Source organism: Polaromonas sp. C04 (assembly GCF_002002705.1).
Lineage (GTDB): Bacteria > Pseudomonadota > Gammaproteobacteria > Burkholderiales > Burkholderiaceae_C > Rhodoferax_A.
Window position 1 is genome coordinate 56,355 of the sequence record NZ_MUNS01000022.1, and the last position, 208,859, is coordinate 265,213.

Consider the following 208,859-nt stretch of genomic DNA (forward strand, 5'->3'; position numbering starts at 1 on the left):
ACCCACCAGCCCCACCTTACGCGCGCCCATGTTGTAAAACAGGTTGGCCACCGTGGTTTGCCCGCCCGACACCAGAATGCTGTTCGGACTGATTTCCTTGTAGATGTGGCTTTTGCCGGTACCGCGCGGTCCGAGCTCACAGAAGTTGTAGTTGTTTTCCACCAGGGGCACCATACGCGCCAGCAAGTGCCACTTCACCCGCTCCTTGAAATGGCTGGGCTCCATACCGGTCGAGCGAATCAGGGCATCAATCCACTCTTCATCCGTAAACGCCTTGCGCGCCTCGAATAGCGCAGCCATGTCCATATTGGGCATCTGAATCGGTTTGAGCTCGGTGACCGCAAAAGGCGAGCCCTTCTGGTCTTCCTCAAAGTGGTATTTCAGGGTGACGATGCACCAAATTCCGCCCACCAACAGCTTTTCGAACTGACGCACATAGGTGTCTGATATCTCGGCGTTTTTGACGCCCAGGTTGGACAACAAGGCCTCGTACACATCGCGCCTTTCATTGAGCTTGACGGTCACCTTGTCGATGACCTTGTAGGTGCCGCTTTCGCGCACCTTGGATTTCACCTTTTCCGCCTCGTCCGGGCGCACGTAGTTTTCCGTCAGGATGCGTTTGACGTTGACCAGACCGCTCTGGATGACCGCCTCATCATCGCTCGCACAGTACATGCCCAGCAGGTACTCCAGCACGTACACCGGCACGTTCGCGCCTTCCTTAATCAGCTTGGTCAGGTCCTTGCGCACCACCTTGCCGGCAAAGTGGGTGTTAAGCAGAGTGTCGAGGCTGGTATCAGGCAGCGTTTCAGCGGTGGGCGGGGATTGCATTGTTTCCATATTCAAAAGTCATTGCCAAAGGCTAGGTCCACCTTGACGGGCAGCCGAAGCACTTCCACCTTGCTCATGGCATCACGCATGACCAGGTCATAGCGTTTATGGGGGTCATGCGCACCTGCCAGAACTGTCAGGAAAACCGAACGCTTACGCTCATCGAGCAATTGCGAGGTGCTGTCAAAGGTGAGGGACTGCACGTCGCTGATGGGTTTGTCTTGGTCCGAGGCATCACGCAACGAGACCACCACCGAGCGGGCCAGCACCCGTTCCGACACGGCGTCTGTCTGGATGAATTCGAAACGCTGGGTGTTGGTGACTACTTTGTTCACGGCGCCCAACAGGCTGACACTGACGTATTTTGTTTTGGCGTGGTCGGCCTCACTCTCACGCACCGTGATGACGGGAACCACCACTTCCTGCGGCATGGCGCTGCCATGAACAAAGCGTGCACCGCCGGCAAAGTGGAACCGGCTGGCGCCTTTGGGCACCCAGAAATCCAGACTGCCATCCGAGGTAGTGCCGGCCGTCACCGCGGTGTTGCCCGACCAAGCTTTGGGTGTCGTGCCCAAGTCACGTCCTATCAGGTAGCGCTTCTTGGCCTTCAAGGTGCCGGCCGGTTTGTCGTCCAGCGTGGACTTGTCCGATGCCTCCAGCGCCGACTCCTGATACATGAAGCCATGGTCCGCAGTGACCAGCACCGTCGAGCCATTGAGTGAGTTGATGATGAAGCCCAGCACGTTGGAGAGCTCCAGCACAGTTTGCGCCGCAGCCTCAAAAGTTTTGGTCTCTGACGCCTGCTTGTCGCCCGTCATGTCGATGCGGTCGTGGTAGATGTAAATCAAGCGCTGGTCGCGTACCAACTCCCTGCCCTTGTCCTTGCCCAGCGCCATCAGGTCTTCAGCCTTGACGGCAATGCCGCCAAAGTTTTTCAGGTGTTCATTCCGCTGCTCCAGTGTGGCCACGGTATGGCCATCGGCCAGAACATCCAGGTTAGCGCTCTCCTTGTAGGCCAGCGTCTGGTGCGGCAGCAGTGCAGCCATGCCCAGTGCGGTGTAGCTGGGCAACACGCCCAACATGCCGTCCAGCGACGCCTTGAAACGGCTCTTGCTGTTGGTGTGCTGCACCAGTTCCTGGGCGACCTCGAAGCGGAACGCGTCAGAAATTAGCACGAACACTCGTTTCACGCCGCCGTCAAACAGGGGCAGCACCCGGCGCTCGTAAAACGCCTGCTGCGGCGTCACCTCGGGCAACTTCCAATGGGTGAGCAAGCCCTGTGGCCCCTCGATGACCTTGGACCACGCCGTGCTCAGGTGCGGGATGAACCAGCCCGAATACACGCCTTCAATCGTCTCGCGCAACTCGTGCAGCACGGCCCAGCCAGTGGGCTCAACTGCATCGGCTGCGGTGTGAAGGTGCCGGTACAGCTGGTCAAAGCGGAACAGTTCATCGCGGTATTGGGCAAAGGCAGTGCCCGCATCGGCAAAGCTGAAGCCTGCCGCGTGGGTCGCCTTCAAGCTGAAAAAGTCGGCGGCCGCGGTCAAGGCGTCATAACACGCAGCCAGGGCACGGGTGCGTTCATTGGCACTGGCCAGCAGCGGGTTGGCCCAATGCCCGTCGCGGCGGCGCGCCATCAGGGTACGCACCACGTCCATGTTGGCACCGGCTCCGGCGACGATGCGTTTTTTGAGGTCTTGCACCACCCTCAACTCGACGTCTTCAAACGTCATGCACTCCACCAGTTGCTCGGCCGACTGGCCCGACAACAAACTCACCAGGTCCAACTCATTGGCCACCGCCTGCGCCAGGGCGTTGTAATTGCCAAACTGCGCAATGTCCGAGCGCCAACGACCGACAAACACGGAAGCATTCGCAGCCAAGGTGCGGTCGGGCAACACAAAATGCGTCAACTGGCGCGGTGCATCACCCTGCAAGCCGCGGCAAAAGTCCGTCACCAGAATGCGCAACAGCAAGTCGCGCAGGCTGGGGGCGGCGTCGGAATAGCCGAGTTGCGTTTGCACCAACTCCCAGAACGCCGGGGTTAAATCATTGGCAGCGATGTCTTGCCAGGCTTTAGGTTGGGCTGACAGGTCTGCCACGCCATCCACTACCATGGCGCCATACAGGCGCTGCAAGATGGCGAAACACTCAGGTTGGTCGGCTCGGGTCAGCACCGCCAGTATCTTGCGGTCCAGGTCCTGTGCGTTGTCGCCCGGCAGTACTAGGCGTTTGAGGCGGTCTACCCGGTCCTTGGCGCGTAGGAACTTGGCGCGCTCTTTCAGGTGTTGCCGGAGCCCTTGGGTGGTCAGGCCCAGGTCTTCCAGCAGGATGGAGGTGGAATCTGCGCGGAACGACTTGCTGCGCATGCGCACATCCAGCAGCCAGTCCTTGGTGGGTTCTGGCTCGGGCTTAGCGCTGTAAATCAGCCAGCGCTGGTCGGGTGAGCGTTCGATGTCGAGTTTCACGCGCAGCGCCGGGGTATCGTCCAGCCGTACCAATTGCACACCGTCGAGTTGCAAGCCATCCACGACAGAGGTGAATTCGGCCTCCACGTCGTGCCAAAACACAACTGAGTGGGCATTAAAGAGGGTGCCCAAACTCTCAAGTAGACGCTGTTGGCTCATTAATTTCGTTTCCCAATTTCATTGAAGTAAGACCTCATTTTCGCGATACGAGCCGCCCCGCTTGGCGCCTCTTCGCGGGAAGAAAAGCTGGAGTGCTTTCCAATTATGCTTCTGCCCAATTCCCTCAGCCAAGGGAAAATAAACGACATCCAATGACTTGTTTTGTGCCTATGGAGATTCAAATCAATGCACCGGTAACCCTTACTCAATCCCTCCGGATGCCCCCTGCTCAACCTCTAAAACACCTTTAGCGCACAGGTAAGTAATTTCCATTACTCATGTCTCTATGTTGCACAGCCCAATTGCCCAACTCAGCATCTGAATTGGTTCGTTCACACAGATTGACTTTTTTTCTACTTGAAGATGCACTTTCCCATTTGAGTGCAGGTTTAAGCGGCCCCTTGATTCCGCCCTCGGCTGAAAAGAAGAAGGTGCATCAGTGCAAAGAGTCGATGAAACAGGTAGTCGTTTTGCTCTGGCTCGGAGATAGTGACCTTGTCAGTTTCGAAGTGGCGGATATGGAACGAATTGCCGATTTGGGTAAGCTCCCTCGCCTCGGCCTCAAGTAACGCACGAAACGTCGGTTCTGGAGAACATCGCTCCAACAGGCGGGCGACGGACATGCGTTTGTTCCCCAGAACCTCGATAGACTTCAGACGCTCCCATGCGTCCCAAAGCTTTTCTGTCCCTTCGGCTCGCGACTTCGGCGCGGCATCCTTGAATTTCTTGCTTGCGTCTTCCAACAGTGCATCAAGAATGTGGTCCCCGCTTGGTGGTAATGTTCCCATCGCTTCAAATAGTACTGGTGGCACTGTCCGGAACTCTGTGAGCCTTGTAATGTCGCGCACCAAGGGATTGAGCAGTTTGGTTGCGAACCCATCTACATGGCCCGCAAGGTCACTCCCGGTGTACATGAAGTTGTGAAGGAACTCCAGAAACCGGACGGTCTTGTTTGAGATGGCACGGCAAAGCGCAACTTGCATTGCAACCCGTTCCGGACGGCTTGGAGGCCATTCGAGGGCGCCCGAGCCGACCATTGAGCCAATGGTGCTCCGAGCCTTTGCATGCCATCCATCAAAGTCCGGCACGGGAAGCACGGCCTTCAGAAAACCAGCTAAGGGTTCCTCGTCCAGGTGATGAATAAAGCGCTTGAGAACACTTTCGCTGGATTGAAATGATGCATCGCGGAAATCAGAAACCGTTTCTTCGAGGTCGCGCAGTGATGCCCCAAGAGTTGTCGCGAGCGATGTCATCTCAGTCATCTCCAGCTCCACCAGTCACCGCTTTCACTTCCGCCAGCAAATCCCCAAACTTACCGTAGTTCACTTTCACCCCGTCATCAAGGTCGAGGGTGATGCGCATGTCGGCGTAGTGGCGGAGTTGTTCGTCGTAGGCCAAGAGTTCGACGTGTTTCTTTTTGAGCTTTTCGACTTCTTTGGCCAGTTTGTTGCGGGCGGCGGTGCTGGTGGCGGATGCGGCGTCTTTTTGCAGCATGTCGATGCGAGACTGGATTTTGCCAGTGAGAGGCACGACGTATTCGGCGCGTAAGCGGGCGAGTGTGCCTTCATGGTAGCGATGCAGATAGACCAACGCCTGGAAGGCGCCTTGTTTGCCACTGCTGAAGAGCCAGTAGATGGGGCGCCTTTTGTAGGTCTGCAGGTGGTCTTTGTAGAACTTGTCGGCAAGGTAACGGCGGATAGTTTCATCCGGGGTTTCGCTGGCCTTAGTGCCCAAGCTTTCGGCCAACCAAGCCATGTTTTCAGTCAGGGTATCGGCACTCCAAACGGCTAGCAGGAATTCGCGGATGCGGCTGGCGGCGTCATCTTCGAACCAGAGTTCGTCGCTGAGAGGCACGATACCGTCGGCATCCGCCGGGAATGTGGTGTAGCTGCTGGCGTCGAAGCCGACGTTTCCGGCATGGGCGCAAATCAGACCGGGCGCGTCCAGGCTGTAGCGGCCCATCATGCAGCCGATGGCATAGGACATCAGTCGCTGGCAGTCCTTTTCGCGGTCCGCGCGGGTCAGGGTAATTTCAGCTTCAGGGACATCTCCGCGCACCACGTCCGAAACTCTATATGCGCCGACTAAGAGCCTATTTAAGCTTCTCTCCACTTCAAGCATTCGCTCAATGCGTTTTCTTGATAGTGCTGACCATGCAAGCCAATGGTCACTCAATGACAAACCTTGCTCGCCCATCATAAGGACGCCAGAATAATCCCATGATTGCTCTAAAGTATCCCAATCACTCTTAGCTATTTCGATAGCAGTTTCACTAATATCAACCAAGTCCTTTGATAAGGAGCTGACTGCAGGATGAAGTGGTATTTTGGCAATTTCACCAACGTTGACAGCGATAGTTGGATTGATGGCTGCAATACATTCGAAGCTAACCCGTGAGTTCAGAACCGCAAGTGCAACGAGCAACTCCGAGCGATTATTCGAGAATCCAGAGGAGCCGCGTCCATCAAACATGAAACCTGGTGGCATATATCTGAAGGCATTTGACCCAGAAGTTACATCAGACCAAGTTATCCCCTCGCGAAATCCAAATTCTGCGTTGTAGTTGTGCGACCTAACCCGACCCACCTCATCAACGTTTGCCCTTATGTCTACGCCATCGTCTTTCCAGTTGACAACATGTTCACAATTCCCAAACCACTTTCGAAATACGCCGCCTTTCTGATAAGGAAACCAAGTCAAATGCGATTGAAAGGCTTCGTCAGAATTGGAAATATTGAAACCGATGCCCGCTATGCTGACTTCATGCCAGTATCGCAAGAACCTTTCGTTACTTGCAGTGGACATACCCAATCGGGTATGGAGGGTTTCGGACAACGGACGAGAGGCTCCAAAAGCCTCTCTGATTGAATCAGAAACCCAATACGCAACCGGAGACCCAGGTAATTTTTGAAAGTAGTCAGGAACGGATTCGACGTTTCTCTCGTTTCGACTCGGAAACTTCTTTGGCGTGCCATCGGCGGTTAGTTCGAAGTATCGAAGGCAATCAAACGAGGCACGATAACCGTTGAGCCTCCATTTCTGAAAATCGACGACTGCTACGCCAAAGTTTATACCCATGGCAGTGGGCCCTTTACCATCGTATGGCAGTTGTACCAGAGAAAGGAGCGAACGTTCAGCAAGTAGCTTGTTTCGCAGCATCTCATAGGACGAGAGAAACATCCAATTTTGCATAGTGACCATACTGGTAAAACCAGTATCTTTGCACCAGGCGAAGCCTTGCTCGATAAACATCGCAAACAAGTCCGATTTGCTGTCCGTAAAAGTAGACCGAGCATATTCCTTTAAAACAGGATTCATTCCTTTCCCTCCCATATAGGGTGGATTCGCCGCGACCGTATCAAACAGCATCCCCATTATTCTGGCCTGCGCCACCAGTGGAATCAAATCCACGGCTGTCGCCTGAGAATATAGGTCACCGCTCTCAGCGGCATTTTTCAAACAATCGGCTATCGCCGTCAGTTGCCCCTTAAGTTCCTGCGGAATCTGAATAAGTGACCCAAGCGTCTTTCCGAGAGCAAAAGTGTCGACTAAGACTTTGATTGCCGCTCGCCGAATACCAAATGGAGAGAGGTGAGCAGCAACCTCTTCAAGCTCCAGCCCTTTACTTTCCTGCAAAGCCAGCACGTTCAGCTTGATAGGCTCATTGAAGAGTCGCCGGTCGTCGGCGCGGGCTTTCATCAGCAGGGCAAAACCCGCCATTTGCGCGGCACGGTCGTCAAGGTCTAGGCCGTACAAGTTCTTTTCCAGAATCAGGCGCGGGATAGTCCGGGGCTGATAGCCGCGCTCCAGATAGATGGCCTTGAGCACCTCATAGGCTTCCACCAGAATGTGGCCGCTGCCGCAAGCCGGGTCCAGCAGGGTGATGGATTCGGGGTCCAGGCTGCCGCCGTCCTCATCCATGCGGGTCTGAATCAAAGCGTCGAGTTGGGCTTGCACCTCGGGGGTTTGCTGCGCGGGCTCGATGTAATACGGCCATTGGGCCTTCAAGGTGCTGGCCGGGTTGGCCATCAGCCACAGGCGGCCGACGCTGTTTTGCACCAAGTACTGAACAATCCAGTTGGGGGTAAAGAGCTGCGTGGCAGCGGGAATGTCTTCACTTTTAACCACCTTGCCGATGACGTCCTCTTTTTTCTCGCTGATGTAGAACTGGTACAGCCAGCCGATAATTTCGACCTCTTTCCAGTCGTCTTCGTCAATGGCGGTCACAAGCTTGGCAATGACGGAGTCGGTGCGCAGCAGGTTGTCGGGCAGCAGCAGCTCAGTTTCGTCATCGATGCGCTCGAACAAGAATGGCATGACGGCGCTCAGCACATTGCACTGTGCGACCAGCAGCAGGCTGTACAGTTCGCCGTCACGGTTGCCAGCCAACTTCATCTCCGTCACCAATGCGAAGTTCAAGCCAGGTAGGCTGCCGCTTTGTGCGAGGTCAGTAGCATGGGTCAGGATGTCGGGCAGCGTGCCGGCAGTGCTGGATAGCGCCCGGTGTCCGTGACTAAGGTAGTCGTGCAGTTCCAAGTACCTCAGTGCCGCAAAGCGGTTGAACCAGGTGTAGGCCACCGCTTCCATGGTCTGGGAGAAGCCGTCTTTTCTAATGCGGGTGACAAGCTGGTCACGCTGGCTATGGACTTTGACCGGCCACGCTTGTCCGGCAATCACGGTCACGTCACCCTGGGGCAAACTCGCAGCCACCTCTAGCTTGCCCGCCTTGTCAGACAAGCCCAGCAGGTTGGCACGGGCGGTGACAGCGGCGATGAAGTCTTTGCGCGCTTGTGGGGCGTAAGACTTGAGTTTGGCTTTGTTCATGTATCAAATAGGGCTCTAGGTCCCGCAAATAGTACGTTAGCGGCTATTGAATTAAGAGTGAATCAACGCGGTGGTGTTTATTGAATCCGGGCAATTTGGCCGGCGCGGACGGCGGCCATGAGCTCGGCCTTCAGCTTGACGACAAAGGCCTCCACATCCGCTTCGGTTTCAAGATAGGTTTTGCTGGAAAGCTCGGCGGCGCGGATGACGCGGGTGGTTTTGGTCACAGGCGCTGACACATTGGGCTGGCCGGTCTGCACCGGCTTGCTGGTGTCGCTCGGCGTCGCGACCTGGTGCGCAGACTTGGCGGCAGCGGCTTCAACCAGGTTGATGGCTTCGTCCATGACATCGCCGCCCTGCCCTTGCAACAACAATATCTGGGCAATGCTGGTCTGGCTGGCGACGCGGGCCTTCAAGTCTTGCAACGGGCGCAGGGCTTTGTTGCTGAGGTCAGGGTTAGGGTTAGCGCCTGCGGCACTCAGCTTGGCCTGCACCTCTGCCAACTTGCTATCAATGGACAGCAACGCTTTCTCGCGCCGGACCTGGGTCAGCTCTTCATTGACGGCGGCTACCGTGGCCAGCAGTGATTCGATGCGGTTGACCTGGCTGTAAGGCTTAGGGTTGTCGCGGATGAGGGCCAGGTCATTCAGTGCGGCGGCAGCCGGTGCCACTTTGTTCAGGGCGTCGCGATTATCGGCAAAGGCACGCAAGCCTTCCAGCAGCTTGCGCCAGGCGGTGATTTGAGTGTTGTAAAAGTTGACCAGGTCGTGAATGTCGTCGGCAGCGTCCAACCACACGTCTTTGGCTGGCAGCAGGGCTTCGATAAAGGCAAAGCTGTCGCGAATGCTGAGTTGCTGATTTATGCGGATGAGCGCGGCATCGATATCAGCCTTACCGGGGTGATGCGGCGTGCCGGCGGTGTGAGCGTAGCTTTTGAGTTCAGCTTGCCAATCGGTCAAGCGGGCACGGAAGTCAGCGACCAGGCTGTCTTCTTCTTCGCGGCCCATCTTTTGAAACAGGTCTTTGTACAGCTCGCGGGCACGCTTGAGGCTGCTAGCATCCGCGGTTTTGCGCTTGAGGATAGACACCTGTTTGAAGCGGGCCGACTTGGTCAGCGGGTCCGCAGCGGATGCCGGGCCGAGGTCAGAGCCCTCCAGCATGAGCTTGATTTCACCGGCCATGAACAGGCGGGCGATGAGCAGCACGGTTTCCCACTCGGGCTTCCAACCCCAAGGGATGCCGGCAAAGCGGTCCACGACGTCAGACAGCAGCACCCGGTTCTGGCCGGCGGCCAGGTGCAGGTAGTCTCGCATCTCTTTAATGGCTTGGGCGTTGCCATCTTCACCATCCAGGCCCAGGGCGTGCTGGCCTAGGTCGTCCGCACTGAGCACGGCTTTGATTTCGGCTTGCGGGTCGGCCCGGCGCACTTTCAGGTATGGCAGCTTGCTGTAGGTGTTGGTGATGAGGTAGTTGAGCAGTTCATCGAGCACCTTCTCCGGGCTGGCCGCCTTGAATTGAACGGACTGGCCCAAGGCGTAGAAATCGCCCGTGGTGATGAGTTCGGAGAGCTGATGCACCAAGCGCAAGCGACGCTCGCGGTTTTCGTCTTTGCGGTCGGCCAGGATGCGTTTGAGCGAAGGGGTGGCTTGGTCGGCTTTCGGGCTGACGATGTATTTTTCTATTTGCAGGTAGAGCGCCAGTTCGATGTCCAGGCGCTCACCTTCAGCTAGACGGACCAGGGCGCGGCCATTGCCCTCACTGCTGCGCAGAATGCATTTGGCGGGTTGCAGTTTGTCGTAGTCATCGCCCAGTGGGGTGATGACTTCAAAATTCAGTGCGTGGCTGGCTTGACGCCAGGGTGCACCATCGAGAAGGCGATTGAATTCGTAGTCGGATTTGGTATCGCGGTGGCGCACCTTGGTTTGGTCCTTGAAGATGTCTTCAAAAATCAGTTTGGCCAACTCGCGAGATTTTTCAGCGGCGGAGACGTCGACATGGCCGATTTCGCGGGCGACATCGCGCTCTTCGTTTGTCAGGAAGAACCACAGGTCGCCGTTACGGCTGACTAAACGCTGCTGCTCCAGGCGGGCCAGACTCTCTTGAATCTTGCGCTTGAGGGCGAGCTTGTCGGCGTCAATCTGGTCAATGCAAAGCGTGGCCAGGTTGTCGATGGTGGGCTTGACGATATCCGAGATGTAGCGAATGAGGAACATCGCCTTGAGCAACTGGCTGTCATAGGGCTGCAAGCCGAGGTTTTCTGGTGCTTGGTCGATGGAGCGCTTGGCCGCACCATCAATGAAACTCTCGATAGAGGAATAAAAGTCGTACAACGGAACCAGGATGTCAGTGCTTTTATTCGCATTGCTGACGGCTGCGGCCTGAAACGCGTCCAGCAAGGAGCGCTCGCCTTGCGACAGGTGCTTGCCGGTGGCACCGACTTTGCGGATGGATTCGAATATCTTTTGCAGCAGCGTGAACTGGTACGGAGCAAAGGGGTAAGTCGCGACGAACTCCGCCGCATCTTTGTAACCGCGCAGACTGACCGCATTGCCAACAAAGCTCAGCTGATTGTTGATGACGTCACTCTTGCTGGCAAACGTGTCACGGAGCAATACATGGGCGCCTTCGGTCTTGGTCAGCAGACGTTCGCTGATAACTTCGTCCGTATTGCTGCTGGCAAGCGACAAGCGGGTGTGAAAGCGACCTTGAATTTTCGAAAAGTCCTGGCTTCGGGCCAGATTGGCGTCCCCAATGGCGGCGTCAATATCGCCTTGACTGGTGACGATGACCCAGGCGCGGCCCTTGCACTGAGTGCCCAGTTGCTCGGTGATAGTCTGCAGGCTGAGCATGAGCTGGGAGTTGGCGCCAATGAATTGGCCCACTTCGTCCACGAGAAAGATAACCTTGTGGTTGGCTGGCCGGGTGGCCAGGTGGTCTTTGACCACCTTGGCAAAGCCTTCGATGTTGATGCGGTAGTCATCTCGGGCGCTGTCGAACCACTGGCCGGCGGACGCGGGCGACATCTTGAGGGCGGGGGCCAGTGCGGCGACCACGTCATCGCGCAGGAAGTCAACTGCATCGCGTTCCTTCTCCCAGGTACTGCCGTTGGAGGCTGCAAAAGCGGTTTTGAATGTGTCGAAAACGCCTTTGGCGACCAGATGGCGCTCCATGTCGGCAATGTGTGGCGCGTCGCCCGAGAAGCCCAGTTTTTCGTTGAAGACGCGCAAAAACACCTGCAGGATGGCATCGCGGTCGGCCTTGCTGTCCGCCTTGGCGTCAATGTTGAACAGGATGACATCGGCGGTGCCCTGCACGGCGCGCTGGATATCAGCCAGCAGCATCGCATCTTTGATTTTTTGGTGGTCAAAGAACTGGGCCGCATTGCGCTTGTCCCCAGTCTGGCCGTTGCTCGCTTCGATATTTTCGAGCAAGTACGACAGAATCTTGATGAAATGTGACTTACCCGAGCCGAAGAAGCCCGATACCCAGACGCCCATGCGGTCGGTGATGGCCGCGTCGTGTGGACGGTCAATAGCGGCGAGGTAGGCATCAAAGAACTTGCGCAGGTACTCGCTAATCTGTTTCGTGACGACGTACTCCTCCAGCTCTTGCCAGACGCTGGCGGCATCCATTTGGTCGGCTTTGACGACACCGTTGATTGGGCGGTCGATGGGCTTGAGGAAAAGCTCTTTGATGTTCATTTTTTAATCTGTCTCTGACTATCTGAAATATGCGACCGCGGTGAAGCGCTAGGTTGTTTCCGGCACGAGGCGAAAGGCACGGTAGTAGTGGTCTTCGGTTAATGTGTTGAACAGGCGCAGCGAATGTCCGTCGTAGCGACCTGGAAAGAACACAAGCAACGGTGTATCGCCCATGATGGGGTGCAGTGCTGACAGCAAGGTGTGCGTGCGCAGCATGGGATAGACAGCGCCGACACCGGTCAATATCAACAGGTCGAGATTGGCAATGTCGTGCTGGGAGGCAATCTTCTGGGCAATCTTGTCTTCTTTGAGCACCGAGCGGAGCGCGACTAAGGTGCTGTCGTCTCCCTTGTTGAGCTGCATCTCCATGGCTTTGTCGAGCAAATTGCGCTCCTCCAGCAAACCCGTCACCAGTTGCAGCAAATCAACGGTATCGGCGCGCAGGGCTGGCACCTGCTTTGTCAGGGCGGGCAACACGGTGCCCGAAAGAAAGCTGCGCATATCCAGCTCCCGGTCAGGAGGGTAGTCAAAAATCCAGAAACCAATTTCGTTGCCCAAGCCCTTGCTGTCCAGAAAGTCACGTGAAGTGAGTCGAGGAAGGATTTGGTTGAGTCGCTCATCAAAGCTCAGGGTCATCTCACTCGCTCCAGGCAGTCAAGGGCATAGGTTTCCCCACGCGCGCTCAAATAGCGACGCACGTCGGGGTGCAGGGATTGGGGTGTCAACCTCATTGAACTAGCACTTTCAAGGTACTTGGCTTCAGCCAGGATGCGGACAATTACCTGGAATAGTTTGGCCTTGGTGGACTCGGACCAGCCCGCCACGGCTGCGTCATGATGGGCGCACTCAGCCAGAAAATCCTGCCAGTCGGCAGGTGCCAGGGTTGGCTCCAGACGGCGCTGACGGTCGGCATAGACACGAAGCATGAAGTCGCCCAACAACTGGCTGTGTTTGACGGCTGCAGCCAAGAGTAACTGGATGACCGCATCAGTTTCTCGCTCAGCCACCATTTTCCAAGCCTGGGCATCCAAGGTGGTCAAGCGTCGACGTAGGAGCTTGGCTTGCCGACGAGCAGTGGCCGGTGTTTTCTTCTGCAGGATGTTTTCGGTCTCGATGGCGTGCCGCCATGCTGACGGGTCGGGGTCGGACAGGAGCAACCTAGCAATGCGCCGGCCTTCGAGCGCCAGCAATGAACCGGCAGAGATTTCTGCGTTGTACCGCGTCATGTGGACGCAGAAAAAATGATGGTGACGTGCTTCATGGCTCCCCAAATCCTTTGTTTCAGTTTACCCGGTCAAGCTGGAGGCTTTGAGGTGACGCAACATGCGTTAGCAGTAACGCTCGACGGCTGCAACGTGGAGGCCATTGCGACAGACCTGAATCCGATGGACATTTCTCGGCATGCTCCTTCGCAAGCCGTCACCCTCAGCGAGAACGACAAATGTGCCTCTTAGGCGCCACGAAGGGTAACTTTATCGGCTTGGTCACGACGTGGCAGGGTCGCCTGATGGCGAGCGAAAAGCTCGCCGCTCAGGCGCTGAATAACTCCGAGGAACAGTTCGCGATGGGTGACGTCAGGGATGAGTTCACGGACGTGGTCATCGAGGCCAAGGACGCCCAAAATCATATCGCTGACCAGTTGCTCAAGGACGAGCGCATCATGGGCGTTATCCAGAAAATGGTGGCAAAGATGGTTTGGAAGAAGTTTCAGGAGGGTGGCGCGGCGATTCGACGCTGAAGGTTACGCTTCAGTCAGAAGGTTTGGAGAATCGAGATGAGCAATCTAAGCACGCTCCTTGAATGCATTGCGTTCGCGGCGGAAAGACACCGGAACCAGCGTCGCAAGGACGCTGACGCAAGCCCCTACATTAACCATCCCATCGCTCTGGCGACACTGCTGGCCACCACCGGCGGCATCGAGGACCTCGTCGTCTTGCAGGCAGCCGTCCTTCACGACACGATTGAGGACACCAAAACGACATACCAGGAATTGCTAGACCGATTCGGCGAAGCGGTGACGCGAGTGGTCGCCGAGGTCACTGACGACAAAACGCTGCCCAAGGCGAAGCGAAAGGAGCTTCAGGTTGAGCATGCGCCTCACATGAGCCGCGAAGCCGCGTTAGTGAAGCTTGCAGACAAGACCTGCAATCTATGGGACATGGCCAACGCGCCGCCGGCGGGCTGGCCCTTAGAGCGGCGTCGTGAGTACTTCGCCTGGGCCAAACGGGTTGTTGACGGTCTACCCGCCGTCAGCGCTGAACTCCAACGTGCATTCGACGCGGCGTATGACTTGAGGCCTTGAACTCAGCGGCTCGCCTGGGAACTACCGCCCATCCGGAATCGACTGCCGGCAAGATGCGGCCGAGGTCCACGTCCTAGCCAACGTTTATGACGCGACAACACTCATCGAAGGCGACTTGGCTGGGGCGTGATGTTGCTGACAAGGCAAAAGGTGCTACTAATTTAGTAATGACAATTTGATACATTTAGCAGACCCCTACTGCAGGGGGTTTTCTATATTTTGGTCGCTACAAGACGTAGGACATCAACACACACCAAGGGAATTTATGACGAAGATTGCAGGCTACAAATTTGAATATCGTGCCGTGCAGGCTTACCCGCACCTCATTGATGCCAAAGCGCTGACGATAACCCCCATGAAAAAGCAGCCGGGGGCGCTAAATCTGCACGAAATTCTTGACACCATTACCTTGGCTGTTGAGGCCGGAATCGTCGAACAAAAGGGCTGGGTTAAGCAGTTTTTTGCCAACGAGGCAGCGTTCGAGGACTTTATCAGTGACGTCGGAGACTACGATGAGTGCTTCCGGATTACGGACCGTTGGTGGCAAGCCCTGGCTGCCTTGGCCGAGGTAATCGACGAAGAGGGGTTTGTTTCTAGCCAGGAAATTGCTGACACGTTGGTTGAATACGCTACTGAGACCAGTCAGCTGAATGGCTAACCATTGATTCCAAACACCCCGTTCCCGCGGGGTGCTTTTTGAGAGGATGTACATGACCAACATCATCGACATCGCGACCAAACTACCCGTGCCGGAGGCAGCACTTCGCCTGACCGCGCAAGAGGTTGCGCAGCGGGCGCGTCAAACTGCTTTCGAGTTGGCTCAATACGCCAGAGGGCATGAATGGCCAGACTTCGTGAAGAAACGCGGGAAGATGGTGATTACCCCTCAAACCCGGGAGCCGACCGACCAGCTCTTCGAGAAGTTTGCGCTGGGCATACGCTCCGATGCCGCCCCTGAGACACAAATCAACACCAAGGCCTGGCTGGGGTCTAGAGTCGCGACTTCCCTTGTGTGGTACCACAACGGGGAGGATTTTGACATTTTGGTTCGGCCCCTGGACTCCGCAGACTTCGTTGAATACATCATTGCCCTGGCTCACGGAGAGAGGCAGACTGCAAGTGATGCCGCACGACGCATGGATGTCTACAACGGGCTGACTGACGACCATCCATTTTCGAAAGCAATGGAAATTTGAGCAGCCTCGCCGCCTGATTCGAAGTGCCTACCGCGGGTTTGTTCTCTTGGTCGCCCCGTTCTCCACACGCAGCAATGGCAACTGAAGCGCCACCTTCATTCTTAGCAAGACCTGGAAATACGAGGACAGCGCCCTCACCTGCCTCATCACTGATATCCGCAAAAGTCCGAGTTCTGCAACGTGTCGCGGATGCAGCTGATGCCGACGTCTGCCGGACCCAAACACCGCTGTCATTGGCGCCCACACAAAGTCTTGCCTGCAGCGCCCTCGATAATGCCCGTGCCTTCCTGGCTCGTTTGAAGTCTCTCCCCCAACCACCCTACGCTCCACCGGGCGTTTTTCGATATACAAAATGCGATTCGAAGGTCAACTCAAAATCTGGAACGACGAGCGCGGATTCGGTTTCATCGAGTCCGCCACCGGTGGCCAACAAGTTTTTGTACACGTCAAGGCCTTTCCCGCCGGGTTCGGTAGGCCCGAGCTGAATTCCAAACTCACCTTTGAGGTTGAGCAGACGGCTGAAGGCAAAAAACGCGCAAAGAACGTCCTGATAGTCCGACCCGCGCGTGCGAGCTCGCGAGCTGTTGGAAAGTCGCCAACGCGGTGGGGGACTTCGAGCATCTTTGCGCTTGCCGCGTTCGCCCTCCTCTATCTGGTCGTCACTTTGGTTTGGGGCACGTCGATAATTTTGGCGCTCGGATATTTGGCTCTTAGCCTGATTTGTGGCCTGTTTTATGTCCATGACAAGACCGCAGCGCAGGCGGGCGAGTGGCGAACCTCTGAGGGCACCCTGCTTCTGCTCGGCTTGCTCTGCGGCTGGCCGGGTGCCATCGTCGCGCAGCAGATGCTCCGCCACAAAACCAGCAAGGTATTGTTTCGAATCGCATTCTGGGTGACGGTTGTCGCGAACGTGGGGGTGTTCATTGCCGTCACGACGCCGCTGCTACGCGCCGTCCAAGCTTGACCTGGTGGCGGCCAATATTTTGACTTCCTGAGGCTCTGCATTCGGCGCGCCTGGGTGCGCCAAATAACGACGCTACCGTTTTCCAGCGCGCGCCACTCCACGCTTACCTGAAATCCCGGCTCGACGTTGCCAGCCTCCCTAGCAGCGGCGTCAAATCGACAAGACGCCGTGCAATCAGATTGCGGACCTCCCCTTCCCTCTGCCAGACCCCATAGACCCCCATGAGCCTGGCCTCCAACAACTCCTTGCGCTGAACCTCCCGAATCCGCTTCCACACAATGACCTGAATCGCACCACCCTCGTCTTCGAGTGACACAAATATCGTGCCATTGGCTGTCTCAGGCTGCTGGCGCAACGTGACCATGCCGCAGGCGCGCACCAGCCGCCCGTTTGGCAGGTCCCGCAGTTCGCTCGATGACAAAAACCGCTTTGCTGCCAGTCTCGACCGCAGTAACGCCAAGGGATGGCGCCGCAACGTGAGTCCGGTGGAGGCGTAGTCCCAGACGATTTCCTCTCCCTCGGGCGCCTCGGGCAGCTCCAGGATTTCCTCGTCCACCGGCGCCTCCCGCAACAACTCGGGTGGCGCGTGCAGGGCTGCGGCATCCCAGACCTGCTGCCGCCGGTGACCGGACACGCTCGCCAAGGCATCTGCTGCGGCCAGCAGCTTCATTTCGTGCTGCTCCAGGTTGGCGCGCCGCGACAGGTCCTCCGCGCTGTCAAACGGCCCTTGCGTTCGCGCCGCCACAATGCGCAGCGCCGATTCCCGTCTGAGCCCGGAAACTAGGCGCAGGCCCAGTCGCACCGCCGGCTCATGCGGCATATCCTCCAGTGTGGCGTCGACCTCGCTGGCCATCACGTCGACCGCGCGCACCTCCACGCCGTGCCGCTTGGCATCCTGGACCAGCTGGCTCGGCGAGTAAAACCCCAATGGCTGAGAATTGAGCATCGCAGCCAGGAACGCCGCAGGCTCGTGACGCTTAATCCAGGCACTGGCATAGACCAGCAAGGCAAATGAGGCAGCATGACTCTCCGGGAATCCGTACTCGCTGAACCCCTTGATTTGCTCAAAAATCGCCTCGGCAAACGGCTTTTCATACCCGCGCGAGGTCATCCCATCGACGATGCGGTTGTAATATTTTTCCACGCCACCCTTGCGCTTCCACGCCGCCATCGCCCTGCGCAACCCGTCGGCCTCGCCCGGCGTGAAGCCGGCCGCCAGGATGGATATTTGCATCACCTGTTCCTGAAAAACCGGAACACCTAGGGTGCGCCCGAGCGCCTCGCGCAGTGCCTCGCTGGGGTAGGTCACAGGCTCCTTGCCCTGCCTGCGGTTAAGGTACGGATGCACCATACCGCCTTGAATCGGGCCGGGCCGCACAATGGCTACCTCAACCACCAAGTCATAGAAACACCGCGGCTGCAACCGCGGCAGCATCCCCTGTTGTGCCCTCGACTCAATCTGGAACACGCCGACCGTGTCCGCCTTGCAGGCCATCTCATACGTGGCGTCGTCCTCCGCCGGGATGTCCTGCATTTCGAACTCATACCCCTTGCGCAGGCTGATGAACTCCAGGCTTTTGCGTATGGCGGTCAGCATCCCCAGCGCCAGCACGTCCACCTTGAGTAACCCCATTGCATCGAGGTCGTCCTTGTCCCACTCAATAACGGTGCGGTCGACCATCGAGGCGTTTTCAATCGGGACGATTCTGGACAGTGGCCCCTTGGTCAAAACGAATCCACCCGTGTGCTGGGATAGATGGCGTGGGAATCCCAGAATTTCCCCGGTGAGCCGGACCAACTGCTGCACCCGCAATTCGTCGGAGACATCGAGCCCGAGTTCGGCCAGTCGCTCGGGCTGAACCTGCCTTCCATCCCACCACTGGTGCCCCTTGGCCATGCGGTCGACGGCTTCCGGCTCGAATCCGAGCGCCTTGCCGACGTCGCGCAGGGCACTTCGGGGCCGGTATGTGATGACGGCCCCGGTGAGGGCCGCGCGGTCACGGCCATACTTTCGGTACAGGTATTGAATCACCTCCTCGCGGCGCTCGTGCTCGAAGTCGACGTCGATGTCGGGAGGCTCATTTCTTTCCTTGCTGATGAACCGTTCAAACAGGACGGACATGCGGGCCGGGTCCACCTCGGTGACGTACAGGCAGTAGCAGACAACCGAGTTGGCCGCGCTGCCCCGCCCCTGGCAAAGAATGTGTTGACTTCTGGCGAAGGCGACGATGTCCGCCACCGTCAGGAAATAGTGCTCGTAACCGAGGTCGCGGATGAGCACGAGTTCATGCTCAATCTGGGTCTGGACCTTGGCCAGCAGGCCATCGGGCCAGCGCCGCCCCGCGCCCTCATACGTGATGCGCCGCAGGTAGCTGGTGGGCGTTTCCCCGGAAGGCACGACCTCGGCGGGGTACTCGTAGCGCAACTCGTCCAAGGAGAACTGGCAACGGTCCGCGATTGCGATTGTTTGCTCCAGCAGGTCGGCGGGGTACAGGTGACCCAGCCGCAGGCGTGAGCGCAGGTGCCGCTCGGCGCTGGCCTGCAGGTCCAGGCCGCAATCCGTCAGTGGCCGGCCCAGCCGGATGGACGTGAGAACGTCTTGCAAGGGCTTGCGGGAACGCACATGCATGTGCACATCGCCGCTGGCCACCAGCGGAATTTCAGTGGCAACGCTGAGTTCGCGAAGCCGGTGCAGCCACATCGCATCGCCCAGGTGGTGCAGCAACTCCACCGCCAGCCAGCAGCGCCCGCTGAACTGTCCCAGCATCCACTGGCCCAGTGCGAGCAGCTCGCAAGGCGTGGCGTGGCGTGATGGCAGGACCAGCATCAAGCAGTCTGCCGGGGCCTGCGAGTCAACGGCCTCCAGACTCAGCGCGTAGGTTCCCTTCTCCGATGAGCGGCGCAGGCCCGTGATGAACTGCGACAGGTTGCCATAGCCATTGCGGTTCGTGGCCAGCACAACGAGCTTGAACGGCACCGCCGCGTCGACCTGAAACTCGCTGCCCACAATCAGCTTGAGGCCGTGGCTCTTGGCGGCCACATGCGCTCGCACAACGCCCGCCAGCGAGCACTCGTCGGTGATAGCCAGGGCGTGATAGCCGAGCGCGGTGGCCCGCTCGACCAGTTCCTCGGCGTGCGACGCACCCCGCAGAAAGGTGAAATTCGAGAGACAGTGCAGCTCGGCATACGCCGGCAAGGTGGCCATGGGGGTGACGCCTCAGGCAAATACGCCGTGCAGATACCAGCTGATGTCGTCGTGCGCCAGGCGCTCCTGGAACACCCACAGGGCACCGGCGTGCTGGCTGAGCGCGACCCAGTAATCGCGCTGCACGTTATGAGCCACCTGGCGTTCGTCAAGGCTCGCTGCACGGTGCCACCAGCCTCCCTCCACGCGGTGCGGCCCGACGACGAGCTGCAGCGGCCCCTGGTACAGCGGGCGATGCTGGGCCACGGCGAGCTTGAGCGGCTGCGCCAGCACCCACGACGGCTGCGGAATGTCGACGCTCCGCGGGACCCTGCTTGCGGCGCGCGTCCTCTTTGCCTCTTCCGCCGGCTGCCAGGTCTGCATCCATTCGACACGGTGGTCTTCCGCCACGCACGGTCGCAGGACCCGCTCGGGCCCCAGCCGAGCGGCAATGCGCTCCAGTACAAAGCCCAGTTCGTCGCCCGCGCGGACCGTGTCGGGGAGCAGCGACTTGCTGGCCTCCTCCAGGGCAACGACGTCCAGTGCAGCGAGCTCGATATCGCCGACCGGCGCCAGCAGCTTGACCTTCGCCAGGTGTTCGGCCAGCAGGCGAGCGAGGTGACTGATATCCCGCGTTGGTGCGGCGGTGCGAATGATGAGCTCGCCACCGTCCCCGGCCGGCCTGGCCCGCATCGCATCGTGGCACCAGCGCAGCACGTAGGCCGTCACCCCGGCGTTTCGTGCCGCGAGCCAGCCGCACATCTGCAGCAGCAGCCGGTGAGCGCCGAACATCAGGGATGCTGCCGAGTCGACTCGCCCGGGCAACTCCAGCCTGGCGTCGAAGGACTCCGGCAGCACCACCCAGTCATGCGCTGCGGGCCGCAGTCCATAGGCTTCGTCGAGTGCCACCAGAACATGCTTGTCGAAGCGCCGGCTGATGCCACCGCGTGGCAGCCGGCGCACATCACCCAGGGTTTGGCAGCCCAAGCGCGCCAGGGTGGGTTGATGCGCGGCGACGGCGCTCAAGGATTCGAGCGGCAGACTGTCCAGCAACTGCCCCAGGGGCCTGCGAAACCCGTCTTCCAACCCACTGCGGGCCAGGGCCAACGCGGCCAGACTGGTCGGTGCCCAACTCACGATGGCAATGCCCTGTTCCCGCGCCTCCTGTACCACGCGCTCGCGCAACAGGTCGCCGCCGCCGAAGAGCCGCAGGCTCGCCTCGAGTTCCATCACCACCGACTCGTCCAGATGGGCGACCCGCGGCGTGAACTGGAGTGCCCACACTGCCACACCCCTCAGGTCAGTGGGACACGAGCTGGACGCGGGTGGGTTCGCGAGCAGAGCTGCCCAGCACGCTGACATGGGGGGTCTCCGACGATGGAAGAAACTGGCTTGGCCGCAACAGACGTGGCGTCAACACGCCCGCCAGGCTGTCCGGAATAGAAAACAGCGAGATGGGGCGTTCCTGCGGGGGCCCGCGGCGCTTGAACACTTCCACCTTCAGTTGCCAGTCAGCACCAAGTTCTGCCAGTACCCGCAGGGGTGCTGGTGACGCGTCAAATTGCGCCGCCGCCGGGCGGAAAAGAAAGACCAATGCATCGCAGGACTGGGCGTGCACTTGAAGGCGTCTGAGCTGTTCCTGCCGCGCCTGTGGCAACCAGGCAAGGATGGCCCCGGCCGGGTTGGCTTTCACCAGCTGCTCGGTCGCCCACAGGCGCTCGGCGGGTGCGCGAGCATCAAGCCTGACCATCTGGTTGGCGCGCAGGCCGTGCTGTAAAAGACCGGGCAGATGTGGATGCTTGGGTGGGCTCACCAGCAAGAGCTGGCCGCCAGCCTCCGTCACCCGTCTCAGGCTGGCGCCGAGCAGGCGCCATTCACACAGCGTGGGCTGGGGTTGCAGCACTTCAATCAGAGCGCGGAGCGGCCAGCCCCCACCGGGCAATTCGGCATCCAGTGCGGCAAAGCCGGATTCAACGACCTCCTCCTGCGCCGACCCGAGCTCGCTCCCGCGCCAAATCGCGCTGGCGACACGACCTGGCAACTGGGCGACATTGAAATGTCGCGACGTGGAGGGGCCTGGCGAAGGCAAAGCGCCTTCGTGCCAGTGGGGCTGGGCAAACATGGTGTACTGAGCATTTAACTGTGTATTTATCCAGTATATCGAGAAACCCGGGAACGTCCAGAAAATGTGTTTTTTGGCGGCGCGCATTACGCTGCGGGTCCAGCGCAGTTGTGCACCCCCACCCTCAGCGACACAATGCCGACATGTGCAATCAGTACACCCCTGCCAAGCCCCGCGCCATCGCCGACCTCTTTGACGTGCCGGAGCCCGCGTTCGACTACCCAGCGAGGGCCTACAAGGGCTACAAGGCGCCGATGCTGCGGCGACCCCAAGGCGGCACGGGACTGGTGGTCGAGGAAGGACACTTCGCCCTGGTGCCGTTCTTTGCCAAAGCCATTAAGCTGTCGTATGACACGCTGAATGCCCGCACCGAAACAATTGCCACCGCCGCCAGTTACCGCGGTCCCTGGAAGCGGCGCCAGTTCTGCCTGATACCCATGCACACGTTCACCGAGCCGAACTACGAATCCGGAAAATCCCAGTGGTGGGATGTTTACCGGCGCGATGGCGAGGCGTTTGCCGTGGCCGGCCTGTACGACCGCTGGACCTCACCCGAGGGTGAGAAATATTGGTCGTTCACTCTTCCCACCATCAACTCGGACCAACACCCGCTGATGAACCGCTTTCATAAACTTGGCAAGGAGAAGCGAAGCATTGTGGTGCTGACGCCTAGTGCGTACGACACCTGGCTTGACGCGAAGACGGATGAGCAGGCGCGGTCGGTCTTTCAGCTGTTCGACGAGGGCCAGTTTGATGCGGGACCGGTGCCCGCAGCGCCGGCTCGTGCTGACTCGACCCCTGGGCAACTGCAGGTCTAGCTTGGATGCCGCTCCAGAACCCGCTGGACTTTGAATCCCCCCTCCCATAACTCCACCTCACACGCAAGGACCTTGGAATGAACTCGTACGTCATTGGCGCAGCCCGCCATGAAAACGGCAAACTCGTCGAGGTGGCCATTCAATGCATAGATGAGCCGCAGGGACCTTATCAAAACGAATGCGAAGATGCTTTTGTCGACGATGTGATTGAGCGCATCAGGCGCGGTGACAAGGTGGTCACGCTTTGGAGCTTGCCGGGATGGGGCGGTGGAACCATACCCGTGGAAATCGTGACCTTGTCCAGTGGCGAGGAGTCCATTGAGGTCGTGGAGCAAGGGCAACCTGACTGGTACCGGATGGTGAATCTGCCGAGGCTCGGTAGGACCGTCGCCTAACCTGAGTAGCAGGTGGTCTCGCTGACCGCGTCCGAGCGTCAGGTGAAATCAGCGCACCAACTTTTTCACAGAACAGCACCGGATTGCGCGCTGCATCCAAGAAACTCCTCCTTACCGCACGAGCGGCTGGTGAGTTTCTGAGCCGGCAGAAATGGCACCCTCAATTTTCCGGCATAACTACTATTGGAGAAGACCATGGGCAGAAGCGCAAATGATGACCGCAGCGATAGCATGAATCCGAACAACGACGCATACGACGACGCTATGGACAACCATAGCAATCAGCTGAACCCCAACAACGACGCGTACCAAGGTCCACGAGACGACGACGAAGAGTAAACGCAGGTACCCGCCGGACAAAGGCGGGCTCGCGCCCTGCAGTGCTGCATTACAGCGCATGCGCTGTGGGGCGCGTCTTTTCAAGGAGCCCCACGACGAGCACCCTCCGAGGCATAGAGCTCAGCGTACCGGCTGCGAATCTGGCCTTGCGTGGCTTTCCACAAGCGTGCCTCGCCGCGAGTACCCGCGACCACCAAGTCGCATAGAAAAGTCAGGAACCGGGCGACCACAAGCAGGCCATGCTCGCGCTGCGCGTCCACCCGCCCGCTGGCGACCTTTAACAACTCCCAGCTGACCCGCGGAGGCATCAGCCCACTCGACCATTTCTTCAATAGGTCGTAACTGACGTACTTGTCGTTTCGCTTGATTCCCTTGGCCAGCATCAGGTCCGCCAATTCCTTCAAGTTGGCGCAGCCGGCGGCCCGCTCCAGTCGTCCAAGCCAATTCCCTACCGGCTTTCTGGCCGGCGCCAGCAAGGGCAATGCTCTCGATGGGCGAGGCTCCTTCTTGTCAAGGGCACTCTCTAGCGCGCTCTGCCACTCGAACCAGGCCAGGGTCTGCAAACTGATATCCACCAAGAGCACCACTGCAGGCGGAAGGCTCGGGTTTTCCTGACTCCAATGTTGAAGCGGGAGGCCCACATGCTGCTCCATCAATGCCAAGGCCTCGGACGGCAACCCATCCTCAAACAGTTGCCATACTGAATCTGCTACGCGGTCCAGGTGGGCCAATCGCTCCACAAGCGGGTACACGCCGTAACCCGGTTCACCGAGGCCCGCCAACATAGTCTGCCAGTCGGATTGTCGTGGAAGGGGTGGCGGCTCTTGCCCGTCCAGTGCCGCTTCTAGCACGTCGGCTGGAAAAGCTTTCCCCAGCACTCGCCGAATGGGTATGCGTGTAGTCTCGGACAAGACATTCTTGCCCGTGACTCCTCGCCAAAAGTCGTGAATGATGCGGTCCGGGCGCTCAGGGTGACCTCGACCCAGCTGCATGAAGCTCTTGTCAAGGGCACTTTGCAGAACGGTATGCGGCGACAGCGTGAAGCCGGTCGAGATAAGCACCTCAAACGATGCTCCGAACAGCGACAGCGGCCGCTCCAGCGCAACAGGAGGGAGGCAGCTCAGGGGGATAGCTTGAGTCAGCTCTTTCACAGGAGTCGGCGACCCGGTTTTCAGGCGGAGCCCTCACAGGAGTTCCCCCGCGCTTGCGCGACGCGAGGTCGCTTATTTGACCTCAAGGTCTTGCGCGGTCTTGCCCGACTCGAGAGCTGCGAGAAACCACCCCGGTCGCTTGCCGTGACCAGTCCAAGCATGGCCAGCTTCATCACGATAGCGAATCACGCCCCCAGGCTTCTTGACCGCCTTCTTGCGCGTCTTCCTTGCAACGACCTGCCCTGGCGCCCCAATAGCCTTGACAGCCTTGGCAGCTGGTCCCGAAAGGCCCAGGTCAGCGGCCGTCAGTCCGTAGTGTGCAATCGCCTCTTTGATGCGCGCAATAACGCCGACCGCTTCCTTGGCCTTTACCGCATCGACCTTCTTTTGCAGCTCGGCAATCTGGGCGTTTAATTGAGCGAGGGTTTTTGCCATTGTTAATTCCAATTTTTGAGAAGAGTCGCAGAGCATAGCGCAAATCAATCTCAATTGAGTCCATCAGGATGTGTCAGAACGGAAGGAGCCCCGACCGCTCGCGAAGCCATTGAAATCCGATTCCGGCCACTTGCCAAAGCGATGCCGTCGACCCCCAACCGCCCACGAAGTAAGATTACCGCTTCATCAACTTAATTGCTGTCAAAGAAAAATGAACCGCTCCGAACTCATCGAAAAGCTTGTTTCCAAGAACGACATTTCCAACGCACTTGCTGGCCGCGTCCTGGACACCCTCATTGAAACCATCCAGATTGCCGTCAAAAAGGGCGACTCGGTGACCCTGGTCGGATTTGGCACCTTCAAGTCGGCAAAGCGCGCTGCCCGTACCGGCAAAAACCCGAGCACCGGCGCTTCGCTCAAAATCCCAGCAGGCACCGTACCGAAGTTCACCGCCGGCTCAAAGTTCAAGGCGGTCGTTGACCCCAAGGCCGCTGCGCGCAAGGCCGCTAAAGCAGCTGCCAAGTAGTCAGCACAACTCACCTCGTCCCGCTGGCCGGCACTGCGTCGGTCAGTAAAAGTAGATGCCGCTTGACCCGATGGGTTGGCGGCATTTTTTATGAGGGCAATCGTCCCTCATCGAAGAGTCTCGCATCTGCGGCTCGAGACTCATTTTGAAGTCACCAAACTGGATGCAAGCGGACTATTCCATCAAAAGTTGCCCGTCAGGATGGTGGTCTAAGCTGTGGATAAGGGCATGCACAACTCGCGAACGTGGCGTCCACCATGGTGATGCCGATGCTGCTCAAAAAACGCGCAGACATGCCGGGTCCCTTGACATTGATGAAAACACTTGCCAGATTCGCCAGCCGTGCAACGGCAGGCAAGGCAAAGTCGGGCAATGCAACCAGAGCGGGACATTCAAACGGTCACAGTGGGTTGAAGATTCAGGGGGCAAACGACCAACACTCAACACAAGTTTGAAATGCAGCGGTCCGGGCGAGCGGCACCTGGCCGATTTCGGCTTGGTGTCTCACCAAAGCGCAGAGTCGCGCATGTCCATCAACCGCCTGCGCTGCCGATTGCGAAGCCACGCTCGCACAATCCAGACGGCCAAAATAATTCCCAGTCCTGCCACCAACGTGACTCCCCAACCGACATTCGCGCGGGACGTCCACGGTTCTGCCGCCACCAGCGCGGCAAGCAAGACGATAATTCCAGTGGCCAGTCTCATCTCTGAACGTTCTTTCCCCATTTCGTGGATGAACATGATAGTCGGGCCTGCGGCTGTCCGCCCGAAACTAAATGCGGGCCTGTTTTGACTCATGACAAGGGCGATGGAGCTCAAACGGAGCCTTGTTGGCCTACCGAATCAACCGATATGTCCTTTGCACTTCTACAAAATGGTTCCATGACGAGGCAGGAGCGGGCGGATGTCATAGTGCCCTGGTGGAGCTTCACGAAAACCGTCCTTTCGGCCGCGGCGCTTTCGCTGGTGCGCGACGGACTGATTGCACTCGACGACCCGGTCTTTGGCGAGCCTTTTACGCTGCGCCAGCTGCTTCGGCATGAAGCTGGATTAGCCGACTACGGAGAACTTGCCGACTATCACGCCGCCGTCGCCCGCCATAAGGAACCGTGGTCCGAGCAGGAAATGATGGAACGCCTGGATGGCCATCGATTGCGCTATCGACCGGGAATCAGCTGGGGATACTCGAACGTCGGCTATATGCACGTGGCGCGGCTTATCGAGCGGCTAACAGGCCTTGCACTGGACGGGGCGCTGCGTCAAAGGGTGTTTGCTCCATTGGGCCTCATGCGCACGCAGCTTGCCCGGGGTCCGAAGGACATGGAGGGGGTATATCTCGGGTCCGCATGGGACTATCACCCGGGCTGGGTCTACCACGGTCTGCTCGTCGGACCGCTCGCAGAGGCATCCCTGCTACTGGACCGCCTGCTGACCGGCAAGTTGCTGCCTGAGGCTTTGCTGCGCGAGATGCAAACGGGACGCAAGGTCGGCGGCCCGACTCCCGGACGGCCCTGGACCTCGCCCACCTACGGTCTTGGTCTCATGCAAGGCGGCGTAGGCGCAGGCTTGACCTTCTGCGGACACACGGGGGCTGGGCCGGGTAGCGTGATAGCGGTCTATCGCAGCGCAGGTACTACGGAATCGTCGTGTTGCGCGGTCTTTCATGCGGGCATGGACGCGGGCGCAGTCGAGGCCGAAGTCGTGAGCCGACTTTTGGCTCGCTGACCACAGAAGGCGGATTTCGACCAAGCCCCGTCGTTCGCTGGCATCGCTCAATTCGCCCGATAGCCGACCTTCGCGGCGCGCACAACGACCTTTGCTGGGTCCAAGAGCGGACCATCGATGCCAAGCCACGTCAAACGACGGGACCAGTGCTTGCCAACGAGGAGTCAGGATGTGCGGTATCCTGCGGGCGCATCATCGATGGGGAACAAATGATGTCAAGCGATTGGAAGCGCCTAGCCAGGCTGTTTGTCGAGCGCTTCTGGCAGCCGACCAGCGCGTGCATGACCTGCATGCCGGGCAGCTGGGGCAATCTCATGAGCCTTGCCCACTGGACGCTCGCACTACAGACAGGTCTGGCCACTGGAATTTTGGCTGTGCTCTTGACGTTCACGCCGGCGACCAAGCTCTACGCGAACCGATACGGCAATTCGCTAGTGGTGGGCTTTCTGACAATGTTGGGCGACGCCTACTCGCACACGAATCACTACGGCTTCCCCTTTGCCGAAGCCATCACAACGGGTGTGATTTCGGGTCTTCTGACGCTGGCTGGCTCATACCTGTTCGAAGACCACGCCCGACGCATTCGGGCGATTTGGGCGAGGATTTCCGGATAGTCAACGCCGGCGTCCGGCCAGGAGTCGATATTCTCAACCGGGGTCCAGCCAATCTCTCGCAAGCTGTTGGCAGAGGTTGAACCACAGTCCCGATACCCCTTCTGTCCACAATCTCATCACACCATTGGAAATAGCTGCCAGAGCGTGAGTATTGGCAAGCCACGCACAGGCCCTTTTACCAGGTCAGGCTCCGGCCCAATACCTATTTCACTGTTGCAACGATGCTGATGAAGTCGCCGGTAGAAACACGAGTGATTCGAACAAACTAGTGCCTCCTTGCGCAGCAGGATAGAGACATTGCCGGTCGCAGGCTGGAGCGCTCGTCCTACACGTACTTTCTGGATTCAAGTCCAGACTGATGTTGCAAGGTGCTACGAAGTGGGATTGAGTTACGCAACTCCACATAACGTTTCACAACCGTATGCGCGTGCACGGTACCGCGCGGGTACCCTGTAATCAACAGGGAGAAAACTAATGAATAACAGAGTCGTTGGAATTGAAATAAACCCAGAAGGAGCGGAAGAACGGAGCTTTAAGCCAACCGAGCCGGGCAAGCGACAGCACGGGCAAACCATCCCAGTCAAGGTGTCAGCCGAAGCCGACGGCGTGTTGGGCATTGAAACGCTCGAAGGCGCTGATGAGACTTATCGGCTGTGCCCGAACCGGACCATGTATCTGCACGTCAGTCAGCTCCACCTGTCCAGCGAGGTGAATCCATTCCACTTCGGCGACGACGACCGCGATATGGCACAGGAGAAGTCATTGTCCGTGCGGGGGACAGCCACATTGGAAGACAGTTCGATTTCCGTCATGGGTGACCCCGGCAACAAGGCCCGCACGCTGGCTATCGACTTCTATGCGCTTAACGACGACGTATGGCGCGAGCATAAAGAGCTGGCGCAGGTTCTGGGTAAAGCGCCGCATTACACGCGGGCCAAGGTGGGGTTGGCGCGTCAACGTCCAGACGTCGGCGCCGACGATGCCTGGTCCGTGCAGTGCCAGGTTCCCCCTGCCATGCTGCGCGCCTTGGCCAACGCCGTGTCCCGCGGTGCGATTCGCTCGATAAGCTTAAGGCTGGTGTTGGGGGGAATTTATTCACGGGGAGCCCGCGTCTTGCAGTCTGTCTCGTCCGGCTGGTTCTTGCGACCAAACTGGCCAGACAACACGCAGGAGATGCCGGAGACGGCCGACGGCAATATCACCGTGCTCAACTTCGAGGAGCCGCAGTGGGATTCGCCTGCCGAGGCGGCGCCTCAGCTTCACGCCCCCCGCAAGCCGATTCCTGGGCCTCTGACCCCATAGCGGAGCCGGCGCAGTGCGGGTTCCATCAATACCCTTGGAAATGTGCATTGAGGCCCCGATGTTGACCACAATACGGCACGCCTTGACCGACCCCATGGAAGCAACGCGATATTTCGTCTCGACCGGGGTCATTGGATTGACTGTGTTGATGCTGCCGATGTCGGTGGGAGCAGGTCAAGGTAGCGCCAGCTTTCAGGTGTCCCTCAGGATTGTGGCGCGGCCACCGGCGCCCAAAGTGAGCCAAAAGGTCATTTCCGCTGCGTCGCCCGGCGACCCACCGCATCCGATGTTCAAGGACCGGGTGATGACGCACGAGACGTCCGAGGTCCAGTTCACTATCGTCACGACAGAGTTCTGAATCTGCTCTCCAAGCGTGGACCTGGGCTGGTTTCTCGGCAGTCTCTTGGCGACCAGCAGCGGACACTCGCTCGCGTAAGCAGCCGCTCATCGCGGTAACGGAACACGGGTTTCGAACTTCGAGCAGTTCATGGCGAACACGCTTTTGAAGTTGCGAACATTGTTGTTCGATGAGAAGACTTCGCGCGTAAACGCGTGGAACTGCTCCATGGATGCCGCGTTGACGATGATGAGGAAGTCGAACTCCCCCGAAACCTCATAGCAGGCCATGACGTCTTCTTGAGCCGACATCTTTTGCTCAAAAGCTCTCAGCAATGCCGCGTTCTGTTTGTCGAGTTCTACCGAAACGAACACGGTCAATGGTCGCCCAACGCGGAGGCGGTCAACGATGGCCACCTGTTTCAGGATGACTCCCGACGCTCGCATATCAGCAATGCGCCTTTGGCAGGTTGCCGGGGAACTGCCAACCTTGTCAGCCAGCACCCGAATGGGCAGAGATGCATCCTCCTGTAGAAGGCCCAATATCTGGATGTCCAGCTTGTCCAATGTGACGAATTTGCGTTGCTGTCCTGCTGCTTGAGACATTTGCTTCAAATCATTGCTAGACATGAGTTACTTACTCGTTTTTGAGGATTATGGTGATGAAATTCCTCGAAGGTGCGGCCAAATAATATGCCAATATCCCACAAGGAGCGAGCATGAACGACGCAGCGAGTCAAAGTAAAGCCGAGGCTGAACTGGAGTCCGGGTGGGTGCGCTGGCGGCAAGAGTTTCATCGCTTTCCCGAAACCGGCTTCAACGAGCACCGGACCGCGGATTACGTGGCAACGGTGCTCCAGATGCTGGGGCTTGAAGTGCATCGAGGGATTGGCGGAACCGGGGTGGTTGCCAACCTCACCGTCGGAGGTGGCAAGGGCGTTTTCGGACTGAGAGCGGATATGGACGCGTTGGCCATGACCGAAACCGCAGAAAACCGCCCTTATGCCTCAACCAATCCCGGCTGCATGCACGCCTGCGGTCACGATGGGCACATGGCCATGCTGCTTGGCGCTGCCCAGTTGCTGTCCAGGCGGCGGGACTTTGACGGAACCGTGCGCTTCATCTTCCAGCCGGCCGAAGAGCATGGGCGTGGGGCCGCAGCCATGTTGGCAGATGGCTTACTCGAGCGCTTCCCCATGGACGAGATTTACGGAGCTCACAACATTCCGGGTATGCCAGTGGGGCACATAGCTACCCGCGTGGGCGGCATCATGGCCAGCGAAGACAACTTTGTCATTTGCATAACCGGCCGTGGCGGACACGCTGCGAGACCCCACACGGCCATCGACCCGCTCGTCATCGGAGCAGAGATTGTGTTGGCCCTTCAGACCATTGTTGCCAGGTCAGTGGACCCTGGTCTGCCTGCTGTGGTGTCTTGCACAGAGTTCAACACAGATGGCATTCGCAATGCGCTTCCCACCGAGGTTGTCATCAAAGGCGACACCCGGAGCTATTCGCCTGACGTGCAGGCCCTCCTGGAGCGACGGATGCGTGAGCTGTGCGACGGAATCTGCCGCGCACACGGTGCAACCGGCAGCGTGGAGTACACCCATGAGTTCGCACCTACGGTGAACTGGCCGCAGTGCGTACCGGTGGCCGTTGCAGCCGCCAGCGCCGTGGTCGGTGCCGAGAACGTCGAGGCCAACGTGCCGGCCATGATGATTTCGGAGGACTTCGGTGCCTTCCTGAAGGTATTGCCGGGTGCTTTTGTCTTCATCGGCAACGGAGATGGAAACAGTCCTGGTGCAACGCCTTTGCACAACGCCAAATACGACTTCAACGACCTCGTCGTCCCGCTGGGGGCCCGTTATTTCGCCGAACTTGCGCGAGTCCGCCTGCCCCAAACCCATCCACTCAAGGTCTGAAATGCACCTGCTAAATTCTCAGGCAATTCGCCAAGCTTATGACGCCGACCTTCTGAAGGTGATGAGCATTGCCGCAGGACGCGAGAGTCGCGTCTGGTTGTCCACATGGAACCGGTTAGCCCCAACGCCAACCCCCGCATGGCCCCTGCCGAAGCTGGCAGTTGCTCTTAAAGTTGGCTCACTCCATGTGAAGGATGAGTCAAAGCGGTCCGGGCTGGGTAGCTTCAAAGCCCTGGGCGCCCCCATCGCACTGTTGAGACTCGTGCTTCGCCGCTGGCCTGACCAACCCTGGAACGCAGCGGACCTGCTGGCGGGTTTGCACGCCAGGCAACTGCACGACTTTGTTGTCATCACTGCAACCGATGGCAACCATGGTCGCGCCCTGGCAGCCGCGGCCCAGAGCATTGGTTGCCGCTGCGTCATCGTGCTGCACGCCCATGTCAGTCAAGAGCGGGAGGACGCCATTGCCGCTTTCAACGCCGAAATCATCCGCATCACCGGGAACTACGACGAGTCGGTAGCGGAGGCAGCACGCCTTGCCGCCAAGAACGGCTGGGAGGTGGTTTCCGACACTTCCTACGAGGGCTATGAGGAGATTCCCCGTGATGTGATGCAGGGCTACGGCATCCTCGTCGATGAGTTGCTGGAGGACGCCCCAGAGGGTTCATATTGCCCATTTACCCACGTCATTCTGCAGGGAGGTGTGGGTGGTCTGGCCGCTGGCGTGGTCGGCCATTTCTGGGAGCGGTATGGAGCCAACCGCCCGACAGTCATCGTTGTCGAGCCGGAGCAAGCCGACTGCCTTTATCAAAGTGCATTGCGGGGATGCGCCTCGCGTGCAACCGGTACCGTCGATTCGGTGATGGCGGGTCTTGCCTGTGGAGAGGCATCACCGCTGGCTTGGCGCTTTCTGCAGCCCACAGTGGACATGTTCATGACCGTCACTGACGCACAGGCTGAGGCCGCCATGAGGGATTTGTCGCACGGAGCAGCAGGTGATATTCCCGTGGTCAGCGGCGAATCCGGTGCCGCAGGCCTTGCTGCCCTGCAAGCCTTGGTGAACAACACCGAAATGTGCCAGAAGTTGGGGCTTGATGCCAGCTCACGCGTTGTCCTGTTCAACACCGAAGGTGCCACCGCACCCGGTGTCTATAAGGGCATCGTTGGCCGAGGGGCTGATGCAGTTTTGACTGCGCAAAGCAGCTGGCTTGAACGGCATGGCATTTCCGCAGGCAAGCTCGGGCGAGACCAAGGTGTCACCCCTTAATGCGCGAGTTGGGCTTGGCAGTAAATACAGACGAATCATTTTTGGCCTTCGAGCTGGCGCCGCAGATGTCCTTGGACGTCGCCCTGACAGGCACCAGGCGACCAGGAACGGACGTTCATTGGAAACCTCGTAACCGGACATCCGCACGGACAGCTGGCTATCAGAATCCCCTAAATGCGGCCATAATTCTAACCATCTTAAAAGCGATTGCCTATAATATTGAACATGCCATTGACTGACATTGCGCTCGAGACCCGCCCGCTTGAAAGGCAGCTCCTTGCACAGCTTGGTGCAAGGCTGAAGTTCGCTCGGGAGACGCGCGGGATTAGTGCGGTTGAGCTGGCGCGCCGGGTCGGCGTCTCACGCACCACCCTGCAAGCCGTGGAAGGAGGCAGGCCCTCGCCGTCAATGGGCACCTACATCGCGGTAATGTCCGCGCTCGGTCTCGTGGCCGATGTCGCGCTACTGGCGACGGGAGAGTCTGATACGGTCGAGCCGTCCGCGCCGAAGCATTTGGACCGGCACGGGGCTCAGGACTACCAAAGCCTGCTGATGCACGTGGAAGCTGTGCGGCTGCTCAAACAGAATCCGCGCCTTGTGGAGCGTGCAATTGCGACGTTGAACCGATGGCAGGAAACCGCCGACCCACGCAGCCATGAGCTTCTGGACGCGTGGAGGCGCATCTTGGACAAGCGTGAATGGCGATTGGCGGTCGCACCCGGCGAGCGGGGCAACCAGCTGCGCCAGGCCTCGCCCCTGGCGACGCTACTTTCGAATGAGAAGCGGCTGGGAATCATCCGCAGGGTGAAGTCGTTGAAGCAGGGCACTCATGCAACTGCACCAGCTTGAGCACCTCATCCGCGCGGCTGGCACAATTACTGACCGGTACGAGTTCATTGTCGTCGGCAGTCAAAGTATCCTGGGTTCAGTTGAACGGCCTCCTTTCGAATGCCTGATGTCTAACGAGGCGGACCTCTACCCCAAGGAGGCGGAGGAGCTATCAGACATCATCGACGGGGCGCTTGGCGAAGGTTCGCAGTTTCACGACACATTCGGGTACTACGCGCAGGGTGTTGATTCAACAACGGCCATATTGCCCCAGGGCTGGCAAGGACGGCTGCACCGACTTCAGACGCCCTCTACGAACGACCGCATCGCATATTGCATCGACGTTTTGGACCTCTTCATGGCCAAGTGTGCCGCCAACCGTGAGAAGGACCGCGAGTTCAACGTGGTCCTTCTTCGCGCTGGTTTGGTGGACGCGCCGAGCGCACTTCTGCGCGTCCCAGACATGCCAATTGACGTCGCCGCCAGGTCGCACATGGTGTCGCTCATCACGCGCCTTGCGACACAAGCGGCTGTATCAGGGCCACTCGGGGCCTAGTTGCCCTGTGTGGGAAGGCCATGGGCTACCCGTCAGACCGGTCGGCAGCACCCGACCAGGAGCGGCCCTTAACATGGGCCGCCGACTCGATGCGCTGAGCCCTCCCAAGGCGTTGTTCTAATCGGGGTGCCGGCTTAAATTGTCACGTGAGGTAGCGTCCCAATTGACGCCAGCACTGCGGTGGGGCTGATGTCAATGCGTCAATCAGTGGCGTGTTTCAGGGCACAATCGAAGAGTCCCAAATTGCGGGCAATGAAAGTGAAGGGTACAGGGATGGCGGTCGACTGGCTCGCGCTACTCAAGACACCTGCCATATTGGCCGTGAGGAAGCTCCAGACGTTTTCGGTCGAGAAGCACGCACGGCGCAATGCAAGTAAAAAGGCCATGCAGGGCGAAGACCTCGCCAGTCAAGGTAGCCTTCATCATCTCGTTAAGGTAGAGCTCGGCAAGCTCGCTGCCATGGCCGAACTACCTCCGGAACTTCAGTCTGACGAGTGCCGAAACTGGTTGCGGCAAGGCGAAAACATCGCCCCCTTCGTTGAAGTGCTGATAGCACGAGCAGCCAATCTTCCAGAGATGTCAAAGGGAGCCGAGGAACGACTTGCCATCGAGTTCGAACGGGTCACCGGTGAAACCAGAAGACTGGCCGCTGGCCGAGTGGAACTAGCTATATCGCACGTCTACGGACAACTCCGGGCGACGGGGCCTGGCAAACAAGCACTGCAACTGGCGCTTGAGCAATGGACAGCCGCGCAGGTGTTCAGTCTAGGTCATCCTGAACAGCCTGAGTTCCCGAGCAATGCCGACTTGGCTCGTGCCCAGGCCATGGCTGCGACGTTGCTTGACGCTGGCAAGCGGAGCTGGAAGATGCCTCTGTTCGTCGCACCGCTCGCCTTAGAGGCAAACGAGAGGCAGGACGGGCACGAACCACATCCAACAAGCGCTTCTGAACTTTCTGCAGCCATCGAGACGGGGGATAGCCTTGTTCTGTTCGGCGCAGGAGGAATAGGCAAGACAACTTTCCTCTTGGACCTGTGCGCGTCTTGCATGGACGACGGGCGTCGTATTCCCCTTTTTGTGGACGCCGCAATTTGGGCGCGGACTAACGCAAGCCTCTTCGACTACCTTACCAGCCTCCCCTCAGCTCAGGCAAACGGCGTGACTTCTGTTGAGCTGACCAGGCTGGCACAGGCCGGCCGCTTGGTCATCATGTTGAACGGCTGGAACGAGATGTCGACTCAGTCGAAGTTGGTCTGCCGGGATGGCCTTATCCAGTTGACTACGGCAGCGGAAGCGCTCAGCGTTGTGGTCGTATCCCGGACTTCCAGCGACGTGCCCAGCCTGTCTGATGCGAAGCAAATAGAGGTCCGAGGGCTTACTTGGCGGGGTCAATCGGCTGTGGTTCGGGCGGAGCTTGGCAATGAAGGAGCATCGCCGCTATTGGACCTTCTTGCCAAAGACACGCGCCTGCGCCATGCGGCCAGGAGCCCCCTCATACTGCGGGGCCTCATCGCACAAGCGAGGAAGGGCGCGGTGGCATATTCGAGCGTGTTTGACCTTCTCGGTGCCGCTGTGCAGGCCTTCGAAGAAGACGACCAGCGCAAACTCGTGCTTTCCGTTACGCCTATAGATGGCCATCAACGCGCGTACCTTGAAGAACTTGCCTGCCTACTCACGCAGCGGATGTCAATTAACTGCTCCAGAGAGGAGGCGCTTCAATCCATCCACGCTGCGGCCGCTGAGTTGGCTGAACGCCGACTAATTGGCGCACCCCCTCAACCGGCCTCGGTCTTGGACGTGCTGGTCAGCCATCATCTCCTGCACCTCGACGACAGTGTGGTTCGATTCGCTCACCAACGCTTCCAAGAGTACTTCGTCGCGACTCGGCTGCTACGCGAGTGCACTGAAGATGCTGCCCCAGCAGCGCTCCTGAGTGCGGCGGTAAATTGTCCGGCCTGGGACGAATCTCTCGTACTTGTCGCTGGAAAACTGAAAGACGGGGGAGGCGCGGCCACCTCTCGAGCTCGGATGGTTAGGGCCGCCGCAGCGATAGACCTAGGCCGCGCCTGTGACTTGGCTGGAATTTGTGCCCTCAGCGACGCAGATGACTCGGACCTTCATCACTACCTCGTGGCGCGCGTCAACGAACTTGCCGCATCCGCGTTGGACGATGTTCGAGACCTTGGAGTCGCCTACCAGATTGCGTCTGACATGCCGGCCTTTGCTGAAAAGCTGTGGCCGCTTCTCGAGAGCGAAGACCAGCAGACGCGACTTCATACATGTCGATTGAACGGCTCCGCCATATCTCTTGCCCAGCTTGGCGCTGGGGCTGTCCAACGTGTCGCATCGTGGCCGTCAGTCCGCAGAGTCGAGTTCGTGCACGAGATGGCTGACAACCCCGATAACTATGAGTTTCTCGTTGGTCTGGCTCGAAGTGAGTCCGACCCTGCCGTCCAAGCAGCGGCGATGTCCGCCTTGTTCTGGCAATTCCCAGCTTCTGATGTACCCCTGCAGGCCTGGATGGATGCTCCAGTTGCCGTCCAGACCGAACACAACGTCGTGAGCTACATCCAGTACGCTTTGGAAGAAGGACACGCCAGCGACGCGGTGCGAGAGCATCTACGGACCATCGCTTTCAAGGATACTTCCGACAACACACAATTGAGGCTTGCTCTGGCCTTCCCCAATGAGGTTGGGCCTCGCGCGCTTGATGTGGTCTTCGAACGCTTGCGCGGCAGTGAGCGTCACGGAAACGATGCTCCTCTGGTTGCCATCGCTCGGACCAATGCAAACGAACGCCTGTTGAACCTTGCTCGGGAGCTCGCCGTGGAAGCACCCGTCGTGCCTGAATGGGTAAGTGAATACCTGCAGAAAGCGCCAGCCAATGTCAAGACCGACGTCTTCGAGCAAGCGTGGGCCACTCTGCAGGGGCAAAATTTCCATACTCTCCGAGGTGAGGTGTTAGGGCCCTTGGCAGACCGCAACCAAATTGAGCGCTGTGTCGGCTCGTGGCTGCAGAACGCCCAGGCCGGTCGCGGAACGCCGACCAATATTGACGACAAAAGGCACACGCAGCTTGGCTACCTCCTTGCCCATGTGCCTGGAGGCGACCTGCTGAATGTGGTCATGCAACGTGGTCAGGATGCCCCCTACGACGAGGCTGTTCGGCTGGTAGAACTGGTTATGCGGCGAATCGGGCGCGACGAAGGAAGCGCCAGGACGGTCAATCAATGGCTGCCAACACTTGATGAGGTTCGTCAACTTGTAGCCCTGTTCAGCGAGAAGGTCGAGACTGCGGACGTGCCGCAGGACTCGGTCCGGGTGTACCTCTGTTGCGTCGCCAGCCATGTCGCACCGGGTGGATTTGAATTATTCTTGCTGGAGACTTGTCGCCGGCACCTTGATGCTTGGAGCACTTACTTGGAGAGGGTCAATCAATGGTCGAGAGGGGCAGCTTCGCCTCGGCCCAGCAATCCTCATTTGGGTTTTTTCCTAGCATCGGCGCTGGCGAAGTGGGGGCCTGATGCGCTGCCGGCCGTACTGGAGCTGATGGCTCACCCCAGCGCGCTGGAATTCATCCCGGAGGTGATTGCCCGCATCGTCAGCTTGCCTTGGGCAAGTAGGCGGGAACGTCTGCTCAGTTCTGTTGGCACTGACATTCAGGAGGGCGAGCAGCGTCGGAGGCTGGGGCGCGCGCTTCAGCAACCTGACGATACTTTCCAGCAGTCGACAAACGAGGCAGCACAAGCCCTTGGACAGAGGCTATGCGACCTCGTAACGGCCTATCAGGAAAGGAAGTCCACCGACCAGCTGTGGAACGCACGAGAGGCGGAGCACCGCGTCGGGCGCCTTGCATGTATCGTAGCGAGCGTACCCAGCGCAGGCATTGTCGAGCCGGTGCGACTCGCGCTGGCGAGTGGCCTGATGGATGTCTACGGAACGGTTGGGGCGCTGCGGGGCCTCGTGCGCCAAGGTTTGCCCATCTCCGATAGGGCCATTGTCGGGCAACTTGAAGCTCTGCACGAGAATTCCGCCAATGAAAAGTGGCATGACGAATCAACACGCAACGTGATGTCGGAGCTTAGCGAATTGATGTTCTGCGTAGCTCCTACCTCGCTCATACGCAAGCCGATGGACCACTATCTTCGGCAATGGCGCCAATTCACCTCCCTCAACGAAGTCATCCGTCGTCTGGGGGCCCTGCACTCAGAGGCTGCATGGCCGTTACTCGTGGACTTGGGAAGGGAGTTTGCCGAAAAAGGGCAGACGTCAGAGGAGCTCGCTCGGGCGCTAGTCTCTGCCCTGACGCCACAGCACCTCACTGTGCTTTTTGCGCTCGTCGCTAACGGGACGCTGCTCGCGTGGTGCGAAAGTGCATGGACCCTGGAGCGACTCGCGCCCGGCATTGCAGCGGTCATGGGCGAGGGAGCCGATGACGTCGAAGCGCTCCTTGCGGCTTGCCGGCAGGCCCAGTCTTTCCTGGCCGATGCGCTTGCCGGCGAGGCCCTCTCCCACATCAAGGGCGCCGAGGAGGCGCGCCAATCGTTCCTGCTGGAAGCCCTTGATGCCGGGAGAGCTATTCACCCGAACATGCCGGCGTATCGGATGTTGAGAGGTATGTTCACGCTCAAAATACCAATCGACGATACGCAGTACGAAGTCACCTCGACGGCACGCAATGAGCTTCGGGCGCAGCTCTACGCTCGGGCAAAGGATATTGGACCCATTGCCGATGGCTGCAGGCGCCTGCTCGCCTCGCTGGAATGCGAACGTCGCGAGGCTGGTCGACCCTACGATGAACCGCGTCACCCAACCCCGGAAGACGGCATGGCTTGGACAGACGTGCTGCTGGACTCGCATATGAACGTGACGGCAACACAGCCAGCGGCAACGTAACCCCGAAGTCCTGACATCGACCAATTTATGGCATCAAACAATAAAGATGGAATCTGCGCCCTGACTCGTACTCGCGGTCGCTACGTCGCCTCGCACCTGATTCCCCGAGCGCTGACTCGTCTCTCCACCGTTGGCGAGAAATTTGTCGAAACAGGAATCGGCGCTGGCATGAAGAAGCGTGCCGATAGCTGGTACGACAGTTCACTGTGTACCCGACTCGGCGAAGACATCCTTGAGGACATCGACACCAAAGGAATCGAAGAGCTACGAAGGCACCGCTTGGTGTGGAGTGGATGGAGCGCCGACGAAACCCATCTCAAACTTAGCGCAGCTGATTTAGGTGGTGGGGCGATTCGCCTGCTCAAACTGCAGAGCCCAGAGGTGCTACGGCTATTTTTCCTCAGTCTTCTATGGCGTGCCGCGGCGTCGACTCGTCCGGAGTTTTCTGACATCGTGCTCCTGAAAGACGAACTGGAGGATTTGAGAGTCCGCGTGCTCAACAAAAACCCAGGCCGACCAGAAGACTATCCGATTCAACTTTTCCAACTGACCACGCGCGGCACCGCTCACAATCGAACACCATTGCTTGAGCGTAAACCCTTGGTAGAGGACGATGGCTCACATGGGGAAATGATTACATACGCGCGGTTTTACTTTGATGGACTGGTGAGCCACATCCATCTACCCCGCGGACAGCAGATAGGCGACGGCTACCTTAAAGTTTGCTTGGGGTTCCAAGAAGCCACCGCCGTGTTTGGGCATGAGTTTGACCACTCGCGAACGGAAGAGAACCTGCGCACCATGGCCCGCGTGGTTATGCGTGAGCAACTCGTAGTTGACCAGCCGCTGCAGCCGATAGCCTCAATTGTTAGGGGCGCGTGGCCCAGGTCTTTGGCCAATGGCGGTTCAAAACCAAGCGCCTGAGGGTCCGCTTTGGAGAAGTGCGAGGGACCGCATTGGGCGCAAAGCGGAAATTCCGTGTCGCGACTTAAAGTGCCCTCATCAAAGCAGCTTGCGCCGCCAGGGGCGGTGCCGTCTGCCGCCGCCTGCCGCTCTAGTCTCTTGCCCGACTGGCCTACTATGCTGGGATGCCACCACTACCTCGCGAAAGCGGTTCCGCACTGCGCCCATCCCAGCGCGAGCGCTACCAATCCCTTCTCAAGCCGTTGTTTATTGTGTTTGTTGCGGCCCTGCTGGCCCTGGCGTTCGCACACCTTGGCAGCGAGGTTGTCGAAGGAGATACTCGCTTTTTCGACATGCAGTTGCTGCGCGGTGCTCAGTCCCTGCGAGCCGCTCATCCCTGGTTGGCTGAAGTCATGCGTGACCTGAGCGGCCTGGGCAGCACAACCGTGCTGGCGCTTTTCACGGTTGCCACCACCGGCTATCTCGCTCTCATCTCGGCGAGGACTTCCGCCTTCCTTGTGGCGACATCTGTCATATCTGGCTCGATTCTCGTCAGCGTGTTCAAGGCTGCCTTCGGCCGCCTGCGCCCCGACGCGGCCTACGCCGAACTTTCGGTCGCCGGCTTGAGCTTCCCTAGCGGACACGCAAGCATGTCAGCCATAGTTTTTCTGACGCTCGGAAGCTTGCTTGCGAGCACACACAGTCGTCCGGCGGAACGGATTTACATCTTGGGGACTGCGGTCCTGATGACGCTGCTGGTCGGATTGAGTCGCGTCGCCCTTGGCGTCCATTGGGCAACCGATGTTCTCGGGGGGTGGGCCTTTGGTGCCGCGTGGGCAGGTTTGTGGCTAGTGCTTGCCCGCCATGTTGCACGCCGAGGGGATGCCAATCCTGTTTCTCGCACTGGTGGTTCTGAACACAATAAGCGGTAGCCCTCGACGAACCCCTTCGACGCCATGAAGTCGCTTGGCCGGTGACAAACTCGAACTCCGTTTTACCGAGGCATGTTTGCTCAGCGCCCCTCATACATCAACCACGCAAGCCCACTGGAATGCCGGATTTTCGTAAACGAGGTCCGCGGCGCGCGGAGCGGAGTGCATATCCCGCACATAGCCACGCGGATTGGCGACCACACGGCACTTGCCAATTCTGTAGTCAAATGAATCGTGGACATGGCCATGAATCCAAAGGTCAGCCTTTGGCAGGAGGTCGCTCAGGTTGCTGACAAAAGCTGCGTTCAAGGGGTCACCGACGTACCGCGGATGGACAGACAGCGGGTGCGGCCCATGGTGCGTGATAACGACAGTCTTGCCATCATATGGGCTGTTCAGCTCGCGCTCAAGCCAGGCCCGTGAAATCTCATGCTCGGCGAGGGCTCGGTGTGCAGTGAACATGCCCTCGCCGCTTCGGATGCGAAAGTGGTCGGCAATGCGTTGCTCCGCATATTCCATCAGGTGTTGCTGGGTGCGGTCGCGCACCAGACGATAGTCCGTCCAAAGGGTGCTACCGAAAAACCGAACACCACCGAAATCGGCAACGTCGTTGTCAAGGAATGTGACCCGCGTGCCCCGTGCGGCCGCGCGTAAGGCGGCACGTGTCTCTTCAAATTCGCGGCCATAATATTCGTGATTTCCGGCCAAATACAGCACAGGCACTGGCCAATCCTTGAACAGGTCAATTGCCTGCGTACCGTTGGCGATATCGCCGGCCAGCACCAAGATGTCTGCGCCATGTGCAGGCGATATCAGCCGCTCCCCCGGAAACAACCTCTGGAGGAATTCGAGGTGCAGGTCGCTAGCGACTTGAAGCTTCATTTTGAGCTGAACGTTTTGTCAAGAGCGCCCGCCGCCTCCTTCAATCGCAGCGCGAGTGCCATCAGCACATCGAACTCACTGCCATCGCGAAGGGGCTCAAACCGCCGGTGCAGATGCTGGCGCACAGGACGCAGCACGGAATGCACCCAGCCGAGCTCTGCACAGGCAAGCGTGAGCACAGACTCGTCGGGGTGCTTGTACAGCTCCGAATGCTCTCCGACAACGCAACGCGCGTACATATAGCAGGCGTCAAACGCCGCATCCGCGCGGCTACGCATGGACAACTCTGGCTGGCGTGCGTCCTGCAGGTAGACGTCCCCCAGTCGACGCCAGGCCTCAATTTTTTCTGTTGTCATTTTCTTCTCCATGAACTCATTCAATTCAACAAGCAACGCACCGCCTATGTCCGGCGCCGCGTTGATGCGGGCGACCAACTGTTCGTCGGTCACGTTGTAGCGAGCCTCCAGGTAGGATTGCTCAGCCTTCTCGTCTACTGTCATGTCATTGCTCTCTTTCAGGCAGGGGGCCAAACCATTCGGGCAGCGCCTGATGTGCCAACTCGAACTCAAATTCAAAGGGGTAGTGCCGGAGCAACCAACGCGCGTACTCACGCAATGCGTCGGGAGCGTCTGGCGGCTCCGACCTTCTGCGCAATAGCCGCTCGAGCAACCTCTTGGCATCAAAGACGGCGCGCGTGCGCTCTGAAGGTTGAGTCGTCGCATTGGTCGTGGATTCAGGGGTTGCTTCCAACACTACCGGTGGCGGCGCAAGCCAAGGGAGAAGGCGCCGCAGGAAGGCTCGTCGACAGGCGCGACGAAAGGCTCGTAGAACCGCCTTTTGGTCCTTCGACCAGTACCAGAGGTCCACGCCGTCCAGCTCCGCAGATACGCCGATTCCGTCGTCGTGAGATATAAGCCAGCCGGCTTTGAAGCCCCACAGGCTGAAGAGCTCTGTACCCGGGTCAATGCTAAAGCCCCTGCGGCTCAGCACGGGGCCGAAGTATTGGGAAAGCGCGTGATGCGCGCGGTGGATTTCGGTAGCACAGGGGTAGTGCTGCAGCAGCGCACGCGCCTCCTCCTGCAGCGCGCCTGGTATGGTGGCCGGGAGACCCGACAATGTCTCCGGGTGCACCAGCCCATCAAGAAATGCTCTGGTTCCAAGAATTGCGCGGGTGCGCTCTGATGGCATGGTCATGGTGTCAGGTATGCAAGTCTGGGTTATTCCCGGTTCTTCGGGGGTTGGCGCAGACCGGGGCGGAAAGCGCTCGATAAGTGCGCGTTGGCACATTCAGCTGACGGCCCCTCGACCGGCTTCGCAGTCTTTTGCCCAGTACCAGATACCTCGTCCGTCGAAGGTGCACGACCCGGCATCTCCCTCGCCATCTTGCGAGAGGCGACCGGCTGAGGTCCCAAGGGCCGAGGGGTTTAGTCGTCATGGTGGCTGGAGGCCTCGATGGTCATCACTGCTTGCGGGGAGCCAGTCAGCCGGGAAAACGGTGGCACGGGCCCGTATGTATCGGGTAGTGCTTTATGCGCCTGCTCGATGTCTGCAAAGGACGGGTAGTGCTTGAGCAGCGACTTTGCTTTGCCTCTTATCGCCCGTCGCACCCGAGGGGTGATTTTGGGGTCCATCAGCTCCTGCAGGAAGCGCATGGTATTTATCAGTGCGCGGGTGCGCTCGAAGGGGACGGTCATGATGCTGGCTCCGTAAATCTTGGTTGGTATGGCATTGGCGTCGACGGCGTCTGGACAACACGGCCGGCCCAATCAGCGAAGTTCAGGTCTATTTCGAACGTTTCACCCGCGGTCCGGAGCCTGTCCTCGGCGTTCAGCCCGCTCTCAATTTCCTGCGCAGGCTCTCGTGTTTCAGAGATGAGCGACTGGACGCAGAAATGACAAGGTCGCGCTCTGCTGTAGCTCTCGATTTCCCGAGGGAGCTCCTGTCGCGAAATCAGAAGGCTCAAAGGTTCATTGCTCATTTGAAAAACTCCGCTGCTATGCCGAGTCCAACTGCTAGCAGTCCGCCGATAGCAGCAGCGACAGCCAGCACCGTGCGAGAGCGCTCGGGGTCCTTGAGCATCGCGGCGATGAATCGCCCCATGGACATAGTCATGTTCATTTCATGAAAAGGATGGCCAGCATCGCGATTACAAATGCGACCAGCATGGAAATGGCTATTCCTCCGAATGAGAACGTTTCCGAGATGCTCTGCGCGCACTACGGCTTCCGCCTTCAACGCCGCTTCGTCCGGCGACTCGATGTCATTGAAGGCCGCTGAAATCTCATCGATTGGCATATCTCTGACGCGTTGCGCAACATCAAAGGTTTGCTCGTCAGGAAGCAAACTTTCAATGACCCTCCCGCGCTCCAAGGGCTCGGCGCGTGCAATCACTGCATGCTGTTCAGGAGTCAATGGCTCGAACTCATCGGTGTCGTCTTCGGCATGTTCAGTGCGTGGCGCAACAAGCCTGTTGCGGAACCGGGCAAGGAAGGCAACGAGGCGACCCAGGATGGAGTCGGGCGGCAAGCGGAGCTTGCGTTCGATGTTCATGCCCCACCCCCGCACATCAGCGACAGCTTCTGCCGGACCTCGGCTAGCACCGGAGCTGCGCTGATGCCCTCGCGTTCGTCGGTGCGTATGTATTTGTCACGGCACCACGCTGGCCAGTGCAGGTAGTCGTCATCGACAGCCAGCCAGTCGCGCGGCTGTCGCCGAACCACATCCGCCCAGACTTGCATCCCCCGTGGTGCAGCGGCAAAGGTTTCCCGGTCCATCCGGCTATGAAACGTGGCGCCAATCACCCGCGACCTGAGTGCCGGTCGGAGATTCTTGGCAGTCTTGCTGCAGCCGTATCGACGCACCCACGAGGTGCTCAGCACGATGCGGACCTCGGGATACGGTTCAAGCAGCTCCTCGAGCAGTTCGGCGTGCTGGAACAGCACAAAGCCGTCAGGCGCGGAGAGGTAAGCGCCGATGCGCGGATGCCACAGCACGTTTTCGTGATGTAAAACGCCGTCGTAGTCGAGATAGAGTATCAACTCGCCCTGGCCCTTCATGGCTTCAGCATGCGTTTGAGGTACTGCGAAATGTCCTCTAGGTCGGTGGCTCCGTTGAGTCTCACCCAATGCCGCCACGCGCTCTCCGCGTCTGCGTTCCGCCCCGCCTTGCCGCGCAGCACGTACACACGCCCACTGTTTGCTATGCCGCGCATCGTCCTGGCGTCGAATTCCTGCACGGCGGAACTGACCTGGCCCGCTCGGTCTTCAAGGCAGTACCCGACGAAGTGCCGCGTCCTGCTCGCGGCGCCCCGCATCTGAACCTCAAAAGCCTGCCAGTCGCTGAGCGTCACGGACGGGCGCATGGAGATGTCGGCGATGGGCCAGACCTCGGGAATATTGGGAATCGGCATACCTTCTTCCTTCGTCGTTGGTTTTGAAAACGTTCATTGGCGCCCAGCAGGTATGGCAAAGGACGCTACCTTTACTGCGTGGAGCAAATTCGTCCGGAGACTAGTGTTCGAGGCACGACACCGGCCAATGCCAAACGCACCGTCATTCCTCCTGCTCTGACACCGCCGTTTCCCAAGGTTGACCGAACGCAAGGCGGGATGTCATTTCGGCCATTAGGCTGCCAACTTCGAGGTGGCGCAATTCCGCCGGAATCGTCAGTTCCACGCGCAGTCCGGGCTGCGCGGTCGCCGTCAAAGTGCCAGTCCATTTCTGGCGATTCAGCGACACCCGAAGCTTTCCAGCTGATTGACCTCGGATATCCGGCAGCGTGAGCCGCGCGAAGTGCCATCTGTCAGCCCCCAGTTGCGGCACCGCGCGGACCGATTGAGCCCCGGCCGCAGTCCAAATCAGGAGTAGCTGCTGCTGACCCGGCGTTGACGCGTCGCCCTCAGAACTAACAACGCTCGACACGACGTCGGTGCCATGCCACTCCACCACAGCGCCGACCCGGCCAGGCGCCAGGGACGTTGGCCAAATCACCGCCGTTATTGCGTCGCCACCCAGGCCCCAAACGCGAAGCTCGAGCTTGTTTTTAACGAGTTCCGCGGCAGTGGTGGTCGGAACCTCCATTTGGTTTTGCATGGAGAAAGTCTGGATGTCTTGAATCCAACACTATGCGGGGAACTGCCATGAAGCCGATAGAGGGACGAATCGGGGCTCGCTTCATGTCTGGGCGGGAGGTTTTGCGCATTCGCTACACGTTGTTGCAGCGATTGGCTGCACACCGTAGAGGAAACAAATGAAGACCAAGGTCAAAAGAGGCAGTACTGGCAAACGCGGAAATCCCCCGCCGGTCCTGCGAGACGAGCAGCCGCTGCTGCGCGCTCTAGTGGCGGAAGCCGCCCGGCGCGGAGACACCCTCGCCGGTCTGGCGAAGGCGCTGGGCGTGAGCTACGAGCGATTGGCCCAATGGCGCCGCAACGTATCGGCCATCCGCAATGCGCATGGCTTCGTCCACGAGAATGCTGCCCGGTACCTGGGCGTACCCACCGTGCTCGTTCTTGTACTCGCCGGCGTGGTGTGTTTGGAGCAGTTTGTCTGGCCCCAGAAGGGGCCGGTCAGCGAACGCGTTACTCGGGACCTGGAGCGATTGCGGCAGCATCCGTTCATTGGCCCCTTTGTGCCGCCGGAACTTGCGGCCGCTACGCCACCCGTGCAGCTGTTTGTCGCATTCCTTTTTCATGAACTGGGCGGGGATACTTCTCGCGGGGAACCGACTTATCGCTGGCTGACTGCTTTGCACCAGGCGGCCCTCGGCAACGTCGAGGCTCAGGGCGAACTGGATGCGTTGCGCAGCGGGGCAGCCCAAGGGCAGAAGCTTTTCTAGGTCACGCACCGACGGCATCTGATTCGCGCCTCTCCCCTCTCCGGGGCGAGGCGCTACTTTTGTGGGCCAGGCGCGAAGCACTGCGCTGCGCCATGAAACGTGGATTTCTATGAACCGCCATGCGCACCTAGGCGTAAGAACTTTTTGGACACGCCGGGTCGGAGACGCGTGGCGTCCCTAAACAGAAAAGCGCAGCAATTGCCGCGCTTTTCATCGAGCCGAACCAGTGGGCCAAGGCGTGAACTAGTCTCCCCGAGGCAAATGGTGCTCTTGGCCGACCGAATCAACTTCTCTCTGTGCGAAACTGAACATGTCCCTCAGGGCCTGAGCGGCGCCCGAAGATTCGCCTTCAACAACCAGAGCATTCAGCTCTTCCCGAGTAAGGCGGCGGATAGTTTGAAGGACCTGCAGCTCGTCTTGCTCTTGCATCGAGTTGGCCATGGCGACTCTCCTTCAGTTGATAGGGGTTAGCGGAATTGGGCTTCGTAAGCCTAGCGCGTTTCGCTGAACGATAAATGCGAAGACGTCCTTTGTCAAAAAGAGTCTGTTGTTCCAGCCAATCCGTGCTGGTGCAGGCACTAACGCCGTCACGGCGGTCAGTGCGGCACGCCAGGTAGGTTGCGGTTCCGAAGTCCCCGGCTGAGCCAGTCTAATATCCCGCCAATCCGCGCCGGCCTTAGCTCTTCAGGATTTCTTGGACCAGTTGCGTTGGCAGACTGGCGGCCACAGTTCAACCCGAGGTCGGGCGCGTCATGGACGCTTGCAAAGCGTCCTTGCAGGTTTTGATTGCCTTGGACTTTTCCCCGCCAGGAAGACTTCCTCCACCGGGACGGACTTCGTGCTGGACGCGTGCTCGCGTCCTTGTGCATGGGGGACAAAAGGAGTCCTGGGCAGAAAGCGCACCTACAGAGCGCGCCTTCTGCTTTTTCAGGCGCTTGTATTTATATTAGAAAATAGTCCAGATGCGTCGAAAGCTCGTACCGCATTGATTTTGGTCGGGATTATCGCGAACGCCTGTTCGGGATATGCCATGCTTTTGTTCGCGATATGACCACTAGTCATATCGAGAACGCTGCCAGAGCCCCATGTAACGCTTGCAAAGCGTCACATGCATGCCCCGGTCAAGCTTCACCCCCACGGGGCCGTATCGCGCTGGTCCTGTCGAGAAGGAAGTTTCGCACTAAGAGGGCATCTCATTTCAAATTCGGGCCCGGGCACTGGGCCGACCGTCGGAAAGAACGTCTCAGCGTCTCACACCCCTTTAGGGGTGAGACGTTGAGACGCCCTACGGCAGACTCCGCGGCAGCAAGGTGGAATCGGCTACCCGGTCAAGCGCGCCAACATTTCAAGTCCGGCAGGCTGGACTTCCATAAAACCGTCTCGTTCAACCGTGAGCCCGCGCTCCTGGAGTTCGGCTCGGGCTCGATGGAAGGCGTTGCGTTTCCCGCTGGAGGTCGAAGCCGGGCAGCGCGTGTAAAACGCTTCACGCCACACCTCAAGGTCCGCCACTGCCCGTCCACCGGCCCCCGCGGCTTCGGACTGGTGAACGGCGTCCTGTAGGCTCAAGAGCGCATTCTGGAGAGATGCGGAAAGCTCGGGCGCATTCACTTCGGGAACCGGGTTGGCGTCTCGATGGACGACGCAACTGGTCACCTCGTCGCCGTCCGCGTCAATGCCCAGCACAACCGTCTCCAGCTCGAAGCTTCCCTTGACACCGTCGTCGCCATCCTTGACCTTCTTGGACTCCCAGTGGCGCTTTTGACCGGCGCGGGTCACCTTGATGGACGCGTCAGCGGCAGGCTCCAGGGACGAATGGCCCCGTGGTCCGCGGTCGGCGTCTTTTCCGCTGTGATGCGCCAGCAGAACCAGTCCCTTGGTGTGTTCGACCAGCAGCGCGCAGGCCTGCAAAGACAGCCCCATGTCCGCCGAGCCGTTTTCATCGGCACCCGCCATGGCTCGGTTCAGGGTGTCGACCACAATGACGGGTGGGCCCAGCTCGCCCGGCAAGCTCTTGACAAGGCTTTTGACAGCCGTCAGCAGGTCGCGCACGTCCTGCTGACTGTGCAGGTTGAACGGCTGCACGACCAGGCGCACAAGCTCGGGGAATGGCCGCTTCTGCGCCGCCTGCCAGGCCTTGATACGTCCGACGAAGCCGGCCGCGCCCTCCAGGCACAGGTAAATCACCGGTGCACGAGTGGTTCTGCGGCCGAACCAGGGTTCACCCTCCGCAATGGCGCAGACCATATCCAGTAGGAGGAAGCTCTTGCCAGCGCCGGATGGACCGTAGAAGATTCCCAGCCCTTGCTGGGGGACCAGTCCCTTGACCAACCACGCCATGGGAGGAGTGTCCATGAGTTCACTGGCAGCGCACAGCTTGTAGCGGGCCGGGACGACTGTCGCTCCAGTCTTACCGCCAGATTGACCCTCCGTCCTCGGCAGGCTGACCACGGCATGGGCGGTGCCAGACACGGGTCGTCCAACGGCACTGGGCAGGTAGGACACGCGACCACCAGTCAAGGCTGCCGAATAACTGGGCATGTTGGGATGGGCTGAAGAACTCATTCTTGGGCCCCCTCGACATACTTGGCCAGCCAGCTGGTCACGTCGACCAGGCGCCAGCGCAGCAAGCGGGTACCCGGCAGTTGCAGCCGCGGCGGCACGGCATCGGGGCGCCGGCGCAGGTCTTTGCGAACGGTTTCTGGGCTGCGCCCGAGCAGCAACGCCAACTCCTGGATGTCGAGCAGCCGGTGCTTATCCGCCCGGGCTCTGGTGAGAGTAGTTTTCTGAATCACAATAGTTTCCACGTCAAGGCCAAATTAAGTTGGCAGCCACAGGGCCTGACCGGACTCTGTGTGCCCCCTTGTGCCATAACCGGACTCAAGGTGACAGGTCTAGCGGAAGTTGTTTATATGTCGATGCTTCGGCCCTGTCATGGGCAGGCCAGGCGCAATGCCCAAGGGAGGAGAATGGATTTTCACCGGGCGAAAAAAAAGAGGCGAGCCGTGAAGCCCGCCCCTATCAATCAGTCCATTCCGCGGTCAAACCCTAGTCGCGATTCGCAGCGGTGTCCCGGTGCCCGGCCATCGCCGCAAACTCGTTCTCGTCGTGCGCTACCGCAGCGCGCTGCAACCAAAACAGGATGTTGGGAAGCTCGCGCGTGTTGAAAAAATCACTGCACGAGACCTCCGCATACATGAGTACGATGGCCCTTTTCGCCTCGACGGTCCACGACGCCAAGTCAGCTGCGGCCGGAAGAACCGCACGCATCTTGGGGTCCTCCAGCATTTGCCGAAGAGACCGGTCAATGGCCTCCTCCTCCGTTTCCTGGCGATACAGGAAATCACTGAGCCGAATGTTGCCGGCGAGCAGCTTGATGACCACGGTGGGGATGCTGCCCAGATAGCGTGCGCAAGCCTCCGCGAAATCCTGTGATATGTCCGCCGTATTGCGTACCCCGTTGCGCAGCTGGTTTATGTAGCCATAGGTCACGCCAAGCGCCTGCGCTACCTCCTTGACGTCGTGACCGCGTGACTGGGCTTCATCAAACACCCAGCCCATCAGCGGACCTCCTGGAGCCTGGTACAAACGTTCCACGCGGTCTGCCTTGCTCTCGCTCCCGCGGCTTTGCGCCGGTGTGAATTCAAGTTGACTTGTCTTGCGACGAAGGTCGGGATTTCTTGAACCTGAAATTGTGTGCATAAATTGATGTCCTAATGTGAAAGCACGAAATGTGCTGCCTTGTATAGGCACCGGTCGGCAGCTCGTTGTTTGAGGCGCACAGACTCAAGGAAGTGAGCAAGATAAGCGGTGACTCGGAGTGTTCGTGCCCGCCGACCTGCGTGTCCAACACATGCGGAACCCCCAAGGCACACGCACTGCAGGCCCTAATCCTGGCTGCGATGAAGCTCATCGAACGCGTCGCCAACGCGGGAGAATTGGCAGTCGATTCCGGGGTCATCGGGCTCGCATGGCGGGCCGAGCAACATTGGCCTTCTCGCGAGGGAGTCCCGAAACAGAGCGAAAATCCCCCCATGCCCACCACCCCTCGCATCGACCTGCGTCCCGGAGTCACAGAACCAGTCGTCTTGATGATTTCCCGCCGCCAGGTCGAGGCCGGCGACATCGCATCGGTCCTGTCCGGCCTGAAGCCCTTCATTGCCACGCGCGAAGACGCATGGCTCTACCGTGGCCAGATGTCGTTGGTGGTGGACGGCTGCGGACAGGACCCCCGCGAGCTCGTGGACATCCCCGAGGTGCGTGATTTCCTGCGCTTGCTCGACCAACAGTGGCCGTACTGGGCGTTTTTCTTCAACCAGGTGGATGACAGCATCAAACTACTGGGCTCATGCGTATGCGGTGCCGCCTTTCCGGGCGGTGGCGCAGTGGAAATCGACGCCGACAAGCTCGGAGATTTCTTGCGGCGCGGCTTTGCCGGGATGAACGCCGTCTTCGACAAGCACGGTTTTCCGGAGAAGGAGCTGGAGTCGATGAGTCGTGGCCTTATGGAGGTCATCGAGCAGGCAGGCATGCTATGACGCAAGCTGCGCGCGCCCTGCCCCGCCGTGAAGCTGCCCAACGGGTGAAGCGACGACAGGGCGATTTACCGTGTCAGGGCATTGGCCCCTCGGCACGACATGCCCGGTACCCGGATTTGCCCCGTCTGGTCGGGCCGCTACACAGGATTCTCTCCGGAGGACATTAAGCCCCCTTCGACCGCCCCGTCACCGATTGGAATCACGGTCGCGGGCATAGAGCTGGGCAACTCGGGCAAGTCGCGCTTCGCTTTGGTCGCGCAGCAAAGAATCGCGACAGGACACGCCAACTTGGAAATGAACCCACGGCGCAGCCCTCGCGCATATTTCGGCAAGGAGCCTGCGGTGCGCTATTTCGGCAGGCAGGATGACCTCGCGACCGCCGTTCTCGCCCAGTGCGATGAGGCGGTAGGTTTCGTCATCGACCTGGTCAAAATAGATGTCGAATTTTGGCGCAAGCTTTTGAAGACGCGCCTGCTCAGCTAGCGTCAGGAAATCAGAAGAATTTTTGGTGTGTGTGGCAGGCATAGCCAACCCTTCCTGCCTGGTGATGGGTCGTGGCAATGCGACCAGGCGCGCGTTGCCCGCCGGAGTCCAGGATGGCATCTCCGTTCGACCGTATAGGCACGAAGCCACGGAATCGAGGGCTGGTCATCAGGTGAAATGCCACACCGCACCCCCAAGAAAAACGCCGGACAAGTCCGGCGTTAAATCATTCAATCATCGTAGGCGTAGGGCCCAAGGTTCTCATTTATCAGCGCTCTGGCCCTGATTGCGGATTCCTCGTCAGGTGCCAGCGCCACCGCGTCATTGACCCACTTGCGAAGGTCCTCCAGTGACACCCTGCGCCGGCCGTCCAATCTGACCTTGTCTCCGTTGGCATGCGAATGCAGCATCGCGGCAACATGCTGCGCAAAGTAGAGAAACACGGACGGGTCGCGATTGCACTCGAAACTAATCCCCTTGGGGCGCAGTCCGAAAAGCAGAACGCCGACGGCCCTGGCATCATCTGTGGGCTTGTACCTCACGCCGTTGAACTCCACCTGAAATTTGTCAGGCTCCGGTGTCGTCAGGGTGGCCTTTTTTGTGAAATGCATCGTCTTGTCCTGTTTGGTTGTGGGCAAGATGTATAGAGACGTCACGCAAGGCGGGGCCCCGACCGAAAAACATGTTCTTTTGGCTTCCGTAAGAACTTGCCCCGTGCTCAAAGTTGATGGGGCCCGCATCGATTTCTGCAGGCAACGGCCTTGGAGCTGACAAGGTCCGACTCGGCGCGCCATATGGTCGGTATGGCGACGACCGGGGCCCCTGCCAGGGGCCGAGCGGCGATTCGGCTCCGTCGATAATCAGGGCATGAAAAATCTCCGCCCGGAAACCATGGAAATCCTCAAGCGCGTCGAAACGCTTAGCGGCTGTCCAGTGGAGTTCAAGCCAGACAGCAGCCTGAGTCTGCGCGCGACGCTGCAGATGGCCCGCGAAGGAGCGCCCGCGCACGTGCTGCGGTATCGCCCCTCCAATGACCCCATCGACTACTGGGTGGCCTACCAGGCAGGGTACGCCCTGCGGTTGTTTGATTTGCCGCCGAACGAGCGCTTCAACTTCACCGGGACGGGCGAAGGCGCTGAGCAGGTAGAGGCCCTCCTGGCAACCGGCCAACCCTTGAGCGAGGCAGACAAGGCCGTATTGCCGGAGTTTGCCAAAGTAACCCTGCAATGGGCACTTCTGAATCTGCGCTCCTATGCCATCGGCATGCGCATCGACCAGTGGATTGCGCGCGAACACCCCTCACTGCGGGAAATGCAGGTAGCCGGTGTTGACTCGCTGCAGCAGGAAAATTTGCAACTGTTGTCCAAGCGGGTCGGTCGCTTGTCCGTCCCGGTTCCCCTGCTGGCGCCGGTGGCAGCCTGCGCCCTCTTCGCCGACCGTTTGCTTGGCACGTCGGTCTACGCCATCCCCTACCGTGCGGCCGGGGCGCTGGAGCCGGGCACGGAGCTGCTGCGTATCAGCGACACCATAGGCTCAGACCGCCGGAATGACCGCGAGCTGGTCGACGCATGGGCGTCTTCCATCGGCATGACCGGTTGGTACACCTGGACACCGTATAAACTTTGACACCTATGGCGACTGAATACAAGATTCCACTTCATCGTTTCGACGTAAACCTGCTGCCGCCAGAGGCACGGCAGGTCGGGACCGAGGCGTTCAAGACCGCCGTCATGATGCACTTTGCCTCCGAGTACGGCGCGCAGGGTCAAACGGCCATCGTGACCGTGGACGACGAGGAAATTACCGTGATGGCCTTCCCGGCTGAGACCTCTGCTTTGGACTTCGTCCTGCCGATGCTGAAAGCGGGGAAGATTGCCGAGGCGGTGCCGTACCTTGAAAGCCTGACCAAATCAGCTCCGGCAAATGCGGCTGTCCTTTACAACCTGGGTATCTCCTACAGCGAACTGGGCCAACATGACGAGGCCATCATCCGCCTCAAGCGTGCAGTGCAGCTCGACCCGGGCCATGCACACGCCTGGGTCGGTATCGGCAACGCGTACCACCGGATGGGTAAATCCGAACAGGCGCTCGAAGCGTTCGAGAACGCCGTGGCATTGGACCCGAACGATGGCTTCACGCGTCGAAATCTGGGCGGCATGCTGATTGGATTCAAGCGGGTTGACGAGGCCATTGTCCACTTGCGCAAGGCACTTGAACTGATGCCAGACGACCCGCAAAGCATCTTCGGCCTCGCCATGGCGCTCGAAGACGTGGGTACGGAAGAGGCCGACTTGGAGGCAGATGCGCTGTACAAGCGATTCATCGAAGAGCATCCCACGTCCCCGCTGGTTGGGCGGGCGGAAAAGGCCCGCACTGCGTTCGGGAACAAGCAACTAAAGTCGCGGTCGGCCGGTGGATTTCGTCCAGACGTGATGATGTACATCGTGGGGGCCTTGCAAACGTTCAAGAAGCTCGGACCCGCAAAACGCCAGGCTATTGCCTACGAGATTGCAATTCTGGGTCGCTCAGGGCTGGACATCAACGACCCGACCGATAAGTACAAACTGAAGTCGCTGCCGGGAAAGTTTACGGGGTTGCATCTGCTGGCCATCATGTACACAGCTTTCAAGCAGATAGACCCGACGATGGAAACCGGCACCGACTTCACTGCAGAGTACGACGCCGCATTGCAGATGCAGAAGAAATAGCCTGCGATGGGAGCGTGGCCTTCAAGGTGCGCCGCCAACACTTGACGCGCCCGACCGGGCTGACATCGATAGGGGGCGTCCGGTTACGTTGGTAGTCCGACAACGCAGCTAGTGGAGCAGACACGAAGGCACGTCGGGGCGCTATTTGGGCTTTACAACAGTGGGCCTGCGACCTCCGGTGGAAATCACAGCAGGTTTAGCGTCCCCTCGTCAGACCTCCCCTCGAAAAACCGCTCCAACGCGTGCTGAAAGGCCGGCTCACTCGGGACGACTCGAGCGAAGAGCGTCATGCACGATTTGAGTTTGAGGTCATCCGGAGACCCAAAGATTTCGTGGGCGGATTTGCCGTGCTGTGCAAGGGCAAGATTCGTGCACTCGAGGAGGCGTTCACCAAGAACTGGGTGTTCCCAGTACGCCAACGCCTCCGTTCTGGATTCGATGCCAAAGTGTTCGGCGATTGCGCTGCGTCCCAGCCCCTTGAGTTGGGGGAAGACGAACCACATCCAGTGGGTGGTCTTTTTGCCGCCGGTCAACTCTTTGATGACAGCGTCATACACCGGTCCCTGGGCATTGAGAAACCGATTCAGACCTTGCATGGTCAGGTCCATCATTCCAACAATCTCCTTCGCAGACTTTCTGACTGCGCCCTCGACATCCTACGCGGCCACTTCGATTGGCATAGCGCCGATGCAGTTGTCTTGGGTCAGCGGATTTTCCGTCAGGCTCAGTTTCCCCTGTCCGAGCTGCTGGCTACTGGCTGCTTGCCGTGCGCTTTTCCGCCCGACTTGGAAATCATCGTCCGGCGGTTTAACGGGCCGCGCTTTTCAAGCATTGCGTGTGAGCGCGACAACGCGCGGGCAAACCCTTAGAAAACATTTAAAAATACCATCACAAATATAAAACGTCTGTACCTATACGACTCAGCACTTCGAACACGAGGCGCAGCTGAATCAACCACCAAAGTAGGAACACAGACATGAAAATGAATACGACTTCCACCACAAAGACTGCCGACCACCTTCGCTATCAGGCCGAGGTCAAATGTTCCAATGCATTTGAAGCGTACCCGTATGTCTGGTCCCCGGCCCGGGTATACGTCCGAGGATACGACCACGATGGCTTGAGGCAATACGAAGAAACAATCGGGTTCTGCAACAAAAACCGCATGTCTAGCCTGGCCAGCCACGGAGGGCGCCGGTGGGCCTATGCCATGCGCAAGGCCGCTTTGCTGCAAGCAACGGGCGGCGACCCTAGCCCAGATGACCTGCAACAACTCGTAGAAATACCTCTGGAAAAGGCAGCGGTCACACGCGAGACGTTGCAAAAACTACTCAAAGCCTACGGCTGTCACTACGTTGCCGTCAGCGATTGGCGCCACAATGAACTGTCTATTTTTCGAGATTCTGATGAAACCTGCGTGTTCCGCGAGGCCGACGGGGGAAGCAACGCCACCTGGGGAGCGGTACGCCACAGACTTGGTCACGTCCGCACCGGCAGCGGCTGGCATTTTGCTATCTTCAAGGCCGTGAAAGCGATGGAGGAATTTGCGCGCTCCCATGCGACCGCATAAATTAAAACGCGGGCCGCAGTAGGAAGGGGCCAGACTGGCCCCTTGTTTTTATTAACTGCGCCGCACTCGACGAACAGTGTTACGTCGGTTACCACCGTTACCTTCGTTACCCCCCTATCGGCATACATAGACGCAGCCAAGGTCCCCGTGGAATCTCACTTTCCGCGCGTCTTCGCGAATCCCCTCCCCTGCAGCGCTCGCATCAGGCTGTCACTCTCGCTGCCGCCAACCGTCTCAAAAATCTCGGCCCAGAGCTTATACGGGTATGTGCTGCGTACCCCCTCCGCTGGAGCTGAGCCGTAGCGCCCTGCCGAAACCGCATCACGCGCCGATTTAATTGCAATGAGGGCGTCGCGCAAGGGGTCCGATTTCGGCTGTTCCGCAACCATCACTTGCGTCCTGGGTTGGGTTTGCGCCTGGGCAATCGTCTTGACCGCCGACAATGCCGACTGCACGGCTCGCACTTTGGCGTCTGGTACGAGACCTCGCTCACTCCTGTGCGCGGCTTCCCGCGTCAAGCGCTCGGCTTCCTCGAGGCGCCAGACAGGGTCCGCCTCGCGCAGTTCCACCGCCCGCCTCTTTTGGTTTGCCGCAAGTCGTGCAGGCTGGAAAAGCTTGCTTTCAAGAAATTCAGTCTCCTCGATAGAAAACTTGTCTTTCAGGCCGGCAGGCAGGGTTTCCGCGTCGAGGGGGACGCTGCCGGCAAACGTTTGAACGGCATAGCCGTGAGTGTTCCCCGTGGTCCCCTTGGCAACCCAGTGTGACCGGTACAACATGGCGCGCGTGCCACGTTTTTTGATGTGCATTTTTGAACTCCAGTTGGTGTCAAGTTATGCATGTGTAGGTACGTGGGGCTTGCGGGTGGCCGACCTGCGCGCCGTAGCACTCGCCTCATAGGTGCTGCGGCGACGGGCACACGCGCCTATCGCATCGGCACGGACACGCGCTCCGCAGCGCTAACCACATCTGCAATCAAGGACGCGGAGCGGCCCGCTACGCACACTCCGAGCTCCAGCGAGTACTCCAAAGACCATCGGTTCATGTTGAGCGAACCGACGTAGGCGGTGTGGTCGTCGGCAAGGACAACCTTGGCGTGAGAGGTCTCATTGCCCGCGGCGTCAGCTCGTCCTATCCGGAAGCTCAGCACACTGACGTTCAACGCGGCGAGCTCCGCAGCGACGCGCCTCAAGCCGGGTGGCATTTGGTCTTCGTGGTCCGCCCGAGAGATGAGCACGCGGCGCACGCCAACCGGGGCCCGTGCAAATAAGTTCAAGAGAATGGGTGCGCCGATGTCGTCCACGTAGGGAGTCAAAACGCAGAAACGGTTGCGCGCTGACTCCGCTATTCCTGGCAAAGCCTCTTTTGTGTCCACCAAGCCCCAATCACCTGTCGAAGCCACCAGCTCTGCGGTGAAGCGGCTTGGCGCGGGCGGTTTGGTGACGACGACCTGGACCAAGTCATGGTCGGCGTGCACCTCTGCGCGGTACAGACATGCCCCCACAAAGAGGGGAGCAAGCTCGCCATGCAGGTCACGGGAGATTGGGCGCCAAGTGAGCTGGGACGACCGCTGAAACAAGCCCACGTTGAAGCCGGCAGCCAGGAAGGCCTCGACCTCGTCAGCTCGCGCCATCGCGAGGCCGGAGAGTGTGCAAATTCTCCTGACGTCCGTGGCCTCTGCGAACGACCCTCCGGCAACACTGGCACAGATTGCACCGGCTACACCGCTGTGTCGCGCCAAGCGGACGAAGATGTCGCGAACTTCAGCTCGGAGGTGCATTTAGCAAATCCAGAAAGCCCGGGATACGTTGACCCCTGTGAGTGAGGTCTTCTCGTGGCGCATTGCCCCCCAGCAGAACAGACCTCGACAGGAGACGGTTCTGCGCAATGCAGGATGTCTCAGGCACCATGATGCAGTCAGGGCATGCTCCGCCATGAAGGTCGCAAAGGCTGCCTGAGTTGCAGCGGTGAGTAGACGTCTCGAGCAAATGACCAAGAAATCGATTGTTTTCGTTCCTCCACAGCGACGACAGATTCCCCAGGTCCATTGTTGTCCCGTTCCGATACACAACGAACGCAAGGTCTGCGGGGAACAGGTACTCGCCAAGAGAGCCCACATCCAGGCCCGAGAACTCGGCGATAGATTTCATGAGCACGTGCGCATAGCTGTGAAGCAGCGTGTACACGTACCGGTATGTGGACGCATCGGCCTCGGTCAACGCGCTGAAGAAGCGCCCGAAGGGCTCAGCAATTTCAAGTAGCCGGCCACCGAGCTTCACCTCGTCGCTGGGAGCCCAGGCCGGCAGGTTCGCCATACCAACGGCAGCAAGCCAGTTGTACACCGCCTCGGGGTCGAGCTGGACGTACAAGGCCTCGTTGGCCTGAGTGACGACGTAAACCGGCCGCCGGCCGCTATCGAGAGGCTCGAACATTCGCAGGCGAACAGGCAGGTCCGTGCCGTGCTTTTCCAAGGTGGGTGTGGCGCCCACACGGGTGTACCCGTGCGTAAAGCGACATAGCTCGAAGTCGCGCACCATTCCAAGTTCGGCCATCCCCAACTTCTTCATCAACCTTGCGGTCTCTTGCTCTTGCCTCAGCTTGGCTCCGCTGTCCTTTGGCGCCAAGTCCTTGTCCAGGTGCTGGAAGCGGACAAAAGGCGACCGGCCGGAATCGTCCCGTGTCTTTGACAGCTTGCTACGGCGAAGGGCTTCGTGTTCCACACTCAGACTGAAGGGGTCATAACGGCTTGAGAATTCCGCGCGGCGCGCAATTTGACCGCGGAGGCCGTCAGGCAGTTCCGCCTTGGCAGCAATCAAGCCATCGGCGAACCAACCCTCCACCAATTTCCGGAGTTCGTTTTCCGAAGCCTTGACCAGGTCGGTCTGCTTCATGTCTTCAGCGAACTTCCGCATTCGCACGCCGTTCTCGTAGCTTTCCCAACGGGCCTCGTGACCGCCTTGAAGAAGGATGTCCTGCATTTCGTCAATGGTTGGAAGGGCACCCCCGAATCCGAACTGGTCCGCAATAAACTCACCCAGCGCGCGGCGCCGGCCCTCCTGTAGCAGGTCGAGCAGACTTTGGTCGCGCTCAGAGAACACGACAAACTGCTCTGACTGAGGGTAGTACGCGGACGACGCGCGGTATGAAATGGGCTCCATACGGCGTGCGGCGATTACGCTGCCACTTTGAGCCGCCAGGACCTCGGTAGTCAACTTGTCGTTTTGCCTCCAAGCGTCGCGTCGGTCATTGCAGGCCGGATTGGCGCACTGAAAAGACCACTCACCGATGCGAGGAGACTGGGTGTGGAGAAGAAAGCGGTCGCCATGGCACAGTGCACAGACGCGGCGAGTCAATCGAAGTTCCGCATCGGCGTCGTTCCACTCCCACCGACCCGGCATCGCCGGCGCCCACTCCCCGGACCAGTGCACAAACACGACGTCAAGCTGCCGCCACTGACAGGTCCGGCCTAGCTTGGACCTGCACGCTTGTGCCTCAAAACTTCGGCGGTCCTTGGCCAGTTCGGCCGGGGTGTCGTACGCTTTGAAAAGACCACAGTGGTTGCACACGAACGTCAGCGGCGCGGGCACGTAAGACATGCGAAGAGGGTTCACGAACGCGAGGTTGGTCAGGCCCAAGGGCCGTACGATTCCCCCGTCGCGAAGCAGCCGCTGGTCGATGCATAACCGTGGGTCCACAGGCCTACCACCATTCGCGGCACTGATGGCCCGGCCGAACCAGCTCTCCCAGACCTCCGCGAGGCGCGTGATGATTTGGTCGCGGGTAGCGCTGGATATGTTCGCCTCGTCGGTTGGCTGCGATTTGTCCGGCATCGCAAGGCAAGCGCCGCGTCCTCCTTCGAATGTAAAAAAGGAGCCGGGCGCGTACGAAGACGCTAGTTGATTGCGCGACCGACTCATCGTCGGCGGTTTGAGGTCTTTCTTGAAATCCTCGTCGGGCAGAAATCCTTGAGCGGTCATTCTTCAACTCCTTCTTCACTGCCCGCCACCCCGTGACGGACCAGGTCCATCACCACCAGAACATCCTGAGCCAGCACCGGCCGATTTGCGGACAGCTTCCGTGTGGCGCGGATAATGCCCCCCTCATCGACGTCACGCAATGAAGTCATGGGCTTTCGCATTGCGTCAGGTTGGGCTTCGAAGTACCTGTAGAGAGTGCCGTCTTCTCTCCAAGTGTCGGTGTCCCAGTCACCAAGAACATCCCGCGTACTTTCCGAAATCATCCGCCTGTAGTGCTCTTCACCTTCAGGGCAGTAGCCATCCTTGAGGCCAATCGCAAGTTCAATGAAGCCGTTGATTTCGGACAGGAAAGCTCCTTGGCGTTCTCGCTGCTCCTTGAGAATTTCCTTGAGGTAGTTGAAGGTCGGGACCGTGTGCTTTTCGGAGACATCTGCGTCCAGTAGCTTGCGGCTCGGGACCACGCCGGCCAGGTAAGCCTGCAGCATGCTGGGGTGCGCTCGCTCGACGGCACGCTCCGCCCACCGGTCGATTGCGGCGGGCTGGACCATTCGCTCGAGGAATCGATGGAAAATGTCGAAGACTTCAATGACCTGGCGGTCTCGTCGGCGCTGCGGGGTTGGAACAAGCACAACAAATCCGACATGGGTACGCCCCACGCGTGATGACGCCTGGATGTATTCGGCAATGTCGGAGGGCATGCCCGCGAAGAACATTGAGTTCAGTTCTTCAACGTCCACCCCGTGCGAGATGGCGGACGTTGCGATGACGGACCTCAAGACCTTAGAAAGCGGTGTAAACGGCTTCCCGGGCTCATCGCGAGTTTGCGCGGCTTGGACGACAGCTTGGATTTCTCCTTGTTCGACAGAGCCGGTGATGAGGCGAGTGTCCAGCCCCGCGAGCGGTTGCCCGGCATTGAGGTGCCGCTTGCGGGCATCCTCGACTTCCGCGGCCATGATTTGGTCGCCGCCCTTCTTGTTCGTGACATACGTCAATGCGATGCGGTGAAGGTCGACGGCAGTCGCGAGTTCTGAATCGTCGGCAGCCCGCAGTGCCTGGCAGTGAAGCTGCGACAGCGGCCCACTCGAAACGAATTCGTACAAAAGCTCCTTGGCTTCTGCGGCCTGCTTCGCGTCACCAGCGGTGAGCCTGCCAAACAGCTTCGAGATAGTCAGGTGAAAACTCGAAAGCACTGCGACACTGGTCGCCGTGTGCGGCTTGCCGTTCGTCATGAACGCGCAGTAGACGCGAGCTTGCTTTGAGCGAAGCTCCACGTCGTCCAACACCCGACGCGCGGACTCGTCTGCCAACTCAGGCACCGCGTAGAACGATTCATACAGTGTTGGGCCGGGGTGCGGAAACTGCACAGCGGGTATAGAGCGCTGATAGAGATGCTCCAGCTGCCGTTCGGGTTCGGACACCGTCGCCGACGCGGCGACAACCTTCGCACGGCGGCGTTTACCCGCAAGGCTGTGCGAAACCATCTCAGCGCCAAGTGACTTGCTCAAATGTTCAAAAATCGCGTCCAAGGTGGACTCGAACAAGGCTGCGAAGGTCCCGAGCGATTCATCCAGCAAGTGCGCTTCGTCCTGGATGACCAAGCTGGGGAACGGGTCAAAGAACACCTTCTCGCCGTCAGGATAGGCGGGAGAGAGGCCGCGCATCCCCTTGGCTGCGGGCCCCTCCCGCATGTCTTTGTGTTGCGGAATAACCAGCCGACCGGTGGCGGGGTCCAACCACGGGGCCATGCCGAACATCCCCATGATTCGCCGAATCGTCGGAGCGGAATGACCAATCAGGGCTAACTTGTCAACCGTACCGAGCAGAACTGAGGGAGCGAGGTCGTAGATGTCCTCGTCACAGATAAAGAAGGGGAGCGGTTGCCACGTGCCATCGTTCGATGCGCATTTCGCGCTAGAACACACGTGGGCCAAGGTTCCCCCTTGGGCGGGAAACCGCCTGAGCGCCGTGCTTTCACCGCAGAACGGACAGCTTGGAAGCTTGTTCCACGCACGCCATGCCGCAGAGTACCGTTGGTCTCTCTCCCTTAGAAGTTCTTCCGAACGCTTGTCCGGCGAAACATCGTCCACGGTTGGAATGCTGGCGACCCCCGGAGTCGTGTGGCGGTTCGGAGAACCGGACGAGCCGACCCAGAAACCCATCGACAGGGCGTTGCCCTGGTATTGGTGACGACGGCGTACGAGCTCGGCGTGTGCCATCACGCGGGCGCACCGCTGGGCCTGCTGGATTGTGAGAAGCCGCAGTGGGTACCGCAGCATTGCAGTCACCCCAGTCTTCTTGCCGCGCAGGCGGTCGAGCAACAAGGTGAACACGAGGAGACCGAAGAACGCCTCCGACTTGCCGCCGCCGGTGGCGAAGTAGAGGAGCGTGACCGCGTCATCCCGCTTCTCTTGGTACTTGGACTTAAAGGCAGGAATCCTCGTAGCGAAAGCCGGAACGTTCGCGACGATGAACGCCAGCTGAAACAACCGCCACTTGCTGTCATCGCGCCGGAACCGGACACTCATGAAGTCAGCCATCGCCTCATTCATGGCCAGCCACGCCTCGAACACGACCCCACGTTGGTCTTTCTGAGGACCGCGGCCGCCCCAGTGCAGCCGCGACTCCTCCAGAATCTCAATACCCGCACGGATGGACTCGAGTTCGTTGCGCCACAGACCGAGGTCCTTCTCAAATGCAGCAATCTCTCGCGCCCGCCCTTCGCTGTCCTCGGCCGCCAAGCCTTCGGTGGGGTCGACCCGACCAGGCTGCGCGGCGAGCCACTGCTCGAAGGCGGGCAACAAAGGTTTTAGGCTAGCGAATCCTTCGGGTGTGCTCAGGGCGCGCACGTTCCGATTCACATCCGGAACGTCTGTCGGCACTATCCGCGGCTGCGTGTACCTTGGCGTCCACGTGGTCTTGAGCCGAACGCAGCCCTCTCGGGGCTCAGCAACTTGGACGCCGCAGTTGTGTCCCATGGCCGCATAGTGGAGGTACTGGTTGTACCGGTAAGACGGGTCCACCCGCTCAAGCCTCAAGGGCCGGTGCAAGGCGCCCGGAATCACCGCCGCCAAGTCAACCTGAAACACCGCTTCCTCCGTTTCGTCCGCCCGAATGCGAGGCGTGAGGCTGACATTCTCCAGCGCAAGCAAAACACTCGTCTTGCTCGGGTCCGCCCAATCGACGCTGGTTTCCAGGTTCCAGCCGAGCTCGATGTCAGGGACGAGTACCGGCAGGTCGGAACCGCGGACCTGAGTGAGGAACTCTGACCATCTCCGGTATTGACTAGCCCTGACCTCAGCACCACGTCGATAGCCCCAAGGCCGGCCGCCTTCTTCAGGTTCCTCGCTGATGCGCCAGGCCTGCAATGCAGAGCGAATGCTCGCGTTCATTTCATCAGCGTGTGCTGCGACGTCAGCTTGCAGCTGGTCTCCGTCACCGGACATGTCCAATAGCAGCGGCGGAACATCTATCGGCAGGCGCATCCACTTGTGCGGAATCGCCATCGGCTCGAAGTGGGCGTCATTGAGAGTCAGTGTCGACTGAGCGCCGACAACAACGCCCTCGCCGGCGCCGGCATCACCGTCCTCGGCCGGCTCCTCTGTTTCGAGAGCGCGCAGGTCGGTTGGAATCCCATGCGCAGCGTGGACCTCGGCGACGACACGTTCCTTGATGGCCCGCCATTCCGGGTGCTTCCACCGGGATGCGTACTGACCTTTGACTTTGTCCCACTCCTCGTCCAGGCGCTGGTCTCGCTGCGCTCTCAAGATGTCATGCATCTCGCGTCGCAGCTTGATTGCAAGCCTGCAGTCCGGCCGCTTGAAGTCTTCTTCGCGCGGCAAGACGCGCACGTAAACTGCGAGCGAAGGCTGCACCTTGATGACGCCTGCCGTGTTCCGAGCCAGCTGCAGCTGGAATCCATGCGATGAAATCCAGATGGGTGAGGTGACCTCATCGCCACCAGCTGCTGTCAATTGCGGCAAGAGAAAACCCGAGTTCAGCAGGGTCCTCGGTCGGGCCCCGAACAGGTGCTTTCCGATAGAACCCGCTCCGCTGACGTGTGCATGCGTGATGTTGACAATCGCATCTGCGACGGCCTCTTTGACCGTGGTGCTCAGCTTGGCAGGGTCGGTCCGGGTGAGTTCAGGCACGAATTGCTTCCTCTTTGTTCGGGATGAGAGCTTCTACGACGCAGAGGCTTTCTCTCGCCCGGCCATACAGCATCTGAATGGTCAGTCTGCTAATTTTTGAGTGCACCATGACCGACTCCGGCTGCAGGAGCATGTGCGTATAGATTTCGGAAAGGTGCCTGCCGTCCTGGCGCCGCGCGTTCCGAATTGGCATGATGACTCGTTGCCAGTTGGCTGCGGCTTCAAAATCGGACATTCCCAGCGCCTTGGCGAACGCCGAGAAATGCGCTTCCTTGAGCGGGGCCTGGGGGCGCAACTGGTCGAATGCCGTGTCAGCGGCTTGGCCGAGGTTCACCCAGTGGCGCACCGCCTGTTCCTCGGGAAACTCGTCTTTCCACTTCGGGTGGGCTTCCAGAATTTGCCGCCGAAGCGCCCGGACCTTTTCGATGAGGTGCCCTTCGGGGAACGCTCGCTCAAGAAGTGTGTTCACTTGACGGTGGTAGTTTCTTAGCGCCGCTTCAAAAACCTTGTCGGTCTCCAGGGGGATGCCCGCCTCCTTGAACACGCCTTCTACCAAGTCACGCAACTCCCCCGACATAACGAAGAGTCTGTCGCCAGGCTGCAGAGCCCGAATTTCACAGCTGCGGAAACCCCGGTCGGAAGCCTCGCGGCTCGCAGGGTCGTAGACGTACACGCGGTGACTGGGCCGGCGGTGCAGCCGTCCGTCTTCGAGGACTACAGTCCATGCTTCCGGGTCCTTTTCTGCGTCGTACGCGTCACTCGTTTCGTGGCTCAGCTCAATGCGAAATGTTGGCATTACCAGGTCTGTGTTTGTGAGCAACCCGGGGGCCTCCGGGAGATGCGCTAGGCCCCGCAGGATGGATTCCATTCTGGGCTTCAACGGCCTGAAGGCGGGAAAATGTTCGACCAGCGGCTTCATTGCTGCACGAAGATATTGGCCGTTTTGTTGTGTCAGAAGCAGTGTTGAATGGCTGGGAATTCGGTCGTCGGTGATAAGTAGTCTCAGCGACTCTTCATCCAATCCTGCAAAGACCAGCGGCGCTCGTCCTATCGTGTCCAGTGCGTCTTCCAGCTGCGGAGAGCAAATGAATGTGACACGTTGTTCAAACTCTTCGAACGTGCGACCGTCCTGGAAGTCCCGATACTTCGACAAGAAGCGGAGGGCCAAGTGTTTGTGAAAGTTCGATGACATCACCACCACGACTTGCTTGTGTTTCTGGACAGCGGCTCCAATGTGCCTGGCCAGCAAGTGCGCGAACGGCGTACCCCCGTCATAGTTCGTCACCAGTTTCGTCGCCGCCTCGACCGCTCCGGTCAATGTATTCTGTTGTTCCCCTGCTTGTCCGGTGCGCGAGAAAGCCAGGAGGGGCGCGTAGAAGTTCGGCCAGGCCCAGCGCTGTCGGGACCGGTCATCCGCTTCCACCTGCGTTAGCCACTGTGACAAGTCACGCACGCCGCATGGAAGTGCCGCAATTCGATTGAGATAAGCCATGGCTTCCGTAATGGGCCTGGCGGTATCTCGCCCTCCTTCAGCAGCGTTGGCCACCCGGTTCAGCCGGCCAACAATTTTCGCGGCTTCGGCGTCCACAATCTCAGTGTCAACCTCCCGGGGCGCTGGCACCCGAACTTCTAATGTTCCGTGCGGCATCAGCCCATCGCTCTTCACCGCACAGGGCATGCCGACGATGACGTACTCGTGGCCTACCTGCCACCGGTCAGACGCCGGTCGCTTTGCGTTCTGGGAGAAAAGCTCCTCGCGCAGCCGATACGCGGCGTGCGGCTCGTCTGCGACGATTAAGACTCCCGGTGCGTCTGCGCCGAATACTGCTTCGAGTTGAAGGCAAAAGCGTGCGAGCGCTCCTTTCCATCCCCGGGACTCGCGGCGGGTCGTTCTAGTAGCATTAACGACGACAACTTCAGGGGCGCCGAGCTTTTTCAGCGAGAGCAGCGCCTTTCTTAATTCGGTCGTGCTCATGCGCCCGTCGAGCGCGAACATGGCGTCGGGCGCTGTTGCGGGGTGGCCGATGGTTGAGCAGTTGGTTCGCAGCGCAGTAGCCTGGCTGCGCTTTTGAAGCTTTGCACAGAGCTGGGAGAGCAGCCTAGGCTCGCAGCTCTCCCATTCCGGCTTAGTCGGTGTGACCAAGAAGTGCGGCAGGAGCTCGCCTAGAGTCGGGTTAGACCATCTTGGGTCGGCCAAGTCTTTGAGTGCGCTGTTGAAGGCGGAGAGATAGGGGTCTTTCGCTCTGCATGACCGTTTGACTTTGGGGTTGGGGCTCGTCTCGGCGAACTGAAGTGCGAGCCGAAGCAACGGAGCCCTGCTAAACCTCATGTGATTCAGCGGGTAAAAGACGTTCGTCTTGACCGGGAACGTCATCCCCCGAATACCCATCTTGTCGCCGTCCGTCCAGCGCTCCAGAGTGGCGAGTGCGTGCACCAGCATCAGAGACTTCGGCGCGGTAGGCCAGAGAACAGCGATTTGTCGCTTACGCGAGGTAGCAGTTTCAAGGTACTGGTCAACAAGCCAGCCGAGCGCGTGAGATGCGGTGCTAGTTTCGACGTCGCCGTCCTTCAGCACCGGCACTTGGGCCGTTCCGAAGCGTAGGCTGGTTGGCACTGGCGCAGTGCCCTCCGTCGATTGCCGTTCTTTGGATGGCTCTGGAGCAACAGGAGTCAACTGCGTGGGCTGGGTCGTCCCCTGAAAGACCGCCCCGGAAGACCCCTTCATGGCGAGTTTCGCCGCAGCCATTTTTGCAATCAACGCCGCCTTGGCGGCCTTTGCGCTCGCCTGGTCTTCAAGGCGGTTGGTGAATCTTGAACGGGGGTGCATGGGGGTGGGCGAAACGAGTTGGTATTCACCGTCTAGTCATTCGCGAGGCCATACGCGCGATGCACGGCCTCCCCCAATGAGTAGCCGGTTTTCAGAAGTTGCTTGAGGCGGTTCGGGTCCGGCAGTGGCAGCTGCCCCAGTTCGAATGCGGACACGTTAGTGGCACCCGAGATACATCTGAAGCAGCGGTCAACGGCCTGTACGGCCAAGAGCTTCGACAGCTCCGTCGGCGTCAGTGCCGGCACGTCAACGGTGGGCTCAAGGACTACAACGTGGTTCTCGCCAACGAATCCGCCGAAGACGTCGAATAGCCGCTGAGGGACTGGGGCGGCCACCAGGCGCCTTGCCTGGGTGTTGGATGTGACGCGCTGAAGGATGACGCTTGGTCGTGTAATCACGGACGAGTGCAGCCGGCTACCAAAATCTACGAAACGGTACTCGTCCGGTTTCGCTTTTCCCTCGTCGAAGGCCACATCGCCGTCGAGCGTGATGTCCCCAGACCAAAGGAGCGGTACTGCTGTCTGACAACGTGCGCGCTTGACTTCTTGGGCGCGTTGGAAGGTTGGACGTTCGTCGCGGTTCCAAACGAACGCGCCGATGCGCGCACGATAGCCATAGTCGGCAAGGTGGAAGCCTGTTTGACCGGCCGCGCGTAGCAGCGGAACGTCGTCGACGGCGCGAGGAATTGGCCAGGTGGCCCCGCTATTGGGGAGCAAAGAGGGGCCGACGTCAGTGTAGTCGCCCCGCGTGGAGACCACAGACACCTTGGCTGTCGTCTCACCGTCATGGGGCGTTGCGCGTCGCTTCAAGACCGTCAAAGCCGTTTCCTGCTCGACGTCAATGAACACCCCCAGTCGGTCGCTGACCATGCCGATGTGCTCGATGTGCGTGTTGTGCATCAAGAAGGTGCGCAGCTTTGAGAAGTACTGGCCGGAGAGGAAGCTTGTCGGAGTGACGACCGCCGCTCGGCCGCCAACCTTCAAAAGCTTCACCGCAAGTCCGATAAACAACCCATACAGATTGGGTTGCGCCTCGAACATGTCGTGATACGCAGTACGCAGAGGCTCCAGCTCCGCGGCCGTCATTTTTCTGTAGGGTGGATTACACACAACGACGTCGAGCGTCCCGAACATCGCGTTCAGGTCGCTAAGGGAGTTCGCTCGGGACACGTTGAATCGCGGGAGGTACCCGGTGCGCTCGATTTCGGCGTGTAAGGACATCCGCAGAAATTGCTTTGACAGCTCGCAGAGCGCGGCGTCCAGGTCGGTTCCGAACAGATGGGCCTCCACATGCGCCAGCACTTCCCTTTCGGTGAAGCCCCGCGCCTGCAGCGCTGCATTCATCCGGAGCGCTATAGGCGCGAGAAAGGCCGCACCGCCGCACGCTGGGTCCATAAAGGACTGCGTGCCGAAGTCGACACCTTGGTCGGCCAAGTCCTCAAGCAACCCCCGCGTGATGGACACGGGGGTGAAGAACATCGCCAACTCCTTGCGGTAACTGTCATCTGAAAGCATTGCGTAGGCCGAACTCAGCCAATAAGACGCTTCCAGAAAGTCCAGTGCGCGCAAGGTCTGGACGAAGACTTGGAGCGGCGCTTTTTTCGCAAGCCTTTTGGAGAATTTTAGGCCCGGTGCTGGCAGCGCAGGGTAGTCCCGGCCACACCACTCTGCCAAAGCCGTACCCACGACAGCCTCCGGGCCCACCCCGGATGAGCGAGCCGCGTCCCCGAGCCTACGAATCTGACGAGACATCCTCGTCCTCAGGCCGATGCCGTTCTCGCGTGGTGGCCGGACGTTCACTGGCGTGTGTGCCGCGGCCGCTGTGCTCATGAGTTGCAGGAAGTCCCTCAATTGCGACTACCCTCCGTCCTCTTTGCAGCTCGTCCTGCCATCGCGACGGCAGGGGCCGGGGTAGGGGCAGAGATATTCGGCTTCTTCGCGTGCTCGCGCACCATGACTTCAAACATGTTGGTCAGACTGCGGCTCTCGGCGGTCGCGGACTTCGGGGGTGAACTTCAGCCACGAGGCTGACGTCTCTCGGAGCGGGCGGGGGATGCTGGGTGAGGGTAAAGGCCCTTGACCGGCAGCCAGATAATTCCGAAGAAAAAGGCCCGCCAAGAAAACCCATTCCAAGTCGCTTCGGTAGCTCCAGTGACCGGATGGAACAGGCTTTCGCCCCTTGTAGACATTCGCGCCCTCCCTCTGTTTTGTCGAGCTCATCTTAATACGTTACGACTTGTTTCTGCACAATTGGGTGCCGGCTGTGACGGACACGCAACGTTTTGGCCTGCTGGTAATTTCCCTAACACCATCCCAACATCTCCATACGTCCGCAAGATTTTCGGGCGAAAAAGAGCCCACCGTCCGGTGGGCTCAAGAATCACTGAAATCACAACATTTACTGCAAAGTGCTGGAACCTGGTGCGACATCCCCTCGCTTGACGCCAATATTCCCTGCCTCGAAAAACGCCCTCAAGAACGTCGGAATTCCCGTAGGGATTGCGTCCAGCGCGACGACCACAAGTTCGCTGCCTCTCTTGACACCAAGCAGCGGGGCCACCGCATCGACGTAGGTTTCGGCCTCCTCAATTGAGCCTGCCTCGACTATCAACAGCAGCTGCAGCGTGTCACGGTCGCAGGCTCCGAAAATGCCCTGCTGGAATTTGAACGAATCAGCCTTAGAAGAGGCGCCGGTCATTTTCTTGCCGCATTCCGCATGGCCGTCCTCAGTGTCTCGCCCAAGATGCCTGGCAGCAGCAAAGAGACGCTGACCTGTTCCACGGGTTGACACCCGTGAAGGCTCGGCACCTGACGAGCGTCGCTCAACGTTGCCGCAATTGCCGGCAGCTCGAACACCGCCTTGCGCTGCTGTTCCTCACTTGCGTCGGGGCTCATCGCCAGTAACGGGATGAACTCGACAGGCTTCAATGGGCTTCTAAGCAGTGCCGCTTCGTCGCCGTCGTCGTTCCCAAGCAAGAAATACAGCCGGTCCTTCGCCGTGGCCTGCAGAAACTCACGCACCGAGGGGTCGTAGAGACATAGGACCGAGCGGTGTTGGTGTCCCCCGACTTGATGCGTGACGACGCCATACCCGAAGCCGTCTGACGAGCGAAATCCGGTTAGACGCGTCGGCAGCTGGTCTGCTCGGGATTCTTGCAAGAGCCTGAACATCTGTGCCGAGACGTCGCCACAGAGGGTCCAATGTCCGGCAATAAGCTTTCGAACTTGGTCTGGATAGTCCTTCGTTACCTCGGCGACCTCGGTCGGGCGCATAAGACGCGAGAAATAGAGCGAGGCGGTCTGGCTGAGCGGGTGCTGGCTGGAAGCGGAATGCTTTTGGGATTTCTGGTTTTTTTGGAGTCTGTTCATGTAGATGGCCTTATGCGCGCCGAAATAGGCGCCCTTGGTATAGGCACCTGCGCGCGGGCGATTTGCATCGAAGGAATTAAAGGCCACGGCGACGGGGTCGAGTCACATGCGGGCGCTGACTTCGCAGCAGAACCAAAAAAAAGAGGAGCCCGCACAGGGCGGGCTCCGGAAGCAATTAATTTGTAAACGTCAAACCACAGCGCCGAGGAAGCCCCATTTGACAAGCGGCGCTGAAGGTTGCCGCCAGGGGTCAGACGGTCGCCATCTCAGCCTGTGGCAACAAAATCGAGACGTCAACGTCGCTGACCTCGGCAGCATTCAGACTTGGCACTAAGTCCAGGGTCAGCGCCTCCAAGACGATTGACGGCAATTCCGCAATGAAATCCGACCGCTTCTGAACGTCAATCTGCCGGCACATGGTCCGGGCGGGAAGGAGGCATTCTGGAGGCAGAGGGCAGTCATACAGCATCCCCTCAGTGGGCTCACCGGCGCACTCAAGATAAATATTGAGCGCCCCTTGGGTGGCGGCCGCCAACACCTCCATCACTTTCGGCTCGAACAGCGGAAGGACAAACCGATGCTGACGTGCGCCAAGTTGGCAGCTGAGGAGTGCCACCACCGCGCCGGATGGAGTGGGAAAGACGGTCATGTCGGCCTTGATGTCAGTGCCAGCGTTCGCTTTGAATGCCGAATAGGTTGCGGCGTTGAGCGCTCCGATGAGCATCCAGCGACCGCAGACCTCGAGGCGTGCTTCGGCGGGGTAGTCCCTGAAGACAACATCGACTTCGGCTGGGTTTAGCATAACCGCGGTGTGAAGTCGCGGGTTCTTCTTCATCGATGGCTGGAGAAATGGGAAGGCTGCGAGCCTTGACTTTTTCATTGGTAGTTCCTGATTCGCGCGGGATGCGCTTCATGTGTAGAGACCAATGGGAGCGCGTCAGTCATGACGGTTGAGGGCACCCTCGCCGTTGACCGGAGCAGCTTCTAGATAGGCCCGGCCTGATGGCACCAAACGACTGCCCCCGTTGGCACCAGCAGGCGGACGGCGCGGTGTTCAGCCGCGGGCATCGCTGAGGCACCAGGCAGCGTGCAGGAGGGACAGTTGAATTGATGCCACGGTTGCGCGGAAACAGTTGCACACGACCGGGTCGGCGAAGGCGGTGCGAACCGCCGCCGTCCCAGCGCATGCACCCCCTTGGTGGTACGGGAATCGCCCAGCGATTCCAGGCTGTCGGCCGGGGTCCCCGAGGTCCACCGATGGACAGTTGATGTGGAGCTGGGGGCAAGCCGCGGTAGCACGGCATGCCGGAAAAACAGTTGCGCAAGCCGTCCCGCGAGAAAACATTCACCCTTGAAGAAACGTTCCGGGACGGCGGCGGTTCGCCCCGGCGTAGCCGGCCGGTAGAACAGTCGCCTAGATGGACGTCGTGTCGAGAACGTGACTGACACCCGCACTCCTGCGGGTGAGGCAGATGGTGGGGACGGAACAGTTGCCCCCTGCCCTCCAGCTGCCGTGTAGGCATCCCTTGTTGGTACCAACAGCGGCCCAGTGAAAACGTGGTGTGCTGGCTATTGGCATTGGATAGCGTGGTTTTTTGGAGGTGGCTACACGTGGTGAATGCGCTGATTGCGACGAGACCGATACGTCGATACAGCGCCCTTGAAAAAACCCACCCACGGAGCCTGCGACCATGAAGAACACAACGAGAGAACCAATCACCCTGCCACGGGATGCAGATTCCCGGCTCACGGAGGCACCAGACTTGACTCTCGGTGATGCGTCAGCCGGTGCCGCTGTGGCCGTGACGACAGGCCCCTCTGGCCCAGAGCCGGATGTCCATGCGACGCAGACGGCAATGACGTGCCGCCCTCGAGCAACGTCGCCATCGGCTCCGCGCAAGGTCGCGCGCGGCTTGGCAGCGACCATTTCATCAACTCAGCTACAGCACGGAATCTGGCTGCGCACGCTCCTGATGGCCAACCGCTTCAGGGTGATTCGCACGATTGATGTCGCAGTGTGCTGCTTTCCGGAACGTGGGTTCAAAGCCGCACTGACGGCAGCGCAGCGAGCAATGCGGGGCATGGTCAAGGCGAACCTGCTACGCCGATATCGTACTGACCGATTCCAAACAGTTTATGGGCTGACACAAAAAGGAGTGGACTGGCTTGACGAACACGGCCATGACGCCGCGTCGTCGGTGCGCCGAGTCTCCGACATGACAAATCCCGAGCACCGTTTGTGGGCGCAATTTTGGGTGCTGGCGTGCGAAGCTCGGGGCCTCGAGGCCCTCACGGAGCAGGAACTCCTGCAAGCACTGAACAAGGACACCAAGGAGGGCCAACCAGCGGTTCAGGGCCTTCTGACAGTCACCACAACGCGTGGAAAGAGGGCCAGCACCCTGCAGCTGCGCCCCGATGCAGTGGCGCATGAGCAGAACGGCACAACATGGCTCGAAGTTGACCGTAGCAAGCGGGGGTCTGACCGTGAAGCGTCGTTGGCAGCCCTGGTAAGTTCCGTCGGGCGAGTTTTGAAGGACGGCAGCGCCCTGCGCCGCGTGGTCATTCTTTGCAAGACCGAACGCATCCGCAAGCGGGCGATTGCAGTGCTGAACGGTCTGGCCGAGGCCAATAACTCCGAAGTTCTTATCGCCGGCCGGCGCCACTTTCGCGAGCTCGAACCAGGGTCTTACGCTGTTTGGTCAGCGCAGGAGTCCAAGCTTCGTGACGGTCGCACCAGGCTGGTGGATACCTTGGCCGGTCACGTCATCGTTCAGTTGTTGCCAATATGGCTGCCGAAAGTGCGGATTGATGCCAGCAACACGCACAGTCTGGCGGGATGGTTTGGGGAGAACTATCTGCCCTACCGGCGTCCTGAATCGCAAGGTCCGTGGGCGATGCCAGTGTCGCCGTTGCTGAGGCCCCTGAAGGATGTCGGCGCCAAATAGCGTGGGGTCCTGACCACGCTGGTGCGCTACGACGTCACCAGCCCGAAAATCAAAATGCCAACGAATAGTGCGACCAGTCCCCATCCCAGCAGCGCGCCGAAGCCCATGCCGTTGCTAGGTACATCTGACTTGTGCGATGAGAGTTTCTCGCTGTAGCTGATACCCGTGCCGGGGATACCGACGGTGCCACGGGTTCCACGTTCACTGATATTGATGGTCGCACCGGGCTTGCCAATCGACGTGCTGACGCCCGACTTACTCAGGTTGATGCGAATACCGGGCAGTATCTTGATGTTCTTGCGAAATCGAAAACCCATGAGTCAACCCCCTCCAAGACGAGCATGCGGCTATCAGCACAAACGAAACGAAATGCTCGGCCCAGCTGGCTCTCCTTTAATGCTCCCCCTGAGAACGCGTCAACAAAACGCCCACGCCAGCATCGCTGGGTCGTCGGCCAGATTCATCAGAGCGTATCCGGCCCATCGGTAGGCCAGCATCATGGCCTGTTCAATCAAAAATTCAGCGGTCATAGTTTTTGTTCGTCGGGTGGCAGGATTGTCGCAGCCTGTCGGCTACCTCCCGCACGCCTTGCGCTCCCACTTGTCTTTAGCCTTGCCCTCAGCGGTCTCCCGCCAGTTGCTTCGTCCCGGTGCCGCAGACGCGGCGCTCAAATTGCACCGGCCAGATTAGGCGCGACGTTGCCGCGACTGAATCTGGCGAGCCCCGCTCACGTTGCAGCGGTATGTGACCATCTCTGTGCTTATGCCGTACTCCATGGCGGCCGCATCCATCGACATGCGCCGCTGCAGGACATGGAGCGCTGCCGGGAGCGGCAAGAGGAGAGTTCCGCCCAAATGCGCGGCCTCGTCCTCCAGTTCTTTGCTGCGCATGCCCACCGCGCCCGACACGATGTCAGCCAGCGGATGGCGCAGCAGGATGTGCGACGCCTCATGTGCCACATCACTTTGCTGCCTGGCGGAGGGGTTGTTGTCGTTGTACAGGATAGCCCGGCCAGTGCCGAGCGGGATGCACAGTCCGTGCACCTCCTTCTCGAGCGCTTGGACCTGCTTCGCAGTGACGCCGAAGTTCTTGGCGGCCTGCACCAACTTGCTGAAGCCAAGCGTTGGCACACCCAGGAAATTCGCGAGCCCAAACGCACACAGACGGCCGTAAGCGGGGATACCCATCTCCTTGCGCACCTGGACCGCCAGGTCTTCCGCATACGACTTGAAGCCCCGCTGCATGTAGGTGTTACCTCATTTGGCTTTCAACTGCTCGTAGGCCGCTTTGACGAGACCTTCAAGGGCGCTCTTTGCATCGCCGCTTAGGTCCTTTTGTGCCCGCAGCAGCGCGGAAAAATCGGCGACGAAGTCCAGCTTGCCCGTTTGGTCCGGGGTCTCAACACCTTCGACGTAGTTGGCTGGGTTTAGACCAGACCATGCCGAGAGCGCCGCAAGGCTGGACGCATCCGGGCGTTTGCCCTGTGCCATACGGGTCAGGGTCGAGGCGCTGACCCCAGTGGACTGGCTCACTTGCTTCCATGTAAGGCGCTTTGCTTCCACCGTGCTTGCCAAGGCGCTGTAGTACGCCTGGTCGTCAAACCCCTTTGAACCGGCCATGGACTCTCCTCGTTGTTAAATTGCAAATTAGGAATTGACTTCCTAAAACGGTACTGCTAGACTCCCGTCCAGTAGTTGCATTATAGGAATTTACAGCCACTTTAGCAACGGAGGTTAGTAATGGCTTACATTGAAGATAACTCCCAAGGTCAGGGCCACGGTCATGGCGGCGGCAACGATAAGCCGAAGCAGGTTACCGTGGAGGTGAACGGGAACCCAGTGGTGCTCGACGAGAAGGTAATGACCGGCTTGGAAATCAAGCAAGCCGCCATCGCGCAGCAGGTTCAAATCCAGGCGGACTTCGTCCTGCAGCTGGAGCGTCCCAACGGCGAGTACGACACCATCGGCGACAACGACGAGGTGCGCGTCCACGAGGGCATGAGCTTCAACGCCATCGCCCCTGACGACAACTCCTGACGCACGGAGCGACCCAATGACCCCAAGCGTCACCGCGGCCTTCGACGGCCTAAAGAAGGCGTTCCCAAACGCAACCGTCACTGTCCTGGCCGAGGACGGTAACGGGGGCGCGTTTGTGCTGGTGGAGGGCGTCGAGCTTGGGCCGAAGTTCACCCCGACAAAAACCTGGTTCGGAGCACAACTCCCGGCCAGCCTGCCCTACGCCGACGTCTACCCCGTTTTTATGGGGGCCGAGGTGAAGCGCGCCGACGGCACCGCACTGACCGGACCGCTTTCGGGCGTGAGTTGGCAAAACCGCCAGGCCCTTCAGCTCTCGCGGCGCAACAACCGGATGGTCGGCGGTCAGTCGGCTACCGCTAAGTTCGTGAAAGTGATTGAGTTCGTAAGGAGCTTGGCATGAGCCGCGATGTCGAACTGCGCTTTGCGCAGAGCCAATGGGACCAGCTTTACAACCACCTGTATCCCGGTGACGAGCGGGAGCACGCAGCCGTGGTCCTGGCGGCCCTCGTGCAGCGCCCAAGCCAAACACCGCGGCTCCTTGTCCGAGAAGTCCTGCTCGCTCAGGATGGCGTGGATTACGGCGTGTCCCCGCAAGGCCACGGACGCCTCTCCGCGACGTTCATCAACCGCGCCATCGTACGCGCCCGCAACGAAAAACTGGTGTACCTGCACGTCCACAACCACGGCTCCGACAGGTCGGTCGAGTTCTCCGACGTGGACTACGCCTCGCACGAGCGCGGCTACCCGGCGCTTCTAGATATCGCCAAGGGCATGCCCGTCGGCGCGCTGGTGTTCGGCCTGCGGTCTCTGCAGATTGACCTGTGGTGGTCGAAGACCGAACGCGGCAGGTTGAAGTACTGCACCGTCGTGTCATCGAGAATACAGCGGCTCTATTCCTCCCCATCGCGCGCGCCCAAGGCGGCCTACCGCCCGAGCGTCGACCGGCAGGTGCGCTTCCTCGGTGAAGCAGGCCAAGCTCACCTCGCCGGCGCCCGCGTGGCGGTCGTCGGCTTAGGCGGCGTGGGTTCGATGGCCGTCCAGGATTTGGCACGGATGGGCGTAGGCGACCTGGTGCTGATTGACTCGGACAAGTTCGAAGAAACGAACCTGTCGAGAGTGGTGACGGCCATCTTCCGCGACATCGCGCACAAGCCTCCCAAGACCGAACTGGCAGCCCGGTACGCGAGGCTGGTCAATCCGAACGTTCGTTGCGAGGTCATCGAAGACGACGTGACCTACGAGGACGTGGCGGACAAGCTCGTGGACTGCGACTTCATCTTCCTGTGCGCGGACACCATGCGCGCCAGACTGGTGGTGAACGCCATCGTGAACCAGCACCTCATCCCGGCCGTACAGGTCGGCAGCAAGATTTTGCTGTCCAAAGAGGGCGGCAACCTGGAACAGCTTTACAGCGTTGTGCGCCATATGCGCCCGGGTTGCGGCTGCTTGTTGTGCAACGGACTTATTTCCGGCTACCGTTTGGCCATCGAGGAGAAGTCCGAGGCAGATTGGCGGGCTCAAAATTACGGGGCAGAAACGCCGAATCCCAGCGTCATCACGCTCAACGGCATCGGTGCGAGTCGCGCGACGAACGACTTCCTGATGGACTTCGTCGGCACGGACGTCAACCGCCCCGCGGCCGCGTACTACAGGTACGACGTGTTCAAGGGAACATGGTTGAAGACGAACCTGCGCCACGACAAGGACTGCAGCGAGTGCTCGGGAGATACCGAATCTCGCTTCGCGCGAGGCTCCGGGGTGCGCCTGCCGTGCCGACAGCGCGCCGAAAAAGCTTCGAACACTCTCTCCCGCATCGCCTCTGTTATGCGCGACCTGTGGTCGGCCTGGATGCAACCTTCGGCATCCACTCAAGCTGGTACAACTAAATAAACGGCACCGCCTGCCCCGGGGAAAGCCCAGGGTGGGCGCTGACCCCGGGCCGCACCCGAGGAGCAATTTAGATGTCGTGATTTATCATGGCATCTAAAACGTACCAAAAAAAGGGAAGAGGCGGCTTGATGATTCCTATCCTGCCGGAGACTGCGTGGCGCGAATTTAGAAGCGCGCCGAAGGCCAGGGGGCAAAATCACACAACACACCAAGCGCTCATAGTCGACGCGTCTGGTCAGGAGCACAAGTGCTTCGTGAAGGCGTCACCGCAAGGTTACCCAATGGCGTTCGCTGAGGGGATGGCCTGGCTGGTCGCCGATGCCCTCAACCTTCCGCGCCCGAAGTTCGCTGCGCTGCTGGTGCTCCCAGTGCAGAAGCTGCGCCAATGCATGCCGCTGGACCAGCATTGGCACAGCATCTCGCAGGTGCTGGCGTTTTGCTCGGCCACAGTGGAGGGTAAACACGTCACCAGTCCTTGGCAATGGCTCGCGCGGCTACGCGCGGCGCAGGCGTTCAAACGAGAGGACGTCGCTAAGATTGCGGCGTTCGACATGTGGGTTGAAAACCAGGACCGCCATACCGGTAACTTTCTTCGCACCAAAGCGGGGGAATACATACCCATCGACAATGAGTTCATCCTGTACACATTGGTGTGGGTCGCGGGCGGGTTCTCGTGCGCGCACAATAGCCTGCGAGCACAGGCGCAGTCGCTTTTGAAACCCGCTGGCTATACGAAGTTCGAAGTCTCGATGATGCTTGCATCCAAGGAGCACCAGCCAGCGTTTATGAAAGCCACGCCTGCCCTCCAGCAATTCATCTTCGCGATGGTTGCGGACCCGTTCCGAGCCACCGCCACCGCAACTGCTATTCTGCAATTCTTAGGACAGCGTGCCCATCCGGACTGGCTTGCCAACGAACTGGGGCTTATATCGTGAACAGCATGTTCTTGTCTACGGGCGACGACCCGTACGCGCACCTGCGGCGACACGCCGCCGCGGTGTCTAAGGCTGCGTTCGACGGATTGTGGGCGACCATCGAACTGCAGCCCGACCCGTTCGCAAGGCAGCGATACACAGTCGGCGTTGTCGTCGCCGGCATGGATGGGACCTTCAGTTTCCGCGTTCTAGACGACTTGGCGAAGTTCGAGTGCCTGTATGGGCGGGACGACGTTGCAGAGCTGCGTACTCTGTTGGAGACAGCGGAGCAAGGCTTGCTTCGTGCTCGCAAGGACCAGATGCCGCTTCGCGACGTTCAGTTCGATTCGACTGCGGTTCTTTTGGGCGACCTGTGGCCGACGGCTGGCGCATCCCTGGATGCGGTGCTCAGTCGCCTCTACTTGGATGTAGTTCCTTTTATCCCCCGTGAGGAGCGCAAGACCCGCGACTTCATCACTCTGGACAACACCTCCGTGCGCCGGATGGTTGATGACGAATTGAAGCGAATCGCTGGTCTCTCTTTCGAGCGCATTCACACAGAGCCGCAGCGCGCGCTCAGAGACCACGCTACCGGCGAGTCGCACTGGCTTGAATTCAACCTTGAGCCTCCCGGCAAAGCAGGGAGCGTTATTTCCGCGGTGTATAAAACGCCGACAAGCGTTGAGTTGAACTTCCTCCGCGCCTCTCGCGACCTGGCCACCTACGCCAGGGTCAAAGGGCTACTTGACCGGCAGCTCGCATTGTTTGTTATGACCCCAGCGCCCGGCGCCATGCCGCCCGCGGAACTGGAGCGCGTTGAGAACATTCTTGGCGAGCAGAGCTGGAACCTGGAGAAGCAAGGCTTCCTCATATCAGCGCATTCCTCTCCTTCGCCTCTTGCGCAAGATGTTTGGGATTGGGCAGGCGTGGCGACCTAAACAATTCGACCCGGCATTCGTTGGGCAAAGCGATGTCCCCCTTCTCCGACCTCCGCCGAACTGTCGTGGCCGCAGGCGACTACGTGCACGCAACACCGCCTAAGCCGCCCTGCTTAGGCGGCGTCCCCTGCCCGGCCTCCCAGCATGACCCTCGGCAGCGCATACACAGGCAAGCCCGACACTTTGGACTGCATCACAAGTAGCGAGACCACCGCCCAAGCCTGCACGTCTCAGCCGAAGAAGCACCCGTAATCATCGCGGTCAACGACATCCAGAAAAACTTCAAGCGACCTGACTTCTGAATTTTCCTCATATCCGTGCCACTTCATGTCTGCACGCATCCAGAACACCCTCCAGACACCTTTAGTCCGCACGAAGGTGGCTTTGGCCACGGGGGACTCACGTCGTATGGCGTGGTCCTTCCAGTCCGGCCGAATCTCGAATATCTCCACGCTGTGGCCATCGACGCGGTAACCAAGGTCGAGTTCGTCACGCAGATGGACCGGGGGTCGGCGATTCGCCATGAACGCCGCGATTGCCTTTTCGCAGCGCTTGAGCTCAATTTCGGTCAGGGCCATGGGATTGGGAAGCAATGAGTGCTGTGCCGCTTACGCAGACTTGGCGCAACCGCCCGGCTTAAAAACACGTTCGGTAGAGGCTGGATGAGTTGCCAGCTTGCTCGCAGGACGTCTTGGCCGTGGCACGAGTTCGCCACCGCAGTTGGGGCATGCGCCCATCAGTACGGTCTCGGCGCAAGACGCGCAAAAAGTGCATTCAAAGGAGCAGATGCGGGCGTCGCCGGAGTCGGGCGGAAGGTCCTTGTTGCAGCACTCGCAGTTCGGTCGAAGTTGAAGCATGGTCACGTTCTGAAATGCAGTCTCAGTTCCGATTCGAGGTCGACGACATGCCGCCCCACGGCCGACACCAGGATGACCGGGGCGCTGGCTGGTCGTCCAGGTCGACCGCGCTGGGCTAACGCGTATTCGGGACTCTCGGGCAAAGACCTCGGCGCCCTGCCGTACTCTCTGCGCGAGTGAATTGGCAGGTGCGGTCTCCTTGGAATGCTACCGCATTGGCGCGACTACGCTGGTTTTCAACAGCAAGTACAACGGCGTGCGCGAGGCAAGGTTCGACGCCTTCAACGTGGACACGGACACCGGCATCCTGCACCGCACTGCCAAGGGACTAGACGACGCGCAGTAGCGGCGTTTCGACCGTATTGAGCGGGTTGACCACACTGAGCCACCAGCGCCAGAACGTCGGGTTGTCTTTCCAGAACCGAAGCAGGGTGCGCGCCTGGACTTCGCGGTACCGCTTGACCGAGGCGGCGCTGTCCAGGCCTTCGCACTCATGCAGGAAGTGCAGCACCTCGTGGATGGCCACAACGGCCAGGTTGGCGCCTTGCAGGCCGTCGGACAGCTCCACCAGGCCGCCGCGTAGCGTGTAAAAGCCGTAGGCCCCGGCCTTGTCGCAATGAAGCTGCGCCAGGGTGGTGATTTGGCAGCCGCGGCTTCGGTGCGTGATGCGCCGTGGCATCCTCAACGCGAGGTCTGGCGAGAATCCCCCCGCGGCCTGAATCCAGCCGGCGCCAGGCCGAAGCGTCGTCTCGGCCAACTCCATGAAGGCCTCCCAAAATAGCGGATTCGAACGCGCGAGCTCAACCAGTCCTGTGGATAAACTGTGCGTAAATGACTCCTCATCGCTGGAATCGTTGAGCCCGGAGCGATAGTGAATGGCCGTCACCAGATGGCGCAGGAAGTAGCCCAGCGCGGCGCGGGGCTGCGCGTGGCGGTCGATACGCACCAGGCAGGCGGTCCAATCCGCCTCCACCTTGCGGCGCTTGTCCGCAAAATCGTCGCGCTCGGCGGCCACCACGCGCATCTCGTAGGGGCCGATGCGGTAGCCAGGGAGAGTGAAGACGGTCGTAGTCACGGCGTTCAACCTTTCAAGTAGAAATTGAAGGGTATCCGATGCGACGAGCAGCAGACGCCAAGGGGTTGAAAGCCCCCTGGCGTGGTCTGGCGTGGGGTCTTCAAGGCCGGAACCGGGTTTAAAAGCCCCGTGTGGGTGCCTGAAGTCAACCATTGCCGGCTTGAAGCGCTCTTGAAGAGCGCCAAACGGCCGCCATGAAATCACTTTTTCATATACCGAAATACCAGGTTGGGGTCCCCGCCAATCTGGCTTCCGCCATTGGCAAGCGGATTTCATCCGCTGCGGCTCCCTAACCCTGCTTGCCTACGAACATCATGCCAGCACGATGACACCGCCGGCGGCTGGCGCCCGATACGCCAGGCGTGCACTGCCTCGACTGCCAATCACCCGCCAGGCAGTCCACCAAACGAATATAAACCACGGCGCTTCACTGAAGACCTTCCACTCTGATTTGGTTTCCGATGAACGCAACGTCCAGCTCCCCCGCCCCGCGAAAAAACGAATTCTCCAGCGCAAGGCTCACACCAAGTCCACGAGCCGGAGAGCGCCGGTCGCATCGAGGCGATTCACAAGGTGAACTTGTCCTGATTCGCGGGCTCCCAGGAAGCGGCAAGAGCACGATGGCGCGCGTGCTGGCCATGATTGGTTTCAAGCATTTCGAAGCGGACATGTTTTTTGAACGCGAGGGCGACTACAAATACGACGCCTCACGCATTCGGGATGCCCATGGCTGGTGTCAAAGAATGACGCGTGAGGCGCTTGCCAAGGGTGAGCGGGTGGTTGTCAGCAACACGTTTACCCAGCTGCGCGAGTTGGACCCATATCTGCCGATGGCCGGGAACGTGCGAATCGTCGAGGCACAGGGCAAGTGGCAAAACAGGCATGGGGTTCCGGACGAGGCGCTGGAAAGGATGGCCCAGCGCTGGGAGCCGTTGCCTGCGCGCATGCAGTGAGCCCGGCTTGCTGCGCCTTAGAGCGGCGCCTGAACTTCTGCTCCGAAGACGCTGTTCTTGTCCCGACCTGTGCGACTAACGGTGCCTATACGTGCTTGCGACGGGGCTTATCCCGTCGCATTCATGAATGAGGACATGCACATGCAGGTATTTGGAAACGTGGCTACGGAACCCGTCCGTAAGGAGAGCAAGACCACAAAAAGAGCCTATTACGAACTGAGGCTGTGCGAGAGTCAGCGGGGGGTGGACCCGAGCCCTTGTTGGTACTCAGTTCGAATCATGAAGGAGTCGAACCCGGGGCTGGCCAAGGGTGACTTCGTCAAGGTCACGGGAAAACTCAAAGTCGACTTCTATGTCGGAAGAGACGGCAAACCCTCGGGCACTTTGCTCATTATTGCCTTTGAAGCCAGCAAAATCGCCAGGCCGTCGACATTACAAGGTGGAGTGGATTCCGCTGCACCCGTTGCTCCTCGAGAAACGGTAAAGGAGCAGGCGCTGGCGCCACAACAGGGGCAACCTCCGGAGCTGGCGCCGAGAAAGACGCAGGTACAAACGCAGGAACGACAGCTGGCAACGGAATCTCAGCACGAATCTGATTGGTCAACCCTTTACAGCTGAAACGAGGTAACGGGGTAACACGCCGAATAACGATGATTTGATTTACGAAGCCACCCTCATGCGGTGGCTTCTTCTTGCCGAAATCCAGCGTTTGTAGGGCTAACAGCGTTGTCAAACCGTCCCAAGGCAGTACGTTGCTGTTGACCCAGAGAGTCCCTTTTTTCCGTCAGGGTTCTGATTTTCCTGGCTTCTTGAGCCTGACCGGTCCCTTGCCTGGCTGCCATGGCTGTGCTGCGATAGGGAAAAACTTCACTTTTCTGAATTCCGACATCAGGGCTTGCAATGGCACATCTGCAGCCCCGTACCCATCCGTTACAGAGCCCTCCCCGCTGGCATGGCCAAGAATGCGCTTGAGATATTTCGATTCAACTTGTGCACTGGTCATCGCATCCTTCATGGTGTGACGAAATGAGTAAAGCACTTTTTTAGGGTTGCTGATGCCCAAAACATGCACTTTGTAGCGCCCAAAAAATTTGGAAAACGCTCCAGACAGCTTGTCGTGCCAATCATGGGTTAACGAGGGAAACAGGGAGGTCTGGCCTTTGGCTTTCATTGCGTCCATGAACCGGAAAAGGCCAAGGTCAATCAGTTCGGTTGCCATGGGAACCTTCCGTATGGATTTGTCATTTTTGAGGTTTCGCCATTGCTCCTTGGTCTGCCCGTCGGCGTTCGGCCTCTTTTCCTGAGCCCCCTCTTCGTCAAGAAACAAATCATCGTCCTGAGAGGGGCGGTCAATAAGGTTGAAATACCAACCATGCACAGGGTCCTGCACCACATCAGAAAGCGCCAGGCCAGCTATCTCCTCCGTTCTGGCACCCGTGTAATACATCAGGATTGGTATCCAGTAAGAGGCCTCTCCGGATTGACCCTGTGAGCGTAATTGCTGGTGGTTGAAGATGGGCGATGAAAAAATACGGCCCAGGTCGGCCTTGTCAAAAGGCAATCGACGCTGCTTTCGCTTCTCAAAACTGTTTTGCTTCAAACCAATCGTATCGATGGCCGGATTGACGGCAAGCGCCCCCTTCCCCTTCGCCACCTTGAAAAGGGACTTTATCTTGGCCAGCCGCTCATTAAGGGTTACGACCGCAAGACCACGAGTGGCCATTTCATCCACAAACTTTCGCATCAACTCAGCAGTGACATCGCCAGGGTGATTCACGCCATTGGCTGCGGCCAGTTTCTGCAGTTCACGCCATGGCGTCTGAGTCGCAATAGTGGTGCTTTTGGGTCGATTTTTGACATAGTCTCGCCAAACCGCGAATATTGAATCCCAACTGGGTCCTTGTTCTGATGACTTGGCAGCCTCACTGGCGGCGAGCTCCTTGGGCGTAGGGACGACAGGTGCAACGTCGTTGGTATTCACGACCTGTCCACTCTGCCGGGCTCGCTGGTGGTCCAACGATGTCACAACAGCACTCAAGAATGCAGCCCCGGCCCGCCTGGTCTCCTCTGGCGACATTTCGACATCCAGCCCGCACAGATAAATAAAACCGTGCATGGCTGGCAAAATTTTGTCGGAACGTCCGGTGGCCAGCATTCGGCCCAATTCAGAGCGCTGCTGCTCCAACCGCGCCCCCAGTCCATCGAATTCCGCGTCGTCAAGGCCCTCGCTGCGCAGTTGCTCATCGTTAAGCAAGACTTGGCGGACCCAATGGTCTGCCAATGCCTTCAGTTGCTCCTGCGACAAGGAGTTCAGCTTTTTCCGCGTGTAGAGGGCCTGCTTTTCCTTCAACGCAGTCCGATGCTGGGCGAATTCGGAATCTATCTGGTTGATTTCAACTTTGAGGCGCTTTTTGGCCTCGCGCAGGTCGGACGTATGCAGACTGCGAGTGATGTGCGTTTGTTTTGGGGGATACGCCGCCAAGAGGGCGGCGGGGATTCGGCGACGGCAGTATTTCATGCCGGACTTGCCGCGCTCATACAGATTTTCTGAGATTGCTTTCACGTTCCTGCTCCACGTAGTTGTGTGACAGGTCGTGTAACAACCAGACTTTATATCTGGTCGTAAGTACTTGATTTACAAGGAAATCAAGTACTTACCGGAGCGCTATGGGGGATTGGGGTGGCTGATGGGGCTCGAACCCACGACAACAGGAATCACAATCCTGGACTCTACCAACTGAGCTACAGCCACCGTTTGAGCATGATTATAGCGGGGCCGGCTATTGTGTTGCCGCCTGCGACAACTCTTCTGCGGTCTTGGCCGCGGGCTTGGGGACCTTGATGGTCGCCTTGAAGCGCTCTTTCAGAAGGTCGTAGTAGGCCAGGGCCTCGGCCGACGCGACCCATTGCGTGAATTGGGCGCGCTCCTGCGCGGCAGCAGCAGGCGTGGACGGCTCACGTGGAATGATCTTGTTGATTTTGGCGACGGCATAGCCCTGCGCGCCCAGGTCCACGCCGATAAACGACGGCAGATGGGTACTGTCGGCCCGCAAAATGGCCTCGACGAAGGGGCCGGGCTGGTTTTGCGCCTGATCCCGCGAAACCACGACGGCTGGCGGCAGCACGGCCGCCGCCGGGTTGGCCTTCCAGGCCGCCAGCTTGGCCATGCCTTCGGCCTTTGCCAGCGCTGCACCACGGATGGCCAGCAGGCGCTGGCGCACGTTGTCCTTGACCTCTGCAAACGGCAGGATACGGCTCGGCGTGTAATGCGTCACGCGCCCCGAGACCAGCTGATTGGGAGCCGTTTCCACCGCCTCGGTATTGCGTTTTTTGTCGATCGAGTCGGGAGCAAACAGCGCTTCCAGAAATTTGGCATTGGCCAGCACGCCGGCCACACCGGGCGCTGGTTTGCGCGTCACATTGGTCGCCGTCTGGATTTGCAGCTTGAGTTTGTCGGCCACGGGCTTGAGACTATCCGCCTGCTCGTACACGCTGTTCGTGAAGGCATCTGCCGTTTCGGCGAATTTGCTCTGGGCCTGCTGGTTCTTCAGGTCGGCCTCGATCTCGGGCTTCATTTCCTCAAAACTGCGCTGCTTCGGTGCCTTGATGTCGGTGAGCTTGATGATGTGGTAGCCGTACTCGGTCTCCACCACGTCGCTGATGTCGCCCTTCTTCATCGCAAAAACCGCATCGGCAAAAGGCTTCACCATCGCGTCACGGGTGAAGAAGTCGAGGTCGCCCCCCTTGGCCGCCGAACCGGGATCCTGGGAGTCTTTTCGTGCCACATCGGCAAAACTGTCGGGCGCTTTTTTGACTATTGCCAGCAATTCTTCCGCGTGAGCCTTGGCCTTCTCGCGCTCCGCCGCCGATGCCCCCTTGGGTACGGCGATCAGGATGTGGCTGGCACGCCGCTCCTCCTGACCGCTCAGGCGCGCGGCATTTTGGTCGTAATAGGTTTTGACATCCTGCGGATTCAGCGTGATTGAATTTTTGACGGTGTCCAGATCGAGCACCACGTATTCGATGCTGGCCTGCTCGGGCGCCTGGAACAAGGCCTGGTTGCTCTTGTAGAAGGCCTCTAGGTCGGCATCGGTCAGCGTGACCTTGGCCGCAAAATCAGCGGGGTTGAAGCGCGCAATCTGAACTTCGCGCTTCTCGAGAAAGGCGTTCAGCGCCACATCGGCCTGCGCGGACGTGGCAAAGCTCGTTCCGGCCAGGCCCACCATGACCTGGCGCGCGGACAGATCGCGACGCACGCCGGCCTCGAACATCTGCGGTGTCATGCCCTGGGCACCGACCAGTTGCCGGTAGCGGTCCATGTCCAGCGAACCATCGGGCTTGCGCAGCGAGGCGATGGTCGGGTTTTCCTGCAGTGATTGCGCAAGCCGCTGGTCGCTCGTGACGAGTCTGGATTTGCTGGCCGCCGCAGCCAGCACGTGGTCGCGCACGACCCGTTCCAGCGACGCATAACGCGCCTGCGGCGAATCGAGCAGTTTGGCATCCAGCGTGGGGTTGGAGGCGCGCAGGCGATCGACTTCGTTCTTGTGCGCGTTGTCCCACTCGTTTTGCGTGATGTCCTGGCCGTCCACCGTCGCCACGGTTTGAGCACTCTCGTTGTTGCGGTTGCGCTCGATGCCGAACAGCACAAAGGACGGGATGATCAACAAGAACAACAAACCCAGGACGATTTTGGAGTGCTTGCGGATAGCTTCAAACATGCTCAATCTTTCAAAGACAAAAAAAGAAAAGGCGAACAAGCCGTTCGCCTTTGCATCGGTGGTGGGTGCTGACGGGTTCGAACCGCCGACCTACGCCTTGTAAGGGCGCCGCTCTACCAGCTGAGCTAAGCACCCCACCTAAACGGGTTCTCAGTTCAACGCATCTTTCAATGCCTTGCCTGGACGGAACTTTGGCACCTTGGCTGCCTTGATTTTAATCGCAGCGCCGGTGCGCGGGTTACGCCCGCTGCGCGCAGCACGTTTACCCACCGCAAAAGTGCCAAAACCCACCAGCGACACCGAGCCGCCTTTTTTCAGGGTCGTCTTGACGGCGCCAATGGTGGACTCCAGTGCGCGGGTAGCCGCGGCCTTGGAGATGTCTGCATGCTTTGCGATGTGCTCAATGAGTTCTGTCTTATTCACAAGGGGCCCCTCGTTTGAAAAAAGTTGATCCGGATGTAGTTCAAAAAAATCTCCCGAGGCTTGAGACTTCGATCTGTTGATTCTCTCAAACCTTCAGGGAGTTTTTGGTGGCAGCGCCCGCTGCTGCGTCAGATTAGAGCCATGGACTGCCATGGTGTCAATACAGCTCGCAGCATTACAACGGCGCAAGCGGCAATTTTAGACAGATTTACGCCGCCCCTTGACGCCGGGCGTGCCGATTCGCCACAGTCACTTGCAAATCTTTCGGATTGACAAGTCTTGCGCACCGCTACAAAACGCCCGCGATGGCCTTGCCGAGATCAGCCGTGCCGGCCGTGCCGCCGATGTCCGGTGTGCGCGGCGCACCGCTTTGGGGATCCAGCACTTTCTCGATGGCGGCCAGCACGGCATCATGGGCCTGCCGATGGCCCAGGAAGTCCAGCATCAGGGCGCCGCACCATATCTGGCCAATCGGGTTCGCCAGATTTTTGCCCGCAATATCAGGGGCCGAGCCATGCACCGGTTCGAACAGCGACGGGAATTTTTTATCCGGATTCAGGTTGGCGCTCGGTGCGATGCCGATGGTACCCGTGCAGGCCGGGCCCAGGTCGCTCAGGATATCGCCGAACAGATTGCTGGCCACCACCACGTCGAAGAAATCGGGGCGCTGCACGAAGTGCGCGGTCAGGATATCGATGTGGAATTTGTCGACGCTGACCGCCGGATAGGCCCTCGCCATCTCGGCCACGCGCTCATCCCAGTACGGCATGGTGATCGCGATGCCGTTCGACTTGGTCGCACTGGTCAGGTGTTTCTTCGGGCGTGATTGCGCCAGCTCGAAAGCGAATTTCAGCACACGGTCGACGCCAATGCGCGACATCACCGTCTCCTGCATCACGATCTCGCGCTCGGTGCCGGCGTACATGCGCCCGCCAATGCTGGAGTACTCGCCTTCGGTGTTCTCGCGCACGATGACCATGTCGATCTCGCCGGGCTCACGCGGGCTGCCGTCGCGCCGCACCACCGGCGCGATGATGCCGGGCATCAGGCGCGCGGGTCGCAGGTTGACGTACTGGTCGAACTCGCGGCGAAACAGCAGCAGCGAGCCCCACAGCGAGACATGGTCGGCGATCTTCTCGGGCCAACCCACCGCCCCGAAGTAGATCGCATCGTGGCCACCGATCTGGTCCTTCCAGTCGTCCGGCAGCATCTTGCCGTGGCGCTCAAAGTAGTCCCAGCTCGAAAAATCGAAGTGATCGAATTGCAAGTCAATGCCGAACTTGCGCGCCGCAGCGTCCATCACACGGATGCCCTCGGGCATCACTTCCTTGCCGATGCCGTCACCGGCGATGACCGCGATCCGCTTCTTGCTCATGTTTCATGCTCCTTGACCATCACCACAATTGACCCGGCTCAGCGCTTCGCTCGCACCACGAGGCTGACCCCGATCGCCGTCAGCGCCGTGCCGATCACGGTCGTCGCCGTGATGGGCTCGGCAAACAGCAGCCACGCCATCAGTGCCGTGGCGGGCGGCACCAAGTACATCAGACTGGTGACCGACGCCACGGCGCCACGCTGGATCAGCAGATACAGCAGCGAACTGCCGCCCAGCGTCAACGCCAGCACCGACCAGGCCATGGCGCCGGCCAGCTCGGCGTTCCAGTGCATGGTCTCATGCTCCAGCAGCGCAAATGGCAGCGTGACCAGCAAGGCTGCGCCCACCAGCACAGCGTTGGCCGAGCGAACGTCGCAGGGCGCCACAAACCGCTTCTGGTAGAGCGTGCCGGCCGTGATGCTGAACAGCGCCATGGTGGCCAGCGAGAGGTTGAACCAGTCGGCCTCGCCCCCCTGCCCCAGCCTGCGCGACACCACCAGCGCCAGCCCCGCAAAGCCCAGCGTCAAGCCGGTCCACTGCCGGCGCGTCACGTGCCCGCCCGTGCCCGAGAGCCAGACGGCAGTCAACACCGGCTGCAAGCCCACGATCAATGACGACAGGCCCGAGCCCATGCCGGCCTTGACGGCAGCCCAGACACCGCCCAGGTAGCCGCCATTCATCAGCACGCCTGTGACCGCCAGGTGCAGCCACTGCGCACGCGTTTTCGGCCAAGCCACGCGCGACAGCGCGATCCAGGGCAGAAAACACAGAATGGACAGCGCATAGCGCAGCGCCAGAAACTTCATCGGCGGGGCATACGGCATGCCGTAGCGCGCGACGATGAAGCCGGTGCTCCAGATCACGACGAACACCGCGGGCATGGCCCGCGTAAAGGCGTCGTCGCGGGCCACCGACGTCATGGCAGCAATGTCACTTCACGCGCGCACGGATCTCCGGCAGCGCTTTTTGCAGGTAATAAACCATGGACCAGACGGTCAGGATGGCCGCAATCCAGATCAGCCAGGTGCCCCACAAATGGGTGTCGATGCGCCCGAACAGCATGCCGTCGAACAGCAGGAACGGAATGGCCACCATTTGCGCCACCGTCTTGAGCTTGCCGATCATGTGCACCGCCACGCTCTTGGAGGCCCCGATCTGGGCCATCCATTCGCGCAGCGCCGAAATGGCAATCTCGCGGCCGATGATGATGAGCGCCACAAACACATCAACGCGTTGCAGGTACACCAGCACCAGCACGCAGGCGCAGACCAGGAACTTGTCGGCCACCGGATCGAGGAAAGCGCCGAACGAAGAGGTCTGGTTCAGTTTGCGCGCTAGGTAGCCATCGAGCCAGTCGGTGGCGGCGAACAGCACGAACATCACGGTGGCAATCAGGTTGCGGCTGGGCTGGCTGATGGGCAGGTAGAACACTCCGACGATCAATGGAATCGCGACGATGCGCGCCCAGGTCATGATGGTCGGAATGGTCAGAAACATGAGGGCGATTGTGTCATGGCCGGCGATGTGCAGCAGGCAGGCCCGCGGCGCCTATCGCAGGGCCCTGTAGATTTCCGCGGCCAGCTCCTTCGAGATGCCCTCCACCGTGGCAATGTCCTGCACGCTGGCCGAGGCCACGCCCCGAACCCCGCCAAAGCGCTGCAGCAGCCGGGCGCGGCGTTTCGGGCCGATCCCCGGGATTTCTTCGAGCTTGCCTCCGCCCACGCGCACCCTGGCGCGTTTGGCCCGCATGCCGGTGATGGCAAAGCGGTGCGCCTCGTCGCGGATTTGCGCGACCAGCATCAGGGCCGCGGAATCCTTGCCCAGATAGACCTTGGGGCGGCCGTCGGCAAACACCAGCTCTTCCAGGCCGACCTTGCGGCCCTCGCCCTTTTCCACGCCCACGATCAGGCTCAAATCAATGCCGAGTTCGGCGAAGACCTCGCGCGCCATGCTGACCTGGCCCTTGCCGCCGTCCACCAGCACCAGGTCGGGCAGCCGCACGGCGCTGGCGGGCGCCGCCGCGCCGGTGCTGCCTTCATCCGCGCCCTGCGCCGGTGCGCCTGTGGCGTCCTGCGTCCCGTTGTCGGCCTGTCGGATGGCCTCCACCATCTTGCTGTAGCGCCGCGTCAGCACCTGGCGCATGGCGGCGTAGTCGTCACCCGGCGTGATGTGCTCGATCGAGTAGCGGCGGTACTCGGCGCTTTGCATTTTGTGACCCTGAAACACCACACACGAGGCCTGCGTGGCCTCCCCCGCGGTGTGGGAAATGTCGAAGCATTCGATGCGAAAGGCATCGAGCTGGTCCGGCACGAGCCCGAGCGCGTCCACCAGCGCGCGGGTGCGGGCCTGCTGCGAGCCCTCTTCGGCCAGCAAACGCGCCAGCGCGATGCCGGCGTCTTTCTGCGCCATCTCCAGCCAGATGCGGCGCTGCTCGCGCGGCTGGTGCACGGCGCTGATCCGCACGCCGGTTTGCAGCGACAGCGCCTCGATCAGGCTCTGGCTGACCGGCTCGCTCGTGATCAGCGTGGGCGGCACCGGCACGTCGATGTAGTGTTGCGCGATGAAGGCTTCGAGCACCTGCGCCTCGACCGACGGATGGGCCGGCGGCTGCTCATCGTCCACGTCTGCCTGGTACACACCCGTGGCATCTTCCACCTGCGCCGGAAAATAGGGCCGGTCGCCCAGATGCCGCCCGCCGCGCACCATGGCCAGGTTGACACATGCGCGGCCCCCGTGTACCTGCACCGCCAGGATGTCCACGTCCTTGTCCGACACGTTGTCCACCGCCTGCTGATGCAGCACGGCCGACAGGGCCGACATCTGGTTGCGCAGCTCGGCCGCCTGCTCGAACTCCAGCCGCTCGGCATGCGCCATCATGCGGGCCTGCAGCGCGTCCAGCACCTGCTGGGTCTCGCCCTGCAGGAATTTTTCGGCGTCCAGCACATCCTGCGCATAGGCCTCGGGCGAGATGTAATTCACGCAGGGCGCCGAGCAGCGCTTGATCTGGTACAGCAGACAGGGCCGGGTGCGGTTGCTGAACACCGTGTCCTCGCAGGTGCGCAGCCGGAACACCTTTTGCAGCAGCAGGATCGATTCCTTCACCGCCCAGCCATTGGGGAACGGGCCGAAGTAGCGGTGCTTCTTTTCGACCGCGCCGCGGTAGTAGGCGATGCGCGGGAAACTGGCCGACGCCGGCGCCCCGGCCGCCACCTTGCCGTGGGTACCGGTCATCTTCAGGTACGGATAACTCTTGTCGTCCCGGAACAGGATGTTGTACTTCGGGTTCAGCGCCTTGATCAGGTTGTTTTCCAGCAGCAGCGCCTCGGCCTCGGAGCGCACCACGGTGGTTTCCATGCGCACGATCTTGCTCACCATGTGACCGATGCGCGTGCCGCCATGGTCTTTGTGGAAGTAGCTCGAAACCCGCCGCTTCAGGTTGATCGCCTTGCCGACATACAGCAGCTGGCCGTCGGCATCGAAGTAGCGGTACACCCCCGGCAGCGCCGGCAGCGCCGCGACCTCGCTCAGCAGTTGTTCGGAATGCGTGTCTGACATACCACCGTATTGTCGTTCCTGCAGCCAGACCGACACGGCGCCAGGGCTGGAATAGGTAGGGTCACAATCGCGCCATGCTGTGGGACATCTTCTGCAAGGTTATCGACAACTTTGGCGACATCGGCGTGTGCTGGCGCCTGAGCGCCGATCTGGCCTCGCGCGGCGAACAGGTGCGGCTTTGGGTGGACGACGCCAGCGCGCTGTGCTGGATGGCGCCGACCGGCTGTCCGGGCGTCACGGTGCTGCCGTGGGCGCAATCGCTGGAGGCCGCCGGTCTGCCGCCGGCCGACGTGCTGGTGGAGGCCTTCGGCTGCGAGATTGCTCCCGAGTTCATAGCTGCATGCGTAGATTGGGTAAGGGCTACAGGCCGAAAGCCCGTATGGATCAACCTCGAATACCTGTCCGCAGAGAGCTTCGTCGAGCGCGCCCACGGCCTGCCCTCGCCGGTCCTGAGCGGTCCCGGCGCGGGTCTGACCAAGCATTTTTTCTACCCCGGCTTCACGGCGCGCACCGGCGGGCTGCTGCGCGAGGCCGGCCTGGCGCGCCGCCAGCTGGAATTCGACCGCGCCACCTGGCTGGCGCGGCTGGGGATCGACCCACAAGGCGAACGGCTGGTGTCACTTTTTTGTTACGAACCGCCCGCCCTGGATAACCTGCTCGACCAACTGGCGGGTGGCGCGCAACCCACCCGGCTGCTGGTCACGGCGGGGCGGGCCGCTGCGGCAACAAGGGCCGCGATTGAGCATAAAAAGAGGCTTCAGCCATTATGGGACGTACACAGTAAGCTATCAATTTCATATCTTCCGGCACTCACTCAAATCGACTTCGACCACCTGTTGTGGGCCTGCGACCTGAATTTTGTGCGCGGCGAGGACTCGCTGGTGCGCGCCCTGTGGGCCGGCAAGCCCTTCATCTGGCAGCTCTACCCGCAGGACGACGCAGCCCACCACGGCAAGCTGCAGGCGTTTCTGGACTGGCTGCAGGCGCCCGCGCCGCTGCGGCAGTTCCACCGCGTCTGGAACGGCGCCAGCGCCGCCGGCCTGCCACCCATCGACGGCGCCGCCTGGGGCCCCGTGGCAGCGGCGGCGCGCACCCGGCTGCTGGCGCAGGACGACCTGACCCACCAGCTGCTGCAATTCGTCCTGAAAAACCGTTAAAATCGGGAGCTCGGTGGAATCGACATGCCGGTTGGGCGGGAAACGCTTCCTGCCACCAGGGCGGCCCCACCTCCTGACACGTTTCTCAAGACCTCCTCTCAAGACCCTATGAAAATCGCTCAAGAAATCCGCGCCGGCAACGTCATCATGCACGGCAAAGACCCGATGGTTGTGCTCAAGACCGAATACAGCCGCGGCGGCCGCAACTCGGCCACCGTGCGCATGAAGCTCAAGAGCCTGATCGCCAACTTCAACACCGAAGTCGTGTTCAAGGCCGACGACAAGATGGACCAGGTCATCCTCGACAAGAAGGATTGCACCTACTCCTACTTTGCCGAGCCGATGTACGTCTGCATGGATGAAGAATTCAACCAGTACGAAGTCGAAGCCGAGAACATGGGCGACACGCTGAACTACCTGGAAGACGGCATGCCGCTGGAAGTGGTGTTCTACGACGGCAAGGCCATCTCGGTGGAGCTGCCGACCAGCGTCGAGCGCGAAATCACCTGGACCGAGCCCGCCGTCAAGGGCGACACGTCCGGCAAGGTGCTCAAGCCCGCCAAGATCGCCACCGGCTTCGAGATCGGTGTGCCGATTTTCGTGGCCCAGGGTGACCGGGTCGAAATCGACACCCGCACCGGCGAGTACCGCAAGCGCGTCTGACGCATTGCAGTCCCGCTGCACGCAAAAGGCTTGCCGCGATGCAAGCCTTTTTTGATTGAACCGCTGATTCTGTCGCCGCCGGCCACGCTAACCGCAGTGCAAATTCAGTGTAGGCTATTCCCATGAACAAAGTGACTGCCGAACCGTCCGCTGCCTGCCCGGTGCCAGGCAGCAGTCCGGTCGACCCGGCCCGACTTTCGCTGCGCCGGGTGCTGATCGACACCTACCCCGAAAATGTGGCCTACCTGCACCGTGACTGCGAGATTTATCGAGCCGAAGGCTTCCAGGCGCTCTCGAAGGTGGAAGTCCGGGCCAACGGACACCGCATTCTGGCCACGCTGAACGTGGTGGATGACGAGAACATCGTGTCGTGTGGCGAGCTCGGCCTTTCCATGGCCGCTTATGCCCAGATGGAAGTGACGGGCAGCCAGAGCGTCACGGTATCGCAGGCGGAGCCGCCCGAGTCTATCGGCGCACTGCACCGCAAACTCGGCGGGGAACGCCTTGGGCTGGAAGAATTACGCGGCATCGTGCGCGACATCGCCGAGCACCACTACTCCAAAATCGAGTTGACGGCCTTTGTGGTGGCGACCCACCGCGATGACCTGGACCGCGAGGAGGTGTACTTCCTGACAGAGGCCATGATCGAGGCCGGACGACGGCTGGACTGGCACGAGGCGCTGGTGGTGGACAAGCACTGCATCGGCGGTATCCCCGGCAACCGCACCTCCATGCTGATCGTGCCCATCGTCGCGGCACATGGCATGCTGTGCCCCAAAACTTCCTCGCGTGCCATCACCTCGCCAGCGGGCACCGCCGACACCATGGAGGTGCTGGCCAATGTGGAGTTGCCTGTGGAACAGCTCCAGGAGATCGTGCGCAATCACCGCGGATGCATCTCCTGGGGCGGCACAGCCGACCTCTCGCCGGCCGATGAAGTGCTGATTTCCGTGGAGCGGCCCCTGGCGCTTGATGCCCCCGGACAGATGGTGGCCTCCATCCTGTCAAAAAAGATCGCCGCCGGTTCCAACTATCTGGTGCTCGACATCCCGATCGGGCCGACCGCCAAGGTGCGCTCCATGGCGGATGCCCAGCGCCTGCGCCGCCTGTTTGAATACGTTGCCAAACGCATGAACCTGTCGCTCGACGTGGTGATCACCGACGGCCGCCAGCCCATCGGTTTCGGCATCGGCCCCGCGCTCGAAGCCCGGGACGTAATGCGCGTACTGGAAAACGATCCGCGCGCGCCCGTTGACCTGCGGCAAAAAGCCTTGCGGCTGGCCGGCCGTCTGATTGAATGCGATCCGGACGTGCGTGGCGGCGACGGTTTTGCCATTGCGCGCGACATTCTGGACTCGGGCCGCGCATTGGCCAAGATGAATGACATTATCCGGGCCCAGGGCAGCAAATCCTTCGACCACAACAATCCCGAACTCGGGGCGCTGACCTTCGAGGTGCGCTCACCCGAAGCCGGCGTGGTGGCCGGCTTCGACAATCTGCAACTGGCGCGGATTGCCCGCTTCGCCGGCGCTCCCAAGGTCAAGAATGCGGGGGTGGATCTGCTGCGCAAGCTGGGCGATGCGGTGGAGACCGGCGCCCTGCTGTACCGCGTGCATGCCGGATTCCCCGCGGACCTGGAGTTTGCGCGCCGCGCCTGCAGCCAGTCCACGGGCTACACGATTGGCCGCGCTGACGAGGTGCCGCACGTGTTTGTGGAGTTCTGATGACGGCGACTGCCTTGCTGTTGTACTTTGAAGACGAGCACGAAAGCGCGCTGCGGCTTGCCGGCGCAGCCGCCCTGGTGTCGGCCCCTATCGGGCGCCACCGCTTTCCTGACGGCGAGTTCAAGCTGCGCCTTCCGGCATCGCTGCCCGAAAGCGTGGTGCTGCTGCGCACGCTTGAGCATCCCAATGAAAAACTGGTGGAGTTGCTGCTGGCCGCCCGCACCGCGCGTGAGCTGGGAGCACGGCACCTGACGCTGGTGGCGCCCTACCTGGCCTATATGCGCCAGGATGTGGCATTTCTCCCCGGTGAAGCGGTCAGCCAGCGCATCGTCGGGCGCTTTCTCGCGGACCTGTTCGACGCCGTGATCACGGTGGACCCGCACCTGCATCGCATCGCCACGCTGCGGGAGGCGATACCGGTGCCCCACGCGATTGCATTGACCGGCGCAGCCCTGCTGGCCGATCTGATCGCCGGGCGCCGGCAGCGGCCGCTGCTGGTGGGACCGGATGCCGAGTCGGCGCAGTGGGTCGCCCAGGCCGCCGCGCGACACGGTTTTGACCATGCGGTGTGCCGCAAGGTCCGCCACGGCGACCGGGACGTCGAGATCGAGCTGCCCCCCGTGAACGTAGCCGGCCGCGCCGTGGTCTTGCTCGATGATGTCGCAAGCACCGGCCAGACCCTTGCAAGCGCCGCGCGCCTGCTGCTGGCGGCCCGCGCGGCTTCCGTTGATGTGGCCGTGACGCACGCCCTGTTTGCGGGCGACGCCTTGCAGGTCATTCTTGACGCCGGCGTGGGCGAGGTATGGAGCACCGATTGCATCAGCCATTCAAGCAATGCGGTCAGCGTGGCACCGCTCATCGCCGCCGCGTTATCTGGCATAACCCATTGACAGCCCCCGCATGAACCCCCCTCACAAACTCAACGAACGCACCCTCGCCGACGCCTGGGCCGAATTGCAGGCGTATTCCGAGCAGGGCAACCCGCTGCAGGCCGACGCTTACCGCGTGGCCTTTGCCGACCCCGAATTCTTGTTGCGGCGCGAAACGCGCGGTCTGCGCATCCAGCTCGAGATGCTCAAGCCCGAAATAGAGCAGCACGCGCAGGGCATTGAAAACACCGTCGTGGTGTTTGGCAGCGCACGCTTTCCAGCCCCCGAGACGGCGCAAGAGAGCCTGGCACTGGCACGAAAGACCGGTGACGCGGCTGCGCTGGCGCTGGCCGAGCAGCATCTGCGCAATTCGCGCTATTACGACCAGGCCCGGCGGTTTGCGCGCCTGGTGGCGGCTTACAGCAAATCGCGCCCGCTCAGGGAGCAGCTCTTTATCTGCACTGGCGGCGGACCCGGCATCATGGAAGCGGCCAACCGCGGCGCCCACGAAATCGGCATGCCCAACGTGGGGCTGAACATTGCACTGCCTCATGAGCAGTCTTCAAATCCCTACGTCTCGCCTTCACTGAGCTTCAAGTTTCACTATTTTGCAATGCGCAAAATGCATTTCATGATGCGTGCCAAGGCGCTGGTGGCTTTTCCCGGCGGCTTCGGCACGCTCGACGAGCTGTTTGAAGCCCTGGCGCTGGTGCAGACACGCAAGGCCAGGCCGGTGCCCATCCTTCTGTTTGGCTCGGACTACTGGAAGCGGCTGATTGATTTTGACCTGCTGATTGAAGAGGGCGTCATCGCGCCGGAAGACCTGAAACTCTTCATCTATGTGAACGAGCCACAGGACGCCTGGGACGCCATCAAGACGTTTTACGAACTGTAGCGTCGGCGACAGCTGGCGTCCCCGTGGCCGGCGCGCCGGCCACGCAGGGGGGTCGGATCAATGATCGTCCGGGTCCTTGTCCAGCGGGATGAGCCGGGCGGATTCCAGCTCGGGCAGCGCCTCCACATTGCGCAGGGCCTTGCCCATGACCCGGCTGCGCTGCTCGGCGCTGCTCAGGGTGTTGAGCACGGTTTCGGTCTGCGACTTCACCTTGGCCAGCACGTCGCCGAACTTGCCGAACTCGGTCTTCACCGCGCCCAGCACCTGCCATACCTCGCTGGAGCGCTTCTCCAGCGCCAGCGTGCGAAAACCCATCTGCAGCGAGCTCAGCATCGCCAGCAAGGTGGTCGGACCGGCCAGTGTCACGCGATGTTCGCGCTGCAGCAGGTCCATCAGGCCGGGACGCCGCAGCACCTCCGCGTACAGGCCCTCGGAAGGCAAAAACAAAATCGCGAAATCCGTGGTGTAGGGTGGCTCGACGTATTTCTCGGCGATCGACTTGGCCTCGAGCCGGATGCGCTGCTCCAGCGCCTTGCCGGCGGCCTCGGCGCCCTGGACGTCGGCGCGCTGCTGCGCGTCGAGCAGCCGCTCGTAGTCCTCGTTGGGAAACTTGGCATCGATCGGCAGCCACAGCGGCGTGCCGTCCTCAGCGCGGCCTGGCAGCTTGATGGCAAAGTCGACCGGGTTCTTGCTGCCCGGGCGCGTCGCCACCTGCGCCGCATACTGGTCGGGCACAAACACCTGCTCCAGCAGCGAGGCCAGTTGCGCCTCGCCAAAGATGCCGCGCGTCTTGACGTTGGTCAGCAGGTGTTTGAGGTCGCCCACGCCCTGCGCCAGCGTCTGCATCTCGCCCAGCCCCTTGTGCACCTGCTCCAGCCGGTCGGCCACCTGCTTGAAGCTCTGCCCGAGCCGCGCCTCCAGCGTGGTCTGCAGCTTTTCATCCACCGTCTGGCGCATCTCGTCGAGCTTGGCGGCATTGGACACCTGCAGCTGGGCCAGTTGCGCCTCCAGCGTGGCGCGCACCTCGCCCAGGCGGCGCGCGTTGGATTCGCTCAAACCCGAAAGCTGGGTGCTCAACGTGTCGGACAGTGTTTTTTGCAGCAGCGCCAGTTGCTGACCGAAGGCATCGATCTGGGTGTTCTGCGTGCGCACCGCCTCGGCACTTTGCTGCACCAGCGTCTGCTGGAAGGTGCCGAAGGTTTGCGTCAGCTCCTGGCGGCCCCCGCGCGAGGACTCGCTGATCTCGCGGCGCAGCTCGCGTTCGAGCCGCTCGTTCGCCGCCCCCAGCGTGGCGAGCAGCTCGGCCCGGCCTGTGTCGGGCGGCTTTCTCACCAGCAGCCAGACCAGCAACAGCAGGTTGACCAGGGCCAGCAGCACGGGCAGCCAAAATTCCGGATGCGTCATGAATGCTGCTTATTTGATAGCTAACACCGCTGGATTCAACGGGGTGAGCGGCTTGTTTTGTGTCAGATAGCCGATCAGGTTGTCGGCCGCCAGGGTCGCCATCGCCAGGCGTGTGGGCACCGTGGCGCTGGCGATGTGCGGCGTCAGCACCACGTTGGGCACGGTCAGCAAATCCGGGTGCACGCGCGGCTCACCCTCGAACACGTCGAGCCCGGCCGCGGCAATGCGCCGCTCGCGCAGGGCCAGCGCCAGCGCCGCGTCGTCCACGATGCCGCCGCGCGCGATATTGGTCAGCGTGGCGGTGGGCTTCATCAGGGCCAGCTCGGCCGCGCCGATGGCGTGATGGGACGCAGGCGAATACGGCAGCACCAGCACCAGGTGGTCAGCGGTTTTGAGCAGTTCTTCCTTGCTCACATAGCGGGCCTTGCATTCGAGTTCCAGTGCGGGCTCCAACCGGGAGCGGTTGTGGTAGATCACCTTCATGCCAAAGCCGTGCGCACCGCGTCTGGCGATGCCCTGCCCGATGCGGCCCATACCCAGGATGCCCAGCGTGGCGCCATGCACCTCGGCACCGGCAAACATGTCGTAGCGCCAGGTGTTCCATTTGCCGGCGCGCAGGAAGTGCTCGCTCTCGGTCATGCGCCGCGCGGCGGCCATCAGCAGGGCAAAACCGAAATCGGCGGTGGTCTCGGTCAGCACGTCGGGCGCGTTGGTGGCCAGCACGCCGCGCGCGGTCATCGCATCGACGTCGAAATTGTTGTAGCCCACCGCCATGTTGGCGCAGATTTTCAAGTCCGGGCAGACGGCCAGCACCTCGGCGTCGATGCGGTCGCCGCCAGTGGTCAGGGCGCCCACCTTGTCACGCAGCTTCCCGGCCAACTGCGCTTTGGACCAGGACTCGTCGGCCTGGTTGGCCTCGACGTCGAAGTGCTGCTGCAGACGCGCGATGGTCTCGGGAAAGACAGCGCGGGCGACAAGGATTTTTGGCTTGCTCATAAGGTTTGAATAGTTAACGGAACCAGATAAAAGTCATGACGATGAACAGGGGAATCAGCACCGCGCCCGCCCACGCCATGTAGCCAAAGAAGCTGGGCATGCGCACGCCGCGCTGCTCGGCAATCGCCTTCACCATCATATTCGGCGCGTTGCCAATGTAGCTGTTGGCACCCATAAAGACCGAGCCTGCTGAGATGGCGGCGAGCGTGGCGGCCATGTGGGTCATCAACAGGTGCGCGTCGCCGCCGGCCGTGTTGAAGAACACCAGGTAGGTGGGCGCATTGTCCAGAAACGAACTCAGCACGCCCGAGGCCCAGAAATACATGGCAGGGTCGGGCTGCCCATCGGGCCGCGTGACGGCGGAGACGACGGCGCCGAACGCGCCGCTGGTGCCGGCGCGCAGCATGGCGATCACCGGAATGATGGTCAAAAAGATGCCCGCGAACAGCTTGGCCACCTCGGTCATCGGGCCCCACGAGAACTGGTTGTCGGCGTGCACGCTGGCTGGCGTGACTCTCAAGGAGACGAGCGTCACCACGATCAGGCCCGCGTCGCGCAGCAGTCCAGGCAGCTCGAGCGGCGTGCCATACACGTCAAACCCGATGCCCGGCTTCCACAAGCCGCTCATCAACACCAGCGCGACCACCACACCAAGCAACCAGAAATTGATGGTGCCATCGAAACCAAGTCGGCGGGTGTCGGGCGTGGGGTCGACCGGCAGCACACCTTCGCGCTGGTAGTGCCAGCGATCGAGCACGAAAAAAATGACCAGCAGCGCGCCCACCAGGAACAGCGTTTCCGCAAAGATGTGGCGCACCGTCCAGAAGAAATCCACACCCTTCAAAAACCCGAGAAACAGGGGCGGATCGCCCAGCGGCGTGAGCGAGCCGCCCGCGTTGGACACAATAAAAATGAAGAACACCACGATATGCGCGGTGCGGACACGGTTGTCATTGGCGCGGATCAGTGGGCGGATCATCAGCATGGAGGCGCCCGTAGTGCCCATGACGCTGGCCAGCACCGCGCCGATGGCCAATATCGCCGTGTTCAGCCCCGGGCTGCCATGCAGGTTGCCGCGAATGAAGATGCCGCCTGCGACGGTGAACAGCGCAGTCAGCAAAATGATGAACGGAATGTATTCGGCCATCAGCGCATGGACCATGCTGCCCCCGGCGGCGTCGGCGCCATAAATTACCGCAAACGGCAGCAGGAACGCGAGCGACCAGGCGGCGGCGACCTTGCCGAAGTGGTGATGCCAGAACACCGGTGTCAGCAGTGGGCACAGCGCAATCGACAGCAGGATGCCCGCGAACGGAATGCCCCAGGCGGCGGACAGCTGACTGCCATCGAGCATCACGAATCAGTCAACCGACTTGATGTCAAACACCTGGCGCAGGTAGGCCAGGTACTTCACGTCATCGCACATGTTCTTGGACGGTGTGTCCGACAGCTTGGCCACCGGCTGGCCGTTGCAGCGCACCATCTTGATCACGATCTGCAGCGGCTCGTAGCCCAGGTCATTGGTCAGGTTGGTGCCGATGCCGAAGGCCAGCTGGCAGCGCCCGCGGAACTGCTGGTACAGCTCGATGGTGCGCGGCACGGTCAGGCTGTCGCTGAAGATCAGCGTCTTGGTGAGCGGATCGACGCGGTTCTTTTTGTAGTGCTCGATCAGGCGTTCGCCCCAGGCGAATGGGTCGCCGCTGTCGTGTCGCGCGCCGTCGAACAGCTTGCAGAAATACATGTCGAAGTCGCGCAGGAAGGCGTCGAAGCCGTACACGTCGCTGAGCGCAATACCCAGGTCGCCGCGGTATTCCATGGCCCAGCGCTCCAGGCCGAACACCTGGCTGTCGCGCAGACGCGGGCCCAGCGCCTGGCAGGCCTGCAGGTATTCGTGCGCCACGGTGCCCAGTGGCGTCATGCCCAGCTTCATGGCATACAGCACGTTGCTGGTGCCCGCGAGCTGGCCCGCGTTGCCGGTGCCCAGCCGGCTCTTCAAGGTGCGCAGCACCTCTTCGTGCCAGGTGTTGCAAAAGCGCCGGCGCGTGCCGTAGTCGGCAATCTTGAGCTCGCTCAGGCCAGGCCCCTGCAGCAGGTCCATCTTGGCGTCGAGACGCCGGCGACCTTCCGGAAAGTCCGGCGTTTTCTGCGTGTTGCGGAAATACACCTCGTTGACGATGGCCAGCACCGGGATCTCGAACAGGATGGTGTGCAGCCACGGCCCCAGGATGGTGATGTCGATATCGCCCGACGGCAGCGCGGTGACGGTGATGTATTTCTCGTTGAGCCGGAACAGCCCGAGAAAATCCACGAAGTCGCTCTTGATGAAGCGCATGGAGCGCAGGTAGGCCAGCTCGGCATCCTGGAAGTGCAACTGGCACAGGCCCCGAATCTCCTCTCGGATCTCGCTCACATAGGGCGCCAGCGCCATGCCGGCATTACGGCACTTGAAGCGGTACTCCACCTGCGCACCCGGAAACTGATGCAGCACCACCTGCATCATGGTGAACTTGTACAGGTCGGTATCGAGAAGGCTGGTGATGATCATGAAGGGCTGTGCGGCGCGCCATCTACCGGCGATGTTTCACAGTGTAGAGGATTCCCGCCGCACGGCTGTAGGCACCGGCCTACGGCGATAGACCGGCCCATCCTACCGACCCGGCGCCCGCTCTCCCCTACAGTTGAAGAACGCCAATGCAGCGCGCCTCAGGCCGCAAATTCCATGGCGTTTCATCAACCCATTCAAAGGAGAAAAGCATGAACAACGATCGCATTGAAGGTAACTGGAAACAACTCAAGGGCAAGGTCAAGGAACAGTGGGGCAAGCTCACCGACAGCGACCTGGACGTCATCGCCGGCAAGCGTGATCAGCTGGTGGGGCGCATCCAGGAACGCATGGGCATCACCAAGGACGTGGCTGAACAGCAGATCAAGGACTGGGAAAAGCGCAACCCCACCTACGTGTTCGAAAAGTCCGAGTAAGCCGGACCTTCCGTGACCCGCGCTGGCGGCGCGGCAGCTAGCGTTCGCGCAGTTGCCCCGCCGCCAGTGTCAATGTGCGGTCCGCATGCGCGGCCAGGATGTGGTTCTGCTCGGCCACCAGCAAGGTAACGCCTTCGCGCTTGAGTCGCAGCACCGGTCGGATTCGCGTCGCCCGGCACTTCCGCGGGCGCAATCGCGACTACTTCTTCTGGGGGTTGATCCCCGGGGCCAGCGAACGAATACTTAATTGAGTCGCATGCTTGGCGTGATTTGCCTGGGATCCGTAACGAGCTCTATCAGCGCCAGGCCATCATGAGCATTCGCGCGGCTGAACGCGGCTGCGAAGTCCTCGGTTTCTGACACTCGTTCTGCGTGAGCGCCGAATGCCTTGGCGAGCGCGACATAATCGGGACCCTTCAATTGAGTTCCACTGATGCGTTTCGGGTAATGCTTTTCCTGGTGCATCCGGATGGTTCCGTACATCCCGTTGTTCACCACGAGTACGATTAGACGTGCACCATACTGTGAAGCAGTCGCCAGCTCTTGCGGGTACATCAGAAAGCATCCGTCTCCAGCGACACAGACCACCTTCCGTTCAGGATTGCGTAGCGCCGCCGCGATCGCAGCGGGCAAACCATATCCCATTGCACCGCATGTCGGCGCAAGCTCGGTGCGTGGCTGCCGGTACTCAAAGAACCGATGTAACCAGACCGAGTAGTTACCCGCGCCGTTGGTGACTATTGCGTCAGAAGGCAGCACCATACGCGCATGGCGCATAGCGCTTGCAAGGTCGACGCCGGTGGCCTGCGCATCCGGCGCCGGTAGGGCGCTGAAAATCAGGTATGCCTCACGCGCAGATGCGGTCCACCCGTCCCACTCCCTGTTCTCAGGAGGCGATAGGGCAGCCAAGGATAAGGCGGAAGCGGCAACGTCGGCCTCGAATCCGAGTTCCGGCCGGTACACGCGACCAATCTCATGCGCCTCCGGGTGAAAGTGGATCAGCGCCTGATCTGGGTTTGGCGCTTTCAGCAGCGAATATCCGTCGGTGGCCACATCCGTGATTCGGGTGCCAACCGCCAACACAACGTCTGCGTTCTTGAGCCTGTCGCTGAGAGCAACGTTCATCCCGAGGCTGAGGTGACCGGCATATTGCGGCAGTCGGTTGTCGAAGATGTCCTGGCGCCGGAATGTGCAGGCTACCGGTATGTTCCAGCGCGCGGCGAAATTGGCAATATCCTTGGTGGCATCGTCGCTCCAGCCGCTGCCGCCCACCATGAGGAGCGGACGACTGGCTGCAGCCAGCATCGCCCGTACTTTCGCCATGGATTTGGCAGAGGGCTCCGCACTCTCCAGTCGGGTAGACCGATAGGCGGGAGTTGAGCTAGGCGTGACGAGCACGTCTTCAGGCAATGCAACCACGACGGGGCCGGGCCTCCCCGAGACCGCGGTGTGAAATGCTCGTGCGATGATTTCAGCCATCCGCGAAGCATCGGTCACCTCGACCACCCATTTGGCAAGCTTGCCGAACATCGACACGTAATCGACTTCCTGAAAGACGTCCCGGCCCGCCTGGTCGGTGGCAATCTGGCCAACGAACAGAATCATCGGCGTGGAATCTTGCTGCGCGGTGTGTACGCCAACGCTCGCCTGAGTAGCGCCCGGGCCGCGCGTCACCATACAGATGCCAGGTCGCCCCGTCAGCTTGCCGTCTGCTTCCGCCATGTTTGCCGCGCCACCTTCATGCTTGGCAACGACGAGCTGAATCTGATCGGAGACATCGTAAAGGGCATCCAGGACTTCAAGGTAGCTCTCGCCGGGTACGCAGAACACGCGATCGACGCCGTGCAGTCGCAATGAATCGACCAGTACGCGGCCGGCCGTGGGAGGAGATAGTGTCTTGGTTGGATTCATGATAGTTGGCCCAGGCGAACATTGCCAAGGCGGTCGAAGGGGTCAAAATAGCGGTGAAGAGCTGCTGAAAGATCGAGCTTGGCGAGCTCTGTGTGTCCGCGGTACCAGCGGTAGTTGTAGGGACCGATTCCATGTTCTGCACTGAAGCTGCCGTGAAATTCGTCGACTGTCAGTGCATAGATCGCATCGCGCAATGCTTGAACCTTTTCTGCCGAGGTGTCTCCCGGCACGATCAAATTAAGATGGACTCCGCCGTCGCCCAGATGCCCGAAGTCGTAGACCGTCGCGCCTTCGGCCAATTCGCGGACCACTTCGATGGATCTGTCGCGGAAATCACCGAACCGGGACCGGGGCACGGCAACATCAAATGCGACCATGCGACCGAGGTGTTGGACCGCTTCGCTGATGCTGTGACGTATCTGCCAAAGTTGTTCGGGCTTCCCTACCGCGGCGTCCTTGACCAGGCCGTCAGTCAATCGGTGCTCGAGCCACCTCATCAACTGAGCATCGAGGTCAAAGCCATAGCTGCTCGGAATCGTTGTGGTCAATTCGAGCAGCACGGCATAAATTGGCACTTCCGGGAATGGCGACTGCACGCCATGATCGAGGACGGCACACAATGCGTTTCTGGAGATACCTTCGAATGCGCTGACAAATTCTCCCAACTCGGATTCCAACGATCCAAGAAGGCTGATCGCATCGGAGGCTGAGTCAGTCGCGATCAATGCTGTCGCCGTCTGGCGCGGAAGCTGATGGAGCTTCAGTGTGGCATCCGTAATGATTCCGAAGGCGCCAAATGTTCCACAAAGCAGTTGCGCCCAGCTCAGACCTGTGTTGTTCTTTCTCAGCGCCCGCTGCCCCCCGACGATCTCCGCAGGCTTGCGCGCAAGCACTGCCCCAAGGTCGAGCAGGTTTTCCCGCACACCGCCATAGCGAATCAGTCGAGCTCCTCCCGTATTGGTAGCGACCATCCCGCCAATGGTCGGATCTGCGCCAAGATCGATCGGAAAGGTCAAACCATGTTTGGCTGCTGCTTGATTGAGGTCGGACAGTCGATATCCGGCAGATACTGTAGCCGTCCGGTTGGTGACGTCGATCTCAAGGGCTTGTTTCATCCTCTGAGTGGAAATCACCCACTGTGTTCCCTCTGGGGAAGGGGTTGCCCCGGCTACCAGACCCGTGCCGGCCCCCTGCACGACAAAGGGCGTGCCGGCAGCCAAGAGATGTTCCACCACCCAGCAAAGCTCGTCACTAGAGGTAGGCCTGACAACTGCGCATGCACGTCCTTGCCCGTGCCGCGCCGAAGATTCGTAACGGGCTTTTCCTTCGGCATCCCAGACAACACCCAACTCACCAAGACGTGCGGTGAAAAGCTTCACGAGCGGCATCGATTCGCTCGCGAAAGCCTTCGGTCCCATACCAATTTCTTGAAATGTCACTTCTAATCCTTTGAAAGAGGGTGCACACTGTCCCACTGCATAATGGCAACGCCGACTTGTTTCAATTGCTGTGGACCTCCAGAAACTCGAGATCTTTGTGTGCATCAGCCAACTCGGTAACCTGAGCAAGGCTGCTATGGCGCTCGACACGCTCCCGTCGATCGTCAGCCGCCAGCTCGCGGCTCTGGAAAGTACCTGCAACGGCAAGCTGTTTCATCGCACGGGCCGGGGAATGACATTGACGGATCTGGGCAAGCGCCTGTTGCCGCGGGCACAAGCAACACTGGCTGAATACCAGGGGCTCCGGGAGGAAATCAAGGCGCAGCATGGAGTCATTGCCGGAGACGTTCGCATTGGCTTGGTTCCATCGCTGGCTCAAGCCGTTTCCGCGAAACTTTTTCGAACGGCGCTGCAACAATATCCCGGCGTCAAATTGATCATTATGGAAGGCGTCAGCGCACAGTTGGACACTTGGCGAACGAATGACGAGGTAGACATAACGATTTTGTTCAGGGCGGGAAAGTCGGAGCTTCACAATGAGGACAATCTTGGCAGTGTCGATACTTACTTGGTGGGGGCCCGCGGGGACCCTTTGACCTCCGGCGCGGCCGTTCGATTCAGTGAGCTGTCGGGGCTTCCGCTCGTTTTGGCTTCGGCGCCCAACAGCCTGCGTGCAGATGTGGAGAAAGAGGCCCGGCACCTGGGCGTCACGCTAACCATCGTCCTTGAAACCAATTCGCTCGCAGTTCAAACCGAGCTCGCAGCTCGGGGCGGGACCTACACCATCATGGCCGGGCACGCCGCGCGCCAGCGCCTCGGCGCTGGCCTCCAGGCAGCCCGTATCGTCGATCCCTCGATCAGCCGAACGATCGCGCTAGGCATCGCGTCGCACCGCCCAGCTACCGACGCGATCCGCCACATCGCGCGGCACGCGAGAATGCACATCATGGAAGCATTCAAGATTATCGGGCTGCCCGCCGACGCCGCGCCCGAAAGCTAATCGAGCGAAATGTTGGCCGAACGAATGACGGCGCCCCAGCGCGCAACCTCCTTCTGGATGTATTCGTTGGCCGCGGCCGGAGTTCCTGTCATGGTCTCAGCGCCGAGATCGGCCAGGCGGCTCGTGAACGCCGCGTCGTTCACGACCGAATTCAGCGCCGCGTTGTACTCCCGGATCAGCGACTGCGGCGTTTTCGCAGGAGCAAGCAACGCGAACCAGCCCTGGACCTCATAGCCAGGAAGCGTTTCGGCAACTGTCGGGACTTCCGGAAGCAGGGGCGAACGCTTGGCGCTGGTGATCGCCAAGGCGCGCAGTTCACCGGAGCGAACGTGAGGAACCATGAGGGCCACGTTGTCGAACATGATGGACGTGCGACCTGCAATGAGGTCCGGGAAGGCCGCTGAACTTCCTTTGTACGGAATCTGCGTCATGTCCACGTTCGCCATCTTCTTGAAGAGCTCAGCCGATAGGTGTTGCCCAGTGCCTTGGCCGGCGGTCGCGTACTGGAAATGACCTGGTTTCGATTTCAGCAGCGCAATGAGCTCTGAAACTGACTTCACGGGAAGCTGTGGATTGACCACCAAGACGTACGGTGTCCTGGCTACCATCCCGATCGCCGTAAAATCTTTCTCGGTGTCGAACGGGAGCTTCTTATAGAGGCTTGCGTTTGTGGCATGGCTACTCGGAACAAAAAGCAGGTTTGTACCGTCAGGCGCAGTATTAGCGACCGTTTGCGCCGCGATGTTTCCGCTGGCACCTGACCGGTTTTCAACGATCATGGAACGCCCCAGTTTCTGCCCGAGGTTGTTCGCGACCAGACGCGCAATGACGTCAGTGGTGCCGCCGGGCGGAAAGCCGACTGTGATCCGAATCGGCTGATCCGTCGCGTAGGCAGGACATGCTGCTACGGCAGCGGCTGTAATGAGCAATTGTCTGCGGGTGGGGTGAAACATCGTGCTTTTCATTTATGGTTTTCGTCTGAAGAGTTATTGCCGCGCCGTTTCTGGGGAGTCGTTCAGTCGTGCAAGGCCGAAACACCCGCCGCGACCTCCTGGCTCGTTGCTGCCGCAGCTTTCAGGCTAGCTTCTGCCGCCTGCGGATTTTCCAGACGGCCATAGTGGTCGCCCATGGTCGACGTGCGGATCATGTGGCGAATCTCCTTGGGGTCATAGTCGCCAACCGCCAGATGCGTGAGGCAACGGTTGTCCCAAAGGACGAGGTCGCGAACTTCCCACCGATGGCGGTACACAAAACGTGGTTGCACCGAGTGCTCACATAGAAACTTGATGATCGGCTTGCTCTCAAGATCACTCATGCCGACGAAGGTCCTGACCCTGTCGTTGACATAGAGCGCGGGCTTGCCCGATTCCGGGTGAATGCGTACTGCCGGATGTACAACCGGAGGATTCAAGCGCTTGAACGCCTCGAGGATTGCGGGATCCCGTCGGGCCGAGATGAGGCTCACGTCGTTCACGGCTTCCAGATCATCCAGGAATTCACGCATTTTTGGAGATAGGGCCTCGTAGGCCGCATACATGTTGGCAAACATCGTGTCGCCCCCCACCGAGGGCTTCTCAATGCAGTACACCATCGTCGCCTTTGCAGGACGCACCGTGTATGAGAGGTCGGTGTGCCAGTTCTGACCGTTGTATGCACCTGCAGGCAACTTGCCGTTGACCGGCTTGTTGGATAACAGCATCACGTGGTCATGCTCAGGGTGGCGATTGAATGGCTGGCTGTCGTAGTTGTCAAGCTCGCCGAAATGCGTTGTGAATGCAGTCAGCGTTGCTGGATCGAGTTGCTGGCCAGGAAACACGAGCACAAGGTGTTTCGTCCAGGCCGCCTTGATTTGCTGTACTTCGTCGGAGGTAAGCATCTTGGAGAGGTCTACGCCGGTGACTCTTGCGCCCAGTGCAAAGCCGACGGGTTGAACTTGAATAGTAGGCATCTGAAAGGTAGTGGTGTTGGGTCCGGTCAGTGTATTGACCCAGGTCAAGATGGGCGACTACCTGGAAGCGAATCCAGAATTGCTGATTTGCGAAAGCGGCTTACCGTAGTTTTGACCGGCTGTGTTTGACGTCTCTAAGCCGAATGGCACTTACTTTGGTCCAATCGCGTTGAAGTCACGTGTGTAAGCGCTTGAATTTGAAGGCAAAAGGAGGTGCTGACCCGGGGATTGATAGGATGGTTGTTACTACTACGCACCCAAACCATCTATCCGAAGGCTAGGAGTGTGGGCGGCAGAAGGGTAGACCTCGATATCGCTTGAGCCACCCGCACTCCTAGCGTTCGCGCAGTTGCCCCGCCGCCAGTGTCAATGTGCGGTCCGCATGCGCGGCCAGGATGTGGTTCTGCTCGGCCACCAGCAAGGTAACGCCTTCGCGCTTGAGCCGCAGCAGTGCGTCGCGGATGGCCTCCACCAGCAACGGGGCAATGCCCTCGCAGGGCTCATCGAGCAGCAATAGCGTCGGGCCGGTCATCAGGGTGCGGGCAATCGCCAGCATCTGCTGCTCGCCGCCGCTCATGCGCCCGCTCGGGCGATCCAGCATGTCGGCCAGCGCCGGAAACAATTGCAGCGCCTGCGCCTCGCGCGCCGGCACATCGCCGCGCGCCGCCAGCCGCAGGTTTTCGTGCACTGTAAGACCCGTGAACAGGCGCCGGTCTTCGGCCACGTAGCCCAGCCCCGCCAGCGCGCGCCGGTGCGGCTCCCAGCGCTCGATGCTCTTGTTTTGATAGCTGATGGCGCCCGTGGCACGCGGGCTCAGGCCCATTATGGCTTGCAGCAAGGTAGATTTTCCGGCGCCGTTCAGGCCTTGCAGCACGACCAGCTCGCCGACATCGACCTGCAGCGACACATCGAACAGCGCCTGCGCGGCGCCGTACCAGACATTGAGATGGCGCACCTCAAGCATGGACTGACTCCTGCCGGGCATGGAGGTTCATGGCATCTCCGCGTCAAAAGAATGGCCCAGGTAGCGGCTGCGCACCTCGGGGTGGCGCGCGATCTCATCGGGCGTGCCCTGCGCCGCGAGTTGGCCCTCGATCAGCACCAGCACGCGATCGGCCACGCCGAACACGGCGTCCATGTTGTGCTCGGTGTAGAGCACGGCGACACCCTCAACCGCGAGCGACTTGACCAGTTGCATCAGTTCCAGCCGCTCGGTCTCGGCCAGGCCGGCGGCCGGCTCATCGAGTAGCAGCAGTCGTGGCCGTGCGATCGATGGCGCCTGTCCCCGCGGATCGGCCGGCGCGCCCTCACCCAGCCCCGCTAGGGCGATGCCCAGCTCCAGCCGCTTCTTGGCGCCATACGGCAGACCCAGCACGTCGGCATGCGCCAGCTGCTGCAGGCCGACCCGCGCCAGCAATTGGGTGGCGGCCTCCACCGACACCCGGTCAAGCACATTCCAGGCCGGCAGTCCGTGCCCGGTGCTCATGAGCAGCTGCAGATTTTGTAGCACCGTGAGCGCTTCGAAGGTCTGCGCCACCTGGAACGTGCGCGCCACGCCACGCTGCAGGCGCCGCGCGGGCGCCAGGGCGTCGATACGCTGGCCGGCCCACAGGATCTCGCCGCCGCTCGGTCGGTGCTGCCCGGCGATGCAGGCAAAGCAGGTCGATTTGCCGGCGCCGTTGGGGCCGATCAGCGCCACGCACTCGCCGGCGCGCACCTCGAAGCTGACGCCATCGACCGCCTTGACGCCGCCGAAGTATTTGACGAGATGGCGCACCTGCAGCATCAGTCCCTCCGGCCCGGCGCCGGGGCACGCGCACGCGCGGGGCGCTTCAATTTTGAGAGCAGCCCGAGCAGACCCGACGGGGACAAGACCATGATCAGCATCACAAACACGCCGAGCGCACCGCGCCAATAGTCAAACCCCTGGCCGAGTTCGGCGCCGGCCCAGGTCAGCACTAGGCTGCCCACGGCCGCGCCCCATAACTGGTGCACGCCGCCCAGCAGCACGACCAGCAGCGCGTCGAGCGAGGTCGAGACGCTGGCGCTCGACGGAAACACCGCTCCCTTGTGCGCCGCAAACAGGCCCCCCGCCAGGCCGGCCAGCACCGCGCGCTCGACAAAGATGCGGTACTTGATCCACGCCACTCGCAGGCCCGAGGCCGCGGCGCGCTGCGGCGCATCGCGCACGGCCTGCAATGCGGCACCGAAGGTCGATCGGCCCAAGCGCCGCAGAGCCCCCACGCTGAGCAGTGCCAGCAGCACCAGCAGCGCGTAAAACAGCCCGCGCGTGTCGTCCGTGACCAGGTTCAGCCCGATGATGCCGTTGTCGCCGCCGGTCAAACCCACCCATTGCGTGGCCGTGGCCCACACCACCTGCGCCAGCGCGAGCGACAGCATGGCCAAGTACACGCCGCCGCTGCGCACCACGGCGGCGCCAAACACGGCCGCCACGACGAGGGCCGCAGCGCAGCCTGTGGCCAGCGCCAACGGCAGCGTTGCACCCCACGTTGTGTAGGCCAGCGCCGCGCCATAGGCACCCAGCGAAAAAAATGCGGCATGGCCAAAACTCACGAGCCCGCCCAGGGCCATCATGGCCTGCAGGCTGACACCGAAAATCAGCAGGATCAAACCATCCGCCGCGAGCGAGCGCCAGTAGTCGCCGGCCTGCCAGGCTACCGCGCAAAACACCGAGGCCGCTATGAAAACAAGAGCTGTACCCCAAGAACTGGCAGGAGTCAGCACGAGTTTTTGCGAAATTTCCTTGGGGCCCGCATCAAGCGGCTGCCCCATCAACCCCAGCGGGCGCAGCGCCAGCACCACGGCCATGGTGAGGAACACCAGCACCAGCGTGGCCTGCGGAAACAGGCTCAGGCCAAAGGCGTGGATCAGCCCGATCAACAGGGCCGCAAAAAACGCTCCGCTGATGCTGCCCAGGCCACCGGTGACGACGACGACAAAGGTCTCGACGATCACGTTCATGTCCATCTGCAAATTGGCCGGCTCGCGCGGCAGCGCCAGCGCGCCGCCCAGTCCCGCAAGCGCACAGCCCAGCACGACCGCGCCCAACATCAGCGGTTTGGGATTCACGCCGAGCGCCGCCAGCATGCCGCGGTCCTGCGTGGCGGCGCGCAGGCGCTGGCCAAAACGGCTCCAGCGCAAGAGCGCGTGCAGACCCAGCCAGATTAGCGGGCCGAGCGCGATGGTGACGAGTTGGTACACCGGGAAGAACTGACCCAGCAGCTCGACCGAGCCCTTGAGTCCGGGAAAGCGCGGCGCGAACACCTCGTCCGGCCCGAAGCCCCAGCGCATCGCGTCATGCATCGCCAGCGCCAGGCCGAAGGTGGTCACCAGCTGGTACAGCTCGGGCACGCCGTACATGCGCCGCAACACAAAGAATTCGGCCACAGCCCCCGCCAGCCCTGCACAGGCGGCTCCCAAAAGCATAGCCAGCGCATACAGCGCGGCGCTCTCGCCCCAGGCCGGATACCAGTCGGTGACCCAGTGCGCCGCCAGCAGCGCGCCCAACATGAAGAAGCTGCCGTGGGCGAAATTGATGATGCGCGTGACGCCAAAGATCAGCGTCAGCCCGGCAGCCATCAGGAACAGCGTGGTGGCGTAGCTCAGGCCATTGAGGAACTGGATGGCAACAAAAATCACGGACGGTCACGCCAAATGCGGCCCCGTGTCCATGGCTCGTCGGCATCCCGGTGGCCCCCAGCACTTGGCGCCACCTGCGCCCCATGAAACCGGCGCCGCCAGATGCCGGAAACACCGCGGAACCGGCTCCGCCGGGCCGCCGGTGTTGCCCCCTGCAAGGGGGGTGGCGCAGCGACACGCAGTGCGCGCAGCCTGGGGGTGAGTGTCATTTCACCCAGGTCGTGAATTCGGCGGCCGGCACGCGCGGCGTGCGGTAGCTGTTGACCGGCGCCGTCTCGTCGGCGTAGCCGAGCGACATGCCGCACACCAGCATCTCGCCCTCGCCCGCGCCAATGTGCGGCAGGATGATCTTGGCAAAGCCGTTCCAGGCCGCCTGCGGGCAGGTGTGCAGGCCGTGGCCGCGCGCCGCGACCATGAGGTTTTGCAGGAAGGCGCCGTAGTCCAGCAGGCTGCCGCGGCCCATCACGCGCTCCATCGTGAACATCAGGCCCACGGGCGCATCGAAGAAGCGGAAGTTGCGCTGGTGCTGCGCGTGCATCTTGTCCTTCTCCCCTCTGGCGATGCCCAGCAAACCATACAGGCCCCAGCCGTTCTCGCGGCGCCGGTCGATGTAGGGACTGACCCATTTCTCGGGGTAGTAATCGTATTCCTCGCGGTACTCGGCGCCCAGCGCGGGATTCGCGCGGATGGCGTCGTGCGCGGCGCAGACCTTGTCGACCAGCGCGTCGCGGCTCGCGCCCTGCAGCACGTACACGCGCCAGGGCTGGGTGTTGGTGCCCGAGGGCGCGCGCGCCGCCACCTGCAGCAGGTGCGCGAGGGTCTCGCGCGGCACGGCTTGTTGCGTGAAGGCGCGTATCGACATGCGGCTGTCGATGGCCTCGTCCACAAACCCCGCCGGCGTGGCCGTGCGGCCCGTCTCGTTTATGACGCTCAAATGAGTTTCTCCAGAACGGCTTTCAATGGACCGGGCAGCGGCACCGGCCGGCGCGTGTGCCGATCGACGTACACGTGGATGAAGTATCCCTTGGCCGCGGTTGTCGCCTCATCGTCCGCAAACAGGCCGATCTCGTAGCGCACGCTGGACCGGCCCAGCTGCGCCACGCGCAGGCCGGCGCGCACCGTTTGTGGGAAGGCGATCGGCGAGAAGTAGTTGCAGTGGGTTTGCACCACCAGGCCGATGGTGCCGCCATGCTGGATGTCGAGCACGCCCTGCTCGATCAGGTAGTTGTTCACCACCGTGTCGAACCAGCTGTAGTACACGACGTTGTTGACATGCCCGTACACATCGTTGTCCATCCAGCGCGTGCCGAGGGTGCGAAACACCTTGTAGGCCTCAAGCGGTTCGGGGTCGGTCTCTCGGTCGAGGTTCATGGCCGGGTATTTTGCCAGCGTTGCCAGCGGGCACCGATGGTGTCCGGCCGATAAAACGGCGGGCCCCAGCCGGCTTTTAGCCGGTTTCTAGAAAATCGCCCCTAATATGCTGCACTGCAACACAAATTACTTGTAATGGCTCGGGATAACCCTATAATTCAATTCATGCTGCGCTGCAACATAAAACCGGATTAGAGCCGGGTTCAGAGCAGATACTGTCCCGTCACTCTTTACCTACCGGAGATCTCCTCATGTTGACCGCTGAACAAGTCCTCGCCGCCCACAAAGCCAATGTTGAAACCCTGTTTGGTCTGACCGCCAAAGCCTTCGAAGGCGTGGAAAAACTGGTCGAGCTGAACGTGACCGCTTCCAAGGCTGCCCTGGCCGAAGCCGCTGACACCACGCAAGCCGCCCTGAACGTGAAGGACGCGCAAGAGCTGCTGGCCCTGCAAGCCGGCCTGCTGCAGCCCCTGGCCGAGAAGACCGCCGCCTACAGCCGTCATCTGTATGACATCGCTCAAGGCACCAGCGCCGAATTCACCAAGGCTTTCGAAGCCCAGGCCGCCGAGACGCAGAAGAAGTTCGCCGGTCTGGTGGACAGCGCTGCCAAGAACGCACCTGCTGGTTCCGAGACCGCCGTCGCCGTGATGAAGAGCGCCGTCGCTGCTGCCACCAACGCTTATGAGTCCGTGCAAAAGGCCGTCAAGCAAGCCACCGACATGGCCGAAGTCAACCTCAACAACGTGGCTGCCACCGCTGCCCACGCCACGAAGTCGGCCACCGCCAGTGTTGCTGCCGGCGCCCGCAAGCGTTAATTCGTACCGATTGTCTCCTCGGGTCTTTTCGAAGCCTTCGGGCTCAGGGATCCGTTAAGGCCTCGTCGCAAGACGGGGCCTTTTTTTCGTGAGCCCCCACGCTTTTCACTTCGTGTAATGCGCTGCCCCCCAAGGGGGCTGAACTTGCTCGGGGCGGCCCTTCGCTGCGTTCGCGCCGGCCTATCTTGCCCCGGCCTCGATCAGTTGCTTCAGCTTCGGCAGCAATTGCCGCATGGCGAGCCGGCCCGCTTCGATGGCGTGGCGCCGCGCCGCGAAGTCCGAGCTTTTCACGCCGTTCAGGGGCGGGCGCACCACCAGGTCGGCGTCGCGCAGCTCGTAGCGGTTGATGCTCTTGCTCATGATGGCAAAGGTCTGCAACAGGATCTGCAGCGTGCCGTCCGTGGCATTGCCTTCGGGCGGACTGGAAATATCGACCGCAATCACCAGCTCGGCGCCCATCTGGCGCGCGTAGTCCACCGGCACGGGCGCCACCAGGCCGCCGTCCACGTAATCATGGCCGGCAATGCGCACAGGCTCGAAGATCGCGGGCACCGCGCTCGAGGCGCGCACCGCCGTGCCCGTGTCGCCGCGCTGGAACAAAACGCCCTGCCCGCTGTTCAGGTCGGTCGCGACGATGCCCAGGCGCAGCGGCATGGCTTCGATCGTCCGCCCCGCCACCTGTTGATTGACGTAGCGCGCCAGACCGTCGCCACGCATCATGCCGCGGCCGAACAGCGGCAGTGTCCAGTCGGTGAAGGCGGCCTCCTCCATCGACAGCGCGGCCTGCTGCAGCTGCGCGCCGCTCTTGCCGCTGGCGTACAGCGCCGCCACCAGGCTGCCGGCCGAGGTACCCACCACCAGATCCGGCTTGATGCCGGCCTGCTCCAGCACCTGGATCACGCCCACGTGGGCAAAGCCGCGCGCGGCGCCGCCGCCCAGCACCAGAGCGATGCGCGGCGGGCGTTTCGGCGCGGGCTGCACTGCGATGGGCGGCTCCAGCGGCGTCGCGGGCACGGGCGCAGGCCGAGTGGCGCAGCCGGCGAGGAAGACGCCGGCGGCCAGGCCTGCCGCGGCGAGCAGCGGCCACGGCCACGGGCGGCCGGCTTTTTTGGAATAAAGAGGTGTATTAAGCTGCATGGGGGCGTCCATCTTAGGGCCACCCGCGGCGCCCCGTCATAATTGACGTTTACGTCAACGTCAATCACCCTTTCTTCAGGAGTTCAGCATGGAAATCAAAGGCAAGGTATTCATCGTCACCGGCGGCGCATCGGGCCTGGGTGAAGGCACGGCGCGCATGCTGGCAAGCCAGGGCGGCACGGTCGTGATTGCCGACATGCAGGTGGAAAAAGGCGGGGCCGTTGCCAGGGAGATCGGCGGCGCCTTCATCAAATGCGACGTCAGCAGCGAGGCCGATGGCCAGGCCGCGGTGGCCAGGGCCACTTCCATGGGCAAGCTGATGGGCCTGGTCAACTGCGCGGGCATCGCGCCGGCCGAGAAAACCGTGGGAAAGAACGGCGCGCATGCCCTGAGCGTGTTCAGCAAGACCGTCATGGTGAACCTGGTCGGCAGCTTCAACATGATCCGCCTGGCGGCCGAGGCCATGTGCAGGAACGAGCCCGAAGCCACCGGCGAGCGCGGCGTGCTGATCTCGACCGCCTCGGTCGCCGCCTACGACGGGCAGATCGGCCAGGCCGCATACAGCGCCTCCAAGGGTGGCATCGTCGGCATGACGCTGCCGATCGCACGTGATCTGGCGCGCAACGGCATCCGCAACATGACGATCGCGCCCGGCCTGTTCGGCACGCCCATGCTGTTCGGCATGCCCCAGGAAGTGCAGGATTCGCTGGCTGCCAGCGTGCCCTTTCCGAGCCGCCTGGGCACGCCCGCGGACTACGCCAAGCTGGCGCGCCATATCTTCGAGAACGACATGCTCAACGGCGAGGTGATCCGGCTCGACGGCGCGGTTCGTCTGGCTCCACGCTAAGGCCCGTCGGCCCGCGGGATGCTCTATTTTTAATAGCTGACAGCACCCACCCATCAAGGGCCTGGAGCCTTTATTGTTTGCAATCATGATGCGCCGCGGTGCCCTTCGATGGAGCGCTCTGGCTGCCGCCGCACTGGCGGCCAGCGCGTATCTCGCGGGCTGCGCGGGCGCACTGGCGACGGGCGACACGGCACCGGCGCAGCCCGAGGCTGCATCGGGTTACGTTGACAAGCCCGGCTGGACCGGCAGCCGCTTTGCGGTCGCCGCGGCCAACCCGCTGGCCGCCCGGGCCGGCTACCAGATCCTCAAGGCCGGCGGCTCCGCCATCGACGCGGCCGTGGCCGTGCAGATGGTGCTGGCGCTGGTCGAGCCGCAGTCCAGCGGCCTGGGCGGCGGTGCGTTTTTGCTGTACTTCGATGGCCGGAAAGTCGAAGCCTTCGACGGACGCGAAACCGCCCCGGCCGCGGCCAGCGAGAAGTTGTTTCTCGGCGCCAACGGAAAACCGCTGCCCTTTTACGACGCCGTCGTCGGTGGTCGCGCGGTCGGCGTGCCGGGTGCCGTGCGCATGCTGGAGCTGGCGCATCGGCAGCACGGCCGGCTGCCGTGGGCCACGCTGTTTGAGCCCGCCATCCGGCTGGCCGAGGACGGCTTTGCGGTCAGCGCGCGGCTGCACAGCCTGCTTGAAAACGACAAGTACCTGAGGAGCGACCCGGTCGCCGCCGCCTACTTCTACAACGCCGACGGCAGCCCGCGCGCCGTGGGCTACACGCTGCGCAACCCCGCGCTGGCACAGGTGCTGAAGAAAATTGCGGCCAGCGGCTCCAAAGGCCTGCTGGAGGGCGAGGTGGCGCAGGCCATCGTCGACAAGGTGCGCCAGCATCCGGCCAATCCGGGACAGCTCACGCTGGCCGATCTGGCCGGCTACCAGGCCAAAAAGCGCGAGCCCATCTGTAGCGACTACACAGTCAGCCCCCGGGATTACCGCATCTGCGGCTTTCCGCCGCCGAGCTCGGGCGCGATCGCGGTGGCACAGATCCTGGGCATCCTGAACCACACCAACGCCGCCACGCTGGCGTTGCAGGACGGCCTGCCGTCGGCGCAGTGGCTGCACCTGTATGCCGAGGCCTCGCGCCTGGCCTTTGCCGACCGCGCGCAGTACGTGGCCGACCCCGATTTCGTGCCGCCGCCGGCGGGCAGCTGGACGAGCCTGCTGGCGCCCGGCTATCTGGCCCGGCGCGCCCGCCTGATCGACCAGCGCCCCGGTGCGCCGGCGATGAAAGCCGTCAGCGCCGGCGTGCCCGGCGCCGTGCAGACAAGCTACGCGCCCATGCCAGCGCAGCCCGAGCACGGCACCTCGCACATCAGCATCGTCGATGCGTACGGCAACGCGCTGGCCATGACGACGACGATCGAGGATGCGTTCGGCGCGCGCCAGATGGTGAGCCCCAACGCGGCGCTCAGCGGCGGTTTCCTGCTCAACAACGAGCTCACCGACTTCAGCTTCGCGCCGACCGACGCGCAGGGCCGCCTGGTCGCGAACCGCGTGCAGCCCGGCAAGCGCCCGCGCTCGTCGATGGCGCCCACCCTGGTGTTCGACAAGGTCACCGGGCAGCTCGTGATGAGCACCGGCAGCTCCGGCGGCGCGCTGATCATTCACGACGTCGCCAAGACGCTGTACGGGGTGCTCGACTGGGGCTTGAGCCCGCAGCAGGCCATCGCCCTGCCCAACTTCGCCACGCTCGGCGGCCCGCTGCTGCTGGAGCAAGGCCGCTTCCCCGCCGCCACCGTCAACGCGCTGCGCGCGCGCGGCCACGAGGTGCAGGAACATGCGCTGACCAGCGGCCTGCAGGCTATTCAAAGCGGTAAGGTGGGTGGCAAGCCCCAACTGCTGGGCGGCGCCGATCCGCGCCGCGAGGGTGTGGTGCTGGGGGAGTGACCGGCGGCCATTCATGCCGCGAAACATAAACCGCGCCCGATCGGCAGGTTCGCGCCACAATGGATTGGTGAACACGCTGGGCGCCACCCCACCGATCGTGATCGGCATCCGAAATGCGGGCGACTCGCATAGCCGGCGCGTGCGCGTTGTGGTGATTCTTGGCAGCCTGGCCTCGATCGTGTTCGGCATCCCCTGGGCCGTTTTTTTTGCCCTTCGCGGTGACTGGCTGGTGGTGATTGCAGACTGTGCGGTGATTCTGGCCGGCGTGATTGCCATTCGAATGGCGCGGCGTCATCGGCTGCGCGGCGCCGCCATTTTGCTGGTGGCCAGTCTGTTCGGCCGGCTTTCCTGGATGGCCCTCTTTTTGGACGTTCCAAGCGCCCAGTTTCCGCGCTCGATACATCATTTTTTGATACCGCTGGCCGTCGCAGCCTATTTGATGCTCAAGCACGAAAACGCCTGGCTGCGCCACGGCCTGGCCTGGGGCTGCCTCGCCGGCGTGGTTTTTTTTGCCAGCTCGCACTTCGCAATCGTCACGCGGCTGGCCACGCCGGACAGCGTGCGTGGCCCGGGCGCCTGGATCACCAATGTGTGCGCCATGTTGCTGCTGTTTCTGCTGCTGCATATTTTTGTCGCCGACATCGATCCGCTGGAAGCCGGTTTGCACCGCGCTCGCATACGCTTGCGCAAGTTGGCGCACCTTGCCACGCCCAGCCAGTTCGAGGACTCCCTGACACGTCTTGACGAATCCATTGCCTCGACGATTCCCCAAAATGCCGGTCAGATTTCCGTGGCGGGAACGCAGGGCTGGCAGCGTGCGCGAGTCACCCGGGTCCGGCTCACCATCCTCGCCTGCAGCAGCGTGACGATCGTCCTGGGTGCTCTGTTCGTCGTCTATTTCAGCCTGCGGGGCCTGATGCCACTGGCGCTGCTCAACTGCGCCGTGATGGCCCTCGGGGTGGCTCTGGCGCTGCTGAGGGCCGACAAACACCAGAGCGCAGCCACCATCGGATTGGTCGTCGGCCTGATGCTGATCTTCCTGGTGAATTCGGCCGTCCTCGACATCCCCACCCCCAACGTGCCGCGCTCTACCCACTACTGGTTCCTGCCCTTGTCACTGGGGGCCTACTTTCTTCTGCGGGAAGAAAACGCCTGGATCCATAGTGGCCTGCCGATGGCGTGCTTGGCCGCCTTCGTCGTTCTGGCCAGCAGCCATTGGGGCTTCATGACGGATTACCTCCTGCCCGACAATGACCGCCCCCCGCCCTGGCTGGTGTGTACCCTTGCGTTGGGCATGCTGTATTTTCTTGTCTACATTCTGGTGGGCGACATCAAACGCCTGGAAGACTGGCTGCTGGGCACCGTCAGCCGCCTGCTTCGCCGGATCACGCCTCTTTGACACAGGCGGGAACCCGGACAACCAGGACACCGAAGTTCATGGCTTGCCTCTAATGGCTGGCGTAATGCGCCAGCGCAATGACGAACGGCAGGACCAGCTCGGGAACGAGATAGCCCAGCCACACGGCGGCGGGTTTTGGCAGCCCGACGCGGCTGATGGAAACCAGCCGGCCCACGCCCGCCAGCAGCACGCCGAGCGCGAGCAGGTACACGAGCACTCCCTGCTGCCGGATGGTGATGGCGGCCCACAGGTTGATGAGCCCGGTCGAAAAATACACACCCGCCATGAAACGGTGCACGTTGTCGAGTCGCGGCAACGTGTCGGGTTGCCCCAGGAACATTTGCAATGCTCCCCCAATCATGGCGATCGCCGCCACGATGAACAGGCAAACGCGCACCACGAGCTGGCTCGCGAGCAGGGGGTCGGCTTCAATCATCTCGGTGCCTCCTCGTCGGTGTAACCGCAGCACCCGCACTGGCCTGCATCGGCGGGCACCTGGGGGAGCCGTAGGAACAATGAACGCAGCAGCCTCCCGCCTTTGGGCGTTCATGCTGCTTGCCGGGTCATCTTCTGCATCGCGTCAAGAGGCCCATCATAAAACGCCGGGGCGCATTTCAGCGTCGGATTGCCGGCGGTGCCCGACCGGCCAGCTTTCATGGGTGCAGGCCTGGCGCTGCCATACGGGAATGAAATTGGCCGCCAGCCCATGCTGGATAAGCGCTTTTCGCTATCCAAATGAGAGCACCCATGAAGACATGAAAGGACCATCGCCTGCGCTACGGACGGGCGCGGTGAATCGTGGCCAAATCCAGGCTGGTAGCACCTGAAAGAGCCTCGAATGGCAAACGAAAAAAGGAGCAAGCCATGCATACCGACGACCTGAGCGCCTGGAGCCACGCACACCAGTTCGACCCGGGCAACGTCGCGGGTGAGCGCGGTACGCGCGCCGTGATGTGGATCACGGCCGCCATGATGGTGCTCGAGATTGCCGCCGGCTGGGGCTACAACTCGATGGCCCTGCTGGCGGACGGTTTCCACATGAGTTCGCACGCCGTGGCCATCGGCCTGAGCGCCTTCGCCTACGCGGCGGCCCGGCGCTACGCCGCTGACCGCCGTTTTGCGTTCGGCACCTGGAAGATTGAAGTGCTGGCGGGTTTTGCCAGCGCCATCTTCCTGCTGGTGGTCGTGGCGCTCATGGTGGCAGGCTCCATCGAGCGGCTGCTGTCGCCCGCGCCGATTCACTACCAGGAAGCCATCGTCATCGCGGCGCTCGGGCTGGTGGTGAACATCGTCTCCGCCTTCATTCTCGGCGCCGCGCACCATCACGACCAGGGCGGCCATGCTCATGATGCGCATCACGACCACGCGCACCACCACGACCTGAACCTCAGGTCCGCGTATGTCCATGTGATGGCCGACGCCGCAACCTCGGTGCTCGCCATCCTGGCGCTGCTGGGCGGCTGGCTCTATGGCTGGGCCTGGCTGGACCCTGTGACCGGCATCGCAGGCGCGGTCGTGGTGGCCTTGTGGGCCAGGCGCCTGATGGCGGATACCGGCAAGGTCTTGCTCGACCGTGAAATGGACCACCCTGTCGTCGATGAGATCCGGCAGGCCATCGCAGAGGATGGACACGTGGGCGAAACACGCATCGCCGACCTGCACGTCTGGCGCGTTGGCAAGGCAGGCTACTCGTGTGCCATCAGTCTCGTGACGCATGACAGGGCACTGACACCCGGCACGGTGCGCGGCTGGCTGTCCCGGCATGAAGAAATCGTGCATGCAACCATCGAGATTCACCAGTGCCCCGATGCTCATGCAGGCTGAACGCGCCTTGCATCGCTGACAATCCGGCATGGCCAGGATATCCAACACCGCCCTCGGGCAAATTCCTGCGGGGGTTTGGACACTCGGCTTTGTGAGCCTGCTGATGGATGTCTCGTCCGAGATGATTCACAGCCTGCTGCCGATGTTCATGGTCACGACCCTGGGCATCAGCGTCGCCGCGGTCGGTCTTCTCGAAGGGCTGGCGGAGTCCACCGCCCTCATCGTCAAGGTTTTCTCCGGCGTATTGAGCGACTACCTGGGCAAGCGCAAGGGGCTGGCCGTTCTGGGCTACGCCCTGGGGGCGCTCAGCAAACCGCTTTTCGCGCTGAGCAGCAGCTTCGGCCTCGTTGCGACCGCCCGCCTGCTGGACCGCTTTGGCAAAGGTATCCGTGGCGCGCCCCGGGACGCGCTGGTCGCCGACATCACGCCCAAACACCTTCGTGGCGCCGCCTTCGGCCTGCGCCAGGCGCTCGATACCGTCGGCGCCTTTGTCGGCCCCCTGCTCGGCGTCGGTTTGATGCTGCTGTGGGCGAACGACTTCCGCGCCGTCTTCTGGGTTGCGACCCTCCCGGGCTGGCTCGCCGTCGCCCTGCTGTTTTTTGGACTGCATGAGCCGCGACGTCAGCACCGGGAGCCGCGAAGCAACCCCATCAGCCGCGGCAACATCCGGCGTCTGCCGGGCGCCTATTGGTGGGTGGTGGGTCTTGGTGCCGTTTTCACCCTGGCCAGGTTCAGCGAAGCGTTTCTGGTGCTGCGCGCCCAGCAGGACGGGATTCCCACTGCACTGGTGCCACTGGTGATGGTAGCCATGAACATCATCTACGCGGGCTGCGCCTACCCCTTCGGCAAACTGTCGGACGCCATGAGCCGCAGAACACTGCTCGGTGCCGGCATTGTGGTCCTGCTGCTGGCGGATCTGGTTCTGGCCAGCAGCACGGGCTGGATGGCACTTTTTGTGGGTGTGGCCCTTTGGGGGGTGCACATGGGAATGACACAGGGGCTGCTGGCGGCCATGGTGGCAGACACCGCCCCGCAAGACTTGCGGGGTACCGCGTACGGTGTCTTCAATCTTGCCAGCGGCCTGGCCATGCTCGTTGCCAGCACGCTGGCGGGTGTGCTCTGGCAGGTTTGGGGCGCGCCATCGACGTTTTACGCCGGCGCGCTCTTTTGCGTTCTGTCTCTGATGGCCCTGTCGTGGAAACCTGCCGGGTCAAGCTGAACAGCGACTGAGGCCGCCCTCAAACATCGATCGCCGCGGCCGAGCCCGCCTGCCGGCGCAGCTCGAACTTCTGGATCTTGCCGGTGGCAGTTTTGGGGATCTCGCCAAACACCACGGCGCGCGGCACCTTGAAGCCGGCCAGGTGCTGCTTGCAGTGGGCGACGATCTCGGCGGCCGTGACCGTCGCGCCGGCCTTGAGCTCGACAAACGCGCAAGGCGTCTCGCCCCAGCGCGCATCGGGCTTGGCCACCACGGCGGCGGCCAGCACGGCGGGGTGGCGGTACAGCACGTCTTCGACCTCGATGGAGGAGATGTTCTCGCCGCCCGAGATGATGATGTCCTTGCTGCGGTCCTTGATCTTGATGTAGCCGTCGGGGTACTGCACCGCCAGGTCGCCGCTGTGGAACCAGCCGCCCGCAAAGGCTTCTTCGGTGGCCTTGGGGTTCTTCAGGTAGCCCTTCATCGCGATATTGCCGCGGAACATGATCTCGCCCATGGTCTCGCCATCCCAGGGCACGGGCTGCAGGGTCGTGGTGTCGAGCACGCGCGCATCGCGCTGCAGGTGGTAGCGCACACCCTGGCGCGCGTTCAGGCGCGCGCGCTCGCCGATGTCGAGCGCGTTCCAGGCGTCATGCTTGGCGCAAACCGTGGCCGGGCCGTAGACCTCGGTCAGGCCGTAGACATGGGTCAGATCGAAGCCCATCTGCTCCATGCCTTCGATCATGGACGCGGGCGGCGCGGCGCCCGCCACCATGGCCTTGACGCCGGCCGGCACGCCCACCTTCATCGCGGCCGGCGCATTCACCAGCAAACCATGCACGATGGGCGCGCCGCAGTAGTGCGTCACGCCATGGTCGCGGATGGCATCAAAAATCGCCTGCGCCTCGACCCGGCGCAAACACACGTTGACGCCCGCGCGCGCCGCCACCGTCCACGGAAAGCACCAGCCGTTGCAATGGAACATCGGCAGCGTCCACAGGTAGGTCGCGTGCTTGGGCATGTCCCACTCGAGGATGTTGGAGATGGCGTTGATGGCCGCGCCGCGGTGGTGGTAGACCACGCCCTTGGGGTTGCCGGTGGTGCCGCTGGTGTAGTTGAGGGCAATCGCGTCCCACTCATCAGCCGGCAACTGCCAGGCAAACTGCGGGTCGCCGCCGGCGACAAAATCATCGTAGTCGAGGCTGCCGATTTTTTGCACGGCGCCGGCATAGACCGGGTCCGTCACATCGATCACCAGCAGCGGCGCCGTACCCTGGCGCAGGGCAACGGCCTTTTGCATCAGCGCCGCGAACTCCGGGTCCACGATCACCACCTTGGCCTCGCCGTGGTCCAGCATGAAGGCCAGGGTTTCGGCATCCAGCCGCGTGTTCAGCGCATTCAGCACGGCGCCGGCCATCGGGATGCCAAAGTGGGCCTCGACCATGGGCGGCGTGTTGGGCAGCATCACGGCCACCGTGTCGCCCTTCTGGATGCCGTGGCGGCTCAGCGCGCTGGCGAGCCGGCGGCAGCGCTCGTACAACTCGCCCCAGTTGCGGCGCAACCCGCCGTGCACCACGGCCAGCCGGTCCGGGTAGACCTCGGCCGTGCGCTCGATGAAGGACAGGGGCGACAGCGGTGCGTGGTTGGCCTCGTTGCGCGGCAGGTTCTGGTCGAAAATGGAGGTCATGGCTTGGGTCTCCGGTGGTTATCTGGGGGTCGGGCTTAATCCGGACACAATAGCACCGTGAGCATTCCCCAACCTTTCATTCAGGAGCTTTTGGTGCGCGCCGATGTGGTCGAAATCGTCGGCCGCTACGTGCAGCTCAAGAAGGGCGGCGCCAATTTCATGGGGCTGTGCCCGTTTCACGGGGAGAAATCGCCCTCCTTCAGCGTGAGCCCGTCCAAGCAGTTCTACCACTGCTTTGGCTGCGGCAAGAACGGCAACGCCATCAGCTTCCTGATGGAGCACGCGGGCATGACCTTCGTCGAGGCGGTGAAAGACCTGGCGCAGCAATACGGCATGCAGGTGCCCGAAGACGATGCCTCGCCGTCCGAGCGCGCACGCGCCAGCGAGCAGCGGCAAAAGCAGGCCACGCTGTCCGACGTGCTGGAGAAGGCCTGCGACGCCTACAAGAAACACCTGAAAGGCTCGCACAAGGCCGTGGACTACTTCAAGGGCCGCGGCCTGTCGGGCGATATTGCGAAGCAGTTCGGCCTGGGCTACGCGCCCGAGGGCTGGCGCAGCCTGGCCAGCGTGTTTCCCAACTACGACGACCCGCTGCTGGCCGAGAGCGGCCTGGTGATCGCGAGCGTCGATGAAGACACGGGCGAGGAAAAGCGCTACGACCGCTTCCGCGACCGCGTGATGTTCCCGATCCGCAACGTGAAGGGCGAGTGCATCGGCTTTGGCGGGCGCGTGCTCGGTGAAGGCACGCCGAAATACCTCAACTCGCCCGAAACCCCGGTGTTCCACAAGGGCCGCGAGCTGTACGGCCTGTTCGAGGCGCGCCATGCCCTGCGCGAGCAGGGCTATGTGCTGGTGACTGAGGGCTACATGGACGTGGTGGCGCTGGCGCAACTGGGCTTTCCCAATGCCGTGGCCACGCTGGGCACGGCCTGCACGGCCGAGCATGTGCAAAAGCTGTTCCGCTTCACCGATTCGGTGGTGTTCAGCTTCGACGGCGACGCCGCCGGCCGGCGCGCCGCGCGCAAGGCGCTGGACGGCGCCCTGCCGTATGCCAGCGACGTGCGCAGCGTGAAATTCCTGTTCCTGCCGCCCGAGCACGACCCGGACAGCTACATCCGCGCCTTCGGCAAGGACGCGTTTGCGCGCTATGTGTCCGAGGCCACGCCGCTGTCGCGCTTCATGATCGAAGCGGCGCGCGACGGCTGCGACCTGAACAGCGCCGAGGGCCGCGCCCATCTGGCCAGCAACGCCAGGCCGCTGTGGAGCCAGTTGCCCGAGGGCGCGCTCAAGCGCCAGTTGCTGGGCGAGATTGCCGAGCTGGTGCAGCTGAACAGCCGGGAACTGAGCGAGGTCTGGAACGGCCCCGCGAAATCGGGCAAGGCCGACGGCGCCCACGGCGGGAAACGCTACAACAACGATAGCTATCAGCGCATACAGGACGAGGGCTACAGCCCAAAAAAGCCATCAAACTTCGCCCCTCGCATGCGTCCGGGCGGGCGCACCGCGCTGGCCAGCCGCGCCGACCACGCGGCGCGCATCCTGCTCACCAACATGGCGGCCTGGGACAGCCTGTCGAACGAAGACCGCAGCATGCTGTGCGAATTGCCGGCGCCGCATGGCCCGCTGTTTGTCTGGCTCGAGAGCCAGCTGCACGAGCACGGCGCGCAGCCCTGGGCGGCGCTGCGCGAAGGCCTGCGCGATCACGAAAGCGAAGCCCTGGCGCTGAAGGCCACCGCCAGCTTCGAGGTTCCGCTGGCGCAGGAACCCGACCCGGACGACACCGCCAGCGAGCTGCGCGGCCTGCTCGACCTGATGCAGGACGACCGCTTCAAGCTGATGGAGACCGAGGCGCTGGCCGCCAACGACCTCGAGCGCTATCGCCGGCTGCACGAGCAGCGCCGCGCACGCGCCAGCGCAAAATAAGCAACCCCGGCGCTTGAAAAATGGCCATAAAGGTATAATGTAAGGCTTGACCAGACTGCAAGAGCGACAGCAATACCTCCGGGCCGGGCCGACCGATGAAGCAACTTCACAACGGGCCAACCAACCGCAAGGATTGCATCCCAAATGTTCGCCCACACATCTTGCAGATAGAAAACGTCCGGGGGTTTGCCCCTTCGTCACGTTGCCCGCGCCGGGAGTTTGCGGCGCCCGCTTTTTTGTTTGTCCTGCCTTGAAGCCTTGAGGTTTATTCATGCCTGCTCAAAAGTCCGCGAAGCCCGTCTCCCCTGCTGCCAAACCGGCTGCCAAGCCCACAACGAAAGCCCATCCCGTGCCCGCATCGAAGTCGCCCGCCAAAGAAGAACTGAAAAAACCCGCCAAGGCCGCCGTCGTGGCCGAAGAAGCGCCGAAGAAAAAGCCCGGGCGCCCGCCCAAGGCCGCCCCTGCCGCAGCCGACGCATCGCCTCCAGCAGATGCCAAGCGCGGCCGCAAGCCCAAGACCGGCATCAAGGCGGCTGGCGACGATACCGACCTGAGCGACGTGGAAGCCGAATTTGCCGAGGAACCCGTGGCGACCACCGAAAAGGTCAAGCCGCTGCGCATGAAGATCAGCAAGGCGAAGGAACGCGCGCTGATGAAGGAATTCGGGCTGGACGAGACCGTCCTGTCGGAAGAAGACATGGCCAAGCGCCGCTCGCGCCTCAAAGCCCTGATCAAGCTCGGCAAGACGCGCGGCTACCTGACGCACGGCGAGATCTCCGACCACCTGCCCGACAAGCTGGTCGATGCCGAGACGCTGGAAGTCGTGATTTCCATGCTCAACGACATGGGCGTGGCCGTTTACGAGCAGACCCCCGACGCCGAAACCCTGCTGCTGAACAACACCGGCCCGACCGCCGCGACCGAGGAAGAAGCCGAGGAAGAAGCCGAGGCCGCGCTGTCCACGGTGGACAGCGAATTCGGCCGCACCACCGACCCGGTGCGCATGTACATGCGCGAAATGGGCACGGTCGAGCTGCTCACGCGCGAAGGCGAAATCGAGATTGCCAAGCGCATCGAGGGCGGCCTGATGCGCATGATGGAGGCCATCAGCGAAAGCCCGGCCACCATCGCCGAGGTGTTCCGCATGGCCGATGACATCCGCGACGGCAAGGTGGTGATCTCCACCATCGTGGACGGCTTCTCCAATCCGAACGAGGCCGACGACTACGTGGCCGAAGAAGATTTCGACGAATTCGACGAAGAGGATGACGACGACGGCAAGGGCGGCTCCAAGGCGCTGACCAAGAAGCTCGAAGAGCTCAAGCGCGAGGCCCTGACGCGCTTCGACACGCTGCGCGGCCTGTTCGAGAAGGTCCACAAGATCTACGACAAGGAAGGCTACGGCACGCCGGCCTACGTCAAGGCGCAAAAAGCCCTGTCCGACGAGCTGATGACCATCCGCTTTACCGCCAAGACCATCGAGAAGCTGTGCGGCATGCTGCGCAGCCAGGTCGACGACGTGCGCAAGAAGGAGCGCGAGCTGCGCCGCATCATCGTGGACAAATGCGGCTTCCCGCAGGAAGACTTCATCCGCGACTTCAGCGGCTTCGACAAGCACGGGCACCGCGTGGCATCCAACCTGCTGAACCTGAAATGGGTGGAAAAGCAGGCCGCCGCCGGCAAGCCGTGGAGCACGGTGATGGCGCGCAACATCCCGCCGATCCAGGAACTGCAGCAGCGCCTGACCGACCTGCAGTCGCGCGTGGTGGTGCCGCTGTTCCAGCTGAAAGACATCAACAAGCGCATGAACGAAGGCGAGGCTTCGTCGCGCGACGCCAAGAAGGAAATGATCGAGGCCAACTTGCGCCTGGTGATCTCGATTGCCAAGAAGTACACGAACCGCGGCCTGCAGTTTCTGGACCTGATCCAGGAAGGCAACATCGGCCTGATGAAGGCGGTGGACAAGTTCGAATACCGGCGCGGCTACAAGTTCTCGACCTACGCCACGTGGTGGATCCGCCAGGCCATCACTCGTTCTATCGCGGATCAAGCCCGGACCATCCGCATCCCGGTGCACATGATCGAGACCATCAACAAGATGAACCGCATCTCGCGCCAGCATCTACAGGAGTTCGGCTTCGAGCCTGACGCCAGCATCCTGGCGGCCAAGATGGAGATCCCGGAAGACAAGATCCGCAAGATCATGAAGATCGCGAAAGAGCCGATCTCGATGGAAACCCCGATCGGCGACGACGACGATTCGCACCTGGGCGACTTCATCGAGGACAGCGCCAACACCGCACCGCTGGAAGCCGCGATGCAGGCCGGCCTGCGCGACGTGGTGAAGGACATCCTGGACAGCCTGACGCCGCGCGAAGCCAAGGTGCTGCGCATGCGCTTCGGCATCGAGATGAGCACCGATCACACGCTCGAAGAAGTCGGCAAGCAGTTCGACGTGACGCGCGAGCGCATCCGCCAGATCGAGGCCAAGGCGCTGCGCAAGCTCAAGCACCCGAGCCGCTCGGACAAGCTGCGCAGCTTCATCGATACGCTCTGATCCGTCGCCATGGCAGGCAACCGCCCGTCATCCCTTGCCCTGCTGTCATCCCGGGTCTGACCCGGGATCCATGAGCCAAAAGCGCCTCAAGCCCTTATCCATCGAGCGTGAGGCGCTATTTTATTTGTAGCATCCAAAGACTCGCACACAGCGTTGCATGGCGCAGCGCCAGCGGGCTCGCCTACTGCGCCTACGCCAATTCGATACCCGCCGTCTTCACCAGCTTCGCGTACTTGACCATCTCCGAGCGGAAAAAGGCGGCGGCCGCTTCCGGCGTCGTCGTTGAAATGGTGTTGCCCTGCCGGGCCATGGCGTCCTTCACCTCGGGCGCGCTGAAAGCCGTGACAAAGGCCGCGTGGATGCGCCGCACGTCAGGCGCCGGCAGGCGCTTGGGCCCGACCGCGGCAAACCAGCCGTCCACCAGATAGTTGGGCAGCCCCTGTTCCACAAAGGTCGCAATCTCCGGTGCCGCGGCCAGGCGGTGCGGCGACGAGGTGCCGATGGCGCGCAACGCGCCACTCTTGAGGTGGCCCTGCACGGACGGCAGCGACAGCACGCCCATGTCCACCTGGCCGCCGATCAGGTCGGAAATCATCGGGCCTACGCCCTTGTACGGAATGTGGTGGGCCTGCACGCCCGCCTCCTGCAGGAACATCTCGGCCGCCAGATGCAGGATGGTGCCGTTGCCCGATGACGCGTAGTTGTACGCACCCGGCCTGGCCTTGAGCAGCGCCACCAGTTCCTTCGAATTGGTGGCGTGGATTTTGACCGGATTGACGACCAGCACCATCGGCGTCGAGCCCAGCACCGAGATCGGGGTGATGTCGTTGATGGGGTCGAACGGCAGCGTCTTGTACACGCTCGGGAAAATCACGTGGTTGTTCGACACCACGCTCAGCGTGAAGCCATCGGGCGCCGACTTGATCATGGCGGCGGTGCCCACGATGCCGCCCGCCCCCGCCTGGTTTTCGATCACGACCGGGTGACCGAGTGCCTGCGCCAGGGCCGCGCTGGTGGCGCGCATGATCGTGTCGACGCCGGAGCCGGCCGCCACCGGCAGGATGAAGCGCACGGGCCGCTCGCTGATCTGCGCCAGCAGCATCCCGGGCGAACTCAGGGCGCCCGCCCCCAACGCCATGCTGCCAAGCAGGCTCAAGGTTTTGCGCCGGGAAAGGGCCGGTGAAGTCTGTGTCATGGAAGTCTCCTTATGTGATCGTGAAAAAAATCAGGCGACGGCGGCCTGCGCCCGCAGGGCCTCGATGGCTTGCGCGTCGTAACCCAGGCCCGCGAGCAATCCCGCCGTGTGCTCGCCCAGCATGGGCGGCTGCAGGCGCACGCCCAGGCGGTGCCCGTCCATGGTGATCGGGAACAGCGCGGCCCTGGCGGTCTGGCCCGCGCGCGCGCCGTCCGGCAGGCGCACGTCGGCCAGGCCGCCGGTGGCCAGCAGGTGCGGGTCGTCATACAGTTCCTCGGGCTTGCGGATCGGCGCAAACGGCAGGCCGTGCCGCTCGAAAATGGCCGTCAGTTCGGCCGCGCTGTAGCCGGCCAGCCGCGTGCGCAGGTCGGCCAGCAACGTGGTGCGGGCTCGCACGCGGTCGTTGTTGGTGGCGAGCAGCGGGTCGGCCTTGAGGTCGGCAAAGCCCAGGGCGTCGCAGAACGTGACCCACTGGGCATCGCTCACCGCGGCCAGGAAGATCTGCTCGCCGTCCTTCACGGTGAACACGTCGTACAGCGCCCAGGCCGAGATGCGCTCGGGCATGGGGGCCGCAGCCTGCCCGGTGATGGCGTACTGCATCATGTGCTGGCCGACCAGAAACACGTTGTTCTCGAACAGCGCGCTCTGCACCTCCTGGCCGCGCCCGGTGATGCCGCGCTGGATCAGCGCGCCCAGGGCACCGATGGCGCCGAACATGCCCCCCATGATGTCGTTCACGCTGCTGCCGGCGCGCAGCGGGTCGCCCGGGCGCCCCGTCATGTAGGCCAGGCCGCCCATCATCTGCACCACCTCGTCGAGCGCGGTACGGTGCTCGTACGGCCCGGGCAGGAAGCCCTTGTGGCTGACGTAGATCAGGCGCTCGTTGACCTGGCTCAGGCTCGCATAGTCCAGCCCGTATTTGCCCATGGTGCCGGGCTTGAAGTTCTCGGCCACCACGTCGGCGCTGGCCGCCAGCTTGCGCGCGACCTCGGCGCCGGCGGGGTGGTGCAGGTCGATCGCGATGCTTTTCTTGTTGCGGTTGAACATGGGGAAGAAGCCCGCGCCTGCGCCCAGCAGATGGCGCGTGCGGTCGCCATCGATCGGCTCGACCTTGATCACCTCGGCCCCCATGTCGGCCAGCACCATGCCGCAGGTCGGGCCCATCACCATGTGGGTGAATTCGACGACGCGCAGGCCTTTGAGGGGCAACGAGCGCGCCGGGGAGCTGCCCCCACCCCAGCCCTCCCCCAAGGGGGGAGGGGGTACGGCGGACGGCCCGCGCGAATGTGCGCTTCCTGCTCCTTCCCCCGCTGGGGGAAGGCTGGGATGGGGGCTGACTTTGGCCAGGGTTTTCGGCAGGCCGGCCTTCCAGAGCGTACCGTGCAGGGTTTCACCGTCCAGCCAGCCGGCCACCTGCTGGCGCAGCGCAAGCAGCGCCGACAGGTCCACGCCGGTGGCGATGCCCATGCTGCGCAGCATGTAGGCCAGGTCTTCGGTGCTGACGTTGCCGCTGGCCCCGGGCGCATGCGGGCAGCCGCCGATGCCGGCCAGGCACGCGTCAAAGCGCGTCACGCCGGTCTGCAGCGCCGCATACACATTGGCCAGGCCCAGTCCGCGCGTGTCGTGGAAATGGCCACACCAGAGCCGGTCGCCGACCAGGGCGCGCGCCTTGCCGAACAGGCGGTGCACCCTGGCCGGGTCGGCGTAACCCACGGTGTCGGCCAGGCTCACACGGTCGGCGCCGGCGTCGAGCAGGGCCTGCATCAGGCGCAGCACCTCGCCCTCCTTGACTTCGCCCTGCAGCGTGCAGCCAAAGGCCGTGCCGACGCCGCCTTCCAGGATCATTTTCGAGCCCGCGGCATCGCGCGCGGCGCGGATGCGGGCCACCTCCTGCACCACCTCGTCGGGCGTCTTGCGCAGATTCGCCAGGCTGTGCGCGTGGCTGGCCGACAGCGGCACGATCATCAGGTCGGCGCCGCTGTCGATCGCGCGCCCGGCGCCCTTGAGATTGGGCACCAGCACCGAGACGAACAGCCCCGGCAGGTTTTTGGCAAAGGTCACCAGCTCGGCCGTGTCGGCCAGTTGCGGCAGCAGCCGCGCGGGCACGAACGAGCCGACCTCGATCTCGCGCTGGCCGGCCGCATGGGCGGCGCGAATCCACGCCATCTTCTGCGCGGTGGGCAGCACGCGGGCAATGCTTTGCAGGCCATCGCGCAGACCCACCTCGCGGATCGTGGCCTCGCGCGGCAAGGGGAAAGGATCAGAAGCGGCCACGCGGTGTCTCCGGGCAGTTGGGTAAGGAATGGGCGCAGTTTAGAAATTCCTTGATGATTCACAAAATCAATTTTGGAAACCTTAAGATTCCCAATTGGAACTTCATAAAATCTTGGCAAAAGGAATTTGCCATGCGCGACCTCGACCTGACCACCCTGCGCCTGTTTGTGACGGTGTGCGAGACCCGCAACATCGCGCGCGCGGGCGAGCAGGCCAGCATCGTGGGCTCGGCCATCAGCAAGCGGCTGGCCGCCCTGGAGGACACGGTGGGCACCCCGCTGCTGCTGCGCCGGCGCCGCGGCGTCGTTCCCACCCCCGCGGGCGAGACGCTGCTGGAGCACGCGCGCGCCATGCTGGCCAGCGCCGACCAGATCGAGCGCGACATGGCCGCCTATGCGGCCGGCGTCAAGGGGCAGGTGCGCATCCTGGCCACGGCCTCGGCGATCGCCGAATCGCTGGCCGACGACGTGGCGGCCTTTCTGACCGATCCGGCGCATCGCGACATCCAGATCGACATCGAGGAACGGGTCAGCAGCGGCGTGCTGCGCGGACTCAAGGAAGGCAGCGCCTCGGTCGGCATCTGCTGGGACAACGCCGACCTGGAGGGGCTGCACACCCACCCCTGGCGCAGCGACCATCTGGCCGTGGTCACGCCAAAGGCGCATCCGCTGGCGCGCCACAAGACCCTGCGCCTGGCGCAGGCGCTGGGCTACGAGCAGGTCAGCCTGCCGCCATCGAGCGCGGTGCGGATCATGCTGCAGCGCGCCGCCGCGCGCACCGGCCAGTCGATCAAGTACCGCGTCGTGGTGGCCACCTTCGAGGCGGCGCTGCGCGTGGTGCGGGCCGGCCTGGCCATCAGCGTGCTGCCGGTCGAACTCGCGCAGCCCTACGCCGCAGCCTTTGGCCTGGCCATCATTCCGTTGACCGACCCCTGGGCCCAGCGGCGCTTTGCCATCTGCGTGCGTGACGAAGCCACGCTCTCGACCGCCGCGCGGCTGCTGGTGGCGCACCTGGCGCGTTGCGGCGAGCCGCAGCCGTGACCGCGCGCTCAAGGCGCGAGCAGCCCGACCCTTTTCACAAACGCGTCCAAAGGCGTCCGCCACATCGGCCCGCCGTGCAGCAGCAGCTGGTGGCCGTCGTAGCCTTGCACCGGCCCGGTCGTCACCAGCTCGGCGTCGCTGCCGCCGGCCTGGTACGCCTGAAACCAGATGCCCGGCATCTTCGGCCCCCAGTACTGGTCGTTCTGCGCGTACAGCCACAGGCTCGGCACCCTGGCCTGCCGGCCGAACTGGCGGTAGGTCTCGGTCAGGTGGTCCGGCATGCAGCTCCGGCCCGGCGAGCTATGCGGGTTGCCGCCGGCGCCCCCGGAAAAATTCACCGCGCCGACCACGCCCGGCAGGTTCAGCGCCGCCGTAGCGATCGTGGTCATGCCGCCCACCGACTGGCCCTCCAGCAGGATGCGGTCCTTGCGCACCCAGGGCTGCTGCAGCGCCCATTCGTAGGTCGCCAGCACCGTGCGCCGCGCATGCTCCGCCGTGCGGGTGTAGTCCGGGTTGCCGAAGCACTGCGCGCCGCGCCAGTGGGCACCGGAGTCCTCGACGTCCGCACCACCGGTCTCGCCATAACCCGGGCGTTCCGGCGCCACCACGGCCACGCCGCGGCGCAGCCAGTAATTCCCATGAGCGACCGCGACAGGGTCCCGCAGCCGGGCGCGACCCACGGATGAGCCGGCCCGGCCGTGCGAGAAGATGACCAGCGGAAACGGGCCTGCGCCGGCCGGCTTGTAGAGTTCCGCGACCACCTCGGTCGGCTTGCCGTCGATCAGCAGCGACAGGCGGGCAACCTCGGGCTGGGCCCGCGGGGCGGATGTCTGGACCGGCGGCGATGCGGCACAGCCCAGAACCAGCAAAGCCCCCGCCAGACAGAGCATACGAATGCGCATAAGCAGTCTCCATCGCAGTGGCGCGACTATACCCACGCCGCCACATTGCGCGCATCGGCGCAACTCGCGCCAGCGCCGGCGGGCTGTGCTTAAATAATCTCTTTCGGCGCCGGACCCGGCCCGCAACGCATCCAAGGTGGCCCATGGCATCCAACATCAGCATCATTTCATCGATGGCGACCCGGCAAGTGCTGGCCGACCTTGTCGCCCAATTCCAGCAGACCTCCCCGCAGCAGGTGAGCGTCGAGTCGGTGGGCGGCGTCGACGCGGCCCGGCGCGTGCAGGGCGGCGAGGCGTTCGACGTGGTCGTGCTCGCGGCCAATGCCATCGACAAGCTGATCGAAGCGGGCAGGATCGTGCCCGGCAGCCGGGTCGACCTGGTCCATTCGGGCGTTTCCATCGCGGTGCGGGCCGGCGCCGCGCGGCCCGACATCGACTCCGAAGAAGCCGTCCGGCAGGCGGTCCTGGCGGCACGCAGCCTCGGCTACTCGACCGGCCCCAGCGGCCTGCACCTGGCGACGCTGTTCGAGCGCTGGGGCATCGCCGACACAATCAGGAGCCGCATCGTGCAGGCGCCGCCCGGCGTTCCCGTGGGCTCGCTGGTGGCCAGGGGCGAGGTCGAACTCGGGTTCCAGCAGTTGAGCGAGCTGATTCACCAGGAGGGCATCGATGTGCTGGGCCCCCTGCCGGCGGCGATCCAGATCGTTACCACGTTCTCGGCGGGCCTGTCGGTCACGTCGACACAGGCGCCAGCGGTCGGCGAGCTGCTCGACTTCATGGTCTCGTCCGCAGCCGCCGACATCAAGCGGCGCAATGGCCTGGAGCCCGCCTGACCAGGAACATGAAAAAGCCGGACGCGAACCAAGGCCAGCCGGCACCGGAGCTCATCTCGCAAAGAATCGCCGAACTGGCGGACTGGCGCGGTGAAGCCCTCGGCAGGATGCGCAGGCTCATCTGGCAAGCCGACCCGGGGGTCGTCGAGGAGTGGAAGTGGATGGGTACGCCGGTCTGGTCGCACGACGGCATCCTCTGCACGGGCGAATCCTACAAGGACAAGGTGAAGCTGACCTTCGCCAAGGGCGCGTCTTTGGAGGATCCGGCCCGACTCTTCAACGCGAGTCTCGACGGAAAAGTACGCCGCGCGATCGACATCTTTGAGGGCGAAGACGTTGACGAGTTCGCCTTCAAGGCGCTCGTTCGCCAGGCGGTTGCCCTCAACAGTTCCGGCAAGTCGAAACCTTCGAAGAAGGCGTAGCCTTCAGCATCATGCAGAAAAAGCAAATCGAGGCCCCAGACAACACGGCGGTGCGGGTCGCCCTGTGGCGAGCCCTGCATCTTGAGGTCGACGCACCGCCGCACGTGTTCGTAGACAAGATCGGCCTGCAACTGGCGGCCCCGATGGAAGACTGGCGCGGCCGTCCGGACATGGATCCGAAGGGCACCAGCCTCTTTCGCGCCTCCATCGTCGCCCGTGCCCGCTTCATCGAGGATCTGGTCGTGGAACAGACGGGCCATGGCGTCAGCCAGTACGTCATCCTTGGCGCCGGCCTGGACACCTTCGCCCAGCGCCGGCCGGAGATCGCCTCCGGCTTGCGGATATTCGAGGTCGATCCGCCAGGCCCGCAGGCCTGGAAACAGCGGCGCTTGTCCGAACTCGGCTTCGGCGTTCGTTCATTTCTGCGCTTCGTGCCAGTCAACTTCGAGGCGGGCGACGCCTGGTGGGAAGCTCTGGTGGCGGCTGGCTTCGATGCCGGCCAGCCGGCGGTCGTGGCCTCCACCGGCGTCAGCATGTACCTCACCCGGGACGCGATTGCGGCGACGCTGCGCCAGGTCGCGGCGCTCGCCCCGGGGTCTACGCTCGCCATGACGTTCCTGCTGCCTTTGGCACTCATGGCACCTGAAGTGCGGCCCGGATTTCAGATGGCGGAGAAAGGGGCACGCGCCAGCGGGACGCCTTTCATCAGCTTCTTCACGCCGGCGGAGATGCTGGCACTGGCCCGCGAAGCCGGCTTCAAAGAAGTCCGGCACGTGCCCGCCACCACTCTGGCCCGACGCTACTTCGCGGGCAGGACCGATGGCCTGCGCCCGCCAAATGACTCGGAGGAACTGCTGGTGGCGACGACTTGACAGTGGTAAATATACGGCTCCACCAAGGCATTCCAGCCGGCGTTAGACCTCGGATAGTGCGAAAGGAATCTTCATGAACGATGCCATCGAGAACCTGAAAACAGCCCAACAACGGGGAATGGCTGGACGTCCGAAGACAGGCGGGTTTCCGTATCTGGCCGAGACGCTCCGCAGAGCAGGCATCACACGAAACCTCTGGTTTTTGCCTGCGTGCCAAAGCGTCTACCTGACCGAAATGGGCCCGGTGGCAGTCCAGGGCACGCCATTGATCGACGGCATGGCCGATGTGCCACCGTTCAATCGCGAGGCGCTCATCGCTGCATTGCGGACGGATCAATCGGGACGCAGCACATTTCCGGAATTCCTCATGGCCAGCTGGAAAGCCGGCGTCGTGAAGTATGACGTCGACCTGGTCGGACGGACCTGCACTTACTATGGGGTTGGTGACGAGGCGTACGTCGAAACTTACCCTGAAGTTGAGGTCTGAGACGAGCTGCGCAGGCCCATATCGTTCCCTTTCCTCACCTGGAGTCCTTGTCAATGCATCGCTACCCCGCAGACATCTACACCGAAGCCGAACCGGATGCCGACACGCTGGCCAACCTCGGGCCGCTGACCCGCATGGCCGGCATCTGGTCCAGCGCCGGCGGCGAAGACGTGAGTCCCAAGCCTGACGGCCCCGAGCATCAGCGGTTCGTCGAGCGCTACGAACTCCAGCCGATCGACGCCCAGACCAACGGGCCGCAGCTTTTCTACGGGCTGCGCTATCACACGCAGATTTTCAAGCCGGATGATCCGGAGACCTTTCACGACCAGGTCGGCTACTGGCTATGGGAGCCCGCCACGCACGCCCTGCTGCTGACGCTGTCTATTCCCCGCGGCCAGACCGCGATGGCCGTCGGCCAGGCAAGCCCCGATGCGACCTCATTCACGTTGGAGGCCGTGCGCGGTTCGCTCACCAACGGCATCGTCTCCAACCCTTTTCTCGAGCAGGCATTTCGCACGGACCGCTACACGATCAAGGTCGACATCCACGCGGATGGCACGTGGTCGTACGAGCAGGACACGCTGCTGACCATCCCCGGCCAGAGCGAGGCGTTTCACCACACCGATCGCAACCGGCTGCGCAAGATCGCCGAGCCCACGCCCAATCCGACGGCGCTGGCGGCGCAAAAGGCGGCCAAATAGCCGTCTCACCTCATGGCGGCGTCTGTCGGTGACGCGCCCGATTTTGAGGTCAAATCGGCCTGTAGCCCTTATCCCACCTGCGCTAGCAGCTATGTTTTTGGAAGCGCCGCGGCTAACCCGGCGGCTGAAGATACAGCGCCGCCAGCCGCTCGCGCTCCCTCAATCCCACACCCAGCGCCTTCTCGAGGTACGCCGGGACGCCGCCGTAGTCGGCCTCGACGGCGTGCAGCGCCGCGTCCAGAAAGTCGGGTTGCACGCGCCACAGCACGTCCAGCACCTCCTGCGGCGCACGGCCGGGGGCGCTGCCGTGCGGCATGCGGAACAGCTCGTTGGTCAGCAGGTAGTCCTGCATCACCACGGCGCGCGGCACGCCCAGCGCCAGCAGGATCATCGCCGCGGCGAAACCGGTGCGGTCCTTGCCGGCCGTGCAGTGGAACACCAGCGGCGCGTCGCTCTCCAGCAGATCGCCGAACAGCGCCGCAAAGCGCGCCGCGTTGTCGTGCACGAAACCGCGGTAGGTCTGCTGCATCAGGCGCACCGTGTCCTGGGGCGTGAGCTGGTGGCCGGATTCCAGCAGCTCCTTCAGGCGCTGCACCACCGTGGGCTCGATCGGCAGCGCATGCACCGCGACACCCGGCAGCGCATACGGCAGCGCCGCGCTCTCGGCCTCGCCGCGCAAGTCGTAGGCGCGCGCCAGGCCCAGGCTGGACAGCACCGCCACGTCGTCGGGCGTCAACGCGGCCAGATGGTCCGAGCGGAACAGCCGGCGCCAGCGCAGCGGCCGTCCGTCCTGGCCGGCATAGCCGCCCAGGTCGCGGAAATTGGTGGCGCCAAGGAGATTCAGGGAACGGGTGGGGTCTGACATGGGAGGTTATAGGTCGGGTCGGGTTGGGTTCGGGTCGTTCGGTTAGCGGCGGGCGCTCTTCATCGCGTCCACCAGTTTCACCGTTTCCACGCTCACCGTGGTCACACGCGCCAGCAGGTCGATGACCTTGTCCTTGTAGTCGGCAAAACGGTAGGTGTCGAATTTTTCGCGGATGGTTGGGTCCCTGGGTTTCTTTTCCTTGTACTGATCGAGCACCCAGTCGAGCGCGCAGCGATTCCCGAGCTTGTAGGTCCAGGCCTCGGGCGGGATGCCGCGCAGCGTGGTTTCCGAATCGAGCGTGATGCTGCCAGCCGCCGGGTCGGCGCGCAGCAGGGCTTTGGGCGCCAGACCGGCGGCGCGAGCCCGGGCGTCGGGTGTATCGGTGCGCACGAGCGGGAACGGCTCGATGCTTTCATAGCCGATGTGCAACGCCATCAGCGCCTCGCCCCAGCGGGCCCATTGCCAGAAGTCGGCGGCAGATGTGCCGTACAGCGGAATGCGCGGGAATTCGCGCTTGAGGTTCTGCGCGTACTTCTCGCGGTACACCGGGTCGTGCAGCACGGCGTAGCAGTAGTGAAAAATGGCTTCCTTCGTGATCTTGCGCGCGCCGGTTTTACCCCCTCTCCCGCTGGGAGAGGGCTGGGGTGAGGGCTCCCCGCCCTTGTAGCGGGCCGTGAACTGCTTGAGCGCCCAGTCGGTGATGTTGTCCGCGCACTCGCCGGTCTTGCTATAGCGATACATCGGGAAATAACTCGCACCAGAACCCGCGCCAATTACATGAAGATCAACAGGCACCCCCGACCCAAGAAGTGAGAACGGCTTGGGTGTCGAAATTCCAATCATGCAAATCAACGGATTTGGCTGCTTGGCACCTGCCGGATAAAACTCATCAATGCCTGACCGACGGTCGATGAACAAGGAAGAATCAAAAAGGTAATGCGGCGTGAATGGTCGATAGGTAACAGTGCGAAAACTGGAAGAGTCGAACGCCGCTTTCTTGCCCGACTTTAGTCGGAGCTTCAAGGCTTCGGACCATTTGATGGACTCATCAAAAATCGTTGCTGCCGGTGAATGCTTGTTGAATTCTTTAACCAAGTATTCCGTTTTATCAATCAACGACTTTCGTTCAAAATCGTAGAGTCAATCATCCCGGGCTGTATTGATTCCAAGTGCGTACGATTTGAAAATGGCCTTTTCGAGTGTTGGCTTTATTGTCCCTCTCACTTCGTCACTGGCAAGCAAGAGAAGCTCGTCGAAATCGTTGTTCGTCAGGTTCACCCAGTTCGCCGATTTGTCGGGTTGCACTTCGTCGAAGTCGAGGCTGCGCATCGTGTGGCTGGCCAGGAACGCAAGCTTTTCTTCGGCGGTTTCCATCTCGGGCCGGCGCACGTAATGCACGCGGGCGAGGCGTTTGTCCTTCGTGCCGCTGACCTTCTTGACCATGAAGCTGATCGCCACGCCGGTCTGGATGCCGAACACGTTGTGCTTGGTGCCGCTGAGCTTGGGATTGGCGCGCACGTCGCCGCCCAGGTCCACCACGTAGATGTCGGCAAACTCCTGCGCCACGGTCTTGCGGAAACCGTCGAAGGTGCGGCTCTCGATGAAGCTGCGGTTCGTCACAAACGCCAGCACGCCGTTCTCGCTGAGCCGGTCGCTGGCCCAGCGGAAGAAGCGCGCGTACATGTCGTAGAGCTTGGTTTTTTGCGCCGTGCTCTCGGCGATGTAGGTCTGCTTGATACGCGCGTCGATCTGCGGGTACTCGCGGTTCTTGTTGTTGTCGTTCTCGTTGGCCTGGTTCGCGTTGTACGGTGGATTCCCGATGACGACGCTGATGCGGCGGCCGTTCTGGCGCTTGATGCGGGCGACGTTTTCCTCGCTCACGCTGCCGAAGATGTCGGCCGTGGTGCCGTGCACGGCGGTGTGCAGGCCCACGTTGTCGAGCGTGTCGACGAAGCACAGATTCGGAAACTCCTCGTAGCTGCCGGTGATGGCGGCGTAGGTCGATTCGATGTTCAGGTTGGCCACGTAGTAGGGCAGGATGGCGACCTCGTTGGCGTGCAGCTCGTGCGCGTATTTGTGCGCCAGCTTTTTCGGCTGGCCGCGAAAGTGCTCCAGCAGCTCGCAGATATAGGTGCCCGTGCCGGTGGCCGGATCGAGGATGTCCACGTCCCTGTCGATCAGGTTCTTGCCGAAGTGCTTCTCGCACAGCCAGTCGGCGCCGTCGATCATGAAGCGCACGATCTCGCCCGGCGTGTAGACCACGCCGAGCCGGTCGGCGGCCTTGGTGTTGTAGACCTTGTAGAAGTTCTCATAAATGACCTTGAGGAAGGTCTGCTTCTCGCCGTGGCTGCCGATTTGCGCGGCGGCGGCGCGGATGGCGGCGTAATAGGTTTCCAGGCCCTTGAGGGTCTGCTTCTTCAGCGCGCCGGTGAAGAACGCGCCTTCCAGCGCGTACAGCTCGCGCGCCACGTTGTTGTGCTGGTGGAAGTCGCTGTCGTCAAACACCTTGGCGAAGATTTCGTCGGTCAGGATGTGCTGGATCAGCATCTCGCGCACGTCGGCATCGGTGAGCGCGGGGTTGATGGCCTCCTGCGCATGGAGCAGAAACTTTTCTTCGGCCTGCCGAAAGCTGGCGTTGGCGTCGTGCGCGCGCTCGATCATCTGGCGCAGCGCCTGCAGCACGGCGGGCAGGTCGGTCTTGAACTGCTCGACGGCGGCACGAAAGCCCGCGATTTCGGGCCGCTCGAAGCTGAAAAAGAGTTTCAGCAGCTTGCCCAGCGCCTCGGTGTCGGTCATGTCGCAGCGCAGCACCTCCTGGCGGTTTTGCCACAGCACGGCGGTGGCGTCGTCGCTGAAGATGATGTTGTCCTGCGGGTAGCCTTTTTTGAATTTCTTGCTGACCTCGGCATCGAGGTCGTCGTCCGCGTCCTTGGCTTCCCAGTAGCCCAGCGGCATGCGCAGCTCGTGCAGGAGCGCGCCATCGACGGCAATGTTGGTCCTGGTAGCGGTCTTGAGCGGGTATTCGGCCAGGAAGATCAGGTCGTGCTGACGGCCCCAGGCCTTGAGCAAATCCTTGAAGGCCTCGCGCACGATGGTTTCGCGCTGGCTGCCGCTGGCCTTTTTGATGACATCGAGTTGACGGAGATAGTCGTTGATGAGAAGTTGGCTCATGGGGCTCCCTGTTCAACCGATTCTAGGGGGCGCCACGGCCTGGAGCCGGCCTGACGCGCACAGCTCGCAGCAGGGTGCGGGCGGTGCGTCGGCTCAGACCGCTTCGAGCGCCAGCAGGCCGGTGGCGGTGTTGGAGATCGGGACGTGGTCGTTGTAGAACACCCCCACAACAACTGATCGAACGCGGCAAGCAGCGCACCGAGCGCCACCTCAAGTCCCGACTCGATCCGACCAAGACGCTGGCCAGCTTAGCGTTTGGCGAGGTGCCGCTGCTGTCCAAGGTCCACGTGATGGCGCTGTCCAGTGGCGACTCCTGGCTTCAGCGCCGGGTCTGGCCGCGCCGGCGCGCGCGCTTCAGTGGCCGAGCGCCTCACCCCGGGATGAGGCGCCGGCCGACCCTTTCTCGGGGTGCGAGAACTGCTTGACCAGCAGGGCCAGTGCCGCGATCAGGCCCGGCACGGCCAGCACGGTGAAGATCCCGGACAGGCTCATGTGGCGACGCGACAGTTCGGCCACGAGGAACGAGCCCGCGATGCCGCCGAAGCGGCCGATGCCCAGCATCCAGGCCACGCCCGTGGCGCGCCCCTGCGTGGGATAGAAGCCCGCGGCCAGCGCCGGCAAGGACGACTGGGCGGTGTTCATCAAGGTGCCTGCGATGAGCACCACCAGCACCAGCGCGCCGACGCTGCCGGCCGTCTGGCCCATCGTGTAGACCGCCACCGCCGTGAGCGCAAAGCCCACGGCAATGATGCGGTTGCCGTTGAAGCGGTCCATCAGCCAGCCGAAGAAGATGGCGCCCACGCCCCCCAGCGGGAACAGGGCCGAGATGAGCGTGGCCGTCCTGGGCGCCAGGCCGGCGTCCTTGAACAGGATGGGCATCCAGTTGATGAGCGCGTAAAAGATCACCAGCCCCATGAAATAGGCCAGCCACAGCATGAGCGAGCCCACGGCGTAGCTGCGCGAGAACACGACGCCCAGGCCGCTCTTGCCCGGCGCCACCTGCTTGGTTTCACTCATGACGAACGACCCGGCATCAGCCGCGCTGGCCGAGATGCGGGCAAGTACCGCGCGGATGCGCTCGACCGGCCGGCCCTTGGCGACCAAGTAGCGCACCGACTCGGGCAGCAGCAGGAGCAGCAGCAGCGTGAGCACCAGGGGCGTCACGCCGCCCAGCAGCAGCACGCTGCGCCAGCCCCACTGCGGAATCATCCAGGCGGCCAGGAAGCCCCCGAGCGCCGCACCTAGCGGAAAGCCGCAGAACATGGTGTTGGTCAGGGTCGCACGGCGCTGGTCCGGGCAGAACTCGCTCATCAGCGTGACCGCGTTGGGCATCGCCGCGCCGAGCCCGACGCCGGTCACGAAGCGCAGCACCGTGAGTTCGCCCAGGCTGGTCGAAAAGGCCGACGCCAGGCAGGCCACGCCGAACACCAGCACAGACACCACGAGCAGCCGCTTGCGGCCGAAGCGGTCCGCCAGCGGCCCGGACGACAGGGCGCCTGCCGCCAGGCCGAACAGCGCGGCGCTGAGCACCGGCGCCAGCGCGGGCTTGGACACGCCCCACTCGCCGATGAGCGAGGGCGCGATGAAACCAATGGCCGCGGTGTCGAAGCCGTCGAGCATCACGATGACGAGGCACAGGCCGAAGATCGTCCACTGGAACGGCGAGAACCGATGGTTGTTGATGAAGGTCTGCACGTCAATGGTGCGGGCGCGGGGAGTCTGGGTCATGGTCGTCTCCTGTCGTTCGGCGGGCCGGGCCTTGCGCGACGCTGGCGATCGCAGCAAGCGGCCGGTTCGCCGTGGGGGCCATCGCTCGCCCTGCATGAACGGACGCGGCGCGATGGTCTTGCGTGATGGATTGTGGCCGTCCGGGTGCCGAAGAAGAAGTGGGCGAAAAGACTATCAGCTATATCATTTAGGCATGGCGAAATCAACGATATTCAATAATTGCTTGATATGGATTAAAGACAAATCGAGTATTTCGTGCGGGTCGCCGAGTTCGGCAGCTTCACGCGCGCCTTCGTCGTGCCGAATGTGGCGCAGCCGGCGCTGAGCCGCCAGGTGCGGCTGCTCGAGGTCGAGCCGCGGCATCCTGCACCAGGTCGAGCGCGCGCGAGGAGCTGGCCGGGTGCGCGGCCCCGATCACGCTGCGCGAGCTGGCGGGCGATCCTGCTCGTGATCCCGACGCGGCCCAGCGCCATGCGCATGCTGGTCGAGTCCGAACTGGCGCGACTCGGCTGGCGGCCGCGAAGTCGGGCCACCATTGCCGAGGTGTTCCGCATGGCCGAAGAAAACCGTGAAGGCAACCGTTTCTACGACTTGGCCGAAAAGCGTAGCGGCCTAGGCAAACTGCTTAGCGCGCCAAGGTGTCTACGACATGGGCACGTTTCACATTTCCGCGAGGCTTCGTGAAGATCGACCAGGCCGTCTTGGCCCCACGGCGGCTCAGACCGCTTCGAGCGCCAGCAGGCCGGTGGCGGTGTTGGAGATGGGAATGTGGTAGTTGCTGTGCACCTTGCGCAGGCTCGAGGTGCCGCCGGCGCTCAGGGCGCCGCGCATGGCCACCCACATCAGCAGTTCCACGCCCTGCGTGCCGGTCTTCTCGACCAGTTCGTGAATGCTGTACTGCGTCACCCACTCGGGGTTGGTCAGCAGGCTGTTCATGAACTGCAGGTCGAACGCCTTGTTGATATGGCCGGCGCGCTCGCCGTCGAGCTGGTGCGACAGGCCGCCGGAGCCGATCACCAGCACCTTCTTGTCGCTGTCCCAGGACCGGATCGCCTCGCCGACGGCCCGGCCCATGGCGTAGACGCGGCGTGCCGAGGGCAGCGGGAATTGCACGGTGTTGATGCAGACGGGCACGATCTGCACCGGGCAGCTATCGGGCCAGAGCAGCTTGAGGGGCAGCGTCACGGCGTGGTCCACCAGCATTTCCTGGCAGGTCACGATGTCGAACTCCCGCTCGATCAGCGTATTGATCACATGCCACGACAGGTCCTGCTGGCCCTGCACCGGTGGCAGCGTGGGGATGCCCCAGCCTTCGTCGGCGCTGTTGTATTGCTGCGCCGCGCCGACCGCGAACGTGGGCATCTTGTCGAGAAAGAAGTTCAGGCCGTGGTCGTTGTAGAACATCACCACCACGTCGGGCCGGGCCGTGTCCAGCCAGTCGCGGATCGGGGGGAAGCCGTCGAAGAACGGTTTCCAGTACGGGTCCTGCTGCAGGTTCTTGGCGATCGCACCGCCGATGGCGGGAATGTGGGAGGTGCCCACGCTGCCGATGAGTTTTGCCATGATGTTGGTCCTGTTGACGGTTTACGGGTGGGCCGCCGCGCGCAGCTTGGCCCGGAATTCTTCCTTGCTCATGCCGGTTTGCTGGGCACCGATGTCCTGCATGTCCAGCCCGAAGATGCCGGCAAACTTGGCCAGGTAGTAGGCATTGCCGCCAGCGGCGATCAGATCGAGCACGTTGCGCGCGCGGATGGCCGCAGCCTGCTGCTCGTTCAGGCCGTATTGGCGCATGTAGGCCTCCTCGTCGGCCTTGAACGCCTCGCGGTTCCCGGCCGAATTGAACGAGAAGCACATCTTGTTGAGCGCGTAGCCTTTTTGCGCCTGCACGCCGTCGAACGGCGTGGTGCCGGGAATTTTGGGAAGCGGAGTGGTCACGTCAATCTCCTGAGTTGGAATCTTGCTACACCCGCAGTATTGCGGCCCCATTGCTAAAGATAAACAGATGAATGATCATGGGATGTATGAGTAAATTCGATTGGTCAGATCTCGACGCGCGGCTGCTGCAACTGCTGGTGGCCGTGGTGGAAGCCGGCTCCATCACCGGCGCGGCGCTGCGGCTGGGCGTCACCCAGTCTGCCGTGAGCCACCTGCTGGACAAGCTGCGCGGCATCACGGGCGACGCGCTGTTCGTCAAATCGGGGCGCGGCATCGTGGCCACCGCGCGGGCCGAGGCGCTGGCCGCGCAGGCGCGCGAGCTGCTCGGCGAACTCGAGCGCTTTGCGCGCTCCGGCGAGTTCGATCCGGCACGCTGGCAGACCACCTTCACCATCGCGGCGAACGATTTCCAGCGCGACGTGCTGCTGCCGTCCCTCGTGGCGCGGCTGCGCGCGCAGGCGCCGGGCGTGGCGCTGCGCGTCATCCCCTCCGACGTGCCGACGCTGGAGATGCTGCGCCACGAGCACTGCCAGCTCGTCGTCAGCCCGCGCCCGCCCGAGGGCAGCGACATCCTGCAAAAGCGCCTGTTCGAGGACCGCTACCGCGTGTTCTACGACCCGGCCGTGCGCGCCGCGCCGCGGGGCCGTGCCGACTACCTGGCGGCCGACCACATCACGGTGCTGTACGAGCCGCGCCGCGCGCTCGACCTCGACCAGTGGCTGGCCGCGCGCGGCGTGCAGCGCCGCTTCGCCGTGATGGTGCCGGGCTTCGCCGGCCTGGGCGCCTTCCTGCGCGGCAGCGACCTGCTGGCCACCGTGCCCGGCCTGCTGCAAGCGCACTCGCTGCGCGGCCTGGCCAGCGCCGAGCCCCCCGTGCCCTGCCCCGCCCTGCCGATGTACATGATCTGGCACGTGCGCTACCAGCACGACGCCGCGCACCGCTGGCTGCGTGATCAGCTCGAGGCGGTGGTTGGCGCGGCAGCCGCGCCATGAGGTCCGGCAACCTGGTTCCTGAAGGTTCGAGGAGACACGCCTGCCGCGCGCGTGAAGACGCGACTGAAATGGGCCGGGTCGGCAAAGCCCAGTTCGTAGGCGATGGTTGAAACACGCAGGTTGGTATAGGCCAGCTTGCGCCGGGCCTCCCGCAGTACCCTGGCGTTGATCCGTTGTGAGGGGGCTTCGCCCGTCGCCGCACGGACGATGCGGCCCAGGTGCGTTGGCGAAATGGACAACACCCGCGCATAGTTGGCCACGCCCCAGTGTTGCAGGAAATGCTCTTCCACCAGGGCCTCGAAGCGTTCGAGGAAATTCATCTGCTCCGACTTGGCATCGGCCGGGCCGGATTGCGAGACGGTGCGCGCCACCAGCCCCAGCAAGGTGGCACACAGACTGCGAAGAATCAAGGCGCGGGCGCTCGTCAGGCTGTTGAATTCGTGCCAGATTTGCTGCACGAGTGCGCTCAACCCAGGCTCGGCGGGACAGACCAAAGGCTGCCCCAGCGTGTATCGCACGTCACCGACGCCCGTCAAAATGAAGTCCAGCACCTCGTCGGCCAGTGTCACCACAAAGCCTTGCGAATCCGGCTCGAAGGAGAACGCATGGACGATTCCCGGTGGCACGTTGATCAGCGTCATCGGCCCGAATGGGTAGGCGCCGCCGTCCAGATGGGCCACGCCGGCACCCGCCTGGAACAGGATCACCTGGTGCAGCCTGTCGTGTCGGTGCGGGGCGAGTTCCCAGTCGTAGAGCGACGAACGCGCGGCAATCGTCTCGCAGTGCACAACGTCCGGCAACAGCGTGGACTCCCCGAACAAGCCCTGGGACAGAACGATGCCGTTGTGTAGCTTCATGTTCGAATCGTACAAGTACTGGACGTATTTGGGCATTGATGGCGCGTCGCCTTGCACATATTCTTGCCTTGTTCAACCTCGCATCGGACCTATTCATTTAGGAGACTTCCATGAAAACCAGCGTATGCATCATCGGCGGCGGCCCTTCCGGGCTCCTGCTCTCCCAGCTCCTGCACCTCAAGGGCATCAATACGGTGATTCTGGAGCGGCAAAGCCGCGAGTATGTTCTCGGGCGTATCCGCGCCGGCGTGCTCGAGCATGGTTTTGCGGAGTTGATGCGCGAAGCACAGTGCGGCGAACGGATGGACCGCGAAGGCGAAATTCACGAAGGTTTTTTCATTGCCCACGATGGCACGCAGACCCGGGTCGATCTGCACAAGTACAGCGGCGGCAGTTCTGTGGTGGTCTACGGCCAGACCGAGTTGACCCGGGATTTGTACGAGGCGCGGGATCGCATGAAGGGCGTCGTCATCCACAACGCCGAGGACGTTCAACTCCACGATCTCAAGTCGGGCAGCCCCTGGGTGACTTACCGCAATGGCGATGACATCGTGCGCATTGACTGCGACTTCGTCATCGGTGCCGATGGCTTTCATGGCGTCAGCCGCAAGTCCATTCCGCGCGACGTGCTCCAGGAGCATGAAAAGGCCTATCCCTTTGGCTGGCTCGGCGTGCTGTCGCGCACGAAACCTGTGTCGCCCGAGTTGATTTATGCCAGGCACGAGCGCGGTTTTGCACTGTGCTCGCTGCGCTCGCAAACGCTCAGCCGCTATTACATCCAGGTGCCCTTGAGCGATTCGGTGGAGGATTGGACCGACGACCGGTTCTGGGCCGAACTCAAGCGCCGCCTGCCAGCAGACGTCGCGGCACGTCTCATCACCGGCCCGTCCATCGAAAAATCCATAGCGCCGTTGCGCTCCTTTGTGGCCGAGCCGATGCGCTATGGCAACCTGTTCCTCGCGGGAGACGCCGCGCACATCGTGCCGCCCACCGGCGCCCGCGGGCTCAACAGCGCCGCATCGGACATCTACTACCTCTACCACGCGCTGATGGCGCACTACCAAAGCGGTGACGATTCGGGGCTGGACGGCTATTCCGCCAAGGCGCTGGCCCGTGTCTGGAAAGCCCAGCGCTTTTCCTGGTGGATGACAACGATGCTGCACACGTTTCCGGACAGCACCTCTTACGAGCAGAGGCTGCAGCAAACCGAGCTGGACTACCTTTTCTCGTCGGACAAGGCGATGGGCTCATTGGCCGAAAACTACGTCGGCCTGCCTTTCTGAGACGCCGGGATCTGCCGGGGGCACTTCCCCGATCCGCACGCCGATGCCGAATGGCGCGTCAGAAAGTCTCGGTATCGACTTCGCTGGCGCTCTGCGCGCTATAACGGGCGCCGGCCACGGTCTTCTGGTTGATCAGGGCCTGCAGGCGCGCCAGCACATCGGCGCCGAGGGTGACCTTGTCGGCGCCCAGATCTTCCTGCAGATGCGCGACGCTGGTGGTGCCGGGAATGGGAATGATGTGTTCGCCCTGGTGCAGCAGCCAGGCCAGCGCGAGCTGGGCCGGCGTGCAGCCGGCTTCCTGCGCGATCGCGTGATAGGCCGGCAGCAGCTTGAGGTTGGCGGCATGGTTGTCGGGTGCAAAGCGCGGCATGGCGCGGCGGATGTCCTTGGCCTCCAGCGCGTTCACGTCGATCGCCGCGCCGCACAGAAAGCCGCGCGCCACCGGGCTGAACGCAACCAGCGCGGCGCCGAGTTCGCGGCAGGCCTGCAGCACGGCGATCTCGGGGTTGCGCGTCCACAGCGAGTACTCGGTCTGCACCGCGCTGATCGGGTGCACGGCATGCGCGCGGCGCAGCGTGGCGCTGGAGACTTCAGACAGGCCGATGGCGCGGATCTTGCCGGCGCGCACCAGCTCGCTCAGCGCGCCCACGCTGTCTTCGATCGGCACTTTCTTGTCCCAGCGGTGCAGGTAGTACAGGTCGATCACGTCGGTCTGCAGGCGGCGCAGGCTGGCCTCGCAGGTGGCCTTGATGGTTGCAGGCCGGCCGTCGATCACGCGCACCAGCTTGCCGTCGCCGGCCACGTCCACGCCCTGCATGCCGCATTTGCTGGCCAGCGTGAAGCGGCTGCGGTGTTGGCCCAGCACCTTGCCGACCAGGGTTTCGTTGGCGCCGAAGCCGTACAGCGCGGCAGTGTCGAACAGCGTGACGCCCGCGTCCAGTGCGGCCAGCAGCACCCGCTCGGCCTGCTCGGGTGGGGGCGGCACGCCGTAGGCATGGCTCAGGTTCATGCAGCCCAGGCCGATGGCGGAGACGGTGAAGGGGCCGAGTTGTCGTGTTTGCATCTTAATTTCTCAACAAAAAACGCCCGCAGCCCATATGGTACGGGCGCGGGCAGCTATTGAATCAGGAGCGTCCGCTCAGCGCAGCTGCCGCTCCAGCTGGTCCAGCACCTGGTAGCACGGAAGCACCTGCGCCACGCTGGAGTTCGGCTCGCGGCCCTCGCGGATGGCGGCGAAGAACTCGCGGTCCTGCAGCTCGATGCCGTTCATGGACACGGCCACCTTGGACACGTCGATCTTCTCGTCCTTGCCCGTGAACAGGTCGTCATAGCGCGCAATGTAGGTCGCGGTGTCGCCGATGTAGCGGAAAAAAGTGCCGAGCGGCCCATCGTTGTTGAAGGACAGGCTCAGCGTGCAGATCGCGCCGTTCGCAGCCTTGAGCTGGATGCTCATGTCCATGGCGATGCCGAGCTGCGGATGGATCGGGCCCTGCACGGCGTTGGCCTGCACGATAGCGCTGCCGGCCTGGTACGCGAACAGGTCCACCGTGTGCGCGGCGTGGTGCCACAGCAGGTGGTCGGTCCAGCTGCGCGGCTGGCCCAGTGCGTTCATGTTGGTGCGGCGGAAGAAGTAGGTCTGCACGTCCATCTGCTGGATGTTGAACTTGCCGGCCTCGATCTGCTGGTGCACATACTGGTGGCTGGGGTTGAAGCGGCGCGTGTGGCCGCACATGGCGACGCGGCCGCTCTGGCGTGCCAGCGCCACCACGGCTTCGGCCTCCTTGAGGCTGTCGGCCAGCGGAATCTCGACCTGCACGTGCTTGCCGGCCTTCAGGCAGGCGATGCTCTGCTCGGCATGCATCTGCGTGGGCGTGCACAGGATGACGGCGTCCACTTCGGCCAGCGCGAGGCTGTCCGCCAGATCGGTCGTCACGTGGCCAATGCCGTATCTGGCGGCGACTTCCCTCGTCTTGTCCAGCTCCCGGCTGACCAGCGAGACGACTTCGACGCCGTCGATGTTCTTGATGCCGTCCAGGTGCTTGATGCCGAATGCGCCGGCGCCCGCGAGGGCGACTTTGATGGTTTTGGACATTATGGATTCTCCAGAATCAGGTGGCCGACGGCCGTGTTGGATGCGGGGACATGGTAGAAGCGGTGCGCCACCCGGGGCGGCTTGCCACCGGCCACGTCGGCCATGGCGCCGCGCGCGATCAGCCACATCACGAGTTCGATGCCCTCGCTGCCGGCTTCACGCACGTAGTCGATGTGAGGCTTCTTCGCCAGCGCCGCGGGGTCGGCGATCAGCTGGTCGAGGAAGGCGTTGTCGAATGCCTTGTTGATGAGACCCGCGCGCGGGCCCTGCAGCTGGTGGCTCATGCCGCCCGTGCCCCAGATCTGCACATTGAGCGGCTCGTCATACGACTCGACGGCCTTGCGGATGGCCTGGCCCAGGTTGAAGCAGCGCTGGCCGCTCGGCACGGGGTACTGCACCACGTTGACGGCAAACGGGATCACCGGGCAGGGCCAGGCCTGCGGCTGGCCGCACAGCAGCGACAGCGGCACCGTGAGGCCGTGGTCCACGTCCATCTTGTTCACGATGGTGAGGTCAAAGTCCTGCTGGATCACCGACTGCGCGATATGCGAGGCCAGCTCCGGGTGGCCGATCACGGTGGGCACGGGCCGGGCGCCCCAGCCCTCGTCCGCCGGTTTGAACTCGGCGGCCGTGCCGATCGCGAACGTGGGGATCATGTCCAGGCTGAAGGCGGTGGCGTGGTCGTTGTAGACCAGAAAGATGACATCGGGCCGGTTGTCCTTCAGCCACTGCCGGGATGACTCGTAACCCTGGAACACCGGCTGCCAGTAAGGTTCATGGGTCTTGCCCAGGTCGAGCGCGGCACCGATCGCCGGGATATGCGAGGTGTAGACGCTGGCGGTGATTCTGGCCATTTCAGATACTCGCTTTCTGGCCGCTTCGGCCTGCCTTGCCCTGGGGCTGGTGCTGCGGCTGCGCGTCGCCGTCTTCGCCGGTGCGGCGGTTGCCTTCGACCGAGCGGCCGCCGTGGATCATCATGTCGCGGTACTCCTCCTCCGTCATGCCGGTCATGCTGCCGGCCATCTGCTGGAAGCTCTTGCCGTCGGTCGCGCCGATCTTGGCGAGGAAGTAGATGTTGCCGCCCAGGCTGATGCATTTGTTCAGGTCGCGCGCGAGCACGGCCTGCTTCTGCGCCTCGGTCATGGGCCACTCGTCCAGGTAGGCCCGCTCATTGGCCTTGAAGCGTTCGCGGTTCGCGGCCTGCATGAGCGACATGCAGAACTGGTTCAGGTGGTAGCCCTTGCGCGATTGCTCGGCATCGAAGATGGTGGTGCCCGGAACGTCCAGATACGGTTTTTCGAGTGACATATCAGGCTCCCCAATAAAGTCGGTTCGGATTGTCCACCAGCAGTTTGCGCTGCTGCTCCGGCGTCGGCGCGATGTGCGGGATGAAGTCCACCAGCAGGCCGTCGTCGGGCATGTGGTCCTTCAGGTTCGGATGCGGCCAGTCGGTGCCCCAGAGCACGCGATCCGGGAACTCGTCCACGATACGCCGGGCAAACGGGACCACATCGCGGTAGGCATTTTGCTCGCCGTTCAAAGCCTTCGGGCCGGTCACGCTCAGGCGCTCCGGGCAGGTGACCTTGCTCCAGACGTTGCCGTGCTCGCGCATGAACTTCAGGAACAGCCCGAACTCGGGGCCGTCCACCGGCTTGCTCACATCGGGGCGGCCCATGTGGTCCACCACCACGGTGGTCGGCAGTGCGGTGAAGAAGTCCCACAGTTCGGGCAGGTCCACCGCCTCGAAGTAGATCACCACGTGCCAGCCCCATTGGGCAATGCGGCCGGCAATTTCCAGCAGCTCTTCTTTGGGTGTGAAGTCCACCAGGCGCTTGACGAAGTTGAAGCGCACGCCGCGCACGCCGGCGTCGTGCATGGCCTGCAGATCGCCATCGCTCACGCTGCGCCGCACGGTGGCGACGCCGCGCGCGCGGCCGTTGGCGGCGTGCAGCGCATCGAGCAGCGCGCTGTTGTCGGCGCCGTGGCAGGTGGCCTGCACGATCACGTTCTTCTCGAAACCCAGGTGGTCGCGCAGCGCGAACAGCTGGGCCTTGCTGGCGTCGCACGGTGTGTACTTGCGCTCGGGCGCATAGGGAAACTCGGCGCCGGGGCCGAACACGTGGCAGTGCGCGTCCACGCTGCCTGCGGGCAGCTGGAACCGGGGCTTGCTCGGGCCGGCATACCAGTCGAGCCAGCCAGGGGTCTTGGTGAAATCACCGGTGGTGGGTTTTGACATGGTGTATCTTCAGTCGATGTATTTGAGGCCGGCTTTTTCCAGCGGCTCGCGCATCTTGTACAGGTCCAGGCCCAGCACGCCCGCGGCGAACTTGGCGCGTTTTTCGCCCTCGAAGCTTTCGCGCTTCTCGGCCGCATCGGCCACCTGTTGCGCAATCGCGGCGGGCACCACCACGACGCCGTCCGCGTCGGCCACCACCACGTCACCCGGATTGACCAGGGCACCGGCGCACACCACGGGAATATTCACCGAGCCCAGCGTGGCCTTGATCGTGCCCTTGGCATGAATGGCGCGGCTGAACACCGGAAAATCCATCTTCTCCAGTTCGGCCACATCGCGCACGCCCGCATCGATGATCAGGCCCCTGGCACCGCGCGCCTTGAAGCTGGTCGCCAGCAGGTCGCCAAAGAAGCCGTCGAAGTTGTCGGTGGTGCAGGCGGCCACGGCCACGTCGCCGCTCTGCAACTGCTCGGCGGCCACGTGCATCATCCAGTTGTCGCCCGGCTGCAGCAGGATGGTCACCGCCGTGCCGCACAGGCGGGCGCCCGTGTAGATGGGGCGCATGTAGGGCTTCATCAGGCCGACCCGGCCCATGGCCTCATGCACGGTGGCAACACCGAATTGCGAGAGCTTTTCGACCGCGGCCTTGTCGGCGCGCACGATGTTGCGTTTCACGATACCCAGTTGATTCATGCTCATGGTGAGTCTCCTTGTTTGGTTACTTGCCCTTGGCCTTCAATGCAGCGTCCAGCCGCGGAAACACCCGGCGCGCATTCCCTTCGTAGATCTGGTGGCGGTCGGCCGCGCTCAGGATCTTGCTGGCCTCGATATAGCGCTTGGTGTCGTCGTAGTAGTGGCCCGTCTCGGGGTCGATGCCGCGCACCGCGCCGATCATCTCCGAGGCGAACAGCACGTTCTTCACCGGGATCACGGTGTTCAGCAGGTCGATGCCGGGCTGGTGGTAGACGCAGGTGTCGAAGTAGATGTTGTTCAGCAGGTGCTCGGACAGCAGCGGTTTCTTGAGCTCCTGCGCCAGGCCCCGGAATCGCCCCCAGTGGTAGGGCACGGCGCCGCCGCCGTGCGGGATCAGGAAGCGCAGCGTCGGGAAGTCCTTGAACAGGTCCGAGGTCAGGCACTGCATGAAGGCCGTGGTGTCCGCGTTCAGGTAGTGCGCGCCGGTCGTGTGGAAGGCCGGGTTGCAGCTCGTGCTGACGTGGATCATCGCAGGGATGTCGTACTCGACCATCTTTTCGTAGATCGGGTACCAGTGCCGGTCCGACAGCGGCGGCGAATTCCAGTGGCCGCCCGAGGGGTCGGGGTTCAGGTTGATGCCGACGTTGCCGTATTCCTTCACGCATTTCTCGAGTTCGGGAATGCAGGTCTTGGGATCCACCCCCGGCGACTGCGGCAGCATGGCGGCCGGGACGAAGTGGTCAGGGAACAGCTGCGACACGCGGTAGCACAGTTCGTTGCAGATCGCGGCCCAGGCCTGGGACACCTCGAAGTCGCCGATGTGGTGCGCCATGAAGCTCGCGCGCGGGCTGAAGATGGTCAGGTCGGAGCCGCGCTCCTTCATCTTGGCGAGCTGATTCGTTTCAATCGATTCGCGCAACTCGTCGTCGCTGATGCGCAGGTCCGCCACGCGGGGCTTGAGGGCCGGGTCCTTGATGCCGGCAATTTGCTGGTTGCGCCAGTTCTCCAGCGCCTTGGGCGCCGTGGTGTAGTGGCCGTGGCAGTCGATGATCATGGTCGCGTCCTTCCCGTGTCGATGGATCGTTGAAGCAGAAAATCAATATAGCGCTTGCGGGGGTCCCTGCGAGGCCGGCAGCCAAATGGCCGCATCCCCGCCTTGCCCTTTACCGCCGCCCGGCATGGCGCAAGCGGTGTTCTCATGCGCTCGATTGTGGTCGCGCGGGCGCCAAAAATGAAGGGGATGGGGTCACTAGCAGCTATATCATTCAGGCATGGCCGGATGAGGGCCATTCAACCATTGTTTCCCATGGACTTAAAACAGATCGAGTATTTCGTGCGGGTCGCCGAGCTCGGCAGCTTCACGCGCGCCTCCGTCGTGCTGAATGTGGCGCAGCCGGCGCTGAGCCGCCAGGTGCGGCTGCTCGAGGTCGAGCTGCGGCAAAACCTGCTGGTGCGCAACGGCCGCGGCGCCAGCCCCACCGAGGCCGGCAAGCTGCTGCTGGAACACGGCCGCGGCATCCTGCACCAGGTCGAGCGCGCGCGCGAGGAGCTGGGCCGGGTGCGCGGCGCGCTGGCCGGCCAGGTCGCCCTGGGCCTGCCGCCGAGCCTTGCGAAGGTGCTGACGGTGCCGCTCACGCGCGCTGCGCGCTCGCAGTTGCCTGATGCCGCGCTGTCGATCAGCGAAGGCCTGTCGGTGTCACTGCGCGAAGCGCTGGTCACGGGACGGCTCGACATTGCGCTGCTGTACAACACCCTGCCGACACCGGGCATCGAGGCGACGGCGCTGCTGCACGAGGAGTTGTTTCTGGTGCAGCGCCGGGTGCCGGCATCGCGCCGCGCACGCGCAGCCCCGATCACGCTGCGCGAGCTGGCGGCGATCCCGCTCGTCATCCCGACCCGGCCCAACGCCATGCGCATGCTGGTCGAGTCCGAACTGGCGCGACTCGGCTGCCGGCCGCAGATCGCGCTGGAGATCGACGGCGTGCCCGCGATCCTCGACCTGGTGGCCGATGGCGCCGGCAGCGCCGTGCTGTCCATGAACGCCGTGGCCACCTCGGGCAAGGCGTCAAACTACATCACGCGGCCGATCCGCACGCCGTCGCTGCGCAGCGAGCTGTCGCTCGCGGTCAGCTCGCTGCGCCCTGCCACGCTGACCCAGCAGGCCATGCTGGCGCTGCTTCGCGAGACCCTTGGCACCGTCCTCACCACCGCTTGAACCACCATGACACCCACCATCCCTTTGCTGGTCCTGTGCCCGCTGCCACAGCCGTACCTCGCGCAGATCGCCGCCGCCTATGACGTGATCCATGCGCCGGATGCCGCGCTGCGCGCCCAGGCCATCGCGGCCCACGGCATGCGCGTGCGGGCCGTGCTGACCATTGGCCCGATCGGCCTCACGGGCGCCGAGATCGCCGCCCTGCCCGCGCTGGAGCTGGTCTGCGCGCTCGGCGCGGGCTACGAGCAGATCGACGTGGCGGCCGCACGAGCGCGCGGCATCGTCGTGGCGAACGGCGCCGGCACCAACGACGACTGCGTGGCCGACCATGCCTTCGGCCTGCTGATCGCGGCCGTGCGCGGCATCGTGCAGCTGGATCGCGCCTGCCGCGATGGCGTGTGGCGCGACCAGATCCCCGACTACGCGCCCTCGGTCTCGGGCAAGCGGCTCGGCATCCTGGGCTACGGGCTGATCGGGCAAAAGATCGCGCGGCGCGCCGGCGGCTTCGACATGACGGTGGGCTACCACAGCCGCCACCGCCGGGACGGCGCGGCGCCCGCCTGGTTCGACAGCCCGCTGGCGCTGGCGCGCTGGTGCGACTTCCTGGTGGTGGCCACGCCCGGCGGCGCCGGCACGCGGCACCTGGTGAACGAGGCGGTGCTGGAGGCCATCGGCCCGCAGGGGGCGCTGGTGAACATCGCGCGCGGCAGCGTGGTCGACACGCAGGCGCTGGCGCGGGTGCTGCGCGAGCGCCGCCTCGGCGCGGCCGGCATCGACGTCTATGAGAGCGAGCCGCACCGGCCCGAGGAGCTCATCGCGCTGCCCAACATCGTGCTCACGCCGCACGTTGCGGGGCGCTCGCCCGAGGCGGTGCAGGCGACCGTCACGCGCTTTCTCGCCAACATGCAGGCGCACTTTGCAGGCCGGCCGGTGCTCTCGCCGGTGTGATGGGGCTCACCCCCTGGCTGCGCGCACTTCGTGTCGCTTCGCCACCCCCCTCGCCGGGGGCAGCACCTGCGGCCCGGCCAAGCCGGTTCCGCGGTATTCCTGGCATTTGGCCGCGCCGGTTTTATGCCTCGCGGGTCGGGCGAAGCGCAATGGAAAGACTTACGAGAAAAGTGCCGCCAGCCCATGCCGGCTATGCACAAACAGCTACTTTTTGGATAGCAAAGACGGCTCGCGCGCCGCGATCAGACGGTCCGCATAGTCCTGCCAGCGCGCGTCCTTCGCAAGACCCGCGAACACGCCGGCGCGCGCCTGATCGGCTACCCATTGCTGCTTGTCGGCGATGGCGGCGGCCATGAAGGGCACAAAGCCCGCCTCACGCACGGTGTTGGCCGACTCGCGCATTTCCTCGGCGCGGCGCTGGCCGTGCTGTACCACGCGGCTGAAGAAATAGGCGCCGGTCTGTGGCCAGTCGATGCTGGGGAAGGTTTCGGCCAGGGTCGGCAGCACATGGTCTTCCACGCCATAGGCGCGCGCGGTGGTGTAGCTCTCGATCACCAGCGCCTCCAGCCCCTTGATCATCACGCTGCGGCACATCTTGATCGCGCTGGCCACGCCGAGCCGCTCGCTCACCACCTTGGCGTCCATGCCCCAGGCGGTGAGCACGCCCGCCAGTGCCGCGGCATGCGCGCCGCCCAGCAGCATCGGCACCCGGATGCCATAGGGCGGCACCGAGGTCATGACACCGGCCTCGACGTAGTGCGCCCCGCGGGCGTCGATCAGCGCGGCGCACTGCTCCTTGGTCCCGGGCGAGGCCGAGTTGAGATCCAGAAACAGGGTGCCCGGTCGAATGTGCTGCGCGGCCTCCTGCGCCACCGCCAGGGTATTGGAGGCCGTCACGGCGGAGACGATGAGGTCGCTCGCCGCGCACAGTGCCCCCATCGAATCGTGCACCGTGACGCCGGCCTGCGCCGCATGCGCGCGCTCGGGGCCTTGCGTCGCCGCAGCGGCGAACTTCAGGTCCCAGGCGCCCGTGCCCGCGACGCCGGGCTTGTCTTTCAGCCCCGCCGAAAACGTTTTGCCGACTTCGCCGTAGCCGATCAGGCCGATGTGCTGTGGTTGCATGTGATGGACCTTCCCGCTTGAGCTGGTTATTGCTGAGGAATGCCTGCGCTCTTGATGACACCGCCCCAGCGCCGGATCTCGGCACCCAGCAGCTCGGCCAGCTGCGCCGGCGTGCCAGGCCGGGGCTGAACGTTGATCTGGGTCAGGCTGTGGATCACATCAGGCGACTTCAGCGCGGCGACGACCTCCTGGTTCAGTCGCTGCAGCACGTCGGGGGGCGTCTTGGCGGGCGCGGCCAGAGCGTTCCACGAGGCGGCGTAGAACCCGGCCAGCGCACCGCCGCTCTCGCGCACGGTGGGCACCTGAGGAAGTTCGGGTGCGCGCTTCTCGCCCATCACGGCCAGCGCACGCAGAGTTCCTCCGCGGATCTGCGACATCATCGGACTGAGCACCTCCACCCCGGCGTCGATCTGCCCGCTGCGCAGCGCGGTGAGGACCGCGCCGGTCGCGTTGAAGGGAACGATCTGCGCATGGATGCCGGCCGTGGTCTTGAACAGTTGTGCGGCGAGGTTCTGCGTGCTGCCGATATTCACGGTGCCCAGGTTGAGCTTGTCGGGATTTGCCCGGGCAAAGGCCAGCAGGTCCGCCAGTGTCTTGAAGCGCGAATCCGCGGGCACGACAAACACGATGTCGAAAAAGCCAAGCGTCGAGATCGGGGCGAAGTCCTTTTGCGCATCGAACGGCAAGTGCCTGAACAAGCCTTCGCTCACGGCGGTGCCGTTGCTCATGAGCAGCAGGGTGTAGCCGTCGGGCGCGGCCCGGGCCACCAGTTCACCCGCCACCACACCGCCCGCCCCCGGACGGTTTTCGATGATCACGCTTTGGTGCAGTTGTTCGCCGAGTTTTTTGGCCACGATGCGGGCCGTCACATCGGCCACACCGCCCGGACCGAACGGCACGACGATCTTGATGAGCCGGCTGGGCCAGTCTGCCGCGCGCGCCACGCCAGACCATGACATGGATGCAGCCAGGGCTGCGGCGGCGCTTTGGAGGAAGGGGCGGCGTTGCATTTTCAAGAATCCCTTTCTTTAAATCACCAGCCCGCCGATTTGCGCATCGAACCGTTCCGCGCTACGGTAGCCGGGTTGATTCGTGATGCCAATTGACTTGCAAAAATCAGAAGCTGGTCCGCATACCCACATCGTAGCCAGTACCGTTACCGTAGCTAAACCCCGGAAAAGCGCCAGGACGAACGGTCAGCGGTCACGCCGTACGGCCAATGGGTCGCACTCAGCGTGTCACCGAAAAGACGGCCCGTCCGGTCGATGCAAGAACGTCCTGTTGATCTGCCGGACTCAACTGGCTGGTCGCCGCGAGGGCGTAGCCGACCATCTTCGAGTAGTCCATCATCGTATTCCCGGCGTCAGACCCCCACATCACGTGATTGGCGCCGAACACCTTGACCAGTTGGCCGACAAGGCCTCGCGTCAAAGCAAGGTCGAACTTCAGGCGCTCGAAGTTTTCGGTTGTGAATTTCAGATAGACGTTGTGGTGTTTTGCCAGAGCGGCGTAGGAATCGTCGATACCGTAGGACGGAGCCCCCTCGGCGGCCGGCCAGTCGCAATGGTCCAGCACGATCTTTGCCTTCGGGAACTGGTCGGCGAGACGGCCAATCTCCTGGAGGAACTTCGGGTCCGGGCTCCTGGGATAGGGCATCAGCTCGACGACCAGGCCCTGGTCGTTGGCCACTTGCCATAGCTTCAGCATGCCTTCCGAGCTCATCCAGGGGTAGCCGCCGTCCGGCGCTCTCTGACCCAGTTTGCGAAAGCCCACGACCCCGTCGTTTTTGACGAGCCGAGTCAGCTCCTCGGCTGCATCAGGCTTCGCCGGATCGACGATCGCGACCGGCACGACCTTCCCCTTGTTGCCCGCGGCGACTGACAGGAGGTACCGGTTATCGGACACGTAGGCGGCGCCGTACTGGATGCCAACCCCGCCCCCGACGCCGTTGTCTTGCCATTCGCGAAAGACCTTCGTCGTGTCGTTGGGCTGATTCGCGGCGCGTGCCTCCATTACGGCCTTGCCCATGTAGGCATGCTCGGCATGGAGCGGAAATTTCGCGAAGTCACTGCTGTAGAAGTGGGTGTGCGTGTCGAACAGCGCAAAGCCCGGACCTTGCGCCCTGGCCACGGGTATGAGCGCGCAGGCCATGCCGCCCGCCACAACGATATTCGCAACAATATTGGAGAATTTCATTTCAGTCCGCCTGGATATGGGCCGCCTTGATCACGCCGGCCCATTTATCGATCTCGGTGTGCAGGAAGGCACTGAACTGATCTGGCGTGCTCGGTGTGATCACCGCGCCGAGCGACATCAACCGCTCGCGCACGGCAGGGTCGGCCAGCGCCTTGGTCGTCTCGGCGTTCAGGCGAGCCACGATCTCGCTCGGCGTGCCGGCCGGCGCCAGCAAACCCCACCAGACACTGGCCTCAAAGCCCGGCAGGCCCGACTCGGCCAGCGTCGGCACTTCGGGCAGGAGCGCAATGCGCTGGCTGCCGCTGGCACCCAGCGCACGCAGCCGCCCGGACTTCACGTGCGCCAGCACTTCCAGCGGGTTGAGCAGCATGAACGAGGTGCGCCCCGCGATCAGGTCCACCAGGGCGGGTGCGCCGCCCTTGTAGGGCACATGCATCGCGTCGATGTGGGCGGTCGAGGCCAGCAGCGCGCCGGCGAGATGTCCCGAGCTGCCGTTGCCGGCCGAGCCGTAGGTGAGTTGGCCCGGATGCTTCTCGCCCCACGCCAGCAACTCCCGTGTCGTTTTAAAGGGCTGGGATGATGCCGTCACCAGCACCAGCGGCGCATAGCCCAGGCGCGAGATGGGCGCGAAGTCGCGCAGCGTGTTGAACGGCAGCTTCGGATACAGCGTCATGTTGGTCGCCAGGCCGTTGGCGCCCACCAGCAGGGTATAGCCGTCGGGCGCGGCCTTGGCCACCACGTCGGCACCGATGTCGCCGTTGGCGCCGGGCTTGTTTTCAACCAGCACCGGCTGGCCGAGCTGCGTCGACAGGCGCGCGCCGATCACGCGCGCCACCGTGTCCACGGCACCGCCGGCGGCGAACGGCACGACGAGGCGCAGTGGCCTGGACGGGTAGCCCTGCTCCGCAAAGGCGCCCAGCGAGAGCGCGAGGCCCAAGGCGGGCAGCAGGCTGCGCGCCGCCCGGCGGAAAAAAGTCTGAGTCATGAGTGAAGCTCCATGGAAGAAGTGAATGAAGGATTCATTGCTGGGGAATGCCGGCGCTTTTGATGACTCCGCCCCAGCGCCGGATCTCGCTGCCGAGCAACTCGGCCAGCTGCGCCGGCGTGCCGGGCCGGGGCTGAACGTTGATCTGGGTCAGGCTGTGGATCACGTCGGGCGATTGCAGCGCGGCGACGACCTCCTGGTTCAGTCGCTGCAGCACGTCGGGGGGCGTTTTGGCGGGCGCGGCCAGCGCGTTCCACGAGGCCACGTTGAATTGGGCCAGCGCGCCGCCGCTCTCGCGCACGGTGGGTACCTGTGGCAGATCCGGTGCGCGCTTCTCGCCCATCGCGGCCAAAGCGCGCACGGCGCCGGCACGGATCTGCGACATGATGGAGCTCAGCCCCACTACCGCAGCGTCGATCTGGCCACTGCGCAGCACGGTGAGGACCGCTCCGTTGCCATTGAACGGTACGATCTGTGCATGCAGGCCGGCCGTGGTCTTGAACAGTTGTGCGGCCAGGTTCTGCGTACTGCCGATGTTGATGGTGCCCAGGCTGAGCTTGTCGGGATTCCCGCGGGCATAGGCCAGCAGGTCCGCCAGCGTCTTGAAGCGCGAATCCGCGGGCACGACGATCACGAGGTCGAAAAAACCAAGGGTCGAAATCGGGGCGAAGTCTTTTTGTGCATCGAACGGGAGATGCTTGAACAGACCCTCACTCACCGCCGTGCCGTTGGTCATAAGCAGCAGGGTGTAGCCGTCCGGTGCCGCCCGCGCCACCAGTTCACCGGCCACGACCCCGCCCGCGCCCGGGCGGTTTTCGATGATCACGCTTTGGTGCAACTGCTCGCTGAGTTTCTGGCCGACAATTCGGGCCGTCACGTCGGCTTCGCCACCAGGGCCGAACGGTACGACGATTTTGATGGGTCTGACGGGCCAGCCTGCAGCGCGGGCCAGGTTGGCACCCAAGGCTGATGCTGCCAGCGCTGCGGCCGTCGTCTGGAGAATGTGGCGTCGTTTCATTTTTCACAGGTCCTCTTCAAGCTTTGTCCAGGTGAATCGGAGGCTGGCGGCTGCCATACCTATGCCGTGGTCACGCCTGCCGCCGTCTCAGGCGCGCGCCACGCCCAGCAGCCTGTCCAGCAACTCGGGGCGCTCGCGCAGTTCCTGCGCCGTGCCCGCGTGCACGACCGTGCCGCGGTCCAGCACCACGGCGCGGTCGGAAATCGCCAGGATGGCCTGCGGATGCTGCTCGACGATGATGGCCGACAGACCCTCCTCGCGCGTGATGCGCCGGATCGCACGCAGCAGCTCTTCCACGATGATCGGCGCCAGCCCTTCGAGCGGCTCGTCGAGCAGCAGCAGCCGCGGGTTCAGCACCAGCGCGCGGCCCACGGCCAGCATTTGCTGCTCGCCGCCCGACAGCTGCGTGCCCAGGTTGGTCTTGCGCTCGGCCAGGCGCGGGAACATCTCGTACACGCGCTCGGGCGTCCAGCGCCGCGCCGTGCTGCCGGCCCGACCGGCCCGCTCCACCGCCGTCAGGTTCTCGTGCACCGTGAGCGACTTGAAGATGTTGCGTTCCTGCGGCACCCAGCCGATACCGGCGGCCGCGCGCTGGTAAGACGCCAGCTTGTGCAGCGTCACATCGCCCAGCATGATGCTGCCGCCATGCTGGCGCGTCGCGCCGGCCAGCGTATTGATCAGCGTCGTCTTGCCGGTGCCATTGCGCCCCAGCAGCGCCAGCGTGTCGCCCTCGGCCAATGTCAGCGACACGTTCTGCAGCACCACGGCCTCGCCGTAGCCGGCGCTCAGGTTTTCTACTTTGAGCAGCTCAGGCATGCTCGCTCTCCCCATGCCCCAGGTACACCGCCTTGACCTGCGGGTCGCTGGCAATCTGCTCGGGGTCGCCCTCGGTCAGCACCGCGCCGTTGACGAGCACCGTCATGCGGCTGGCGAAGCTGAAGACCAGATCCATGTCGTGTTCGATCAGCAGCACCGAGACGTCGGCGGGCAGTGCCGCCACGGTCTGCAGCAGTTCCTCGCGCTCGCCCGCCGGCACGCCCGCCACCGGCTCGTCGAGCAGCAGCACGCGCGGCTCGCAAGCCAGCGCGATGGCAATCTCCAGCAGGCGGCGTTTGCCATAGGCCAGCACCTGCGTGGGCTGGTTCTGCACGTCGGCAAGGTGAAATTGTTCAAGCAGCTTCTGGGCCCGCTGTGCTACATCTTTACTAGCACCAAGCGCATGCCACCATTGGGCTCCCAGTCCTTTTTGCTTAGAAATCACGAGCGCCAGCGTCTGCAGCGGCGTCATGGAGTCGAACAGCTGGTTGATCTGGAAGGTGCGCACCATGCCGCGGCGCACGCGCTGGTGCGGCGCCAGCTGCGTGATGTCCTGGCCCTCCAGCACGATGCGTCCCTCGGACGGCTGCAGCACGCCGGTGAGCAGGTTGATCAGCGTCGTCTTGCCGGCGCCGTTCGGGCCGATCAGCGCATGGCGCGCGCCGCGGTGCAGACTCAAAGTGACGTTGCTGGTGGCGGTGATGCCGCCAAAGCGTTTGACCAGCCCCTGGGCCGACAGCACGACCTCGGGCTGCGCGGAATTCACGCCACTCATGAGCCGCTCCTTCGCCACCAGGTCCACGGGCGCAGCAAACGCTCGCGCCCGACGCGCACCAGCAGCACCAGGATCAGGCCGATCCAGAACATCCAGTACTGCGGCGTGATGGAGGACAGGTTGTCCTGCAGCAGCTTGAACACGATGGCGCCGGCAATGCCGCCGTACAGCCAGCCGACCCCGCCGATCACCAGCATCAGCAGCACGTCGGCCGAGCGGTCGAAGGCCAGCACGTCGAGCGAGGCAAAGCCCGTGGTCTGTGCCAGCAGGGCGCCGGCGGCACCGGCCACGGCGGCGGCCACGGTGTAGATCACGACCAGGCGCGAGCGCACCGGAATGCCGATGGCCATGGCGCGCAGGCGGTTGTCGCGGATGGCCTTGAGCGTGGCGCCAAAGGGCGAGTTGACGAGCCGGCGCAGCACCAGGAACAGCAGCAGCAGCACCGACAGCGAATACCAGGCGGCGGTGCGCCCGGACAGGTCGAATTCAAACCGGCCCAGCACCGGGCCGAGAATCACGCCCTGCAGGCCGTCGGCGCCGCCGGTGAGCCAGTCCAGCTTGTTGGCCAGCTCCAGCAGGATCAGGGCGATGCCCAGCGTGACCATCAGGCGGGTCAGGTCGGTGCCGCGCAGGATGGTGATGCTGCACAGCGCGCCCAGGAGTGCCGACAGCGCCATTGCCACCAGCAGGCCGACCACCGGATCGGGCATGACGAGCTTGGCGAACAGCGCGCCCGTGTAAGCGCCGAAGCCGAAGAACGCCGCATGGCCGAGCGAGACAATGCCGGTGTAACCCAGGATCAGGTCCAGCGAGATGGCGAACAGCGCCACGATGGCGATCTCGTTGATCATCAGCGCCTGGCTGGGCAGCAGCCACGGCGCGGCAAACGCCAGCAGCCACACCAGCGGCTCCCACGCCCGCCAGCGCGACAGTTGCAGCAACTCGGCGCGGGCGTCGCGCGGTGACAGGGGCGGCATCACTTGCCTCCCTTGCGCGTGAACAGGCCTTCGGGCCGCCACATCAGGATCAGGATCATGAGCGTGTAGACGATGAAAGCGCCCAGCGTGGGAATGAAGTACTTGCCCGCCACATCGGCAATGCCCAGCAGCAGCGCGGCCAGCAGCGGCCCGGTGATGGACGAGGTGCCGCCGACCGACACCACGATCAGGAAGTAGATCATGTACTTGAGCGGAAAGGTCGGATCCAGCCCCAGGATTTCGGCGCCCAGCGCACCGCCCAGGCCCGCCAGCCCGGAGCCCACCGCAAACGTCAGCAGAAACACCACGTTGACGTTGATGCCCAGGCCGGCGGCCACGCGCGGGTCATCGACGGACGCGCGCAGGCGGCTGCCGAAACGCGTGCGCGACAGCAGCAGCTGCAGCGCGACGGTAAGCAGAGCGCACAGCACGATGATGAACAGCCGGTAATGCCCCATGCCCAGCATCCAGGCGCCGTGGCCGATCTCGGTGCGCCCGCTCAGCCATTCGGGCAGCTGCACGTTCTGCTGGCTCGATCCCATGAAGTAGTCGACCCCCGCGACCGCCATGAAGGCCAGTCCGATGGAAAACAGCACCTGGTCGAGGGGCGGCTTGCTGTACATGGGGCGGTACAGCGTGCGCTCCAGCAGCGCGCCGAGCAGGCCGACCAGCACGAAAGCCAGCAGCAGGCACCACAGGAACGGCACGCCCAGGCGCTGCATCAGCAGTACCGTGATGTAGCCGCCGGCCATGGCAAAGGCGCCGTGCGCCAGGTTGATGAAGTTCATCAGGCCCAGCGTCACCGCCAGGCCGACGGCGAGCACGAACAGCAGCATGCCGTAGGCAATGCCGTCAAAAAGAATGGTGATCACGTCTGGAGGGAGAGGCCGCGCAACGTCACGTCCTGTTTACTTTTTGCTCTTGCCCGGATCCTTGACGTCCTTGATCACGTCGAACTCGACGTTGTAGAGCTGGCCGTCGACCTTTTCGACCTTGCGCAGGTAAACGTTCTGCACGATGTCGCGGGTCTGCGCATCGATATAGATCGGGCCGCGCGGGCTCTCGAAAATCTGCCCCTTCATCGCGGCCAGCAGTGCATCGCCGCCGCCCTGCCCCTTGGTCTTCTTGAGCGCTTCATAGATCACGTGCATGCCGTCATAGCCGCCCACGGCCATGAAGTTGGGGCGCATGCCCTTGTTGGCGGCGCCAAAAGCGGCGACAAACTTCTTGTTCATGGCCGACGGATGGGCCGCGGAGTAGTGATGCGAGGTCACAACGCCCAGGGCGCCATTGCCCATGTCGTTGAGCTGGTCGTCATCGGTCACGTCGCCGGTGGCGATCAGCTTGATGCCGGCCTTGCCCATGCCGCGCTCGAGAAACTGCTTCATGACCGCGGCACCCGCGCCCGAGGGCACGAACACGAACAGCGCGTCCGGATTTTCGTCGCGCACCTTTTGCAGGAACGGCGCGAAGTCCGGGTTGCGCAGCGGCACACGCAGCGAGTCGATGACGCGCCCGCCGTTGAAGGTCAGGCGCTCCTTGAAGTATTTCTCGGCATCAATGCCGGGGCCGTAGTCGCTGACCAGCGTGACGACCTTCGTGATGCCGTTCTTCGGCGCCCAGTCCGCCAGCGCCACCGAGACCTGCGGCAAGGTGAAGCTGGTGCGCACGATGTAGGGCGAGGCCTCGGTGATGCTCGAGGTGGCCGCGGCCATCACCACTTCAGGGGTCTTGGACTGCGTGGCAATCGGTGCCGTGGCCAGCGCCGACGGCGTGATGCCGAAGCCCGCCAGCACGTTGACCTTGTCGTTCACCACCAGTTCCTGCGCGAGCCGCTTGGTCACGTCGGGCAGGCTGGTGTCGTCCTTGACGATCAGCTCGACCTTCTTGCCCGCCACCATGTCGCCGTTTTGCGCCATGTACAGGCGCACCCCGGCCTCGACCTGGCGTCCCGTCGATGCCTGCTGCCCGGTCATGGGCAGGATCAGGCCGATCTTGAAGGTGTTGCTCTGCGCCAGCGCACTGAGCGATGGCAGCGACATGGCCGCCAGAGCAGTGGCGCTGAGAAATACTCTTTTTTTCATGGGTGTCTCCAGGGTGAATCGGGTCATGGGAATCGTCGCTTGTTCGACACATTGGCGCCATCGGATCAAACCCGCACCGCACTATTACGACAGATCGGCGCGCTGGCAAGGCCAATTTGCGACTACTTGTTATAGCAAATTGCAATAACGCCAGCGCGGCAAACCGCATTTCAGGCCCGTGTGCGGATCAGCCGCACGCCCGGCATCTGATCAAGCTGCCGGTTTTCGAGGGCTTCGCGCAAGTTGCGCTGGGCGATGCGCGAGTGCTCGCGCATGATGGCTTCGGCGCGCGAGCCTTCGCGCGCGGCGATCGCATCGAGCACCTGCCGGTGCTGGTCCTGCGCCACGACCAGCATGTCGCGCGCCTGCGGTGAATTGGCCTGCTGCACGACAAAGCCCGAGGGCGAGGCAAACGGCAGGCTCACGACGCGCTCCAGTTCGCGCGCGATGACGCTGCTGCCGGCCATGTCGCCCACCAGAGCGTGGAACGTCTCGTTCAGGGTCACGTAGCTGGAGAACGCCTCGTCATCGAGCGCGGGCTGGCTCAGCACGGCGTCGATCCGGTCCAGGCACTCGCGCGCCGCGGCGAGCAGCTTGGGCGCCACGCCGCGCTCGGCCGCCAGTCGCGCCGACAGGCCCTCCAGTGTGCCGCGCAGCTCGATGGCCTCGGACACGTCGCGCTCGGAAAAGGTGCGCACGGCATAGCCGCCATTGGGCAGTGCGTCGAGCAGGCCCTCCTGCTCCAGCCGCATCAGCGCGGCCCGGATGGGAGTGCGCGAGACACCCAGCTTCTCGACGATGGTCAGCTCGGCAATCCGCGCGCCGCCCGGCAACTCGCCCGCCAGGATCATCTCGCGCAGGCGCAGCTGGGCCTTCACGGCCTGCGAAGTAGCGGCCTCAGGGACATCGGCCGTGATCGGACTGGTTGCATCCATGAAGGAGAAGTAGGACGTCGCTTGAGGGGTGTTGAGTGATTTTAATTGTATACAGAAATCAATCAAACAAAGCTATATAGTGCTATCTATCAGGGTATTTTTGATTTTCTGTATACATTCATTGAGCATCGAAGCATAATTGCGGCGCAAATCCATCGTGCACCGCGGCCTCGCCCGGCCTTTGTGCAGGGACGGCCCTGATGGTTTCACACTCTCTCTGGAGCAAGACATGTTTCCCAAGAACGCCTGGTACGTCGCCTGTACGCCGGCCGAAATCGCCGACAAGCCGCTGGGGCGGCAGATTTGCGGCGAGAAGATCGTTTTTTTCCGCGGCCCGGACGGCAAGGTCGCGGCCCTCGAGGATTTCTGCCCGCACCGCGGCGCGCGACTGTCGCTGGGCAAGGTCTGCGACGACGGCAGCCTGATGTGCGGCTACCACGGACTGCGGGTGGGCTGCGATGGCAAGACCGTCTCCATGCCCGGCCAGCGCGTGCAGGGCTTTCCGCGCACGCGCACTTTTCCGGTGGTGGAGCGCTACGGCTTCATCTGGGTCTGGACCGGCGACGAAAAACTGGCGGACCCTGCGAAGATCCACCATCTCGAATGGGCGGAGCACCCCGAGTGGGCCTATGGCGGCGGCCTGTACCACATCAACTGCAACTACCGCCTGATGATCGACAACCTCATGGACCTGACCCACGAGGCCTATGTGCACACCACCAGCATCGGACAGAGTGAAATCGACGAGGCCCCCGTCACCACCAAGCTGGAAGGCGATATCGTCACCACCAGCCGCTTCATGGAAAACGTCATGCCGCCACCCTTCTGGCGCGCGAACCTGCGCGGCAACAACCTGGCGGACGACGTTCCGGTCGACCGCTGGCAGATCTCACGCTTCACGCCGCCCTGCCACGTCATGATCGAAGTCGGCGTCGCCCATGCCGGCAAGGGCGGCTACCATGCGGACCCCAAGGACAAGGTGTACAGCATCGTGGTGGACTTCTGCACGCCCGAAACAGAAACGTCGATGTGGTATTTCTGGGGCATGGCGCGCAACTTCAACCCCAAGGATGAAGCGCTCACCGCCGCGATCCGCGACGGCCAGGCCAAGGTCTTCGCGGAGGACCTGGCCGTCCTCGAGGCGCAGCAGGAAAACATCGCACGGTATCCCGAGCGCCGCCTGCTGATGCTCAACATCGATGCGGGCGGCGTGCAGTCGCGGCGCATTCTGGACCGCCTCATCGCGCAGGAAGCCGATCGGTGAACGCCATGGAAACCATTGCCGTCAAGGTCGTCAAAAAAACACAGGAAGCGCAGGACATTGTCAGCTTCGAGCTGGCGCGCGCGGATGGCGCGCCCCTGCCGGCGTTCAGCGCCGGCTCGCACATCGACGTGCAGGCGCCCGGCGGGCTGACGCGCCAGTACTCGTTGTGCAATGCCTCCATCGAACAGCACCGCTACCGCATTGCCGTGCTGCGCGACGCGGGCTCACGTGGCGGCTCGGTGGCCATGCACGACGCGGTGAACGAAGGCGACGAGATCCAGATCAGCGAGCCGAAGAATCACTTCCCGCTCCAGCACGCCCGGCGTTCGCTGCTGTTTGCGGGCGGCATCGGCGTGACGCCGCTCTTGTGCATGGCCGAGCGGCTGGCGCAGATCGGTGCGGACTTCACGCTGCACTACTGCACGCGCTCCATGGAGCGCACCGCGTTTCGCGAGTACATCGGCGCCTCGCGGTTCGCCAGCCAGGTTCAATTCCACTTCGATGCGGGCGCGCCCGAGCAAAAGATGGACCTGGACGCAATTCTCGCGGCACCAGCGCCCGACACCCAGCTTTACGTCTGCGGCCCGGGCGGCTTCATCGACCATGTCATCAACACGGCCAAGGCCAAAGGGTGGCCGAGCGATCAGATCCATCTGGAATATTTCAGCGGCGCGGCGCAGGACACCTCCGGCGACACCGGTTTTGAAGTCAGGATCGCGAGCACCGGGAAAACCTATGCCATCGCCCCCGACAAAACCATCATCCAGGTGCTAAAGGACAACGGAATCGAGATCCTCACCTCCTGCGAGCAGGGCGTTTGCGGCACCTGCATCACGCGCGTGCTGGAGGGGGAGCCGGACCACCGGGATATGTACTTCACGGATGAAGAACATGCCAAGAATGACCAGTTCACCCCGTGCTGCTCGCGCGCCAGGAGTAAAACGCTGGTGCTTGATTTGTGACACCGCGCAAGTCTCTGTCGCGGTCCGGGTCATGTCCCGGCCGGCACACGAAACGCTTTGGCGTGTCCTAACATACGCGCTCGAACCAACACAACTTTGAGGAAAACGGCATGACCCAGCTCCCCGCCCGCTATGACCACGTTGGCAGCTTTCTGCGCCCCAAATACCTGCTCGAGGCGCGCGAGCAAAAGGCCAAGGGTGAGATCACCCCCGAGCAACTGCGCACCGTAGAAGACAAGGCCATCACCGAGATCGTCAGGTTCCAGGAAGACGTGGGCCTGAAAAGCATCACCGACGGCGAGTTCCGCCGCACCTACTTCCATATCGACTTTCTGGACCAGCTCGGCGGCGTGAAGACCGACATCCCGGTCACCATTCAAAAGCCGGACGGCACGCAGGAACTGGCCCCGCCCGTGATGCGCGTGGTGGACAAGGTGCGGCACGTGAAGAACATCCAGCTGGCCGACTTCCAGTACCTCAAGAGCCAGGTGTCCCCGGGCAACACGCCCAAGATTTGCATTCCCTCGCCCACCATGCTGCACTTTCGCGGCGGGCGCGCCGGGATCAGCCGCGAGGCGTATCCGGAGCTCGACCCTGCGTTCTACGACGACGTGGCGAATGCCTATGGCGACGAACTGCGATCGCTGGCGGCCGCGGGCGCGACCTACGTGCAGATGGACGACACCAACCTGGCCTACCTGTGCGACGAGAAGATGCGCGAAGCCGCGCGCGCGCGCGGCGACGACCCGAACGAGCTGCCGCACCGCTACGCCGCCTTCATCAACAAGGTGGTGGCGCAAAAGCCAGCCGGCATGCTGCTGGCCATGCACCTGTGCCGCGGCAACTTCAAGAGCACGCACGCGGCCGCCGGCAATTACGAGCCGGTGGCCGAAGCCTTGCTGCGCGAAATGAACCTGGACGCCTACTTCATGGAGTACGACGACGAGCGCAGCGGCGACTTCAAGCCGCTGCGCTACCTGCCCAAGGGCAAGACCGTGGTGCTGGGCCTGGTGACCACCAAGTTCGGCCAGCTCGAGGACAAGGACGACCTGAAACGCCGCATCGAACAAGCCGCAAAATACGCGCCGCTGGAGCAACTGGCGCTGTCGCCTCAGTGCGGCTTCAGCAGCACCGTGCACGGCAACGACATTGCGGTGGAGGCACAGCGCGCCAAGCTGCGGCTGGTGATTGAGACGGCACGGGAAGTCTGGGGCACGGCCTGAGGCGGCGCTGACACGACAGGGAGGAAGGCGATACTAGCGGCATGACCAGCCGACGCTACGCCTTCAGCACTCCGCGCCTGTGGCAGCGGCTGAGAGGGCTTGTGGCCTGCTGCATCGCCTGCGGATTGGTCGGCGCCAGTACGCTCGCCTTCGCGGCCGACGCGCCCAGCGATCTGCTGCGCATCGGCTCCAAGCGCTTCACCGAGTCCTACATCCTGGCGCAGGTGCTGGCGCAGACGGTCGCGGCACGCACCGGCAAATCCCCGACGGTGCTGCAAGGGCTGGGCAACACGGCCATCGTCTACGAGGCGCTGCGCTCGGGCAATATCGACCTGTACCCGGAGTACGCGGGCACCATCAGCCTGGAGATCCTCAAAAGCACCGAGCCGATGTCGATGGACGCCATGAACCAGGCCCTGGCACCGCTGGGCCTGGGCGTTGCCATCCCGCTGGGCTTCAACGACGGCTATGCGCTGGCCATGCGCGATGCGCAGGCGCAGCGCCTGCACATCGTGTCGCTGAGCGATCTGGCGCAGCATCCCGAGTTGAAACTGGGACTGTCCAACGAGTTCATCGGCCGCGCCGATGGCTGGAAGGGGCTGGCGCAGCGCTACGGCTTCACGCAGGCGCCGACCGGCCTGGACCACGGCCTGGCCTACACCGCGCTGGCGCAAAAGCAGGTGGGCGTGATCGACATCTACACCACCGATGCCAAGATCGCCCAGCTCGGCCTGCGCGTGCTGCAGGACAACCTGCATTACTTTCCGCGCTACGACGCCGTGGTGCTGTACCGGCTGGACGTGCCCACGCGTTTTCCGAAGGCCTGGGCGGCGCTGCAGACGCTGGCCGGCAGCATCGACGAGCACGCGATGATTGCGATGAACGCGCGGGCCGAGTTGCAGGGCGTGGCGTTTGATGGGATTGCCCGCGATTACCTGGCGAGCAAGACCACAGGAGCCGTGGCTGGGACCGGCAATACCGCCGACGCGGCGCGGCGCGGCTTCTGGGCCAAGCTGTTCGGGCCCGACCTGGCGCGACTGACCTGGCAGCATCTGGCGCTGGTGGCGATTTCGGTGGCCGTGGCCGTGCTGCTCGCCATCCCGCTGGCGGTGCTGGTGTTTCCCCATCCGCGGCTGCGCGCGCTCGTGCTCGGCGCCACCGGCCTGCTGCAAACCGTGCCGTCGCTGGCCATGCTGGCCGCGCTGATTTCACTGATGGGCGTGATCGGCGTGATGCCCGCGCTGATCGCGCTGATGCTGTACGCGCTGCTGCCCATCATGCGCAACACCACGACGGGCCTCGCCGAGGTGCCGCAGGGCCTGCGGCTCGCGGGCCAGGCGCTCGGCATGACGGCGCGCCAGCGCATGCGCTACATCGAATTGCCGCTGGCGCTGCCGACCATTCTGGCCGGTGTGCGCACCGCCACCTCGATCGCGATCGGCACCGCAACGATCGCTGCCTTCATCGGCGCCGGCGGCTATGGCGAGCGCATCGTCACCGGCCTGGCCCTGAATGACGACCAGCTGCTGCTCGCCGGCGCCCTGCCCGCCACCGTGCTGGCGCTGCTGAGCGAGGCGCTGTTCGAGGTGATCGAGCGGACGATACGGCGGCGCAGGGCCTGAATTTCAAGCGAAATGTGCCTGAAGCCCATACGGGGTAATGGCATTGCGCTATCAACTAGATAGCGCCCCGTTCCCGGCCGGCTACGCCAGCGTGTAGGCCGTCTTCACCGTCGTGAAGAATTCCTGCGCGTAGCGGCCCTGCTCGCGCGGACCGTAGCTCGAAGCTTTGCGCCCACCGAAGGGCACGTGGTAGTCGACGCCGGCGGTCGGCAAGTTGACCATCACCATGCCGGCCTGGCTATGGCGTTTGAAGTGCGTTGCGTACTTCAGGCTGGTCGTGGCAATGCCGGCGGACAGGCCGAACTCGGTGTCGTTGGCCGTGGCCAGCGCCTCCTCATAGTTCTTCACCCTGATGACACTGGCCACCGGACCGAAGATCTCCTCCTTGTTGATGCGCATCGACGCGATGGATTCGCTGAACAGCGCGGGCGACATGTAGAAGCCCTCGGTACCGAGCTTCAGACGCTCGCCGCCGGCGGCCAAGGTAGCGCCTTCGCCCTTACCGATGGCGATATATTCCAGGTCTTGATCAAGCTGCGATTGGGAGGAGACCGGGCCGACGTCGGTGCCCTGCGCCAGCGCATCGCCAACCTTGATTCTGGCCATGCGCTCCTGCATCGCGGCGATGAACTTCGGGTAGATGCCTTCGGTGACGATGAGGCGGCTGGACGCGGTGCAGCGCTGGCCTGTCGAATAGAACGCGCTTTGCACGCTGAGCTCGACCGCCTGCGCCAGATCGGCGTCGTCCAGCACCACCTGCGGGTTCTTGCCGCCCATCTCCAGCTGCACCTTCTTGTGATTCGTCACGCATTGCACCGCGATGCTGCGGCCGACGCCGACCGAGCCGGTGAAGCTGATCGCGTGCACGCCCGGGTGATTCACCAGCGCATTGCCGATCACGCTGCCGCGGCCCATCACGAGGTTGAACACACCGGCCGGAATGCCCGAGCGGCTGATGATTTCGGCCAGCGCCCAGGCGCAGCCCGGCACCAGGTCGGCGGGCTTCAGCACGACGCAGTTGCCATAAGCCAGCGCCGGCGCGATCTTCCAGGCGGGAATCGCGATCGGAAAATTCCAGGGCGTGATGAGACCGACCACGCCGACCGGCTCGCGCGTGATCTCGACACCGATACCGGGGCGCACCGACGGAACGATCTCACCCGTCAGCCGCAGGCATTCGCCGGCGAAGAACTTGAAGATCTGCCCGGCGCGGGCGGCCTCGCCGATGCCCTCCGCGCGGGTCTTGCCCTCTTCGCGCGCCAGCAGGGTGCCGAGTTCCTCCTTGCGCGCAAGGATTTCGGTGCCGATTCTGTCCAGCGCGTCGCAGCGCGCCTGGATGCTGCCGGTGGCCCAGGCCGGAAAGGCGGCGGTGGCGGCGGCCACGGCAGCTTCGACGTGGCTGGCATCGCCCTGGGTGTACCCCGCGATGGTGTCACCGAGATTGGAGGGGTTCAGGTTCGGGCTGTAGGTGTGGCCCGGTGTCCATTCGCCGCCGATCAGGTTGTCGTGTTGTTGCATGATTTGAGTCCTTGGTGTGGGGAAAAACGGAGGCCGAAGCAACGATGCTTCGGCCTGGAGTTGCAGATGGGCGTCTCAACGCACCAGGCTGGGACGCTTGTTGTCGAATTGCCAGCCGGCCATCAGGTACTGCATGGCCTGCGCGTCGTCGCGCGCGCCAAGGCCATGCTGCAGGTAGAGCTGGTGCGCCTTCTCGACCTCCTGCATGTCGAGCTCCACACCCAGGCCGCCACGCGTTGGCACTTTCACATGGCCGCTCTCGATCTGCAGCGGCGCCTTCGTCAGGCGCTGGCCGTCCTGCCAGATCCAGTGGGTATCGATCGCCGTGACCTTCCCGGGCGCCGCCGCGGCCACGTGCGTGAACATCGCCAGCGACACATCGAAATGATTGTTCGAGTGCGAGCCCCAGGTCAGCCCCCAGGCCTGGCACAGCTGCGCCACGCGCACCGAACCCTGCAGGGTCCAGAAATGCGGATCGGCCAGCGGAATATCGACCGACTGCAGCGACAGGCTGTGCACCATCTCGCGCCAGTCGGTGGCGACCATATTGGTCGCGGTCGGCAATCCGGTGGCACGGCGGAACTCGGCCATCACCTCGCGGCCCGAGAACACGCCTTCGGCGCCGCACGGGTCCTCGGCATACGCCATCACGCCATGCAGGTCACGGCACAGGCGCACTGCGTCGGCAAGCAGCCAGCCGCCGTTCGGGTCGAGCGTGACGCGCGCCTGCGGGAAACGCGCGTGCAGCGCACGGATCGCCTCGACCTCATCCTCGCCGCGCAGCACGCCGCCCTTGAGCTTGAAGTCGGCAAATCCATAGCGCGCGTGCGCGGCCTCGGCGAGCCGCACGATGGCCTCGGGCGTCATCGCCTCTTCGTGGCGCAGGCGGAACCAGTCGTTGTCGGCACCGGGCTCGCTCTGGTACGGCAGGGCGGTCTTCTTGCGGTCGCCCACGTAGAACAGGTAGCCGAGCATCTGCACGGCATCGCGCTGCTGGCCTTCGCCGAGCAGCGCCGCCACCGGCACTTCGAGGAACTGGCCGAGCAGGTCGAGCAGCGCGGCCTCGGCGGCCGTCACCGCATGGATGGCCACGCGCAGGTCGAAGGTCTGCTGCCCGCGCCCGCCACTGTCGCGGCCCGCGAACGCGCTGCGCATGCTGTTGAGCACCGCGTTGTAGCGTCCGATCGGCTGGCCGACGACCAGGCCGCGCGCGTCTTCCAGCGTCTGGCGGATCTTTTCGCCGCCCGGCACTTCGCCGACGCCGGTGTGGCCGGCACTGTCTGTCAGGACCAGCAGGTTGCGCGTGAAGAACGGGCCATGCGCGCCGCTGAGGTTCATCAGCATGCTGTCGCGGCCCGCAACCGGGATCACGCGCATGGCGACAACGACGGGCGTCTTCGCGTGCACGGAGTTGCTGGCGGAATTCATTGCGGGCCCAGCTTGTCAATCAACGCCTTGAGCGCTTCGACCTCGCCCGGCTTCAGGTCGGTGAGCGGTGCGCGCACCGGACCGGCGCCGTGGCCGACGATCTTTGCGCCCGCCTTGACGATGCTCACGGCATAGCCCTGCATGCGGTTGCGCAACTCAAGATAGGGCATGAAGAAGTCCTTGAGCAGGCGGTGCTGCGTGGGCAGGTCGTCGGCCACGACCGCATGATAGAAATCCATCGCGGTCTTCGGAATGAAGTTGAAGACGGCCGACGAATATACCGGCGTGCCGAGCGCCTTGTAGGCCGCGGCATAGACCTCGGCCGTCGGCAGGCCGCCCAGGTAGGCAAAACGGTCGCCCATGCGCTGGTACACCGACACCATCGCTTCGATGTCGCCCACGCCATCCTTGAAACCAACCAGATTCGGGTTGCGCTGTGCCAGCCGGGCCAGGGTTTCGGGTTTGAACCGGCTGTTGGCGCGGTTGTAGACGATCACGCCGAACTTCACGCTCTTGCAGACCTCCTCGACATGCGCGGCCAGGCCTTCCTGCCCGGCTTCGGTGAGGTAGTGCGGCATCAGCAGGATGCCGTGCGCGCCGGCCTTTTCTGCGGCCTGCGCGCACTGGATGGCGAAGCGTGTCGGACCGCCGGCGCCCGCGATGATCGGCACCTTGCCGCGGCAGGTATCGACCGCCGTCTGGATGATGCCGGGGTACTCGTCACCGGTCAGCGAGAAGAACTCCCCCGTGCCGCCCGCGGCGAACAGCGCACTGGCGCCATAGGGCATGAGCCATTCGAGGCGCTCGCTGTAGCCCCTGCGGTCGAAGTCACCGTTGCTGTCGAAATCGGTCAACGGGAAGGAGAGCAGGCCGGAGCCCATGATGGTCTTGAGTTCTTGCGGATTCATGGTGACGTTCAGTTAAGAAGAGAAAGAGGAAGGAGAGAAAATGTTTGCTGCACCCAGCGCAGGTACACGATGATGTTGTCAGTCATCATACAACTGTAAAAACCAGATGTCCAACAAAAATTGTTCTTTTCAGGATGACGAAGCGTCGGCGGCCACCTTCTGTGCCGCCTCCTGCGCCAGGCGCAGCCGCTCGCGGCTGTTGGTCAGGTGAATGCGCATCGCGGCCCGGGCCGCCTCGGGGTCGCGCCGGGCGATGGCCGCATAGATCTCTTCATGCTCGCGGTTGACCCGGCTCGAATAGGCGCCGCCGCGGTCGAGATTTCGAATGGCGCTGATGCGCGTGCGCGGAATGATGGTGGTGCCCAGGTGGCTCAGGATGTCGGCGAAATACGGGTTGCCGGTCGACTGGGCAATTTGCAGGTGAAAGCGGAAATCCGGCGCCACGGTGTCCCCGGCCACCCCCACGTTGCGCTCGAATTCGTCGAGCGCCTCGCGCATCACCAGCAGTTGCTCCTCGGTGCGGCGGCTGGCCGCCAGCCCGGCCGACTCGGTTTCAAGGCTGATGCGCAGTTCGAGCACCGCGAGCACGTCGACCGAGGTTGCGATCTCGCCCGGGTCCAGCCGGAACATTCCGCTGGCACGCGGCTGCAGCACGAATGTGCCCACGCCATGGTGCGTTTCGACCAGCTCCGCCGCCTGCAGTTTGGACAGGGCCTCGCGCACCACGGTCCGGCTGACGCCAAAGGCACGCATGATCTCGGACTCCGTCGGCAGCTTGTCGCCGGGGCGCAGGGCGCCGTCGCGGATCCGCCCGCTCAGGTCATCCACCAGACCATGCGCCAGCCCGCGCGCACGCTGGCGCGGCCGACCCACGAAACCATCCGGCAACCCGTGCGCGTCAGCCTCTGCCGCGATTTTCACCGTCGGTTCATGAATCAAGGGTTTACCCGTAACTGATGGCGTCATATTGTGATCATAATACGCAACTTGTTGTACGACAACCTATAACTTGATTTTTACTCAGTCCATGTTTCCTGATAACGGGTCGATCATGCCAACTTCTTCCGATTCCCGAACAACCACGGCTCACCGGTTTGATCGCCTGCTGCTGACCGGCGCCGCCGGCAGCCTGGGCAAGGTGCTGCGCGAAAGCCTTCGCCCGTGCGCGAACGTATTGCGGCTGTCCGACGTCGCGGCGCTCTCCCCCGCACAAGGGGAGCATGAAGAGGTCGTGCCCTGCAACCTGGCCGACAAGGGCGCCGTCGATGCGCTCGTGGCGGGCTGCGACGCCATCGTGCATCTGGGCGGCGTCTCGGTGGAGCGGCCTTTCGAGGAAGTCCTCGAGGCCAACATCAAGGGCGTGTTCCACATCTACGAGGGTGCGCGCCGGCACGGCGTGAAGCGTGTCGTGTTCGCAAGCTCCAACCACGTCATCGGCTTCTACAGCCAGAGCGAGCGTATCGATGCCCATGCGCCGAAGCGCCCCGACGGCTACTACGGGCTGTCGAAGTCGTTTGGCGAAGACGTCGCGCAGTTCTACTTCGACCGCTGGGGCATCGAGACGGTGAGCGTCCGCATCGGCTCCGCGTTTGCGGAGCCGGCCAACCGCCGCATGATGAGCACCTGGCTCAGCTACCGCGACCTCACCACGCTGATCGGGAAGTCGCTCTTCACGCCGGGCGTGCGGCACACGGTGGTGTATGGCATGTCGGCGAACCGCGATGTGTGGTGGGACAACGGCGCCGCTGCACTGCTGGGCTTCGCGGCGCAGGACACGTCGGAGGTGTTCCGCGACAAGATCGAGGCGCAGCCGCCGGTCGCGCCCACTGACCCGAACGCCATCTACCAGGGCGGCGCCTTTACCGCGCAAGGTCCGTTCGAATGAGGGAAATTCGCCGCCATTTTTTTGCGGCCTGCCGGGCCGACCGGGCCGAAAGCGCCCCACTCAACCACTAAGCGAAAGACCACCATGACAGCCCCCTTGAGTTCGCCGCCGCTGTACATCACGATGCACGAGCACGACAACGTCGCGATCATCGCCAACGACGGTGGCCTGCCGGCAGGCACCGTGTTTGCGTCAGGCCTCAAGCTCATCGACAAGGTGCCGCAGGGTCACAAGGTCTCGCTGCTCGACCTGCCGGCCGGCACGCCGGTGCTGCGCTACAACGTGGTGATCGGGCGCACGACGCGCGACGTTCCGGCGGGCAGCTGGGTGCACGAGCGCCTGCTCGAGATGCCCGGGGCCCGCTCGCTCGAAGGCCTGCCGATCGCCAACGCCAGGCCGCCCGCGATGCCGCCGCTCGAGGGCTACACCTTCGAGGGCTATCGCAATGCCGACGGCTCGGTGGGCTCGCGCAACATCCTGGCGATCACCCAGACCGTGCAGTGCGTGGCCGGCGTGACCGCGTTCGCCGTGCAGCGCATCAAGGCCGAGCTGCTGCCCCGCTTTCCCAACGTTGACGACGTGGTGGCGCTGGAGCACGGCTACGGCTGCGGCGTCGCGATCGATGCACCCGGCGCGACCATCCCGATCCGCACGCTGCGCAACATCAGCCTGAATCCGAACTTCGGCGGCGAGGTGATGCTGGTCAGCCTGGGCTGCGAGAAGCTGCAGCCCAGGCGTCTCATGCCGCCCGGCACCATCGCGCTCGTGGACGAGAACAGCGTGGCCGATGTCGGCGTCAACGCGGATGCCAAACTCGACGTGGTCTGCCTGCAGGACGAGGCACATGTGGGCTTCATGGCGATGGTCGAGTCCATCATGCGCCAGGCCGAAGAGCACCTGGAGCGCCTGAACGCGCGCCGGCGCGAAACCGTGCCGGCCAGCGAACTGGTGGTGGGCGTGCAGTGCGGCGGCAGCGATGCGTTCAGCGGCGTGACGGCCAACCCCGCGGTCGGCTTTTGCACCGACCTGCTGGTGCGGGCCGGCGCCACCGTGATGTTCTCGGAAGTGACCGAGGTGCGCGATGGCATCGACCAGCTGACCGCGCGCGCGGCCACGCCCGAAGTGGCCGAGGCCATGATCCGCGAGATGGCCTGGTACGACGCCTATCTGCAAAAGGGGCACGCCGACCGCAGTGCCAACACCACGCCCGGCAACAAGATGGGCGGCCTGTCCAACATCGTCGAGAAGGCCATGGGCTCGATCGTCAAGTCCGGCAGCGCCCCGATCTCGGGCGTGCTCTCGCCCGGCGAGAAGGTGAAGCAGAAGGGCTTGATCTTCGCCGCCACACCGGCCAGCGACTTCATCTGCGGCACGCTGCAGCTGGCGGCCGGCATCAATCTGCACGTGTTCACGACCGGGCGCGGCACCCCCTACGGGCTGGCGCAGGTGCCGGTCATCAAGGTGGCCACGCGCAGCGACCTCGCTCGGCGCTGGCACGACCTGATGGACGTGAATGCGGGGCGCATCGCCGACGGCTCCGCCAGCATCGAAGAGATGGGCTGGGAGCTGTTCCGGCTGATGCTCGATGTCGCCAGCGGGAAGAAGAAAACCTGGGCCGAGCACTGGAAGCTGCACAACGCGCTGGTGCTGTTCAATCCGGGGCCCGTGACCTGAATGCTACACAAAAAATAGCGCCTTGTGCAGATTCCACAAGCGCTGCACTGCTTTTTGACCACCAACGACTGGAGAGATATCCCATGAAACGCCGTACCCTGATTCACACCGCGCTCGCGTCGCTCACCGCCAGTATGGCCGGCGCGTCCGCATTCGCCCAAGGCAACTGGCCCGCCAAGCCCATCAGCTACATCGTGCCCTTTCCCGCGGGCGGCACCACCGACATCCTCGGGCGCCTGATCGGGCAAAAGCTGGGCGCCGCCCTGGGCACCACCATCGTGATCGAAAACCGCGGCGGCGCGGGCGGCAGCGTGGGCTCGGAAGTCGCGGCGCGTGCAGCGCCCGACGGCTACACCCTGCTGGGCGGCACCATCAGCTCGCACGCCATCAATGTGAGCCTGTACCCCAAGCTCGGCTACGACCCGGTCAAGTCGTTCACGCCCGTCATCCTGATCGGCTCAAACCCGGTGGTGCTGATCGTGCGCAAGGACAGCCCCTTCAAGACGCTGCAGGACGTGCTGGCGGCGGCCCGGGCCAAGCCCGGCACCATTTCGTCGGCCTCCGCCGGCAACGGCACCTCGCAGCACATGACGCTGGAACTGCTGGCCTACAAGTCGGGCACGAAGTTCGTCCATGTGCCATACAAGGGCAGCGGCCCGGCGATCCAGGACCTGATCGGCGGCCAGGTCGACATGATGTTCGACACCACGGTGGTGGCCGGCCCCTACATCCAGAGCGGCACGCTGCGCGCGATCGCCGTCAGCTCGGCCAAGCGCCTGGACTCCATGCCCAACGTGCCCACCATCGCCGAGTCGGGCGTGCCGGGCTTCGAAGTGGTGTCGTGGCAAGGCATCTTCGCGCCCGCCGGCACGCCCAAACCGCTGGTGGAGCGCCTGCACAACGAGATCGCCAAAATCTTGAAAATGCCCGAAATACAGGACAGGCTCAAGGGTCTGGGCATGCAGCCCGGGAACCTGACGGTCGATCAGTTCGCCGCGTTCCAGAAGGCCGAGGTCGACAAGTGGGCCCAGGTGATCAAGGCCGCGAATCTCAAGCTGGAATAAACGACCGCTGGCCCATATGGGGCCTTCACATCACGCTATTGATTCTGTAGCGATCAGGCTGCCGGCTGATCCAGCCCCAGCAGCCGGACCGCATTCTCTTTCAGTATCAGGGGCTTCACCTCGGGCTTGAAGCCGGCCTCCTCGAAGTCCTTCATCCAGCGGTCCGGCGTGATCAGCGGATAGTCGCTGCCGAACAGGATGCGGTCCTTCAGCAGCGTATTCGCGTACTGCACCAGCTGCGGCGGAAAATACTTCGGACTCCAGCCCGACAGGTCGATCCAGATGTTGGGCTTGTGCATCGCCAGCGAGATCGCTTCGTCCTGCCACGGCCACGACGGGTGGGCGATGATGATCTGCATGTCGGGGAACGCGATGGCGACGTCCTCCAGCAGCATCGGATTCGAGTTCTGCAGCCGCAGGCCGCCGCCGCAGCGCATGCCGCTGCCGATGCCCGAGTGGCCGCTGTGGAACACGGCGGGCAGCTTGTACTCGTTGATGACCTCGTAGATCGGCCAGGCCATGTGGTCCTGCGGCTCGAAGCCCTGCACCGTCGGGTGGAACTTGAAGCCCTTGACGCCATACTCCTCGATCAGCTTGCGGGCTTCGCGCGCGCCCATCTTGCCCTTGTGCGGATCGATGCTGCCGAAGGCGATCATGATGTCGCTGTTCTTCAGTGCCGCTTCGGCAATCTCTTCGTTGGGGATGCGCCGCCGGCCCATCTGGGTCTCGGCGTCGACCGTGAAGTTGACGAAGCCGATCTTTTTCTCCCGGTAATAGGCTATCGTCTCGTCCATCGTCGGGCGGCGGTTGGAACGGAAGTATTTGTCGGCCGCGCGGTCGTACTCCTCGCCGTAGTTGTCGAAGGGGTTGCGGCACGACACCTCGAGGTGGGTGTGGGTGTCGATGGCAACGAGATTCTTGTAATCCATATCGGTCTCCTGAAGTTCGATGAATGCCTGGGTAAACCCTTATCAAAAGCCAAGTCAAGTGGCTTGATTTGATTATATTTAATAATCATAATCAACCTTCGAAAGAAACACCACCATGAGCAAAAAAGACCTCCAGCTTGACATCCGCGGCGACCACAAGGAAGTCGCCGTGATCCGCCTGACTCGCCCCGCCAAACGCAATGCGCTCAGCGACGGCCTGATTCTGGCCCTGCGCGACGTTTTTGAAAACCTGCCCGCCACGGTACGCGCGGCAGTCATCGACGGCGAAGGCGAGCATTTCTGCGCCGGTCTGGACCTGTCCGAGCTCAAGGAGCGCGACGCAGGCCAGGGCCTGGTCCATTCGCGCATGTGGCACGCCGCGCTGGAGCGCGTGCAATACGGCCCGGTGCCTGTCATCGCGGTCCTGCACGGCGCGGTGGTCGGCGGCGGGCTGGAGCTGGCCAGCGCCTGCCATATCCGCGTGGCCGACGACTCCACCTTCTATGCGCTGCCCGAAGGCTCGCGCGGCATCTTCGTGGGCGGCGGCGGCGCGGTGCGCATTCCGCGCCTGATCGGCGCCGCGCGCATGACCGACATGATGCTGACGGGGCGCGTCTACAACGCCCAGGACGGCGAGCGCATCGGCCTGGCCCAGTACCTGGTGCCGCAAGGCCAGGCGTTCGACAAGGCCTTTGAGCTGGCGCAGCGGGTGGCGCAAAACGCACCGCTGACCAACTACGCGCTGATGCACGCGCTGCCGCGCATCGCCGAGCAGCCGGCCGACCAGGGCTTCCTGACCGAGGCGCTGATGGCCGCCATCGCGCAGAGCGCGCCCGAGGCCAAGACCCGCGTGCGGGACTTCCTCGACGGCCGCGCCGCCAAGGTCAAAAAAGCCTGACCTATTGAAGAGCCAGATCATGAGCGAGACAAAACCCTCTTCCGCACCGCGCTACCGCCCCCTGAAATTCGGCGTCACGCGCGTGCTGCTGCGCGATGGCATCGGGGGCGTGCGCTACCTCGAAGCCGACCAGCCGCTGGCCGACTACGCGGCGCGCATCACCGACCGCTTCCTGCACTGGGCGCAGACCGCGCCCGAGCGCAGCTTCCTGGCGCGCCGCGTCAAGAATGCCGACGGCAGCACGGGTGACTGGCGCCACATCAGCTACGGCGAGGCGCTGGTTACCGCACGCGCGGTCGGGCAGGCGTTGCTGGACCGCGGCCTGAGCGCCGAGCGCCCGGTGGTGATCCTGAGCGAGAACAGCCTGGAGCACGCACAGCTGGCGCTCGGCTGCCTGTACGCGGGAATCCCCTACTGCCCGGCCTCGCCGGCCTACAGCGTGGTCAGCGTGGACTACGAAAAGCTGCGCCACATTCTCGAAACACTGACGCCGGGGCTGGTGTTTGCCAGCGACACCGCGCGCTATGGCAAGGCGATCCAGGCCACCGCGGGCCTCGACGTCGAGGTCGTGCTGCACGAGGGCTCGCTGGACGGCCGTCCCACCACCCCGTTCGCCTCGCTGCTGGCCACCGCGCCGACGCCGCAGGTGGACGCCGCCATGCAGGCCACCGGGCCGGACACCATCACCAAATTCCTGTTCACCTCGGGCTCGACCAAAAGCCCGAAGGCCGTGATCAATACGCACCGCATGTGGTGCGCCAACCAGCAGCAGATGCGCCAGTCCATGCCGGTGCTGGCCGAGGAGCCCCCGGTGCTGGTCGACTGGCTGCCCTGGAACCACACCTTCGGCGGCAACCACAACGTGGGCCTGACGATCTATAACGGCGGCACGCTGTACATCGACGACGGCAAGCCCACGCCCGCGCTGATGAGCGAGACCCTGCGCAACCTGCGCGAGATCGCGCCCACGGTGTACTTCAACGTGCCCACCGGCTTCGAGGCGATTGCCAACGCCATGAAGACCGATGCGCAACTGCGCAAGACGCTGCTGTCGCGCGTGAAGATGTTCTTCTATGCGGGCGCGGCGCTCGCACAGCCGGTCTGGGACAGCCTGCATGCCACGCAGGAGGCCGAGATCGGCGAGCGCATCGTCATGGGCACGGGCTTGGGCATGACGGAGTCCTCGCCGTTCGCGGTGTTCGTGACCAGCCCGAATGTGAAGGCCGGCGACATCGGCGTGCCCGCGCCCGGCATCGTGCTCAAGCTGGTGCCGGTGGACGGCAAGACCGAGGTGCGCTATGCAGGCCCCAACATCACGCCGGGCTATTGGCGCGCGCCCGAGGCCACGGCCGAGGCGTTCGACGACGAAGGTTTCTTCTGCACCGGCGATGCGGTCCAGTGGATCGACGAGAACGACATTCACCAAGGACTGAAGTTCGACGGGCGCATCGCGGAGGACTTCAAACTGGCCACCGGCACTTTTGTCAGCGTCGGTCCGCTGCGCGCCAAAATCATTGCGGCGGGCGCGCCCTACATCCAGGACGCCGTGCTCACCGGACTCAACCTCAATGAGGTCGGCGCGATGATTTTCCCGACGGCCGCCGTGCGCACGCTGAGCGGACTGGATGCCGGCGCGTCGCTGGCCGAGGTGCTTGAGAGCGCACCGGTGCTGGCGCATTTCAGCCGCGTCTTCACCGAACTGGCGCAGCAATCCACTGGCAGCGCGAACCGCATCGCGCGCGCCATTTTGCTGGCCGAGCCGCCCTCCATCGACAAGGGCGAGGTGACCGACAAGGGCTCGATCAACCAGCGCGCCGTGCTCAAGCACCGCGACGCCTTGGTGCGCGCGCTGCACGACGGCACGGCCGCCCACATTCTCAAACCCGGCGAACGCTGATATTTTCAAGAGAAAGTGCCTGCAGCCCTTATCCAGCCTTCGCATCCAGCTACCAAATTAATAGTGAACCAGGAGTCTTCACCATGAACATTCAAGGACATGCCGCACTCGTCACGGGCGGCGGCTCCGGCCTCGGCGAGGCCACCGCGCGCGAACTGGCCCGGCTCGGCGCGAAAGTCGCCGTGCTCGATGTGAACCTGGCCAACGCCGAAAAGGTCGCAGCAGAAATCAACGGTATCGCCTGCCAGTGCGACATCACCAACACCGACAGCCTGCAGGCCGCGATCGCCAAGGCCGCCGCCGCCCACGGCCCGGCGCGCATCCTGATGAACATCGCGGGCATCGGCTCGGCCAAGCGCGTGGTCGGCAAGGACGGCTCGCCCGCCCCTTTGGAAGACTTCGCCAGGGTCATCAACGTCAACCTGATCGGCACCTACAACGCGAGCCGCCTGTTTGCTGCCGAATGCGCCAAGCTGTCCCCTTTGGCCGACGGCGAGCGCGGCGTGATGCTGTTCACCGCCTCGGTGGCCGCGTTCGACGGCCAGGTCGGCCAGCAGGCCTACAGCGCCTCCAAGGGCGGCCTGGTCGGCATGACGCTGCCGATGGCGCGCGACCTGGCGCAGCACGGCATCCGCGTCTGCACCATCGCGCCCGGCCTGTTCGCCACGCCGCTCATGCGGCAGTTGCCCGAGCCCGTGCAGGCCTCGCTGGCCGCGAGCATCCCGTTCCCGCCACGCCTGGGCAAGCCGTCGGAATTCGCCGAACTGGCTGCCCACATCGTCACCAACACGCACCTGAATGGCGAAGTCATCCGCCTGGACGGCGCGCTGCGCATGGCGCCCCGGTGAACGCATGGGCAGGACGCAGGTTTACGAAGTCAAGGTGCAATTCGGCGACTGCGATCCCGCGGGCATCGTCTTTTTTCCCAACTTCCTGAGATGGATGGACGCCTCGTCGCTGAACTTCTTCATGGCGTGCGGCCTGCCGCCCTGGCGCGAACTGACCCGGACCACTGGTATCGTCGGCACGCCGCTGCTGGAGATCCACACAAAATTCCTGCGCTCGGCCACCTATGGCGAAACGCTGCACATTCATACCAGCGTCGAAGAGTGGCGCAACAAGGTTTTCTTGCAACAACACCTGATCCGGCGTGGCGACGACCTGCTGTGCGAAGGCCGCGAGACGCGCGCCTTTGTGATCCATCCGCCCGGCGAGCCGGGCCGGCTCAAGGCCATCCCGGTACCGGCCGACATCCGTGCGCTGTGCGGCTGATTTTTTTCTCGACCCTCAAACCCAAGGAGACTTCTTCATGAAACACACCAAATCCCTCGTGACCGCCGCCGTCGCTCTGTGCCTGTCGGGCGCCGCCCTGGCCGACATCACGATCGGCGTGGTCCTGCCGCTCACCGGCCCGGCCTCCGGCCTGGGCATCCCGGTCAAGAACGAAATTGCGCTGTGGCCGAAAAGCATTGACGGCGAAAAGCTCAATGTAATCGTGCTCGATGACGCCTCCGATCCGACTCAGGGGGTCAAGAACACGCGTCGCCTGTTGAGCGAGGACAAGGCGGACGTCATTGTCGGCTCGGTCGCCACGCCGGTCGCCATTCCCATGGCAGCGGTCGCAGCCGAAGCGGAAACCGTGCAACTGGCCCTGTCGCCCGCCGTGTTGCCACCGGGCAAGGACCATTGGACCTTCCGCCTGCCGCAATCCAACGCCGTGATGTCCTACGCCATGGTGGCCCACATGAAGAAGCAGGGCATCAAGACGGTGGGCTTCCTCGGCTACACCGACGCCTATGGCGAGGATTGGCTCAAGGCCTTCACCGCCGAGGCCGCCAAGAACGGCATCAAGGTGGTGGCCACCGAGCGCTTTGCGCGCTCCGATACCAGCGTGACGGCGCAGGCCCTCAAGCTGACCTCCGCGAATCCGGACGCCATCCTGATCGTGGCCTCGGGCAGCGGCGCGGCCATGCCGGAGATGGCCGTGGTCGAGCGCGGCTACAAGGGCAAGCTCTACCAGACGCACGCCGCGGCCACGCGCGACCTGATGCGGATCGGCGGCAAGGAAGTGGAAGGCACCTATGTGGTGTCCGGGCCGGCCGTGATTGCCGAGCAGCTGCCGGACAGCCACCCTTCCAAGAAGGTGGCCATTGCGTTCGTTCAGCAATACGAAAAGACCTATGGCCCCGGCTCACGCAACCAGTTTGCCGGCCACGGCTACGACACGATGCTGGTGCTGGAGAAAGTGGTGCCTGGCGCGCTGAAAAAGGGCAAGCCCGGCACCAAGGAGTTCCGTGCCGCGCTGCGTGACGGGATTGAAACCATGGGGCGCACCATCGTGTCGCACGGCGTGCTGGATTACACGGCGCAGGACCACTGGGGCTTTACCAACGAGACCGGCGTGATGCTCAAGGTCGTGAACGGGGAATTCAAGGTCGACTGACCTTTTCCCTTCCAACCCCGGGACCTGTTCCATGGACATTTCGATCGCGAGCATCCTGCTGCTCGATGGCCTTACCAGCGGGGCCATCTACGCCCTGCTCGGCCTGGCCATCGTGCTGGTGTTTGCGGTGACGCGCGTGATTTTCATCCCGCAGGGAGAGTTCGTGGCCTACGGCGCGCTGACCCTGGCGATATTGCAGACCGGTCAGGTGCCCGGCACCGTCTGGCTGCTGATCATGCTGGCGGGGGTGGCCGCCGCCATGGATGCCGCCACCGCCTGGCAGCGCCATCACCGGGCGGGGGCCGCCTTGAGGGCCGCCGGGCGCACGCTGGTCGTGCCGCTGGCGGTGGCTGCCGTCACGGCCTGGGCGGCGCCGCGGCAGTTCCCCATGCTGGTGCAGGTCCTGCTGACGATCGCCATCGTCACCTCGTTCGGCCCGCTGATCTACCGCGTGGCCTTCCAGTCGCTGGCCGATGCCAGCACGCTGGTGCTCCTGATCGTGTCGGTCGGCGTGCATTTCGCCATGACCGGGCTGGCGCTGCTGTTCTTTGGCGCCGAGGGCTTTCGCAATCCCCCGTTCTGGGGCGTGCGCTACCAGCTCGGCGCCGTGACCCTGAGCGGGCAGGCCATCATCATCGGCGCCGTCTCGCTGGCGCTGATCGTGCTGCTGTGGCTGTTCTTCGAGCGCACGCTGTATGGCAAGGCGCTGCGCGCCACCGCCGTGAACCGGCTCGGCGCACGCCTGATGGGCATCTCGGCGCACACCGCGGGCCAGTTGACACTGGCCATGGCCGCGCTGATCGGCGCGCTGTCGGGGCTCCTGATCGGCCCGACCACCACCGTGTTCTATGACTCGGGCTTCCTGATCGGCCTGAAGGGCTTCGTCGCCGCCGTGATCGGTGGCCTGGCCAGCTACCCGGCCACCGCGATCGGGGCGCTGTTCGTCGGCGTGGTCGAATCCTTTGGCTCGTTCTGGGCCAGCGCCTTCAAGGAGGTGATCGTCTTCACGCTGATCCTGCCCATCCTGTTCTGGCTCTCGCTGACCGACAAACACGCGGGGGAGGACCACTGATGCGCCGGACCTCAAAAATGCAGCCGCTGGCGCTGCTGGCCGCCATCGTCCTGATCGCCTGGCTGCCGCTGCCGGATTTCTGGATCACGCAACTCAACTACATCGGCCTGTACAGCCTGGTCGTGCTGGGCCTGGTGCTGCTCACGGGCATTGGCGGCCTCACCTCTTTTGGCCAGGCCGCTTTTGTGGGCATCGGGGCCTATACCAGCGCCTACCTGACGATCAACGCCGGGCTCTCGCCCTGGCTCACGGTGCTCGTGGGTCTGGGCATCACGGCCATCAGCGCGCTGGTGGTGGGCTGGATCACGCTGCGCATGTCGGGCCACTACCTGCCGCTGGCCACCATCGCCTGGGGGCTGTCGCTGTACTACCTGATGGGCAATCTTGACGCCCTGGGCAAATACGATGGCCTGCTCGGCGTGCCCGGCATCAGCCTGGGGAACTGGAACCTGAGCCAGGGCCGGCCCTTTTTCCTGCTGACCTGGGTACTGGTGCTGCTGGCGGCCTTTTCGCTGATCAACCTGCTCGACTCGCGCACCGGGCGCGCCATCCGCTCGCTGCGCACCGGCGCGCAGATGGCCGAGGCCATGGGCGTGAATACGCTGCGCTACAAAATCGGCATCTTCCTGATTGCCGCGCTGTTCGCGAGCGTTTCGGGCTGGCTGTTCGCGCACTATCAAGGCACCGTAAACCCCTCGCCGTTCGGCATCAAATGGGGCATCGAGTACCTGTTCATGGCGGTGCTGGGCGGCGCCGGCTACGTCTGGGGTGCAGTCACCGGGGCGGCCCTGACCAAGCTGCTGGAAGACCAGTTGCAGGTGCTGCTGCCCCAGCTGTTCGGCACCAGCGGCAGCTACGAGACCATCGTGTTCGGCATCGTGCTGGTGCTGGTGCTCAAGTACCTGCCCGACGGCATCTGGTCTTTTGTGGCCCAGCGCCTGCCCAAAAAACCGCGTCCGAACGACTGGGACGGCGCCGCACCGCTTGAAGAACGGTCCAAGCCCGCACCGGGCGATCTGGTACTGGACGTGCGCGCGGTGCGCAAGCAATTCGGCGGTTTGATCGCCGTGAACGACATCAGCTTCTCGGTGCGGGCCGGGCAGATCGTCGGCCTGATCGGCCCCAACGGCGCGGGCAAGTCCACCACCTTCAACCTGATCACCGGCGTGCTGGGGCTGACGACCGGCGAAGTGCGCTTTCGCGGCGACGTGGTCAGCGGCCTGCCCTCGCGCGAGATTGCCCGGCGCGGCGTGGCGCGCACCTTCCAGCACGTGAAGATGATTCCCGACATGACGGTGCTCGAAAACGTCGCGCTGGGCGCCCACCTGCGCGGCCGCCGCGGCGCGCTGTCGGCCATGCTGCGGCTGGACCGGCCGGAAGAACAGCGCCTGCTGCGCGAGGCCGCGCACCAGCTGCAACGCGTGGGCATGGGCGACAGCCTGCACGAGCTGGCCGGTAACCTGGCCATGGGCCCGCAGCGCCTGCTCGAGATTGCCCGCGCCCTGTGCAGCGACCCGGCCCTGCTGCTGCTGGACGAGCCGGCGGCTGGCCTGCGCCACAAGGAAAAACAGGCGCTGGCGGGCGTGCTGCGCCAGTTGCGCGCCGAGGGCATGAGCATCCTGCTGGTGGAGCACGACATGGACCTGGTGATGGACGTGACGGACCACATCGTGGTGATGGAATTCGGCACGCACCTGATGGAGGGCACGCCGGCCGAGGTCCAGCAAAGCCCCGCGGTGCGCGCCGCCTATCTCGGCACCGAACACTGAAGGGCCCGCGCATGACGACTCCCCTGCTCAAAGTGACGGACCTGCATGCCGGTTACGGCCGCGCCGAAGTCCTGCACGGCATCGACCTGCAGGCCACGGCGGGCAGCGTGATCACCGTGATCGGCCCGAACGGCGCCGGCAAGTCCACCCTGCTCAACGCCCTGATGGGCATCCTGCCGGCGCGCGGCCAGATCGAATTCCAGGGCCAGCCACTGGGCAAGCTGTCGCTCGAAGAGCGCGTGATGCTGGGCATTGCGCTGGTGCCCGAAAAGCGCGAACTGTTCGGCACCATGCCGGTGGAAGACAACCTCGTGCTCGGCGCGTTCCGCCAGGTGCGCCTGCGCAACCCGAAATGGCGCGACCAGCTGGACGTGGTGTACGCGCTGTTCCCGCGCCTGAAGGAGCGGCGCCTGCAACTGGCCGGCACGCTGTCGGGCGGCGAACGCCAGATGCTGGCGGTGGCGCGCGCCCTGATGTCGCGCCCCACGCTCTTGATGCTGGACGAGCCCAGCCTGGGCCTGGCGCCGCTGATCGTGCGCGAGATCTTCCACACCGTGGAAGAACTGCGCAAGACCGGTGTCACGATTTTGCTGGTCGAGCAAAACGCGCGCGCCGCGCTGGAGGCCGCCGACCACGGCTATGTGCTGGAAATGGGCAGCGTCAGCCTGCAGGGACGCGCCTTTGATCTCGCCACCGACGCCCGCGTGATCGACACCTACCTGGGTGCGTCGCGCACACCGGCCGCGCCAGCCTCAAGTGGCGCTGGTGTAGATTAGCGCCACTTCATCCCTGGCCCCTTCCATGGCACCCAAAGAATCCAGCACCTTCGTCACCGAGGTCGACGCCAGCTACCTTGAGTCGCTGATGGGCTACAACGCCCGGCGCGCGGCGCTGGCCATCATCGAGTCGTTCCTGCGGCACATGGCCGTGTACGAGTTGCGGCCGGTGGATTTCTCGGTACTGTCGCTAATCACCCACAACCCCGGCATCACCTCGCGCCAGCTTTGCAGCGCGCTGAGCATCCTGCCGCCCAACCTGGTGGGCATGATCAACGCGCTGGAAAAGCGCGAACTGATCGTGCGCCGGCCGCACCCGCACGACCGCCGCGCCACGGGGCTGCACCTGACCGAAGCCGGCCAGAAATTGATGCGCGATGCCGAGCACACCGCCAGCGAGCTCGAAGCCCAGGCCACCGGCCGCCTGAGCGCGACCGAGCGGAAAACCCTGATGCGGCTGCTGCAAAAAATCTATATAAAAGCCAAATAGTTGGCGTTTATGGCTCTGAGCCCACGTATTTCGGGCACTAACAGCTATGAAACTTGTAGCATCCAGGAAACTGCGCTATATTTGCCTCGCCCTGGTGGGTGCGCGGCGAGGGGCCGGCACCACCTACCCAATTAAATATACGAGGAGATCGACGAATGAGTTCCAAGGAAAATGCCGCCGTCAGCCAGTTGCTGAGCCTGCTGGAGTCGCGCTACGCGATGCGTGTGCTGTGGGCGCTCAGGGATGGCCATGCGCAGACCTTCCGGCTGCTGCAGGACAGCGTCGGCGGCATCACCCCGAACACGCTCAACACCCGCATCAAGGAGCTGCGTGAGGCCGGCCTGGTGAACCATGGCACCGATGGCTATGGCGTCACGGCGTCGGGTGTCGATCTGCTCAAGCGCCTGAACGACCTGCAGGCCTTTGCCGGCAAGTGGGCGGCCAGCCAGGCGAAAAAGAAGTAAGCCCTTTTCTTTTTGGGGATCCAAAGGACAGGCGTGACCTGTCCTTTTTCGTTTCTGCAGGCCGGATGTGCCGCAGGGAGCCGGCTGGCAGGCTGGCATAATTCGGGAAGTTTTGGGACTTTTCCCTCTGTAACAATGCATAGCTTGCTATATTTTATATAGCGCACCAACCAAGGATTGAGCATGATCACCACCGCATCCGGCCTGCAATACCATGACACCGCCACCGGCGACGGCGCCCAGGCCACGAAAGGCCAGAGCGTCACCGTTCATTACACCGGCTGGCTCTTCAACGACGGCGTGCAAGGCGCCAAGTTCGACTCCAGCAAGGACCGCAAGGACCCTTTCGTGTTCTCGTTGGGCGCCGGCATGGTGATTCGCGGCTGGGACGAAGGCGTCGCGGGCATGAAGGTTGGCGGGGCGCGCACCCTGATCATTCCGGCGGACCTGGGCTATGGCGCGCGCGGCGCCGGCGGCGTGATTCCGCCCAACGCCACGCTCAAGTTCGACGTCGAACTGCTCGGCGTCAAGTAAACAAACACTCCGGCGCCCCGGCGGCGGCAGCCGGTTCGCGGGTCTGGCCTCGCGTCGCAGCCAGGGCTTGAAAGGCGCGATGCCGCCCTTAAATGAAGAACTGGCCACTCAAAATCCCATTTTCAAGCATGTCCAACCATCAGAACCCCGAGCAAAATCAATCCATGAACGCCCCGGCAGCGGATGGAATTCCGGCCGACGCCTCGCCCGAGGAGCGCGAAGCCGCCCTGGCCGCGAACGAAGCGCAGGCCGCGGCCGACATGATCGGCGTGCAGGCCGAGATGGACGGCCTCAAGACCAGGGTCGCGGAGTTGTCCGACCACTTTTTGCGCGCCAAGGCCGAAACCGAAAATGCCCGCCGCCGCGCCGAAGAGGAAATCTCCAAGGCCCGCAAATTTGCACTTGAGAGCTTTGCCGAGAGCTTGTTGCCGGTAGCAGACAGCCTGGAAGCCGGCCTGGCCGTGAAGGATGCCACGCTGGAACAGATCCGCGAAGGCACCACGGTCACGCTGCGCCAGCTCAAAGCGGCGCTGGAGCGCAACAAGGTGATCGAGGTCAATCCGCCCGCCGGCAGCAAATTCGACCCGCATCAGCACCAGGCCATCAGCATGGTGCCGGCCGATCAGGAGCCCAATACTGTGGTCACGGTGCTGCAAAAGGGCTATTTGATCGCCGAACGCGTGCTGCGCCCCGCGCTGGTGACGGTCGCAGCGCCGAAATGACGGCCTCAAGGGCTTGAAACACCTCCGGCTATCCACAAGTAACGCTTATTCATTTTTCAAAAATCGCAGGAGTAAACATCATGGGAAGAATCATCGGGATCGACCTGGGCACCACCAACAGCTGTGTGTCCATCATCGAGGGCAGCACGCCCAAGGTCATTGAAAATTCCGAGGGCGCGCGCACCACGCCCTCGATCGTGGCCTACCAGGAAGACGGCGAAGTGCTGGTGGGCGCCTCGGCCAAGCGCCAGGCCGTCACCAACCCGAAGAACACCCTGTATGCCGTCAAGCGCCTGATCGGGCGCAAATTCACCGAAAAAGAGGTGCAAAAGGACATCAACCTCATGCCCTACAAGATCGTCGCGGCCGACAACGGCGACGCCTGGGTCGAGGTGCGCGGCAAGCAGATTTCCGCCCAGCAGGTCAGCGCCGACATCCTGCGCAAGATGAAGAAGACCGCCGAGGATTACCTGGGTGAACCCGTCACCGAGGCCGTGATCACCGTGCCCGCTTACTTCAACGACAGCCAGCGCCAGGCCACCAAGGACGCGGGCCGGATTGCCGGGCTGGATGTCAAGCGCATCATCAACGAGCCGACCGCGGCCGCGCTGGCCTTCGGCATGGACAAGATGGAAAAGGGCGACCGCAAGATCGCGGTGTACGACCTGGGCGGGGGCACGTTCGACATCTCCATCATCGAGATCGCCGATGTCGATGGCGAGAAGCAGTTCGAGGTGCTGTCCACCAACGGTGACACCTTCCTGGGCGGCGAAGACTTCGATCAGCGCATCATCGACTACATCGTCGGCGAGTTCAAGAAGGAGCAAGGCGTCGACCTGTCCAAGGACGTGCTGGCATTGCAGCGCCTGAAGGATGCCGCCGAAAAAGCCAAGATCGAGCTGTCCAACAGCGCACAGACCGACATCAACCTGCCCTACATCACGGCCGATGCCTCGGGCCCCAAGCACCTGAACATCAAGATGACGCGCGCCAAGCTGGAGTCGCTGGTGGACGAGCTGATCGAGCGCACCATCGGCCCGTGCCGTACGGCCATCAAGGACGCCGGCGTGAGCGTATCCGATATCAACGACGTGATTCTGGTGGGCGGCATGACGCGCATGCCCAAGGTGCAGGACAAGGTCAAGGAATTCTTCGGCAAGGACCCGCGCAAGGACGTGAACCCCGACGAAGCCGTGGCCGTGGGCGCCGCCATCCAGGGCCAGGTGCTCAGTGGCGACCGCAAGGACGTGCTGCTGCTGGACGTGACGCCGCTGTCGCTGGGCATCGAGACCATGGGCGGCGTGATGACCAAGATGATCAAGAAAAACACGACCATCCCGACCAAGTTCGCACAGACCTTCTCGACCGCCGAGGACAACCAGCCGGCCGTGACGATCAAGGTGTTCCAGGGCGAGCGCGACATCGCCAGCGGCAACAAGCTGCTGGGCGAATTCAACCTCGAAGGCATCCCGCCGTCGGCGCGCGGCACGCCGCAGATCGAGGTGTCGTTCGACATCGACGCCAACGGCATCCTGCACGTGGGCGCCAAGGACAAGGGCACCGGCAAGGAGAACAAGATCACCATCAAGGCCAACTCGGGCCTGACGGAGGCCGAGATCCAGCAAATGGTGAAGGACGCCGAGATCAACGCGGCCGACGACAAGAAAAAACTGGAACTGGTGCAGGCCCGAAATCAGGGCGAGGCGATGGTGCACAGCGTGCGCAAGAGCCTCGTTGAGTACGGCGACAAGCTCGATGCCGGCGAGAAGGAAAAGATCGAAGCCGCGATCAAGGACCTGGACGAAGCCCTCAAGGGTGAGGACAAGGCCGCGATCGAGGAAAAGACCAATACCCTGACCACCGCCAGCCAGAAACTGGGCGAGAAGATGTACGCCGACATGCAGGCGCAGCAAGCCGCCGCGTCCGCAGGGGCCGGCACGGCAGGTGCCCAGTCGCCGGAGCAACCGGCGGCCGATGACAACGTGGTGGATGCCGAGGTCAAGGAAGTCAAAAAGGGCTGATGCAGGCCGGCAGGCCACTGAAGTCGCAGCCTCGAGACAGCGAAGCGGAAACCGGGAGTCATCCGGGATTTCCGCTTTCGCACATCCGGGCCGCAAAATTTTCCGCTCACTGAAGACGCAATCCCCATGGCCAAACGAGACTATTACGAAACCCTGGGCGTTCCGAAAAACGCCAGCGATGAAGAGATCAAGAAGGCTTATCGCAAGCTGGCGATGAAGCACCACCCGGACCGCAACCAGGGCGATGTGGCGAAGACGGCCGAGGCCAAGTTCAAGGAAGCCAAGGAGGCCTACGAGATGCTGAGCGACGCGCAAAAGCGCGCCGCTTACGACCAGTACGGCCATGCCGGCGTCGACCCGAACATGCGCGGCGGCCCGGGCGCGGAAGGTTTTGGCGGCTTTGCCGAGGCGTTTGGCGACATCTTCGGCGACATCTTCAACGGCCAGCGCGGCGGCCGGGCCCAGGGTGGCCGGCAGGTGTTTCGCGGCGGCGACCTGAGCTATGCGATGGAGGTCACGCTCGAAGAGGCGGCCCAGGGCAAGGAAGCGCAGATCCGCATTCCCACCTGGGACGACTGCGCCACCTGCCATGGCACGGGCGCCAAGCCCGGCACCAAAGTCATCACCTGCACCACCTGCCACGGCGCCGGTGCCGTGCAGATGCGCCAGGGCTTTTTCAGCGTGCAGCAGACCTGCCCGACGTGCCGCGGCACGGGCAAGCTCATCCCCGAACCGTGCACCACCTGCCACGGCCAGGGCAAGATCAAGAGCAACAAGACGCTGGAAATCAAGATTCCGGCTGGCGTCGATGACGGCATGCGCATCCGCAGCACCGGCAATGGCGAGCCGGGCACGAATGGCGGCCCGCCGGGCGATCTCTATATTGAGATTCGCCTCAAGAAACACAACATCTTCGAGCGCGATGGCGACGACCTGCACTGCGAGGTGCCGATCAGCTTCACCACGGCCGCGCTGGGCGGCGAGATTGACGTGCCCACGCTGGCCGGCAAAGCCGCCATCGACATTCCCGAAGGCACGCAGGGCGGCAAGCAGTTCCGCCTGCGCGGCAAGGGCATCAAGGGCGTGCGCTCCAGCTACCCGGGTGATCTGTACTGCCACATCACGGTGGAAACGCCTGTGAAATTGACAGAGCACCAGCGCAAGCTGCTCAAGGAGCTCGACGAGTCGCTCAAAAAAGGCGGCGCCAAACACTCGCCCAGCGAGGGCAGCTGGACCGACAAACTGAAGAGCTTCTTCACCGCCTGAAGCGCCCCGGCTGGCGCCCCGAAACCTGATGCCCCGGCCGGCTGCGTCGCCCTGACCGGGCGTGGACGGCCTCTGGACGGCGCATGAGCGCGGCTCCTGTAGCATCATTGCGGCAGCGAATGAAGGGATCAGATGAGCGTCAACATCACGTTTCTGGGCGGGGCCGGCACCGTCACCGGCTCCAGGTACCTGGTGCAGCACGCAGGCAAGAGTGTGCTGGTCGACTGCGGTTTGTTCCAGGGCTACAAGCAGCTGCGGCTGCGCAACTGGCGCCCCTTGCCTGTGGCGCCGGACAAGATTGACGCTGTCATACTGACGCACGCCCACCTGGACCACAGCGGCTATCTGCCGCTGCTGGCGCGCGAGGGCTTTTCGGGCCACGTGTATGCCACCGCCGGCACGCGCGACCTGTGCGGCATCCTGCTGCCAGACAGCGGCCACATCCAGGAAGAAGATGCCGACTTTGCCAATCGGCATGGCTTCTCGAAGCACACGCCGGCCTTGCCTCTGTACACACGGCGCGATGCGCTGGACTGCCTGCGCTTGTTCAGGAGCGTTCCCTTCTCCAGGGAGTTCGAGCCCGTGCCGGGCTGGCACGCCACCTTCTCCATGGCGGGGCACATTCTGGGCGCCGCCAGCGTATTGCTGGAGGCGGCGGGGCGGCGCATCCTGTTCTCCGGCGATCTGGGGCGCCCCGATGACTTGCTGATGCTCCCTGCGGACCCGGCCCCGGCCGCAGATACGGTATTGATCGAATCCACCTATGGCGACCGCGTGCATCCGGTGGAGGACGTGATGGCAGAGCTTGGACCGGCCCTGAAACGCGTCGCCGCGCGCGGCGGCGTCGCGGTGGTGCCGGTGTTTGCGGTCGGACGCGCGCAGGCGCTGCTGCATGCCATCGCCCGTCTCAAGGCCGGCGGCGCTCTGCCGGCTTCGTTGCCGGTGTTTCTCGACAGTCCCATGGCCATCAAAACCACCGGCCTGTTCGAGCGCCACCCGGGCGAGCACCGCCTGAGCACGCGGGAGGCACATGCCATGGGCCATGCCGCCACCATGGTGGAGACGACCGAGCAGTCCAAGGCATTGGCCAAACGGCACGGCCCGATGGTGATCCTCGCAGGCAGCGGCATGGCAACCGGCGGGCGGGTGTTGCACCACCTGGCGCTGTACGCTGGCGACCATCGCAACATGATTGTTCTGACCGGCTATCAGGCGCCGGGTACGCGCGGGGCCACGCTGGCCAGCGGCGCCAAGACCGTGCGTCTTCATGGCCAGGACATAGCCGTGAATGCGGAGGTCGTGCAACTGCAGTCGGCCTCGGCGCACGCCGACGCCAACCAGCTGATGCAGTGGCTGCGCACATTGCCGCGCGCCCCCGATGAAGTCTATGTGGTGCACGGCGACATGGGGGCGTCCGACGAACTGCGCAAGCGCATCGAACACGAACTGAAGTGGCGCGCCATGGTGCCCGAGCATGGCTCGACCTGGCCCGGTTAGCGGCGTGCCGTCTTGCATCTATAGTGCAGGGATTCTTCTTTACCTGCAGTCATCCCCATGAAAACCCGCGCCGCCGTCGCCTGGCAATCCGGCCAGCCCCTGACCATCGAAACCGTGGACCTCGAAGGTCCGAAATTCGGCGAGGTGCTGGTCGAGATCAAGGCCACCGGCATCTGCCACACCGACTACTACACGCTGTCGGGCGCCGATCCTGAAGGCATCTTCCCCTCGATCCTGGGCCACGAAGGCGCGGGCATCGTGGTCGATGTCGGCCCCGGCGTGACCACGCTTCAACGCGGCGACCACGTCATCCCGCTGTACACGCCCGAATGCCGCCAGTGCAAGTTCTGCCTGAGCCGCAAGACCAACCTGTGCCAGCTGATCCGCGGCACGCAAGGCAAGGGCCTGATGCCCGATGCCACCAGCCGCTTCAGCCTGGACGGCAAACCCATCTTTCATTACATGGGCACATCCACCTTCAGCAACTACACGGTGGCACCCGAGATCTCGCTGGCGAAGATCCGCAAGGACGCGCCTTTCGACAAGGTCTGCTACATCGGCTGCGGCGTCACCACCGGCATCGGCGCCGTGATCTTCACGGCCAAGGTCGAGGCCGGCGCGAATGTGGTCGTCTTCGGCCTGGGCGGCATCGGGCTGAACGTGATCCAGGGCGCGAAGATGGTGGGCGCCGACAAGATCATCGGCGTGGACCTGAACCCGGCGCGCGAAGCCATGGCGCGCCAGTTCGGCATGACGCACTTCCTCAACCCCAAGGAGCACGAGAACATCGTCGATGCCATCGTGCAGCTGACCGACGGCGGCGCCGACTACAGCTTCGAGTGCATCGGCAACACGCAGGTGATGCGCCAGGCGCTCGAATGCACGCACAAGGGCTGGGGCCGCAGCATCATCATCGGCGTGGCCGAAGCCGGTGCCGAGATCAGCACGCGGCCGTTCCAGCTCGTCACGGGGCGCAAGTGGGAAGGCTCGGCCTTTGGCGGCGCGCGCGGGCGCACCGACGTGCCCAGGATCGTCGACTGGTACATGGAGGGCAAGATCAACATCGACGACCTGATCACGCACACCATGCCACTGGAGGACATCAACAAGGGCTTCGAGCTCATGAAGCGCGGCGAGTCGATCCGCGGCGTGGTGCTTTACTGACCCGTGCACCTCTGGCGAACCGCCAAAACCGCAAAAACAGCGAAAATCCAGAACCATGTCGTCGCTGAAACTGTTCCGCACCACCGAGTTCGCCCTGTCGTCATTTTTTTCACCCGAACGGGAGCGGGCTGCCCTGCATCCGGTCTGGGTCATCGTGCTGGCCTCGGTCTGGATTGCCACGGCCTGCAACCTGGCGCTGTGGCAGCAACTGGCGCGCCTGCCCGGGCTGGACAACACCCGCGGCCTGTGGTTTGGCGCGGGATTTGCGGTGATGATTGCCGCCGCCACCAGCGCACTGCTGAGTCTGCTGGCCTGGCGCTGGACACTCAAGCCAGCCATCACCCTGTTCCTGCTGGCCGGCGCCTTTGGCGCCTATTTCATGTTGAGCTACGGCGTGGTCATCGACACCACCATGATGATCAACGTGCTGCAGACCAACCCGCGTGAAGTGGGCGACCTTGTCAGCTGGCGCATGCTGGGCAGCGTGCTGGTGCTGGCGATCCTGCCGGCCGTGTGGCTCTGGCGCAAGCCCTTGAGGCGCCTCACCTTTGGCCGACGGCTGCTCGTCAATACTATGGCTTTCATAGCGTCCTGCGCAGTATTGGTCGGGGTTACGGCCATTTTGTACAAGGACGTCTCGTCGGTCATGCGCAACCACACCCAAATGCGCTACCTGATCAACCCGCTCAATTCGTTCTATGCGCTCGGCGACATCGCCGCCAAGCCGCTCGAGCGCAACGACTCGGTGCTGCTGCCAATCGGCGAAGACGCCCACCTCGGCGCCAGCTACGCCACCCAAAGCAAACCACCCCTGCTGCTGCTGGTGCTGGGCGAGACCGGACGCGCCGGCAACTTCGGCCTGAACGGCTATGCACGCGCCACCACGCCGGAGCTGGCGCGGGAAGATGTGGTGAGCCTGCGCAACGCCTGGTCGTGCGGCACGAGCACGGCCAGCGCGGTGCCGTGCATGTTTTCCCCTCTGGGGCGCACGGACTTCGAGGCCCGCAAGGTCAATTACGAAGGTCTTCTCGATGTGCTGCAGCGCGCCGGACTGGCCGTGCTGTGGATCGACAACCAGGCGGGCTGCAAAGGCGTGTGCGACCGGGTTCCCCATGTCGACACCTCGCAGCTCAAGGTGCCGGGCCTGTGCCAGGGCGGGGAGTGTTTTGATGCCATCATGCTGGACAAGATCAACGAGCGCATCGCCGCCCTGCCGGCTGCGGCGCGCGCCAAAGGCGTGGTCGTGGTAATGCACCAGATGGGCAGCCACGGCCCCGCCTACTACAAACGCAGCCCCGCGGCCTACAAGAAATTCCTGCCCGAATGCACCAGCAACAACTTGCAGGACTGCGACCGTGAACAGTTGGTGAACGCCTACGACAACACCGTGCTGTACACCGATCATTTCCTGGCCTCCAGCATCGAATGGCTCAAGACGCAGGAGCAGCAGTATTCACCCGCCATGATTTATGTCGCGGACCATGGCGAATCGCTGGGTGAAAACAACCTCTACCTGCACGGCCTGCCCTACAGCATCGCGCCCGACGTGCAAAAGCATGTGCCCTGGATTACCTGGCTGTCACCGTCGTTCCAGCAGCGCGACAAAATCACAACGGCCTGTCTCAAGCGCCAGCTGGATGCACCGGTTTCACAAGACAATTACTTTCATTCCGTCCTGGGCTTGCTTGACGTGCAAACCAGCGTTTACCAGCGATCGATGGACATCTACGCGGGCTGCGCCAAACCATGACGCGAATTCCCATGGTGGCACCAGGCCTGTCAGGCTCCGGCCTGTCAACAAGGCATGGCTGGCTGTAATATCCAAAACCCACATTAAAACCATTACTTATAACCGGACTGAATATGCATATTCGAAAAATCCTGGCAATTTCCCTTCTTTTGGCCACCACCCTGCACGCCGGCGCCGCCGACCTGCTCGACACCGTCAAGCAGCGCGGCACGCTCAGGGTGGCGATGGAAGGCACCTACCCGCCCTTCAACTACAAGGAAAATGGCCAGCTGGCCGGCTTTGAGGTCGAGCTGTCCAACGCATTGGCACAAAAACTCGGCGTGAAGGCCGATTTCACCACCGGGGAATGGAGTGCTCTTCTGGCCGGCTTGCAGGCAGGCAAATACGACGTGGTGATCAACCAGGTCGGCATCACCGACAAGCGCAAGGAGACTTTCGATTTTTCAGAGCCCTACACCATCTCCAGCCCACAGTTGATCGTGCGCCAGGACGAAAAACGTGATTTCAAAACGCTGGCGGATCTGAGGGGCAAGAAGCTTGGCCTGGGCCAGGGCACCAACTTTGCCGATATGGCCAAGGCGGTAGGCGGCATCGACATCAAGACCTACCCCGGCTCCACCGAGTACCTACAGGATCTGGCGCTGGGGCGCATCGACGCCGCGATGAACGACAGCCTCTTGATCCCCTACATCATCAAGAAAACCAAACTGCCGCTCAAGGCCGGTGCACCCGTGGGCGAGATTGAGAAAAACGGTATCCCGTTTGCCAAGAACAACCCGAAGTTCAAAGCGGCGCTGGACAAGGCACTGGCCGATATGGAGGCCGATGGCAGTTTTGCGAAAATCTCCAACAAATGGTTTGACCGCGACGTCAGCAAACCGCCACTCGCGAAATAATTTTCGCGCTTGGCAACCCGGCTGCGGCCGGGTTTTTTTATTCAAATCGGGAGAGTGATGTATGGACCTGCATGGCTTGACGCAATTGCTGCGCGACGCGCTGCCGGTGATGCTCAGGGGCGCCGGCTACACGCTGGTGCTGGCCGTGGCGTCCGTGATTTTCGGCGCGGTGCTGGGCACTCTGGTGGCGATCACACGCATGGCCAAGGTGCCCGCGCTGTCGCAATTCGCCACCCTGTATGTGAGCTGCATGCGCGGCACGCCGCTGCTGGTGCAACTGTTCGTGATTTACTTCGGCCTGCCCAGCATCGGCATCCAGTTCGAGCCGATCACCGCGGGCATTCTGGGCCTGAGCCTGAACGTCGGCGCCTACCTGTCCGAGACCATCCGCGGCGCAATCAACGGCGTGGAACACGGCCAGTGGAACGCCGCGCGCAGCCTGGGCCTGACGCAGACGCAAACCCTGCGCTACATCGTCGGCCCGCAGGCGCTGCGCCTGGCCGTGCCCAGCCTGTCGAACAGCCTGATCAGCCTGATCAAGGACACCTCGCTGGTGTCGGTGATTGCCGTGAGCGAGCTGATGCTGGCCACCAAGGAAGTGATTGCGACCACGTTCCAGCCGTTCCCGCTGTACCTGGCCGCCGCGGGCATCTACTGGGCCATGAGCGCCTTCTTTGAGACGCTGCAGAAAAAGCTGGAAGTGCGGCTGAACCGCAGCTATTTGCGTTGAAGGGCGACAAGGCCCGGCGCTAGAACAAACTGCCCTGCCCTACCGCCTCACCAGGGCGGAACTGGCTCGCGTCGAGCTCGATGCGCTCGCGATTGAACCCCAGGCGGCGGCAGGTTTTTTCGAAGCGCTGGCGCACCAGCTCGGCCCACAGACCACTGCCCTTCATGCGCGTCGCAAAATCACTGTCATAGTCCTTGCCGCCGCGCATGTCGTGGATGCGCGCCATGATGCGCGCGGCGCGCTGCGGATAGTGCAGTTCCAGCCACTGGCGAAACAGCGGACTCAGCTCCCACGGCAGGCGCAGCACGGTGTAGAAGGCGCTGCGCGCGCCCGCCTCCCAAGCGGCGGCCAGCACCTGCTCCATGTCTTCGTTCACGAACGGGATTTGCGGCGCCACGCTGACACCCACCGGCACGCCGGCATCCGCCAGCGTGCGGATGGTACGCAGTCGCCGCCAGGGTGCGGCGGCACGCGGCTCCAGAATGCGCGCGAGATTGGCATCGAGCGTGGTGACGGTCACATACACCGCCGCAAGCCCCGCCTGCGCCATCGGCGCGATCAGGTCCAGGTCGCGCTCCACGCCGCTGCCCTTGGTCACCACGGCGAACGGATGGTGGCATTGCTGCAGCAACTCGACCACGCCGCGCGTGAGGCGCAGCTCGCGCTCGACCGGCTGGTAGGGATCGGTCACCGTGCCCAGCGCAATCATGCGCGGCACATGGCGCGGCGCCGCCAGCTCGCGCGCCAGCACGACGGCAATGTTGCGTTTGGCGACGATGCGGGTCTCGAAGTCCAGCCCCGGCGACAGGCCCAGGTAGCTGTGCGTCGGCCGTGCATAGCAGTACACGCAACCGTGCTCGCAGCCGCGGTACGGGTTCAGGCCGTAGTCGAAGTAAATGTCGGGCGACTCGTTGTGTGTGAGCGCGCTTTTGGCGTCTTCGAACGTGACCTGCGTGGCGGGGGGTGCCGAATCACTCTGCACGTCAGCCGCCAGGGTGTCCCAGCCATCGTCGAAGGCATCGCGCACGTCGAGCTCGAACCGGTGCGCAATGCGCGTAGCCGTGCCCCGCCCCTTGATGGCGTGCAGGGGAATCATCACGTCGCTCAAGGGGCTGCCTCCATCCCGCCGGCATGGCGCAGCGGTCGGGCTGACGGCGGGGAAGCCTTGCGGAGTGTCATGGTGACAATAATACTGTACAAACAACCAGTATTCAATCATTCCATCCACGCACCTTTTAGTAACGCAGATCCGCCCTCACGGCCCCAACCCCTGGTGCCCCAGCATCCCCGCATCGGCCAGCAGTCGCAGCCGCGCCGAGCGCCACTCCGCCAGGTCGCGGATGCGCTCTTGCTGCGCGTCCGACAGCGCCGCCTGCGTGCTCAAGATATCCAGGATGTCGGCCGCCCCTTTGTCGAACTTGCGCTGCACGCTCTGCAGTGCCGCCTGCGCGGCTTGCAGCAGGCGCTGCGAGGCCTGCAGGTTGTCCAGCGCGGCCAGCGCGTCGGCATGCGTTTTGACCAGTTCCATCAGCACCTGGCTCTCGGTGTCCTGCAGGTCGGCCTCCTTCTGCTCCACCTGGGCCTGCGCGCCGCGCACTTTGTACGTGCGCGCGAAGCCTTCGAACAGCGGGATGGTCAAGGTCACCCCGACCAGGGTCTCGCGCGTATTGATGGTCGCCAAGCTCTGGTTGGGCCGCCCGTTCTGGTAGTAGCTGCCCGTGAGGTCGATCGTCGGCAGTCCCTCGGCCTGGGTCGCCACGACCTTGGCTTGGGCCGCGGCCAGCTGCGCGCGCGCCGCCACGATCGCGGGGTGCTGCGCCTGGGCTTGTTCCAGCCAGGCGTCAAGGTCCTGGCGCAGCCCGTCGCTCGGATCCACCAGGTCTTCGGTCAGGCTCAAGCGCGTCTGCGCCGGCACCCCGAGCGCATAGACCAGCACGGACAGCGCCTTCTGGTACGCACCCTGGGCACGGCTCTGGTCCAGCGTCGCCTTGGCCAGAGCCGTGGCCGCCTGCAGCGTGTCGGTCTGGGCGCCGGCACCACGGCTCTCGCGGCGCTGCGCCGCCGCCAGCGTCTGGCGCGCCAGCGCCTCGTTGGTTTGCCGCGCAGCCCAGGCGGCCTGGGTCGTCTGCGCGTCGAAATAGGCCTGGATAACACCAGCCAGGGTCTTTTGCAGGACCGCATCGTGGTTGGCCAGGGCCGCATCGAGCAGGGCCGTGGCGGCGCGGCTGTTCTCCTTGCGTGCGCCGAAGTCGAACAACCGCCAGCTCAACGTGCCATAGAGCGTACCGGCCTGCACGTTGGTACTTGGCGCAGGGTAATTCGGGTACCAGGTCCGATCATCCATGCGGCTGGCGCTGAGCGTGACTGTCGGCAGGTAGGCCGCACGCGACTCCCCCAGCGCTGCCGCCTGCACCTTGATCGCGGCCCAAGCGCTTTGCACCTGCGGGTTGTGGCACAAGGCCACGTCCACCGCTTCCGTCAAGCTCAAGGGACTGCCCTCGACGTCCATGTCGGAGCAAGGCGCAGGGGCGCTGTCCCCCGGCAGCACCGTGCCGATATCGAGCACCGGCGGACGGGTCAGTAGGGGGTCCTCTATCGGGGTGCTCAAGGTGTTCATCGCATCCCAAGCCAGCGCCGGGCCGCACAGCATGGCGCCCAGCACGATCCCTGCAACGGTTGCAGCACCGCGTTTACCTTTCATGCAGGGACTCATGCGCATGCTGCACCAGGGGCGACAAGATGTACTCGATCACGCGGCGTGTGCCGGTCTTGATCTCCGCATTCGCCGACATCCCGGCCGACAGCGGCATGTCGCGGCCCTCGACGTTGATACTGGAGCGCTCCAGCGTGAGCTTGACAGAATAGATCAGGCCCTTTTTCTCGTCCTGGATGGCATCGCGCGAGACGTGGGTTACTTTGGCGGGGATGGTGCCGTACTTGGTGTATTCGAAGGCATCGATCTTGACCTCGGCCCCCTGCCCCTCCTGTACGAAGCCGACATCCTTGTTCTCCAGGAAGGCCTCGACCTCGACCGGCCCTTGTCGCGGCACGATCAGCATCAGCGGCTGTGCCGCGGGCACGGCGGCGCCCACGGTGTGCACGGTAAGCTGCTGCACCGTGCCGTCCACCGGCGCAGTGAGGCGCAGCAAGTGGCTGTGTTCGCCGGCCCGTTTCGCATCCTGGCGGCTGTCGCCCGCGATGCGTTCACCCTCCAGCAGGGCGTCCTGCGCTTCCTTGCCGGTCTGGGCGATCAGGGCAGCACGCTGATGCTGCGCATCCGCCAGTTGCCCCTGCAGGTCGATGCGCGCCTGCTCCTTCTCGATCCAGGCGTGCTGCGACACGTCATGATTGCCGGTCAAGACCTTGTAGTCGTTGGCCGTTTGCGTCGCCAGCGGCAAGTTCTGCGCATAGTGCGCAATATCGCCATCGATGCGCGCCAGCTTGGTGGCGTAGTCGCGGTACTGTCCGTCCAGCTGGCGCTGAGCGTCCTGCCACTGTGCTGGCGAGATGCCGGCCATCCTGGGCAGCCGCGGCGGCGTGCCGCTGCGCAAGGCCGCGACCAGCGCCTGCGAGCGCGCCATCTGCAAGGTGGCCAGAGTCTCGTCGCCCTGCGCCTTGTCGTGCTCGGCGTCGGTGGCGCTGGTATCGAGATCGATCAGGGGGTCGCCGGCCTTCACCGCCTGCCCTTCCTGCACGTGCAGGGCGCGCACCGCCGCCACATCCACCGAGGTAATGGTCTTGGTGTAGCCCGAGGGAATGATCTTGCCGGTGGCGGTGACGATGATGTCGATCTTGCCCAGAACGGACCAGACCAGGGCGATCAGCACCAACGCGATCAAGAGTCCGGCGGTCAGTCGGACACTGGCGGAAACGGGTTTCTCCTGCAGGGACAGGGCCGCGGGCAGGAACTCGGCCTCCTGTTCGTTGAACAGGCCGCCGTCCAGGGTTTTACGCTGAGCCCAGAAGTGGGCAAACGTGCGCCGGTAATGGCCCAGCAGCTCGCGCCAGGCGGCCAGGCGGTGGCGCGCGCTCACTGGAGTACCTTCGTGCTGCGCACTGCGGTGCGAGCTTGCTTGGGGTGGCCCGGCGCGGCGCTCATGACGCCGCCACCGCTTGGGCCATGGGTACGGAAGGGCCTGGAGCCGAGGACTGCGCGCCAGACGGGTGGCCAGCCTGGTGAATGGGCGGGCCGCCCTGCTGCAGACGGTACAGATGGGTGTAGATGCCCTGTGGGTTGCGCAGCAGTTCCTCGTGGCTGCCGACCTCGGCGATCTGGCCGCGCTCGATGACCACGATGCGGTTCGCCTCGCGCACGGCCGTCAATCGGTGCGCGATGATCAGCACGGTACGCCCGGCGCAGATGCGGCGCATATTCTGCTGGATGATGGCCTCGCTCTCGTAGTCCAGCGCGCTGGTGGCCTCGTCGAAGATCAGGATACGCGGGTTCGCGATCAAGGCCCGCGCGATCGCGATGCGCTGGCGCTGCCCGCCCGACAGGCCGGTACCGTGTTCGCCCACCAGGGTGTCGTAGCCCTCGGGCAGCTCGCAGATGAATTCGTGCGCGCCGGCGAGTATTGCGGCGTCGATGATGGCCTCGATCGGCAGCGCCGGGTTGGACAGCGCGATGTTGTCGCGGACGGAGCGGCTGAACAGGACGTTCTCCTGCAGCACCACGCCGATCTGATGCCGCAGCGAGGTGGTGTCGATGATGCCGATGTCCTGGCCGTCGACCAGCACCCGGCCGCGGTCCGGCACGTACAGGCGCTGCACCAGGCGGGTCAGGGTGCTCTTGCCCGAGCCGGAGCGGCCCACGATGCCGATGACCTCGCCGGGGTGGATTGTCAGGTTGACGGCGCGCAGCACGTCCGGCGTGTCGGGGCGGTAGCGGAACGACACCTGGTCGAACTCGATGGCGCCCTGCACACGCGGGATGCGGGTTTTCTGGCCGGCGACCTCGGTGCGCGCGTTCAGGATGTCGCCCAGGCGGCTCATGGAGATGCCGACCTGCTGGAAGTCGTTCCACAGCTGCGCCAGGCGCAGGATCGGCGCGGCCACCTGGTTGGCCAGCATGGTGAAGGCCACCAGCTCGCCCACCGTCAGCTTGTCGTCGATCACCAGCTGGGCCCCCAGCCACATGATGGCGGCGGTCACCAGCTTGCTGACCAGGGTCACGCCGCCGCCGGCGAACAGGGCGATGTTGGTGGTGGACAGACCGGCGGAGACGTAGGCGGCCAGCTGCTTTTCCCATTTGTGCTGCCAGCGCGGCTCCACCGCCATGGCTTTCACGGTGTCGATGCCGCTGAGGGTCTCGACCAGGAAGGACTGGTTCTCCGCGCTTTTGTTGAATTTGTCGTTCAGGCGCCGGCGCAGGATCGGGGTGAACAGCATGGAGAGCGCGACGTACAGCGGGATCGAGACCACCACGATGAGGGTCAGCCAGGCGCTGTACCACAACATCACGGCCAGGAACACGAAGGAGAACAGCACGTCCAGCACCGAGGTCATGGCGTTGCCGGTGAGGAACGAGCGGATGTTCTCCAGCTCGCGGATGCGCGCCACCGAGTCGCCGACCCGGCGCGCCTGGAAGTAGCTGATGGGCAGGCTGAGCAGGTGCTTGAACAGGCGCGCACCCAGCTCCACGTCGATCTTGCTGCTGGTGTGAGAGAACACGTAGGTGCGGATGCCGGTGAGCAGTGCCTCGAACACGGTGGCGCAAATCAGGCCGATGGCGATGACGTTGAGGGTCTTCATCGCGTGGTTAACCAGCACCTTGTCCATCACGACCTGGAAGAACATCGGGGTGGCCAGGCCGATCAGCTGCAGCACGAAGGAGATCAGCAGCACCTCGCCCAGCAGCCGGCGGTATTTGACGACGGCGGGGATGAACCAGCTGAAGTCGAAGCGGGCGACCTCGCCGGCGTAGCTGGCGCGGCTGGTGAAGAAGATCAGCTCGCCCTTATAGATTTGAAGGAAGTCGGCCAGGGGCAGCACGGCGGGGGGTTCGCCGGGGCGCTGGAGCAGGACGCGGGGCGCGTCCTTGTTGGAGGCATCGATGCGGGCCACGATGAAGTAGCGGCCTTCCTGATCGGTGGCGATGGCAGGCAGCGGTGCGCGCTCCAGCCGTTCGGGCGCCTGGGCGACCTGCCGGGCCGAGAAGCCCAGGCGCTTGGCCGCAAGCAACAGGGTTTGCGTGCCGAAGGCGTCGGGGCCGAACTCGTGCTTGAGCTGGGCCTCGTCGGCTGCAATGCCATGAAAGCTGGCCATCATGAGCAGGCACTGCAAGGCAGTATCGACGC

190 protein-coding genes, 2 tRNA genes and 3 pseudogenes (1 of these 195 only partly in view) are annotated in these 208,859 nt (G+C 62.7%); 87 read left to right on the forward strand and 108 right to left on the reverse strand.

The window, feature by feature from the left end; all coding sequences use genetic code 11:
- From brxL to B0E49_RS04100, 8 genes are all read right to left on the reverse strand, one after another.
- A protein-coding gene (gene brxL / locus B0E49_RS04070; protein WP_144264425.1) for a protease Lon-related BREX system protein BrxL crosses the window boundary here: on the reverse strand, positions 1-831 show its start. It extends 1,215 nt beyond the left edge of the window; 831 of the gene's 2,046 nt are visible here — the first part of the coding sequence; it begins with the start codon at positions 829-831; its stop codon lies off the left edge, out of view.
- Between the two features lie 11 nt (positions 832-842).
- On the reverse strand, positions 843-3,458 hold the full coding sequence (pglZ, locus tag B0E49_RS04075) for a BREX-1 system phosphatase PglZ type A (protein ID WP_077560696.1): 2,616 nt from the start codon (positions 3,456-3,458) through the stop codon (positions 843-845).
- Positions 3,458-3,691: a DUF1810 family protein gene (locus tag B0E49_RS20005; RefSeq protein WP_353647340.1), complete on the reverse strand. Its 234-nt coding sequence runs from the start codon at positions 3,689-3,691 to the stop codon at positions 3,458-3,460. The genes pglZ and B0E49_RS20005 overlap by 1 nt, the downstream gene beginning before the upstream one ends.
- A gap of 156 nt (positions 3,692-3,847) precedes the next feature.
- Complete coding sequence (locus tag B0E49_RS04080) at positions 3,848-4,720, reverse strand: hypothetical protein (RefSeq protein WP_144264427.1); 873 nt, start codon at positions 4,718-4,720, stop codon at positions 3,848-3,850.
- The gene (gene pglX / locus B0E49_RS04085) at positions 4,713-8,282 is read right to left on the reverse strand and encodes a BREX-1 system adenine-specific DNA-methyltransferase PglX (protein ID WP_077560698.1); all 3,570 of its coding nucleotides are present in this window, start codon (positions 8,280-8,282) and stop codon (positions 4,713-4,715) included. Before pglX ends, B0E49_RS04080 begins: the two co-directional genes overlap by 8 nt.
- A gap of 77 nt (positions 8,283-8,359) precedes the next feature.
- On the reverse strand, positions 8,360-11,983 hold the full coding sequence (gene brxC / locus B0E49_RS04090) for a BREX system P-loop protein BrxC (RefSeq protein WP_077560699.1): 3,624 nt from the start codon (positions 11,981-11,983) through the stop codon (positions 8,360-8,362).
- A gap of 48 nt (positions 11,984-12,031) precedes the next feature.
- Positions 12,032-12,619, reverse strand: coding sequence for a DUF1788 domain-containing protein (locus B0E49_RS04095; protein WP_077560700.1), 588 nt, complete (start codon positions 12,617-12,619; stop codon positions 12,032-12,034).
- A complete protein-coding gene (locus B0E49_RS04100; protein ID WP_077560701.1) occupies positions 12,616-13,209 on the reverse strand; it encodes a DUF1819 family protein in 594 nt (197 codons plus the stop codon). Before B0E49_RS04100 ends, B0E49_RS04095 begins: the two co-directional genes overlap by 4 nt.
- 281 nt (positions 13,210-13,490) lie before the next feature.
- Between B0E49_RS04100 and B0E49_RS04105 the strand changes: the two genes are divergently transcribed.
- The 5 genes from B0E49_RS04105 to B0E49_RS04125 all read left to right on the forward strand — a co-directional run bounded on the left by B0E49_RS04105 (position 13,491) and on the right by B0E49_RS04125 (position 16,445).
- On the forward strand, positions 13,491-13,721 hold the full coding sequence (locus B0E49_RS04105) for a hypothetical protein (RefSeq protein WP_144264428.1): 231 nt from the start codon (positions 13,491-13,493) through the stop codon (positions 13,719-13,721).
- 36 nt (positions 13,722-13,757) lie between these two features.
- The gene (locus tag B0E49_RS04110; protein ID WP_077560703.1) at positions 13,758-14,285 is read left to right on the forward strand and encodes an HD domain-containing protein; all 528 of its coding nucleotides are present in this window, start codon (positions 13,758-13,760) and stop codon (positions 14,283-14,285) included.
- Positions 14,286-14,550: 265 nt separating this feature from the next.
- Entirely contained in the window at positions 14,551-14,943 is a 393-nt protein-coding gene (locus B0E49_RS04115) for a hypothetical protein (RefSeq protein WP_077560704.1), read from the forward strand.
- Between the two features lie 52 nt (positions 14,944-14,995).
- Positions 14,996-15,481, forward strand: a complete 486-nt coding sequence (locus tag B0E49_RS04120) for a hypothetical protein (RefSeq protein WP_144264429.1) — start codon at positions 14,996-14,998, stop codon at positions 15,479-15,481.
- Positions 15,482-15,833: 352 nt separating this feature from the next.
- Complete coding sequence (locus B0E49_RS04125) at positions 15,834-16,445, forward strand: DUF1294 domain-containing protein (RefSeq protein ID WP_077560706.1); 612 nt, start codon at positions 15,834-15,836, stop codon at positions 16,443-16,445.
- Between the two features lie 103 nt (positions 16,446-16,548).
- Here the strand turns inward: B0E49_RS04125 and B0E49_RS04130 are convergent, their stop codons facing one another.
- The 3 genes from B0E49_RS04130 to imuA are packed head-to-tail and all read right to left on the reverse strand — an operon-like array spanning position 16,549 to position 21,838.
- Complete coding sequence (locus tag B0E49_RS04130) at positions 16,549-19,650, reverse strand: error-prone DNA polymerase (protein ID WP_077560707.1); 3,102 nt, start codon at positions 19,648-19,650, stop codon at positions 16,549-16,551.
- A 12-nt stretch (positions 19,651-19,662) separates the two neighbouring features.
- Positions 19,663-20,991 (reverse strand): Y-family DNA polymerase, encoded by a 1,329-nt coding sequence (locus B0E49_RS04135; protein ID WP_077560708.1) that lies wholly within the window; start codon positions 20,989-20,991, stop codon positions 19,663-19,665.
- Positions 20,930-21,838: a translesion DNA synthesis-associated protein ImuA gene (gene imuA, locus B0E49_RS04140; RefSeq protein WP_286137790.1), complete on the reverse strand. Its 909-nt coding sequence runs from the start codon at positions 21,836-21,838 to the stop codon at positions 20,930-20,932. Before imuA ends, B0E49_RS04135 begins: the two co-directional genes overlap by 62 nt.
- A 56-nt stretch (positions 21,839-21,894) precedes the next feature.
- On the opposite strand from imuA, the gene B0E49_RS04145 reads away from it, so the two are divergent.
- Both B0E49_RS04145 and B0E49_RS04150 read left to right on the forward strand, forming a co-directional pair.
- Positions 21,895-22,569, forward strand: a complete 675-nt coding sequence (locus tag B0E49_RS04145) for an SOS response-associated peptidase (RefSeq protein WP_077560709.1) — start codon at positions 21,895-21,897, stop codon at positions 22,567-22,569.
- Positions 22,570-22,646: 77 nt separating this feature from the next.
- Positions 22,647-22,964, forward strand: a complete 318-nt coding sequence (locus B0E49_RS04150) for a hypothetical protein (protein ID WP_077560710.1) — start codon at positions 22,647-22,649, stop codon at positions 22,962-22,964.
- 419 nt (positions 22,965-23,383) lie between these two features.
- On the opposite strand, the gene B0E49_RS04155 is transcribed toward B0E49_RS04150, so the two are convergent.
- Positions 23,384-24,454, reverse strand: coding sequence for a hypothetical protein (locus tag B0E49_RS04155; RefSeq protein ID WP_077560711.1), 1,071 nt, complete (start codon positions 24,452-24,454; stop codon positions 23,384-23,386).
- A 72-nt stretch (positions 24,455-24,526) separates the two neighbouring features.
- Positions 24,527-24,889, reverse strand: a complete 363-nt coding sequence (locus B0E49_RS04160; RefSeq protein ID WP_077560712.1) for an H-NS histone family protein — start codon at positions 24,887-24,889, stop codon at positions 24,527-24,529.
- Positions 24,890-25,100: 211 nt separating this feature from the next.
- Here B0E49_RS04160 and B0E49_RS04165 point away from each other — a divergent pair, with 211 nt between their 5' ends.
- A complete protein-coding gene (locus tag B0E49_RS04165) occupies positions 25,101-25,415 on the forward strand; it encodes an HU family DNA-binding protein (RefSeq protein WP_077560713.1) in 315 nt (104 codons plus the stop codon).
- 257 nt (positions 25,416-25,672) lie between these two features.
- A complete protein-coding gene (locus B0E49_RS20010; RefSeq protein ID WP_144264430.1) occupies positions 25,673-25,870 on the forward strand; it encodes a hypothetical protein in 198 nt (65 codons plus the stop codon).
- 49 nt (positions 25,871-25,919) lie between these two features.
- On the opposite strand, the gene B0E49_RS04170 is transcribed toward B0E49_RS20010, so the two are convergent.
- Positions 25,920-26,156 (reverse strand): hypothetical protein, encoded by a 237-nt coding sequence (locus B0E49_RS04170; protein WP_077560869.1) that lies wholly within the window; start codon positions 26,154-26,156, stop codon positions 25,920-25,922.
- A 111-nt stretch (positions 26,157-26,267) separates the two neighbouring features.
- Between B0E49_RS04170 and B0E49_RS04175 the strand changes: the two genes are divergently transcribed.
- The 4 genes from B0E49_RS04175 (at position 26,268) to B0E49_RS04190 (ending at position 29,414) form a co-directional block, all read left to right on the forward strand.
- Positions 26,268-27,140, forward strand: a complete 873-nt coding sequence (locus B0E49_RS04175) for a serine hydrolase domain-containing protein (protein ID WP_077560714.1) — start codon at positions 26,268-26,270, stop codon at positions 27,138-27,140.
- Positions 27,141-27,352: 212 nt separating this feature from the next.
- The gene (locus B0E49_RS04180) at positions 27,353-27,754 is read left to right on the forward strand and encodes a hypothetical protein (protein WP_077560870.1); all 402 of its coding nucleotides are present in this window, start codon (positions 27,353-27,355) and stop codon (positions 27,752-27,754) included.
- Between the two features lie 474 nt (positions 27,755-28,228).
- Positions 28,229-29,056, forward strand: a complete 828-nt coding sequence (locus tag B0E49_RS04185) for a hypothetical protein (RefSeq protein WP_077560715.1) — start codon at positions 28,229-28,231, stop codon at positions 29,054-29,056.
- 82 nt (positions 29,057-29,138) lie between these two features.
- Positions 29,139-29,414, forward strand: a complete 276-nt coding sequence (locus B0E49_RS04190) for a hypothetical protein (RefSeq protein ID WP_144264431.1) — start codon at positions 29,139-29,141, stop codon at positions 29,412-29,414.
- Between the two features lie 86 nt (positions 29,415-29,500).
- On the opposite strand, the gene B0E49_RS04195 is transcribed toward B0E49_RS04190, so the two are convergent.
- Positions 29,501-29,998, reverse strand: coding sequence for an Lrp/AsnC family transcriptional regulator (locus B0E49_RS04195; RefSeq protein ID WP_077560717.1), 498 nt, complete (start codon positions 29,996-29,998; stop codon positions 29,501-29,503).
- Between the two features lie 113 nt (positions 29,999-30,111).
- On the opposite strand from B0E49_RS04195, the gene B0E49_RS04200 reads away from it, so the two are divergent.
- The 7 genes from B0E49_RS04200 to B0E49_RS04230 all read left to right on the forward strand — a co-directional run bounded on the left by B0E49_RS04200 (position 30,112) and on the right by B0E49_RS04230 (position 40,699).
- Positions 30,112-31,317, forward strand: a complete 1,206-nt coding sequence (locus tag B0E49_RS04200) for a M20 aminoacylase family protein (protein WP_077560718.1) — start codon at positions 30,112-30,114, stop codon at positions 31,315-31,317.
- Between the two features lies 1 nt (position 31,318).
- Positions 31,319-32,584 carry a diaminopropionate ammonia-lyase gene (locus B0E49_RS04205; protein WP_168174995.1) on the forward strand — a complete coding sequence of 422 codons (1,266 nt, stop codon included), beginning with the start codon at positions 31,319-31,321 and terminating at the stop codon, positions 32,582-32,584.
- A 225-nt stretch (positions 32,585-32,809) separates the two neighbouring features.
- Positions 32,810-33,433, forward strand: a complete 624-nt coding sequence (locus tag B0E49_RS04210) for a helix-turn-helix domain-containing protein (protein WP_077560719.1) — start codon at positions 32,810-32,812, stop codon at positions 33,431-33,433.
- Entirely contained in the window at positions 33,414-33,968 is a 555-nt protein-coding gene (locus B0E49_RS04215) for a DUF6036 family nucleotidyltransferase (RefSeq protein ID WP_077560720.1), read from the forward strand. The genes B0E49_RS04210 and B0E49_RS04215 overlap by 20 nt, the downstream gene beginning before the upstream one ends.
- 273 nt (positions 33,969-34,241) lie before the next feature.
- Entirely contained in the window at positions 34,242-38,864 is a 4,623-nt protein-coding gene (locus tag B0E49_RS04220) for an NACHT domain-containing protein (protein ID WP_077560721.1), read from the forward strand.
- A 27-nt stretch (positions 38,865-38,891) separates the two neighbouring features.
- Positions 38,892-39,788 (forward strand): hypothetical protein, encoded by an 897-nt coding sequence (locus B0E49_RS04225; protein ID WP_144264432.1) that lies wholly within the window; start codon positions 38,892-38,894, stop codon positions 39,786-39,788.
- A 164-nt stretch (positions 39,789-39,952) separates the two neighbouring features.
- On the forward strand, positions 39,953-40,699 hold the full coding sequence (locus B0E49_RS04230; protein ID WP_077560723.1) for a phosphatase PAP2 family protein: 747 nt from the start codon (positions 39,953-39,955) through the stop codon (positions 40,697-40,699).
- Positions 40,700-40,789: 90 nt separating this feature from the next.
- Here B0E49_RS04230 and B0E49_RS04235 read toward each other — a convergent pair whose 3' ends face one another.
- The 8 genes from B0E49_RS04235 to B0E49_RS04270 all read right to left on the reverse strand — a co-directional run bounded on the left by B0E49_RS04235 (position 40,790) and on the right by B0E49_RS04270 (position 45,672).
- Positions 40,790-41,581, reverse strand: coding sequence for a metallophosphoesterase (locus B0E49_RS04235; protein WP_077560724.1), 792 nt, complete (start codon positions 41,579-41,581; stop codon positions 40,790-40,792).
- Positions 41,578-42,081, reverse strand: a complete 504-nt coding sequence (locus tag B0E49_RS04240) for a hypothetical protein (protein WP_286137791.1) — start codon at positions 42,079-42,081, stop codon at positions 41,578-41,580. Before B0E49_RS04240 ends, B0E49_RS04235 begins: the two co-directional genes overlap by 4 nt.
- Before the next feature lies 1 nt (position 42,082).
- Positions 42,083-42,775: a BPSL0761 family protein gene (locus B0E49_RS04245; RefSeq protein WP_077560725.1), complete on the reverse strand. Its 693-nt coding sequence runs from the start codon at positions 42,773-42,775 to the stop codon at positions 42,083-42,085.
- A 230-nt stretch (positions 42,776-43,005) separates the two neighbouring features.
- A complete protein-coding gene (locus tag B0E49_RS04250; protein WP_077560726.1) occupies positions 43,006-43,275 on the reverse strand; it encodes a BPSL0761 family protein in 270 nt (89 codons plus the stop codon).
- Positions 43,276-43,555: 280 nt separating this feature from the next.
- Positions 43,556-44,131, reverse strand: a complete 576-nt coding sequence (locus B0E49_RS04255) for a hypothetical protein (RefSeq protein WP_077560727.1) — start codon at positions 44,129-44,131, stop codon at positions 43,556-43,558.
- Positions 44,128-44,637 carry an HAD domain-containing protein gene (locus tag B0E49_RS04260; RefSeq protein WP_077560728.1) on the reverse strand — a complete coding sequence of 170 codons (510 nt, stop codon included), beginning with the start codon at positions 44,635-44,637 and terminating at the stop codon, positions 44,128-44,130. Before B0E49_RS04260 ends, B0E49_RS04255 begins: the two co-directional genes overlap by 4 nt.
- Positions 44,634-44,990 carry a hypothetical protein gene (locus B0E49_RS04265; RefSeq protein ID WP_077560729.1) on the reverse strand — a complete coding sequence of 119 codons (357 nt, stop codon included), beginning with the start codon at positions 44,988-44,990 and terminating at the stop codon, positions 44,634-44,636. Before B0E49_RS04265 ends, B0E49_RS04260 begins: the two co-directional genes overlap by 4 nt.
- Positions 44,991-45,132: 142 nt before the next feature.
- A complete protein-coding gene (locus B0E49_RS04270) occupies positions 45,133-45,672 on the reverse strand; it encodes a hypothetical protein (RefSeq protein WP_144264433.1) in 540 nt (179 codons plus the stop codon).
- 157 nt (positions 45,673-45,829) lie between these two features.
- Here B0E49_RS04270 and B0E49_RS04275 point away from each other — a divergent pair, with 157 nt between their 5' ends.
- On the forward strand, positions 45,830-46,417 hold the full coding sequence (locus B0E49_RS04275; RefSeq protein ID WP_077560731.1) for a LysM peptidoglycan-binding domain-containing protein: 588 nt from the start codon (positions 45,830-45,832) through the stop codon (positions 46,415-46,417).
- Between the two features lie 243 nt (positions 46,418-46,660).
- Here the strand turns inward: B0E49_RS04275 and B0E49_RS04280 are convergent, their stop codons facing one another.
- From B0E49_RS04280 to B0E49_RS04295, 4 genes are all read right to left on the reverse strand, one after another.
- Positions 46,661-46,858, reverse strand: coding sequence for a hypothetical protein (locus B0E49_RS04280; RefSeq protein ID WP_077560732.1), 198 nt, complete (start codon positions 46,856-46,858; stop codon positions 46,661-46,663).
- Between the two features lie 879 nt (positions 46,859-47,737).
- Positions 47,738-48,754, reverse strand: coding sequence for an AAA family ATPase (locus tag B0E49_RS04285; protein ID WP_168174996.1), 1,017 nt, complete (start codon positions 48,752-48,754; stop codon positions 47,738-47,740).
- A gap of 221 nt (positions 48,755-48,975) precedes the next feature.
- Positions 48,976-49,209, reverse strand: a complete 234-nt coding sequence (locus B0E49_RS04290) for a helix-turn-helix transcriptional regulator (protein ID WP_286137792.1) — start codon at positions 49,207-49,209, stop codon at positions 48,976-48,978.
- A gap of 253 nt (positions 49,210-49,462) precedes the next feature.
- A complete protein-coding gene (locus B0E49_RS04295; RefSeq protein WP_077560734.1) occupies positions 49,463-50,116 on the reverse strand; it encodes a helix-turn-helix domain-containing protein in 654 nt (217 codons plus the stop codon).
- A gap of 200 nt (positions 50,117-50,316) precedes the next feature.
- On the opposite strand from B0E49_RS04295, the gene B0E49_RS04300 reads away from it, so the two are divergent.
- Positions 50,317-50,952 (forward strand): hypothetical protein, encoded by a 636-nt coding sequence (locus B0E49_RS04300; protein WP_144264434.1) that lies wholly within the window; start codon positions 50,317-50,319, stop codon positions 50,950-50,952.
- A gap of 186 nt (positions 50,953-51,138) precedes the next feature.
- Here B0E49_RS04300 and B0E49_RS20015 read toward each other — a convergent pair whose 3' ends face one another.
- Together B0E49_RS20015 and B0E49_RS04310 are read right to left on the reverse strand one after the other, a co-directional pair.
- Entirely contained in the window at positions 51,139-51,477 is a 339-nt protein-coding gene (locus B0E49_RS20015; protein ID WP_144264435.1) for a hypothetical protein, read from the reverse strand.
- A 188-nt stretch (positions 51,478-51,665) separates the two neighbouring features.
- Positions 51,666-52,046, reverse strand: a complete 381-nt coding sequence (locus tag B0E49_RS04310) for a hypothetical protein (RefSeq protein WP_077560737.1) — start codon at positions 52,044-52,046, stop codon at positions 51,666-51,668.
- 256 nt (positions 52,047-52,302) lie between these two features.
- On the opposite strand from B0E49_RS04310, the gene B0E49_RS04315 reads away from it, so the two are divergent.
- Positions 52,303-53,061 carry a hypothetical protein gene (locus B0E49_RS04315; RefSeq protein WP_144264436.1) on the forward strand — a complete coding sequence of 253 codons (759 nt, stop codon included), beginning with the start codon at positions 52,303-52,305 and terminating at the stop codon, positions 53,059-53,061.
- A 5-nt stretch (positions 53,062-53,066) separates the two neighbouring features.
- A complete protein-coding gene (locus B0E49_RS04320) occupies positions 53,067-54,143 on the forward strand; it encodes a tetratricopeptide repeat protein (protein ID WP_077560739.1) in 1,077 nt (358 codons plus the stop codon).
- A gap of 185 nt (positions 54,144-54,328) precedes the next feature.
- On the opposite strand, the gene B0E49_RS04325 is transcribed toward B0E49_RS04320, so the two are convergent.
- Positions 54,329-54,754 carry a DUF1810 domain-containing protein gene (locus tag B0E49_RS04325; RefSeq protein WP_077560740.1) on the reverse strand — a complete coding sequence of 142 codons (426 nt, stop codon included), beginning with the start codon at positions 54,752-54,754 and terminating at the stop codon, positions 54,329-54,331.
- Between the two features lie 365 nt (positions 54,755-55,119).
- Between B0E49_RS04325 and B0E49_RS04330 the strand changes: the two genes are divergently transcribed.
- The gene (locus tag B0E49_RS04330) at positions 55,120-55,713 is read left to right on the forward strand and encodes a hypothetical protein (protein ID WP_077560741.1); all 594 of its coding nucleotides are present in this window, start codon (positions 55,120-55,122) and stop codon (positions 55,711-55,713) included.
- Positions 55,714-55,868: 155 nt separating this feature from the next.
- Here B0E49_RS04330 and B0E49_RS04335 read toward each other — a convergent pair whose 3' ends face one another.
- The 9 genes from B0E49_RS04335 to B0E49_RS04375 all read right to left on the reverse strand — a co-directional run bounded on the left by B0E49_RS04335 (position 55,869) and on the right by B0E49_RS04375 (position 70,910).
- Positions 55,869-56,519 (reverse strand): hypothetical protein, encoded by a 651-nt coding sequence (locus B0E49_RS04335; protein WP_077560742.1) that lies wholly within the window; start codon positions 56,517-56,519, stop codon positions 55,869-55,871.
- 116 nt (positions 56,520-56,635) lie between these two features.
- Positions 56,636-57,490 (reverse strand): phospholipase D-like domain-containing protein, encoded by an 855-nt coding sequence (locus tag B0E49_RS04340; RefSeq protein WP_077560743.1) that lies wholly within the window; start codon positions 57,488-57,490, stop codon positions 56,636-56,638.
- Positions 57,474-59,687, reverse strand: coding sequence for a DUF8724 domain-containing protein (locus tag B0E49_RS04345; RefSeq protein ID WP_077560744.1), 2,214 nt, complete (start codon positions 59,685-59,687; stop codon positions 57,474-57,476). Before B0E49_RS04345 ends, B0E49_RS04340 begins: the two co-directional genes overlap by 17 nt.
- Positions 59,684-63,835 carry a helicase-related protein gene (locus tag B0E49_RS04350; RefSeq protein WP_077560745.1) on the reverse strand — a complete coding sequence of 1,384 codons (4,152 nt, stop codon included), beginning with the start codon at positions 63,833-63,835 and terminating at the stop codon, positions 59,684-59,686. The genes B0E49_RS04345 and B0E49_RS04350 overlap by 4 nt, the downstream gene beginning before the upstream one ends.
- Entirely contained in the window at positions 63,828-66,662 is a 2,835-nt protein-coding gene (locus B0E49_RS04355) for a DISARM anti-phage system protein DrmE domain-containing protein (protein WP_144264437.1), read from the reverse strand. Before B0E49_RS04355 ends, B0E49_RS04350 begins: the two co-directional genes overlap by 8 nt.
- Before the next feature lie 32 nt (positions 66,663-66,694).
- Positions 66,695-68,347: an HsdM family class I SAM-dependent methyltransferase gene (locus B0E49_RS04360; protein WP_286137793.1), complete on the reverse strand. Its 1,653-nt coding sequence runs from the start codon at positions 68,345-68,347 to the stop codon at positions 66,695-66,697.
- Positions 68,348-69,059: 712 nt separating this feature from the next.
- Positions 69,060-69,359 (reverse strand): hypothetical protein, encoded by a 300-nt coding sequence (locus B0E49_RS04365; RefSeq protein WP_077560747.1) that lies wholly within the window; start codon positions 69,357-69,359, stop codon positions 69,060-69,062.
- Positions 69,356-70,117, reverse strand: coding sequence for a hypothetical protein (locus tag B0E49_RS04370; protein ID WP_077560748.1), 762 nt, complete (start codon positions 70,115-70,117; stop codon positions 69,356-69,358). The genes B0E49_RS04365 and B0E49_RS04370 overlap by 4 nt, the downstream gene beginning before the upstream one ends.
- Positions 70,118-70,280: 163 nt before the next feature.
- Complete coding sequence (locus B0E49_RS04375; protein ID WP_077560749.1) at positions 70,281-70,910, reverse strand: hypothetical protein; 630 nt, start codon at positions 70,908-70,910, stop codon at positions 70,281-70,283.
- Between the two features lie 1,033 nt (positions 70,911-71,943).
- On the opposite strand from B0E49_RS04375, the gene B0E49_RS04380 reads away from it, so the two are divergent.
- On the forward strand, positions 71,944-72,975 hold the full coding sequence (locus B0E49_RS04380) for a replication-relaxation family protein (protein WP_286137794.1): 1,032 nt from the start codon (positions 71,944-71,946) through the stop codon (positions 72,973-72,975).
- 26 nt (positions 72,976-73,001) lie between these two features.
- Here B0E49_RS04380 and B0E49_RS04385 read toward each other — a convergent pair whose 3' ends face one another.
- The 3 genes from B0E49_RS04385 to B0E49_RS04395 form a co-directional block, all read right to left on the reverse strand.
- Complete coding sequence (locus B0E49_RS04385; protein WP_077560751.1) at positions 73,002-73,292, reverse strand: DUF4236 domain-containing protein; 291 nt, start codon at positions 73,290-73,292, stop codon at positions 73,002-73,004.
- A 369-nt stretch (positions 73,293-73,661) separates the two neighbouring features.
- The gene (locus B0E49_RS04390; protein WP_077560752.1) at positions 73,662-74,219 is read right to left on the reverse strand and encodes an ImmA/IrrE family metallo-endopeptidase; all 558 of its coding nucleotides are present in this window, start codon (positions 74,217-74,219) and stop codon (positions 73,662-73,664) included.
- Positions 74,220-74,231: 12 nt separating this feature from the next.
- Positions 74,232-74,594, reverse strand: a complete 363-nt coding sequence (locus tag B0E49_RS04395; RefSeq protein ID WP_077560753.1) for a helix-turn-helix domain-containing protein — start codon at positions 74,592-74,594, stop codon at positions 74,232-74,234.
- A 120-nt stretch (positions 74,595-74,714) separates the two neighbouring features.
- Between B0E49_RS04395 and B0E49_RS04400 the strand changes: the two genes are divergently transcribed.
- From B0E49_RS04400 to B0E49_RS04420, 5 genes are all read left to right on the forward strand, one after another.
- Positions 74,715-75,011, forward strand: coding sequence for a multiubiquitin domain-containing protein (locus B0E49_RS04400; protein WP_077560754.1), 297 nt, complete (start codon positions 74,715-74,717; stop codon positions 75,009-75,011).
- Between the two features lie 16 nt (positions 75,012-75,027).
- A complete protein-coding gene (locus B0E49_RS04405; RefSeq protein WP_077560755.1) occupies positions 75,028-75,411 on the forward strand; it encodes a hypothetical protein in 384 nt (127 codons plus the stop codon).
- The gene (locus B0E49_RS04410; RefSeq protein WP_077560756.1) at positions 75,408-76,901 is read left to right on the forward strand and encodes a ThiF family adenylyltransferase; all 1,494 of its coding nucleotides are present in this window, start codon (positions 75,408-75,410) and stop codon (positions 76,899-76,901) included. Before B0E49_RS04405 ends, B0E49_RS04410 begins: the two co-directional genes overlap by 4 nt.
- A gap of 128 nt (positions 76,902-77,029) precedes the next feature.
- Entirely contained in the window at positions 77,030-77,836 is an 807-nt protein-coding gene (locus B0E49_RS04415; protein ID WP_168174997.1) for a HipA family kinase, read from the forward strand.
- A complete protein-coding gene (locus tag B0E49_RS04420) occupies positions 77,833-78,753 on the forward strand; it encodes a hypothetical protein (RefSeq protein WP_144264439.1) in 921 nt (306 codons plus the stop codon). The genes B0E49_RS04415 and B0E49_RS04420 overlap by 4 nt, the downstream gene beginning before the upstream one ends.
- Positions 78,754-78,983: 230 nt before the next feature.
- On the opposite strand, the gene B0E49_RS04425 is transcribed toward B0E49_RS04420, so the two are convergent.
- Together B0E49_RS04425 and B0E49_RS04430 are read right to left on the reverse strand one after the other, a co-directional pair.
- Positions 78,984-79,331, reverse strand: a complete 348-nt coding sequence (locus tag B0E49_RS04425; protein ID WP_077560759.1) for a DUF3024 domain-containing protein — start codon at positions 79,329-79,331, stop codon at positions 78,984-78,986.
- Positions 79,332-79,361: 30 nt separating this feature from the next.
- Entirely contained in the window at positions 79,362-79,610 is a 249-nt protein-coding gene (locus B0E49_RS04430; RefSeq protein ID WP_077560760.1) for a DUF1272 domain-containing protein, read from the reverse strand.
- 199 nt (positions 79,611-79,809) lie between these two features.
- On the opposite strand from B0E49_RS04430, the gene B0E49_RS20445 reads away from it, so the two are divergent.
- Positions 79,810-79,956: a hypothetical protein gene (locus B0E49_RS20445; protein WP_168174998.1), complete on the forward strand. Its 147-nt coding sequence runs from the start codon at positions 79,810-79,812 to the stop codon at positions 79,954-79,956.
- Here B0E49_RS20445 and B0E49_RS04435 read toward each other — a convergent pair.
- Entirely contained in the window at positions 79,939-80,685 is a 747-nt protein-coding gene (locus tag B0E49_RS04435; protein ID WP_144264440.1) for a hypothetical protein, read from the reverse strand. The genes B0E49_RS20445 and B0E49_RS04435 overlap by 18 nt on opposite strands.
- 461 nt (positions 80,686-81,146) lie before the next feature.
- Here B0E49_RS04435 and B0E49_RS04440 point away from each other — a divergent pair, with 461 nt between their 5' ends.
- Both B0E49_RS04440 and B0E49_RS20825 read left to right on the forward strand, forming a co-directional pair.
- A complete protein-coding gene (locus B0E49_RS04440; protein ID WP_077560762.1) occupies positions 81,147-81,638 on the forward strand; it encodes an AAA family ATPase in 492 nt (163 codons plus the stop codon).
- Positions 81,639-81,917: 279 nt separating this feature from the next.
- Positions 81,918-82,256: a single stranded DNA-binding domain-containing protein gene (locus B0E49_RS20825; RefSeq protein ID WP_286137797.1), complete on the forward strand. Its 339-nt coding sequence runs from the start codon at positions 81,918-81,920 to the stop codon at positions 82,254-82,256.
- A gap of 166 nt (positions 82,257-82,422) precedes the next feature.
- Here B0E49_RS20825 and B0E49_RS04450 read toward each other — a convergent pair whose 3' ends face one another.
- From B0E49_RS04450 to uvrC, 9 genes are all read right to left on the reverse strand, one after another.
- Positions 82,423-84,201, reverse strand: coding sequence for a DUF6538 domain-containing protein (locus B0E49_RS04450; protein ID WP_077560763.1), 1,779 nt, complete (start codon positions 84,199-84,201; stop codon positions 82,423-82,425).
- 113 nt (positions 84,202-84,314) lie between these two features.
- Positions 84,315-84,390: transfer RNA gene (locus tag B0E49_RS04455), tRNA-His, on the reverse strand.
- A 28-nt stretch (positions 84,391-84,418) separates the two neighbouring features.
- Positions 84,419-86,356 carry a SurA N-terminal domain-containing protein gene (locus B0E49_RS04460; protein WP_077560764.1) on the reverse strand — a complete coding sequence of 646 codons (1,938 nt, stop codon included), beginning with the start codon at positions 86,354-86,356 and terminating at the stop codon, positions 84,419-84,421.
- A 59-nt stretch (positions 86,357-86,415) separates the two neighbouring features.
- A tRNA-Val gene (locus B0E49_RS04465) sits at positions 86,416-86,491 on the reverse strand.
- A 15-nt stretch (positions 86,492-86,506) separates the two neighbouring features.
- A complete protein-coding gene (locus B0E49_RS04470) occupies positions 86,507-86,779 on the reverse strand; it encodes an HU family DNA-binding protein (protein WP_077560765.1) in 273 nt (90 codons plus the stop codon).
- A 289-nt stretch (positions 86,780-87,068) separates the two neighbouring features.
- Positions 87,069-88,154 (reverse strand): tartrate dehydrogenase, encoded by a 1,086-nt coding sequence (locus tag B0E49_RS04475; protein ID WP_077560766.1) that lies wholly within the window; start codon positions 88,152-88,154, stop codon positions 87,069-87,071.
- A 38-nt stretch (positions 88,155-88,192) separates the two neighbouring features.
- Positions 88,193-89,074, reverse strand: coding sequence for a DMT family transporter (locus B0E49_RS04480; protein WP_077560767.1), 882 nt, complete (start codon positions 89,072-89,074; stop codon positions 88,193-88,195).
- Between the two features lie 10 nt (positions 89,075-89,084).
- Positions 89,085-89,651 carry a CDP-diacylglycerol--glycerol-3-phosphate 3-phosphatidyltransferase gene (pgsA, locus tag B0E49_RS04485; protein ID WP_077560768.1) on the reverse strand — a complete coding sequence of 189 codons (567 nt, stop codon included), beginning with the start codon at positions 89,649-89,651 and terminating at the stop codon, positions 89,085-89,087.
- Between the two features lie 51 nt (positions 89,652-89,702).
- Positions 89,703-91,709, reverse strand: a complete 2,007-nt coding sequence (gene uvrC / locus B0E49_RS04490; RefSeq protein ID WP_077560769.1) for an excinuclease ABC subunit UvrC — start codon at positions 91,707-91,709, stop codon at positions 89,703-89,705.
- A 74-nt stretch (positions 91,710-91,783) separates the two neighbouring features.
- Here uvrC and earP point away from each other — a divergent pair, with 74 nt between their 5' ends.
- From earP to B0E49_RS04515, 5 genes are all read left to right on the forward strand, one after another.
- Positions 91,784-92,866: an elongation factor P maturation arginine rhamnosyltransferase EarP gene (earP, locus tag B0E49_RS04495; RefSeq protein WP_077560770.1), complete on the forward strand. Its 1,083-nt coding sequence runs from the start codon at positions 91,784-91,786 to the stop codon at positions 92,864-92,866.
- A 108-nt stretch (positions 92,867-92,974) separates the two neighbouring features.
- Positions 92,975-93,529 (forward strand): elongation factor P, encoded by a 555-nt coding sequence (gene efp / locus B0E49_RS04500; RefSeq protein ID WP_077560771.1) that lies wholly within the window; start codon positions 92,975-92,977, stop codon positions 93,527-93,529.
- 122 nt (positions 93,530-93,651) lie between these two features.
- Positions 93,652-95,253, forward strand: a complete 1,602-nt coding sequence (locus B0E49_RS04505; RefSeq protein WP_077560772.1) for a thymidine phosphorylase family protein — start codon at positions 93,652-93,654, stop codon at positions 95,251-95,253.
- On the forward strand, positions 95,253-96,143 hold the full coding sequence (locus B0E49_RS04510) for a ribose-phosphate diphosphokinase (protein WP_077560773.1): 891 nt from the start codon (positions 95,253-95,255) through the stop codon (positions 96,141-96,143). The genes B0E49_RS04505 and B0E49_RS04510 overlap by 1 nt, the downstream gene beginning before the upstream one ends.
- 10 nt (positions 96,144-96,153) lie before the next feature.
- A complete protein-coding gene (locus B0E49_RS04515) occupies positions 96,154-97,017 on the forward strand; it encodes an LOG family protein (RefSeq protein ID WP_077560774.1) in 864 nt (287 codons plus the stop codon).
- Between the two features lie 57 nt (positions 97,018-97,074).
- Here the strand turns inward: B0E49_RS04515 and B0E49_RS04520 are convergent, their stop codons facing one another.
- The 4 genes from B0E49_RS04520 to pncB are packed head-to-tail and all read right to left on the reverse strand — an operon-like array spanning position 97,075 to position 101,962.
- Entirely contained in the window at positions 97,075-98,421 is a 1,347-nt protein-coding gene (locus tag B0E49_RS04520; protein WP_077560775.1) for a DNA recombination protein RmuC, read from the reverse strand.
- A gap of 9 nt (positions 98,422-98,430) precedes the next feature.
- Positions 98,431-99,417 carry a 2-hydroxyacid dehydrogenase gene (locus B0E49_RS04525; protein WP_077560776.1) on the reverse strand — a complete coding sequence of 329 codons (987 nt, stop codon included), beginning with the start codon at positions 99,415-99,417 and terminating at the stop codon, positions 98,431-98,433.
- Between the two features lie 13 nt (positions 99,418-99,430).
- A complete protein-coding gene (locus B0E49_RS04530) occupies positions 99,431-100,771 on the reverse strand; it encodes a sodium:proton antiporter (RefSeq protein ID WP_077560777.1) in 1,341 nt (446 codons plus the stop codon).
- A 6-nt stretch (positions 100,772-100,777) separates the two neighbouring features.
- Complete coding sequence (gene pncB / locus B0E49_RS04535) at positions 100,778-101,962, reverse strand: nicotinate phosphoribosyltransferase (RefSeq protein ID WP_077560778.1); 1,185 nt, start codon at positions 101,960-101,962, stop codon at positions 100,778-100,780.
- Positions 101,963-102,171: 209 nt separating this feature from the next.
- Between pncB and B0E49_RS04540 the strand changes: the two genes are divergently transcribed.
- Positions 102,172-102,396 (forward strand): CsbD family protein, encoded by a 225-nt coding sequence (locus tag B0E49_RS04540; protein WP_077560779.1) that lies wholly within the window; start codon positions 102,172-102,174, stop codon positions 102,394-102,396.
- Positions 102,397-102,639: 243 nt separating this feature from the next.
- Here B0E49_RS04540 and B0E49_RS04545 read toward each other — a convergent pair whose 3' ends face one another.
- Together B0E49_RS04545 and B0E49_RS20020 are read right to left on the reverse strand one after the other, a co-directional pair.
- Positions 102,640-104,307, reverse strand: a complete 1,668-nt coding sequence (locus B0E49_RS04545; RefSeq protein ID WP_077560780.1) for a thiamine pyrophosphate-binding protein — start codon at positions 104,305-104,307, stop codon at positions 102,640-102,642.
- Positions 104,304-105,746, reverse strand: a complete 1,443-nt coding sequence (locus tag B0E49_RS20020) for an FAD-binding oxidoreductase (protein WP_168174999.1) — start codon at positions 105,744-105,746, stop codon at positions 104,304-104,306. The genes B0E49_RS04545 and B0E49_RS20020 overlap by 4 nt, the downstream gene beginning before the upstream one ends.
- A 70-nt stretch (positions 105,747-105,816) precedes the next feature.
- Here B0E49_RS20020 and B0E49_RS04560 point away from each other — a divergent pair, with 70 nt between their 5' ends.
- Positions 105,817-106,746 (forward strand): LysR substrate-binding domain-containing protein, encoded by a 930-nt coding sequence (locus tag B0E49_RS04560; RefSeq protein WP_077560782.1) that lies wholly within the window; start codon positions 105,817-105,819, stop codon positions 106,744-106,746.
- Here the strand turns inward: B0E49_RS04560 and B0E49_RS04565 are convergent.
- From B0E49_RS04565 to B0E49_RS04600, 7 genes are all read right to left on the reverse strand, one after another.
- Positions 106,743-107,711 (reverse strand): tripartite tricarboxylate transporter substrate binding protein, encoded by a 969-nt coding sequence (locus B0E49_RS04565; RefSeq protein ID WP_144264442.1) that lies wholly within the window; start codon positions 107,709-107,711, stop codon positions 106,743-106,745. The two genes, B0E49_RS04560 and B0E49_RS04565, sit on opposite strands and share 4 nt — an antisense overlap.
- Before the next feature lie 50 nt (positions 107,712-107,761).
- Entirely contained in the window at positions 107,762-108,694 is a 933-nt protein-coding gene (locus B0E49_RS04570; RefSeq protein ID WP_077560874.1) for a TauD/TfdA dioxygenase family protein, read from the reverse strand.
- Between the two features lie 334 nt (positions 108,695-109,028).
- Entirely contained in the window at positions 109,029-109,658 is a 630-nt protein-coding gene (locus B0E49_RS04575) for an ABC transporter ATP-binding protein (RefSeq protein WP_077560784.1), read from the reverse strand.
- 27 nt (positions 109,659-109,685) lie between these two features.
- Positions 109,686-110,480, reverse strand: a complete 795-nt coding sequence (locus B0E49_RS04580; protein ID WP_077560785.1) for an ABC transporter ATP-binding protein — start codon at positions 110,478-110,480, stop codon at positions 109,686-109,688.
- The gene (locus B0E49_RS04585) at positions 110,480-112,294 is read right to left on the reverse strand and encodes an ABC transporter permease (protein WP_502688696.1); all 1,815 of its coding nucleotides are present in this window, start codon (positions 112,292-112,294) and stop codon (positions 110,480-110,482) included. Before B0E49_RS04585 ends, B0E49_RS04580 begins: the two co-directional genes overlap by 1 nt.
- Before the next feature lie 265 nt (positions 112,295-112,559).
- Positions 112,560-113,216 (reverse strand): nitroreductase, encoded by a 657-nt coding sequence (locus tag B0E49_RS04595; RefSeq protein ID WP_077560875.1) that lies wholly within the window; start codon positions 113,214-113,216, stop codon positions 112,560-112,562.
- 68 nt (positions 113,217-113,284) lie between these two features.
- The gene (locus B0E49_RS04600) at positions 113,285-113,725 is read right to left on the reverse strand and encodes an acyl-CoA thioesterase (RefSeq protein ID WP_077560788.1); all 441 of its coding nucleotides are present in this window, start codon (positions 113,723-113,725) and stop codon (positions 113,285-113,287) included.
- A 251-nt stretch (positions 113,726-113,976) separates the two neighbouring features.
- Between B0E49_RS04600 and B0E49_RS04605 the strand changes: the two genes are divergently transcribed.
- Positions 113,977-114,540: a phasin family protein gene (locus B0E49_RS04605; protein WP_077560789.1), complete on the forward strand. Its 564-nt coding sequence runs from the start codon at positions 113,977-113,979 to the stop codon at positions 114,538-114,540.
- A gap of 180 nt (positions 114,541-114,720) precedes the next feature.
- Here B0E49_RS04605 and B0E49_RS04610 read toward each other — a convergent pair whose 3' ends face one another.
- Positions 114,721-115,677 (reverse strand): patatin-like phospholipase family protein, encoded by a 957-nt coding sequence (locus tag B0E49_RS04610; protein WP_077560876.1) that lies wholly within the window; start codon positions 115,675-115,677, stop codon positions 114,721-114,723.
- Between the two features lie 88 nt (positions 115,678-115,765).
- Here B0E49_RS04610 and B0E49_RS04615 point away from each other — a divergent pair, with 88 nt between their 5' ends.
- From B0E49_RS04615 to B0E49_RS20450, 3 genes are all read left to right on the forward strand, one after another.
- The gene (locus B0E49_RS04615) at positions 115,766-116,524 is read left to right on the forward strand and encodes a 3-hydroxyacyl-CoA dehydrogenase (protein WP_077560790.1); all 759 of its coding nucleotides are present in this window, start codon (positions 115,766-115,768) and stop codon (positions 116,522-116,524) included.
- An 85-nt stretch (positions 116,525-116,609) separates the two neighbouring features.
- Positions 116,610-118,460 carry a gamma-glutamyltransferase gene (gene ggt, locus B0E49_RS04620; protein ID WP_077560877.1) on the forward strand — a complete coding sequence of 617 codons (1,851 nt, stop codon included), beginning with the start codon at positions 116,610-116,612 and terminating at the stop codon, positions 118,458-118,460.
- A gap of 67 nt (positions 118,461-118,527) precedes the next feature.
- On the forward strand, positions 118,528-119,859 hold the full coding sequence (locus B0E49_RS20450) for a hypothetical protein (RefSeq protein ID WP_168175000.1): 1,332 nt from the start codon (positions 118,528-118,530) through the stop codon (positions 119,857-119,859).
- Between the two features lie 49 nt (positions 119,860-119,908).
- Here B0E49_RS20450 and B0E49_RS04630 read toward each other — a convergent pair whose 3' ends face one another.
- Positions 119,909-120,295, reverse strand: a complete 387-nt coding sequence (locus tag B0E49_RS04630; RefSeq protein ID WP_077560792.1) for a DUF4345 family protein — start codon at positions 120,293-120,295, stop codon at positions 119,909-119,911.
- 428 nt (positions 120,296-120,723) lie between these two features.
- Between B0E49_RS04630 and dmeF the strand changes: the two genes are divergently transcribed.
- Both dmeF and B0E49_RS04640 read left to right on the forward strand, forming a co-directional pair.
- A complete protein-coding gene (dmeF, locus tag B0E49_RS04635) occupies positions 120,724-121,683 on the forward strand; it encodes a CDF family Co(II)/Ni(II) efflux transporter DmeF (protein WP_077560793.1) in 960 nt (319 codons plus the stop codon).
- Between the two features lie 28 nt (positions 121,684-121,711).
- Complete coding sequence (locus B0E49_RS04640) at positions 121,712-122,902, forward strand: MFS transporter (RefSeq protein ID WP_077560794.1); 1,191 nt, start codon at positions 121,712-121,714, stop codon at positions 122,900-122,902.
- A 19-nt stretch (positions 122,903-122,921) separates the two neighbouring features.
- Here the strand turns inward: B0E49_RS04640 and B0E49_RS04645 are convergent, their stop codons facing one another.
- Positions 122,922-124,568: an acyl-CoA synthetase gene (locus tag B0E49_RS04645; RefSeq protein ID WP_077560795.1), complete on the reverse strand. Its 1,647-nt coding sequence runs from the start codon at positions 124,566-124,568 to the stop codon at positions 122,922-122,924.
- A 57-nt stretch (positions 124,569-124,625) separates the two neighbouring features.
- Between B0E49_RS04645 and dnaG the strand changes: the two genes are divergently transcribed.
- Positions 124,626-126,491, forward strand: coding sequence for a DNA primase (gene dnaG, locus B0E49_RS04650; protein WP_077560796.1), 1,866 nt, complete (start codon positions 124,626-124,628; stop codon positions 126,489-126,491).
- Between the two features lie 271 nt (positions 126,492-126,762).
- A complete protein-coding gene (gene rpoD / locus B0E49_RS04655; RefSeq protein ID WP_077560797.1) occupies positions 126,763-129,048 on the forward strand; it encodes an RNA polymerase sigma factor RpoD in 2,286 nt (761 codons plus the stop codon).
- A gap of 190 nt (positions 129,049-129,238) precedes the next feature.
- Here the strand turns inward: rpoD and B0E49_RS04660 are convergent, their stop codons facing one another.
- The 3 genes and pseudogenes from B0E49_RS04660 to B0E49_RS20835 form a co-directional block, all read right to left on the reverse strand.
- A complete protein-coding gene (locus B0E49_RS04660) occupies positions 129,239-130,243 on the reverse strand; it encodes a Bug family tripartite tricarboxylate transporter substrate binding protein (protein ID WP_077560798.1) in 1,005 nt (334 codons plus the stop codon).
- A gap of 30 nt (positions 130,244-130,273) precedes the next feature.
- On the reverse strand, positions 130,274-131,494 hold the full coding sequence (locus B0E49_RS20830; protein ID WP_286137808.1) for a CaiB/BaiF CoA transferase family protein: 1,221 nt from the start codon (positions 131,492-131,494) through the stop codon (positions 130,274-130,276).
- Between the two features lie 168 nt (positions 131,495-131,662).
- A pseudogene (locus tag B0E49_RS20835) lies at positions 131,663-132,517 on the reverse strand (hydroxymethylglutaryl-CoA lyase); the annotation flags it as partial.
- 131 nt (positions 132,518-132,648) lie between these two features.
- Here B0E49_RS20835 and B0E49_RS04670 point away from each other — a divergent pair.
- Positions 132,649-133,557, forward strand: coding sequence for a LysR family transcriptional regulator (locus tag B0E49_RS04670; protein ID WP_077560878.1), 909 nt, complete (start codon positions 132,649-132,651; stop codon positions 133,555-133,557).
- A gap of 8 nt (positions 133,558-133,565) precedes the next feature.
- Here the strand turns inward: B0E49_RS04670 and B0E49_RS04675 are convergent, their stop codons facing one another.
- The gene (locus B0E49_RS04675; RefSeq protein WP_077560800.1) at positions 133,566-134,459 is read right to left on the reverse strand and encodes a dienelactone hydrolase family protein; all 894 of its coding nucleotides are present in this window, start codon (positions 134,457-134,459) and stop codon (positions 133,566-133,568) included.
- Positions 134,460-134,602: 143 nt separating this feature from the next.
- On the opposite strand from B0E49_RS04675, the gene B0E49_RS04680 reads away from it, so the two are divergent.
- From B0E49_RS04680 to B0E49_RS04700, 5 genes are all read left to right on the forward strand, one after another.
- A complete protein-coding gene (locus tag B0E49_RS04680) occupies positions 134,603-135,292 on the forward strand; it encodes a substrate-binding domain-containing protein (protein WP_144264443.1) in 690 nt (229 codons plus the stop codon).
- An 8-nt stretch (positions 135,293-135,300) separates the two neighbouring features.
- A complete protein-coding gene (locus tag B0E49_RS04685) occupies positions 135,301-135,714 on the forward strand; it encodes a DUF1801 domain-containing protein (protein ID WP_077560801.1) in 414 nt (137 codons plus the stop codon).
- A gap of 11 nt (positions 135,715-135,725) precedes the next feature.
- Complete coding sequence (locus B0E49_RS04690; RefSeq protein ID WP_077560802.1) at positions 135,726-136,586, forward strand: class I SAM-dependent methyltransferase; 861 nt, start codon at positions 135,726-135,728, stop codon at positions 136,584-136,586.
- Positions 136,587-136,659: 73 nt separating this feature from the next.
- On the forward strand, positions 136,660-137,073 hold the full coding sequence (locus B0E49_RS04695; protein WP_077560803.1) for a DUF1398 domain-containing protein: 414 nt from the start codon (positions 136,660-136,662) through the stop codon (positions 137,071-137,073).
- Positions 137,074-137,126: 53 nt separating this feature from the next.
- On the forward strand, positions 137,127-137,774 hold the full coding sequence (locus B0E49_RS04700) for an FABP family protein (protein ID WP_077560804.1): 648 nt from the start codon (positions 137,127-137,129) through the stop codon (positions 137,772-137,774).
- A 112-nt stretch (positions 137,775-137,886) separates the two neighbouring features.
- Here B0E49_RS04700 and B0E49_RS04705 read toward each other — a convergent pair whose 3' ends face one another.
- The 4 genes and pseudogenes from B0E49_RS04705 to B0E49_RS04715 all read right to left on the reverse strand — a co-directional run bounded on the left by B0E49_RS04705 (position 137,887) and on the right by B0E49_RS04715 (position 143,538).
- Complete coding sequence (locus tag B0E49_RS04705) at positions 137,887-138,639, reverse strand: tyrosine-protein phosphatase (RefSeq protein WP_077560805.1); 753 nt, start codon at positions 138,637-138,639, stop codon at positions 137,887-137,889.
- A 42-nt stretch (positions 138,640-138,681) separates the two neighbouring features.
- Positions 138,682-139,764, reverse strand: a pseudogene (locus B0E49_RS20675) (type ISP restriction/modification enzyme); the annotation flags it as partial.
- Positions 139,765-139,779: 15 nt separating this feature from the next.
- Positions 139,780-141,810 (reverse strand): Eco57I restriction-modification methylase domain-containing protein, encoded by a 2,031-nt coding sequence (locus tag B0E49_RS20680; protein ID WP_217349215.1) that lies wholly within the window; start codon positions 141,808-141,810, stop codon positions 139,780-139,782.
- A 354-nt stretch (positions 141,811-142,164) separates the two neighbouring features.
- Positions 142,165-143,538: an MFS transporter gene (locus tag B0E49_RS04715; RefSeq protein ID WP_077560806.1), complete on the reverse strand. Its 1,374-nt coding sequence runs from the start codon at positions 143,536-143,538 to the stop codon at positions 142,165-142,167.
- A 243-nt stretch (positions 143,539-143,781) separates the two neighbouring features.
- Here B0E49_RS04715 and B0E49_RS21050 point away from each other — a divergent pair.
- Positions 143,782-143,947: pseudogene (locus B0E49_RS21050) on the forward strand (LysR family transcriptional regulator); the annotation flags it as partial.
- Positions 143,948-144,009: 62 nt separating this feature from the next.
- Positions 144,010-144,222, forward strand: a complete 213-nt coding sequence (locus B0E49_RS21055) for a hypothetical protein (protein ID WP_502688695.1) — start codon at positions 144,010-144,012, stop codon at positions 144,220-144,222.
- A gap of 33 nt (positions 144,223-144,255) precedes the next feature.
- On the opposite strand, the gene B0E49_RS04725 is transcribed toward B0E49_RS21055, so the two are convergent.
- Both B0E49_RS04725 and B0E49_RS04730 read right to left on the reverse strand, forming a co-directional pair.
- Positions 144,256-145,101, reverse strand: a complete 846-nt coding sequence (locus tag B0E49_RS04725; protein ID WP_077560807.1) for a class III extradiol dioxygenase family protein — start codon at positions 145,099-145,101, stop codon at positions 144,256-144,258.
- A 21-nt stretch (positions 145,102-145,122) separates the two neighbouring features.
- The gene (locus tag B0E49_RS04730; RefSeq protein ID WP_286137802.1) at positions 145,123-145,473 is read right to left on the reverse strand and encodes a protocatechuate 4,5-dioxygenase subunit alpha; all 351 of its coding nucleotides are present in this window, start codon (positions 145,471-145,473) and stop codon (positions 145,123-145,125) included.
- 77 nt (positions 145,474-145,550) lie between these two features.
- Here B0E49_RS04730 and B0E49_RS04735 point away from each other — a divergent pair, with 77 nt between their 5' ends.
- Positions 145,551-146,465 (forward strand): LysR family transcriptional regulator, encoded by a 915-nt coding sequence (locus B0E49_RS04735; RefSeq protein ID WP_217349216.1) that lies wholly within the window; start codon positions 145,551-145,553, stop codon positions 146,463-146,465.
- Here B0E49_RS04735 and B0E49_RS04740 read toward each other — a convergent pair.
- Positions 146,426-147,322 (reverse strand): helix-turn-helix domain-containing protein, encoded by an 897-nt coding sequence (locus tag B0E49_RS04740; protein WP_286137804.1) that lies wholly within the window; start codon positions 147,320-147,322, stop codon positions 146,426-146,428. The genes B0E49_RS04735 and B0E49_RS04740 overlap by 40 nt on opposite strands.
- A gap of 110 nt (positions 147,323-147,432) precedes the next feature.
- Between B0E49_RS04740 and pobA the strand changes: the two genes are divergently transcribed.
- Positions 147,433-148,605, forward strand: a complete 1,173-nt coding sequence (pobA, locus tag B0E49_RS04745; RefSeq protein ID WP_077560811.1) for a 4-hydroxybenzoate 3-monooxygenase — start codon at positions 147,433-147,435, stop codon at positions 148,603-148,605.
- Between the two features lie 58 nt (positions 148,606-148,663).
- Here the strand turns inward: pobA and B0E49_RS04750 are convergent, their stop codons facing one another.
- The 7 genes from B0E49_RS04750 to B0E49_RS04780 form a co-directional block, all read right to left on the reverse strand.
- Positions 148,664-149,668 carry an aldo/keto reductase gene (locus B0E49_RS04750; protein ID WP_077560812.1) on the reverse strand — a complete coding sequence of 335 codons (1,005 nt, stop codon included), beginning with the start codon at positions 149,666-149,668 and terminating at the stop codon, positions 148,664-148,666.
- A 75-nt stretch (positions 149,669-149,743) separates the two neighbouring features.
- The gene (locus B0E49_RS04755; RefSeq protein WP_174571064.1) at positions 149,744-150,697 is read right to left on the reverse strand and encodes a Gfo/Idh/MocA family oxidoreductase; all 954 of its coding nucleotides are present in this window, start codon (positions 150,695-150,697) and stop codon (positions 149,744-149,746) included.
- A complete protein-coding gene (locus B0E49_RS04760) occupies positions 150,697-151,551 on the reverse strand; it encodes a class III extradiol dioxygenase subunit beta (RefSeq protein ID WP_077560813.1) in 855 nt (284 codons plus the stop codon). Before B0E49_RS04760 ends, B0E49_RS04755 begins: the two co-directional genes overlap by 1 nt.
- A gap of 1 nt (position 151,552) precedes the next feature.
- Positions 151,553-152,005 carry a protocatechuate 4,5-dioxygenase subunit alpha gene (gene ligA, locus B0E49_RS04765; RefSeq protein WP_077560814.1) on the reverse strand — a complete coding sequence of 151 codons (453 nt, stop codon included), beginning with the start codon at positions 152,003-152,005 and terminating at the stop codon, positions 151,553-151,555.
- Position 152,006: 1 nt separating this feature from the next.
- The gene (locus B0E49_RS04770; RefSeq protein ID WP_077560815.1) at positions 152,007-152,933 is read right to left on the reverse strand and encodes an amidohydrolase family protein; all 927 of its coding nucleotides are present in this window, start codon (positions 152,931-152,933) and stop codon (positions 152,007-152,009) included.
- A gap of 9 nt (positions 152,934-152,942) precedes the next feature.
- Positions 152,943-153,626: a 4-carboxy-4-hydroxy-2-oxoadipate aldolase/oxaloacetate decarboxylase gene (gene ligK, locus B0E49_RS04775; RefSeq protein WP_502688697.1), complete on the reverse strand. Its 684-nt coding sequence runs from the start codon at positions 153,624-153,626 to the stop codon at positions 152,943-152,945.
- A gap of 25 nt (positions 153,627-153,651) precedes the next feature.
- The gene (locus tag B0E49_RS04780; protein ID WP_077560817.1) at positions 153,652-154,680 is read right to left on the reverse strand and encodes an amidohydrolase family protein; all 1,029 of its coding nucleotides are present in this window, start codon (positions 154,678-154,680) and stop codon (positions 153,652-153,654) included.
- Positions 154,681-154,932: 252 nt separating this feature from the next.
- Between B0E49_RS04780 and B0E49_RS04785 the strand changes: the two genes are divergently transcribed.
- Both B0E49_RS04785 and B0E49_RS04790 read left to right on the forward strand, forming a co-directional pair.
- Positions 154,933-155,841 (forward strand): LysR substrate-binding domain-containing protein, encoded by a 909-nt coding sequence (locus B0E49_RS04785; RefSeq protein WP_077560818.1) that lies wholly within the window; start codon positions 154,933-154,935, stop codon positions 155,839-155,841.
- A 6-nt stretch (positions 155,842-155,847) separates the two neighbouring features.
- On the forward strand, positions 155,848-156,789 hold the full coding sequence (locus B0E49_RS04790) for a 2-hydroxyacid dehydrogenase (protein WP_077560819.1): 942 nt from the start codon (positions 155,848-155,850) through the stop codon (positions 156,787-156,789).
- A 204-nt stretch (positions 156,790-156,993) separates the two neighbouring features.
- Here B0E49_RS04790 and B0E49_RS04800 read toward each other — a convergent pair whose 3' ends face one another.
- The 11 genes from B0E49_RS04800 to B0E49_RS04850 all read right to left on the reverse strand — a co-directional run bounded on the left by B0E49_RS04800 (position 156,994) and on the right by B0E49_RS04850 (position 167,697).
- Positions 156,994-157,911 (reverse strand): NAD(P)-dependent oxidoreductase, encoded by a 918-nt coding sequence (locus B0E49_RS04800; protein ID WP_077560821.1) that lies wholly within the window; start codon positions 157,909-157,911, stop codon positions 156,994-156,996.
- 26 nt (positions 157,912-157,937) lie between these two features.
- Positions 157,938-158,921 (reverse strand): Bug family tripartite tricarboxylate transporter substrate binding protein, encoded by a 984-nt coding sequence (locus tag B0E49_RS04805; protein ID WP_077560822.1) that lies wholly within the window; start codon positions 158,919-158,921, stop codon positions 157,938-157,940.
- Between the two features lie 220 nt (positions 158,922-159,141).
- Entirely contained in the window at positions 159,142-160,107 is a 966-nt protein-coding gene (locus B0E49_RS04810) for an amidohydrolase family protein (RefSeq protein ID WP_077560823.1), read from the reverse strand.
- 1 nt (position 160,108) lies between these two features.
- Positions 160,109-161,092, reverse strand: coding sequence for a tripartite tricarboxylate transporter substrate binding protein (locus B0E49_RS04815; RefSeq protein ID WP_077560824.1), 984 nt, complete (start codon positions 161,090-161,092; stop codon positions 160,109-160,111).
- Positions 161,093-161,126: 34 nt separating this feature from the next.
- A complete protein-coding gene (locus B0E49_RS04820) occupies positions 161,127-162,110 on the reverse strand; it encodes a Bug family tripartite tricarboxylate transporter substrate binding protein (protein ID WP_077560825.1) in 984 nt (327 codons plus the stop codon).
- An 87-nt stretch (positions 162,111-162,197) separates the two neighbouring features.
- Entirely contained in the window at positions 162,198-162,926 is a 729-nt protein-coding gene (locus B0E49_RS04825) for an ABC transporter ATP-binding protein (RefSeq protein ID WP_077560826.1), read from the reverse strand.
- Positions 162,919-163,701, reverse strand: a complete 783-nt coding sequence (locus B0E49_RS04830; protein ID WP_077560827.1) for an ABC transporter ATP-binding protein — start codon at positions 163,699-163,701, stop codon at positions 162,919-162,921. The genes B0E49_RS04825 and B0E49_RS04830 overlap by 8 nt, the downstream gene beginning before the upstream one ends.
- Entirely contained in the window at positions 163,698-164,678 is a 981-nt protein-coding gene (locus B0E49_RS04835; RefSeq protein WP_077560828.1) for a branched-chain amino acid ABC transporter permease, read from the reverse strand. Before B0E49_RS04835 ends, B0E49_RS04830 begins: the two co-directional genes overlap by 4 nt.
- Positions 164,678-165,550, reverse strand: a complete 873-nt coding sequence (locus B0E49_RS04840; RefSeq protein WP_077560829.1) for a branched-chain amino acid ABC transporter permease — start codon at positions 165,548-165,550, stop codon at positions 164,678-164,680. The genes B0E49_RS04835 and B0E49_RS04840 overlap by 1 nt, the downstream gene beginning before the upstream one ends.
- Positions 165,551-165,586: 36 nt before the next feature.
- Entirely contained in the window at positions 165,587-166,762 is a 1,176-nt protein-coding gene (locus B0E49_RS04845; RefSeq protein ID WP_077560830.1) for an ABC transporter substrate-binding protein, read from the reverse strand.
- Positions 166,763-166,932: 170 nt separating this feature from the next.
- Positions 166,933-167,697 (reverse strand): GntR family transcriptional regulator, encoded by a 765-nt coding sequence (locus B0E49_RS04850; protein WP_077560831.1) that lies wholly within the window; start codon positions 167,695-167,697, stop codon positions 166,933-166,935.
- 229 nt (positions 167,698-167,926) lie between these two features.
- Here B0E49_RS04850 and B0E49_RS04855 point away from each other — a divergent pair, with 229 nt between their 5' ends.
- From B0E49_RS04855 to B0E49_RS04870, 4 genes are all read left to right on the forward strand, one after another.
- The gene (locus B0E49_RS04855) at positions 167,927-168,961 is read left to right on the forward strand and encodes an aromatic ring-hydroxylating dioxygenase subunit alpha (protein WP_077560832.1); all 1,035 of its coding nucleotides are present in this window, start codon (positions 167,927-167,929) and stop codon (positions 168,959-168,961) included.
- A gap of 5 nt (positions 168,962-168,966) precedes the next feature.
- Positions 168,967-169,923: a PDR/VanB family oxidoreductase gene (locus tag B0E49_RS04860; protein ID WP_174571065.1), complete on the forward strand. Its 957-nt coding sequence runs from the start codon at positions 168,967-168,969 to the stop codon at positions 169,921-169,923.
- Between the two features lie 110 nt (positions 169,924-170,033).
- Positions 170,034-171,146: a 5-methyltetrahydropteroyltriglutamate--homocysteine S-methyltransferase gene (locus tag B0E49_RS04865; RefSeq protein ID WP_077560834.1), complete on the forward strand. Its 1,113-nt coding sequence runs from the start codon at positions 170,034-170,036 to the stop codon at positions 171,144-171,146.
- Between the two features lie 41 nt (positions 171,147-171,187).
- The gene (locus B0E49_RS04870) at positions 171,188-172,768 is read left to right on the forward strand and encodes a glycine betaine ABC transporter substrate-binding protein (RefSeq protein WP_077560835.1); all 1,581 of its coding nucleotides are present in this window, start codon (positions 171,188-171,190) and stop codon (positions 172,766-172,768) included.
- 81 nt (positions 172,769-172,849) lie between these two features.
- Here B0E49_RS04870 and B0E49_RS04875 read toward each other — a convergent pair whose 3' ends face one another.
- From B0E49_RS04875 to B0E49_RS04890, 4 genes are all read right to left on the reverse strand, one after another.
- Positions 172,850-174,286 carry an aldehyde dehydrogenase family protein gene (locus B0E49_RS04875; RefSeq protein ID WP_077560836.1) on the reverse strand — a complete coding sequence of 479 codons (1,437 nt, stop codon included), beginning with the start codon at positions 174,284-174,286 and terminating at the stop codon, positions 172,850-172,852.
- Between the two features lie 75 nt (positions 174,287-174,361).
- Complete coding sequence (gudD, locus tag B0E49_RS04880; protein WP_077560837.1) at positions 174,362-175,714, reverse strand: glucarate dehydratase; 1,353 nt, start codon at positions 175,712-175,714, stop codon at positions 174,362-174,364.
- On the reverse strand, positions 175,711-176,622 hold the full coding sequence (gene kdgD / locus B0E49_RS04885; RefSeq protein ID WP_077560838.1) for a 5-dehydro-4-deoxyglucarate dehydratase: 912 nt from the start codon (positions 176,620-176,622) through the stop codon (positions 175,711-175,713). The genes gudD and kdgD overlap by 4 nt, the downstream gene beginning before the upstream one ends.
- Positions 176,623-176,751: 129 nt before the next feature.
- The gene (locus B0E49_RS04890) at positions 176,752-177,588 is read right to left on the reverse strand and encodes a FadR/GntR family transcriptional regulator (RefSeq protein WP_077560839.1); all 837 of its coding nucleotides are present in this window, start codon (positions 177,586-177,588) and stop codon (positions 176,752-176,754) included.
- A gap of 85 nt (positions 177,589-177,673) precedes the next feature.
- On the opposite strand from B0E49_RS04890, the gene B0E49_RS04895 reads away from it, so the two are divergent.
- The 3 genes from B0E49_RS04895 (at position 177,674) to B0E49_RS04905 (ending at position 181,245) form a co-directional block, all read left to right on the forward strand.
- Positions 177,674-178,507, forward strand: coding sequence for an NAD-dependent epimerase/dehydratase family protein (locus tag B0E49_RS04895; RefSeq protein WP_077560840.1), 834 nt, complete (start codon positions 177,674-177,676; stop codon positions 178,505-178,507).
- An 84-nt stretch (positions 178,508-178,591) separates the two neighbouring features.
- Complete coding sequence (garD, locus tag B0E49_RS04900; RefSeq protein ID WP_077560841.1) at positions 178,592-180,181, forward strand: galactarate dehydratase; 1,590 nt, start codon at positions 178,592-178,594, stop codon at positions 180,179-180,181.
- Positions 180,182-180,264: 83 nt separating this feature from the next.
- A complete protein-coding gene (locus B0E49_RS04905; protein ID WP_077560842.1) occupies positions 180,265-181,245 on the forward strand; it encodes a Bug family tripartite tricarboxylate transporter substrate binding protein in 981 nt (326 codons plus the stop codon).
- Between the two features lie 53 nt (positions 181,246-181,298).
- On the opposite strand, the gene B0E49_RS04910 is transcribed toward B0E49_RS04905, so the two are convergent.
- The gene (locus B0E49_RS04910) at positions 181,299-182,174 is read right to left on the reverse strand and encodes an amidohydrolase family protein (protein ID WP_077560843.1); all 876 of its coding nucleotides are present in this window, start codon (positions 182,172-182,174) and stop codon (positions 181,299-181,301) included.
- Between the two features lie 115 nt (positions 182,175-182,289).
- Here B0E49_RS04910 and B0E49_RS04915 point away from each other — a divergent pair, with 115 nt between their 5' ends.
- The 19 genes from B0E49_RS04915 (at position 182,290) to B0E49_RS05005 (ending at position 202,563) form a co-directional block, all read left to right on the forward strand.
- The gene (locus B0E49_RS04915) at positions 182,290-183,072 is read left to right on the forward strand and encodes a crotonase/enoyl-CoA hydratase family protein (protein ID WP_077560844.1); all 783 of its coding nucleotides are present in this window, start codon (positions 182,290-182,292) and stop codon (positions 183,070-183,072) included.
- 19 nt (positions 183,073-183,091) lie between these two features.
- Positions 183,092-184,969, forward strand: coding sequence for a feruloyl-CoA synthase (locus B0E49_RS04920; protein ID WP_077560845.1), 1,878 nt, complete (start codon positions 183,092-183,094; stop codon positions 184,967-184,969).
- Positions 184,970-185,052: 83 nt separating this feature from the next.
- Entirely contained in the window at positions 185,053-185,817 is a 765-nt protein-coding gene (locus B0E49_RS04925; RefSeq protein ID WP_077560846.1) for an SDR family NAD(P)-dependent oxidoreductase, read from the forward strand.
- 4 nt (positions 185,818-185,821) lie between these two features.
- A complete protein-coding gene (locus B0E49_RS04930; protein ID WP_077560847.1) occupies positions 185,822-186,241 on the forward strand; it encodes an acyl-CoA thioesterase in 420 nt (139 codons plus the stop codon).
- A 37-nt stretch (positions 186,242-186,278) separates the two neighbouring features.
- Positions 186,279-187,412, forward strand: coding sequence for an ABC transporter substrate-binding protein (locus B0E49_RS04935; RefSeq protein WP_077560848.1), 1,134 nt, complete (start codon positions 186,279-186,281; stop codon positions 187,410-187,412).
- Positions 187,413-187,443: 31 nt separating this feature from the next.
- Positions 187,444-188,484, forward strand: coding sequence for a branched-chain amino acid ABC transporter permease (locus tag B0E49_RS04940; protein ID WP_077560849.1), 1,041 nt, complete (start codon positions 187,444-187,446; stop codon positions 188,482-188,484).
- A complete protein-coding gene (locus tag B0E49_RS04945) occupies positions 188,484-190,253 on the forward strand; it encodes a branched-chain amino acid ABC transporter ATP-binding protein/permease (protein ID WP_077560850.1) in 1,770 nt (589 codons plus the stop codon). The genes B0E49_RS04940 and B0E49_RS04945 overlap by 1 nt, the downstream gene beginning before the upstream one ends.
- 11 nt (positions 190,254-190,264) lie before the next feature.
- Positions 190,265-191,029: an ABC transporter ATP-binding protein gene (locus B0E49_RS04950; protein WP_077560851.1), complete on the forward strand. Its 765-nt coding sequence runs from the start codon at positions 190,265-190,267 to the stop codon at positions 191,027-191,029.
- A gap of 25 nt (positions 191,030-191,054) precedes the next feature.
- Complete coding sequence (locus B0E49_RS04955) at positions 191,055-191,519, forward strand: MarR family winged helix-turn-helix transcriptional regulator (protein ID WP_077560852.1); 465 nt, start codon at positions 191,055-191,057, stop codon at positions 191,517-191,519.
- 155 nt (positions 191,520-191,674) lie between these two features.
- Positions 191,675-191,983, forward strand: a complete 309-nt coding sequence (locus B0E49_RS04960; RefSeq protein ID WP_077560853.1) for a winged helix-turn-helix transcriptional regulator — start codon at positions 191,675-191,677, stop codon at positions 191,981-191,983.
- A 177-nt stretch (positions 191,984-192,160) separates the two neighbouring features.
- Positions 192,161-192,517 carry an FKBP-type peptidyl-prolyl cis-trans isomerase gene (locus B0E49_RS04965; RefSeq protein ID WP_077560854.1) on the forward strand — a complete coding sequence of 119 codons (357 nt, stop codon included), beginning with the start codon at positions 192,161-192,163 and terminating at the stop codon, positions 192,515-192,517.
- A gap of 128 nt (positions 192,518-192,645) precedes the next feature.
- Positions 192,646-193,239 carry a nucleotide exchange factor GrpE gene (grpE, locus tag B0E49_RS04970; RefSeq protein ID WP_077560881.1) on the forward strand — a complete coding sequence of 198 codons (594 nt, stop codon included), beginning with the start codon at positions 192,646-192,648 and terminating at the stop codon, positions 193,237-193,239.
- 80 nt (positions 193,240-193,319) lie between these two features.
- Positions 193,320-195,260, forward strand: a complete 1,941-nt coding sequence (gene dnaK / locus B0E49_RS04975) for a molecular chaperone DnaK (RefSeq protein WP_077560855.1) — start codon at positions 193,320-193,322, stop codon at positions 195,258-195,260.
- 126 nt (positions 195,261-195,386) lie between these two features.
- On the forward strand, positions 195,387-196,526 hold the full coding sequence (gene dnaJ / locus B0E49_RS04980) for a molecular chaperone DnaJ (protein WP_077560856.1): 1,140 nt from the start codon (positions 195,387-195,389) through the stop codon (positions 196,524-196,526).
- Positions 196,527-196,658: 132 nt separating this feature from the next.
- A complete protein-coding gene (locus tag B0E49_RS04985) occupies positions 196,659-198,023 on the forward strand; it encodes an MBL fold metallo-hydrolase (RefSeq protein WP_077560857.1) in 1,365 nt (454 codons plus the stop codon).
- A gap of 57 nt (positions 198,024-198,080) precedes the next feature.
- Positions 198,081-199,187 carry an S-(hydroxymethyl)glutathione dehydrogenase/class III alcohol dehydrogenase gene (locus B0E49_RS04990; RefSeq protein ID WP_077560858.1) on the forward strand — a complete coding sequence of 369 codons (1,107 nt, stop codon included), beginning with the start codon at positions 198,081-198,083 and terminating at the stop codon, positions 199,185-199,187.
- 55 nt (positions 199,188-199,242) lie between these two features.
- Positions 199,243-200,937: a phosphoethanolamine transferase gene (locus tag B0E49_RS04995; RefSeq protein ID WP_077560859.1), complete on the forward strand. Its 1,695-nt coding sequence runs from the start codon at positions 199,243-199,245 to the stop codon at positions 200,935-200,937.
- Between the two features lie 113 nt (positions 200,938-201,050).
- A complete protein-coding gene (locus tag B0E49_RS05000; RefSeq protein ID WP_174571066.1) occupies positions 201,051-201,833 on the forward strand; it encodes a transporter substrate-binding domain-containing protein in 783 nt (260 codons plus the stop codon).
- A 61-nt stretch (positions 201,834-201,894) separates the two neighbouring features.
- Positions 201,895-202,563 carry an amino acid ABC transporter permease gene (locus B0E49_RS05005; protein WP_077560861.1) on the forward strand — a complete coding sequence of 223 codons (669 nt, stop codon included), beginning with the start codon at positions 201,895-201,897 and terminating at the stop codon, positions 202,561-202,563.
- Positions 202,564-202,582: 19 nt separating this feature from the next.
- Here the strand turns inward: B0E49_RS05005 and B0E49_RS05010 are convergent, their stop codons facing one another.
- The 4 genes from B0E49_RS05010 to B0E49_RS05025 all read right to left on the reverse strand — a co-directional run.
- The gene (locus B0E49_RS05010) at positions 202,583-203,659 is read right to left on the reverse strand and encodes a PA0069 family radical SAM protein (RefSeq protein ID WP_077560882.1); all 1,077 of its coding nucleotides are present in this window, start codon (positions 203,657-203,659) and stop codon (positions 202,583-202,585) included.
- 159 nt (positions 203,660-203,818) lie between these two features.
- Positions 203,819-205,264, reverse strand: coding sequence for a TolC family protein (locus B0E49_RS05015; RefSeq protein ID WP_077560862.1), 1,446 nt, complete (start codon positions 205,262-205,264; stop codon positions 203,819-203,821).
- A complete protein-coding gene (locus tag B0E49_RS05020; protein WP_077560863.1) occupies positions 205,254-206,597 on the reverse strand; it encodes an HlyD family type I secretion periplasmic adaptor subunit in 1,344 nt (447 codons plus the stop codon). The genes B0E49_RS05015 and B0E49_RS05020 overlap by 11 nt, the downstream gene beginning before the upstream one ends.
- A gap of 61 nt (positions 206,598-206,658) precedes the next feature.
- A partial coding sequence (locus tag B0E49_RS05025; protein WP_077560883.1) for a type I secretion system permease/ATPase occupies positions 206,659-208,859 on the reverse strand: 2,201 nt, incomplete at its 5' end.

Excerpts from the sequence above, each read along its gene's own strand:
- pglZ (WP_077560696.1), bottom strand. The coding sequence starts at position 3,458 with ATGAGCCAACAGCGTCTACTTGAGAGTTTGGGCACCCTCTTTAATGCC.
- B0E49_RS04080 (WP_144264427.1), bottom strand. The coding sequence starts at position 4,720 with ATGACTGAGATGACATCGCTCGCGACAACTCTTGGGGCATCACTGCGC.
- pglX (WP_077560698.1), bottom strand. The coding sequence starts at position 8,282 with ATGAACAAAGCCAAACTCAAGTCTTACGCCCCACAAGCGCGCAAAGAC.
- brxC (WP_077560699.1), bottom strand. The coding sequence starts at position 11,983 with ATGAACATCAAAGAGCTTTTCCTCAAGCCCATCGACCGCCCAATCAAC.
- B0E49_RS04095 (WP_077560700.1), bottom strand. The coding sequence starts at position 12,619 with ATGACCCTGAGCTTTGATGAGCGACTCAACCAAATCCTTCCTCGACTC.
- B0E49_RS04100 (WP_077560701.1), bottom strand. The coding sequence starts at position 13,209 with ATGACGCGGTACAACGCAGAAATCTCTGCCGGTTCATTGCTGGCGCTC.
- B0E49_RS04105 (WP_144264428.1), top strand. The coding sequence starts at position 13,491 with ATGGCGAGCGAAAAGCTCGCCGCTCAGGCGCTGAATAACTCCGAGGAA.
- B0E49_RS04110 (WP_077560703.1), top strand. The coding sequence starts at position 13,758 with ATGAGCAATCTAAGCACGCTCCTTGAATGCATTGCGTTCGCGGCGGAA.
- B0E49_RS04115 (WP_077560704.1), top strand. The coding sequence starts at position 14,551 with ATGACGAAGATTGCAGGCTACAAATTTGAATATCGTGCCGTGCAGGCT.
- B0E49_RS04120 (WP_144264429.1), top strand. The coding sequence starts at position 14,996 with ATGACCAACATCATCGACATCGCGACCAAACTACCCGTGCCGGAGGCA.
- B0E49_RS04125 (WP_077560706.1), top strand. The coding sequence starts at position 15,834 with ATGCGATTCGAAGGTCAACTCAAAATCTGGAACGACGAGCGCGGATTC.
- B0E49_RS04130 (WP_077560707.1), bottom strand. The coding sequence starts at position 19,650 with ATGGCCACCTTGCCGGCGTATGCCGAGCTGCACTGTCTCTCGAATTTC.
- B0E49_RS04135 (WP_077560708.1), bottom strand. The coding sequence starts at position 20,991 with ATGTCAGCGTGCTGGGCAGCTCTGCTCGCGAACCCACCCGCGTCCAGC.
- imuA (WP_286137790.1), bottom strand. The coding sequence starts at position 21,838 with ATGCGCGCCGCCAAAAAACACATTTTCTGGACGTTCCCGGGTTTCTCG.
- B0E49_RS04145 (WP_077560709.1), top strand. The coding sequence starts at position 21,895 with ATGTGCAATCAGTACACCCCTGCCAAGCCCCGCGCCATCGCCGACCTC.
- B0E49_RS04150 (WP_077560710.1), top strand. The coding sequence starts at position 22,647 with ATGAACTCGTACGTCATTGGCGCAGCCCGCCATGAAAACGGCAAACTC.
- B0E49_RS04160 (WP_077560712.1), bottom strand. The coding sequence starts at position 24,889 with ATGGCAAAAACCCTCGCTCAATTAAACGCCCAGATTGCCGAGCTGCAA.
- B0E49_RS04165 (WP_077560713.1), top strand. The coding sequence starts at position 25,101 with ATGAACCGCTCCGAACTCATCGAAAAGCTTGTTTCCAAGAACGACATT.
- B0E49_RS20010 (WP_144264430.1), top strand. The coding sequence starts at position 25,673 with ATGGTGATGCCGATGCTGCTCAAAAAACGCGCAGACATGCCGGGTCCC.
- B0E49_RS04170 (WP_077560869.1), bottom strand. The coding sequence starts at position 26,156 with ATGTTCATCCACGAAATGGGGAAAGAACGTTCAGAGATGAGACTGGCC.
- B0E49_RS04175 (WP_077560714.1), top strand. The coding sequence starts at position 26,268 with ATGTCCTTTGCACTTCTACAAAATGGTTCCATGACGAGGCAGGAGCGG.
- B0E49_RS04180 (WP_077560870.1), top strand. The coding sequence starts at position 27,353 with ATGTCAAGCGATTGGAAGCGCCTAGCCAGGCTGTTTGTCGAGCGCTTC.
- B0E49_RS04185 (WP_077560715.1), top strand. The coding sequence starts at position 28,229 with ATGAATAACAGAGTCGTTGGAATTGAAATAAACCCAGAAGGAGCGGAA.
- B0E49_RS04195 (WP_077560717.1), bottom strand. The coding sequence starts at position 29,998 with ATGTCTCAAGCAGCAGGACAGCAACGCAAATTCGTCACATTGGACAAG.
- B0E49_RS04200 (WP_077560718.1), top strand. The coding sequence starts at position 30,112 with ATGAACGACGCAGCGAGTCAAAGTAAAGCCGAGGCTGAACTGGAGTCC.
- B0E49_RS04205 (WP_168174995.1), top strand. The coding sequence starts at position 31,319 with ATGCACCTGCTAAATTCTCAGGCAATTCGCCAAGCTTATGACGCCGAC.
- B0E49_RS04210 (WP_077560719.1), top strand. The coding sequence starts at position 32,810 with ATGCCATTGACTGACATTGCGCTCGAGACCCGCCCGCTTGAAAGGCAG.
- B0E49_RS04215 (WP_077560720.1), top strand. The coding sequence starts at position 33,414 with ATGCAACTGCACCAGCTTGAGCACCTCATCCGCGCGGCTGGCACAATT.
- B0E49_RS04220 (WP_077560721.1), top strand. The coding sequence starts at position 34,242 with ATGGCGGTCGACTGGCTCGCGCTACTCAAGACACCTGCCATATTGGCC.
- B0E49_RS04225 (WP_144264432.1), top strand. The coding sequence starts at position 38,892 with ATGGCATCAAACAATAAAGATGGAATCTGCGCCCTGACTCGTACTCGC.
- B0E49_RS04230 (WP_077560723.1), top strand. The coding sequence starts at position 39,953 with ATGCCACCACTACCTCGCGAAAGCGGTTCCGCACTGCGCCCATCCCAG.
- B0E49_RS04235 (WP_077560724.1), bottom strand. The coding sequence starts at position 41,581 with ATGAAGCTTCAAGTCGCTAGCGACCTGCACCTCGAATTCCTCCAGAGG.
- B0E49_RS04240 (WP_286137791.1), bottom strand. The coding sequence starts at position 42,081 with ATGACAGTAGACGAGAAGGCTGAGCAATCCTACCTGGAGGCTCGCTAC.
- B0E49_RS04245 (WP_077560725.1), bottom strand. The coding sequence starts at position 42,775 with ATGACCATGCCATCAGAGCGCACCCGCGCAATTCTTGGAACCAGAGCA.
- B0E49_RS04250 (WP_077560726.1), bottom strand. The coding sequence starts at position 43,275 with ATGACCGTCCCCTTCGAGCGCACCCGCGCACTGATAAATACCATGCGC.
- B0E49_RS04255 (WP_077560727.1), bottom strand. The coding sequence starts at position 44,131 with ATGAACATCGAACGCAAGCTCCGCTTGCCGCCCGACTCCATCCTGGGT.
- B0E49_RS04260 (WP_077560728.1), bottom strand. The coding sequence starts at position 44,637 with ATGAAGGGCCAGGGCGAGTTGATACTCTATCTCGACTACGACGGCGTT.
- B0E49_RS04265 (WP_077560729.1), bottom strand. The coding sequence starts at position 44,990 with ATGCCGATTCCCAATATTCCCGAGGTCTGGCCCATCGCCGACATCTCC.
- B0E49_RS04270 (WP_144264433.1), bottom strand. The coding sequence starts at position 45,672 with ATGCAAAACCAAATGGAGGTTCCGACCACCACTGCCGCGGAACTCGTT.
- B0E49_RS04275 (WP_077560731.1), top strand. The coding sequence starts at position 45,830 with ATGAAGACCAAGGTCAAAAGAGGCAGTACTGGCAAACGCGGAAATCCC.
- B0E49_RS04280 (WP_077560732.1), bottom strand. The coding sequence starts at position 46,858 with ATGGCCAACTCGATGCAAGAGCAAGACGAGCTGCAGGTCCTTCAAACT.
- B0E49_RS04285 (WP_168174996.1), bottom strand. The coding sequence starts at position 48,754 with ATGGCGTGGTTGGTCAAGGGACTGGTCCCCCAGCAAGGGCTGGGAATC.
- B0E49_RS04295 (WP_077560734.1), bottom strand. The coding sequence starts at position 50,116 with ATGCACACAATTTCAGGTTCAAGAAATCCCGACCTTCGTCGCAAGACA.
- B0E49_RS04300 (WP_144264434.1), top strand. The coding sequence starts at position 50,317 with ATGAAGCTCATCGAACGCGTCGCCAACGCGGGAGAATTGGCAGTCGAT.
- B0E49_RS20015 (WP_144264435.1), bottom strand. The coding sequence starts at position 51,477 with ATGCCTGCCACACACACCAAAAATTCTTCTGATTTCCTGACGCTAGCT.
- B0E49_RS04310 (WP_077560737.1), bottom strand. The coding sequence starts at position 52,046 with ATGCATTTCACAAAAAAGGCCACCCTGACGACACCGGAGCCTGACAAA.
- B0E49_RS04315 (WP_144264436.1), top strand. The coding sequence starts at position 52,303 with ATGAAAAATCTCCGCCCGGAAACCATGGAAATCCTCAAGCGCGTCGAA.
- B0E49_RS04320 (WP_077560739.1), top strand. The coding sequence starts at position 53,067 with ATGGCGACTGAATACAAGATTCCACTTCATCGTTTCGACGTAAACCTG.
- B0E49_RS04325 (WP_077560740.1), bottom strand. The coding sequence starts at position 54,754 with ATGATGGACCTGACCATGCAAGGTCTGAATCGGTTTCTCAATGCCCAG.
- B0E49_RS04330 (WP_077560741.1), top strand. The coding sequence starts at position 55,120 with ATGAAAATGAATACGACTTCCACCACAAAGACTGCCGACCACCTTCGC.
- B0E49_RS04335 (WP_077560742.1), bottom strand. The coding sequence starts at position 56,519 with ATGCACATCAAAAAACGTGGCACGCGCGCCATGTTGTACCGGTCACAC.
- B0E49_RS04340 (WP_077560743.1), bottom strand. The coding sequence starts at position 57,490 with ATGCACCTCCGAGCTGAAGTTCGCGACATCTTCGTCCGCTTGGCGCGA.
- B0E49_RS04345 (WP_077560744.1), bottom strand. The coding sequence starts at position 59,687 with ATGACCGCTCAAGGATTTCTGCCCGACGAGGATTTCAAGAAAGACCTC.
- B0E49_RS04355 (WP_144264437.1), bottom strand. The coding sequence starts at position 66,662 with ATGCACCCCCGTTCAAGATTCACCAACCGCCTTGAAGACCAGGCGAGC.
- B0E49_RS04365 (WP_077560747.1), bottom strand. The coding sequence starts at position 69,359 with ATGACCGGCGCCTCTTCTAAGGCTGATTCGTTCAAATTCCAGCAGGGC.
- B0E49_RS04375 (WP_077560749.1), bottom strand. The coding sequence starts at position 70,910 with ATGAAAAAGTCAAGGCTCGCAGCCTTCCCATTTCTCCAGCCATCGATG.
- B0E49_RS04385 (WP_077560751.1), bottom strand. The coding sequence starts at position 73,292 with ATGGGTTTTCGATTTCGCAAGAACATCAAGATACTGCCCGGTATTCGC.
- B0E49_RS04390 (WP_077560752.1), bottom strand. The coding sequence starts at position 74,219 with ATGCAGCGGGGCTTCAAGTCGTATGCGGAAGACCTGGCGGTCCAGGTG.
- B0E49_RS04395 (WP_077560753.1), bottom strand. The coding sequence starts at position 74,594 with ATGGCCGGTTCAAAGGGGTTTGACGACCAGGCGTACTACAGCGCCTTG.
- B0E49_RS04400 (WP_077560754.1), top strand. The coding sequence starts at position 74,715 with ATGGCTTACATTGAAGATAACTCCCAAGGTCAGGGCCACGGTCATGGC.
- B0E49_RS04405 (WP_077560755.1), top strand. The coding sequence starts at position 75,028 with ATGACCCCAAGCGTCACCGCGGCCTTCGACGGCCTAAAGAAGGCGTTC.
- B0E49_RS04410 (WP_077560756.1), top strand. The coding sequence starts at position 75,408 with ATGAGCCGCGATGTCGAACTGCGCTTTGCGCAGAGCCAATGGGACCAG.
- B0E49_RS04415 (WP_168174997.1), top strand. The coding sequence starts at position 77,030 with ATGATTCCTATCCTGCCGGAGACTGCGTGGCGCGAATTTAGAAGCGCG.
- B0E49_RS04425 (WP_077560759.1), bottom strand. The coding sequence starts at position 79,331 with ATGGCCCTGACCGAAATTGAGCTCAAGCGCTGCGAAAAGGCAATCGCG.
- B0E49_RS04430 (WP_077560760.1), bottom strand. The coding sequence starts at position 79,610 with ATGCTTCAACTTCGACCGAACTGCGAGTGCTGCAACAAGGACCTTCCG.
- B0E49_RS04440 (WP_077560762.1), top strand. The coding sequence starts at position 81,147 with ATGAACGCAACGTCCAGCTCCCCCGCCCCGCGAAAAAACGAATTCTCC.
- B0E49_RS20825 (WP_286137797.1), top strand. The coding sequence starts at position 81,918 with ATGAAGGAGTCGAACCCGGGGCTGGCCAAGGGTGACTTCGTCAAGGTC.
- B0E49_RS04460 (WP_077560764.1), bottom strand. The coding sequence starts at position 86,356 with ATGTTTGAAGCTATCCGCAAGCACTCCAAAATCGTCCTGGGTTTGTTG.
- B0E49_RS04475 (WP_077560766.1), bottom strand. The coding sequence starts at position 88,154 with ATGAGCAAGAAGCGGATCGCGGTCATCGCCGGTGACGGCATCGGCAAG.
- B0E49_RS04480 (WP_077560767.1), bottom strand. The coding sequence starts at position 89,074 with ATGACGTCGGTGGCCCGCGACGACGCCTTTACGCGGGCCATGCCCGCG.
- pgsA (WP_077560768.1), bottom strand. The coding sequence starts at position 89,651 with ATGTTTCTGACCATTCCGACCATCATGACCTGGGCGCGCATCGTCGCG.
- uvrC (WP_077560769.1), bottom strand. The coding sequence starts at position 91,709 with ATGTCAGACACGCATTCCGAACAACTGCTGAGCGAGGTCGCGGCGCTG.
- earP (WP_077560770.1), top strand. The coding sequence starts at position 91,784 with ATGCTGTGGGACATCTTCTGCAAGGTTATCGACAACTTTGGCGACATC.
- efp (WP_077560771.1), top strand. The coding sequence starts at position 92,975 with ATGAAAATCGCTCAAGAAATCCGCGCCGGCAACGTCATCATGCACGGC.
- B0E49_RS04505 (WP_077560772.1), top strand. The coding sequence starts at position 93,652 with ATGAACAAAGTGACTGCCGAACCGTCCGCTGCCTGCCCGGTGCCAGGC.
- B0E49_RS04510 (WP_077560773.1), top strand. The coding sequence starts at position 95,253 with ATGACGGCGACTGCCTTGCTGTTGTACTTTGAAGACGAGCACGAAAGC.
- B0E49_RS04515 (WP_077560774.1), top strand. The coding sequence starts at position 96,154 with ATGAACCCCCCTCACAAACTCAACGAACGCACCCTCGCCGACGCCTGG.
- B0E49_RS04520 (WP_077560775.1), bottom strand. The coding sequence starts at position 98,421 with ATGACGCATCCGGAATTTTGGCTGCCCGTGCTGCTGGCCCTGGTCAAC.
- B0E49_RS04525 (WP_077560776.1), bottom strand. The coding sequence starts at position 99,417 with ATGAGCAAGCCAAAAATCCTTGTCGCCCGCGCTGTCTTTCCCGAGACC.
- B0E49_RS04530 (WP_077560777.1), bottom strand. The coding sequence starts at position 100,771 with ATGCTCGATGGCAGTCAGCTGTCCGCCGCCTGGGGCATTCCGTTCGCG.
- pncB (WP_077560778.1), bottom strand. The coding sequence starts at position 101,962 with ATGATCATCACCAGCCTTCTCGATACCGACCTGTACAAGTTCACCATG.
- B0E49_RS04540 (WP_077560779.1), top strand. The coding sequence starts at position 102,172 with ATGAACAACGATCGCATTGAAGGTAACTGGAAACAACTCAAGGGCAAG.
- B0E49_RS04545 (WP_077560780.1), bottom strand. The coding sequence starts at position 104,307 with ATGAATCCAACCAAGACACTATCTCCTCCCACGGCCGGCCGCGTACTG.
- B0E49_RS04565 (WP_144264442.1), bottom strand. The coding sequence starts at position 107,711 with ATGAAAAGCACGATGTTTCACCCCACCCGCAGACAATTGCTCATTACA.
- B0E49_RS04570 (WP_077560874.1), bottom strand. The coding sequence starts at position 108,694 with ATGCCTACTATTCAAGTTCAACCCGTCGGCTTTGCACTGGGCGCAAGA.
- B0E49_RS04575 (WP_077560784.1), bottom strand. The coding sequence starts at position 109,658 with ATGCTTGAGGTGCGCCATCTCAATGTCTGGTACGGCGCCGCGCAGGCG.
- B0E49_RS04580 (WP_077560785.1), bottom strand. The coding sequence starts at position 110,480 with ATGCTGCAGGTGCGCCATCTCGTCAAATACTTCGGCGGCGTCAAGGCG.
- B0E49_RS04585 (WP_502688696.1), bottom strand. The coding sequence starts at position 112,294 with ATGGCTGCCGGGCTGACGCTGATCTTTGGCGTCACGCGCATCATCAAT.
- B0E49_RS04595 (WP_077560875.1), bottom strand. The coding sequence starts at position 113,216 with ATGTCGATACGCGCCTTCACGCAACAAGCCGTGCCGCGCGAGACCCTC.
- B0E49_RS04600 (WP_077560788.1), bottom strand. The coding sequence starts at position 113,725 with ATGAACCTCGACCGAGAGACCGACCCCGAACCGCTTGAGGCCTACAAG.
- B0E49_RS04605 (WP_077560789.1), top strand. The coding sequence starts at position 113,977 with ATGTTGACCGCTGAACAAGTCCTCGCCGCCCACAAAGCCAATGTTGAA.
- B0E49_RS04610 (WP_077560876.1), bottom strand. The coding sequence starts at position 115,677 with ATGCAGCTTAATACACCTCTTTATTCCAAAAAAGCCGGCCGCCCGTGG.
- B0E49_RS04615 (WP_077560790.1), top strand. The coding sequence starts at position 115,766 with ATGGAAATCAAAGGCAAGGTATTCATCGTCACCGGCGGCGCATCGGGC.
- ggt (WP_077560877.1), top strand. The coding sequence starts at position 116,610 with ATGATGCGCCGCGGTGCCCTTCGATGGAGCGCTCTGGCTGCCGCCGCA.
- B0E49_RS04630 (WP_077560792.1), bottom strand. The coding sequence starts at position 120,295 with ATGATTGAAGCCGACCCCCTGCTCGCGAGCCAGCTCGTGGTGCGCGTT.
- dmeF (WP_077560793.1), top strand. The coding sequence starts at position 120,724 with ATGCATACCGACGACCTGAGCGCCTGGAGCCACGCACACCAGTTCGAC.
- B0E49_RS04640 (WP_077560794.1), top strand. The coding sequence starts at position 121,712 with ATGGCCAGGATATCCAACACCGCCCTCGGGCAAATTCCTGCGGGGGTT.
- B0E49_RS04645 (WP_077560795.1), bottom strand. The coding sequence starts at position 124,568 with ATGACCTCCATTTTCGACCAGAACCTGCCGCGCAACGAGGCCAACCAC.
- rpoD (WP_077560797.1), top strand. The coding sequence starts at position 126,763 with ATGCCTGCTCAAAAGTCCGCGAAGCCCGTCTCCCCTGCTGCCAAACCG.
- B0E49_RS04660 (WP_077560798.1), bottom strand. The coding sequence starts at position 130,243 with ATGACACAGACTTCACCGGCCCTTTCCCGGCGCAAAACCTTGAGCCTG.
- B0E49_RS04670 (WP_077560878.1), top strand. The coding sequence starts at position 132,649 with ATGCGCGACCTCGACCTGACCACCCTGCGCCTGTTTGTGACGGTGTGC.
- B0E49_RS04675 (WP_077560800.1), bottom strand. The coding sequence starts at position 134,459 with ATGCGCATTCGTATGCTCTGTCTGGCGGGGGCTTTGCTGGTTCTGGGC.
- B0E49_RS04680 (WP_144264443.1), top strand. The coding sequence starts at position 134,603 with ATGGCATCCAACATCAGCATCATTTCATCGATGGCGACCCGGCAAGTG.
- B0E49_RS04685 (WP_077560801.1), top strand. The coding sequence starts at position 135,301 with ATGAAAAAGCCGGACGCGAACCAAGGCCAGCCGGCACCGGAGCTCATC.
- B0E49_RS04690 (WP_077560802.1), top strand. The coding sequence starts at position 135,726 with ATGCAGAAAAAGCAAATCGAGGCCCCAGACAACACGGCGGTGCGGGTC.
- B0E49_RS04695 (WP_077560803.1), top strand. The coding sequence starts at position 136,660 with ATGAACGATGCCATCGAGAACCTGAAAACAGCCCAACAACGGGGAATG.
- B0E49_RS04700 (WP_077560804.1), top strand. The coding sequence starts at position 137,127 with ATGCATCGCTACCCCGCAGACATCTACACCGAAGCCGAACCGGATGCC.
- B0E49_RS04705 (WP_077560805.1), bottom strand. The coding sequence starts at position 138,639 with ATGTCAGACCCCACCCGTTCCCTGAATCTCCTTGGCGCCACCAATTTC.
- B0E49_RS20680 (WP_217349215.1), bottom strand. The coding sequence starts at position 141,810 with ATGAGCCAACTTCTCATCAACGACTATCTCCGTCAACTCGATGTCATC.
- B0E49_RS04715 (WP_077560806.1), bottom strand. The coding sequence starts at position 143,538 with ATGACCCAGACTCCCCGCGCCCGCACCATTGACGTGCAGACCTTCATC.
- B0E49_RS21055 (WP_502688695.1), top strand. The coding sequence starts at position 144,010 with ATGCGCATGCTGGTCGAGTCCGAACTGGCGCGACTCGGCTGGCGGCCG.
- B0E49_RS04725 (WP_077560807.1), bottom strand. The coding sequence starts at position 145,101 with ATGGCAAAACTCATCGGCAGCGTGGGCACCTCCCACATTCCCGCCATC.
- B0E49_RS04735 (WP_217349216.1), top strand. The coding sequence starts at position 145,551 with ATGGGATGTATGAGTAAATTCGATTGGTCAGATCTCGACGCGCGGCTG.
- B0E49_RS04740 (WP_286137804.1), bottom strand. The coding sequence starts at position 147,322 with ATGAAGCTACACAACGGCATCGTTCTGTCCCAGGGCTTGTTCGGGGAG.
- pobA (WP_077560811.1), top strand. The coding sequence starts at position 147,433 with ATGAAAACCAGCGTATGCATCATCGGCGGCGGCCCTTCCGGGCTCCTG.
- B0E49_RS04750 (WP_077560812.1), bottom strand. The coding sequence starts at position 149,668 with ATGCAAACACGACAACTCGGCCCCTTCACCGTCTCCGCCATCGGCCTG.
- B0E49_RS04755 (WP_174571064.1), bottom strand. The coding sequence starts at position 150,697 with ATGTCCAAAACCATCAAAGTCGCCCTCGCGGGCGCCGGCGCATTCGGC.
- B0E49_RS04760 (WP_077560813.1), bottom strand. The coding sequence starts at position 151,551 with ATGGCCAGAATCACCGCCAGCGTCTACACCTCGCATATCCCGGCGATC.
- ligA (WP_077560814.1), bottom strand. The coding sequence starts at position 152,005 with ATGTCACTCGAAAAACCGTATCTGGACGTTCCGGGCACCACCATCTTC.
- B0E49_RS04770 (WP_077560815.1), bottom strand. The coding sequence starts at position 152,933 with ATGTCAAAACCCACCACCGGTGATTTCACCAAGACCCCTGGCTGGCTC.
- ligK (WP_502688697.1), bottom strand. The coding sequence starts at position 153,626 with ATGAATCAACTGGGTATCGTGAAACGCAACATCGTGCGCGCCGACAAG.
- B0E49_RS04780 (WP_077560817.1), bottom strand. The coding sequence starts at position 154,680 with ATGATCATCGACTGCCACGGCCACTACACCACGGCGCCCAAGGCGCTG.
- B0E49_RS04785 (WP_077560818.1), top strand. The coding sequence starts at position 154,933 with ATGGACTTAAAACAGATCGAGTATTTCGTGCGGGTCGCCGAGCTCGGC.
- B0E49_RS04790 (WP_077560819.1), top strand. The coding sequence starts at position 155,848 with ATGACACCCACCATCCCTTTGCTGGTCCTGTGCCCGCTGCCACAGCCG.
- B0E49_RS04800 (WP_077560821.1), bottom strand. The coding sequence starts at position 157,911 with ATGCAACCACAGCACATCGGCCTGATCGGCTACGGCGAAGTCGGCAAA.
- B0E49_RS04805 (WP_077560822.1), bottom strand. The coding sequence starts at position 158,921 with ATGCAACGCCGCCCCTTCCTCCAAAGCGCCGCCGCAGCCCTGGCTGCA.
- B0E49_RS04810 (WP_077560823.1), bottom strand. The coding sequence starts at position 160,107 with ATGAAATTCTCCAATATTGTTGCGAATATCGTTGTGGCGGGCGGCATG.
- B0E49_RS04815 (WP_077560824.1), bottom strand. The coding sequence starts at position 161,092 with ATGACTCAGACTTTTTTCCGCCGGGCGGCGCGCAGCCTGCTGCCCGCC.
- B0E49_RS04820 (WP_077560825.1), bottom strand. The coding sequence starts at position 162,110 with ATGAAACGACGCCACATTCTCCAGACGACGGCCGCAGCGCTGGCAGCA.
- B0E49_RS04825 (WP_077560826.1), bottom strand. The coding sequence starts at position 162,926 with ATGCCTGAGCTGCTCAAAGTAGAAAACCTGAGCGCCGGCTACGGCGAG.
- B0E49_RS04830 (WP_077560827.1), bottom strand. The coding sequence starts at position 163,701 with ATGAGTGGCGTGAATTCCGCGCAGCCCGAGGTCGTGCTGTCGGCCCAG.
- B0E49_RS04835 (WP_077560828.1), bottom strand. The coding sequence starts at position 164,678 with ATGCCGCCCCTGTCACCGCGCGACGCCCGCGCCGAGTTGCTGCAACTG.
- B0E49_RS04845 (WP_077560830.1), bottom strand. The coding sequence starts at position 166,762 with ATGAAAAAAAGAGTATTTCTCAGCGCCACTGCTCTGGCGGCCATGTCG.
- B0E49_RS04850 (WP_077560831.1), bottom strand. The coding sequence starts at position 167,697 with ATGGATGCAACCAGTCCGATCACGGCCGATGTCCCTGAGGCCGCTACT.
- B0E49_RS04855 (WP_077560832.1), top strand. The coding sequence starts at position 167,927 with ATGTTTCCCAAGAACGCCTGGTACGTCGCCTGTACGCCGGCCGAAATC.
- B0E49_RS04860 (WP_174571065.1), top strand. The coding sequence starts at position 168,967 with ATGGAAACCATTGCCGTCAAGGTCGTCAAAAAAACACAGGAAGCGCAG.
- B0E49_RS04865 (WP_077560834.1), top strand. The coding sequence starts at position 170,034 with ATGACCCAGCTCCCCGCCCGCTATGACCACGTTGGCAGCTTTCTGCGC.
- B0E49_RS04870 (WP_077560835.1), top strand. The coding sequence starts at position 171,188 with ATGACCAGCCGACGCTACGCCTTCAGCACTCCGCGCCTGTGGCAGCGG.
- B0E49_RS04875 (WP_077560836.1), bottom strand. The coding sequence starts at position 174,286 with ATGCAACAACACGACAACCTGATCGGCGGCGAATGGACACCGGGCCAC.
- gudD (WP_077560837.1), bottom strand. The coding sequence starts at position 175,714 with ATGAATTCCGCCAGCAACTCCGTGCACGCGAAGACGCCCGTCGTTGTC.
- kdgD (WP_077560838.1), bottom strand. The coding sequence starts at position 176,622 with ATGAATCCGCAAGAACTCAAGACCATCATGGGCTCCGGCCTGCTCTCC.
- B0E49_RS04890 (WP_077560839.1), bottom strand. The coding sequence starts at position 177,588 with ATGACGCCATCAGTTACGGGTAAACCCTTGATTCATGAACCGACGGTG.
- B0E49_RS04895 (WP_077560840.1), top strand. The coding sequence starts at position 177,674 with ATGCCAACTTCTTCCGATTCCCGAACAACCACGGCTCACCGGTTTGAT.
- garD (WP_077560841.1), top strand. The coding sequence starts at position 178,592 with ATGACAGCCCCCTTGAGTTCGCCGCCGCTGTACATCACGATGCACGAG.
- B0E49_RS04905 (WP_077560842.1), top strand. The coding sequence starts at position 180,265 with ATGAAACGCCGTACCCTGATTCACACCGCGCTCGCGTCGCTCACCGCC.
- B0E49_RS04910 (WP_077560843.1), bottom strand. The coding sequence starts at position 182,174 with ATGGATTACAAGAATCTCGTTGCCATCGACACCCACACCCACCTCGAG.
- B0E49_RS04915 (WP_077560844.1), top strand. The coding sequence starts at position 182,290 with ATGAGCAAAAAAGACCTCCAGCTTGACATCCGCGGCGACCACAAGGAA.
- B0E49_RS04920 (WP_077560845.1), top strand. The coding sequence starts at position 183,092 with ATGAGCGAGACAAAACCCTCTTCCGCACCGCGCTACCGCCCCCTGAAA.
- B0E49_RS04925 (WP_077560846.1), top strand. The coding sequence starts at position 185,053 with ATGAACATTCAAGGACATGCCGCACTCGTCACGGGCGGCGGCTCCGGC.
- B0E49_RS04930 (WP_077560847.1), top strand. The coding sequence starts at position 185,822 with ATGGGCAGGACGCAGGTTTACGAAGTCAAGGTGCAATTCGGCGACTGC.
- B0E49_RS04935 (WP_077560848.1), top strand. The coding sequence starts at position 186,279 with ATGAAACACACCAAATCCCTCGTGACCGCCGCCGTCGCTCTGTGCCTG.
- B0E49_RS04940 (WP_077560849.1), top strand. The coding sequence starts at position 187,444 with ATGGACATTTCGATCGCGAGCATCCTGCTGCTCGATGGCCTTACCAGC.
- B0E49_RS04945 (WP_077560850.1), top strand. The coding sequence starts at position 188,484 with ATGCGCCGGACCTCAAAAATGCAGCCGCTGGCGCTGCTGGCCGCCATC.
- B0E49_RS04950 (WP_077560851.1), top strand. The coding sequence starts at position 190,265 with ATGACGACTCCCCTGCTCAAAGTGACGGACCTGCATGCCGGTTACGGC.
- B0E49_RS04955 (WP_077560852.1), top strand. The coding sequence starts at position 191,055 with ATGGCACCCAAAGAATCCAGCACCTTCGTCACCGAGGTCGACGCCAGC.
- B0E49_RS04960 (WP_077560853.1), top strand. The coding sequence starts at position 191,675 with ATGAGTTCCAAGGAAAATGCCGCCGTCAGCCAGTTGCTGAGCCTGCTG.
- grpE (WP_077560881.1), top strand. The coding sequence starts at position 192,646 with ATGTCCAACCATCAGAACCCCGAGCAAAATCAATCCATGAACGCCCCG.
- dnaK (WP_077560855.1), top strand. The coding sequence starts at position 193,320 with ATGGGAAGAATCATCGGGATCGACCTGGGCACCACCAACAGCTGTGTG.
- dnaJ (WP_077560856.1), top strand. The coding sequence starts at position 195,387 with ATGGCCAAACGAGACTATTACGAAACCCTGGGCGTTCCGAAAAACGCC.
- B0E49_RS04985 (WP_077560857.1), top strand. The coding sequence starts at position 196,659 with ATGAGCGTCAACATCACGTTTCTGGGCGGGGCCGGCACCGTCACCGGC.
- B0E49_RS04990 (WP_077560858.1), top strand. The coding sequence starts at position 198,081 with ATGAAAACCCGCGCCGCCGTCGCCTGGCAATCCGGCCAGCCCCTGACC.
- B0E49_RS04995 (WP_077560859.1), top strand. The coding sequence starts at position 199,243 with ATGTCGTCGCTGAAACTGTTCCGCACCACCGAGTTCGCCCTGTCGTCA.
- B0E49_RS05000 (WP_174571066.1), top strand. The coding sequence starts at position 201,051 with ATGCATATTCGAAAAATCCTGGCAATTTCCCTTCTTTTGGCCACCACC.
- B0E49_RS05005 (WP_077560861.1), top strand. The coding sequence starts at position 201,895 with ATGGACCTGCATGGCTTGACGCAATTGCTGCGCGACGCGCTGCCGGTG.
- B0E49_RS05010 (WP_077560882.1), bottom strand. The coding sequence starts at position 203,659 with ATGATTCCCCTGCACGCCATCAAGGGGCGGGGCACGGCTACGCGCATT.
- B0E49_RS05015 (WP_077560862.1), bottom strand. The coding sequence starts at position 205,264 with ATGAAAGGTAAACGCGGTGCTGCAACCGTTGCAGGGATCGTGCTGGGC.